The following is a 230,686-nucleotide window of genomic DNA, read 5'->3' on the forward strand; positions in this document are numbered from 1 at the left end:
GCACTCACGCACTCACGCACTCACGCACTCACGCACTCACGCACTCACGCACTCACGCACTCACGCACTCACGCACTCACGCACTGGTCAGTAGGTATAAAAAAAGCTGCCAAAGGGCAGCTTTCTAGTGGTGTTCAAGTGGGTTTAGTCATCGCTTTTGAGCTTGTAGGCGCGAACTGACTTAATCAGATTATCCTTGATCTGCAGTGTTTCGAACCGGTATTCATCAATCTGCACGCAGGTGTTGGCAACGGGGATGGCTTCCAGCGTTTCGACAATTAAACCATTGATGGTTTTAGGGCCTTCAGTTGGCAGCTCCCAGTGAAGTGACTTATTGATATCGCGAATGGTGGAGGTGCCATCAATAATGATGCTGCCATCGTCCTGATGAACGATATCCTGATCTTCGATGTCTTCCTTCGTGGAGAGCTCGCCCACAATCTCTTCCAGAATATCTTCAAGCGTGACCGCGCCAATCACATCGCCGTATTCATCGACTACCAACCCAAGACGCTTGTTGGCCTTTTGGAAGTTCATCAATTGGGTATGCAGAGGTGTATTTTCAGGGATGAAGTAAGGCTCGAAAGCCTGCTCGATAATGAGCTCTTTTGTCACAGGCTCAGTGCTGTTGAGAAGGCCTGCCACACTGCGCATATGCAGAACGCCCATCACGTTATTGATTTCGCCCTGATAAATTGGCAGGCGCGTGTATTTGCTATTGGCAATTTGCTGAAGAATGTCTTCCAGCTCGTCATCAAGGTCGAGACCCTGGATTTCATTGCTTGGGATCATGACATCGTTCACGGAGACCGTTTCAAGATCCAGAATGCTGAGTAACATATTCTGGTTGCGACGGGGCATGAGTGCGCCGGCTTCGTTAACAACGGTACGAAGTTCTTCGGTGCTAAGGTGGTTGCCGCCTTCATCGCTCCCCTGCAGACGGAACATTCGCAAAATCCCACTGGTGATGCTGTTGACCAGCCAGACACAAGGATAAAGCAGCTTAAGTAGCGGAATCAGAATGAGTGATGCAGGAAATGCCACTCGCTCCGGATTCAGCGCTGCAAGCGTCTTGGGGGTGACTTCTGCAAAAATAAGAATAAGAAATGTGAGTGCTGCGGTGGCAATGGCGACACCTAACTCACCCCACAGGCGTGTCGCAATGACTGTGGCAATGGCTGAAGCCAGAATGTTAACGAAGTTATTGCCAATCAGGATGACGCCGATCAGGCGTTCAGGGCGTTCAAGCAGGTTTTGAGCGCGTATGGCGCCTCGGTGTTTGCTCTTAACCAGATGGCGCAGGCGGTAGCGGTTGAGCGTCATCATGCCGGTTTCAGAGCTGGAGAAAAACGCAGACATGATAATGAGAATGACCAGAACTATGCATAAGGCCACTATGGGTATGTCGTTCAAGAGGGGAGTAGCTCCATAACACGAATAGGAAATCGTGTTTTAGTTGGTTGAGGTGGCCGGTGTCAAGTGCGGCCGATGATGTATTCCAATACCAGCTTGGTGCCGAAGAACCCAAGCATCAATACCACGAATCCGCCAATCGTCCAGCGTACCGCCGTTCGGCTGCGCCAGCCGAAGCGATAATGGCCGATAACCAGTGTTGCAAAGATAAGCCAGGCCAATAGTGAAAGTATGGTTTTATGGATTAAATGCTGGGCAAAAAGGTTCTGTACAAAAATGAAGCCGCTGATAAGCCCGATAGTCAAAAACACCAGACCCACACAAATCAGTTCGAACAGTAGCTTCTCCATGGTTTGCAGAGGGGGTAGCACTTTTGTCAAACTGGCAGGCTTGTGATGTTTGAGCTGCCAGTTCTGACGGTAGAGCAGCAAAGCCTGTACGAGTGCCAGTGTGAAGAAGGCATAGGCAATGATGGATGAGGCTATATGCAGGTCGACGCCCGGATTGTATTCGTGGGAGCGTCCCTGGGCTGGAATCAGGCCGCTGAGTAAAATCGTGGTCGCAGCCAGAGGGAAAATGAAGACAAAGAGGTTTTCCAGCGGGCGTGATAACGCACTGGCAAGTGCCAGTGCCACAATAAGACAGGAAATCAGCGAGCCGGTAATAAAGAAGTCGAAGCGTAGTCCGCCAAGTGTGAACAGGCTGTGGGACAGGGTTACTGCCTGAAACAGTACACCTGCAAGGCCCAGCAGCATTATCTGCTGGCGGGAGGCCAGAGGCTTGCCCATCAGTGTGCTCGATTGCAGAAAACCGCCGGCAAGATACGCCACGACTGCAAGAATATAAGCACCAATAAGAATCATGTGTTATGTGTCCGTTCGAGAGTGAACGCGCCTATTGAACCTGAACTTCTCAACAGAGATTCGTTCCTTGGCGACGCGTCGGATATAATAGCGGAAATTTTATTGTTACAGATACGTTCGGCACGTTAATCCGCCGGATGATCATCAAGGGCATCTCAATGTTTGATAATCTCACAGATCGTTTGTCCCAGACATTAAAGCATATCACCGGACAGGCCAAGCTGACCGAGGACAACGTCAAGGAAGCCTTGCGTGATGTTCGTATGGCGTTGCTTGAGGCCGACGTAGCTCTGCCGGTTGTTAAAGAGTTTATTGGTAAGGTTAAAGAGCGGGCGATTGGTCAGGAAGTTGCCCGCAGTTTGTCGCCAGGTCAGGTCTTCATCAAGATTGTGAAGCAGGAGCTGGTCTCCATCATGGGGGAGGCCAATGAAGCGCTGAACCTGTCAGTACAGCCGCCTGCGGTGATCATGATGGCGGGTCTGCAAGGGGCGGGTAAAACTACCTCTGCAGGAAAACTGGCCAAATTCCTGAAAGAGCGCCACAAGAAAGAAGTCATGGTCGTATCGGTGGACGTCTATCGTCCCGCTGCGATCAAGCAGCTCGAAACGCTGGCAAAAGAGGTCGGCGTTCATTTCTTCCCGAGTCAGGCAGACCAGAAACCACTGGATATTGCCAAGGCCGCTATCGCTCATGCGCGCATACAGCATCATGATGTGGTGATTCTCGATACCGCCGGTCGCTTGCATGTCGATGAAGCCATGATGCAGGAGGTTAAATTCCTGCATGAGGAAGTGCAGCCGGTCGAAACCCTGTTTGTTGTTGATGCGATGACGGGTCAGGATGCCGCGAATACCGCTAAGGCCTTTAATGATGTGCTGCCCCTTACCGGTGTCGTCCTCACCAAGACCGATGGTGATGCCCGTGGTGGTGCCGCGCTGTCAGTGCGTTACCTGACCGGAAAACCCATCAAGTTCCTTGGGGTCGGTGAAAAGAGTGACGCGCTGTCACCTTTCCATCCTGATCGTGTGGCTTCGCGTATTCTGGGGATGGGTGATGTGCTTTCTCTGATCGAGGAAGCAGAACAGAAAATGGACAAGAGCAAGGCAGAGAAGCTCGCGTCCAAGATCAAAAAAGGCAAAGGCTTTGATCTCGAGGATTTCCGTGATCAGCTGCAGCAGATGAATAACATGGGCGGCATGGCTGGCCTGATGTCCAAACTGCCAGGTATGGGACAGCTGACGCAAAATGCTGATATGGGCGCTGCTGAAAAGAACATGCGCCAGATGCAGGCGATCATCAGTTCAATGACGCCCAAAGAGCGTCGTAACCCCGATCTAATCAATGGTTCTCGCAAGCGTCGTATCGCGATGGGTTCTGGTGTTCAGGTTCAGGATGTTAATCGTCTTCTTAAGCAGCACAAACAAATGCAGAAGATGATGAAGCAGGTCGCTGGCAAGGGCGGCATGGCCAAAATGATGCGTAATATGAAAGGAATGTTGCCTCCCGGTATGGGTGGTGGCGGTGGCGGAATGCCGCGCTTCTGAGTCCTGGCAAGATCGCTTATGTAACCCGCTTCGGCGGGTTGCTGTTTTTTTGAACAAATGCTTTTCTTGGGCGCCTGATTCACATAGAATGTTGCGCCTTATAACTCGGCCTTAGCCCACGAAGCTTGGGTCGGTACTTCGAACGATGGGCGATATCAAAACCCATCCGCAACTCAATAAAGGAACGATCGCGCATGGTAACTATTCGTTTGGCTCGTGGCGGCTCCAAAAAGCGTCCTTTCTATCACATCACTATTGCTGACCAGCGCAATGCGCGTGACGGTCGCTTTATTGAGCGTGTAGGTTTCTTCAACCCCATCGCTCGCGGTGGTGAACAGCGTCTGAAGCTGGACCTTGAGCGTGTAGCTTACTGGACTGACAAAGGTGCACAGCCTTCTGATCGCGTTGCCCAGCTGATCAAAGATGCTGCCAAGGCTCAGGCCGCGGCATAACTTTTAGGATATAGAAGCTGAGATTTCCGGAACGCCTGATGCAAAGCAATCAAGAACAGCTCGTCATGGGGCGTATAACCTCGGTGTACGGCATTAAAGGCTGGGTAAAGGTTTACTCCTTTGCAGAACCGATGGAGAACATCTTTGCCTATACTCCCTGGAAGTTACAGCTTAACGGTCAGTGGCGAGAGGTCGTCATTGATCAATGGAAACATCATGGCCAGGGGCTAATTGCTCATATTGAAGGTTGTGATGACAGAGATATCGCCAAGCATTACTGCGAAGCGGATATCCACGTTGATCTGAACCAGTTACCCGACCTCCCAGAGGGCGAGTTTTACTGGCATCAACTTGAAGGTTTGACTGTGGTTAATACCGAAGGCGTTTGTCTTGGTGTTGTCGACCACATGCTGGCCACTGGGGCTAACGATGTTTTGGTCGTGAGTCCAAGTTCTGACAGTGTGGATGATCAGGAACGCCTGATTCCCTATCTGCCAGAGAACAATGTAAAGGAAGTAAGTCTCGAGCAGCGTCGCCTGGTCATTGACTGGGACTCCAGTTTCTGAGGAGAGCGCTGTGTGGTTGGGTGTTGTAACGCTCTTTCCTGAGATGTTTCGTGCCGTTGGCCTGTATGGCGTGACGGGACGTGCAGTAAAGGAAGGAATACTGACGCTGAAGTGCTGGAATCCGAGGGATTATGCCCACGACCGGCATAAGACCGTGGATGATCGCCCCTATGGTGGTGGCCCCGGGATGCTGATGAAAATTCAGCCTCTGAGGGATGCCATTCAGGCTGCGAAGTCCGCCAGCGAGACGCCGCCTCACGTGATCTACCTGTCGCCGCAAGGTCGCAAGCTGGATCAACAGGGGGCGAAAGAGTTGGCTGCCTATCCATCGCTTTTGATGGTGGCAGGGCGCTACGAAGGTATTGATGAACGACTGATTCAGTCTGAAGTCGATTCTGAGTGGTCCATTGGTGACTTTGTTCTCAGTGGGGGCGAGTTACCTGCCATGGTGATGATTGATGCCGTGGCGCGAATGGTTCCGGGAGTTCTGGGCCGTGAGGAATCCGCCGAGCAAGACTCTTTCAGTGACGGGCTGCTTGATTGTCCGCACTACACACGACCTGAAACATTGGAAGGGCAAACAGTCCCGCCGGTACTTCTGAGTGGAAATCACGAAGAAATCCGCAAGTGGCGACTACAGCAGCAACTAGGAAGAACCTGGTTGCGTAGACCGGATTTGTTGGAAGACCTTGAGCTGACCAAAGAACAGCAAAAGCTTTTGTCAGAATTTATTCGCGCAGAAGAAGCCTCTTAAGGCAGCGCGAACGATATATTAGGAGCGAGCGATGAGCAGCAAGAACCTGATCATTCAGCAAATCGAAGCTGAACAGATGAGCAAAGAAATTCCTGCGTTTGGCGCAGGTGACACCCTGGTTGTCCAGGTACGTGTTGTAGAAGGCGAGCGTACTCGTCTGCAGGCTTTCGAAGGCGTTGTAATCGGCAAGCGTAACCGCGGCCTGAACTCTGCTTTCACTCTGCGTAAGATCTCCCACGGTGTGGGCGTTGAGCGTACTTTCCAGACCTACAGCCCAACTGTAGAAGAAATCCAGGTTAAGCGTCGTGGTGACGTTCGTCAGGCTAAACTGTATTACCTGCGTGACCTGTCTGGTAAAGCAGCACGTATCAAAGAGAAAATCGTTTCCAAAAACGCTTAAGGCGTTCGGAACGACCGCTCTTGATACGGTTCGACAAAAAGGTGGCTTAGGCCACCTTTTTGTTTTTCTGAATCTCCTGATGCAGAGGTGAGGCGTGGTGGGCAAAGCGGAGCTTAGTGATCTTCATGAGGGGAATATTGCTCGGTTTCTGGATAGCGCCTGGCTTGAGAAAGGGTTAAGTGAGCTGAGTCTTGAAGCCTACCGTCGTGATCTAACGCAGTTTGCTCTCTGGTGTCAGAGGCAATCCATAGAGGTGCTTAAGGCCAATAGTGATCAGCTACAGGGTTATCTCTATAGCCTGTTTGATCAGGATGCCAGCGCTTCGTCCATATCACGTTACCTGTCCTGTTTACGGGGGTTCTATCGTTTTGCTCTGCGGGAGCAGTTAATTGAGCAGGACCCTACGGCGTTGTTAAGTCATCCTCGTCATGTCCGGCCTATTCCCGATGCTTTGAGCGAGGCTGATGTTGAGGCATTACTACTGGCGCCTGACTTGTCCTCCGCTATTGGCTTGCGTGATCGTGCCATGCTGGAAGTTCTCTATGCCTGTGGTCTGCGAGTCAGTGAGTTGATCGGCTTACAGTTAAGTAATATCAGTCTTGAGCAAGGTGTGATTCGGATATGGGGTAAAGGGGGGAAGGAGAGGCTGGTACCGATGGGTGAGGAGGCGATCAGCTGGATTCAGCGCTATCTTCGTGAGGCCAGACCGGAGCTGATCGGTATGGAGTTGCAGGTGCTTTTTCCTTCCAGCCGTGGTGGAGAGATGACGCGGCAGACCTTTTGGCATGCCATCAAGAAGTATGCCCTGATCGCTGGTATCCGAACGGATATCTCGCCCCATACACTGCGGCATGCGTTTGCGACACATTTACTGAATCACGGCGCGGATTTACGCGTTGTGCAGATGCTGCTTGGGCATGCTGACTTGTCGACGACGCAGATCTACACTCATGTCGCCCGTGCCCGACTGCAGGCATTGCACGAGCAGCATCATCCGCGTGGTTAGTCACTGTTATGTCGCTGATGGTCTGATCTCTTTGGTGTTATTGCTCTGGGCATGAGGGTCCGGAGTCGCTATCTTGATGCACAGTGTGGAACTCATGGTGTGTTTATGAGTCCTAGTAGAAAACACCGAGGATCAAACATGAAGATACGTCACCTCCTGCTGTCATTCCTGATGCTCATTACTGCAGTCGCACAGGCGGCTAAGTCGACCCCCGAAGAGGCCATCACTGCGGCACTTACCAAAGCTTATCCCGACCTGCCCATTTCCAGCATTACACCTTCCGAAATGCCGCATTTGTATGAAGTTATGCTGGCGACCGGAGACTCGCTGTATGCCAGTGAGGATGGATCACACTTTATTGTGGGCAATCTTTACCAGACGACTGATAAGGGCTTTCGCAATCTGACTGAAATCAAACAGCAGAAGTCCCGTGCTGAGCTCATGGCGTCTGTTCCCGATGAGAATGCCATCATTTTCCCGGCCAAAGGAGAAGAGCGTTCCACACTGTTTGTCTTTACCGATGTGGATTGTGGTTATTGCCGTAAGCTTCACTCGGAGCTGGGTCAGCTCACCTCCCAGGGTATTACTGTGAAGTATCTGGCCTTTCCACGTACCGGTCTGAATACGCCTACCTATGACAAGATGGTTGCTGTCTGGTGCTCGGACGATCCGCAGGCGGCCATTACCGCTGCCAAGCAGGGGAGTGTGCCGGGGAGTGCAAAGTGTGAGAACCCGGTTGCTGCGGATTATGAGCTGGGAGTGACCCTTGGGGTGACAGGAACTCCCACCTTGATCACGCCTGATGGGCAAATGATCCCAGGCTATATGCCTGCAAATGAGCTGGTTAAGAGCCTGGGGTTATAAAGGAAGAGCAAGGCGCCTGTCTTCGTTGACAGGCGCTACCCTGCCACTTAATGTGTACCCTCCTTAACGCAGGGGCCGGGAAATCGCACGGTTTTTCGGACGCTGCGGCAATAACGTCTAGGTCGGATCGACCTCCTGATCCGACTCCGTCAGCCTTCAAAAATGCCGGACATCTGATGTTCGAAATGACTATAACGGGCGGCGGTTTAACCTGTGAAATCGGGGTATTAGTTTGAAACCTGTCAAAGTCGGCCTTTGTGGCTTGGGTACTGTCGGTGCGGGTACTCTTAACGTCCTCAAACGCAACGCGGAAGAAATCTCACGTCGGGCAGGACGCCAGATCATTATTGATATGGTCAGCATTCGCCGCCCACGCACGGATATAGACCTGACAGGTATTCGCACGACCTCCGATATTATGGCCATCGCCAATGACCCTGAAATTGATATCGTGGTTGAGCTTATTGGTGGCTACGATACGGCACATGAGCTGGTAATGCAGGCGATCGCAAACGGCAAGCATGTCGTGACTGCGAATAAAGCGCTGATCGCTGTTCATGGTAACGAGATCTTTGCAGCTGCCCAGGAAAAGAATGTCATGGTAGCTTTTGAGGCATCTGTGGCGGGCGGTATTCCTATTATTAAGGCTATCCGTGAAGGTCTGACGGCGAACACAATTCAGTGGCTGGCGGGGATCATCAACGGTACTGGCAACTTTATTCTCACCGAAATGCGTGAGAAAGGCCGCGACTTTGCCGATGTGTTGGCGGAGGCTCAGGCCTTGGGTTATGCCGAAGCCGATCCTACCTTCGATGTTGAAGGGATTGATGCGGCCCACAAGCTGACCATTCTTGGGTCGCTGGCCTTTGGTATCCCTCTGCAATTTGAGAAAACCTTCACTGAAGGCATCAGTAAGATTGCGCCTGAAGATGTGACTTATGCAGAAGCGCTGGGTTACACCATTAAGCATCTTGGCGTAGCGCGTCGAAATGAGCAGGGCGTTGAACTGCGTGTTCACCCCACTCTGATTCCCAGCAAGTGTCTGCTGGCGAGCGTCAATGGCGTTAAAAATGCGGTGATGGTTCAGGGCGATGCCGTGGGTCCGACGCTCTATTACGGAGCGGGTGCGGGAGCTGAACCTACCGCCTCCGCTGTTGTCGCGGACATCGTTGATGTGGCGCGTACTCTGACCAGTGATCCTACCAACCGTGTTCCTCATCTGGCTTTCCAGCCTGATCACCTTTCTGACCTGCCGGTACTGGATGTTGCTGCTGTTGAAACCGCGTATTACCTGCGTATGCAGGTGGTGGAAAAGCCTGGAGTGTTGGCGCAAATCACCTCTATTTTCAGCAAGGCTGGCATCAGCATCGAAGCGTTACTGCAGAAAGAGCACGGTGTGGATAATGCGCCGGTCATTCTGCTGACCAAGCGTGTTCGTGAAGGTGTGATGAACGAGGCCATTGCCGCGATTGAGTCGCTGGAAGATGTCATGGGTCCGGTTACCCGCCTGCGCGTTGAACAACTGGATCTGGGTTGAGATAGAAGTCATGAAATACATCAGTACCCGTGGTAAAGCCCAGTCGTTGGGCTTCGAAGACGTTCTGCTGGCGGGCCTTGCTAGTGATGGCGGCCTGTATGTGCCTGAGCGTCTGCCAAGCTTTACCCATGAAGAAATAGCGAGCTGGCGTGGTCTGCCTTACAGCGAGCTGGCGTTCAATGTGATTCGCCCATTTCTGGGTGGCTGCATTGATGATTCAACCTTCCGCACGATGGTTGAAGACACCTACAGCGTCTTCCGTCACAAGGCCGTTGCTCCACTGCAGCAGCTGGACAGTAACGAATGGGTGATGGAGCTGTTCCATGGCCCAACGCTGGCGTTCAAGGATTTTGCCCTGCAGCTACTGGGCAAGCTGATGGACCATGTTCTGGCCAAGCGTAACGAGCGTCTGGTCATTATGGGCGCGACGTCCGGTGACACCGGCTCTGCCGCCATTGAGGGCTGCCGTCACTGTGAACGTGTCGATATCTTTATCCTGCATCCTTATCAGCGTGTCTCTGAAGTACAGCGTCGCCAGATGACAACGGTGCTGGCAGACAATGTTCATAACATTGCTCTTGAAGGCAATTTTGACGACTGCCAGCAGATGGTCAAAGACAGCTTTGCTGATCAGGCTTTCCTTGAAGGCCGTCGTCTTGGTGCTGTTAACTCGATCAACTGGGCGCGCATCATGTCCCAGATCGTTTATTACTTTGCTGCTGGTCTGGCGCTGGGTGCTCCTGATCGTCCGGTGTCTTTCTCTGTACCCACAGGCAACTTCGGCGATATCTTCGCAGGTTATCTGGCCAAGCAGATGGGGTTGCCGATTGATCAGCTGATCGTTGCGACCAATCGTAATGACATCCTGCACCGAGTGATCAGTAACAACGACATGAGTCGCCAGTCTCTGGTTCATACCCTGTCGCCTTCCATGGACATCATGGTCTCCTCCAACTTTGAGCGTTTGCTGTTTGAGGTGTATGACCGCAAAGGCGAAGAGGTGGATGCGCTGATGGCGCGCTTCCGTAATGAATCGGTAGAACTGGAGAGTGAGCGTTGGGCGGAAGTACAAAGCCTGTTCGCCAGTCATTGTGTCGATGATGATGCCACTGTCGAGATGATTGCCAAGGTGCACGCTGATACCGGTTACTTGCTGGACCCGCACACGGCGATTGGTGTTGTTGCTGCCCGCCAGTGTCGTCGTAATGACAGAACGCCAATGGTGACGTTGGCGACAGCGCACCCGGTCAAATTCCCGGATGCGGTCCTGCGTGCTGGTCTTGAGGCTCCTGCATTACCGGAAGCCATGAAAGACCTGTTTGAGCGTCCTGAAAGCTACGATGTGATCAGCAATGACCTTCGTGAAGTTCAGGCGCACATGGTCAAGACCCTGGCAGGCTAATCGCCAGGGATGCAAACCCTTCTCTACTACGGTGCAAAGCTGTTCTGGTTTCTGATGCGACCAGAGCAGCTTTGTCTCGTTTTACTTCTGCTGTCTTGGTGGCTGATTCGACGGGGTAACTCCTGGGGTCGTCATCTGCTGATGACTGTTATCCTATTCTTCACCGTAATGGCCTTCTGGCCGGTGGGTGATTATCTCATTGGTCCTCTGGAAAACCGTTTTCCGAAGCCTGCAAGCCTGCCGTCTGAAATTGCGGGCATTATTGTACTTGGCGGGGGAGAGGAGGCTGAGCTGTCAGCGGTACATCAGAGTGACGAATTCAACTGGGCAGCCGAGCGTTACATGGTGGTGCCGGCGTTGCTGCAACACTATCCGCAGGCGCGAGTGCTCATCAGCGGTGCCAGCGGAAACCCGTTACGCCAACATATTGCCGGTGCGGTGGTTGGAGAGCGCTGGCTTCGCAGTATCGGTGTCACCGCGCCACTGGTCATTGAGAATAACGCCCGCAATACGGCGGAAAATGCCACACGCTTGGCACCCTGGAAAGACAAGGCCAGGGAAGAGGGGAGCAACAATGCGCCTTTTCTGCTGATCACCTCGGCCTATCACATGCCAAGAGCCATGGGCGTTTTTCGGCAGCAAGGCTGGAATGTAGTGGCCTATCCTGTTGATTATCGAGCCTTTCCTCTAGGTGAACAGCACATCAATACCAATATGTCCGCCAATCTTTATGAATTATCTGTTGGCCTGAGAGAGTGGGTCGGTTTGGCGGGATACCATCTCACGGGTCGTATTCCAAGTTGGTTTCCTGCGCCGAAATAACTGAATTGCCCTGTCATCACGAGCTTTGCATGTCCTCTAAACAGATCCGCGTTCGTTCCTTGCCTGCCACGTTACCTGCTTCTCTTGCAGAGCTGCCGCCACTGTTGGCGCGTATTTACGCTGCACGGGGCATTGCCACCGAGACTGACTTGTGTCGCACACTTGATGGGCTGCTGCCGGATAACCAGCTATTTGGGATGGACAAAGCAGCCAGCCTGATTGCGGATCATATTTTACGCGGTAGCCATTTCTGCATCGTTGGCGATTTTGACTGTGACGGTGCGACCAGTACGGCGCTTGCGGTATTGGGACTGCGTGCCATGGGCGCGGAGCATGTGCATTATCAGGTGCCTGACCGCTTCTACTACGGTTATGGCCTGAGTGCTGAATTGGTGGCAGACCTTCCCGCTGATACAGAAGCGCTGATTACAGTGGATAACGGTATTGCCAGTATTGCCGGTGTTGCTGCAGCAAAAGCGCGAGGTTGGGATGTCATCGTCACCGATCACCACCTGGCTGGTGAGCAGCTGCCCGAAGCCGATGCCATTGTGAATCCGAATCAGCCCGACTGTGGATTTACCAGCAAGTCATTGTGTGGCGTCGGCGTGATGTTCTATGTGTTGGTCGCGCTTCGTAAGGAGTTGGAGGCACGAGGTTGGTTTGCCGAACGCACAAAACCTAATCTCGGACAGTTTCTGGATATTGTGGCGCTGGGAACGGTGGCCGATGTGGTCCCACTGGATGCCAATAACCGCATCCTGGTACATCAGGGGTTACAGCGCATTCGGGCAGGCAAAGCCCGTCCGGGTATTTTGTCTCTGCTGCGGGTGGCCGGGCGCGATCACCGTCAGATCGTCGCCTCGGATCTTGGCTTTGCTGTGGCGCCGCGTCTGAATGCTGCAGGTCGTCTGGATGATATGTCGGTGGGAATTGAATGCCTGCTGACCGCAACACCGCAGCTGGCGGATTTCTATGCCGATCAGCTGAATCAGATGAATCTGGCTCGTCGTGAAATTGAGCAGGACATGCAGCATCAGGCGTTGATGCATTTGAATCGCCTGTCACTGGCTGAAGAAGATCAGCCCTGGGGCGTGTGCCTGTATGAGGCCGAGTGGCATCAGGGCGTGATCGGCATTCTGGCGTCACGCATCAAGGACCGCCTGCATCGTCCGGTCATTGCCTTTGCTCAAGGTGAGAACGGGGAAATCAAAGGTTCGGCTCGTTCTATTGCCGGATTGCATATTCGTGATGCGCTGGCAGCGGTAGATAGCCGCCACCCAGGGATGATCGCCAAGTTTGGTGGTCATGCAATGGCGGCTGGACTCACGCTGGCAACTCAGGATTTTGACAGTTTCCGTCAGGCCTTTGATGCTGAAGTGCGGCGTATGCTGCAGGAGAAGGATCTACAGGCCATGATCGAAGTCGACGGGCCGCTTGCCTCTGAGGATTTTCAGCTGGATACCGCCTGGATGCTGCGTAACGCCGGCCCCTGGGGGCAGCATTTCCCGGAGCCTGCCTTTGTCGGCGAGTTTGACATACAGCAGCAACGCATTGTCGGTGAGCGGCATCTGAAGCTGGTCTTGCGGTTACCTGGCTCAGGTCAGGTACTGGATGCAATTCACTTTAATGCGGATCTGACGGTCTGGCCCAACAGCGCTAAACAGGCGCGGTTGGTCTATAAGCTGGATGTGAACGAGTTTCGTGGTGAGACGAGATTGCAGCTGCTGGTCGATCACGCCGAGCCCCTCACCTAAGCTATCCACAGCCGGGGCATCTACACTGAACTCACGTTTTACCCACAGTTGAATGCGCCACCATTTCTCAGGGTCTGACGTTAAAGGCTCTGATGACGATCCCGGCTTTTCTGCCCACGATCCTCGGGGAGGATTAGATGCTTACTCTGATTCGCAATGCCAACCTCTTTGCTCCTGCGCCCTTGGGACTTCGCGATGTATTGATCGCCGATGGCCGTATTGCCGCGATTGACTCCACGATTGAGCTGAGTGGCTCGTTCCTCTGGGAAGAGCTGGATGCCAGCGGAAAAATCCTGATTCCGGGGCTGGTTGATTCACTGGTACACATTACGGGAGGAGGTGGGGAAGGCGGTCCGCACACTCGTGTTCCTCCCATGCAGCTCAGTCAGGCGGTTAATGCAGGTGTCACCACGCTGATAGGTGCTCTGGGGACGGATTCTGTGAGCCGCTCACTGGAGGATCTGGTTGCCAAGGCGCGAGCACTGAGCACCGAAGGTATTTCTGCATACTGCCACACCGGCTCCTATCAGGTACCGGTGAAAACGCTGACGGGCAGCATCGAGCGTGACTTGTTACTGGTCGATGTGATGCTCGGTACAGGTGAGATCGCCGTGGCAGATAACCGATCCTCACAGCCTACGTTGGAAGAGCTGAAAAAGATCGTCGCCGCTTCTCGCGTCGGCGGCATGCTTTCGGGCAAGGCGGGAACCGTGCTTATTCACATGGGCGATGCGCCGGATCAGCTGACACTGCTGGATGCGTTGTTCGCCAGTACTGATCTGCCCAAGCGCCAGCTGCAGGTCACTCATATTAACCGCAGTGCCGCACTCTTTGAGAAGGCGATCGGTTTTGCCCAGCGAGGTGGCTATGTCGACTTTACGACCAGTACCGGTGGCCTGATGAAGTGGGGCGAAGTCAGCTGTGCGGAAGGGCTGCAGCGTTTGCTTCAGGAAGGCGTGCCGGTTTCCCAGATTACTTTCAGCTCGGATGGCCAGGCCAGCCTGCCGATCTTTGACGCAGAAGGTCAGGTTGTCGGCATCGGCGTGGGAGAGATCAGTAGTCTCTGGCAAGAGGTAAAGCGCTGTGTTTCACAGGGGATGGCGCTCGAGGTGGTATTGCCCGTTGTGACATCATCACCGGCAAAATTGCTGGGATTGAGCCAGAAGGGTGTGCTGGCCACAGGCAAGGATGCAGACCTTCTGCTGCTCAATGACGACCTCAGCATTGATGGGGTGATGGCGCGAGGTCGCTGGCTTAAACAAAACGGCGTCCTTCAGGTAAAAGGCACGTTTGAAAGCTGATTCCTGACATGCCCTGACACCGATGCCTGCGTCCTGAGGGACTGAAAAAACTCCGGACAGAACGGCGTTTCGTCGTTCTCAGAGGGGGCAAGTTCGGCTAAAATGCGCGGTTCATTTATCGAATCGATGCAGTGAGTCTGGCTCCTCTGGCGGAGCAGGTGAGTCGCTGCTCTGTACTGACGCAAGGCCAGACTGATGGAAATCAACCCAATCGTTCTTCGTATCAAAGACCTGCAGGCGCGTACCGACGTGCTTAGGGGGTATCTTTGACTTCGATACCAAGAAAGAACGTCTGATCGAAGTAACCCGCGAACTTGAAGATCCCGCCATCTGGAATGATCCGGAAAACGCCCAGAATCTGGGGCGTGAGCGCGCTTCTCTGGATGTCATCGTCACCACGCTGGAAAACCTGACTCAGGGTCTGGAAGATACCACTGAGCTGCTGGAAATGGCCGCGGCGGAAGAAGACGAAGACACCGTTGCAGAAATCCAGAGCGAACTGGACGGTATGGCGACCCAGCTTGAAGGCCTGGAATTCCGCCGTATGTTCTCAGGCGAAGCCGATCCCAACAATGCTTTCCTGGACATTCAGGCGGGTTCCGGTGGTACCGAAGCACAGGACTGGGCCAGCATGCTGCTGCGCATGTTTTTGCGCTGGGGCGAAGCCAAAGGCTTCAAGACGGAAATCATCGAAGTTTCAGACGGTGAAGTGGCGGGCATCAAGAGTGCCACTATCCGCTTCGAAGGCGAGTATGCCTACGGCTGGCTGCGCACAGAAACCGGCGTTCACCGTCTGGTGCGTAAGTCACCCTTTGACTCCGGTAATCGCCGTCATACGTCCTTCTCCTCGGTCTTCGTCTCACCTGAAATTGACGATAACGTCGACATCGAAATTAACCCTGCCGACCTGCGCGTTGACGTCTACCGTGCCTCCGGCGCCGGTGGTCAGCACGTTAACCGTACCGAGTCCGCAGTGCGTATTACCCACATGCCTACCAATACCGTGGTGGCATGTCAGAGCCAGCGCTCTCAGCACCAGAACCGTGACTTCGCCATGAAGCAGCTGAAAGCCAAACTCTATGAGCTGGAGATGCAAAAGCGTCGTGAAGCGGCTCAGGAGCTGGAAGACTCCAAAGCCGATATCGGCTGGGGTAGCCAGATCCGCTCCTACGTACTGGATGACTCGCGCATTAAAGACCTGCGCACCAGTGTGGAAACCCGAAATACCCAGGCGGTGCTGGATGGTGATCTTGACCGCTTCATCGTCGCCAGCCTGAAAGCCGGCCTGTAAGCCGGCGTCGCTTCGAAGGAATCCTTGATGACTAACGAAACGCAAGCTCCTCAAACCCTTGAGGACGAGAACAAACTGGTTGCTCTTCGCCGTGAGCGCCTGCAGGCGCGCCGCGATCAGGGCATCGCATTCCCGAATGACTTCCGTCGCGATCATCTGCTGGCGGACCTTCAGTCCACCTACGGTGAGAAAACCAAGGAAGAGCTGGCTGAGCTGAACATCACCGTTAAGGTGGCCGGTCGTCTGATGCTGAACCGTGGTGCTTTCATGGTTATTCAGGACGTCAGTGGCCGTTTGCAGCTGTACGTTAACCGCAAGGCGCTGGCAGAAGAGACTCTGGCCGATATCAAAACCTGGGATCTGGGCGATATCGTTGCGGCTGAAGGTGTGCTGTGCAAATCCGGTAAGGGTGACTTGTACGTCGATATGACCGAGCCACGTCTGTTGACCAAGGCACTGCGTCCACTGCCTGACAAACACAAAGGTTTGCAGGATACCGAGATGCGTTACCGTCAGCGTTATGTCGACCTGATCAGTAACGAGGAATCCCGTCGCGTCTTCAAAATTCGCTCACAGATCGTGGCGGGCATCCGTCAGTTCATGAATGAGCGCGCTTTCCTTGAAGTCGAAACACCGATGCTGCAGGTCATTCCTGGCGGTGCATCCGCGCGTCCATTCATTACTCACCACAATGCGCTTGACCGTGATATGTACCTGCGTATCGCCCCTGAGCTGTATCTAAAGCGTCTGGTTGTCGGTGGTTTTGAGCGCGTATTCGAGATCAACCGTAACTTCCGTAACGAAGGTCTGTCGACCCGTCATAACCCTGAGTTCACCATGATGGAGTTCTACCAGGCGTATGCGGACTACAAAGATCTGATGGACCTGACCGAAGAGCTGCTGCGTACGCTGGCACAGAATGTACTGGGCACCACCACCCTGAAATATCAGGGCGCGGAGTATGACCTTGGCAAGCCATTCGTGCGCATGTCGATGATTGAATCAGTACTGCACTTCAATGCGCATATCACCAAAGAGCAGCTGACTGACTTTGATCAGGCTAAAGCCCTGGCGAAAACCCTGCGTATTGATGTCAAACCGACCTGGGGTCTTGGCAAGCTGCAGACAGAAATCTTCGAAGCCTGTGCAGAAGACAAGCTTGATCAGCCGACCTTCATTACCGAATACCCGGCAGAAGTTTCCCCGCTGGCACGTCGTAATGATGACAACCCGCATGTGACTGACCGCTTTGAATTCTTCATCGGTGGCCGCGAGATTGCCAACGGCTTCTCCGAGCTTAACGATGCGGAAGATCAGGCAGAGCGTTTCCGTCAGCAGGTGGAAGAGAAAGACGCAGGTGATGATGAAGCCATGTTCTACGATGCAGACTACGTTAACGCGCTGGAATACGGCCTGCCACCGACCGCCGGTGAAGGTATCGGTATCGACCGTCTGGTGATGTACTTCACCGATTCGGCTTCCATCCGTGACGTGATCCTCTTCCCGGCCATGCGTCCGGAGGTCTGAGGATCAGCAGACGCATTGAGCGTCATGCGAATAAAAAAAGCCCGGCGGAAACGTCGGGCTTTTTTTGTAGGGCTGAAAGCCTGCTTTAGCTGGCGGGAGTCGGTGGAGCTACAGGCGTAGGTGTTGGCATGGGTTGAGAAACGCTGCGCTTGATGCTGTTCTGCAGTTGTTTCAGGCGCTCAAGGCGCAGACGACTGGCTTCTTCTGCCGTGGTCATGCGCAGGTTGTACTCATCGAGCCACGAGCGTGAACCGCGCACCATGGCGCTCATCTCTTCCATACCGTTTTTCAGGTTAGCCAGGAACGCCTGGTAACTCACTTCCTGCTCGATCAACAGATCCAGCATTTTCTGATTACTGCTGGCGCTCAGTGCCGACTCCAGACTGGTCAGCATGGTTTCCATGCGCACGGCCTGAGCTTTTTGTTCAGTAAGCAGATCTTTCCAGTCGCGATAATCCGCCTCAATGGTGGCTGTATCGTTTTTCCACTGGCTGGTCATCTGTTCAACCTGAAAACTCAGTTTGCTGGCCCAGGGGCTGGGCACCCACAGCCAGAGATTCACAGTAAGCAGAATCGCCACGGCGGAGAGAATGAGGCTCAGGGTTGAGATATTCAGAGAGATGCTGATCTTGCGGCGACTCTTTTTGGCAGTGTCTTCAACCGCTGGCGTGTCATTCTGAACGGCCATATTGGCGACTTCCTTCATGCAATCAACGATCTATGTATCTTGGCGGCTGTCGTGCGGACTGGCAAGTAGGGTGTTTCCTAGGGTTAAGAGCGTTGAGTGAGGCTGTTACAATAGCGCCATGATGATATTTGCTGGAGTAAGAGAGCGCTCATGAGCCTGAATGTCGACCCAAGCTGGCAGCCCTGGCTGGATGAAGAATGTGCCAAGCCTTATATGCAGCAGCTGCGAGGCTTTCTGCGAGCTGAGAAAGATGCGCACAAAGTGATCTACCCACGCTCGCAAGACTGGTTTAATGCCTTTCATTACTGCGGGTTTGATCAGGCGAAAGTCGTGATTCTCGGGCAGGACCCATACCACGGCCCAGGTCAGGCTCACGGTCTGTGCTTCTCAGTGAAGCCTGGCGTTCGCGTTCCTCCCTCACTGGTGAATATCTACAAGGAGCTGCAACGTGACCTGGGTATTCAGCCGCCGCCTCATGGTTGTCTGATTCCCTGGGCGGAGCAGGGTGTCATTATGCTGAATGCCGTCATGACGGTGGAACAGGGCAAGGCAGGGGCGCATCAGGGAAAAGGCTGGGAAAGTTTTACCGATGCTGTGGTTGAAAAGCTTAATCGTGAACGTGAGGGTCTGGTCTTTATGCTGTGGGGCAGCTACGCCCAGAAGAAAGGCCGGGTGATTGATCGCCAGTGCCACTGTGTGCTGGAAAGCGTTCACCCATCACCCTTGTCAGCTCATAGGGGCTTTATCGGTAACGGTCACTTCTCGGCGGCCAATCTCTGGTTGCAAGAGCGGGGGGTAGTGCCGATTGATTGGCAATTGCCCGCGCACTATGAGCTTTCTGAAGCCTGATCGACCATAAAAAAAAGAGACCCTAGTGGTCTCTTTTTATTCAGCGCGGAAATACGATCAGAGCTTGGGACGGTTTCTTTCGAAAACTTCCGGATCGATTTCATAAGGCAGCTCTTGGCTGATGTTCAGTGTGGCACTGCTATCTTCTGTCAGCCAGATTGGTGCGTCCAGCTCATTGCGATAAAGTACCGCCAGAAGCTGGTAACTGTTCTCGCCAATGCGAGCAGCGCGCACGATCTGTCCCGCCACTTCACGCTTTTCACTAGTCAGGGTGGCACCGGCCACGGGCTTCACCTTGCTGCTGACACTGGCCAGATGCATGTTGCGCTTAAGCGAACCGACAAACTGCATGCGTGCGACAATTTCTTGTCCGGTGTAGCAGCCTTTCTTGAAGCTGATGCCGCCCAGAGCCTGCAGGTTAAGCATCTGAGGGATAAAGGTATCAACTGTCGCCGGGGTAATGTCCGGTAAGGCCGCTTTAACTTCCTCGGCTTCCCATAGCTCGCTGCTGGTGAAGAAGGCGTGTTCAGTAATGGGCACCCAGAGTTTTTTGGCGCGTTCAGGAGATAGCCAGAGTTCAAAGCGCGGTTCATTACCGGCAATGCGGATAACATGGCCGCCTTCAATCGCCATAACCTGTCCCGGTGTCTCAGGCGCATCATCAAAGAGTGCCTGAAGAATGTTGTCGCTGCCTTCACCGGTCAGACCGAGGCGGACCCAGTCATCACTGGCATCACTCAGGGTGGCTTTGAAAAAGACGATGTATTTGGCAAGGGTGGCGCGGGTGGATTCGACCATGTCTCGGCGCATGCCGAAGAGATAACCGGTGTCATCCTTCACCAGACGGAACAACGATAGCAGAGCGCCTTTGTGGGTACACAGACCGCCCAGCACGCTGTTGTCTGCACTGACGGCATTTACATCGCAGGTCAGCTGGCCTTGCAGAAATTTTGCTGCCATTTCACCTTCGCAGCGCAGCACGCCAAGATGGGAAAGATCCATCAGGCGCGGGCGGTCAGCCGGTGGCGCCGCGAAGTGATATTGCACGCCGTCCTCATTCCAGGCGGCACCTTGTTGTTGCAGAAACGCTTGCCAGAAACTGTTCATAGGGCATCAATCAGATAGGAACTCAAAGAATGGAGGGCTTGCGGCAGCATCATAACATTGCTTGCGCCGTAAAGCCGAACCGGCGCCGGTTTTGCGCTGATAGCCAACACATGGGGGTGACTCCTGTTCCTTGCAAGTCAGGAATCGTACTGATGCTTGGGTTCGCCTGCACCAACCACTATAATCGCGGGGTTTTTGTTGAGGGGTGTTGTCATGTCCAACGTCTATAGCGATGTGGATGTTCGCCGCCTCCGCTGGCAGAGTCGCCGCGGAATGCTGGAGCTGGATGTCCTGCTGGTACCGTTCGTTGAAGAAGTCTTCGCACAGCTGCCGCGAGAGGATCAGGAGCGATACGTGCGCTTGCTGGAACAGGAAGATACGGATCTATTCTCTTGGTTTATGCAGCACACGACGGCAGAGGATCCTGATCTGGCGCGTATCGTCAAAATTATTCTGGATCGCGTTCAGCCCGCCTGAGGCTAATGCTGCTTAACTGGCTTGCGTCATCTTCAGGGAGTGAAGTATGTCGTCAGGTTTTTCGATGGGGATGGCGAGCCTTCGTCCATCCCGTCTCTCCTCTTTAGTGCTCAATCTTGCGCTGGTTCTGGCGCTGACCTCTGCGCTGTTCTTGCCTGACTGGCGCTACACCCTGTTAACCGCTCTGCTGACAATGGCACTCTATGCGCTGGAGTGCTGGTATCTGCGCCGCACTGCAATCAGTGGAATTCGATGGTATCGCCATGACTGGGCGGTATCTCTGCCTGAGGATGGCTGGATTCCTGTGGCTTTGACAGGCTGCTGGCTGAGCCGTTATTGCATCATTCTTTATGCTTATGGCCTGGAGCCAGGCGAGAAAAAAAGAACGCTGACGTTGGTGCTTTTTGCCGATGCCATGGAAAGTGAAGTATGGCGGCGCCTGCAGGTCAGGCTGCGCTATCAGTCACTCAAGTCTGATAGTGCAGCCTGAAACAGTGGCCAAATTCAGCGGGCTGCTCTTTATGAGCGCGGCCAAGGATAATGTTTTGGTGCCAGAACGGTATCGCGGATTTCAGCAGAAAGTTCCGGGTAATCGAGGGTGTAATGCAAGCCCCGGCTTTCCTTGCGAAGCATGGCGGAGCGGATAATCAGTTCGGCAACCAGCGCAAGATTACGAAGCTCAATCAAATCGCGCGTAATTTTGAAGTTGCTGTAATACTCGGCGATTTCCTGCTGCAGCAGATCAATACGATGCTGAGCGCGCTGAAGGCGTTTAGTCGTGCGCACAATGCCGACGTAATCCCACATGAAACGACGCAGCTCATCCCAGTTGTGGCTGATGATGACGTGTTCGTCCGAGTCCGTGACCTGGCTTTCATCCCAGGCGGGAGCGCCAGCGCTGGCCGGGCGGTTGTCATTCATGGTCAGAATGTCCTGCGCACAGGCGCGCGCATAGACGATGCACTCCAGCAGCGAGTTACTGGCCAGCCGGTTAGCCCCATGAAGCCCGGTGAAGGCTGTTTCCCCTACGGCATACAGGCAGCCGATATCAGTGGCCCCACGGGTATCTGTCATGATTCCACCACAGGTGTAATGGGCGGCGGGAACGACGGGAATAGGTTGCGAGGTCATGTCGATGCCAAAGCTCAGGCAGCGTTCATAGACGGTGGGGAAATGCTCGCGGATAAACTCCGGCTCGCGGTGGGAAATATCCAGATTGACATGATCCAGACCCAGGCGCTTCATCTCATGGTCAATTGCGCGGGCCACGATGTCACGCGGGGCTAACTCGCCTCGCGGGTCGAACCGGAACATAAAGCGCTCGCCATCGGGGAGCGTCAAATGCGCGCCTTCACCACGCAGCGCCTCTGTAATCAGAAAAGACTTGGCCTGGGGGTGATAGAGACAGGTCGGATGGAACTGATTGAACTCCATGTTGGCAACGCGACAGCCTGCTCGCCAGGCCATGGCAATACCATCACCGGACGCGCCATCCGGGTTACTGGTATACAGATAGGCTTTACTGGCGCCGCCAGTGGCCAGAATCACAAAGCGGGCTTTGAAAACTTCCACATGACCACTGTCCAGATTGAGAACATAGGCGCCCTCGCAGCGATTACCCTCCAAACGCAGCTTGCGTCGGGTAATCAGATCCACTGCCAGAAAATGAGTCAGCATGGTGATGTTGCTGTGGGCCGTGGCCTGTGACAGCAAACTTTGCTCAATGGCACGGCCTGTGGCATCGGCCGCATGAATGATGCGTCGATGACTATGGCCACCTTCCTTGGTGAGATGAAAGGGCATGGCTTCACGACCCTGTTCATCACGCGTGAAGGGCACTCCCTGACGGATAAGCCAGTCGATGGCGGAAGGGCCGTTTTCAACGGTAAAGCGCACCGCATCCGGGCGTGAAAGCTGAGCGCCAGCCTCCATGGTGTCACTGATGTGGCTAGCGACGGTATCCTGCTCATCCAACACGGCGGCAACACCGCCCTGAGCCCAGAAGGTCGAGCCGCTATGCAGGCTGGCTTTGCTGAGCACGGCCACTTTCAAGTGATCGGCAAGATGAAGGGCTGCAGTCAGTCCTGCGGCACCGCTGCCGATGATAAGCACGTCATATTCTTGTTCTGCCATTCCTGCGGGCTTCCCTGTGGTAAAGGCGCCATGCCGACGCAATCCGTGCATTTTACTGGGATTGTCCCGGCAGAAAAGAGTGCGGCTCGCCAGAGTGCCGCGAATTTGTCCTCAAGCAAGGATGAAAACGCTGCTTCATGGGGAACTTGCCCAATTGCTGGTGGTCATAAGTCTCCGGCAAGGAGGTTCGCTTGCCTGAAATGGCCATTTGGCGGGTGTTGGCACTGACGTATGCAGCTTCTGACTCTGCTCGTCAGTGAATAGCCACTAATGCTACATTCTGTTTCCTCTGTGGGGATCACTCCGTTGCTCAGGCAAAATAGCTCCCCATCAACCTGATGTAACCCTTATGTCTGGATGTCTCTGCTGCTTGGGGGAATCTCCGCTACGGGTCAGATTATAGTCTCCAGGAAAAAGGGGAAGGTGGTGTCACTGGAACACGATGAATCAGATCTGGCGCTGGTACGCCAGGCTCAGCGCGGCAATAAGCGGGCCTTTGATCTCTTGGTCATCAAGTACCAGCATCGCATTCTGACGCTGGTGCAGCGCTTTATGAAAGACCACTCCGAATCCATGGATGTGGCGCAGGAAGCCTTTATCAAGGCTTATCGTTCTCTCAAAAACTTTCGCGGTGAAAGTGCGTTTTATACCTGGCTATATCGAATCGCTGTCAATACCGCAAAAAACTATCTTGTCTCGCGCGGACGTCGGCCTCCTGATGTGGATATTCTGGCGGATGATGCTGTGCTGGTGGAAGGTAATGAGGCTCTGAAAAGCCGGGATACTCCCGAGCACGAGCTTAATCGGGATCGTCTGAAAACCCGAATCCAGGAAGTGCTGGCCAAACTTCCGGAAGATCTTCGCGTCGCCTTGATGCTGCGCGAGTTTGACGGCCTGAGTTATGAAGACATCGCGGCGGTAATGGATTGTCCTGTCGGTACGGTGCGATCACGAATCTTTCGGGCGCGAGAAGCGATCGAACAGGAAATTGCTCCATTACTCTGAGTGATGAGCCCTCAGGGGATTGCAGGATGCCGCAACAAGTACAGGCCCCGGAGATTTTTCCCGGGGTATAACAGAATGTATCTCGCGGGAACTTATTCCCCGACACCCTCTCTAAGCTAGTAGATGTGTCGGGCAGACACTTCCCTAAACGGGTTGAGGATAAACACTATGAACGAGCAGAGCCGGGAACACTTGTCTGCTCTCCTTGATGGAGAGTCAGACGAGCTGAGTCTGAGGCGACTGCTGGCACAGGCCGATGATGCTTCCGGACTGCGTAAATCCTGGCATCACTATCAGATGATCAGTGATGCTTTGCACGAACGTCCCATGGGGGATAACGTGCTGGCAGATCGTGTCCGGTGGGCCATCGACGATGAACCTGAACAGCAGACGGTTAATCGTTTTCAGTCATGGACCAAACCTCTGAGTCACTTGGCGGTAGCTGCATCTTTTGCTGCTGTTGTTTTTGTCGGAGCCAGTTACTGGTTACCGGGAGGAGTCGGGTTTGGTTCGCCTGCGGATCAGAGCAGCGCTAGTGACAGCACTCAGGTGGCACAACTTGAGCAGGATGTTGGCTCCAGTCGTTTCGGACTGGGTGCAAGTTCAGCATTGCCTGTCAGCTACAGCACTGATGGCGTTCAGTCAGCGGTGCCTGAAAGCCTGAGAAGTGGTCATTACATTCGTCTGGGCGATGGCCTGGGTGATTACCTTCAGCGTCACCAGCAACGAATGGATGATCAGATGTCGCCCTGGCAACTGGGCTGGAAGCCGGAGGGCTTTGAGCTCAAATCACAGGATGTCAGCGGGGATCAGCAGGTTATGACCTATGCCGGCAAAGAAGGCAGCTTTAGCGTCTTTATTGAACCTTTGGGTTTGAAACCACGGCTTGAAGGCAGCATGGAACGTCAGGGTAAAACCGTACTGGCGCGACAGTTGCTGAGTCCGGCCGGTGACTGCTATGTCACAGTCGCGGGCGATCTCAGTCCTGATACGGCCTTGTCTGTGATCAATCATCTGAAGAATGCCAATGAACACAATAACTGAAGTCCTGAAAAGTGATGGCGAGTGGCTGGAGGAGTCCGGCTGGGTTGTCAGCCTGAGCGCCACAGAGGTCGAAGTCGAAACGACCCGGCGTTCCACTTGCGGTGCCTGCAAGCTCAAAAGCGGTTGCGGGCAGGGGCTTCTGAACTCAATGGGGGAAGGTAAGCGCCAGCGCATGCGCTTGCCACTGCCTGAGGATATGACCCTGTCAGAAGGTGACGAAGTTCGTCTGGGCTTAAGACCGGATGCCCTGCTTCGTATGTCTCTGATGGTATATATCCTGCCTCTTCTCGGCCTTTTTATCGGGCTGGGGGGAGCGACCTTCGTGGGCTTGCCGGAAGGCGGTGCACTGGTGATCGGGTTACTCGGACTTGGTGCCGGGTTCCTTTACTCCCGCAGGATCAGCGGGAGATGCGCCAGTGGCCAGTGGCAGCCTGTCATCCTCGACAATATGACAATAAAAAATGGGTCAAAAGAGAGTGTTGAGCTGGTGCCGATTCGATTACTGGAAGGAAAAGGCAGGTAATTTTATGTTGAGAAAGATGTATCAGACATGGATTGCTGTCGCCTGTGTGGCGTTAGCGTTCATGAGTAGTGCCCGTGCCGATGAACTGCCGGATTTCACCAAACTGGTCAAGCAGGCAGCACCGGCGGTCGTCAATATCAGTACCATCAAGAATGTTGAGTACTCCTCCAATGGCGGTATGGCCATTGATCCCGATGATCCTGCATTACAGCAGATGCCAGAAATTTTCCGGCATTTCTTTGGTATGCAGCGTGGCATGCCAGACAATCAGGGCGGCGGTAAAATTCTCAAGCGTGAAGAGCCGCGCTCCCTGGGTTCAGGTTTCATCATTTCCTCTGATGGCTACATCCTGACTAACAACCATGTGGTCAACGGTGCAGATGAAATTGTGGTGCGCCTAAATGACCGCCGTGAGCTGAATGCCAAGCTGGTCGGTGCGGACCCCCGTTCTGATCTGGCGGTCCTGAAGATTGATGCCCATGACCTTCCCACCGTGAAAATTGGCCATTCCAGCAGTCTGGAAGTCGGGCAGTGGGTGGTCGCAATTGGTTCCCCCTTCGGGTTTGATTACTCCGTCACCAAGGGCATCGTCTCCGCGCTGGGCCGCAGTCTCTCCAACGACAACTATGTTCCCTTTATCCAGACTGACGTTGCGATCAACCCTGGTAACTCCGGTGGCCCCCTGTTCAACATGGATGGCGAGGTCGTTGGTATCAACTCCCAGATTTACACCCGCTCCGGTGGATTCATGGGTCTTTCTTTCGCCATCCCGATTGATGTCGCGATCGATGTCGCCAACCAGCTAAAAGACAATGGTCATGTTAAACGTGGCTGGCTGGGTGTGCTGATTCAGGAAGTGAACCGTGATCTGGCCGAGTCCTTTGGCCTTGATAAAGCTGCCGGTGCGCTGGTTGCCCGCGTTCTGCCTAACAGCCCTGCAGCGCAGGCGGGTCTGAAGGAAGGTGATGTGATTCTGGCCTTCGATGGCAAACCCATCAACATGTCTGCTGATCTGCCACACTTTGTCGGACGGGTGAAGCCTGGCTCTGTGGCCACCATGCACATTATCCGTAATGGCAAAGAACAGGATCTGGATGTCACCATCGGCCTGCTACCTGATGATGAAACCAACATTCTGGTTGATGATCACGGTAACAGCACCACTAATTCTGCAATCATGAGTGTCCTGCACATCTCCGTCGCCAACCTGTCGGACGATGAAAAAACTCAGGCTCAGGTGGATAACGGTGTGCTGGTCAAACAGATTGAACAGGGTCCTGCTTTCTCTGCAGGTATTCAGCCAGGTGACGTGATCACGTTGCTGAACGGCAAGAAAGTCGACTCGGTGTCATCACTGGAAGAAATCGTTAAAAAACTGCCTAAAGGCCGCTCTGTTCCCATGCAAATTGTCCGTAAAGGCTCGCCGATCTTCTTGCCTCTGCGTCTTGAGTAAGACTTGAGTCTCAGGTCATGTGAAAGGCGTGATCCAAGGCGTCCTCAGGGCAGATAACCTGTGCTGGTGACGCCATAAAAAGAGCAGCTTCGGCTGCTCTTTTTTCATGGGTTGTTGGTGCTGTCAGCGTCCTGCGCCAGGCTGACAGTAAAATTGTTTCTATCGGGCGGGGAGTTTCTTGTCCGGCAGGATGCTAAGCGCGCTTAAATCCGCTAGAATGCCGGCTTTGCCCCAGGCCGCCCGGCCTGCCTTTTCAATTGGTGTCTGGTTCCGTGAGCAGTCTTAAGCATATTCGAAATTTCTCCATCATCGCCCACATCGACCATGGGAAATCCACCCTGGCGGACCGTTTTATTCAGGTCTGTGGCGGCCTTTCCGACCGTGAAATGGCAGCGCAGGTTCTCGATTCCATGGATATCGAGCGTGAGCGCGGCATTACCATCAAAGCGCAGAGCGTGACTCTGGATTACACCTCTCGTAACGGCGAAACCTATCAGCTGAACTTTATCGATACCCCAGGACACGTGGACTTTTCCTACGAAGTGTCCCGCTCACTCGCTGCGTGCGAAGGAGCGTTGCTGGTCGTTGATGCCGCGCAAGGTGTTGAGGCGCAGTCTGTCGCTAACTGCTATACCGCGCTGGATCAGGGACTGGAAGTCGTTCCTATTCTGAACAAAATGGACCTGCCGCAGGCAGAGCCAGAGCGTGTCAAAAAAGAAATTGAAGACGTCATCGGTATTGATGCGACCAATGCGACCCCGTGTAGCGCCAAGAGCGGACTGGGTGTAGAAGATGTTCTTGAGCAATTGATCGAGCGCATTCCTCCTCCGGAGGGTGACCTTGATGCACCGTTACAGGCGCTGATTATCGACTCTTGGTTCGATAACTACCTTGGCGTGGTCTCGCTGGTTCGTATCAAGAATGGTGTGCTGCGTCTTAAAGACAAGATCAAAGTCCACTCGACCGGCCAGGTTCATCAGGTGGATCAGCTGGGGGTATTTACACCCAAACGTCTGCCTCAGGAAGAACTTTGCGCCGGTGAAGTAGGTTATGTCGTTGCCAGTATCAAGGACATTCACGGTGCGCCCGTGGGGGATACCCTGACCAGCGCTCGTGATGAAAATACGCCATCCTTGCCGGGCTTCCAGAAGGTTAAACCTCAGGTATATGCAGGTCTGTTCCCGGTAACCTCCGATGATTACGAAGACTTCCGGGATGCGCTGGATAAGCTCTCGCTGAATGATGCCTCGCTGTTCTTTGAACCTGAAAGCTCCGATGCTCTGGGCTTTGGCTTCCGCTGTGGCTTCCTTGGCATGCTGCACATGGAAATCATCCAGGAGCGTCTTGAGCGTGAGTACGATCTGGATCTGATTACCACTGCACCTACCGTGGTCTATGAGATTGAAATGTCGACGGGGGAGGTGGTCTATGTTGATAACCCCTCTCGTCTGCCTGATCCGGGCCGTATCCAGGAAATGCGTGAGCCGATCTGTGAAGCGCATATTTTGGTGCCACAGGAACACCTCGGTTCCGTGATTACCCTGTGCGTTGAGAAACGCGGCATTCAGAAAAACATGCATTTCATGGCGACTCAGGTGCAGGTGATTTATGAACTGCCCATGAGTGAAGTTGTCATGGACTTCTTTGATCGACTCAAGTCCGTTAGCCGTGGCTTTGCTTCGCTGGATTACAGCTTTGTGCGTTATCAGCCTGCCAACATGGTGCGACTGGATATTTTGATCAATGGTGACCGTGTTGATGCTCTGGCCGTGATCATGCACCGCGACAACTCTCAGTATCGTGGTCGTCTACTCTGTGAAAAGATGAAGGAACTGATTCCTCGTCAGATGTTTGATGTTGCTATTCAGGCGGCAATTGGGGCACATGTTATCGCCCGTACTACCGTTAAAGCACTGCGTAAAAACGTATTGGCGAAGTGCTATGGCGGTGACGTCAGTCGTAAGAAGAAACTCTTACAGAAGCAGAAAGAAGGTAAAAAACGCATGAAGCAACTGGGTAACGTTGAAGTTCCTCAGGAAGCCTTCCTTGCCGTACTCAAGGTGGATAGTTAATGGATCTGGATTTTCCTCTCTACATCTCTCTGGCCGTCATTCTTTGTGGCGTGATCTGGCTGGCCGATCTGGTCTACTTCCGACGTCGTCGTGAGGCAGCCAGGGACTTGGCTGTGCATCAGGGAGTGACGGATGAGGAAGTCCTCACCAAACTGACCCGTGAAGCCTGGCCCATTGAATATGCGAAATCTTTCTTTCCCGTACTCTTTGTCGTCTTTTTCCTGCGCTCCTTTGTTGTCGAACCCTTCCAGATTCCTTCGGGTTCCATGGAACCCACGCTGGATGTTGGCGATTTCATTCTGGTAAACAAGTTCTCTTATGGAATTCGTTTACCGGTATTGAATAAAAAAGTGGTCAAGATTGGTGAGCCCCAGCGCGGCGATGTCATGGTATTCCGCTATCCTGGCGATCCCAGCATCAACTACATTAAGCGTGTCATTGGTGTTCCCGGCGATCACATCGCCTATTACGACAAACGTTTGTATATCAATGGTGAGGAAGTCCCTGAGCAGTTTCTTTCCAATATTCCGCCAGGTGCACCAGCGATTAAACTCTTTCAGGAACAACTCGGCCCGGTTAGCCACCAAATCTACAAGGTACCTGGCCGGCCGACCGTTGAGGCTGAATGGGAAGTGCCGCCCGGTCATTATTTCATGATGGGTGATAACAGGGACAACAGTAACGACAGCCGTTACTGGGGATTCGTGCCCGAGCACAATATTGTCGGCAAGGCCTTCTATATCTGGTTCCACTGGGATGGCCTGTTTAATATTCTGCATAGCTTCAGCAACAACGGGCGCATTCGCTAGTCTCTGAGGGCTTTTATGTACGCGCGACAGCAAGGTATGACGCTGTTCTCCATGCTAAATATCATGGTCTTCGTGGCGCTAGTGTTGCTGGCCATGAAGATCATTCCTGAATATCTGGAGAATCGGACGGTAAAAACGATTCTTCAGGATGTCACCACGGATCAGGATATCTCCTCTCTTGGTGGTACTGGGATTCGTCAGGCCATTCAGAAACGCCTTGAGGTGAACAATATCCGTCTGCCTGACGGAGCGTTGCGCTATTCCCGTGAAGGACGTCAGTGGAATGTCGATTTGACCTATGAACGTCGTGTCCCTGTTGTCTACAATATGTCAGTCGTTATTTCTTTTAGTCATCATTACGAAGCAGTGAAGCCTTGAGTAATCAATTAGATCGCCTGTTTCGCCGTCTGGGGTATGAGTTCAAGGACCCCACGCTGGCGGAGCTGGCTGTTACCCACCGCAGTTGCGGTAACCGCAATAACGAGCGTCTGGAATTTCTGGGCGACTCCATTCTTAACTGTGTGATCGCCGAAGCGTTGTATCACCATTTTCCGGAAGCGCGTGAAGGTCAGCTTAGTCGGCTGCGTGCGCGTCTGGTCAAAGGCGTCACCCTCGCTGAAATCGCCCGCGAGTTTGAACTGGGTGATCACCTGCATCTGGGCATTGGTGAGCTGAAGAGCGGCGGTTTTCGCCGTGAGTCGATTCTGGCCGATGCGATGGAAGCATTGATCGGTGCTATCTTTATGGATAGCGATATGGATACCGCTAAGGCACGTGTGCTGGCGTGGTATGCCTCACGCATCGATAAGCTGGATTTGAACGACACGCAGAAAGATCCGAAGACCCGTCTGCAGGAACTGTTGCAGTCCCAGGGCGCTTCATTGCCTGCCTATGACACCACCCAGATTGAAGGTGAGGCTCACGCCCAGATCTTCACGGTGAGCTGCACTATTGATTTGCTGGATGTTCCCACGCTGGGAACGGGCAGTAGTCGCCGTATTGCCGAGCAGGCCGCGGCGCAAAACGCATTGGAACGTTTAGGAAACCTCAAATGACAGATTCAACTCCCGTCAGCCGCTGTGGCTTCGTTGCTATTGTCGGGCGTCCCAATGTCGGTAAGTCGACCCTGCTGAACCATATTCTGGGTCAGAAGCTGAGTATCACGTCACGTAAGCCTCAGACCACGCGTCATCAGATTCTGGGGATTCATACGGAAGATGATGTGCAAACCATCTACGTTGATACTCCGGGAATTCACAAAGCCGGTGAGCGTGCGCTTAACCGCTTTATGAACAAAACAGCCAGCGCTGCGCTGAAAGATGTTGATCTGGTGGTTTTTGTGATCGACCGCACCCGCTGGACTGAAGAAGACCAGATGGTGCTTGAACAGCTGCAAAATGTTGACTGCCCGGTGATTCTGGCGGTGAACAAAATTGACCGTCTGGAGAACAAGGAAGAGCTGCTGCCCTGGCTTGCGCAAATGACGGAAAAAATGGCCTTTGTGGATATCATTCCGATTTCTGCGCATCAGGGTCATAACGTTGACCGTCTGCAAACACTGGTGAGTGCGCATATTCCTGAAGGTGTTCATCACTTTCCTGAAGATCAGATTACCGATCGCAGCTCGCGTTTTGTTGCCGCTGAACTGGTGCGTGAAAAGCTCATGCGTCAACTCGGTGAAGAAGTGCCTTATGGCGTGACGGTAGAAATCGAGCAATTTCGTCAGGATGAGGTCTCAGGCACCCTGCATATTCATGCGCTGATTCTGGTTGAACGCGATGGCCAGAAGAAAATCGTGATTGGTGAGAAGGGCAGCCGTATCAAGACTATCGGTCGTGATGCTCGCCTGGACATGGAGCGGATGTTTGATGCCAAGGTGATGCTGAACCTGTGGGTTAAGGTTAAGCATGGCTGGGCGGATGATGAGCGTGCGCTACACAGTCTTGGCTACACTGACAAAGACTAATCCCTCATGAGCGGCTTTGACGCAGAGCCTGCCTTCCTGCTGCATGGCCGCCCCTATCGTGAAACCAGCATTCTGGCCGAGTACTTTACCTTCTCTGAAGGGCGTGTCGGAGTACTGGTTCGCGGGGCGCGTCGCCCCGGGTCCAAATTGCGCGGCACCCTGCAGCCCTTCCTTCCGGTACTCCTGAGTGTTCGCGGGCGCTCTTCATTGAAGACACTGCAAAACGTCGAGCTTCAGGGGATGGGAGCCCATCTGCAGGGCAAGGCCCTGATCAGCGGTTTTTATCTCAACGAGCTGTTATGCCGGCTGTTACAGGAAGGGGTTCCTGCTCCAAGGCTTTATGCCACCTATGAGTGGGCGCTGAATCACCTTACGGATCCCGAAGAAGTTGAGCCTGTGCTGCGACGCTTTGAGAAAGAACTGCTGCAGGAGCTGGGTGTCGGCCTCGAGCTTGACCGCCATTCAGGTGGCATGGCGGCAGTTGAAGTTGGACAGACCTATAGCTATCTACCAGACCAGGGATTTGTTCCTGCGCTGGAGGGCTGGACGGCCTATCCCGGCGAGGCGCTGCTTGCTATTCATCATGATGATTATGAACAGATGCGAGTGCGCAAAGTCGCCAAACATTTGTTTCGAGAAGCATTAAAACCTTTATTGGGTGATCGGCCATTGCATAGCCGATCACTATTCTTTCCTGCCAGGGAGACTTCCTGATGCATCCAAATCGTATTCTTTTGGGCGTCAATATCGACCACGTCGCGACCTTGCGTCAGGCGCGCGGCACCCGTTATCCCGATCCGGTGTATGCCGCGCAACTGGCTGAGGAAGCGGGCGCTGATGGCATTACCGTTCACCTGCGGGAAGATCGCCGTCATATCCAGGAACGTGATGTTCGCATTCTGCGCGAAACCCTGCTGACGCGAATGAACTTCGAGATGGCGGTAACCGAAGAGATGATCGCCTTCGCTCTGGAAATCAATCCTGAGCATGTCTGCCTTGTGCCTGAAAAGCGTGAAGAGCTGACCACCGAAGGGGGGCTGGATGTGCTCGGCCAGGAGGAGCGTATTCGCGATGCCTGCGAGCGTCTGTCTGCTCAGGGAATTGAAGTCTCTCTCTTTATTGACCCGGACGTAGCTCAGCTGGACGCCGCAAAGCGCTGTGGGGCGCCGGTCGTTGAACTGCATACTGGCGCCTACGCGGATGCAGAAAGCGAAGCGGAGATTCAGGCTGAGTTCAAGCGTATTGCCAAAGCGGCCACTCACGGCAGCAAAATTGGTCTTGTCGTTAATGCCGGTCATGGACTGAATTATCAGAACGTTGAGCCAATTGCTGCGCTTCCCGAGATTCATGAGCTGAATATCGGTCACGGCATTGTTGCCCGTGCGGTATTCATCGGTATGAAAGAAGCGGTGGCAGAAATGAAAATCCTGATGCTGAACGCGCGCCAGTAAGATGATCTGTGGTATCGGTACGGATCTGGTAGCGGTCGCTCGTATCGCTGCTATCCATGACAAGACCCGCGAGCGCTTCGCCCGTAAAATTCTCGGGCCTGAAGAGCTCGTGCGCTATCAGGAACTTGCACACCCTGTGCCCTGGCTTGCCAAGCGCTGGGCGGCCAAAGAGGCAACAGCTAAAGCCCTCAGTCATGGGATTGGTCGTGGACTTTCCATGACCCATATCCAGGTGCTTAACCATGAATCCGGAGCGCCACGGCTGGTGCTGACGGACAAGGCCCTGACGCTGGCGCAAGCGATGGGGGCGACCCATTGGCATATCAGCCTCAGTGACGAAGCTGATTACGCTCTGGCATTTGTGGTGCTCTCGGCCTGAGCCGGGACGCCCTCTACCTGTATTTACCAAGACCTGTCAGCCTTGCGGTGTGGCCGGCTAGCCCAGGAGACTGGAAGCATAATGTCTGTTTCAACCCTGACCTTCCCAACCATTGAAGACTATGTCGGAAAAACTCCGCTGGTACGCCTGCAGCGTCTGCCCGGTAATACGTCGAATGTGATCCTCTGCAAGCTGGAAGGAAATAACCCGGCCGGCTCCGTCAAGGATCGTCCTGCGCTGTCGATGATTGTGCAGGCCGAACTTCGTGGCCAGATCACTCCTGGTGATACCCTGATTGAAGCCACCTCTGGCAACACGGGGATTGCGCTGGCGATGGCTGCAGCCATCAAAGGCTATAAAATGGTGCTGATTATGCCCGATAACATGAGCCAGGAACGTCGTGATGCCATGACGGCTTACGGGGCTCAGATCATCTCTGTGACGCGCGAGCAGGGCATGGAAGGTGCGCGAGATCTGGCGAAGCAGATGCAGACCGAAGGTAAGGGGATTGTGCTTGATCAGTTTGCCAATTCGGATAATCCGCTGGCGCACTATCAGGGTACAGGCCCTGAAATCTGGCAGCAGACCGAAGGCAAGGTCACGCATTTTGTCAGTTCCATGGGTACGACGGGAACCATCATGGGAACCTCGCGTTTTCTCAAGGAGCAAAATCCGGATATCCAGATTGTAGGTTTGCAGCCACAAGAAGGCAGCAGCATTCCCGGCATTCGTCGTTGGCCCGAAGCGTATTTGCCCTCCATCTTTGAACCTGCGCGGGTTGATCAGGTACTCGATATTCACCAGACCGAAGCCGAAACCATTATGCGTCGTCTGGCGACAGAGGAGGGGATCTTCTGTGGCGTTTCCTCGGGTGGCGCGGTTGCCGGAGCACTGCGTCTGAGTACTCAGGTCGAGAACGCCGTCATTGTCTGCATCATCTGTGACCGCGGAGATCGTTATCTGTCCACGGGTGTCTTTACCGCCCAGCAGGGAGAAAATCAGTGAGGCATCGCGGACCCAAAAAACCAGCTCCTCTGGCAACCAAGCCTTTTGCCTTGGCCAAGGGCCCGGAGAGCAAGCAGCACAGTACCGCGCCTATGTGGTCTGTGGGTCAGAAGCTTGAGCTTGAGGTAGAGCAGCTGACGCCTGAAGGTCGTGGTCTTGCCCGTGATGATTACGGGCGTCCGGTCTTTATTGAAGGTGCGCTGCCCGGTGAGCAGGTACGTGCCCAAATGACCTCGGTACACGCCAAGTACAGCGAAGCGATCGTGGATGAGCTGCGCAGTATTTCCCCTGAGCGTATTGAGCCCCGCTGCCAGCATTACAGCCGCTGCGGTGGTTGTGCGACCCAGCACATCAGTGCCGGGCAAGCCGTTTCCATGAAGCAGCCGGCGCTGGCGGAGCAGCTTAAGCGCATGGGCAATGTGGTTCCAAAGCAGTGGCTGCCGACTCTTCATCGTGAGCCCTGGCACTATCGTCGAACTGCACATCTGGCGCTGCGCTGGCAAGATGAGAGCCATGAACTGGCACTGGGCTTTCGCGAGCGGGGTGGTCAGGGAGTGGTGGATGTACAGGAATGCCCTGTGCTGGAAACGCGGCTTGAAGCATTAATCAGTCCTCTTCGTGAGCTGCTTAAGCGCTACCCTGAGCAAAAAGATCTGGGTCATGTAGAGCTTGAAGCCGGTGATAACGGTATTGCTATCAAGCTGCGCCTGGTGAAGGACGCCAATGAAGACTGGCTGGCCAGTGCGATTGATTGGGCGCATGAGCGTGATGTTCAGCTGTGGTTACAGATGAGCGCCGATGGTGCGGCTAAATGTGTTACTGACGCACCAAAAGAGGGCGGTCTGGTTTATACTCTGCCGCATCAGAACGTTCGGTTTGTTTTTACCCCGGATGATTTCATTCAGGTCAATGCAGGCATGAACGAAGCCATGGTGGATCTGGCAATGGAGTTGCTGGCCCCGAAAGCGGGTGAGCGTGTGCTTGATCTCTTCGCCGGTCTTGGCAACTTCAGTCTGGCTGCAGCCCGCGCCGGTGCTCAGGTTGTCGCGGTTGAAGGTACGCGAAGCATGGTGGATCGCGGGAATGACAATGCCCGTGAACAGGGCTTTGAGGCGGTCGAGTTCTGCAAGGCTGACCTTAGCCAGGACTTTAGCCATCACGCCTGGGCACGTCAGGGATTCGATAAAGTCATTCTTGATCCGCCTCGGGCAGGGGCTTTGCATACTATTGCGCACATCGCGGCACTCAAGCCCAAGCGCATCGTCTATATTTCCTGCAATCCGGCTACGTTGGCGCGGGATGCAGCGGCTCTGGCCAAAGCGGGTTACCACCTGCTTAAGGCGGGGGCGATGGATATGTTCCCGCAAACGGCTCATCTCGAGGCTATTGCGGTGTTTGAGCCAGCGCCAAAAGCGCGGGCACAGGCAGGAAAGCGCGGCATCTGGCGCTGACGGAAACACAGTCCGGTCAGCGTGGGCGAGGATTGCCAGCGATGATCGGATTTTCTCTGGAGGGTCAGGTGTATTGCCTGCCTTCTCACAATGTAAAGAGTCTCTTGAAGAGACCGGACAGGGAGTAGCAGTAAGTGGTCAAGGTACGCGAAGACCATTATTTACTGGATGATGGCAGTGTTGATCTCACCAATTGGTTGAGCAAGATGGAGGAGCATATCCCCATCACCCATCCTGAAATTCTGCTGGACGCCTGTCGCTTGGTCGAATCCGCCGCTCCTCGTGCTGATGAAGTCGAGGACGATGAGTGGAATAACGCCAGCATGAACTGCCTGCACACCGGGCTTGAAATGGCACTGATTCTGGCTGAGCTGAAGCTGGATAATGAGTCCATTACCGCCGCGGTGCTTTACCGCGCTGTACGTCAGCAACGCCTGAGCCTGGATAAGGTTCGTAGTCAGTTTGGTGAGGATGTTGCCCGCCTGATTGATGGTGTCATGCAGATGGCGGCGATTACCGCACTAATGCGTCCTATCAAGGAGCAGGTGCTGGGCCAGCAGGAAAGCCAGCTCGATAACGTTCGCAAGATGCTGGTTTCCATTATTGATGATGTTCGTGTCGCGCTGATCAAACTGGCGGAGCGAACCTGTGCCATCAGGGTGGTTAAGTCCTCTAACCGCCGGAAGCGTTATCTGGTCGCGCGTGAGGTTTTTGATATCTATGCGCCGCTGGCGCATCGTCTGGGTATCGGTCATATCAAGTGGGAGCTGGAGGATTTGTCCTTCCGTTACCTTCAGCCCACGGCTTACAAACACATTGCCCAGTTGCTGGATGAGAAGCGGCTGGACCGTCAGCAATACATTCACAACGTGCTGACATTGCTGAAAGAGCGTCTTGCTGATGCGGGTATTGATGGCGAGCTGATGGGACGTGCCAAGCACATCTATTCCATCTGGCGCAAAATGCAGCGCAAGAATATTCCCTTTAGTCAGGTCTATGACATTCGCGCTGTGCGCATTCTGGTGCCGGAAGTGCGTGACTGTTATGGCGCGCTGGGTATCGTACATGCCCTGTGGCGTCATATTCCCAATGAGTTTGATGACTATATCGCTGCACCCAAGGAGAACGGCTACCGTTCCCTGCATACCGCCGTTATCGGGCCGGATGGCAAGGGGCTGGAAGTTCAGATTCGTACCCAGACCATGCACGAAGAAGCCGAGCTGGGCGTCTGTGCTCACTGGCGTTACAAAGGTACGGATGTACACAACAAGTCGTCCAGCTACGATGACAAGATTGCCTGGTTGCGTCAGGTGCTGGAATGGCAGGAAGAGCTCGGCGATGCCTCAGGTCTGGTCGAACAGCTGCGAAACTCCATTACTCAGGACCGGATCTACGTCTTTACGCCTGAAGGCCACGTGGTGGACCTGCCTAACGGCTCGACGCCTCTCGACTTCGCCTATCGTGTACACACGGAAATCGGCCACAGCTGCCGTGGTGCGAAGATCAGCGGCCGTATTGTTCCGCTGACCTATAAGCTCAAGACGGGCGATCAGATCGAGATTCTGCGCCAGAAGGGCGGCACCCCGAGTCGTGACTGGCTGAACCCCAACTTTGGCTATCTGCAGACCAGCCGTGGCCGGGCCAAGGTACAGGCCTGGTTCAAGCTACAGGCGCGGGACGATAATGCGGCGGAAGGTCGCCATATTGTTGATCGTGAGCTGCGCCGACTGGCAATGGATGCTCACATCGACTTCATGCCGATTGCGCTGCACCTGAACTTCAAGGCTCCTGAGGATATGTTCGCGGCACTGGGTGCCGGGGATCTTCGTCTGTCGCAGATTGTTCATGAAGTGCAGAAAGCGGTTGAGCCTGTTCGTGCAGCAGAAGAAGAACAGGACATCGTTCATGTGCGCGAGCGTAAGCACAAGCACAAGAGCGATGACAGCGGCGTCTATATTCTCGGTGTGGGTAACCTGCTGACAGCAATTGCCTCTTGTTGTACGCCGGTGCCGGGTGATCCCATCTGTGGCTATATCACCCTGAACCGTGGCGTCTCGATTCACCGCCAGGACTGTCAGAATCTGATGACCCTGCAGGAGAAAGAGCCGCAGCGTATCGTGCAGGTGAGCTGGGGCGAGGAGCCTGAGCAGACTTACCCTGTGGATATCGTGGTGGAGGCTTTTGATCGCTCGGGCCTGCTGCGTGATCTCACCAGTACGCTGTCCAACGAGAAGGTCAATATTCTTGCCTTCAACACCCATACGGACAAGGTGCACAGCACTGCACGGCTGTCGATGACACTGGAAATCAGTCGGCTTGAGCAACTGGGCCGTCTGATGGACAAAATTGGTCAGCTACCCAATGTGATTGATGTGCATCGCCAACGCTCGCTGGCTCAGACCAATGCTCAGGCGGCGGCCTCCAACCGCAAGAACTGAGACAAGCAGCAGCGCCTTCGGGCGCTGTTGTTCTTTAAGCCCCGTTTTTCTTTTATGCCTCTAATGAGAATGCTATGAGTACCCAGAAGACTGACCGCCATGACCTGAACGATCTGCTCACTTTGATGGCGAGACTGCGCACTCCGAAGACGGGTTGCCCCTGGGATCTCAAACAAACCTTTGATTCGATTCTTCCTCATACTCTTGAGGAAGCCTATGAAGTCGCAGATGCCATTGAGCAAAAAGACTATCCACAACTGCGGGATGAGCTGGGTGACCTGTTGTTTCAGGTGATTTTTTACTCCCGTCTGGGGGAAGAGGCCGGTCACTTCACCTTTGCTGATATTGTCGATCAGCTGGTCAGCAAGCTTCTGCGTCGCCATCCTCATGTCTTCCCCGATGGCACACTGGCCAGCGATAACCAGACAACCCCGATCGACGAGGCTGAGATCAAGCAGCGCTGGGAGATGATTAAAGCCGAAGAACGCGCGGAAAAGGGCATGAACGACTCGGTGCTGGATGATGTCCCCCAGACCCTGCCAGGCCTTAACCGAGCTCAGAAAATCCAGAAACGAGCGGCATCTGTTGGTTTTGACTGGTTTGAATTTATGCCAGTCAAAGCCAAACTCATTGAGGAGCTGGATGAAATCGAGGAAGCACGTGCCCAGCAGGATCAGGATGCGCTGGAAGATGAGGTGGGTGATTTGTTCTTCAGCTGCGTGAATCTTGCCCGTCATCTCAAGGTCGATCCGGAAACAGCGATGCGCCGTGCCAATCGTAAGTTCGAGCGTCGTTTTCGTCGGGTTGAGACCTTGGCAAAGGCGCGTGATATCGATATGACCCAGAGTAACCTCGAGGTGCTGGACAGCCTGTGGGATGAAGCCAAAGCCGAAGGTCTGTGACTAAAGGCTGCCTTGGCAAGTGCATTGCGCCTTGCCAAGATAGGTGTCTCGAGGAAAGCCAGCATCAGACCGAACATCGATGTTTCACTTTCCGAACCTACAAGGAGGCAGCATGGCCGATGTGCATCAGCCGTTGCGAGAGAACGTGCGGCTGCTGGGCGATAGCCTGGGCAAAACGATTGAAGATCATCTGGGAAGCGACATTCTCGAGACGATTGAGAAAATCCGCCATCTCGCCAAAGAGGGACGTGCCGGTAATACTGAAAGCCGCAGCCGGCTGGAAGCCCTGCTGACTCATCTGAGTGATGACCAGATTCTCCCGGTCACCCGTTCATTCAGCCAGTTCCTGAACCTCGCCAACATTGCCGAGGAAGTTCACCGGGTTCGTCGCCGCCATCATGATGCTAATCAGCTTATGGACGATGACACCCTGCCGCAGCAACTGGTGCGTATTCAGCATCAGGGCATCAGTAAAGAGCAGATCTACCAGCAGATGCTGGATCTGGATATTGAACTGGTTCTGACGGCACACCCCACCGAAGCTCTGCGTCGCACCCTGATTCAGAAATACGATGATATTGCTGATTGCCTGCGTGGTCTGGACAGTCTGGAAGATGACACCACCGAGGCTCAGCGTCTTGTTGATCGGCTCAAAGAGCTGATCAGTCAGGCCTGGCACTCCAACGAGATTCGTACCCGCCGACCTACTCCGGTGGATGAAGCCAAGTGGGGCTTTGCCATTATTGAAAACTCCTTGTGGAACGCGATGCCACGCTTTTTGCGTCAGCTCGATGAGTCGCTGGAAATCGCGACCGGGCATCGTCTGCCGTTAAGTGCGGCGCCGATTCGTTTCGCGTCATGGATGGGCGGCGACCGTGATGGTAATCCTTTCGTTACGGCTGAAGTGACCCGTGAAGTGATGCTGCTGGCCCGCTGGCAGGCCGCTGAGCTCTTTATCAGCGATATATCCGACCTGCGTAGCGAGCTTTCCATGACGGACTGCAACGCCGAGATTCGGGCCGTGGTGGGAGACGAGGAAAGCGAGCCTTATCGTGCCTTCCTTAAACGCTTGAGCAGCAGTCTGATTGCGACCAAGAACTGGGCCTACAATGAGCTGCATGATCAGCCAGCCGACAGTCAGGCCATTCTCAGGGAAAACGATGAGCTGATTGAGCCACTGCTGGCGGTGGATCGCAGCCTGCGCGAATGCGGCATGGATATCATTGCCGAAGGCAAGCTGCGCGACATTATTCACCGGGCCTACTGTTTTGGCCTGAATCTGCTGCGCCTCGATATTCGCCAGAACTCTGAACGTCATGCTGAAGTGCTGGATGAGCTGACGGCTTATTACGGTCTGGGCGAATACAGTTCCTGGACTGAGCAGCACAAGCAGTCCTATCTGCTGCGCGAACTGCAGGAACGCCGTCCGCTGATTCCTCTGGAGTGGAGTCCTTCGGATAACGTCCGTGAGGTGTTGTCCACCTGCCGCACTGTTGCCAATAGCCCACGTTCGGCATTGGCATCCTATGTGATTTCCATGGCCAGTGAGCCATCGGATGTGCTGGCGGTGATTCTGCTACTGAAAGCCAGCGGAATGCGCTGGAACATTCCGATTGCGCCGCTGTTTGAAACCCTCGATGACCTTGATGCTGCCCAGTCCTGTATTCAGCAGTTGCTGGATATGTCCTGGTACCGTGAGTACGTTCAGGGTCGGCAGATGGTGATGATCGGCTATTCCGACTCCGCCAAGGATGCAGGTCATTTGGCTGCGACCTGGGGGCAGTTTAAGGCGCAGGAAGCTCTGACGGATCTTTGTAAAGCGCAGGGTATTCATCTGACCCTGTTCCACGGCCGCGGCGGTACTGTTGGTCGCGGTGGTGGTCCAAGCCACACAGCTATTTTGTCTCAGCCTCCGGGCTCAGTGAATGGCAGTATCCGAGTGACAGAGCAGGGCGAAATGATTCGCTTCAAGTTCGGTATTCCGGAAATCGCGGTCCGTAACCTTGAGCTGTATACCGGCGCGGTGATGGAGGCGACGCTAACGCCCGCTCCTGAGCCCAAGCCGGAGTGGCGTGCGCTGATGGATGAAATGACGGCGTTATCCTGCAAGGAATACCGCAGCATGGTGCGTGAGAATCCGCAGTTTGTGCCTTACTTCCGGGCAGCAACGCCGGAACAGGAGCTGGCCAAGTTGCCCCTGGGCAGTCGTCCGGCCAAGCGTAAAGTTGATGGTGGCGTTGAAAGTCTGCGCGCAATTCCATGGATTTTCGCCTGGACGCAAATGCGCCTGATGTTGCCGACCTGGCTGGGTACTGACAGCGCTCTGGAGAAGATCGATAACGAAGGACGCATGGCGGAGATTCAGCAGATGGCGGCCAAGTGGCGCTACTTTGCGACCTACCTCGATATGCTGGAAATGGTCATGGCCAAAACCGATCTGGATACCGCCGCGTGGTATGACAAGTGTCTGGTGGAAGAATCGCTGCAGCCTCTGGGAACCTCGCTGCGAGAGCGGCTGGCTTCCATGATCACCCGCTTCAAGCAACTGCGTGAACGTGACGAGCTGCTGTCACATAACCCGGTGATCAAGCACAGCATTGGAGTGCGCAATCCTTATATCGATCCACTGCATTTGCTGCAGGCTGAGCTAATGCGACGGGAGCGTCTCTACGGACGTGAAAACGTTCCCAGCAAGATCGACCAGGCATTGATGGTAACCATGACCGGAATCGCCGCCGGCATGCGTAATACCGGCTAATTCCTCGGATAAAGCCGATTGTCGTATTGCACAAACAGGCCTGACCCGTTAAGGTCAGGCCAGCATTTTATACCGCTATCTCGCCGCTTTGCCGCAGAACAGGAGGTTCAGTCGGACACTCGCTGACGAGGTCGGTTAATCAGAATATAAAGACATTGGGAGATATCCTTCATGCGTATCATTCTTTTGGGGGCTCCAGGCGCCGGCAAGGGAACTCAGGCTCGCTATATTACTGAGCACTACGGCATTCCACAGATCTCTACTGGTGATATGCTCCGCGCCGCTGTTAAGGCTGGCACTCCATTGGGTCTGCAGGCAAAAGAAGTGATGGCCTCCGGTGGTCTGGTCTCTGATGACCTGATCATTGCTCTCGTCAAAGAGCGTATCGCTCAGGACGATTGCGCCAGTGGTTTCCTGTTCGATGGCTTCCCACGCACGATTCCTCAGGCTGAAGCCCTGCGCGATGCGGGTGTGAAACTGGATCACATCGTCCAGATCGACGTTGACGATGAGGAAATCGTTAAGCGTATGAGTGGCCGCCGTATTCACGAAGCCTCTGGCCGTGTTTACCACACCGTTTACAATCCGCCGAAAGAAGAAGGCAAGGATGACATTACCGGTGAGCCGCTGATGCAGCGTGAAGATGACAAAGAAGAAACCGTGCGTAAGCGTCTGCAGGTGTACCACACTCAGACCGCTCCCCTGGTCGACTTCTACAAGCAACTGGCGGAGTCTGATCCTGTCAATGCACCTCAGTACAACTACATCGCCGGTGTTGGCAGTGTGGAAGATATCCGTAACAAGGTGCTGGCTCAGCTGGGTTAATGACCGCTGCCGTTTAGCCTTGTTCGTATAAGAAGGAGCCTTAGGGCTCCTTTTTTTATGTCTGTCATTCTTGAGCGACATCATTGCGTAAAGTGCAGATAGCTCAAGCATGGTCGGCTCAGGGTGCTTTCCGTTACAATGCGGGCTTGCCTAATGAGAGTACCCCTATGTCGTTGATACTTGCCCTGGATGCCTCCACTGAAGCCTGCTCTGTTTCCCTGCTTCATTGTCAGGAGGTGATTGAGGATTTTCAGGTCATTCCACGCCTGCATGCCCGCCGTTTGCTTCCTATGATTGAGGCGTTGATCGCGCAGGCAGGTGTAAAACTGTCACAGCTGGATGCTATTGCCTACGGTCGCGGACCAGGAGCTTTCACCGGCATTCGTATCGCCGCCGGTGTGGCTCAGGGACTGGCATTTGCTGCAGACAAGCCGCTGTATGCCATCAGCACGCTGCAGGCATTGGCTCAGGGCGCCTATCGTGAGACGCAAAACACTCATGTGCTCGCCTGCATTGATGCGCGAATGGGAGAAATCTACGTGGGTGACTATGTCCTGTCCGAAGGCGTGATGATGCTCACAGGGCAAGAGCAGGTGCTGCCTCCTGAGCAATGCCCGGTACCGGTAACGGCGGACTTTATTGGCTGGGGAACAGGCTGGCAGTTTGCTGAGCAGTTTCCGGCATCCATTGCTGTCGCCGAGTCGCGTGCAGATGCGCTGCCTCACAGTCAGGACCTGCTGCCGATGGCGCTTCAACGCCTGAATGCAGGTGATGCAGGAGTGATTGAAGATGCACAGCCTGTTTATATTCGTGATCAGGTGACGCACGGTAGTTAAGGGGCAACGGCCATGATGCTTTCCTGGTTGCAATGGATAATTCTGGCCTTTGTTCAGGGCATGAGCTTTGCTCTGCCTATTTCTGGTGATGCGCCCAATGCCGTCGCCTTTCAGCTCTTTGCCTGGCCGGTGCCGGGCAATGGCTTTCTGCCAGCAGTTGAGCTGGGGGCATTGGTTTCGTTGATCGTCTTTCTGTGGCCGCGCCAGCGTCTTGGCTGGTATCGCCGTGAGACTGCGCTGCCTTTCCCAGGCCTCAAGGTCATGCTAGCGGCTTTGCCCGTCTTTGCCGCCAATCAGGTGCTTTCCCTTGAGTATTTTGATGCGGCGGCCTCGTTACCTGTTCTAACGCTACTGGCCTACCTTTCGGCACTGGGATTATGGTCAGCTTATTACTGGGGAGGGCGGCGCGAGACGCCATTGCTTCGGCTGGATACCATGCTGCCTTTACTTTCCTGTGCGCTGTTGCTGGCGATGGCGCCGGGGATTGCGCTGGTGGCGCTCACTCTCATGGTATTGCGGGGTTTTGGGCACTCTTTGCTGGATGCCTTCCATGTGGCCTTGCTGGTACTGACAGGTTATCTGCTGCTGAACCTCAGTCATGATCTCTTCACCTTGATGCTTTCCAGTGTCTCTATCTACTGGGTAGATCTGATTCAGGCCTTCTTCGCCGCCTTTCTGGGGATGTCGCTGGCGCTTTGCCTGATGCTTTGGCTGGTACTGCGGCAATGGCTTTGGACGCTCAACTGGCTGTTGTTTCTTGAGGCCACACTGCTTTTATTAATCTATGTGACAGCCTGATCCCGCCCGCAAATGGGGTTTTGACGACAAATAATGACAAAAGACTGCGAAAACCCCTTGAGTCACTTCCTTGAGTCGTTAAACTTGAATCACTTTGTAATGTGACATCGCTGATGCGGGTTAACGGTTACGGTGGATATGACTGGAAGGTCGACAGTACCTCTCGTCAGCGTCCGGAAGTGCCTGAATCTCAGGTTGCGACCAGCTCCACCGAAAAGTCTGTCAATGTTGTGCGCAAGGTCGCCAGTGATGGTGATCAGCGGACGGCTTTTGCGCGTCTGGTTGCGCGGGCAGCGGACATGGGGCGCAGCCAGTTTCAGGCCCTCAGTGCCTATCTGACGACCTCAAGTTATAAACCGCTGGATGAGACCAACAGTGTCGAGCTGGTGGGTGTGGATACCTATGTGTAAAGGTCGCTGATATCGACGATGTTTGTTGCTACAGATAATTTTTATGGCTGATCAGGAATTGCCGGTGCTCGGCGTATTGGCCTTTAACGAAGCGTTTACCGAGAAAGCCACCGGACTCGCTGAGAGTCTTGGATTGCCGTTACTTGAGAACAGCACGCCATCAGCGGAACGCCAAGAGGGCTTCGTGCTGTGGGTGCATCCTGAAGGGCTGGCATTGCAGCAAACGGGCAAGAAAGCTCCAGGACCGATCAGAGTGGATTTTGTTAGCGGCGCCATGGCGCATCGTCGTGTCTATGGCGGTGGTGCCGGTGAGCAAGTCGCCAAAGCGGTTGGAGTGAAAGGCTCCCGCCGGCCATCGGTACTGGATGCAACTGCAGGGCTTGGACGTGACTCCTTTGTGCTCGCCTGTCTCGGTTGCGATGTGATGATGTATGAACGCAACCGGGTGGTTGCGGCACTGCTCGCCGATGGGCTTGAGCGTGCAGCCTGCGAGCCGGAAGTGGCTGGAGTTATTCAGCACATGTCATTGCATTCTGGCGATGTGAAAGTTGCACTGGCTTCACTGACGACTGTCCCGGATGTGATTTACCTCGACCCGATGTTTCCACACTCGGATAAGTCGGCGGAGGTAAAAAAAGAAATGAAGGCATTTCGCAGTGTTGTGGGGGCCGATGAGGATGCCGAAGCACTTTTTCACGCCGCCAAACAAGCTGGTCCGTGTCGTGTAGTGGTTAAGCGTCCTCGTAAAGCGCCGCTTATCAGTGAAGATAAACCCTCCCTGGTGATGGAAGGTAAGTCAGGTCGCTTTGATATTTACGCTTACCGCGCTCTGCCAGAGTAGAAAGCGACAGTGAGATTTTTGCTTTTCCGGAGAACTGGTTCTCCCGCTAGGGCACTTATAAAGGCGAAGAGAACGCAGAGGCTACGCTCGAATCAGCTCCTCAAGTCAGCTTGAGTCGCAAGGCGAGCCCAGGTAACAACGCAATATTCGGTTTCCGCTGCCTTGCACAGCGGATCACCCGCCCCGGTCAATAATGTGGGGGAGGGGGCTCATCAGCGGCCATGGACTGTCCCTGATTAGCCATTTGCTTCATCTGCTCAAACAGCAAATGAAGGGTACGTTGAACGGTCGCCAATTCTTTTTGCTGGCTGGCCAGTTCATCATTTAGCTGGTTTACCGTGTCATCCAGAAACGCGATACGGGTTTCCAGTTCTGTTATGCGATCTGTCATAGCTCATTTCCGGGAAGTGGCAGAGGTATCAAAAGAAGCGCTCGATAGTTCGTGGGGGACGGATATCGAAGCGACGTGACCAAATCATTACCGTCCCCGTTGTGCGTCTTACAGTGAGATAAGAGAGACACTATGACACCTAAAAACATCGTGACATGCATCGTTATCAGCGCCTTGGCACTGTTACCCCTACCACTGCTGCTTGAGCAGCTTTTACCGGAGGGTGAATTCCCCTTCGTTTCTGTCTGGCTTGTTGCTGCTATCTTGGCTGCTATCGCCAGTGTGATTGGCCTCTATCTGTCGAACCAGACCTTCAGCGGTTCTGAAGAAGAGGATGAAAATGATACCCGTGAGCATGGCCAGGTCAAATGGTTCAACGTCAATAAAGGGTTTGGCTTTGTAACACGTGAAAATGGCGAGGATGTGTTTGTGCATTTCCGCGCGATTCGTGGCAAGGGTCATCGCACTCTGGTTCAGGGACAGAAAGTCCGTTTCCATGTGGTCCAGAGCGATAAGGGTTTGCAGGCAGAAGATGTCTCTATCCTGAGAACCTGAAGCATCAACCTTTCCAAAAAAGCCCGGCAGTGACCGGGCTTTTTATTGTCTGTGAGTGACTCAACTGAGTACCTTGGCCGGCTGGACTTCGGGGCTATTCCCCTGCAGGCTGACATCATTCCTGCTATGAGCCAGAGTTGTAATGCCATGATCGACTTTCTCGATGTCCCGCCTGATAACAAGCCGGTCTTCATTAAGCGGCTGCATGATGGCGCGTGGTGGCGCAAACAACTGGGCGTTAGTGAAACTACTGATCCTCAATTGGCCGCCGTACTGCAGCGCCTGCAGACACCACAGGATTTTGTCGAGGCGATGGCGGTCGTACGCGAGCGTATTCGTTATGTATTTTCTGTGACCCCTGCGGATGAACTTCAGGAGCGTCATAAAGAGCAGCTTCTGTTGTGCCTGTATTGGCTGGCAACGCTGGACTCGTTTTATGTCTCACGATCTGAGGTGCTGGATGCGCCGGGCATGGCGGTGATTCGACGCATTCCCGATGAGGAAAGGTTGTCACTGTCGTTCTGCTATGACGAGGTGGGCTACGACAAGCTTCGTCTGGTCACAGAGGAGGATAAAGCCTGGTTTATTGAGCGCTGGGGAATACCGGATAGTCATGACCATCTGAATGCACTGTACCGGGAGATATGGGATAACTATGAGCAGCTCCTGCTGGAGGAACAAGGCGACGAGTTAACCGGCTCCGGCATTGTGAAGAGTCAATCTGTCCCTGAGGGACGATTACCGCCGCAGTTTGCCATCATGATCAAGCGTCATTATCTCTGGCTGGTCGTCGTGCTGGTTTTCGCCTTGGTTCTCTATATTCGCCTTTAAACCTTTCACCGGAAAATCAGAACAGATCCTGTTGCGTTGAGCTTGGTTCCTTCCGAGGCGCTTCAGGTAAAGAATGATCTATTCCATAACCCAGCGCTGACTCCAGCAATGGCTGCCAGCGACGAACCAGGTTTAGGGCTTCTCCGTTATCTGGCATGTGCAGGAACAAATAGGGTCGCTTGCCTTCACCTATCCACTGGGCAAAGCGCTTGGCCCATGGCAGTAGAAAGCTGTCGTTCATTTCACACTGGGGATGGCCAATAAAGCGCACCACCGGATCCGCCTCTGAAGGCAAAATATGCACAGGGACCTGAGGTTTTTTACGCTGGGCTTCCTTTGTTGACTCGTCTTCGGCCTTGGCGGCAAATAGCCCCCGACTGTCAAAGCACACACGTGCCAACCCTCGATCACGTATTCCCTGGTTCAGAGCCTTTTCCTCTTCACCTTTGGCAAAGAAGCTGGGGTGACGTACTTCAATACAGGCTTTCTCAGCAAGGTCCATCTCATCCAGAAGGCGCCAGAGGTCATCGAGGTGCTCCGGGCCGAATCTCGCAGAGAGCTGAAGTAGCAGCGGACCCATAACTTCATGAAGTGGTTCCAGCTGCCTCAGAAACTGCTGAGCATGCCGTGTGCCATCCCGGAGTAGTGCGTCATGGGTAATGGATTTGGGCAGTTTGAACAGAAAGCGAAAGGTATCGGGTACCTGAGCGCGCCACTGTTCACATTGGGCCTGTGTGGGAGTGGCATAGAAGGTGGTATTACCCTCAACGGTATTGAAGACCTGACTATAAGCTTCAAGCGGTGCATAACCTGACGGAAGCTGGGTTTTCCACCGAGGATGTTGCCACTGTGGACAGCCGAGGTAATAAGGTAATGTCATTGGTTGTTTTTTGATCTTATTTTTAAGTTATTGAAATATATGGTTTTTTCTGGTGGTTCCATAGCTTTTCCACACCTATGAACAGAGAAACCCTGAACAACAGTGAATAGGCCCTGGGTGTGTATAAAACGGTGGATTTCATCCGCAGTTTATCAGGAGCTTTTACTCAGGGTCATGCACGGACTATTCACAGGGTTATCCCTTGAGATTGCAAGGTGACTCAGGTAGGCGTGATGTTAAGTCATTCACAGGTAGCATTTATCCACACGATCAAATAGCGCTTGACAGAATCCAGGAACATCCGTATTATCTGCACCCACTGACGCGGGATGGAGCAGTCTGGTAGCTCGTCGGGCTCATAACCCGAAGGTCGTTGGTTCAAATCCGGCTCCCGCAACCAACTTCAGAGAAAAGCGCTTATCGAAAGATAAGCGCTTTTTTCGTTTCTGCATCTTCCTTTTTTGCTCCTGAGCTTGTTCGTCCGAATGTACTGGTAAAAGGTTTTCCTGACCGGTCATGGCGGATTGTGTCACCGTGGATGTTCGCGTGTAGTTTTTTTTGCAGGAAGCTTATTTTCAATATTTTTGATAGGCGTCAGGTAAATCAGGCAGGTCGTCATAGGTGTGCTTGTCTTCGTTTAGATCGATTCATGCACATCTAAACCTCCTGTCTAATGCCTGTGCACGAGCTTCGAGGAGAGGGCAACTCGCGGTTGTAAGACTCGGCGATACTTTATGGTGCTTTCATGACCGGAATTCATCAATAATCGCCTGGGAAAGCCGGGAAGGTATCACTGACTTTGTGCGATAAATAGGATGTTATCGGTCGTTAACTGATAGCGGTTCGCTTCAGAGACTCTTCTGATACCTACGCCTTATTTGAGCTTGCTGCTATGTATTCTTCTTCGATCACAAAAGTGGTAACTGACTCCGAAACTGCGGGTAGTTCTGCGGTTGATCAGATGTCTGCTTTTGAGCTTCGGCTGGCAACTGACAGTGATGCCACTGCCGTCGCTGTATTTCTGGATACCGCTTTTCGTCATACCTACAGCGCAACGAACCGGGCTGTCGATATTGAGCTTTACTGCTCAAAGTTCTATGGCCCGCAGTATCAGGCTCGCGAGATTGCTGACAAGCATATGAGCACGTTGTTGTTGCTTGAGAATGAAGAGATTATGGGCGTGGCGCAGCTGCGTTGGGGAATACCATCCCATGATTTCTCGGATGCTGAATCTGCCGGTGAAGTGCAGCGGTTTTATATCGCTGATGCCTTGCATGGCAAGGGCGCGGCGCAGGCATTAATGAAGAGCTGCTTTCAAAGTGTGTTGTCGCGGGGGTTGGGCTGGATATGGCTGGCGGTTTGGGAGGCTAATCCCCGTGCGATTGCTTTCTATCGCAAGCTTGGTTTCACCGAGGTGGCTGAGCAGCGTTTTCAGCTGGGGGAAGATGTTCAGCGTGATCTGGTGATGGCCCGCCGTATCAGTGTTTCCGCACAAGGTGGCAGGTTTACGTTTCAATAATGCCTTTCATTCCAATAAGGCAGATCACTCAATAAGCAGTGATCTGCCTGTCCCTGTTTAGCTTGCCATGGCGTTCAGGCGTGCCAGTTGCGCTGGCGGGATGCTGATCGCCGCTGCCTGAATATTCTGCTGTAAATGGTCAGGCGAGGAAGTGCCCGGAATCAGCAAAATATTGTCTGCGCGCTGAAGCAGCCAGGCCAGCGCGATTTGCATTGTGGTATGGCCCATCTCATCAGCGACTGCGCTCAATACTTCTGACTGCAGGGGGCTAAAACCTCCGAGCGGAAAGAAGGGCACATAAGCGATCCCCTGAGCTGCCAGCGTATCCACCAGAGCATCATCCTGACGATTGGCCAGGTTGTACTGATTTTGCACGCAAACGACAGGGGCAAGCTTCTGGCAGTCTGCCACTTGCTTGGCTGTCACGTTACTCAGGCCAAGATGTCGAATCAGTCCCTGCTGCTGGAGTTCAGCCAGTACAGAGAATGGCTCTTCCAGAGAGCCTTCTGCAGGACCATGTACATCCAGCATTGAGCGAAGATTCACCACCTCCAGTTGTTCCAGTCCCAGGTTTTTCAGGTTGTCATGCACCGCCTGTCGAAGCTCTGCCGGGCTCATCGCTGGCAACCAGTTCCCTTTCTCATCCCGGCGGGCGCTCACCTTGGTTACGATGGTCAGATCATTCGTGTAGGGATGAAGCGCTTTTTTGATTAGCTGATTGGTAACGTGCGGGCCATAAAAGTCTGAGGTATCAATGTGGTTAATGCCGGAGTCGATTACATCACGGAGCACCTGAATTGCACGCTCAGGATCCTTGGGCGGGCCGAATACGCCAGGGCCGGCGAGCTGCATAGCGCCGTAACCCATTCGTTGGACGGTTTTCTCGCCAAGAATGAAGGTGCCGGCTTGATCGATCACTGTGGTATTCGCTGTCATGGGGTTCTCCTTTCAGGGTTTCACCATGGTAGGGCGAGGAAGGTTGTGCGACTATTCCTGTTAATCAGGACGAGCTGTACGGAATTATGAACAATGAGTGTTGATCTGGCTGATCTGCAAGCCGTAATGGCGGTCGCCTCGGCAGGCGGCTTTCGTGAGGCGGCACGTCTTAATCAAACCAGTCCATCCCGTTTGAGTGATGCGGTTCGTCGCGCCGAGTCTCAACTCGGGGTGCGGCTCTTTCATCGTACCACTCGAGCAGTCGTGCTTACGGAAGCGGGTCAGGCCTTGGCCGCCAGGCTTAGGCCTGCCTTTGAAGAAATGAGTCAGGCGCTGGATAGCGTCAACCAGTTTCGTGATCGGCCAAGTGGCAGTTTGCGCCTGCATGTGCCTGTGAGTGCAGCGAAACTGGTGTTATCCAAGCTGCTGCCGGTCTTCTTGCGTGAGTACCCGGATATAGAGATCGAGGTCAATGCTGACAGTAACGTGACCGATATTTTTGCAGCCGGCTACGATGCAGGTATCCGTTACGATGAACTGCTTCAGCAGGATATGATCGCTGTGCCTATTGGTCCACGAATCCAGCGCGCGGCACTGGCCGCATCGCCAGACTATCTGGAAGCATTCGGAGTGCCTTCTCATCCCCGTGAAGTGTTGAGTCATCGGGCGATACGAGGGCGCTTCGCCAGTGGAAATATGCCGGACTGGGAGTTTGAACGTGCGGGTGAAGTATTACGCGTTCAGCCTGGTGGACCGCTGGTTGTCAGCATTGGTGGCGGTGCAGATCTTGGGGTTCAGGCGGCGCTTCAGGGCGTTGGGCTGATTATGCTTTTTGAGGAGTGGCTGCAGCCGTATTTTGACAGCGGTGAGCTGGTGCCGGTATTACAGGAATGGTGGCAGCCTTTTTCAGGTCCCTATCTTTATTACTCAGGCCGGCGTCTGGTGCCTACACCCTTGCAGACTTTTATTAATTTTGTAAAAGCGCATCCCCTCTAAACCATCTCTGATGAGTAGAAGCCTTCTCGGTGCAAGGTTGCCCGAATGGTGGCTATCGTGGCGTTGCTTAGCTGGCGATAGTCCGGATAAGGGGTCAAAAGCAGCTTTCGCCGGATGTCTATCCACACATCCTTGGCGCCCGCTACCGGTTTAAGGCCCGTGGTATCAAGCCCAAAACGTTGCTGATTATCCTTGCCGCCTAGCCAGTGCCAACCAGAATGCGTTTCCAGTTCCGGCGTGAAAATCAGGGCGATATCGCGAAACAACTGCAGATCCCGAAACTGCCGCCACTCCTCGTTGGGGCAGGCAAGCTTGGCTGCAATGGTGATAATTTTTCGCCAGTGATTGGAATTTGTGGCTATCAGTTGCTCGGCAGTGGGGTGGGTGTGATATTCCTCAATGGAGGCAGGAATGTGTGGCAGGTACAGACTGATTCTGGGGGACGTGCTGCCCAGTCGGGTGATGGGGGGCATGCTGTTAAACCAAAGAAGCTGGCGGTTCAGAATAGCGTTAAGCGATAAGGCTTCTCAAGCTGCGATAAGAGAGGGGCTCATATCAGTAGTAGTTGGTGATGGCGATGCCCAGCATGATGACACCCAGAGCAAACACCCCAACCCATACATACCGCAGTAGACTGTTCTCTGGCATTTCAGTGCGTGTTGCATCCCACTGTGCCAGTAATTCATCGCTTTGTTCCTGCGCAGCCATTGCTTCGTCATGAGCGTCATCCTCGCTCTTGAGTAGCTGCTCTTCGAGTGCCTGCCATTGTTTGAGTGTGTCTTTGGCATTCTTCAGGCTGTCACTGTCATCCTCCTCTTTCGTTAAGACCTGTACCAGTTCCTGAAACAGCCTGCGCATCAGGTGTACCTGCAATAGTGGCTGACGCTGGTTGATCTCTGTATCCGGCTGAGGGCGGCAGCATTCCAATACATGACGAATGACCTCCGCGCTTTGGGTGTAATCTCCCTGTCTTGCCAGCCAGCGCGGGTATTCCAGTAAAACATGAGCCGCATAGGGAGTCGGGCTGGTCAGCATGCCATCATGCGCTTTGCGAAGTAGCGAAGTGGTTTTGCTGACATCATTGGCAAGGTAGCTGAGGTGAGCGTCATGACGCCATTGCTGAATACGCTGATCCAGCAATGAAATCGCTCGTCGACGGGAAGACATCTCGTTAAAAGCGGAGATGCGATGAATCGGAGTGGCGGTCGTCGCCATAGCCATGATGTCGCTCGCAGGGAGTTAACGAATGGTATTGCCATTCATGCTGCATTGCAGCCCGGATGACAAGGGCTGGCTGCCAAGACAGAGCGTCTGGCGCAGGAAACAACTGTGCGCTTGATGTGGCTCATGATTTTGGGAGCTCCTGAGCAAAGAGTAGACAGCAAGAAACAACAAAGCCCGCATGAGGCGGGCTTTTGAGGGGTATTTATAGACTGATTGAGACAGCTATAAACAGGTATGTGGTGGGCCCAGTAGGATTTGAACCTACGACCAAGGGATTATGAGTCCCCTGCTCTAACCGCTGAGCTATAGGCCCGAATGGCGCAGGATTATACCTTTGGCCTTATGTTCTGCCAACAGTTATCCCGTTAAAGCGTTGTTTTTCATGGTGTTGTGAAATAAAAAAGCCCTGCAATGGCAGGGCTTTATCACACTTAGATGCTTACTCGTCCAGGAATGAACGAAGATGCTCGGAGCGAGTTGGATGACGCAGTTTGCGCAGCGCCTTGGCTTCGATCTGACGAATACGTTCACGTGTAACGTCAAACTGTTTGCCGACTTCCTCCAGCGTATGGTCGGTATTCATATCGATACCAAAACGCATACGCAGCACCTTGGCCTCACGCGCAGTCAGTGAAGAAAGAACTTCACGGGTAGCCTCGCGCAGGCCTTCAGAGGTGGCCGAATCCATTGGGGAAGACAGGTTAACGTCTTCGATAAAGTCGCCCAGCGAAGAGTCTTCATCATCACCAATGGGGGTTTCCATGGAGATAGGCTCTTTGGCGATCTTCAGGACCTTGCGAATTTTGTCTTCCGGCATGTCCATGCGCTCGCCCAGCTCTTCGGGAGTTGGCTCACGGCCCATTTCCTGAAGCATCTGACGCGAAATACGGTTCAGTTTGTTGATCGTTTCGATCATGTGTACCGGAATACGAATGGTACGTGCCTGGTCAGCGATAGAGCGGGTGATCGCCTGTCGAATCCACCATGTGGCATAAGTTGAGAACTTGTAGCCACGGCGGTACTCGAACTTATCGACCGCTTTCATCAAACCGATGTTGCCTTCCTGAATCAGATCCAGGAACTGAAGTCCACGGTTGGTGTACTTCTTGGCAATAGAGATAACCAGACGCAGGTTGGCCTCTACCATCTCTTTCTTTGCGCGACGTGCGCGTGCTTCACCGATAGAGATGCGACGATTAACTTCCTTGATCTCACCCAGCTCCAGATTCACTTCATCCTGAATCTGGCGCAGCTTACGCTGGCAGCGCAGTAGATCGTCTTTGTTCTGTTCAATACCGCGAGAGTAAGGCTTTTCAGCATCAATCAGCTGATCAACCCACTCGCTGTTCACCTCGTTGCCGGGGAACATCTTGATAAAGTCTTTACGAGGCATGCGCGCACGACGCGTGCAGATCGTCATGATATTGCGTTCTTGTTCACGAACACGATCAACAGCCAGGCGGACGCGGAATACCAAGCGATCAAAAATACGTGGAACCAGCTTGATAGGAGCAAAGAGCTCGCCCAGGCGCGCGAATGCCACCTGAGCTTCAGGTGTCTGACGACCCTGTTCACGCTCCAGCTGGATAGTCAGGCCAAACTGCTCGATGATCTCACCGAAACGCATGCGCGCTTCTTCAGGATCCGGGCCTTTGTCGCCTTCTTCCTTGGTGTCGCTGTTGTCGCTGTTTTCCTCATCGTCGTCATCGTCGCTATCATCTGAGGAGTCATCGTCCTGGATGTCCATATCGACGTCTTCGTTTTCGACCAGTGAATATTCACTGTCATCAGCGTCAATGTAGCCACTGAACAGGTCGCTCAGGCGGCCGCCTTCTTCCTGTGCCTGTTCAAAGATCGCCAGTACTTCGGCAACTGATCCCGGGTAATAGACCAGTGCAGACATGACCTCGCGGATGCCTTCCTCGATGCGTTTGGCGATAACAATTTCGCCTTCACGGGTCAGTAGTTCGACGGTGCCCATTTCGCGCATGTACATGCGCACAGGGTCAGTTGTACGACCGACTTCGCCTTCAACGGCGGCCAGAACGGCGGCAGCTTCTTCAGCAGCGGCATCATCGGCGTCCTTGTCGGTCATTATCAGGGAATCAGCATCGGGAGCTTCCTCGACGACTGAAATCCCCATGTCATTGATCATGCGGATAATGTCTTCCACCTGATCGGGATCGGAAATGTCCTCAGGCAGATGGTCATTAACTTCCGCGTAGGTGAGGTAGCCCTGCTCTTTGCCTTTGGCAATGAGCTCTTTCAGACGGGACTGTTGTGAACTTCCGGCCATAGATACCCTATAAGAACTGACGCGAGTGAGGAACAAAGCCGCATATTATAACCCAAATAACCGATTTAAGGCCACATGGGGACAGAAAGGAGCGGTTGTTTTTCGCGTCTAGATAATTGATTACTGTTGCTTATTTGTGTGCCGCCGGGCTTTTTTCAAGCCCCTTGTCCCTGTAAACGCTGTTGTAGTCGCAATCGGTGTGATGGCAAGTCGCGATACAGTGACTTTTCCTCTTCGGAGAGGCGGATGTTTTTCTGTAATTTTTCCTGTAGCTGTGCATATTGCACTGCAATGGCATCTATCTGCAGGCGAACCACATTGGTTTGCAGGAATCGGGCATCATCATTGTGATCCGCCCGAAAGCTGATATCTGATAGTTCGTCCAGAAAACGGCATGATGCGTTATTGGCAAAGTCAAAGGTGGTTGCCAGTTCGGCAAATCCTGCATCCTTGTGCTCTTTAAGCCATTCAAACAACGACAGCAAAAACTGCACTTCAGCATCTTCAAGCTGCTTGAGTGGGGTGAGGTCTTCATTAAGTTCCTGCGCAAGCGCGGGACTTCTTATTAGGGCCAGAATAGCGGCTCGGCAAGGGGAGAGTCGCAAGGTTTTTTGCGGATTGCGCTCGTAGGGCTGTTCTTTATCTTCCTTCCAGTTACCGTTTTTACGCTGTTGTCCTTTCTTCTGGAATTTGCGCGGTGCTGGTGTGCTAAAGCTTGCGCTGTAATCCTCGTGATAAGGCTCGGGAGGCTCCATCTCATAAGCATCATAATGCTGGTCCTGCCAGTAGTGCTCTTCATCCATGGCAGGCTGGGCGGCAGATGTCTGAGACTCTTCAGGCATTGGTAGTGTCTTATGGCTGGTGTGTTCCTGAGACCACTGAGAAAGGCGCTGACTGTCCATGCCGGTCAGTGCAGCCAGGTTGTCCATCAGTAGCTGTTTGAGAATCCCTGGCTTGATTTGCTCAATCAGTGGAAGGGCGCGCTTGCTAAGGTCTGCACGGCTTTCTGCGGATGCCATGTCGTCCTCACCCTTGAGGTGATCAAACAGAAAGTCTGAAAAGCGTTGAGCGCGATTGATCCGGCGTTGAAACTCATCAAGCCCTTCTCTCTGAATGAGACTGTCCGGGTCTTCACCCTCAGGCAAAAACAGAAAACGTGCCTGTCGCCCATCTTCCATGAGGGGTAATACGGTCATCAGCGCGCGCTGGGCAGCGGTGCGGCCTGCGTTGTCGCCGTCAAAACAAAAAACAATCTCATCGACGCGCTTGAAGAGCTGGCGAATATGGCTTTCGCTGGTGGCGGTACCAAGAGTGGCAACTGCCTCGTGCAGGCCATACTGTGCCAGCATGACCACATCCATGTAGCCTTCAACGATCAGATAACGTTCAATTTTCTTACCGAACCGGCGGGCCTCGAAAAAGCCATACAGCTCCTGGTTCTTGTGGAATACCGGTGTCTCTGGTGAGTTCAGGTACTTGGGTTTTTCGTTGTTGAGCACGCGACCGCCAAAGCCGATGACTTTGCCCTTGGCATTACGAATTGGAAACATGATGCGGTCACGGAAGCGATCGTAGCAGCGGCCCTCGTCAGGTTTGTCGATCAGAAGGCCAGCATCAATTAGCTGCTGCTTGCGAACCTCGGAAGTGCCGAAGGTTTTGAGGACGTTATCCCAGCCTGCGGGCGCAAAGCCGATACGGAATGCGGCGGCAGTTCGGCCATTGAGGCCGCGATTTTTGAGGTACTGTACGGCTTTATCACGATGAGAGTGACTCTTCAGCTGCTCGGCATACCACTGCGCAACGTCTTCCAGAATATTGAAAAGCGGGGTCTGTAGGTCTTCCTCGGCCTGATGTCCGCCAGCCTGTTCAGGAATTTCCATCCCGTTGCGCTTCGCCAGCGATTCAATGGCAGCGCGAAACTCGAGACGGTCGTATTCCATGATAAAGCCAAGGGCATTACCGGACGCGCCACAACCAAAACAATAGTAAAATTGCTTGTCGGGACTGACTGTAAAAGAGGGGGATTTTTCCTGATGAAAAGGGCAGCAGGCAGAATAGTTTTTGCCTGTCTTCTTCAAAGCTACCCGCTCATCCACGATATCCACGATATCGGTGCGGGCCAGAAGATCATCGATAAAACTTTGGGGTATCTTTCCGGCCATGGCTTTTTAATAGCTAAGACAATCCGGTACGAAAATCGTACAGGAAAGACAGATTACGGCATGGCCTCACGTGGGTAAACCCACACGGGGTCAGAAGATGTGAAGTACAGAGCCCTGCTTACTGGCTCAATCGCGCCTTCACTTTGCTGTTTAGCAGGGTCATGTCAGCTCGGCCCTGCGCACGGGCTTTAAGACCGCCCATGACTTTGCCCATATCCTGCATCGAAGAAGCGCCGGTATCTCGGATAACTTCATCAAGCAGTTGGTCGATCTCATCATCACTCAGGGGGGCTGGAAGAAAAGTTTGAATCACCTCCATTTCGGCGGTTTCAATGTCAACGAGGTCTTGGCGACCGGCCTGAGCAAATTGCTCAATGGAATCGCGACGCTGTTTTTGCATCTTGTCCAGCACTGCAAGGATGCGGGCGTCGTCTAGTTCGATTCGTTCGTCGACTTCAATGCGCTTGATGTCTGCCAGTATCAGTCGGATGGTTCCCAGGCGTTTCTGGTCACGTGCACGCATCGCCTCTTTCATGGCGTCTGTAATGCGTGTTTTTAGTCCGGTCGCTGACATGGCTGTTCCAGGCATTGAGGATTAAATTCTTTGTCTGGCAGGCATTTTCCTGCTCACTGAGCGAGGCTCAGGACTCATATCAAGGCAGATAACCGATGGCTACCTGCAGCATGCGATCTTAGTACAGACGCTGCATGCGACGCTGTTCGCGAGACAGCTTTTTCAGGTGACGCTTAACAGCAGCGGCTGCATCACGCTTACGAACGGTAGTGGGCTTTTCGTAGCACTCACGACGACGAACTTCAGCCAGAACACCGGCTTTCTCGCAAGAACGCTTGAAGCGACGCAGAGCTACGTCAAATGGCTCGTTATCTTTAACTTTTACGCTAGGCATTGAGATTCCTTAAACGTTGAGTGAATGATGCCGGCAAGCCGACAACCTTTTTACAGGCGCCCACATTCTAGAGACTGGAGCTTCGGATGTAAAGCGGGTCGCGGCTCGGTGGCCCCGTTGTTTCTTGTAAAAACCTTCGGATGACTTTGGCTCTCAGCGGGGCGCTGTTATGATTGCCGCCCTAAATAATAAAGCCGTTACGGCGGTTTGCATGTAATCAGTGAAGGGCAGAGCTTATGCGGGTGCTGGGGATTGAGTCCTCCTGCGACGAAACCGGGGTCGCAATCTATGATTCAGAGCACGGGCTACTGGCCGATGCCTTGTTTTCTCAGGTTGAAATGCATGCCAAGTATGGTGGTGTGGTGCCTGAACTGGCCTCCCGCGATCACGTACGTAAACTGTTGCCACTGGTTCGTGAAGTGCTTGAAAAAGCTGGCCTTGCGCCTTCTGATCTTGATGGTGTTGCGTACACCTCAGGTCCGGGGCTGATCGGCGCATTACTGGTCGGGGCTTCAACTGCCCGGGCAATGGCCATGGCCTGGGATGTTCCTGCGGTGGGGGTGCATCATATGGAAGGGCATTTGCTGGCCCCCATGCTGGAAGAGAATCCCCCTGAGTTTCCTTTTCTGGCGCTGCTGGTTTCTGGTGGACATACCCAGCTGGTGCGCGTCGATGGTATCGGCAAATACCGTTTGATGGGTGAGTCCATGGATGATGCTGCCGGAGAAGCCTTCGATAAAACAGCAAAAATGCTGGGGTTGGGTTACCCCGGTGGGCCAAGGCTTGCTGCTCTGGCTGAGAAAGGTGTGCCAGGGCGTTTCACCTTCCCGCGGCCGATGACGACCAAGCCTGGTCTGGATTTTAGCTTCAGTGGGCTCAAAACGGCGGTGCTTAATGCCGTGACAGAGTGCCAGCAAAAGGGCGATCTGGACGAACAGACGCAGGCGGATATCTGTCATGCCTTTCAGGAGGCTGTCGTCGATACGCTGGTGATCAAGTGCAAGCGTGCGCTTAAAGAAGCACGGCTATCGCGGCTGGTGATTGCAGGTGGTGTGAGCGCGAATAAGCATTTGCGCGCGAGGCTTGAAACCGAACTGAAGTCGTTAAAAGCCAGCGTTTTCTACGCGCGGCCACAATTTTGTACCGATAATGGTGCCATGATTGCCTACGCTGGCTGCCAGCGACTGGTTGCCGGAGAACATCAGGATCTTGAAGTCGTGGTCAGGCCTCGCTGGCCGCTGAGTGAGCTTTCTGCGCCGGGGCAATAATCCCGGCAGCACTAAGTTCTAGTAAATAGAAATAGTGGTATTCGTAGAACGTTGTGCTGCTAGAAAGCGTTTAGCCTATGTCAGGACAGGCGCCAGGCGCGCAAGTTAGGCAGATGGCGGATAATCAGCACCAGACTGAGAAGGCAGGCGAGCAGGATAAACTCACTGGCCTGCCACCAGGCCAGAAAAGGGGCTGCCAGTGCTGCAACCAATGCGCCGCCTGCAGAGCGGTGCAGCAGGCTTAATCCGACCAGCCAGCAGGCCACTAACATCAGCGCGGTTATCGGGCTAACCACCAGCCAGCCGCCCAGTGCGGTGGCTACACCCTTGCCTCCCCGAAAGTTGAAAAAAACAGGTAGCAAATGGCCTATCACTGCGGCCAGAACCACTAAGCTCAAAACCAATGGACTGAATCCGCGTATTTCGCCAAGCCAAGCGGGTAACGCACCTTTGGCGACATCGATGATGAGTGTCAGGATTGCAGGGAGCTTTCCGCCAAGGCGCAGTACATTGGTGGCACCAGGGTTGAGAGAACCTGTCGTGCGAGGGTCGGGCAAGCGAAAGCCCCGGCAAACGAGAATCGCCGCGTTGACTGAGCCAGCCAGATAGGCCAGCAGAACAAGCAGGATGGCAAAACCGTCGACTGACATGAGGCATCCTTGGCAACAAGAGAGTCTGCGCCTAGCATACGTGGCTCGGATCAAAACGTCACCCGAGGAAACTAATGGATAAAGTCTTTATTCAGGGCCTGGCCATTGAAACACTGATCGGTGTTTTTGACTGGGAGCGGGAGATTCGTCAGCGCCTGGTCTTGGATCTCGATATGTGGACCGACTTTGCTCAGGCTATTGCTGCCGATGATATTCTCAAAACACCGAGCTATAAGGATGTCGCTGATCAGGTCACTGCATTGGTGAAATCAACCAGCTATGCCTTGGTTGAAAGCGTTGCCGAGGACGTTGCCGCATTGGTACTGGCGGAGTTTAACGTGCAGAAAGTTCGCGTCCGCGTGAATAAACCCGGCGCAGTTATTGAAGCCGCAGTGGTGGGTGTGGAAGTCGAAAGGGAGCGTCGCGGGTGACAGAGCCCTTGCATGATGTTGCACTGAATTTGGGGAGCAACCTTGAGCCTGAGGTCAATCTTCGCCTCGGCATAGAGAAGTTGCGTGCTTTATTCGGTGCGCTGGAGCTGTCCCCGGTTTATCGAAGTCCGGCGGTGGGGTTTGACGGCCCGCCTTTTCTGAATCTTGCCGTTCGATTGCAAACGCTTCTCAGCCTTGAGGAACTGGCACAAACGCTGAGAGATATAGAGCTGTCAGGCGGACGTCCGGCGGATGCTCAAAAGTTCAGTTCGCGTACGCTGGATATTGATATCGTGCTTTTTGATGACCTGGTGGGCGTTTGTAGTTCGGCATCACGTCAGATACTGCTGCCGCGTCCGGATCTTTGTGATTACCCGCATATGCTCAAACCGATGGCTGATCTGATGCCGCAGGCATGTCACCCAACGGTTGGGCAGTCCTATGAGCAGTTGTGGGAAGAGATGCACAAGGGGCTTGGCGCTAATGCGCAGCTGTGTGAGGTGGTACTGGAAGGTCTCACCTGAAACCTTCCTGAAGCGTGTGCGTTGCTACTTAGTGAGCAAGTGCCGCGAGCCGCATCTCACGAATCCGGGCGATCAGCTCATCTCCTTTTACTCCCGATTTTGCCAGCGCGCCGATATCCAGTGCTTTCAGAGTATTGATGCGGCGCTGCCAAAGTGATTTCCATTCCTCACTCAATGAACGGGCCTCAAATCCATCATCTGCCATCATTACGGCAATACATTCCAGTAAGGCGATAAAGCGCTCAGGGCGGCGCAGGGCATCGGTTTTCTCAATCAGGCTGAGCTGTTCAGCGGGGCTTTGTGCTTCTTCCAGTTGCTCGACGGTATCGCGCAGCAAGTCGGCAAGCTGCTTGATCGCGGTTGGCATGCGCAGGGCACTGGCCCAATCTGCCTCGTTTTTCTGAGCTTGCAGAAGTAATGCGCCACGCTGTGTCAGATCAAGGTTAAGCTCATGAGCAATATTCAGATCATGGCGCGTCAGGTCGGGCAGCTCTTCAAGACCGCTCAGCAGGTGGGGCAGGGCGCCACAAAGGGCGAGCACATCGAAATAGACCGGCGCATCGCGATCCATCAACACTCGCTCAGTTTCCTTCCAGATTCGCTCCGGTACCAGTGCTTCCAGCTCACCTATGCCTGCAAGATTCTGCATCAGTGCAAGAGTTTCGCGAGCGACCATAAAACCAAGATAGTGGTAGCGGGCAGCAAAACGGGCAACGCGTAAGACCCGAAGGGGATCTTCTATAAAGGCTTCCGAGACATGGCGAAGGGTGCCTGACTCCAGATCCGCCAGTCCGCCGTAGGGGTCAATGATCTGGCCATCGGCATCTTCTGCCATGGCATTGATGGTGAGGTCGCGGCGGCGAAGGTCTTCCTCCAGCGTAATATCCGGGCTCGCATGACAGACAAAACCGGTATAACCCTGACCTGATTTACGCTCCGTTCGAGCCAATGCATATTCTTCATGGGTCTGAGGATGCAGGAACACAGGGAAATCCTTGCCGACCTGCTCAAAACCCTGAGCCAGCATGGACTCCACGGTTTCGCCAACGACTACCCAGTCGCGCTCCTTGACCGGGCGCTGTAACAAGCGATCGCGAACCGCACCGCCAACCAGATAAACCTTCACTCGCCTTTGCCTGTCTCAATCATGTCGGGGAACAGCTGGCGCCAAAGTTCGAAGCCGCCATCCATACTGTAGATGTCATCAAAACCCTGGCCTGCCAGATAAGAGGCGGCACCCTGACTGCTGTGGCCGTGATAGCACACTACAATCCAGGGTTGGTCCGGGTCGGCATCCTGAAGGAAATCCTGCAGGGTTTCATTGCTCAGGGCGACGGCTCCCGGAATGTGGCCGTTGCTGAATGATGCCGGGTCGCGAACATCGGCGATCTGGGCGCCACTGGAGATCATGGCTTTGGCTTGCTCAGCACTGATACAGGTGTAGCTCATAAAACCTCGTCAATTATCTTCATGCTTCGACGGAAAGGGGTTGCAGACTGGGGACGCTGAAGAGGCGCTGGTCGTCCAGTCGCAGGGCTGTCAGGGTGTTACCCCAAACGCAGCCGGTATCGAGTGCGAATACATCATGCATGCCGGTCTGGCCAAGAAGGGCGGCCCAGTGGCCAAAGTAAATATAGCTGCCTGACCATTCAGGATTCTTGTAGAGAAACCACGGCAAGAAGCCTTCCGGCGGCTCATCCATGCTGCTTTTGCTTTTGAATTCCAGTCGGCCGTTGGGAGTCACAAAGCGCATACGTGTCAGATAGTTGGTAATGACACGCCAGCGTTCTGCGCCTTCGAGATCATCCTGCCAGCGGTCGGGCTGGTTGCCGTACATATGGGCAAAGTAGGTGGGTGCATCGTCTCCACGCAATACTTCTTCTACCTCGCGGGCATACATCTCGGCATCCGCTGCGGACCAGATCGGAGGCAAGCCCGCATGCACCAATACCTGGCGACCATCGCGGTGCAGTAATGGACGATGCTGCAGCCAGTGCAGCAGCTCATCCCGGTCTTCAGCCGCAAAAATAGCCTCAAGGGTATCGCCACGTTTGAAGGTGCCGTGACCGTGAGCAATGGCCAGCAGGTGCAGATCATGATTACCAAGAACGCTGATAGCCTGATCACCGAGTGATTTGACAAAGCGCAGGGTATTGAGGGAGTCGGGTCCACGGTTGACCAGATCACCAGCGATCCAGAGCTGATCGCTGTCGCTGAAATGAATTACGTCCAGCAGTGTTCGAAACTCATCATAGCAGCCCTGAATATCGCCAATTACGTAACGCGCCATGAGACTCCTGATTGGATAACGGGTGTATTCAGGCCAGCATTGCTGACAATGCCAGGGACTTAGTGCAGGGCCATGGGGCGAGCGAGCGTAAAGGGCGGGATCGGCGCAGAGAATTCATCGCCATTGCTGGTACGCATTTCGTACTGACCGCGCATGCTGCCAACTTCGGTCGCCAGAATACAACCACTGGTGTACTGATAGCTGCTACCGGCATCAATCAGTGGTTGTTCACCAATAACACCCTTGCCTTTTACTTCCTGCACTTTCTGATTGCCATCAGTAATGATCCAGTGCCGACGCAACAGCTGCGCAGGAATGTGGCCTTCGTTATGAATGGTGATGGTATAGCTGAAAACAAAGCGGTTTTCTTCTGGCACCGACTGATCGCGCAGGTACTGGGTCTCAATTTCTATGCGAATCTCAGGAATGGAGGTCATCTGCGTCATCCTGGTTGGCGTTACCGAGCTGAAAATACAGATCGCTCAGGGCGACATAGTCCTTGAGAGACAGGTTCTCAGGACGAAGGCCCGGATCAATACCCAGACTGCTGATCTGCTCGGGATGCAGGAGCGGTTTCAGGGTATTGCGAAGGGTTTTGCGACGCTGGCTGAAAGCTGTTCTTACGGTGCGATCCAGTGCATCGAGAGATTGTGCCGGATGGGGGAGCGTATCATGGGGGACAAGGCGGACAATGGCCGAGTCCACCTTGGGCGGTGGGTTAAAGCTTTCAGGGCCCACGATAAAGAGTGGCTGAACGGCACAAAAGTACTGGGTCATGATGCTCAGACGACCATAATTGTTGTCGCCAGGGCCTGCTGCCATACGGTCGACCACTTCCTTTTGCAGCATGAAATGCATGTCTGCAAACAGGCCGTGATACGACAGCAGGTGGAAAATCAGCGGTGTTGAAATGTTATAGGGCAAATTGCCGACCACGCGCAGCTTGCCTTCTTCCGGCTTCAGGCTGGCGAAGTCAAACTTCAGGGCGTCCGCTTCATGGATACGCAGGCCCTGCTCAAAGCGAAACAGGTTGGTGCGCAGAATAGGGATTAGGTCACGATCCAGTTCCACCACATCCATCGCCTGTGTAACGCTGATCAGTTCTTCTGTCAGAGCGCCCATACCAGGGCCGATCTCGACGATATGCTGGCCCAGAGTCGGGTTGATGGCGCGAATAATGCGGCCAATGGTGCCCTGATCATGAAGAAAGTTCTGGCCAAAGCGCTTGCGTGCCTTGTGAAATCCGGGTTTGTTACGACTCATAGTGACTCTTTATTGGCTGCCATCTGGGCAGCATAGGCAAGGGCGGTAGCCAGGCTGCCGCTATCAGCAGTTCCGGTACCGGCCAAATCCAGCGCAGTACCATGATCAACTGAGGTGCGAATAATCGGTAAGCCCAGGGTAATGTTCACAGCGCGACCAAAACCCTGATATTTCAACACGGGTAAACCCTGATCGTGATACATGGCCAGAACGGCATCAGCATTTTGCAGATACTTTGGCGTAAAAAGGGTATCGGCTGGGAGTGGGCCATTGAGGGTCAGGTTTTCAGTGCGCAGCTGTGTGAGCACCGGCTCTATGACCTCAATTTCTTCGCGACCCATGTGGCCGCCTTCCCCAGCATGCGGGTTCAGACCGCAGACCAGAACTCGCGGATGGGAAAGGCCAAACCAGCGTTTTAGATCCTTGGCAAGAATCGTGATGATCTGAGTCAGGCGTGCCTGTGTCAGGGCATCCGCTACCTCTTTCAACGGCAGATGCGTGGTTGCCAGTGCGACACGAAGGCCTTCTGTGGCCAGCATCATAACGACTTGTGGCACCTGACAAAGAGCCTGAAGGTATTCTGTGTGGCCAGTAAAGGCGATACCCGCATCATTGATGACGCCTTTATGCACAGGCGCCGTCACCATGGCGCTAAAGGTGCCATTAAGGCAGCCATGGCAGGCCAGATCCAGCGTCTCAAGAACGTAAGCACCATTGGCTGCATTCAGCTGCCCTGTCGTCACTGATTGTGCCACAGGAACATGCCAGACACTGAGTTCGCCCCCTGCAAGCGTCGCTTCGTCACCGGGCTGCCAGTCCATGAGATCCATCGTGATGGAGAGCTCTCGTGCTCGCTCCTGAAGCATCGCGAGATCAGCAATGACCACCCACGGCTGGCTTCTGGACGTTTTTGCCAGTTCAAGAATGATATCCGGACCAATGCCGGCAGGTTCACCGGCAGTGATCGCCAGCGGCTTGCTCAACCGCGCAACTGACTCAGTATTTGTAGTCAATGTACGCCTCGGATTTAACTTCACGCAGCCAGTTTTGCAGCTCTTCCTGATAGCGCTGCTGACGCAGAATATTACGGGCTTCGTTGGCCAGCATGTTCTTGCTCATGTCAGTTTTGCGGCGCTCCAATACCTGGATGATGTGCCAGCCAAACTGCGACTGAACAGGTTGGCTGATTTCACCCGGAGACAGGGAGTTCATGGCATTTTCAAAGGCGGGAACGGTTTGGCCAGGGTTTACCCAGTTAAGGTCGCCGCCGCCCACTTTAGAGCCGATATCGTCAGTGTATTCCTTGGCCAGCTTGGCAAAGTCTTCACCGTTCGCCAGACGCTGGCGTAGTTGCTTGGCCAGTGCTTCGGTCTGGGCTTCATTACGAATAGCGGTAGGCTTCAGCAGAATATGGCGCACATGCGTCTGCTGAACGACGGTGTTGGGCGCGCCCTGACGCTCTACCAGCTTCACGATATGAAAACCGCTGGCGCTACGAATCGGCTCTGAAACATCACCGACCCCCATGGTGGGAACGACACCACTGAAGATCGAAGGCAGCTCAGCGGTTGATTTCCAGCCCATGTCGCCACCTTCCAGCGCCGTCTGGCTGCCAGAGTAAGTCAGCGCCAGCTGGTCAAAGTCAGTTCCGGCTTTGGCTTCCTTATAGACTTCATCGGCCTTTTTCTTGGCAGCATCAATCTGATCAGCAGTGGGGTTTTCAGGCAGTGGAATCAGGATGTGGTGCAGGTGAAAGCGAAGTGAGCCAAAGGCGGAATTCGGGTTCTTCATCAGCTGCTTGATGTCCGCTTCAGAAATCTGAATACGACTGTTGACCACCTGTTGCTGCAGGCGTTGGATGATCATGGTGTTACGGATTTCATCGCGGAAGGCATCAAAGGAGGTGCCTTCGGCTTCCAGCGCTTTTTTGAACTGGATCAGATCCATGTTGTTACGCTGGGCTGTGCGCTGCAGAGTCTGATAGAGCTCATCATCACTAACGCGAATGCCCTGATTTTTCGCCAGAGAAAGCTGCAGGCGCTCAAGGGCCAGTTGCTCCAGTACCTGATGACGCAGTTGGTCTTCTGGTGGAAGCTGGCGGTTCTGGAAGCGCTGTTTTACCAGCTGCACGCGCTGATCAAGTTCACTTTTCAACACCACATCGTCGTTAACGATAGCGGCGACGCCATCAATGGCGGTATCGGCCTGGGCCACGCCGCTCAGAGTCGTACCCAGCATGATGCCGGCGAGTGCGCTAACCAGTGCAATTTTCTTCAACGGACGTGCTAATGCATTAATCAAGTGTGTCTTCACGTTCTTTGAATCCTGTGATGTCGTCAAGAATGGACGAGGTGCTGCTACCACTGTCACCAAAAGAGGAGTTGAAACCACTTAACCCCTTAAGAATGAACTGGAGGAAAACTCCACTTTTGTGACGTTCGCCGTTGTCGGCGTCGCCGTCATACCAGTTCCGCTGCAGGGTACGGATACGCCAGCAGCAGTTTTCATATTCAATACCTGCCATGGTTTCAAGAGTGCGGCCTGCTTCAATATCCCGGTTCCAGCGACCCAGGAAGGAAAACTGGGAGCTGATGGGCCAGATCACCGAGAAGTCAGTCTGATACTGGTAGTCATCTTTGTTGAAGGAGTTACCTTCAGGATCATCTTCATAAATCTTGCGAAGACGCACGTTCATGATGTGATTCACATCGCTCTGGTAGCGCATGGTGACGCCGGAGTCACTGAAGACGTCGTACTCGGTACTCCAGACCGCATCGCCCAGTAAGGTCAGGCGGCGGTTAATGTTGAACTCGCCGTGGCCTGCCACGGGAGATTCCGTGGTGGTTAGCTCAGGTTCTGAGCTGTCGAGACGAACGCGACGATCATCAAAGTAATAGCTTTGACCGACCCCCAGAGTGGCACGACGGCTGCCATCATCTTCGTACAGGCTGGAAGCCAGGCCCAGTGACAGTTTGTTAGTGTCGCCGACACGGTCAGAGCCCGTGAAGCGACTGTCACGCCATAGCTGGGAGTAGTTAAAGGTCAGCTCGCCACTGTCAAAGTTGGGCAGCTCGCTCTGATCTTCATAGGGCGTGTAGGTATAGAAAACACGTGGCTCAAGAGTCTGAGTAAAGCTTTCATCATCAAATTGATAATCGCGCTCCATCACCAGTCCTGTGTCCAGAGACACGGTGGGAATCGTGAAGGAAGGCGAAGTGTCCATCCCGTTCGGCATATCCTGCAGCGAGTAGAAACGCTGGTTCAGGTGTGCATTGCCACGCAGAAAGCCCCAGCTTCTGGCAACGTTATAAGTCGCACCTGGCTCAAGGACGACGCGCTCGCCGGTCGCGCGATCAATACCCGTCAGGTTATCCAGATTGCGATCATAGGCAGTGGCCGACGCTTTGTATGTCAGTGAAAGATTGCCGACATTGTTGGGAATCCAGCCATTCAGCGTAACGCCCGGCAGCTCTTCGTACTGATCCGCGATATCTTTATCGAGGGTCTGATAGCTTTTCAGGCGGGCTCTGGCGGTCCAGGTATCACCGCGGTAGCTTGCACTGCCTTCTTCGTCGAGATAATGGCTGTTCACGACAGAGACATCGTCATCAAAGTCGTCGGTGTAGTCATCATCACTGACGCGAGAATAATTGATGAAGGTCGTCACACGATCTGTCGGGTTGCCGTTGTGGTGCAGATTAACGCGCCAGCGGTCGGTATCGGTGATCTTGTCATCCGGCAGATAGCTGCCGCCAATGGTGTTGTTCGACCAGTCATTCAGATAGCGGAATTCCGCCTCGCCCATCACGCCGCGCTTTTCAATGTAGTGCGGGGTAATGGTCGCATCGTAGTTCGGTGCGAGGTTCAGATAGTAAGGCGTGGCCAGTGTCAGGCCATCGGTGCTGCCGACAGTGAAAGAGGGGTAGAGGAAACCACTCTTGCGGCGATCATCAATGGGGAAGCTAAACCAGGGCAGGTAAAACACCGGGACATTGGCAACGCGCAAGGTGGCGTTGTATGCCTGACCAACACCGGTTGCCTTGTTCAGAAGGATAGTTGAGCCGTTCACGGTCCAGCTGTTATTACCGGGTTCACAGCGTGTAAAGGCGGCCGTTTTTAGTTCGGTCTCATTGCCATTCTGGTAATGAACGCTGGAGGCAGAGCCGCGGATATGGTTGCTGTGCTCAACAAATTCGGCATCACGGATCGTGGCATTCGAGGTGTTGAGATCGACATCGGCACTTTTACCTACGGCAAGCACCCCGGACTGACGGTAGCGGAGGTTGCCCTGCAGATGGACAGTACCTTCCTCCTGGTTGTAGCTGGCCTGGTCAGCGCTAATCCGCTGGCTGCCACGGCGGACATAAACCGGACCATCAAGGTTGGTCTGCTCACCCAGTTTGGTCGAGGACTTGCTGGCGATTACGTAAGTCTGTTGCTGATTCTGCGGCTGATCCAGATCCGGCGCTGTGAAGGCCGGCTCCTGATAAAAACCATCACAATGGGTCTGAGGGTCCATCGTGCCATTGGGATTTTTATACCAGTCGAGGTAAGAGTAATCGGTGGTCTGTGCATTCACGCCCTGAGGCAGCGCTTCCTTGGGCCAGCCCTGAGCATCGCCCATGGCTTTCTCGGGTGCGGCTTGAGGTGCACTGGCTGCTGTTGCCTGTGTTGCAGGGGCGGATGACGTGGCAGAGTAATTGTTGCTGACGGGTTGAGCTTGTGTGCTGGCGGGCTCGCCAGAGTTGTCAGTCGGTATGTTCTGCGCGGTATTTTCCAACTCAGAGGTTGAAGCCTGACGCTCTTCTTCTACCGAGCGGCCATTAAGCCAGGCATTAGCTCGCTCAGAAAAACCGTACGCTTTTGCCGTTGAGGAAGTCGAATTATTGCTGGGTATGGCGTCGGTAGTCTCGGCCGCCGCAGAAGAACTCTCGCTGGCAGCACTGCAGGAGTAGTTGCCATTGGCATCCTGATGACAATCCCAACCTTCGGCATGGGCCTGACTGTGCTGCATAAGAACGATGACCGCGCCAACGGCAATCACCAGAGGAGACTTGGGGAAACGATGTGTGGCTGTCATGCCCTTTTGATCATCCTGTCTATCAACTCGATGGCGGCCGCTGTTAACATGCTCGCTCGAAAATCAACGGGTCGTCTGCTCACCCGAAAAGAACCCCGCGCTCGGCGTTCGGGACGGTCTTTCCAAAAGCAGGCATGATAAAGCATCCCTTACAAGCAGACCAGAGGAGTGCCGCGCTTGGAGCGACAAGACCAGCTGAAACAATGGATTGTGCAGGTTCTTAATGCAGATCAACCTGAACAAAATACTGCTGGCTGGCCCACAGGCTGGAAATGGGAGTTGGTCTCAGGTGATGCGAGTTTTCGTAAGTATTACCGTCTTTATAATAGCGGTAAAACGCCGCTTATCGCGGTGGATGCGCCACCTGCCACTGAAGATAATCCTCTTTTCGCCGCCTTGTCTGAGACCTGGCGCACTGCCGGCCTGCCATTGCCTGAAGTGCTTGCGTTGAATGCTGATGCAGGTTTCATGCTGGTTGAGGATCTTGGCAACACCGCACTGGCCGATAAACTCTCGGCGGCAACCGCGCCGGATTATTACCGGCAGGCGCTGAACCTGTTGCCCGCACTCCAGGCTTTGCCCGCAGAAACGGCGCTCGGTACTTTGCCCGCGTACGATGAAGCCATGCTTTGGCGTGAGCTTGAGATTTTCACCGAATGGTTTTTGCAGGGCCTGCTCGGCATTCCCATGACGGTTGAGCTGCGAGCGCAATTGGATGATGCCTGGAAACATCTTGTCACCGCTGCGCTTGAGCAGCCGCAAGTGCTTGTTCACCGGGATTTTCACTCGCGCAATTTGATGCTGGTGAATGAAAATGCGCTGGCTATCATCGACTTTCAGGGCGCAGTGAAAGGCCCCGTCACTTATGATGTGGTGTCATTATTGCGGGATTGTTATGTCTGCTGGCCGCAAGCGTTGGTTCAGCAGTTAAGTGAAGAAGCACGGCAAATGCTCTGCACGACGACAACCGGCGACATTGCGCCGTCACAATGGCAGCGCTGGTTTGACTACACGGGTATGCAGCGGCATGTAAAAGCTATCGGGATTTTCGCAAGACTGCACTTGCGCGATGGCAAGTCCAATTACCTTAACGATATCCCGCGCACCCTGAATTATGTACTGCAAGAATGCGGTAAATATCAGGAATTTACGCCTCTACTCAATGTGTTACTTGATCAGGTAATGCCTGCTCTGCGACAGTATAAATTGATCAGCGAGCAGGCCAAGAAGGATTTAGCGACATGAAAGCGATGATTTTGGCAGCCGGCAAGGGCGAGCGCATGCGCCCCTTGACGGAGACCCTCCCCAAGCCGCTATTGCCCGTGGCGGGCAAACCTTTAATTGTCCATCACATCGAACGTCTTGCGATGGCCGGTATCACTGAGATCGTGATCAACCACTCCTGGCTGGGCGAACAGCTGGAAGCGGCCTTAGGCACTGGTGCTGAATGGGGCGTGTCTATCAAGTACTCGCCTGAGTCCGAACCACTGGAAACGGGCGGTGGCATCTACAAAGCATTGCCTTTGCTTGGCGAAGAGCCTTTTCTGCTGATTAACGGTGATGTCTGGTGTGACGTGGACTATGGTCGCCTGTCTCAGGCGCTGAAAGACGACGACATGGCGCATCTGGTGCTGGTGCCAAACCCTGATCACCGTCAGGAAGGGGACTTTGCGCTGTTTGAAGGCCGTGTCTATGCCGATAAAGAACTGGGTGAGCCTTGCACCTTTGCCGGTGTCAGCGTGCTGCATCCGGTACTCTTTACCTACTGTTTTGGCGAGTCCTCGCGTTTCCCGCTGGCGCCTCTGCTACGTCTGGCCATGTTGGAAAACCGTATCAGCGGCGAGCTGCATACGAGTGACTGGGTCGATGTCGGTACCCCGGAACGTCTGGCGGAACTGGATGCCAGATTAAGGGCGGCGAGTGGTGAGTAACGGTTTGCTTGATTCTCTTCGTCGACATCGTACTGGAATTATCGCTGGAGCCATTATTTGTCTTCCATGGGGGCTGAAGGGCGTCATTATTGGTGCTCTGATTGGTTTCTGGCTGGACCGTCGGGTGCGCAGTGCTCTCGGCGGTTCAAGTCAGCTGGAAGTGCAACGTTCCTTCTTTGTTGCCACGTTTACCGTTATGGGCCGTCTGGCCAAGGCCGATGGGCGGGTCAGTGAGAGCGAGATCGCTTTTGCCCGGGTGGTAATGGATCGCATGCGCCTGAATGAAGACCAGCGCCGTGAAGCGATCAATCATTTTAATCGTGGTAAAGACCCCGACTTTTCTCTTTCTGAAGCATTGCAACCTTTGGCGTTTGCCATGAGTCGCAGTTTTGCATTGCGGCAGATCTTCCTGGAAATTCAGCTGCAGGCTGCGATGGTTGATGGCCAGATTACTCAGGCGGAAGTCGAAGTGCTGGATCAGGTGTGCCGTGAACTGCGTATCAGTGTGGAAGAGTTTCAGGCGCTGATTCGCCGCATGCAGGCTGAACAGGCTTTTTACCAGTGGCATCAGCAGGGCAGCGGCTCCTCCTCTCAGGAACACTCGCGCAGCCAGAGTAGCTGGGGTAGCGCCAGTAAGGCATCGGGCCTGCAGGAAGCTTATGGTGTGCTGGGGGTGGATGCTTCCACCAGTGATCAAGAGGTGAAAAAGGCCTATCGTCGCCTAATGAGCCAGCATCATCCGGATAAACTGGTGTCTAAAGGCCTGCCAGATGAAATGATCCAGCTGGCCAAAGAGAAAACCCAGGAAATTCAGGCCGCTTACGAGCGCGTTAAAGCTGCGCGGGGGATGCGTTAATCCCCCGCTAGCATCGATTTACCCTCTCTTTCGGAGTTCTTCCCATGAGCGCGTCCAGCGCCAGTCGTGCCGATGGCATACTGCTCGGTGTCACCTTCCTGGCGGGGCTGGGTTGGATTTTCTCGCGTGAAGCGGTGCAGAGCTGGCCGCCGATGCTCTTCATTGGCTGTCGCTTTGCGCTGGCGAGTCTGGTGCTGATTCCCTTTGGTTTACGTTATTACCGCTTCACAGGCTGGGGGGATATCCGTAAAGCATTGCTGACCGGTGCCATCATGGGTTTTGCCATGCTGTTCTGGGTGCTCGGCGTCAGCCATGCGACGCAACTTGGTGTCGGCGCTTTCCTGGCCTGTCTGGGGACGCTGTTAGTACCCGCCGCGGCCTGGGTCATGTTCCGCGAGTCTTCCCCCTTCAGTATCTGGCTGGCTCTGGCGGTGGCTCTGGTCGGAGTGGTGTTCCTGGCGTGGGATAAAGGTTTCTCCATTGAAATTGCCCACATCTGGTTTCTCTGCTCAGCCGTTCTCTTTGCTGTTTTGTTTAACCTGAATACCCGCTATGCGGCGTCACTACCGATCATGCAGCTGGTGGCGATCCAGCTGGCGGTTGTGGGGGCAATCAATATCGGTGTCTCGGCAATGCTTGAACCTTGGCCGGAAACCACAACAGCGGGCATGTGGGGCTGGTTTCTGGCCAGCGTCTTTATTGCCACCAGTTTGCGATTTCTTCTGCAAGTCTATGCTCAGGGGCAGGTGCCTGCGGCCCGGGCAGCACTGATTATGATGATGGAGCCGGTCTGGACCACGGTGATGGCGATGATCTGGTATGGCGAGATGCTGAGTGCCAATCAATGGCTTGGCTGTGGACTGATACTCTTTGCTCTCTTGATGAACCGCTGGCGTCAGATTCGTAAGGTGTTCAGCAAGCGGGATGTGGCTCCCGGCGCCTAAACCTTGTCGGAAACATCTGAATTTTCCCAGGTAGCATTTTGAAATGCGCCTGCAGGCCAGTGTCTGCGGGCCTTTTAAGCTACCTGGCGGTTTGTTCTCCTCTTGGGCGTATTGATAAAAAATGTCGTCAGGCACATCAATAAATGACACTCGATCAACGGAGGTTCCCATGGAAGTGAACACTCAATGCTCGAATCAACAGACACTGTCTGTTACTCAGCCGCTGGCGAATCGCCTTGACCGGCTGAGATCGGCAAAAGGCACGCTGCAGGCACTTACCTGTGCTGTCGCCACTTCAGTTTTATTGGCCGGTTGTATGGCTTCAGGGTCTAAACAGACCTCGGATGTCTCTGATGATATGCTGTTTCAGGACTATCAGAGCTACGCTGCGGCTGTCGCGGATAACAAAAACCTCCCACCCTTTTTCTCTACCCGAATTAATGCCGTCGTTGCTGCACATCCTGAAATGCAGCGCCAGTACACCTTTGCTACCTTCATGGCGGATCCGCTTTACCATGCCTCCAAGGCAATGGGTAATGACCGTGCCTGTATGCTGATTAATGGCACGAATGAGCAGGGAGAGCCCGTCAGCCTGAGCCTGGCGTATTTGCAGGAGGCCGATGGCTGGAAAATTGATGGTGTGAATGTGGCCTACTACAAAACGCCAAAAGGTTTCACCGACAAAGCCTTATGTCCGGATGAAGTGGCAGCGCAATCCTTAGGCCGTGCTCAGTAAGATACGGGCCTGCATCTGGTTGCTGATCGGGGTATTCTTGAACCGGAGTGAATTCACTACCTGAGCTGGTAAATACCTGTTCAGGTTGTTGGAGTGATGACGGTGAGAATCCCTTTTCCCGAGAATGATCGTCCTTTATGGGTGTTTGCTTACGGCTCATTGATGTGGAAGCCGGGTTTTACGGTGGAAGAAAGCCGTGAGGCCCGGCTTTTTGGTTATCATCGATCCTTGTGTGTCTGGTCACATGTCCATCGAGGAACGCCTGAGCATCCCGGGTTGGTATTCGGGTTGCAGCCAGGTGGCAGCTGCCATGGTCGTTTGTTAAGAACTCGTGCGAATGAGCAGGCTCAGGTACTTGAGTATCTGGCAGATCGTGAGTTAGTGACGGATATCTATTTACCCCGCTATGTCGAGGTGGCCGCTGGTGCAGAGCGTATCCGCGCGCTGACCTTTGTGGTGGATACCAGACATTATCAGTTTGCCCGGGTCCTGGATGAGGATGTTGCCATCAAAACGGTCGCCAGTGCGCGCGGCCAAAGCGGACACAGCCTTGATTATCTCGAAAGTACCCTTGCGCACCTGAAAGCGCAGGGCATTGCATCCGGTCGGCTGCAGCATATTCTTGCACATGCCCGCAATCTTGCCCGGTTACTGGAGCCCTCCAACGATGTCTGACTCTTCGAGCAAAGCGCGCAAGCGCAAGCCGCCCTGCAAACAATGCCGGATGATGCGTCTAATGCTGGTGATTCTGGCGATGATCATCCTCATGTTCCTGCTGCAGATGAATCATCTGACGCCCAAATAACCCCAGATTGTTGAGCCGGCGAGGGGCCTATGTACAAGCTTGTAGTCTTTATTCCTGACGCTCATAAAGAGTCCGTCAAAATGGCGATGTTTGCAGCCGGTGCCGGTCGTATTGGCGATTATCAGCACTGTGCATTTGAAACCCGGGGAACGGGGCAGTTTATGCCGATGGCAGCGGCGAATCCTTTTATTGGTGAAGCCGGCCAGCTTGAGCGGGTCGATGAGTGGAAGGTGGAAGTAGTCTGTGAAGAGGCACTTTTGCAAGGAGTAATTGGCGCCATACGCACGTCACACCCCTATGAAGAGCCCGCCTTTGAGGTCTATGCTTTAGTGGATGTCTGAACAACAGAGGTAGAAGTATTTTTCCTCTCCCAGGCATCGAAAAATTGCTTGATCTGATGCGCCGAAAGAAATACATAGAAGGCACCGATTGCCAGCTTTCGTCGTTAAGACAAAAACAGCATCAGTGAATCTTTTATCGCTTATCGGTTGGGAGTGGAGACAGCCATGCGTTGGGAGGTTTTACGTCTCGAAGAGCAAATTGCTCAAGTCGAGAAACGTCTGGAGTGGGCCATTGATCGAGATGATTCTCTGGCACAAGACAAACTGGAGCAGCAACTGGAGTCTCTGGAGCGCCATCTGGCGAAGTTACAGGGCGACTTGCAGCCTGACCCGGATGTCGAAACCACGACCAATGACAGTGAAGAAGGTTAACCCCGAATAACACAAGAGCCTGAGCTCCAGCGGAGTCTCAGGCTCTTTTCGTTAGGCTCTGCGCCTGTGCGGGCGCAGGGGGATTACGCGGGCAGATCGAAGCGGTAGCCAGCACCGTAAACTGACTGAATCAGTAAAGTGTTGGGGATCAGCTGTTCGATCTTGCGGCGCAGCTTCTTGATATGGCTATCAATGGTGCGGTCGCTGACGATGCGGTGGTCGCCATAGATGCGCTGCATGATTTGTTCACGGGTAAAGATGCGGCCTGGGCTCTGGTAAAGCACGGACAGCAACTGGAACTCAACCTGAGTCAGTTCAACATGGCGGCCCTGATGGGTTGCACGCATGCTGTGCGGGTCCAGTGCCAGAATGGCTTCCTGAGCTTCCGCGGCGTTAGGCTCGGCCATCAGAGACTGGCGGCGCAGAATGGCTTTAACGCGTGCCACCACTTCACGTGGGCTAAAGGGTTTGCAGATGTAATCATCAGCACCCATCTCAAGACCGATCAGACGGTCAATCTCTTCAACACGGGCGGTGACCATAATGATCGGGATGCTGCTGAAAACGCGAATGTCGCGGCAAAGGCTCAGGCCATCTTTGCCGGGCAGCATGATGTCCAGCAGGATGACGTCCGGTTGATGTGCTTTTACCCAACCTTCTACTTCATCACCATTATCAATATGGTGGCACTCATAGCCTGAGCTGGTCAGGTAATCCGTCAGCAGCTGAGCCAGTTTTGGTTCGTCTTCGACCACCAGAATTTTATGGGTCATGGCGTGTACTCCAGATAAGTTAGGAATCCAGAGGAAGTCGGATACGGATCCAGATGCCTCCCAAAGGCGAAATTCGGGAGTCGATGGTTCCGTTATGGGCTTCCACAATATTCTTGCAAATACTCAGTCCGAGGCCTGCGCCACCTGAGGCGCGGTTGCGGGATTCATCCCCCCGGAAGAAACGTTCAAACATGCGAGGCAGATCTTCTGCAGGCATGGCAGGGCTTGAGTCCATGACATCAATCGTCGCCCAGTCATCATCGAGGCTGGCTTCGATCCTGCACTGGCCGGGGCTGTCGGTGTAGCGAATCGAGTTACTTAACAGGTTGGTAAAAAGCTGGCTGAGGCGGCGGTAGTCGGCTTTCAGCGGAATTTCGGTCAGCGTGCCTAAATCAAGATTTAGCTCCAGCGCTTTTTCAGCAAAAGACAGACGGCTGGATTCAACGGACTGCTCGATACAGTCGATCAGGTCAATATCTTCCATCCGGTAGCTGAACACGCCGCGGTCACTCAGGGCCAGTTCATACAGATCATCCACCAGACGCTTGAGCTGCTGGGTCTCGTGGTGCAGCGATGCGACGCTTTGATGGTTCAGCGGGCGGATGCCGTCCTGAATTGCCTCAATCTCCCCCTGCAGAATGGCCAGTGGCGTTCTGAGTTCGTGGGCAATACCTGCCATCCAGCGTCGGCGTGACTCCTCGTTACTTTGCAGGGTCTGCGCCATGCGATTGAAATCGCGGGCGAGGCGCCCGAGTTCATCACGGGACTGATTATCCAGACGGATTGTATATTCGCCGTTGGCCAACTTGTGACTGGCATTACTCAGGGCTTTGAGGGGGCGCGAGAGGCGCTGGGCCACCGGCCAGGCCACCAGTGCAGCGACGAAGACGGTGACTAATGCCAGAATAATAAAGCTCTGGCTCTGCTCCTCGGTAAAGGCCTGATCACGCATGTGAAGCATTTCAGGCTTCATTACCACGCCAATAAAGCCGACGTTTTGCTTGTCACAGGTGACGGGATAAAAATCAGAGGGGCGGCTGGTGTCGTTATTGCCAATTAGCCAGTTTTTCTCGGTGTCATACAGCGCCAGTCGCGCCTCGAAAGGAGCATCGCCGTCAGACAGCGGCACCTTGCTCCAGTCCGGTAGCGGCATGTGGGTGCGCTGCTCATATTCATCCAGGGTCTTAACGATGATGTCAGCATCGACGTTGCCGGCATAGCGAATGCGCCGCCAGTGGGATTCATTGTTAACGATGCCGGGCCAACCGCCGTAGCGGTCATACATCTCGCAGGCTTCCTGCTGTACCTGCTGGATGCGGGTCTGTTCCTGCGAGTGAAGATAGTCAATAAAACCGCGCTGGAAGCTCCATTGAAAGACGACAAAGGCTGCCATCACCACGGTGGCGATAGTCGCAAGGAGCACCAGGAATACTTTTATTTTTAGGGTATTGAGCATCGCGTGATTTCGGCCGGATGAGGGAGCAACGACGAAGCATTCATCTTTATGCAAACTTTCTAGTGCAACAACATACTGGCAGTGGAAAGCTTCTGCAAACCTCTTGCCGAGGCCTGCTTGCTGGCAGCCAGGGGAATGAAACTGCCAGCAATTCAGGTCTTCAGGAATTCAGACCAAAGCGGGGGGATAAAGTTCAAATTACGTGGAAAAAGAAAGGTTACTGAAGGTTTCCAAAAAAAGAGGCCCCGACGAAGCGGGGCCAAGAACCGTGATTAGCTTTGATGAGAGAGAACAATGTGGGCGACCGGATAATTACAGCGTTGAACCGGTCAGTAATTGCCATCCCTGAAACGCATACTAGGAAACCTGTTCTGCGCTGTCAATGCTAATGATAATAATTTTCATTAAGCTTTGATTGAAGCTCAGGCTGCTGAACTCTTAAGCGCAGGGTAGGTGGTATAGCCTTCCTTGCCGGAAGCATAAAAGGTGCTGGGATCCTGTTCATTCAGCACTGCTCCCTGAGCCAGACGATGAGGCAAATCGGGGTTGGCAATAAAGTCTTTGCCGAAGGCCACGGCATCGGCGGCGCCACGTTCGATAAGGGCGGCAGCGCTCTCACCGGTAAAGCTTTCATTGGCAATGTACACGCCACCAAAAGCGTCCTTCAGGCGCGGGCCCAGGCTGTCATCACCTTCGCCTTCACGGGCGCAGATAAAGGCCAGCTTGCGCTTGCCCAGCTCGCGAGCGACGTAGAGGTAGGTGTTCTCACGATCATCGGTCTTATTGTCATGGGCATCGGAGCGCGGGGACAAATGCATACCGACTCGCTCAGCTCCCCAGACGCCGACAACCGCATCGGTGATTTCCAGCATCAGGCGAGCACGGTTTTCAACGCTGCCGCCGTATTGATCGGTGCGCAGGTTCACACCGGTCGCGAGGAACTGCTCCAGCAGATAGCCATTGGCACCGTGAATTTCCACGCCATCAAAGCCTGCCTTTTTGGCATTCTCGGCGCCTTTACGGAACGCCTCAATGACGCCTGGAATTTCATCCGTTTCCAGTGCGCGAGGGGTGACATAAGCTTTCTCCGGGCGAATCAGGCTGACATGGCCTGCCGCCGCGACCGCGCTGGGTGCCACTGGCAGCTCGTCATTCAGATACACCGGGTCAGAAATTCGGCCCACATGCCACAGCTGCAGAACGATTAAACCGCCCTCGGCATGAACGGCATCAGTGATTTTTTTCCAGCCAGCCACTTGCTCATCTGACCAGATTCCGGGGGTGTTGGGGTAACCAACGCCCATAGCAGTGACGGAGGTGGCTTCGGTCAGGATCATCCCGGCAGAAGCACGCTGGCGGTAGTATTCCACCATCAGATCCGTAGGAACGCGGTTTTCATCCGCGCGGCAGCGAGTGAGTGGGGCCATGACGACGCGGTTTTTAAAGTTCAGCGCGCCTGCGGTAAGAGAAGAAGAAAGCGTGGTCATACACCAGACTCCTGGAGTGTTGGGTAAAGTTGCTTTTTGAGAGCTTGTAACAGAGCGGCAATCGCATCTTCATTGCGCTGATAGAAAATCCACTGACCCACCTTGCGCCCGGAAATCAGCCCGGCTTTTTGCAGGGCGGCCAAATGTCCGGAGTTACTGGACTGGCTCAGGCCGGTCAGCTGGTCGATCATGCCGGCACATACACCCACATCGAACGGGTGTTGTTGCTCGGCAAAATAGTGCTCTGGTTCAGCCAGTGCGCGCAAAATCTGGCGGCGCACTGGATGAGCCAGGGCTTTCAACAGGCAATCAATCGCTTCGCAATCGCTCATAAACAGGTTCTCTGCATCTCACCCCGCAGTTATATCGGGGATTGCCAATATATATATCGACCTTTTCCGATAAGCCAAGGTGCGTTAACTCGTTGTGGTGGATTGTCAGCGCTTTCGAAAAAACATCCAGGGGTAATAACCCATGAGATATGGGGCTTTCAGGCTGTTCTCATTGTCGATTGATGGATCGAAAAGTTGTCATCAGGAACGATCTTTTGAGCATAAGTCATCAATACACAAGCGTTCTAACTGGCTATCTGCGTGCTGCAGCATGAGTTCTACAATGCTGTTCTATCGCCTCTGGTTGACTAAGAACGATGAGCCTCGCAGAATCGCGGTCTTGTTCTGAGAGCCTGCTATGCAACCCAGCCAAAACATACAAATCACCCACTCTCATCGCCGTTCGGTGATGATGCAGGCGCTATTGATGGCGCTGGTGGTGGCTGTGCTTGCCTTTGTATTGCAGCAAAAAGCGGTTGTTACCCAGCCTGCCAAAGGCTTTATCGGACAGCTGACCCAGCTAACGCTGAGTAATCTTAGCGATCAGCTGAAGCTCCCCAAACGCAAAGAGCCACTGGCAAGCTCACCGCCTGCGGAGTGGCCCTTCATTGCCAGCGTTGTTGACTGCCTGCTGAGCGCAGCTTTCACCGCCTATAGCTATGACATCAGCCTGAGTCTGCAGCCTGCTGCCAGACTGTCTTCCGGCTATGTCTTTGTTATCCCGCCTTTGCGTGCTCCTCCTGTCGCCTGACACCTTCGTCTCCTGAAGCTGCCGTTATTACGGCACATGTTGTTTACGCGACAGAGCAATTATCTGATGAAATCCTTACGCACCAGAGCCGTGGTTTACGGCCTGGTAATTGTGCTTGGGCTCCTGAGCGCATTACCGAATCTATTACCTCTCTCCCTGAGCCAGTCATTACCCGGTTGGTATACCCATACGAAGCTGGCTTTAGGTCTTGATCTTGAAGGCGGCTCGCATCTGTTATTGGCCGCCGATACACAAGCATTAACCAATGAGCAGCTGCATACCGCAGCGGATGAGCTGACCTCCAGCCTGAAAGACGCACGAATTCATTACCAGCGTCCACGTTATCAGGGCGCGCGACTGTTACTTGACCTGCGTGATCCCGGGCAGATCCCACAGGCTGCAACGCTGGCTCGTCAGCGTTGGGCCGCAACCAGTGATGGGGTGTCCCATTATGATCTGACCACGAGCGCGACGGGTCTTGAAGTCAGGTTGGATGAGGGTTGGCAGCAACGTCTTCTGAGCGATGCCATTGAGCGCAGTCTGGAAGTGGTCAGACGCCGCCTGAATGAGTCCGGGTTGGTGGAGCCGAGTATTACCAAACAGGGGACCGACAGCATTCTGGTACAGATGCCCGGTGTCGCCGATCCGACGGAAATCAAAAAGCTCTTGGGAACCACGGCAAAAATGACCTTTCACTGGGTCGCCCGCGGTGATGCCAATGAGCCGACCATGGAAGTCAAAAGCACCGATGGGCAATCGGTATTGCACCTGGAACAACGGGTGGCCATGCAGGGGAAACACATTGCGGATGCCCATCAGGGCTTTCAGGCCAATACCGGTGAGCCGGTGGTGAACTTCAGGCTTGATGGCACAGGCGCTCGTCAGTTTGGTGATATCACCCGCGCGAATATCGGCCGGGCTCTGGCAATTGTGCTGGATGGCAAAGTGATTACCGCGCCGGTCATTCGGGATGCCATCGGCGGTGGCAGTGGCGAGATCAGCGGCAGCTTTACCCCGCAATCGGCCAATGAGCTGGCTTTGTTGCTGCGCGCAGGAGCGTTGCCGGTGCCATTGCATGTTGTGGAAGAGCGAACGGTCGGGCCGGATCTGGGCAGTGATGCCATTTCCATGGGGGTCTATACCGGGCTTATCGGCGCGGCATTGGTCGTCCTCTTTATGCTGGCGATTTATGGTGTCTGGGGGCTTATCGCCTGTATCGGTCTTGGCATTAATATCGCGCTGGTGTTTGGATTGCTGAGTGTGTTTGGTGCGACTTTAACGCTACCGGGGATCGCCGGGGTTATTCTCACCCTTGGGATGGCCGTGGATGCCAACATTCTCATTAATGAGCGAATTCGTGAAGAAAGCGTGAAGGGCAAAAGTGCCACCAGTGCCTTGCGTGAAGGTTTTGATAAGGCCTACAGCACCATTCTGGATTCTAACCTCACCACGCTGATCGCGGTCAGCTTGCTGTTCATGTTTGGCAGCGGGCCGGTCAAAGGCTTTGCCGTCACCATCGGCATTGGTCTTTTGACCTCCATGTTTACTGCCATTGCCGTGACTCGTCTACTGATGGAGTGGCGTGTACAGCGTCATCCGCGCCGTCCACTGTCCATCAGTGGTGTGAGCTGGCTGGAGAAAATCGGTGGCCGCTCTATCGATTTTCTGCGGCGTCGGGTCATAGGGCTGGCGGCATCCGCCATACTCTCAACATTGTCGGTAGTGCTCTTTTTTACGCCCGGATTGCACTATGGAGTCGACTTCACCGGTGGCACGGTGATTGAGGTGACTGCGCCTCATCTTTCGTTGGAGCAATTACGCGCTTCTTTTGATAAGGCGCATCTGGCGGAGGTCAATCTGCAGGAGTTTGGTGGCCCCGGACATTATCTGGTGCGCACCACATCGCAGATGCGAACGTCAGGCGACAGTGAGGCCAATACCGAAGTGTCGGCGATTAAGTCCGCTGTTCAAAGCGCCGATGCCGAAGCCTCTTTCCCGCGTGTGGACATGGTCGGGCCTAAAGTCAGTGGGGACTTCAGCGACTTGACGGTTCTGGCCATCCTCGCCGCAGGGGCGGGCATGCTGCTTTATCTGTGGGTGAGGTTTGAGTCTCACTTTGCCCTGGCCGCAACGCTCACCATTGCGCTGGATCTGACGAAAACCATTGGCTTCTTCGCATTGACGGGAGTGGAGTTCAACCTGACGGCCGTTGCGGCATTACTGGCGCTGATCGGCTATTCGATTAACGACAAGGTGGTGGTGTTTGACCGCATTCGCGAGAACCTGCGCGCGACGCCGGACAGGCCGATTCTGGACTTGCTGAATGTCAGTATTTCCTCGACCCTGAACCGTACGATTTTTACCTCAACCACGACCTTTCTGGCCTTGTTGCCGATGGGTATCGCGGGTGGCGCTGCGGTTTCAAGCTTTGCCTTGCCCATGCTGTTTGGCATCGTCATTGGCACCAGCTCTTCCATCTTTATTGCAGCGCCACTTTTGAGTTACCTGAGCGAACGCCGTACCCGCAAAGGTATTCCCCAGCTTCGGCCAACCCGAGCGGAGTTGCAGCAGCAGTTGGACCTGATGCCATGAAGGCAAGAACCGCTGCTCATCGTTAACTCCGATGGGGGATAACCGGACTCCGTCTGCCTCGGTCACCGTAATACCGCTTTACGGCCGGTGAGCAGGCGGGTTTTCTTTGAGGAAAAATCAGGTCGAAACGCGAAGGAGGAACCAGCTCAGTTCAGCTCCAGATGCATGAAATGGTTGAACTCAGTCTGCTCGTGAGTGGAGTAAGCGGCGCCTTTTTGGAAGCCAAATTTGACGTAAAGGGCCGTCGCGGCGGCAAAGGACGGGCCACTTCCGGTCTCCAGGCTCAAGCGTGGAATACCTTCTTCGCGTGCGGCATCAATGAGCGCTTGCAGAATCACCTTGCCTGCACCGCGACCGGCAAAATCCGGATGAGTTCGCATGGATTTGATTTCGCCACTGTCATCCGGCAGGCGTTTGAGCGCACCAATACTGGCGATATTGCCATTTTCCCAGGCGCTCCAAACGGTGACTTCCGGCTGCATCAGGTCAGACAGGCCTAAGAAAGTGGCACCGGGCGGTACGTTGTCATTCATTCCGGCCAGATGAAACACCACCAGATCACGGGATTGGGGATGACTAAGATCATCCTTGAGAAGGGTAAACATGAAAGCTCCTACTGCCTTCGCAAAGCGGGTTTTGCGCCTTACTAAAGCAGAAGGAACGGTGGCGAGCAATGGCCGCAATCAGGCTTAAAGCCTTAAGCTCGGGCGCCCATCATGCGACCACAGCGCGTAAGAACGTCGCTCCTAAAAAGAGGCTTAAGACAGTAGCGAGAGTGTCAGCAGGGCGCCGAGATACTGCCCCACGGCAAAGGCTCCATGAGCAATCAGGATATAGATAATCACCTGGCCTGGATTCGGGGTTTTCCGGGCAAACAGACCGCCGCCCATGGCCGGCATCAGAATCATCAGCCCTGCCAGCGTGCTGAGCACCACGCCAACCACAATAAAGCCCAGCCAATGGGGAGCGCTGATAAAACCAGTGCCATAAATCAAAAGAAGCAGTACTGCGTAGGCGATACCTATGCCGTAGTGGAAGATCCAGCCCAGCGCTTTTTCGCTGCCGGAAGGCGTGCTGTCATTACGGGTATCCAGTAGGAACTGACCTTTCATTAGCCCCGTGAGCCAGCGCCCGACCATACCCCAGTTGGTCGGTGGTATACCGAGCACTTTCTCAACCAGAATGACCCAGATATCAAGCGCCAGGGTGGAAATTACCCCGACGATCAAACAAAACAGCACGACTTCTTGCATGATTCTTTTCCTTGTTTTTGCAATGTGGAGTGAGAGCCTAGCGGTGTTTTTCTGCCAGCGCGGCGATGTCTTTACTGCTCATAACACCACTCATGCGTTGGACTTCCTTGCCATTTTTATAGACCACCAGTGTTGGAATGCTGCGAATGCCGTGGCGTGCGGCCAGTGCCTGCTGTTCATCAATATTGACTTCGGCAAACAGGGCGGCTTTTCCGACACGTTGCTCTGCATCACGATAAAAGGGTTTCATCATCATGCAGGGCGGACACCAGGGCGCCCAAAACCGGAACAACTGCACGCCATCCTGCTGGATCGCTTTGTTAAATTCGCTGGTCGTCATTTTCTTGACTGACATCTTTCGTTCTCCTCGTGGAATTCTCAAGACTCGCTCATGGCCAGTGTGTTGTCGGATAGCGTCTGTTTCTTGTCGTGGTGGCCGCTCAGCAGCACCAGCAGTACCGAGACCGCAACGATGATGGCGGCAACGCCACCCGTCGCCAGTAATCCATAGTGATGGACGACCAGACCGCCGGCCCAGGCACCGAGGGCAATACCGCCGTTAAAGGAAGCGATATTCAGACTGGAGGAGGCATCCACACCGTGAGGCGCATGGATCTGTGCCTGCTGAACGATGTAGAGCTGCAATACCGGAATGCTGCCGAATGCCATGGCACCCCAGACCATCATCAGCGGCAGCATGGTATAGAGGGAGCTGGCAAGCGTGCTGAGTAGCGCCAGTACCACGGCAAGCGTCGCGAACATAAAAACCATGGTTCGAACGGGGCCGATGGCATCTGCCATTTTGGCGCAGTAAATATTGCCCAGCACCACGGCGACACCATAGGCCACCAGCGTCAGGCTGATCATGGTCGGGTTAAGACCGGTCACGGTTTTGAGAATTTCAGAAAGATAGGTGTAGGCCACAAAACCGCCGCCATAGCTGACGCAGGTGATCAGCAGCACCAGAAAAATCCGCGGCACTGCCACTACGCTGAGCTGTCGTGTCAGGCTGGCAGGTTTGGGGCGCTCCATGCTTTTGGGCAGTAAAAACCATTGGGCGATGGCAGAGAGAATGCCGAGCACGCTGATGAACATAAACGCCGCGCGCCAGCTGAAAAGATCCGACAGGAAGGTGCCAAAGGGAACGCCTGATACCAGTGCGACGGTTAAGCCTGCGAAGACAATGGCGATGGCCTGACCGGATTTCTCTTTCGGCACCAGATTGGCGGCCACCACCGTTGCCATGGAGTAAAAGACGCCCTGCACGACGCCGGCCAGTACGCGGCCCAGCAGCAAAATTCCGTAGCTTGGAGCAAAGTAGGCCGTGAGATTGGCGGCGACAAACAGCAGCATGAGCCCGACTGAAAGCACCCGGCGATCAATTCGCCCTGTCAGAACGGTGAGGATAGGCGCGGCGACAGCAACGCCCAGCGCATAAAGCGAAACCAGCTGGCCCGCTGTGGGAATATCGACCTGCATGTCGATCGCGATAGTGGGCAAAATCCCGACAACCACGAATTCAGCCATGCCGATGGCAAAAGCGGCAGCCGCCAGGGCATAGAGCGCAATAGGCATAAGATCACCTGATTTAATATATGGAATGTTTGATCCATAAGTTAATCGGGCTTAGTCTTGGTGTCAATAATTTATGGAACGACCATTCTGTATTGGTCAGGAGGACATCATGGCGAGAACCGGCAGGCCCCGACAATTTGACCGTGATCAGGCCGTCGACAAGGCGATGAACCTGTTTTGGGCCAAAGGCTTTGAAAGCACTTCGCTGGCGGATTTGCGTCAATCATTGGGCGGGCTTTCAGCCGCCAGTTTCTATGCGGCTTTTGGCTCCAAGCAGGCGCTGTACGAGGAATGCCTGCAGCGCTATACCGAAACCTGTGGTGAGGTGACGTCCGTGCTGGAAACCGCGCAGCTGAATGCCAAAGCCTCGCTACGCCTGATGCTGGAGCGGTTGATTGATGTGCAGACATCATCGACATCCCCCTCCGGTTGCATGGCCGTGCTGTCAGGGCTGAACTGCCTTGAGGAAAACCGTGAAGTGGAAAACCGTACTCAGGCACTGCGTGAAAAGACCCGCGAGGATATTCGCCGTCATCTCATGCTCGCAGCTGGGAAAGGCGAATTTCCCACGACGCTGGATCCGGACAGTTTCACGCTGATGCTGGACTGCTTTATCAAAGGCATCGCGATTCAGGCGCGCGATGGTATTTCTGCCGAGGCCCTTCGTCAGGCGGCAGAACAGATGCTCACATTGTGGGTGGAATAAGTGTGGCTGGAATAAATGCCCAGCGAAACAAGGGCTTAAGTTCATCCTGAGAGGATGTCGCTTTCCTTTCGTTGAAATCCAAACCCTTCCTTGCCACGTACAGAGTCTGGCAAGGAGGAGCTTATGTCCCTGGGTATTCTGTGGTTGGGTGATGATCTGCGTATGGCAGATCAGGAAGTGTTGTTGCGGGCCGCGCAGCAGGTCGATTCGCTGGTCATCGTCTACGCCGGTGAGCTTTCGCCCTGGCCATCCCATAACCGGCGCGCTGTTTCTCCCAGCCCATTTTCCCGTCATGAACCGTCCTCCCTTCGCCGTGAATTTCTGCGTCAGGGGTTGCTGGCGCTGGATGAAAAGCTGCAGGCTCTGGGGCAGCGGTTGTGGATAACATCGGCGGATTCTCTGACCGCTGCAACCGCCAGCCTGACGGCGCTGATCCGACACACGGGCGCTACGCAGCTCTTTCGTAATGCCCATCCCGGGGGTTATGAGCAGCACGTGCTGAGTCAGTTGCAGCGTCGCTTTGTCGATTTACAGCTCGTTGAATGTTCGGGGCTTACGCTCTTCTCGCCATCGCAGTTACCTTTCTCCCTCGATGAGTTGCCCGACACTTTTTCGGCCTTTCGCCGTCAGGTGGAAGCGCTTGAAATTGATGGGCCGATGGCATCTCCTGACTGGCTGCCGCCTGCGCCGGCATCTCTTGATCAGGTACTGCGTGATGCGGGTTTTACTGCCGCTGCTGATCTTTCGTCCGTAACGCCCTCTGTTATTCCCTCGGTAAAGGGTGGCGAAGCCGCCGCTGTGGCCCATCTGCAGCAGTATTTTTCCGGCGCGGCGGCATCCGTCTACAAAGACACCCGCAATGCGCTGGAAGGCTGGGATAATTCCACCAAATTCTCCTACTGGCTTGCGCAGGGCAGCATCTCGCCACGGCAGATCCTCCAGCGGCTGAAGGCTTATGAGCGTCAGCACGGCGCGAATGATTCGACCTACTGGATCTATTTCGAACTGCTCTGGCGGGAATATTTCCACTGGTACGCCCACCTGCACGGCCCGAAACTGTTCTATCGCGAAGGTGTGCAGAAGGATGTGCAGGCAAGTCGAGCGCCGCAGGGCAGTTTTTATGCTGAGCGATTCCAGAAGTGGTGTGCGGGCACGACGCCGTACCCGATCGTCAATGCCTGCATGAAGCAACTGGCGACAACGGGCTATCTTTCTAATCGCGGGCGTCAGCTGGCGGCCAGTTGCCTGATTTACGAGCTGGGTATCGACTGGCGCTTTGGCGCGGCCTACTTTGAGTCGCAGCTGCTGGATTACGACGTCGCCGCCAACTGGGGCAACTGGCAGTACATCGCAGGCGTTGGCGCTGACCCGCGTGGCGGGCGGCATTTCAACCTCGATAAACAAGCGCAGCAGTATGACCCGGAAGGAAAGTTCATTGCGAAGTGGCAGGGGGCGGCTTCATCGTCACTGGCATCCATGCCTCTCGACAGCGTTGATGCCGCCGACTGGCCTGTATCATGAAGCAATGTCTGTAAATATGAACCAATGTCCGCAAACACCACCGGCGGTGGTCTGGTTTAAGCGTGACCTTCGCCTGACGGATCATGAGCCTCTGCTGGCGGCGGTGCAGTCTCAGCAGCCGCTGCTGCTTATCTATATTCTGGAACCGAGTCTCGTCGCCGATGGCCATTATGATGAGCGTCACTGGCGCTTCGTGCTGCAATCCCTGCAGGATCTGAATCAGCAACTCGCGCCTTTGGGCACGCAGGTCTATTGCTTCCATGATGAAGCCATTGAAGTGCTGCAAGCACTGAAGGACCGCACGGGTTTTAACGCACTGTACAGCAGTGAAGAAACCGGCCTTGGACTGACCTTTAGCCGCGACAAAGCCGTGGCGGCATGGTGTGAGGAAGCGAGTATACGCTGGCAGGAATTTCCCTCGGGCGCGGTGGTTCGAGGGCTCACCCATCGGCTCAATTGGGATGATCACTGGCAAGCGATGATGCGCGCGCCGCTGGTGACACCAGAGCTTAGCCACGTCAGCTGGTGTGCATTGCCGGACTATAAAATGCCCGATTTTCCTCTGACGTGGACTTCTCGCCAGTCGGGTATGCAAACGGGCGGGCCGACACTGGCGTGGCAAACCCTGACCAGCTTTTATGACGGGCGAGGGAAGAACTATCACCGGCAGCTTTCCAGCCCGCTCACCAGTCGCACCGCTTGCACAAGGCTTTCGCCCTATCTGGCCTGGGGCAATATCAGCCTGCGCGAGGTTTATCAGGATTTGCTTTCGCGCTGGCAAACGCCCGGCTGGCGGCGCGCGCTGGTGGCGTTAAGCTCGCGGCTGCACTGGCATTGTCACTTTATTCAGAAGTTTGAAAGCGAGTGCGCGATGGAGTTTCGTCCGGTCAATCACGGTTATGGCCAATTTCCCTATCGCACAGATGAAGGTGTCGCCGAGGATGTGCAGGCCTGGCAAACGGGGCGCACCGGCATCCCGATGATTGATGCCTGCATGCGGGCGCTGATTGCCACGGGGTATATCAATTTCAGAATGCGGGCGATGCTGGTCAGCTTTCTCTGCCATCACCTCAATATTGACTGGCGCGAGGCGGCGAAGCCTTTGGCCCGTTACTTTCTCGACTTCGAACCGGGCATTCATTACCCGCAATTACAGATGCAGGCAGGCGTCACCGGCACTAATACATTGCGTATCTATAACCCGGTGAAGCAGGCGCAGGATCAGGACCCGGACGGCCAGTTCATCAAGCGCTGGCTGCCGGAGCTTGCACAGGTGCCCGTGCCGCAGTGCTTTGCGCCCTGGACCATGACGGCGATGGAGGAGAGCTTTTATGGCTGTACGCTGGGTGAGGATTACCCGCTGCCCATTATTGATCTTGAGCAGGCGGCGCGTGATGCCCGCGAGCGGCTCTGGGGTTTTCGTAATACTTCGGCGGTTAAAGCCGACAAGGGCCGGATACTGGCGCGCCACGTGCGGCCGGAGTCGGCGCAGCAGCCTTTACGGTTTTGAGAATGGACGTCATCACAAGGAGTGCACATGGGTAAGTGTCATACCCTGCGGTTAATTCTCGGTGATCAGCTGAATGCCGGGCATTCGTGGTTTCGGCAGAGTGATGACGGCGTGCTCTATCTGATCGCCGAGCTGCACGAGGAAGCCACTTACGTTAAACACCATATCCAGAAGCTTTGTGCTTTCTTTCTGGCGATGCAGACCTTTGCGACGGCCCTTAAAGAAGCCGGGCATCAGGTGCGTTACCTCACTCTGGATGAGACGCAGGGGCTGAGCCTTGAGGCTTTGCTGATACAGGAAGCCGAGCGCGTCGATGCGCACAGTATTGAGCTGCAACGGCCGGATGAATATCGCGTGCTGCAGGCCTTTGAACGGCTGAAAAAGCAGGCCGAACAGAAAGTCAGCTGGGTCGACAGCGAGCACTTTCTGCTGCCCTTTGAGGATATTTCGACGCACTTTAAACCCGCCACGGCGGTGCGTATGGAGCACTTCTATCGCAAGATGCGCGAGCGTTTTGATCTGCTGATGGATGGCCCTAAGCCTGAAGGCGGGCAGTGGAATTTTGATGCAGATAATCGCAACAAGCTTAAAAAAGCGGATCTTGAAAGCATCCCCGAACCCTTATGCTTCAGCCATGATGTGCGGTCAATTCTGGTGCGGCTCAGCAGGCACAACATCCCGCATTTTGGCGAGGCCAGTGATCATCTGCTCTGGCCTGCAAGCCGTAAGGAAGCGCGCCAGTTACTGCGCTTTTTCTGTGAGCACCTGCTGGTCAATTTTGGCCGCTTTCAGGATGCCATGACCGATCAGAGCGAGCACCGCTGGAGCCTCTATCACTCGCGCTTGTCCTTTGCCCTGAACGTCAAAATGATCAGCCCGTTGCAGGTGATTCAGGCGGCCATCAAGGCTTATCGCGAGCGGGATGATATCGACCTTGCGCAAATCGAGGGTTTTGTCCGGCAGATTCTGGGCTGGCGCGAATACGTGCGTGGCATGTACTGGGCCAATATGCCGGAGTATGAACAGCAGAATGTGCTGAAGGCTGCGCGGGATTTACCCGGCTATTTCTGGGATGGCGATACCCGCATGAATTGCATGCAGCAGGCGATTGGCCAGTCACTCCAGTATGCCTACGCCCATCACATTCAGCGCCTGATGATCACCGGTAACTTCTGCCTGCTGACGGAGATTGATCCGCAACAGGTGGATGACTGGTATCTCGGTATTTATGTCGATGCGCTGCAATGGGTGGAGCTGCCTAATACGCGGGGCATGAGCCAGTTTGCCGACGGCGGCTGGATTGCCTCCAAACCTTATGCCGCCAGTGGCAGTTATGTGCAGCGCATGAGTGATTACTGCAGCAGCTGCCACTATCAGGTCAAAGAGAAAACCGGGTCAAAGGCCTGTCCGCTCAACAGCCTCTACTGGCGCTTTATGGATAAGCACCGCGAGCGGCTGGAGCGCAATCCGCGTATCGGCATGCTCTATAAAAACTGGGATAAACAAGAGGAAGAAGCCCGGGAAGCCGTGCTTAACCGGGCGTCATGGTGTCTGGCGAATATCGACAAGCTTTGAGCTCTCAGCTTGTCGACAGCCTATTTATTTGGGTTATTCGGGGCGCTCGATGGACTTGATTGCGCCCTGATGCTGGAAGGCGATCAGCTCCTGTTGCGTGAGGTGCTTGGTCTGCTCAACAAAGTAATTTTGCTCATCGGTTTCATGTTCACTGATGGCTTTTTCCGCGCCGCGTTTTTTGTTGTAGCTGTAACCGCCCACCTTGAACTCGATATCTTCCCCGCTGACGGACTGAATCTGCAGGATGCCGAAGGGATATTTGCTCTCAAGGTCATCGCCGAGCAGTGGTTTTAATTTGACGATGTAATAGTCGCCGGCTTTTGGCATCGCCAGATAACTGTTTTCCTTGTTCTCTGCATTACTGACACTGATGCCCGCCGCAACAAAAGCCACGAGCAGAATAATTAACCCGGTGAAACTCGGCAGCATGCGCTTGCGAGTGAACAGCTCACGTTTAAGGGCCTTGCGGGTGACTTCGGGCAGCTCATCGCCGATCAGTGCTTTCTTGCAATGGGCGCATTCCATACCGGGCTTTTTCGAGGTCGGAAAGACCGGAATCCAGTAGAGGTGAAAGTAGCGGATAACGCCAAAGACGTTAAAAAGACTGTGCTGGCAGTGGCTGCACTGTGGGCCTTCGATCTGGCCGCCAGTCAGCATTTTTCCCCGTGAACCAAAGAAAATCATTCTGCTCTCCCTGATAAGAATGACATTGATGTTGTTCAGGGAAGGGCAACTTCAGCGTGCGTGGAGTTACAGCCTGCCGTTGCAATGAGGAGTCACACTCGTCCCTGAGTGCTTTGCACCTTTCTGCCCCGTTTCCGGGGCGAGATAGTACTGAGGGCGCAGGGCCCGCAGTGGTGGTGATCTTTATTTAGTGGAAATGCCTGGCGATGACGGCAAGGGCTATGGCGCCCAGCGCAAGGCTGCCACTGTATTTGGTCAGTACACGCCAGAAAGGAAAGAACTCGCGAATCAGTGCCTTCTTGGTTTCCTTGGGCAGCGACTCTTCCGCCAGAGTGCGGCGGCAGTGTCCACATTTCAGGCCTGCCTCATGAGAGGTAGGAAATACCGGAATGTGTGACAGGTGAAAATAGCGAATAACCCCGAAGGTGTTGAAAAAAGTGTGCTGACAGTGACTGCATGCCGGGCCCTCGACAATGCTGCCAGTAAGAACCGTTCCACGCGTTCCCAGAATGACCATGTAATTCTACCTACGACTCTAGATTCAGGATGCAAAAGACAGGGAACAGGTTTCGCTCTGTGAAACGCAAATTTGTCAGACGTACTGAAAATTCATCCCTGAATCGGTTTGCAGGCTGGCAGTCCATCCCCGTTTGCCAGCGCGCGGGTATTCTATTGCTGTTTAGTTACGTTATCAAATGTTGTTTTTGTGTTTATAATGCGCGCCTTTCTGATAAGCGAATTATCGGGTTCTAAGGAAAAACCTTAAATTAAGAGAGGGAAATCATGATTCGTCGCCAAATTTTGGTCTGTAGTGTTGCTGCTTTGTTACTGGCGGGTTGCTCTGACCATGACCTGCCTTACTACCAGTCACACCTGGATGAAGCTAAAGCCAAGCAGGAGGAGTGCGAGGCTTCCATGAAATCGGCTTTTATGTCTCAGGATGAAGACAAGTTAAAGAGCGTCGTTGAGGACAAGGAGTGTATCGCCGCTGATAAGGCTAACCGTGAGTATCGCTATGCTCAGGCTGAACTCGCTGCCAAGAAGCGCCAGGAGGAAGCCGCAAAGAAAGAAGCCGAGGCTCAGCGTCAATACGATGAAGAGTATGCCAAGGCCAAAGAAAGCCTGAGTGCAGCGTCAACTGAGGAATTCTTCAAGAGCGGTGAAGACTGTACACCGAAGATGTGGGGCAAACCTTCGGCAGCCTGTAAGGCATACAATGAGCTTGAAGAAGGTAAGCTGAATACCGCACTGTCTGCACTGATTACCCAGTTCCCAAAAGATAAGTTGAAAGCCCAGAGTGAAGACCGTTGCAGTGGTATTAACTTTGACAAAACGGCCTGCGACTTGTTGCGTAAGGCAGTAACCAAGCAACAAAAGGATCAGGTAGCGTTTTATCTGGAGAATCGTGAGTCGCTAAGAACGGATTTCAATGATTGTGTTAATCGCATCAAGAGCCTGAATAAGGATCAAAAATACAACGATGCCAATGAATTTGCGCGCAGCTACCAGTGCTCAATGGCACAGCGTGCAGCGCAAGAGTTGAAAGTCTTCGGTTTCAACAAAACCATCTGATGATTAAAGCCCGCTGATCATTACAACGTTTTGATCATGGTTTAAATGCGTCAGATAAAAAAACGGGAGGCATAGGCCTCCCTTTTTCATTGGGGGGTCGCAGACTACACCCAGATAAAATTACGCTCCTGCAACTGACGTTCTCCCTCAAAACGATAGGCGCAGAGTTTTCCGCCATGCCGTGCCGCCACGCTGTAATCCAGGCAGGCGAGGGAGGGGTTAAGAGGCACGGGGCGGCCCGTCATCCAGTAATGGCCAAAAAACACGGGCTTTTCGTGATCGTAACCGGGCAGAAAGTCCGGCTCGACCGGGTCATCCGGGATCAAATGACGCTTCTGTTCATTAATCAGTGCCAGCTCACGATAGGTGCTGGCATTCATGTCCCACCAACGCACGCGTAGCTGAGTTCGCGGGTTGCCATCCTTGTCGAGATAGCTGGTATCGCTGGGAAGCTCCATTTCCAAGCCTTTGAGCAACACTTCCACAGCATCGTAAACGGCGTCCCCGGGCTGACTGGCACGAGCCAGCAGCTCCGGCGTGAGCTGGGCACTGGTGTGGGTCAGGTCATCCATCACTTCAATATGGGAGGGATGCCAGCAGGCATGAATGACGCGAAGCTCATCCAGTTCAAGGTAAAGCGGTAGTGTCCAGAACCAGTCAATGGCGTCCTGATAAGCACTTGAACCTTCCCGCAGCTGGCTCAGAAAAGCGCTGTGCTGAAGCTGATTTTTCTGGCTGTGAGGCCGAAGGTAATGCCCCTGGCGACGCGGGTGCGGGGTAGCATAGGCCAGAGCGTTAAATTCATGATTACCCATAACTATTAGGGCATGACCCATTTCGACCATATCCCGCACAATTTTTAAGACTTCACGTTGCTGGGGTCCGCGATCAATCAAATCCCCCAGAAAAACAGCGGTGTGGCCTGGCCGCTGCCAGACACCTTGTACCCGGTTATATCCAAGGCAGCGCAGTAATGCTTTCAGTGCCCGCGCATGGCCATGAATATCTCCGATCAAATCGTAGTTCATGCTGTGGACTCCCTGCCGTTATCGGCACCTGCCTGTGGGACAGCAGGTCTTCATTCAGGTTCCCGTGCTGCCGGGTCTGAATGCGGGGCAGATCTGCCGTGTCCTGCCCATTCGGTATGCTTCCTTAAAAACTAGCGCCTCAGTCGGCAATGGGCCAGTGTCATTTAGTTTTACTTTGGTTTTTTCAGAAAAATCAGGGAATTCAGAGAGATAGAGAGGAACCTTGCGTGAGGCTGCGGCCAGGGAGTGGCGGGAGACTTAAAGCCCGGACACAAAAAAGCCGCAAACTCTGTTGCGGCTTTTCGATAACCCGGGAGGTGCTATTCCACTTCAAAGGCGGGCGGCGGCTTGGGATGACCGCTCTGCACCGAGGTTGAGCCGTGATGGCCAATACTGTGATTGTGGCCATGCATGTGACTGGTGGCCGAGGGTTGAGGAGCATGGGCCTGAGTTGAGGCAATGCCTTCACCGTCTTTGTAGAACTTGATCATTAAGCGCATGTTGTTGGGTGAGTCCGCATTACGCAGTGCGGTTTCCTCAGTGATCTGTCCTTCTTTATAGAGGGCAAAAATGGATTGGTCGAAGGTCATCATGCCAAGGTGATTCGACTTGGCCATGATTTCTTTCAGCTCACCAATCTCGCCGCGCTTGATCAGCTCGCTGACGCTGGAGGTGCGCAGTAGCACCTCAAAGGCGGCGCAGCGCTTGCCATCCACGGTGGGCAGCAGGCGTTGAGAGATAAAGGCGCGCAGGTTCAGGGACAGATCATGCATGATCTGGCGATGACGATCTTCCGGGAAGAAGTTGATGATACGGTCCAGTGCCTGGTTGGCGTTGTTGGCGTGCAGCGTGGACAGGGTCAGGTGACCGGTTTCGGCAAACGCCAGTGCGTATTCCATGGTCTCGCGATCACGGATCTCGCCGATGAGGATCAGGTCAGGCGCCTGACGCAGGGTGTTTTTCAGCGCTGCACCGTAATGCTTGGTGTCCATGCCGACTTCGCGCTGGTTGATGATACTTTTTTTATGGCGATGCAGGTACTCAATCGGGTCTTCGATGGTGATGATATGACCGGCATGATGCGTGTTACGGTGGTCAATCAGGGCTGCCAGCGAGGTCGACTTACCAGAGCCGGTGGAACCGACGAATAGCACCAGCCCCTGCTTGTCGAGAACAACCTCGCGCAGCACCGGCGGCAGTCGCAGTTCTTCAAAATTGGGAATGCTGGTTTTGATGTAACGAATGACGGAGCCCAGCTGGCCGCGCTGGATAAAGAGGTTGACACGGAAGCGGCCAATGCCCGGCAGTGACAGGGCGAAGTTCAGCTCCTGATCCTGACGGAAAACTTCAATCTGCTCCTGGCTCATTACCGAGAACACAAGGCGTTTTACTTCATCCGGAGAGAGGTTTTCGCCTATTCCGGTCAAGGTTCCGTTGAATTTGACACTCGCAGGCGCACCTGGTGAGAGGTAAAGGTCAGAACCGTCACCTTCGACCATTTTTTTCAGAAAATCCGCGAGTTCCATGCTCTCAACTACCTCATCTACAACCTGCATGACTATTGCGTTAGAATGCCGACCGGCTCAACGGGGTGCTAACCTGGCTTGCCAGTCGCTGAGAAGCGTCACAGGACAGCGGTCACATTCTGAATGCCTGAAAGATACTCCTGCCTTCGTGCAGGTGAAATCCCAAGGTGCTCAGGCTGATTTGCCTTGTTCTCTCGGACTGCTAACCCGTCGAACCTGATCCAGATGATACTGGCGCAGGGATTTGAGTCCAAGTCCACAACTGCGCCACTTTTGCACGCTGTGCAGTCAGCACTGTGCTGATTCACCGCCGACCATGGAGAGTGGCATGACATTATTTTCCCGACGCGTTAACCGTGCTTTAGGCGGATTAACACTATCTGTTGCCCTGACGATGGGAGCATCCTCTGTGGCCAATGCTGCAGACGATACCCTGACCGTCTACACCTATGATTCCTTCACGGCGGACTGGGGCCCAGGCCCTAAAATCAAAACCGCCTTTGAAACCCAGTGCAGCTGCAAGCTTAACTTTGTCGCACTGGCCGATGGTGGCAGCATGCTGCAACGCCTGCGTCTTGAAGGTGACAGCTCACCGGCCGATGTGGTGTTGGGGCTGGATACCAACCTGATGGCCGATGCCGAGAAAACCGGCCTTTTCGCCAGCGCGAATATCGACACCCACACCCTGAAACTTCCCATTGAGTGGCAGGACAAGACTTTCGTTCCCTACGACTGGGGTTATTTTGCCTTCGTCTATGACACCGAAAAGCTCAAGAACCCACCGACCAGTCTTAAAGCCCTGGTGGACGCACCGGATGATCTGAAAATCATCATTGAAGATCCACGTACCAGTACGCCAGGTCTGGGTCTGCTGTTATGGGTCAAGAAAGTGTATGGCGACAAAGCCGATGAAGCCTGGGCCAAGCTCAGCAAGAAAACGCTGGCGGTCACCAAAGGCTGGTCTGAGGCTTACTTTGACCTCTTCCTGAACGGTGAAGCGCCGATGGTGCTGTCCTACAGCACTTCGCCTGCGTATCACATGGCGGTGGACAAGACGGATCGTTATCAGGCAGCAGCCTTTGATGAAGGCCATTACCTGCAGGTGGAAGTGGCGGCACGCCTGAAAAGCAGTCAGCATCCGGAGCTGGCCAAACAGTTCCTGCAATTCATGCTGAGCAAGAACTTCCAGCAGGAAATGCCGCTTGGCAATGTGATGTATCCTGCGGTGAATATTGGCGAATCCCTGCCTGATGCGTACTCCAAACTGATTCAGCCCAAGCACACCCTGAGCTTCACGCCTGCCGAAGTGGCAGAGCACAAGAAGGGTTGGGTCAATGAGTGGCTGGATGCCAGCTCCAAATAAGGCGTGCTGAGCGCCTTGGCTAAGCGGCCTTTGAAAAACTCCGTGCCGGTGCAGCCACCTTTGGTCGCACCGGTCTGGCGCTGGGCGCCGGGAGTGATCATCGCGCTGATGATTGCCGGCAGTGCCATGGCTGCGCTGCTGGCATTGCTTACTCATGCCAGTGAGTTGGATCCTGCGTCTCTCTGGCAACAGGCCTACCTGCGCCGTACGGTAATGTTCAGCCTTGAACAGGCGGCGCTTTCCACCCTGTTAACCCTGTTGCTGGCAGTGCCGGTTGCCCGTGCGCTCTTCCGACGAGGCCCCTGGCCCGGACGGCGCTGGCTGATCCGCTGTATGGAAGTCACACTGGTGCTGCCGCCCATCGTGGTGGTCTTCGGACTGGTGGCCGTACATGGGCGTCAGGGATGGGTGAACAGTCTTCTGAGTGGGGTTTTGCCCTCTTATCTTTACGGGTTAAGCGGTATTTTGCTGGCCCATGTCTTCTATAACGTGCCTCTGGTGGCGCGTTTACTTTTGCAGTCGCTGGAGCAGATCCCTTCCCAGCACTGGCGTCTGGCAGCGCAGCTGGGTCTGCAAAGCCCGTCTCTCTGGCGAACCCTCGAATGGCCGGTATTAAGAAAAGCGCTGCCGCGACTCGGTGCGCTGGTCTTCACCCTGTGTTTTACCAGTTTTGCCATTGTGATGACATTAGGCGGAGGGCCGCGCGCCACCACGCTGGAGGTGGCGATTTATCAGGCCCTTCGCTTTGATATGGATATTGGCCAGGCGGCGCTGCTGTCGCTGGTGCAGGCGCTGATCTGTGGTCTGCTCTGGTGGCTGGCCGGACGGCGAGGGCAATCCTCGGTGTTAGCCGGATACACCTTGCCCTCACCCTGGCCGCGACGAGACCGTCTGCAGCCATCCAAACGCTGGCTGGACCGGCTAACGCTGCTGCTTTTCATGCTCCTGCTCTTACCGCCTCTGGTGGCGGTCGCGCTCGAAGGAAGCGAAGGCCTGTGGCAGTTGCTTAATGATGGCCGCCTCTGGTCTGCCTGGTGGCTGAGCCTGCGTATGGCGCTGGTGGCGGGAATGGGCAGTGTGCTGGTGGCGCTGCTGATTGTCGGCGCTTCTCTCAGCCTTCGTCAGCGAATGAATAAAACGCTGGGGCAGTCTGTGGAAAGCGCGGGTTATCTCAGCCTGATTTTGCCCTCAATCGTGCTCGGCACCGGCTGGTTCGTCCTGCTGCGGCCCTGGGTGTCGGTCATGGAGGCGGGCTACAGTCTGGTGGTCGCCGTCAATATTCTGGTCAGCCTGCCCTTTGTGATTCAGGCGCTGCGCGGCCCATTGGCTTCCATGGATGAGCCTTCGCAGAAACTGGCAGCCAATCTGAACTTGCGTGGCTGGTATGCCTGGCGCTGGTTGTACTGGCCTCGGGTGAAGCCTGCGATTGGATTGGGGCTGGCCTACGGTATGACCTTTTCGCTGGGGGATTTCTCCGTCGTCGCTCTTTTTGGCAGCCCCACCTCACCGACTTTGCCGATGCTGTTGTATCAGCTGCTTGGCAGTTATCGCATGAGTGCAGCGGCAGCCTGCGCCTTGCTGATATTGCTGACCATGGTGATGATTTTTAGTCTTTGTGCCTTGCTGTTTCGGCGGCGCTGGCAACCTCAGGAGAGCTGAGTCATGTTGATTCTGGACGATGTTCGCTATGCCTATGACGACATTGATTACTGCTTCAGCCTCAAGGTGGCGGCAGGGCAGTGTCTGGCGATTCAGGGCCCCAGTGGCGCAGGCAAGTCGACATTGCTGAACCTGATTGCCGGTTTTCTTACGCCATCCTCCGGTCGGCTGGGCTGGCAGCGCGGGCAGACTCAGGACGCTTTTGAGGATTGGACGGGCCGTGAACCCTGGGATCGTCCGGTGAGTACGCTGTTTCAGGAGCACAATCTCTTTGATCACCTGAGCGTCTGGGAGAATGTCGGCCTTGGTATTCATCCCGGGCTTAAGCTGAGCGCCGATGACAAGGCGCGAATGACTGCCGCCCTTGAGGAAGCCGGTCTGGCGGGGATGGAGTCGCGTTTGCCGGGAGCGCTTTCCGGCGGGCAGCGTCAGCGTGTCGCGCTGGTGCGTGCCTGGCTCAGGCACTCGCCACTTTTATTGCTGGATGAACCCTTCACCGGGCTGGATATCCACACCCGCGAAACTATGTGGGCGCAGGTGCGGCGTCAGTGTGAGCAAGGCGCGGCGGTGATTATGATCAGTCATGATAAAGAAGATGTCGAAGCACTGGCCGATCAGCGCTTATGGTGTTATAACGCCATGCTTCACCTAGCGCCTTGATTTTGTAAGCGAAAGTGAACGATGCACGGCAGCATAATGCCTGGCACTGTCGTTTCATGGATTTGTGCGACAGACGCTGCCAGTGCAATATGACAGGGAGAGTGAAAACCACGCCACGTGGTGAGTTTTTCGGAACCAGAAGGCTTGAACAGTAACCTATTGAGGTACTGATCCACAGCAACGATCTCCCGGTAAAGTGACCCATCCATGCTGAAAACCCGCTCATTTCATCATTTTGAGCTTCGCAGTTTCTTTCAGCCCATCTATTCCCTGGCGCACAGGCGATGTGTGGGTATGGAAGCGCTGGTGCGTTGTCACGATGCCACGACCAAAACCCAGTATTCTCCCATCGAGCTGTTTGATAAATCCCGTGAGTGGGGTGAGCAAACCGAGCTTGATCGTCTTTGTCAGGAACTTCACCTGAATAACTTCCAGGCGCTTGAGCTGGAAGAACAGTGGTTATTCCTGAATGTCTGCCCTCCCACCGGCGTGCTGGTCGAAGACCCGGAAGCCTTCTGGCAGGAAATGCAGTCTCTCAGAATTCCGCCGAACCGGCTGGTGATGGAAATCATCGAGCATGAAAGCAACTCGCCGGAATATCTCGCCGAACAGGTTGCCAGCTACCGTCAGCGCGGCGCCCTGATCGCGATTGATGACTTCGGTGCCGGTCATTCCAACTTTGACCGCATCTGGCAGCTGGAACCCCATATCGTCAAACTCGACCGCTCCATGCTGTTGCAGGGGCGCGCCCAGCGTAAATTCCGTCATGTGCTGTCCAAGCTCATCCAGCTGATTCATGGCTCCGGTGCGCTGGCAGTGATGGAAGGCATCGAAACCCAGGACGACCTGCATCTGGCATTTGATTCCGGTGCAGACATGGTGCAGGGCTTTGGACTGGCTTATCCCGCCGCCGATCCGCGCCTTGGGGTTGTCGATGGGCGACGTAAACTCAGTGCACAACTGGCGATCAGTAGCCGCCGGTTTGAGCAGGGCGACCAGCAGCGAACCCGCAAGCTCGCGCCGTATGTGGATGTGTTTGCGCTGTGGGTGGGGGCTTGCCGCCGTGGCTATCTCGGCAAGGAGCACAGTAATGCCCTGCAGCAGCTCAACGGCATCATCCGCTGTTATCTGCTGGATCAGGAAGGCTACCAGATGGGCGCTAACCTGACCTTCCGCCAAACCACCGAGGAAGCGCAGCGCTTTCAGCCCATGCAGGATGGTCGCGGTGCCCGCTGGGCGCGGCGTACCTATTTCCGTGAAGCGATGGCGCGTCCGGACAGCATGTATATTTCTGACCCTTATCTCTCGATCAGTGATGGCGCCATGTGCCTGACGATCTCCCAGGCCTTTACGGCCGATGATGGCCAGCCGCTGGTGCTGTGTTTTGATATTGACGCTTCCGATTGGGAAGAAAGCGTCGACTCCAACTTCTCTGGCGAATAATCGCCTTTTTCCATAACCACATCCGTTCGGACTGACTATCGCTTTCAGGCTTCCGGCAGGCGCAGTTGCTGGCGTACCTGCTGGATGGCTTTCAGGAGCGCATCCGGCAGTGGCCGGTCTTTGGCGTAGGCAAGGCCAACGGTTCTGGCCATATCGATATTGCCGACTTCCCGCGTCACAATCTGGCTGCGACCTTCCACCGAACTCAATGGCACCAGCGATACCCCCATGCCTGCGGCAACCAGATCCAGCGCGTATTCTTCCGTATGTACCCGTGCCTTAATGGACAGTTGCACGTTCTGACGTTGCAGGGCGAAATGCCAGGCCTCCAGCACATCGCAGAAGCTGCGGCTGATAAAGGGCACACCTTCCAAATGCTGAAGGCCCAGTTTTCCCAGGCGGCCAAGGGGATGGTCAAGGGGCAGGGCCAGCACGTAATGATCATCCCACAGCTTGTGAAAAACCTCGCCCGGCAAGCGCTGATTGCTGGCAATGATGCGCGCATCCGCCGGGCTGTCGGCATCCACCAGTGTCAGCTCCAGCGCCGGTAACTGGGCAGAAAGCTCTTTCAGTAACAGGCTAAGACGCTGTCCGGAGAGAAAAGGCATCAGGCCGATACGCAAGGGCAGCGGGGCGGCTGGTTCACGAAACTGATGTTTGATTTCCTGCAGATCGCTGACCAGCTTGGATGCTAGCGGATACAGCTTTTCACCCGCCGGTGTCGGTGTGACGCCCTTGCTGTTGCGAATAAACAGCGGCGTATCCAGCTCACTTTCCAGCTGCTGAATCGCGGAGGAAATGGAAGGCTGAGCCACAAAGCAGCGCTTGGCGGCAGCGCTCAGGCTCAGCTCTTCATAAACGGCCTGAAAATAGCGAAGCGCACGAATATCCATCGACACGTCCTGATACCTAAGAAACCCGTTAAGTAGACAGCGTATTTAGCGCCATGTTCTGGCTATAGTCTATACCTGTAGCACCTTCAGAAATTCGCTATTTTACCTATTGCTCCGGCCTCTCTATGCTGACTCCAATGCCCGCTCATCCGACATTCATCAGAAAAGTGCCGTTCAGTCTCTGAAGCGCACTTTGAAGCAACCAACAGGATTCGCCATGTCTTACGAATTTCTTTCCCAGCTGGGTCTGGACTCTGTGGTCAGCAACGGCCAGTACGCCAGTGTCTACAGTGCTGATACCGCCACCGCTGGCACCGCCGCCGGTTTTGAAGTGACGTCCCCCAACACCGGCGAAGTCATTGCCCGCTTCAAGGATGCCTCTTCCGAACAGCTGGAAAGCGTGACACAAACCGCCGTTAGTGCCTTTGAAGAGTTTAAATCCCTGCCTGCGCCTCTGCGCGGTGAGCTGGTTCGCCGTATTGGTAACCTGGCGCGCGAGCATAAAGAGGCGTTGGCTGCGGTGATCACTCTGGAATCCGGCAAGATCGTGCAGGAAGCGCTGGGCGAAGTGCAGGAATGGATTGACGTTTGTGATTTCGCTGTGGGTCTGTCCCGTCAGCTGCATGGCCTGAGCATCGTTTCCGAGCGCCCCGGTCACCGCATGATGGAGCAGTGGTTGCCCCTCGGCCCGGTCGCTGTGATCAGCGCCTTTAACTTCCCGATGGCGGTGTGGAGCTGGAATGCCATGCTCGGCTTCGTCTGTGGCGACCCTATCGTTTGGAAGCCTTCCGAGAAATCCCCGCTGGCGGCACTGGCCTGCCAGAGCATCGTTAACATGGCGCTGGAAACCATGCCGGAAATCCCACGTGGCATCAGCCAGGTGGTTGTGGGTGGCCGTGAACTGGGTCAGGCCATCTGTGAAGACAAGCGTTATCCGCTGGTCTCCGCGACAGGTTCCACGGCCATGGGTCGCAAAGTCGCTGCCACGGTGGGCGCACGTCTGGGCCGCTCCTTGCTGGAGCTGGGTGGTAACAACGCCATGATCGTCAGCCCGACGGCGGATCTGGATCTGGCGCAGCGTGCCATCGTGTTCTCGGCGGTGGGCACCTGTGGCCAGCGTTGCACCTCGCTGCGTCGTGTGATTGCTCATGAAAGCATTGTTGAGGATCTGACCGCGCGCCTGCTCAAGTCTTACCCCAGCCTGCGCATTGGCCATCCGGCAGAGCAGGGTACGCTGGTCGGCCCATTGATCGACGAAGGCAGCTTCAAGCAGATGCAGGCGTCCATTGAGGCGGCCAAGGCGCAGGGTGGTGAAGTGCTTTACGGTGGTGACCGCTTTACCGACAGCGTGCCGGAAGGCGGTTTCTATGTGCGTCCGGCGATTGTTCGTATCGCTCATGATGCGCCTATCGTTCATGAGGAAACCTTCGCGCCGATTCTGTACATCCTGACCTACAACACCTTGGAAGAAGCCATCGCTATCAACAACGAAGTGCCTCAGGGTCTGTCTTCAGCGATCTTTACCGAAAGCATGCGTGAAGCAGAAACCTTCGTCTCGGCGGTGGGTTCTGACTGCGGTATCGCCAACGTCAACATCGGAACCTCCGGTGCGGAAATCGGCGGTGCCTTCGGTGGTGAGAAAGACACCGGTGGCGGTCGTGAGTCCGGCTCCGATGCATGGCGCAACTACATGCGCCGTACCACCAACACCATCAACTACGGCGGTGCATTGCCACTGGCGCAGGGCATCGTCTTCGAATAAGCCTCAGGCTTGTCGAGTCGGATAAGAGAGGCCTCCTTTGGGAGGCCTTTTTTTATTTCGCGAACCTTTGAAATTGTTGAACAGAAAATATGCGATTTATTGGCCTGATAAGATAAAAGTGCTTGCCTGCGGTGGTTATAAGAAATTATTGTTGAACAATTATTTTGCCTATCCACAGAGATCCTCCATGCCTACCGCACCCTCAACCGAGCCTCAGGCGCTGACCGCTGCCCGTTCTCTGCGTGAATTAATCCTGCAAGGTGAACTGGCGCCCGGCACCGCGCTGCGTGAGGCGGCCTGGGCGGAGCGTCTTTCGGTGTCACGCAATACCCTTCGCGAAGCCTTGCGTGATCTGATTGCCGAGGGACTGGTCGAGCATCGCCCGCATTTCGGCGCGACCGTGAAGGCGCTTAGCACCGATGAAATTCAGGAAATTTACGCCATTCGCCTAACGCTGGAATTGCGCGGCATTGCCTGCAGTGCGAACGCCAGTGAAAGCGCGCTAACGCAGCTGGTGGCTCAGGTCGATGCCTTGCAGCAGGCGGCGTTGAACGGGCACTGGCGTGACTGCGCGACCTTGTCGCTGGCGTTTCACCAGCAGATCGTCGGCTTTATCGGCTCGCCACGACTGGATGATCTTTTTGCCACCGTGGCAGCGCAGGCGCGGCTGGCCTTTGCTTCTGCCATTGATGATGAACGCTTCCAGCGCCCGTGGGTGGCGCGGGATGTGGAATTATGCCGACTGCTCTGCGAGGGCGACCGCCCTGCGGCCAGCCGGGCCATGGAGCTTTACCTGATGGAATCCGAGCGCGTGGTCATGGAAGCCGCCCGCGCCCACAACCTGCCACGCCCAGGCGTGATCTTTTCTGCGACGGCCAATGATGCGGCCCTCAGTGGAGGTGAATTGTGAAACCTGCTCCTTTTACCATGGCGCCAGCGGATGCTGCGCAGCGACAGGCCATCGCCCCGGTGATCTGTTATCCGGTGGATACGCTGCCAAGGCCGGACCTTGCTTCTTATATTGCTCTGCGAGATAGCCTCGAAACCGTTGAGCGATTGGTGATTCCTGCCCGTGAAGCGGCCTGCTGGAAGGTGCCAGCGGGGCACTTCTTCCGTATTCACTGTACGAAAGGCCCGCAGGTGGCGGACCTGAATCTCTTCAACGCCAATAACCTCAGTGAGCGTTTTTACTCCGGCAAAACCCGCGCCCTTTGCGGTACGCATTTAGGCCGGGGGGATCAGATGTTCACCAGCTTCCCCTACCTGCGGCCTATGGCGACCATCACCCATGACACGCTGGACTGGTACGGCTTTGATAGCTTTGGAGGAGCGGTGCACGATGTGATCGGTACCCGCTGCGATCCTTATACCCACAATCTGCTCTCGGAGGGCGGGCAGTATCATCACTGCTGCCATTCCAATCTGGTACGCGCGCTGGCGTCTTATGCGCAGTTGCCCGCAACGGAAGCGGAAAAGCTGGTGCATGACGTGCTCAACGTCTTTATGTGTACCGGCTTTACCCGCGATACCGGCCAGTATTTTATGAAGGCCAGTCCGGTGCGCCCCGGCGACTATCTGGAGTTTTTTGCCGAGATTGATCTGTTGGGTTGTATGTCGGTGTGTCCGGGCGGGGACTGCTCGGCCAGCCACTCATCCGATGTCGCGACCTGTCATCCGCTGGAGATCGAAGTGCTGCGCCCTGCGGCATTGCCCGAAGGCTGGAAAAGTCCGGCATTGAATGGCTATGACGGCAGTCACGGGATCAAGGGCTGAAGAAAGCGGTGTGCTCGCGGTGCTTCAGGGAGCAGAAAAAAAGAGACCCCGCAGAGCGGGGTCAAGAACCGTGATTAGCTTTGATGAGAGAAACAATGACCGGACCTTTCCCGGGGAAATACGTTGAGAGAAGGTGGCTCGTTGTGAATTCTCGAAAGTCATCCTAGCAGGCTGAGCCATTCTGTCAATGATAATGAGAGTAATTATTATTTAGTTTTCTGTGTCAGTCGATGTCACCGTACTGACAAACCGCCCCTGACCCAAACGGGTGACCACGGACTGGCCTGCGACAAGCTGCTGAGTATCCTGCACCACATGGCCCTGTTCATCCTGCACGATGGCGTAGCCACGCTCGAGGGTGGCCAGTGGGCTGACCAAATGCAGCGCCCGCATCTGCTGCCCCAGCCGTTCCTTACGCTCGGCGATGAGCTTCTGTCCCTGTTGCAGTAGCCGCTGCTCCAGTTGCTGAAGCTTGCTGCCGGGGCTTTCCAGAGGTTGCTTAATCGCCCGATGCAGGCGTGAACTCAATTGCTCCAACTGCTGGCGTTGCGTTGCCAGTCGGCGCTCCGGTGATTGCTGTTCATGGCGCTGAATTAACTGTGCCAGTTGCTGGCGGCGCTCACGCAGCTGCTGTTGCAAGCGGTACTCCAGCCGTTGACGCAGCTCATCCAGCCGCTGACTGTATTGCTGCCACTGGCGTTCGGGCTGGCGCAACCGGCGCTGCAACTGCTGCACATACTGATGATGTTGCTGAAGCTGGCGGCGCATGGCGTGCGTGAGCCGACGCTCCAGTGTGCTCAGCTGCTGCGCATGATGGCGGTGATCCGGCACGGCCAGCTCGGCAGCCGCAGAGGGGGTTGGCGCACGCAGATCGGCGACAAAATCGGCAATGGTCACATCGGTTTCATGGCCGACAGCAGAGATCACCGGCAGCTCACTGGCGGCAATGGCACGCGCTACGCTTTCCTCATTAAAGGGCCAGAGATCTTCCAGCGAGCCGCCGCCACGGCCCAGAATAATCACTTCGGTATCAGCCAAACGGTTGGCCAGTTCCAGCGCCCGCACAATGGCTGGCGCGGCTTCTGTGCCCTGCACGGCGACGGGGTACAAGTCAACTTCCGTGCCGGGGCTTCGGCGTTTCAGCACATTAAGAATGTCGCGAATGGCGGCGCCCGTGGGCGAGGTGATGACTGCAATCCGCTGAGGGTCGGTCGGAACAGGGCGCTTGCGCAGCTGATCAAACAGGCCCTCAGCCGCCAGTCGGGTTTTGAGCTGTTCGAAGGCCTGCTGCAGGGAGCCAAGACCGGCAGGCTCCATAAAATCCCCCAGCACCTGCACATCGCCGCGAGGCTCATAGAAGCCCAGGCGACAATAAAGATGCACTTCATCGCCATTTTTTGGGCGAAAACGCACCAACTGATTTTTGCCACGGAACATGGCGCAGCGAATTTGCGAGCGGTCATCCTTGAGGGTGAAATACCAGTGACCGGAAGAGGGCGCGCTGAAGTTGGAGACTTCGCCGCGAATAATCACAGTGGCAGGAAAGCCCTGCTCGATAACGCCACGAAGCTGACTGGCGAGCTGACTGACGCTCAAGATGGCTGAAGTGCGGCGTTGGCTCATGGTACCCTCAAACGCTGATCCGAACCGGGCCATCCTAACAGAGCTGCCCTGTCATGCCAGCCAGGAATCCATCCCCATGACCGATACCGCACCAACACGCTGCCGCTGGGTGAGCGATGACCCGCTTTACCAGACGTACCACGATGAAGAATGGGGCAGGCCTGATACGGACAGCCGCAGCCTGTTTGAAAAACTCTGTCTGGAAGGACAGCAGGCCGGCTTAAGCTGGATCACCGTATTACGTAAACGCGAGAATTACCGGGCGCTGTTCGCCGGGTTCGATCCGCAACAGATTGTGCAATTCGACGATGAGCGCATCACCGCCATTGCCGCTAACCCCGGCATCATTCGTCATCGCCTGAAAGTGGAAGCCATTGTGCGTAATGCCCGCGCCTATCTGGCGATGGAAGCCAGGGGGGTCAGCTTCGCCGATTTTCTTTGGCAGTTTGTGCAAGGTAAAACCCGGGTGCATCGTCGCCAGGGCCTGAATGACGTGCCTTCCCAAAGCCCGGAGGCCGAGCAAATGAGCAAGCAACTCAAGAAAGCCGGCTTTACCTTTGTCGGCCCCACCATCTGTTATGCCTTCATGCAGGCGGTGGGAATGGTCAACGACCATCAACTGGATTGCCACGTCTATAAGGCCTGTGTTGCAGAGGCGAAAAAGTAACGAACACAATTTGTACATGCTGATTGTGTTTAGACCGGGAAAAGCGCTAAAATATGGCGCTTCTTTTAATCCCTCTCCTTGATAAACAGGCAGGCGGACTATGTTGCGTATCGCTCAAGAAGCCCTCACCTTTGACGACGTTCTTCTGGTGCCCGGTTACTCCGAAGTACTCCCGAAAGACGTGTCGCTCAAAACTCGGCTTACCCGTGAAATTACTCTGAACATGCCTCTGGTATCAGCGGCCATGGACACGGTTACCGAGGCTCGTCTTGCCATTGCTCTGGCTCAGGAAGGCGGAATCGGAATTATCCACAAAAACCTGCCCATCGAAGCGCAGGCGGATGAAGTTCGTAAAGTTAAAAAATTCGAAAGCGGTGTTGTTCGTGACCCGGTGACCTGTTCACCTGCCACTACCGTTCGCGAAGTTATCGAACTGACCCGCAAGCACAGCTTCTCTGGTTTCCCTGTCGTTGAAAACGGCGAACTGGTTGGTATTGTGACCAGCCGTGACGTGCGTTTCGAAGACAACCTCAACGCTCCGGTCAAAGACATCATGACCCCTAAAGAGCGTCTGGTGACAGTACGTGAAGGTGAATCCCACGAAGTGGTTATCACCCTGCTGCGTAAACACCGCATCGAAAAAGTACTGGTCGTTGACGAAGCCTTCCGCCTGCGCGGCATGCGTACCGTGAAAGACCTGCACAAAGCCGAGGCTTTCCCCAACGCCTGTAAAGATGACGATGGTCGTCTGCGTGTAGGCGCGGCGGTCGGCACTGGCGCTGACACTCCTGATCGTATCAAGGCACTGGTGGAAGCCGGTGTGGATGCCATCATCGTTGATACTGCCCACGGTCACTCCAAAGGCGTTATCGACCGTGTGCGCTGGACCAAGCAGAACTTCCCACAGGTTCAGGTGATCGGCGGCAACATCGCTACTGCTGAAGCGGCTATCGCGCTGGCGGATGCCGGTGCAGACGGCGTTAAAGTCGGTATCGGCCCCGGTTCTATCTGTACCACTCGCATCATCGCAGGTGTTGGTGTACCGCAGATTTCTGCGATCTCCAACGTCGTAGCAGTGATGCAGGAGCGTGGCGTTCCTGTGATTGCAGACGGCGGCGTGCGTTTCTCCGGTGACCTGGCCAAAGCCATCGTTGCTGGTGCAAGTGCGGTTATGGTTGGTGGTCTGCTGGCGGGTACTGATGAAGCGCCCGGCGAAGTTGAGCTGTTCCAGGGTCGTACCTTCAAGTCCTACCGCGGTATGGGCTCACTGGGTGCGATGTCCGGTTCCACCGGTTCTTCTGACCGTTACTTCCAGGATGCCAAAGCGGGCGTCGATAAACTGGTTCCCGAAGGTATTGAAGGTCGCGTTCCTTGCAAAGGTCCGCTGGCTGCCGTTGTTCACCAGTTGATGGGCGGTCTGCGCTCCTCCATGGGTTACACCGGTTCTGCCAACATTGATGAGATGCGTACTCGTCCACAGTTTGTCCGCATCACTGGCGCGGGCATGAGCGAAAGCCATGTGCACGATGTCACCATCACCAAGGAAGCACCCAACTACCGTATGGGTTAAGTGGCAGCCTGAATCTGCCTTGAACGGCCGGCTAACCCCGGCCGCTTTTACTTAAACTGTTGTGACAAATGGGGCTGGCTCAGGCCCCGTTTTTATTTTTCAACTGGCCCCCGGGCGGTTGTGGAGAAACCTATGTCAGTCGATATTCATGCCCAACGGATTCTGATTCTCGATTTCGGTTCCCAGTACACCCAGCTGATCGCACGTCGCGTCCGTGAGATCGGTGTATTCTGCGAGATTCGTCCTTTTGACATGACCGTAGAAGAAATCCTCGAGTTTGCTCCTAAAGGGATCATCCTCGCAGGTGGCCCTGAGTCGGTCACCGAGCTGGATTCTCCACGTGCTCCCCAGGGTATTTTTGATCTGGACCTGCCTTTGCTGGGCATCTGCTACGGTATGCAGACCATGGCCGAGCAGCTGGGCGGTAAAGTCGGTAATTCCGAGAAGCGTGAGTTTGGTTATGCGCAGGTGCGCCTGCTGGACGGCGGTAGCCGCCTGCTGGAAGGCATTGAAGACCACATCACCAACAACGGTTCTCTGGTGCTGGACGTTTGGATGAGCCACGGCGACAAAGTCACCGAGCTGCCAGAAGGTTTCCACACCATCGCCTCCACCGAATCCGCGCCGATTGCGGCCATGTGTCACCACACCAAGAACTACTACGGCGTACAGTTCCACCCGGAAGTGACCCACACCAAGCAGGGCGGTCGTATTCTGTCCCGCTTCGTGAAAGACATCTGTGGTTGTGACGCCCTGTGGACTGCCGCCAACATCATCGAAGATGCCATCGCTCAGGTGCGCGCGACCGTTGGTGACAACAAAGTCCTGCTCGGTCTGTCCGGCGGTGTTGACTCCTCTGTTGTCGCGGCGCTGCTGCATCAGGCCATCGGCGACAAGCTGACCTGCGTATTCGTTGACCACGGTCTGCTGCGCAAAGGCGAAGGCGATCAGGTCATGAAAATGTTCGCTGACAACATGGGCGTCCGTGTAATCCGCGTTAACGCCGAAGAGCGTTTCATGAGCCTGCTCGAAGGCGAAAACGACCCTGAGAAGAAACGCAAAATCATCGGTAACACCTTTATCCACGTTTTCGATGAAGAAGCTGCCAAACTGCAGGACGTCAACTTCCTGGCACAGGGCACCATCTACCCAGACGTGATCGAATCTGCCGCTTCCAAAACCGGCAAAGCCCACGTCATCAAGTCCCACCACAATGTGGGCGGCTTGCCGGAAGACATGAAGTTCCAGCTGGTTGAGCCACTGCGTGAACTCTTCAAAGACGAAGTGCGCAAGATCGGCCTTGAGCTTGGCCTGCCATACGACATGGTGTATCGCCACCCGTTCCCCGGCCCGGGTCTGGGTGTTCGTATCCTTGGCGAAGTGAAGAAAGAATACGCCGCCATCCTGCGTGAAGCTGATGCGATCTTTATCGAAGAGCTGCACCGTGCAGGCTTCTACCACAAAACCAGCCAGGCCTTTGCCGTGTTCCTGCCGGTGAAATCCGTTGGTGTGGTGGGTGATGGCCGCCGCTACGAATACGTTATCGCCCTGCGTGCCGTAGAAACCATCGACTTTATGACCGCGCGTTGGGCACACCTGCCCTACGAACTGCTGGAAACCGTCTCCAGCCGCATCATCAACGAAATCGCTCAAGTGTCTCGCGTCACTTATGACGTATCAAGCAAGCCACCAGCGACGATTGAGTGGGAATAAGCTTCCTGTTCGGCATTAGCTGATATAGACAAAAGAAGCCCCGCATTTGCGGGGCTTCTTGTATTTTGTGTTTGGTATTTTATGGCAGGGTTTGGCAGCGCCAAGCATGGATTTTTCATTGTATGAAAGATGGTATTTTTTGCGTGATGCCATTGCGTCGGATCCGTGCCATGAAAGCCTGATCATAAGACTCATGGTATCTCAATCCCACAAGGAATTGATATCAAACAGAATAGCCTCTGAAAATCCCCCGTTTCGGATTATGGTGTTTTGAGGCTAGGAGATGCCTTTCTATGCTGATCGATACCCAGCTGCGGTCAGGGCAAGTTCTGCAAAGTGAATGACCGCAACGATCTCTATGTGGCAGAGGAGCCCGGCGCAGCATTTTAAAAGGTCATGGGTGGTCATCCTATGACCGATACAGATTAACCGTGATATCGTTCGAGAAAGTCGAATCTCTTGCCGAAGATATGATGTTGCGCTCATTCAGCCATCTGACCAATTCGCTGTTTTCGTTCGTCCTTTTGAGCGTTGGACGCATATATCCGGTCTGGATTTTCGAGTATGGGCTAGGAAGCTTTCGCAATACCTCACGGACCTGCTGCGTATCGAGCTTGTTGTGAAGGCAATTGAGTAACTGGATCTTTGTGCTTACTGGCTTTGCATTCACGATAATTGCCTTGACGATATCAGCTGTGAGTGAAGACAGCTTGCAATTTGTCCGTAACAGGATCGGCCCGATGATAGCTGCACGCTCGGGAAGGTTGGGAAGGTCGCTCAAGTCCATCAAGTTGATGATCGCACGTTTCTCGTTGTCCGAAATATCGGAGACAAGCAATCGCTCGTGGAGATCGTCGTCGACCGAGAAAGTGTCGGGCTCGCGAAGATAGGAAACGATGTTCTGCGTGACGAATGCCGTTTGAAGATCTATATCGCCCTCGAGTGCCGCTAGGTTTTCGGCATTGAACGTTACGCGGTGCTCATCAATCAGTATCCGACGCTTGCTGACGCTTACGGCACCAGGAAATTGCTTGAACTCTATTGGAAGAGCTCGGATATAGTCACGATATGCGATGTCCGCGAGAGGCTCTGCATCAATCAGGAACTGACGAAGAGGGAGTGCCTCTTTGTTGTCTGGAATCGGAGTTTCCAGAACGGCGGAACGGGCTTGGTCATCGCCGAGGAAGGTGGTGAGAGCGTCGCTTTCGAAATTTTCGGACTGAATGAAGGCAAGGCAGTTGGGCCAGCTAGGCACGATTCGAGCCTTACGAAACACCATAGCCTGAAAGCGCACGGGCACCTCTTCGAAAGCTGGCATTAGATTAGCTTGGCGTAGGACGAAGGTTTCTATCTCTTCGGCATCAAGCGTATCGTGGGACATTACAGCTAGAATCGCGTCAATATCCTCCTCATCGTCCTCGTCGATATCTAGCAGCACATTTGCAAAATAAGCTTCAAAATTATTTTCCACCCGGTCGATGAGGGGTTTAGCTCCGGATTCTCGAACCGCCGTGTAATGCCGTTTACGCAATGCCTGGCCGGTTTCTTTGCCGAGGATAGAGCCAAAAATGTAGTCAAAGTTCGCCTCATTCAGGCGATAGTGGCCAAACTCGTACAGTTGGCGCGCAATATTTGGATACACATCGATGGCAGCAAAGTCCTTTGTCTCTATCTGCAATTCTTCGAGCTTCAGCGGATCCAGGCCCTCTAAGAGGTCGAGAATGTCCCGAATATTGTCGGTCGCGAACAACTGAATCTCGGGATGTTCTTTGCACTCGCGAGCCAGCATGTCGGACGGAAGATGCTCGATAAGGCCCGCGATATGCAAAACTGCTAAGGGGCTCTCAATGGCCGTAGGTACGAATCCGCGCCACGCGGTAACGAACTGCCTCAAAAAATCGGCAACGTGCGATCCTGTCGCATAATAAGCTTCGAAGAACTCCTGCTGGTTCAGAAACTCGTTTGAAAGATACGCGAAGACTCTCCTGAGTCGCTCCTTATGTCGTTCGCTTTCTAGGAGCGCATCGATGAGCCGGACGTTCAGAGCATAATCTAGACTGAAATCGTCTTCCCTCATTCCCGCAATGACCTCGCTAGGGTTATCAATTAGGAAGGTGGGTTCGGGTGTATGGAAGCTTCTGATCTGTATAAGGAACTTGTTGTCGTTTGGCGAAAGTCGTCCCGAGTGAAACAAGGAGATGTACTGATAGTAGCTGTCGTCGAGATAGCCCTCCAAGAGCAGGAAACGTGCGAGATCGCCGCCGTCGCCGAAACTCTCAAAGAGGTCTTTGACCTGCTGCATATCGGACCGAAGCAGGATATTGAACTTGCTGGTCCGGATGGCTTTAATCTTTTGTCTTAGTTCGGTGATCCGATCGTGAGCTGCCTTTTTATGAGCACCTGCCTTCTGTTCAATGCTTTGTACCCGTTCGTCATAGCTGGACTCGGAGTCTACCGTTTGTTGCAGGGCCGAATTATTGAAACGGACGCCATTACTACGGTTAGTCCATTGGATGAGCTTCGGTGCAGCTATAATTGCGCCGATATCTTCATGATCGGATAAAGTTCTGAGCGGAATGAAATCATTTGCGTGTGTGGTTCTGCCAACGCCAATCGTATCACCCTGCAGCCCCTCGATAAGGGCCATCACGTAAATTCGTCTAAGCTCGCGCAGATCCTTTGGGATCTGCTGTTCGGCGGCTTCGATATTGCGTTCCAATTCAACGATCTCGGATTGATAGCTCCGTTCACCTTTGGCGATGAGTTCGTCCTTGCGCCCCAAAATTTCAGCGAGATTCCCTTCGCCCCTATGCAGCCGTTCGAAATCCCTAGGATAAACGTTCTTATATATCAGCACGGCGAGAAGCTTTGTTGGATCAAGGTTGTTCTCACCATCTGTTTCCAGATTGGCTATATAGATCGCGTACTCGTTGAAGATGTTGTGGATAAGCCGGAGATCGCTCAAGTGGCGGGAAACTTCGCGCAGGAACTGCTTGTCGAGCCTTCCGTCCAACTCCAGCCGCTTGCCCTGCGCCAGTACCATATCAATCGAGTTCGAGCTGTTGATAATCGGAACAACGGGCACGATGAATTCGAAGAATTTGGTCCGGTCGGTGTTGAGGAACATGTCGTCGCGCAGCGCGTAGAGGAACCTAATCCGCCGTTTCACGCCCACATTGCCGTTCACAAGACTATTGATTTCACGAAGGGTGACGAAGATATCGGAGTCGTCGAATCGATCTAGATCCTCCACAATAACAAGGTCGTAACGCGTCGACTGGAAAAAGTAGATAATCTCGTCGAGGTGGCGGTTCAGGATTGAATCGTGGTTTTCTGAAGACGGCTGTATCTGGATATCCTTCAACGAAACGCTTTTGAGCGAAACGCCAAAGCTGGCGACATAGAAGTGATGAATCGCGGACCAAAGAAAGATCAGCGCGAAAGCGGCGACGGAGATATCGAGCCAGTTCGTGAGGTCGAAGGGTTTAAAATATGATCCATCAAAAATCGCTTCGCGTTCACTGAACATACGCCAGAGAGCTAGCAATCCGGTGAGAATGTAGAGTGATCGAAATTTTGACCCAAAACCAGGCGTTTGGATGCGCTTAAAACGTGAGAGGGGCAATTTGTCTGCATCTGCGCCATAGAGCAGCTGCTGGAGAATACTCCGCTCAATCTCTTGTTTGGTCACTTTGCGTTGCTCATCGCCTGCTTCCGGTAGGAAGGCGGCAAGAGAAATATGTAGGGCTTGGCGAGGATAGGACTTAAGGAAGGATCGGATGATGCTACTTTTGCCAGAGCCATAAGGTCCTGTAAGCGCGATATTCGATACGTTTGGATTGTCGGTCGCTTGCTTCAATGCAGCTGAATATACCCCTGCTGGGTCAGCATCATCAGTGGGTGCGAGATCAACGAGCCTCCCGAGCACTACCGGTGACGCTGATCGGGGGCATAGCGCTTCCGCTATCTTGATGAGTTTATTCGATATCCAGCAGCCGATTTTAGTAATACAAGAACCCATAGAGAATTGACCACCATGTTCTAAATCTTATCCCAGACGCTTCTATAAGCTAGTTGGCTATGCTGCGTCTTGCACGAATGCCGTAGACGGCCTGATCTTTACTCAATAGTTTGCCCCCTATGTCTCGTCGCAAACAGCCACAGTGTGATGCATAGCAGATGCAATTGAACGAGCATTGAACAATTCATGATACTCGTTTTTACCATGAACTATTTTATGATTGCATACTGATACTTAACTCTGCCACCAACAGTCGAGTGGGAATACGTTATCCACTGGTAAGTATTGCTTGATGTTAAAGAATCCTCCTAGTGCGTTTTTTTTCACGTTTTAACAATGCAACTCCATAATCTTTGGTGGGTCACAGGTAATCAGTCGATCGAGGCGCACTAAATAAATGAATTTTATTGATAAGGCTCCCACATAAACAGAAGAATGTTTATGTAATTTTTATAAAGACTAAATATAAGATTTTATAAGGTGATCGAAGATAATTAGGGAGGTACATAGAACAGGTGCTTGAATAAAGGATTATTCTTCAGCTTTTGCTCTGGAAACCGACCCGATATTCTCAGATCGCCTGCAAAAGCTTCTCTGGAGTCCCATGACACAAACACTCTCCTCTCGTAAAGCCTTAATACCGACCTCTTAAAAATCGACTTCATTCTTCGTACCGGATGATTCCACGGCATAAAGTCAAATGTAGGGGCGGGCAGCACTTCCAGTACTCAATATTCGTCACGGCTAAAGAAGGTAAATTGCACTTTGTTGGTGGCCAGTAAGCTCATATTTTCCATAAGACCTGATGTGTACATGACGAATAGGCGGAGCATTTCGGTCGTTGTAAAAGTGTAGTTCTGCAGGTAAATCGTGAGAGTTTCTTCATGCTCCAATTCTCTGAGGTTGTTGAATTCAGAGTGTGGCCAGTTACATCAATTCTCTCTTTCAATCAGACCCGCTACTAAAACCCCGAACGCCCCGCCATAAACCTCCTGGCTTCACGCTTCTACTCTGAAGCTAGGGGATAAAACCCTTCCCATGACACCTGCTTTCGCGCTTTGATCTAAAACGAATAAGCATGCTTAGCTGGTGAGAATTACCTTGCTGGAATCATCACTCCTTATGTCTTCTTCCTTTCCCTTCTCCACAACGCTCTGTTCTGACGATGTTATCGTTATCATCGCCGCTGGCGCTTTCCAGCACGGTGGTTTAGTCTGCCTTCGGTAGCAGTTTTCAGGACAAGTGAAGGTTATGGCCAAGAAGAATCAGGTCACCATTGCGGATATCGCCAAGCGGGTCAATTTGACCAATATCACGGTGTCGCGGGCGTTAAGTAAGCCGGAGATGGTGAAGCCTGAAACGCTGGCGCGCATTCTTGAGGTGGCGCGTGAGCTTAACTATGTGCCGAATGCCTTTGCCCGTTCCCTGAAGCGCAGCGAGAGCCGCATTATTGGTCTGGTGACTGCCAGTATCGATAACCCTTTTTATGGCGATGTGATCAAGGCCATTTCCTGGGAGGCAAAAAAGCACGATTACTCCCTGATGTTGTTTGATACCGACGGCTCCGCCGAGCTGGAAACCAAGGCCATCGAGACCCTGCTGAGCTATCAGGTCGCGGGGATTATTCTTTCCCCCATTTCTGATGCGCCGGATTACCGCCCACCGTACCTCGGTGCACTTGAACAGAGCCGGATTCCGGTGGTGCAAATTGACCGTGCCCTGGCCGAGACGCCTTTTAGCAAGGTGGTGCTGGATAATTACGACTCGGGCTACAAAGCGGCCCAGTGGCTGGTCAGCCATGAGGTGCGTTCGATTCTGGCGCTCACGGGGCCTGAGCATTCCCACATTACCCGCGAGCGTTTTCGTGGCCTTGAGCAGGCGATTAAAGAGAGCGGGCGCGCAATCTCCGTCGAGGTGATTCCCGGTGATTACACCCTGAACCCGGCGATGGAGGCGACCCGTGACTTCCTGCAAACCCATCCCGTGCCGGATGGCATTTTCGGCTTTAACCAGTTGATTACCCTTGGGGCGATGCGGGCCCTGCGTCAGGCGCAACTGGACAGCCGTCATGTGCAGCTGGTCGGCATTGACCGCTTACCCTTCGCAGATATTTTTGGCGTGAAGGTGCCATGCGTTTGCCACGACACCACCAAGGCGGGCACCAGTGCGATCACTTTGCTGCTGGATAAAATTCGCGACCCGGCCCTCGGCACGCAGGAGATCGTCGTCGCTGGTGAGCTGATCGCGTAGTTATCCCAAGGCTTCGGTAGTTCTTATCTATCTATTCCTGCGTCTCACAGATCGGCTCTCTTATCTGAGCATTTATCGGTGTGCCCGGCGCTGATCCGTCATACATCTTCTTTGCACTCTGACCTGATCGACGGCCAAAAAAAGCCCGGGAAACGGTGATGGGATTTCCCGGGCCAAGGTTCCTTAGGGGCAGGCGCGGCGCTTTAGCGTTTGCCTGTCTTCAGGCCCCGTTTGGAGTGATGAGTTCTGCCGGTTTACCGGCGTTCTGTCAGTCTGCGACTCGAAGTCCTCTGCATTTGGTGTGAGCCTTTCCCTCGTTATACGGCGGTAAAGCCGCCATCCACCGGCAGGGCGACGCCGGTAATCATGTGCGCGGCACCACTCAGTAAAAACAGCACCGGCGCTACCACATCCTCAACGCGGGCAAAGCGCCCAAGAGGAATGCCGGCCAGCATGGGGTCGCGCTTTTCAGGCGCTGACCAGGCCTGTTCTGCCATCGGCGTCAGCGTCACCGTCGGGTTGACGCAGTTGACGCGAATACCGTGGCGTCCCCATTCCAGACATTGCACCCGCATCAGCGCATCCAGTGCGCCTTTGGAGGCACAGTAACTGGCGTGGCCATGAAGCCCGACCAGGCTGGCCTGACTGGAGAGGTGCACCACCGCGCCGGTTTTTCCGGCCTGCAGCATGCGCCCGACAATCAGCGAGCTGACCAGCGCACTGCCGCGCACATTGGTGTCAAACACCTGGGTGAGGGCGGTGGCACTTAAGGCATCGGCAGGTTCCAGGGAGGTGACCCCGGCGCTGTTCACCAGCGCATCCATCACCGGTAATTCCTGCAAGGCGGCGGGTAATGCATCGGCATCGGCGATATCCAGCAGCACCGGCGAGCAGCGCGGGTGCTCGGCGAGTTCATTCAGTGCCTGCGGTCGCCGGGCCGCCGCGTAAACGTTGGCTCCGGCGGCCAACAGGGCACGGGCGATACCTTCGCCGATGCCGCTACTGGCTCCGGTCACAAGGACGTTCATGCCGGTGAAATCCGCCTGCCAGTGGCCGTTTGGGATGAGGGCGTCAGTCATGGTGGGCTTCCTCGGCAGGATGCGCGGCGGCGGTTTTCACGACTGCAGGCGGTGTGCTGATCTCATTAGCCAGCTGCTTTAGCCCTTTCATCACCTGCCTGAGGTTGGGGTAGAGCTGGCAGTAGAGGCTGAAAAGCTGCTGATAGTGTTGTACCGCCGCGGCATCGGGCAGGGCGCGCTGGCGCAAATGCACCCAGCCTCGTTCGACCTGCTGGTCGTTCACCAGTCCTGCGCCCAGCGCAGCGAGCAATGCTGCGCCAAGGGGGGCTTCCACTTCTTCCTCAATGGTGTAGACCGGCAGGCCGGTAATGTCGGCGATGATCTGCATCCACAAATCCGAATGGCTGGCGCCACCGACCACAATCAGGCGCGGGTTCAGCTCTGCCGCGCCTCTGGCTCCGGCCTGCATGTTGTGATTGAGGGCAAAGGCGACGCCTTCGAGTACGGCGCGATACAAGTGTGCGCGGGAGTGGCCAAGTCCAATGCCGACAAAGCAGGCGCTGGCGTACGGGTCCCAGATGGGGCTGCGCTCGCCCATCAGATAGGGCAGAAACAGCAGGCCATCACTGCCGACGGGGACGTTTCTGGCCTGGCGCTCTAGCAGTACATGCACATCAATGCCGGTGCGTTCGGCTTCGGCGGCTTCTTCCTGACAGAAGCGGTCACGGAACCAGGTCACGGCGGCTCCGGCGGTGAGGGCGCCGCCGAAAATGTAGTTATCCTGCGAGGCGTTGTAGACATGGGGCATGGCGATTAAACCGTGGCGCGCATCGACCTCGCGGTTGATATAGCCCCAGCACATGCTGGTGCCGAGCATGGCGACGTGATCACCACTGCAGACCACGCCGGCCGCAAAGGTGGCAACGGCGGCATCCACACCACCGGCCATCAGTGGCGTGCCTGCCATCAGGCCCAATTGCTGTGCTTCCGGTTCAGCGAGGGTGCCGACCACATCGGCGGAATCGACCAGTCGTGGCGGCATCATCTCAGCAGGAATGCCGAGGGCCTTGAGCATGGTGGTCGACCACTGGCGCTGGCGAATGTCGTAGACGCCGCCGATATTGCCCGCAGAGCTGTGATCCACCGCCAGTTCGCCGGTCAGACACCAGGCGATATAGCTGTTGGGTGGCAGCAGGTAACGGGTTTTTGCCCAGATTTCGGGGCGGTGATTTTTCAGCCACAGCATCTTGGTGTAGCCGTAATAGCTGTCGACGCCGTTGCCGGTGATGTCTTCCAGCTGGCGCAGATCCACCTGTTCGCGTACCCACTCCACCTCTGCCGTTGCCCGGCGATCCATCCAGATCAGGCAGGGGTGAAGGGGCTGCATATCAGCATCGACGGGAATGCCACTGCCACCGTACAAACTGCTGATGCACAGGGCTTTAATGGCGGAGGCTTCAAGCCCCAGCGCTTTCGCCTCGGCGGTGAGTGTTTGAATGCACTCGCGCACGGCGCTCAGCCAGACTTCGGGCCATTGTTCGGCCCAGAGGGGTTTGGGCGTGTCCACCCGGTAGGATCGCGTCGCCTGCAGGTGAATCTGTCCCTGGGTATCCACCAGTAGCGCCTTGGTACTCTGGGTGCCGATATCCACGCCAATCACGTAGTGGCTGTCGGGGCTTAGTGTTTTCATGCCTCTTCCTCGCCGATGTCCTGAATCTCAGGAGTGGGGCTTGAGCAGTACTTTGATGGAGTCGATGGAGTTGGCCAGGGCAAAGGCATCTTCCCAGTGAGACAGTGGGAAGTTATGGGTGACGATGCCTTTGGAGGTGACCAGTCCACGGTGCAGCAGATCAATGGCGACAGGGTAGGTGTAGGGGCCAAGGTGCGCGCCGCGTACATCCAGCTCCTTGCGATCACCGATGATCGACCAGTCCGCGCTGGTTTCTGCGCCAAATACCGAGAACTCGACAAAGCGGCCAAGCTTGCGGATCAGATCCAGCCCCTGGGTGACGCCAATGGGCGCGCCGGTGGTTTCGATATACACATCGCAGCCGTAGCCGTCGGTCAGGCTATTGATGATGGCTTTGGCATCCTGCTCGCGTGGGTTAATGACCACATCCGCCCCGTAGGACAGCGCCAGTTCAAGACGCTCTGGCACCAGATCAATCACCACCAGTTTTTTCGGGGTTTTCAGGTGGGCGACCTGCACCATGCACAAGCCCAGCGGACCTGCACCGGCAATAACCACCACATCATCCAGCTGAATATCGCCCCGGTTCACTGTGTGAATGGCGCAGGATAAAGGCTCAACAATGGCGGCATCTTCCACCGGCATGCTCTTGGGAATCTTATGCACAATGGCGTTGGCCGGAATGCGCATGTACTCGGCCATGCCGCCATCGGCGACTTCGCGCTGGAAGCCGAAAATGTTGTGGACTTCGCACATCCAGTATTTGCCGCTGCGACAGAAACGGCACTTCTCGCAAGGCACGATCTGTTCGGCAATCACCCGGTCATCCATGGCGACATTAAAGTGCTCAGCGGCACCTTCACCGATGGACACCACATGGCCGAAAAACTCATGGCCAGCGATTACCGGCGGCTTGACCCAGCTGTCCTGGCCGTCGCCGCCCCAGAACATCTTGGCGCCACTGTGGCATTTGCAGTCACTGGCGCAGATGCCGCAGGCATCAATACGAATCACCAGTTCGCGCGGGCCTGCCGTTGGGGTGGCGACACGCTGCAGGCGGTAATCCTTGGGACCGTGACAGACCACGGCTTCCATATCAGGGCCTAGAATTTTCATCACACTCTCCTTCAGGTTGAGACGGCTTTTTTGGGCAAGCCGCTCCCGGATGAGGCGGCGGGCGTCTCACCGGATAGGTCAGGGTTCAGGTATCAGGTTGTGGCCTCCCCGTGAGAGGAGGCCGTGCTGTGTCAGCGGCTGCGGCGGCGTTCGCGGCTGATGTAAATCGCCAGCAGGATGATGCCGCCTTTGATCACGTTCTGAACGTAGGGCGAAACGCCCATCATGTTCAGGCCGTTATTGAGTACGCCAAGGAGCATCGCACCGATCAGGGTGCCAAGAATCGCCCCGCGACCTCCGGCAATAGCGGCGCCGCCCATGACGACTGCGGCGATGGCATCAAGCTCAAAGCCTTCACCAGCGTTGGGTTGACCACTCATCAGGCGCGAGGTCAGAACCATCCCGGCAATGGAGGCGGTCAGGCCACTGATCGCATAGACCAGTAACTTGTAGCGGGAGACTTTTACGCCGCTTAAGCGGGCGGCTTCCTCATTACCGCCGATGGCGTAGATGTAGCGCCCCATCGGGGTTTTGGTGAGGACGACCCAGGCCACCAGATACACCAGCAGCATCACCAGAATCGGTGTTTGCAGGCCGAAGACCTCGCCACGACCCAGAAAGCTGAAGTCTTTGGGTAAACCTGAGAGCGGGTAGCCGCCGGTGTAAATCAGTGCCAGACCTCGGGCAATACCCATCGTCGCCAGAGTGACGATGATCGGTGGCAGCCGACCAATGGCGATGCAGATGCCGTTCACCATGCCGAAAAAGAAGCCGACCAGCATTCCGACCAGAATCGCCAGAGAAGGCGGCAGGCCTTGCAGCATCATGCCCGCCGTCACGGTGCCGGAGAGGGCCATTACCGCCCCGACGGAGAGATCAATCCCGCCGGTCAGAATGGCGCAGGTCATGCCTACCGCGATGATGGCGTTAATGGAGACTTGCCGGCCAATATTGCTGAGGTTGGAGCCGGTCAGAAAGTTATCGTTTACGAACATCATCACCACGCAAATGGCGATCAGGCCGATCAGCGGATAGAACGCCGGGGAATGCTCGAATTTACGCCAAAGGCTGGTGTTACGGTGTTTTTGAACGCCTGTCTCGGATGGCAGGGTGTTCGCTGAAACGTTATTCGCCATAGTGTGCTCCCCCCGTGGCGTGCAGCATGATGTCGTTAGCCGTTATCGCATCGCCGGTCAGGGTGGCGACGATGGCGCCCTGACAGAAGACCGCGACCCGGTCACACATGCCGATGACTTCCGGCAGCTCGGATGAAATCATGATGATGCTGTAACCCTGCTCGGTGAGGGCGCGCATCAGCTGGTAAATCTCGGCCTTGGCCCCGACATCAATGCCGCGGGTAGGCTCATCAAAAATCAGGATGCGGCATTGATGGTTGAGCCAGCGGGCGATGACCACCTTTTGCTGATTGCCGCCACTCAGGTTGACGACCTTGGTATCGTCGTCCGGCGCTTTGATGGTGACTTTCTTCATCAGCGACACCACATCGTCATGCTCGCGTTGTTCGCTGATCAGGCCGTGACCGCCGGTATACTTGCCAAGATTGTTGATGACGATATTGCTGCGGATGCTGAAATCCGTGATAAGTCCCTGGGTTTTGCGGCTTTCCGGCAGCAGGCCAATCCCCAGTTTGAGTGCATCGGACGGCGTTTTCAGCGCCACCGGCTGGCCGTTGAGATACACCTCTTTGTGGGCTGCAGGCATGGCTCCCATCAGCCCCAGCGCCAGTTCGGTCCGGCCGGAACCGACCAGTCCGGCAAAGCCCAGAATCTCGCCGCGGTGCAGGGAAAAGGCATTGGTATGGCTGTCTTTTGCCAGCTGCAGCGCCTTGACGTCCAGCACGACCTCGGGGTCAGCAGGACGCTCGGGGATGGGCGGGAAGCTTTGTTCAAGCCTTCGTCCCACCATCATTTCCACCAGCGCATCAACATCGGTCTCACTGACATTGGCGAAACCGGCGTTGGAGCCATCGCGCAGCACGCTGATGCGATCACAGACGGCGAAAATCTCCTCCAGGTGGTGGGAGATAAAAATCATCGCCACGCCCTGGCGCTTTAAATCCCGCATGATGCAGAACAAGTGTTCGGCTTCTGCCGGGGTCAGGGTGGCGGTGGGTTCATCCAGAATAAGAATGCGTGCATCCAGCGCCAGCGCCTTGGCAATTTCGACAAACTGCTGCTCGGCAACACTGAGGCTGGCCACAGGCAGATGCAGATCGATATCGACATTCAGGCGGGCGAAGATGGCCTCGGTGCGCTTGAGCATCTGCGCCCGGCTCAGTAGCCCCATGCCGTTGGTCAGCTCGCGGCCAAGGAAGATATTTTCCACCGCATCAAGGTAGGGGATCAGGCTGAATTCCTGAAAGATAATACCGACACCGGCGGCGATGGCATCGTTATAACCGGCAAAACTCATGGGTTTGCCGTTAATGGCGATGGTGCCGTCATCGGGCTGATAGATGCCGGAGAGAATTTTCATCAGCGTGGATTTGCCCGCGCCGTTCTCGCCCAGCAGGGCATGAATTTCGCCTTCGCATACTTCAAGGTTGATTCCGGACAGCGCTTTTACGCCGGGGAAACTCTTGCTGATGCGTTCAAGCTTGAGAGTTGTGGCCGTCATGGTCTGACCTCTACCGCTTCAGTGAATCGCGCTGAAATGTCCTCGCTAGTCAACTGACGCAGCGAGGACGCCTTTCGGGTAACAGGACTTACCAGCTGAAAGTTTTCGCACCTTCACGGTCGATCAGAGTCACATCCACGGGCACGGCTTTGGGCACGTTGGCGCCCCATTTTTTCGCCAGCGCCATGGCCAGACCAATGCGTACCTGATCACGCGGGTACTGGGCCGAGGTGGCAATAAAGTGGGAGTCAGGCTGCTGAATGGCCTTGATGGCTTCGGGCGCACCATCAACGCTGACCAGTTTGATGTCCTTGCCGCTGGCATCAATGGCGGCCAGTGCGCCCATGGAGCCTGTGTCATTCACACTGAAAATGCCTTTCAGATCGGCGTTGGCTTCGATCATGTTCTCGGTCACGCTCAGTGCCTGGTCACGCTCCTGCTTGCCGTTCTGGACGCTGACAATCTTGATGTCCGGGTATTTCCCCAGGGCATCCTTACAACCACGCACACGCTCAAGAATCGGCACGACGGGGATGCCATCCAGAATCGCCACGTTGCCTTTCTCACCGATATTTTTCGCCAGATACTGACACGCCATCACACCGGCATCGTAGTTACGTGAGCCGACGAAAGAGTCAATCGGGCCTTCGGCCTGGGCATCGACTGCCACGGTGATCACGCCTGCTTCATGGGCGGTCATCACCGCAGACTGCACGCCAACGGAATCGGTGGGGTTGATCAGCAGGACGTCAATGCCGCGCTGAACGACATCTTCGATATCACTGAGCTGCTTGGAAACGTCATGGTGGGCATCAGTCACGATCACCTCGGCGCCGATGGATTTCGCCGCATCCTCCAGGGACTGCTTCATCACCACGAAGTAGGGGTTGTTCAGCTCCTGAAATGACATGGCGATTTTCAGCGGGTCGGCATGGGCGGTGGCCGCCAGTGCCATGGAACAGGTGATAGCGGTTGCCAGCCCTTTAAGAGCAGGTTTCATAGTGCGCATAGTGTTGTCCTTTAATTGTTTTTGTAGGTCTGCACTGCTTGTTATATTCGAGATGTTATCGTTAACATTTTTGAGCCAAAGGATAGGGTTTATCTCTTAGGCTTCCCCGGCTCTGGCAAGGTAACTGCCTTCGCTGTGGAAACTGATTGGCCTTACTCCTCTCTGATTCGCCTGGGTTGAAAGCTGTTTTCAGCGTGGTGTCTTTAAAAATGTTAACGATGTCATTTACGTTAGCAAAGGTTTTTAGCAGAAGAAAAGCCCTATTTTTAACCAATCGACTAAAGTCTAGTGAGAAGATGCTGCCATGCTGCTTGGCAACATGTCAGAGAATGTGGCTAACCCATTGAGAAGCTGCAATAAAGCGAAATAAAGGCCGCTTCGGAGCGCTGCAAAAGCGAAACTGTGACTGTGGATATCATTGTCATTTCGATCAGCCGGCAAAGGCCTGGCTTCTTTCCCTGAAAGAGCCATGTCTCCGTGAAAAACTTATGGCTTCGCGAAAAATCTGTGATCGGCGCGCTCTTGCAACGCGGCACCGTCGCTCTAACACGTTCGGACGATGGCTAAATAAAACCGGATTCCAGCACATAGAGCGTCCGCAGTCTCAGGCGTAACCTTCAGGCTTCACTCTTCAACTGTGGAGCTATCCCATGAAAACCGTTCTGATTACGGGCTGTTCTTCGGGTTTTGGTCTGGAAACTGCCAAACTGTTTCTGGCGCGTGGCTGGCAGGTGATTGCCACCATGCGCTCGCCGGATGAGTCTCTGCTTCCTGCCTCGGAAAACCTGCGGGTGCTACCGCTGGATGTGACCAACGCAGAGAGTATTGCTGCGCTAGTCGAGCAGGCCGGTGAGGTGGATGTTCTGGTCAACAATGCCGGGATTGGTTTCCTTAACGCGCTGGAAGGCTCCTCCCTTGAGGTGATCCGCACTCTGTTCGAAACCAATACCTTTGGCACCATGGCCATGTGCAAAGCCTTTATGCCTCAATTTCGTACCCGCCAAAGCGGCATGTTTATTAACGTGACCTCTACCGTGGCTATCGCGCCGTTCCCGCTGCTGTCGGTCTATTCCGCCAGTAAGGCAGCGGTGAATCGCTTTACTGAAACCCTCGCCGAAGAGCTTAAGCCCTTCAACATTCAGGCGAAGGTGGTGATGCCAGGGCGGGCGCCGGATACGCGCTTTGGTGAGAATGCCCAGGGGCTGATGCAGGAAGGTTTCCCAGAGGCCTATCAGGCGCTGATCGAGGGAATTTTCGCGGGTTGGGCTGCCGATAATTCGGAGCTGACCAAAGCGGTGGATGTAGCCGAAGCCGTATGGCAGGCGGCGACAGAGCCTTCCGCGCCGATGTATCTTGCTGCCGGAGCCGACGCGGTCGCGTTGTATAACGCAGGCTAGGCGACGATTGCGGTATCGTAAAAAGTGCTCAGGCTAAAAGGACAGCCGCTTGCTGACGTTGGGTTTGCAAGCGGCTGAGTGCTTATGGTCTGGGGCTTAGGCGCTCGCCAGCATGCCATGCTGAAAACGCTGAATATCCCGCCGCGGAGCATCGCCAAAGAAGCGGGTGTAATCCCGACTGAACTGCGACGGGCTTTCATAGCCAACCTGACTCGCCGCCTTTTCGATATTGCTCACCTTGTCGACCAGAAGTCGGCGGGCTTCCAACAGGCGCAGCTGTTTCTGGTATTGCACCGGCGACATGGCGGTCAGGCGCTTGAAGTGGCGATGAAACGCCGAGGGACTGAGCTGGGCGATGGCGGCCAGCTCTTCCACACGAATCGGTTCGGCATAACGGGCACGCAGGGCATGAATGGCGCTAAGGACGCGGTGGGTATGCTGATGGCCAAGCGCCATATGCGCAATGGAGGCGCCTTGCGGGCCCGTCAGTAACCAATAGCAAATTTCCCGCATGATGCCGGGGTAGAGCACCTGCAAGGCAGTCGGCTCATGCAATAACTGAGTCGCGCGCCACAGGCAGTGGATCAGCTCATCATTCAGATCAAGCACATCAATGGCGCGAAAATCCTGCGCGGCGGGTTCGATGGCGAGCTGCTGCAGAACTTCACCAAGAATACTGAGATCCAGCTCCATCACCAGCCCGAGAAAGGGCATCGCTTCGCTGGCATCGTACACACGGCCGACGGCGGGCATTTCAATATTCACCACCAGCGCCTGACCGGCACGGTAGTCGTAGCGGCCCTCCCCAAAGGCTGTCCATTTGGCTCCCTGAGCGACGGCGCATAACGCGGGACGGTGAATCAGGTGCGAAGGCGGGCGAGGAGCGCTGGCACGCAGGATCATCATGCCTTCGACGGGCGTCAGGTACGGGTAGGCATCGGGGGGTGGGTCAGTAATCGCGCGCAGGGCGCTGGCAAGCTGGGTAATCATGACGCCTCCGGCGAGACAGTTGCGGTCAGGAAAAAGAATCGAGCGACGGCTTGAGTACCTGAGTGTAGCTGAGTTCGTGATGAGGCAAACAGCAGAAACAGGCAAAAAACAGGAATGGGCAAGAAATAGCGAGGATTGAACAGGCTGACGGTTTATTGACCTGAAACACCGATAATTCGTAGCTTGAAGCTTGCTTTTTCTGAGGGGTGACATTTTCGCAGAGCAGAATCGTGCAAGTTATCGCGAGGATTCGCGCTTATCCGGCGCACGGGGCAGGCGTAGTCTGGCAACACATCAGCGGGGTTCTGACCTTGCTGTTCTTGCCTTACTTACTTTGTCTCACGACACAGGAGTCTTGTTATGTCTACCTCCATTGCACTGGTTACCGGCGGCAGCCGTGGTCTGGGCCGCAGCACCGTAATCAATCTGGCCAAGCGCGGCATCAGCAGTATTTTTACCTATCACAGCAATGACGCGGCAGCGCAGGCGGTGGTGGCCGAAGTGGAAGCGCTGGACGTTGCCGGTGTGAAAGTGAAAGCCCTGGCGCTGGATACCGGCGATGTGTCGGCCTTCGCGGCTTTTGTCGCCGAGATCAAAACACAGTTAACACAGTGGCAGGCCGATGGGCTGGATTATCTGGTCAACAATGCAGGGACTTCTCACCACAACGCCATTGTCAGTACCACGGAAGAGGAGTTCGACGGGCTCTTTAACGTGCACCTGAAAGGCGTGTTCTTCCTGACGCAGGCGCTGTTGCCGGTACTGAAAGATAACGGCCGCATTGTGAATATCTCCTCCGGCCTGACTCGTTTCTGCGTCCCCGGCAGTGCCAGTTATGCAGCGATGAAAGGCGCGATTGAAGTCTTCACCCGCTATCTTGCCAAAGAGCTGGGCGAGCGGGGCATTCGTGCCAATACTGTGGCGCCGGGCGCTATCGAGACGGACTTCAGCGGTGGAACGGTGCGGGATAATCCCGAGGTCAACAGGATGGTTGCCTCCATGACGGCGCTGGGTCGCCCCGGTTTGCCTGAGGATATCGGGCCGATGATTGCGGCCTTGTTGAGCGAGGATAACCGCTGGATTAACGGTCAGCGTATTGAAGTCTCCGGCGGTATGGTGCTCTAAGGCGGCGATTAGGGAGACACAGCGTTCAACCCCGGTTGAGCGCTTCAGCTATAAGAGGTTCCAAATTAATCTAACAGCTGGCATATCGCTGGCTGTTTGCCTCTGGGGCAAGGCTCGCGGCAACTTTATAATGCCGGTAGTAGCGCGCAGGTTTTCCCCTGTGCTGATCGCAGCATTCCAGACTCGCAGGCAAACCCCACATTATGGTGTCTTTTAGCTCGAAGCTTCCCAAGGTCGGCACGACCATTTTCTCGCAGATGTCCCAGCTGGCCGCCGAGCATGGCGCGATCAACCTGTCGCAGGGGTTTCCGGACTTTGAAGGCCCGTCACTGCTGAAAGAGCGTGTGGCGCATTATCTGTTAGGCACCCATAACCAGTATTCACCCATGACGGGCGTTCCGGCCCTGCGTCAGGCTATCGCCAGTAAAATCGGCAGCCTCTACGGCGCTGATGTTAATGCCGATAGTGAAGTGACTGTCACCTCCGGGGCGACGGAGGCCATCTTCTGCGGCATCACCGCCTTTGTGTCGGCGGGTGATGAGGTCATCGTCTTTGACCCGGCTTATGACTGCTACGAACCGGCGATTGAGTTGGCTGGCGCCACGGCGGTGCATTTGCCACTGCTGCCCCCGGCTTTTGGTATCGACTGGCCTGCACTGGAAGCCGCCATCACGCCAAAGACGCGGATGATCATTATCAATAACCCGCACAACCCAAGCGGCGCGGTGTTTGCTGTGGAGGATCTTGAGCGCTTCGCGGCGTTGCTGGAGGGCACTGATATTCTGCTGCTGGGGGATGAGGTGTATGAGCACATCGTTTTTGATGGCAAGCCTCACCTGAGCCTGTTGGGCCATAAAGCGCTGCGAGAGCGCTCACTGGTGGTTTCAAGCTTCGGCAAAACCTATCACACCACCGGCTGGAAGGTGGGATATGTGGTGGCGCCCGCTGCGCTGAGTGTCGAGATCCGCAAGGTGCACCAGTACGTCACGTTCAGCACCAGCACGCCATTTCAGCTGGGGCTGGCGGATTATCTGGTCGCCCATCCTGAGCATCATCTGGCGCTGCCAGCGTTTTATCAGGCCAAGCGCGATGAGTTCTGCAGCTATCTGCAAGGCTCACGTTTCAGCTTCACCCCGGCGCAGGGCACCTATTTTCAGGTCGTGGATTACAGTGCCATCAGGGATATTCCCGATGTGGAAATGGCGCGCTGGCTGACGACCGAAGTCGGCGTGGCGGCCATTCCTTTCTCGGTGTTTTATCAGAACGCACCGCAAGACCTGCGCCTGTTGCGGTTCTGCTTCGCCAAGGGCAGTGATACCCTGCAAAAAGCTGCAAGTATTCTCAGTAAGCTTTGAGCCTTTTAGCCTGAGGGGGAACGATGGACGCGTTACGGGTCGCTGTGATTCAGACCGAGCTGGTCTGGCAGGATTGGGAAGCCAACAAGGCGCAACTGACGCCTAAACTGGCGGAGCAGCAAGGGCTGGCGGATGTGATTGTGCTGCCGGAGATGTTCGCTTCCGGCTTCTCGATGGATACCTCCATGGCTCAGCGCATGGATGGTGATGCCGTCGCCTGGATGCGGGAGCAGGCCGAAGCGCTGGATGCGGTCGTCTGCGGAAGTCTGATGATGGATGTTCCCGGCGAAGGCTGTGTGAATCGCTTTATCTGGATGCCGCCTGCAGGTGCTTATCAGACCTATGACAAGCGCCACCTGTTCCGTATGGGCAATGAGCATGAGCATTATCAGCCCGGTGATCAGCGCGTGGTGATCGAATACCGCGGCTGGCGTATTCTGCCGCTGGTGTGCTATGACCTGCGTTTCCCGGTATTTGCGCGAAACCGCCAGGATTACGATCTCTTTTTAATCGTCGCCAATTGGCCTGCTCGGCGCAGCCATCACTGGAAAACCCTGATTGCGGCACGTGCTATCGAAAATCAGGCCTATGTGGTCGCCTGTAATCGTGTTGGCACTGACGGTAATGACTGGGCGTTTTCCGGTGGCTCACAAATTATTGACCCCCAGGGGGCCATACTTGCGCAGGTAGAGGATGATCAAGCGGGCAGTTGCCGTGCTGAGCTTTCCCTGAGTGCGGTTAATGAATACCGTGAAGCCTTTCCCGCCTGGCAGGATGCCGATGCTTTTGAGCTGAGCTGAGCAGAAAGCGATCGACATGCGCCAACAAATAACGGAGCCCTGAGCTCCGTTTTTTATATCCGCCTGACCTGGGTTACTGAGGAATCGCCCTGGGGCTATCGAACATCAGTACTACCGAGCTGTTATGCAGCTCACCATCGTAGGTGCGGCCATCAATGTAGATCAGGCTGCGGTCCTTGTCTTCCAGTTGGCCGATCGCAAACTTGAGGTACTGCTGGATTTTGCCGTCTTTCGAAACAGTATCAAAACGCCATTGGGCGCCATGCCAGCGTCCGGTAATGGAGTTGCGTTCCTGCTGGTTAACCAGCTGAAACTTATCCAGTTCTACCTTGGCAAAGCTGACGGTATTGGTCGCCGGGTGATAAATCACATGATCATAAGGCGGGTTCAGACCGAGGTTACTCAGCATGACATTACCGGCCTTGTCCTGAGTCACCTTGATCTGGGTGATGGCGGTACGCGTGAGGTTAAAGCGGCGGCTGCCCTGCAGGTACGACTGATATTCTTCCTGCGTGATGCCGAAGTTGGGATGGTAGGGCAGAGGCTGGCCTTGCTTGGCCTGCGCCACATATTGCTGAAACCACTCCTGATGCTGGCTGATGCTCGCCATAATGCGGTCATGGAGCTGGCGTATTACCTTCGGCGGGAGAATCTGCATCACATCGGCCTGAAAATCGGCTGATGGCAGATATTGGGTCAGGCGGGCAGCGGCAGAATCTGCATGGGCGCGCGGAGCGAGAATAAACAAACAACACAACAGTGAGAGCAGGCTCCGGGGTAGCAAGCTTGCCATGGGCGTACATCCTTTTCTTCAATCAACAACGTGCGCGATCCGTAGACGCGGGCAGATTATGCCCGAAGCCTCAGGGATTGTCTTATGTCAGCGCTGTCTTTGCTTATTATCTGAACATTGCCTGAGGTCAGGAGAAGAAAAGTACAGGCTTTCAGGGCGCAAGGTGGTTACCAAGGGTTTCGCTCACCAGTTGCCTGAGAGTGGTAATGGCGTGGGTGACTACGGCGTTCAGCTGCGGTGAGAGAGTGTCATTAGGGAAATCATGCTGATAAGCGTCAATAGACTCCAGATCCAGCAGGGCCGCATCAAACTTTGTTAACCAGCAGGATGAGACCTCCGGCAGCGCATCGCCCAGGAACGCCAGATCGGCAATTAAGTCACTTAATACAAGCTGCCCCTGAGTAAAAGCTTCGAGTTGGCTTTGCATTCGCTGAAGGGGAGGCAGGTTACCTGATGTCATCAAAGGGCACAGTGGATTATGGAGTGGTTACGAACAGGGGGCATACTATTAAAAACCTCGTGTGAGGCCCGGTTACATTGTTTCCAACGAAAGAAGGATCTGGTTATTTTTGGGGTCTTTAATCATAAAACCATAACTGAAACGCTTCATAAAATGGCAAGGGGAGTAGGCATTAAGCGTATCCTGATTAATAAACTCCGGATTATCGGTGATTGATCTTACTTCGCTACCTAACATCGCGCTGTGTTTGGCATCTTTAATGGTGGAAATGAGTTCACAGTCTTTGGTGATTTCTTCTACCTTTTGTTTTTCGGAGATTTGTAAAACAGCGGTGAGCCAATAATCATTCATTTCAGGGAGAAATCCTGATTTTACTGCATTCTTACGAATCACTGCACCTGTGGCCCATTTGACAGACTCTACCTCTAATCCTTCCAACGGTACTGACTCTGCTAACTCATCGATGCTCTCTGAATAATAGATCTTAGGATTTGCGCTAGCCTGTTGTCCTGAAGCGGTACTCTCAGAATCACCACACCCGATTAACAGAAGGCAGCTAAAGAGTGAGAAAAAGAATAAAAGGTTTAATGATATTTTCTTGTTTTTATTACTGTAATTCAAATTTGAAAGGTTAGGGTTTTTAATGCTAAACATAATTTATGCAACAAAGAAATTATTGTTAATATTTTAAATTTGTTTTTATCGATCAATAGGACCGCATTATAAATTTTGCACTAATTATCTAAAATCCCTTCGTCTATCTTCTTAATCTGTCCATTGGTTAATAAAATCATGATTTTTTGAAGATTTAGTAAGCCATATAAAGAAATCAATAAAATCCTCATCGGACCAGGGATCAATATCAATATCATCCCATCGGTCGTAGGTTAAATTAATAATCTGCTTCCCCTGGTAATGGCATGTGAAGGTATGTTGTTCTTCTCCTCGGGAATGGGTAAAGGTCAATTCAGTACTATTGATAGGGAACTGCTGTTGATTGGCAAAAAAAAGAGGACCATTTTTAGAGGCGATAATACCAAAAAAATCCGCACCTAATTTAATATAAGTTCCTTTTTTCTCAATATTGCTATCAGGAGTGTTTGCCGCGGATATCTCCCTTAAAGGTCCCAGGTTATTGTCATACTCTAAAAGATAATTATATATATCACGATTTCTTAATAGTTTAGTTGACATCAGTTGCTACCACTTAAAAGGTTCATGTGCTTTTGTAAATAATCTTCAGGCTGTTTAGAAAGCCACTTTCCAAATCCACCGAGCAATGAGTTCACATCTGGGTTAGGCCTTGCAGCACTTTCAACAATCTGAGAGTAAGTTTTACCTCGTTGCACCAGAAGGTCAACTCCCGGCCCTAAAGGATCTCCATATCTCTTCATATTGACATCATAGATATAATCTCTAAGTGGTTCTGGTGTCAGGTTTTTGTATTCTACGCCAAGCTGGCGGCGAGCATTGTTGGCTGTTTCAGCCAGTACTTTTTCTGAGCCTGGTAGATTCGCCATATTCGCTAATGCCTTTTCTGCAATAGTGTGATCTGTAAGGCCTAGTTGATACCTGGATAACTCTGCTACTTTTTGTTCGTACTCTTTACGGAGGGGATTATCTTTTATATCTCGACCGAGCTTCTCTACGAGTTTACTTTCAAGATCTGCTCTATTCAGCGCAGTAACTTTTGGAATATCGCCCAAGGCTTTTTGAGCTGTATTCAGCCCTCCAAGAGCCTTGTCAGCGAGTTTGAGCGCCTTCTTCCCTTTTAACAGCGCTTTGCCACCGGGAATCATGCCCAGCAGGATACCTGCTCCTTCCATCCAGCGGCTGACAGGTTCACCGGTCACGAGATCTGAGCCCGTAAACACCTGTGCCAGCGATTTAAGGCTACCGACCACAGGGAGCATATCTGCTGTTAACGAGCCCGCGCTGGCGGCCAGACTTGGTTCGGTGCCGAGGCAGGCAGCTTCTGTGCAGAGGCCGAGAGGATCTGCCCAGCTTAAAGGGTTCGGCGCGTAGCGGTAAGGGTTTAAGCCGCCCAATAAGCCAATGGGGTCCTGAGTAATAAAGCGCCCTTGGGTCGGGTCGTAATAACGGTAGCGGTTGTAATGAAGTCCGCTTTCTTTATCTGCGTACTGGCCCTGCAGACGAAGCGGATTATCCACGTTTTCATGCAGAACTGTGGCATGGCCCCACGCATCCAGCTGTGCTTCCCAGGCGAGTTGACCTTGGTTATCCAGCAGGGCGATAGGCGCTCCACGCTGATCCAGTACGTAGTGATAGATATTACTGCCCTCAATCATCATCAATGGACGATGGGAGCGTTGCTGCTGATCTTCAGGTTGGGGTTCGTAGATATACCAGCGTGACTGGCCATCCCGGTTCTCACCGATTAACTGGTTACCATCCCAATAAAAGAAGGTGGTATTTTTGCCAAGAATACGACGCGTCCAGTTCTCGGGATCGTTTTCATCGTCACCCTCCAGTACCAGCTCAAAACGCAGCACTTCTTTACGTACTCGACGTCCAAAAGAGTCGTAGTCATAACGGGCATGTACGCTATCGGTGATCACCTCACGCAGTTGATTCAGACCATCGAACAGGCGTCGTTGCAGCAGCTTGCCGCTGGCGTCATGGACTTCGCTCTGGTTGCCGAGTTCATCATGGCTATAGCGTTGCTCGCCAAGCATCGTTAGCTTGTCAAACGTTGCTTCAGCGGCTTGTCCGGCAAACTCCAGCGGGTTGCCCCAGCTATCAAAGCGATAGTTCTGCGTCTGGCCACTGGTGCTAACTTCACGCAGCTGACGCAGCGCATCGTAAGCGTATTGCGCTGAACCTGTGGCGGAGTCTTCAACCTGACTCAGCTGCTGATGAGCACCATAGCGATATTCACGATGCCGTGGCTGTTCATTATGCTGCCAGCTTTGGCGGATCAGGCGATCACGGTGATCATACTGCTGGGTCAGTAGTGGCGCCGGGAAAGCGGGTATCTCGCGCAGCACTTCACTGCCATAGACATTGGTGCGACGGTTGAGCACACGAGCATCGTTAACGCTCACACCTTCAAGTCGATGATGGCTATCGTAATGGTGGCTAATGCGAGTGCCATCCGGCAGTGTTGTACTTTCCAGGCGATTATGGCGGTCAAAGCTGTGCTCAATTTTCCAGGGATGCATATCGCCATGACGATCGTTGATCCAGCCTTCTGCACCGGTCTTCTGGTTACGGGTATTCCAGTAAATTTTGACCCGGGCCTGAGGGTTAAATGCCTCGGTCAGGCGGTTACGCACATCGTACTGGAAATGATCAGAGGTTGAGCTGTCATGGCTGTAACTCTGGGCATCCCGCTGAGTCATGTTGCCGCGGGTATCATGGTTAAGCTGAATCCGTACTGTACTGGGATAACCGCTTTTACCTTCTGTGATTTCAATCAGCTTGCCGTCCTGACTCCAGCGGTAACCGCGCTGACGTTCATCAAAGTGCTCGGTGCGCGTCAGACGCTGGCAACTGTCGTAATGAAAACGTGAGAAAGCATGATCACTGCGAAGCAGGCCCGTCAGCTGGCGCTGAGCGTTGTAGCAAAGGTGAAGGTTGCTTTCATCTGCCTGAATTAGCGCCTTCGGCTCGGCAAAACCTTCATATTCGACCTGTTCAGTGGTGCCATCCGGCGCGATAACAGCGGTTAAGCGCCCCGCATCGTCATAGCGATACTCGGTGGTTTCTGCGTGCGCTTCTGCGCCAGCCAGAAACCGGCTATGGCGCCCCAAAAGTCCCTGCTTGTTGTAGTGATAGTTGATCACTTCCTGCGTTGGAGTCAGCAAGCCATCGAGTCGGCCCAGCAGGTTATAGCGGTAACGCCAGGTCGCTTCACCCTGCTTAACCAACAGGGGGCAGCTTGGCTCATTGAAAAAATTGGGGGTTTTGCTAGTGCGGTTCGGGACATCGAACTGAAACTGGATATCAGCTTTGCCGGACTGCTCCACTCTGGCGAGTTGCAGGCTGGTTTTATCATAGTGGTAGCGGGTCTCTTCAAGACCGCCTTGAGCATCGCTTGATAGCAGCTTGTTATCACTGATCAGCTTGCCAGCGGCATCAAAGGTACGTGTGAAGTGCTCGCCCAGCTCATCGCGGGTTGAGATACGCTGACCCAGGCTGTTGTAGCGATGTTCGAGCCAGTAATTTCCCTGTTCTTCGCGAACCAGTTGTCCGAGGTCGTTGTACTCATAGTGGTGAACCTGTCCCGAGGCATCTTTATGCCGGGTCAGGCGAAGGTAGTCATCGTAGCTGAATTCATCACAGCCGCCGTCCGGCGCCACTTGTTTGATGAGTTTCCAGTGGGCATCGTAATGATATTCCCAACGGCTCTCGTCACCGGCAATCGCCGTGGTAATGCGCGCAGCCTCGTCAAATTCCAGGCGGCTATAAAAGCTTTTGTTATCACCGTACTGCTCGATAACACGAGCGGTGGGGCCCTCACCTTGCCACACCAGATGGTGTTGGTAACCACTGGCCTGGGTTCGGGTAATCAGCAGACCGTCCTGATAGTCATAGCGCTCGGTTTGCTCATACTGATTGGTAGCGCTGATCAGCTCATCTTTTTCGTTGTAGCTGTAGCGCGCCAGAAAATACTGCAGAGGTTTGGCATCCGGGCGTGGCGCGGGGGTGACCTGCAGTACGCTGATCAGCCGACCCTCAGGATCATAAGCCAGGCGAACCTGTTGCTGACTGCCTTCCTGAACAATGGTGCCGAGCTGGTTTTGCTGGTTATAGGTGAAAAGCCAGAGCTGTGTTTCTGCCGTGACCCAGCGGCTTAAATGCCAGTGTTGGATTTGTTTCTGACGGTTTTGTCCAGGTTGGCGGGTGAAAACCTTGATGTGTCCATCGGGGAAGTAGAGCGTGAGTTCATCGTCCTGACGGTATTCTTTGAAGTCGCGATTCAGGCGCAGGCCTTCGCCACGCTGATAGCTGACGCCACCGCTTCTGACGTTCTCAAACAGAATCGCGCGACCTTCCTCGTTGGTATAGATGAGGCGGCTACCTTCACGATCGGTTTCTTCCTGAATACTGACGTGGTAGGGCGAGCGCCAGCCTTTACCAAGCGAGGTGGCATGATCACAAAAACAGGAGCGGTAAAGGCGCGACCAGCTCAGACCATCGAGGCCGGGCAACGTCGCATCGGTAAGGCTTAAAACCTCTTCGCCGCTGCTGAGTGAAACAGGGTCACCGATAAAGGACTGTTCATCCAGAGGGGTGCTGTTGGCGGTGACGTAAATGGTATCCAGCATGATGGTGCCAGCGTCATCGGTGTAGCCGGCTGCAGCACCTGTGGCCATTTGCTCTGATAAACCACCGGCTGTGCTGTCCGCAACGCCATCCGGAGTCGGAATAACTTTTTCGGTAATGGATGCGTAACCGGGGCCGCGGTTCTTGTTTCGAGAGTCGGTTGGCTGACTCATGCACAAACCTCACAGTGACTGAGTGTTCAGCGCCTGCACAGTGTGCGGGGGAGAACATCCTTGTAGGAGCGAGATGTCCAGAACGATCACGTCTGGCTTCTGATCAGAAAGGCTGCAGGAGAGTGGCTGGATACCGCTGGAGTCACTTCCTGTGATCCTGAGAATGGGGGCAGAGTTTAGGGGCTGAGTCGTGAATGTCAAGAAATGTAAAGATGTGTGTGTCCATTTTGGTGAAGTGTGCACACAAAAAAGCCACCCGAAGGTGGCCTTTTCTAGTGCCTCGCAATATCAGGCTTAGCCTTCTTCGCGAGCAATCGCACGCCAGCCGATATCGCGGCGGCAGAACATGCCATTCCAGCTGACCTGATCGCAGGCGCTGTAGGCACGCTCCTGCGCTTCTTTCACGCTGTCGCCCATGGCAGCAACGCACAGCACACGGCCGCCGTTGGTGGTGACTTTGCCATCAACCAGCTTGGTGCCGGCGTGGAAGATCTTGATGCCTTCAGGCAGGCTGGCAGGCAGGGTGATTTCATCACCTTTGCCGTAGTTGCCAGGATAGCCACCGGCAGCCAGTACCACGCCGAGACTTGGGCGCTGATCCCATTCGATGGTGGCAGTGTCGAGCTTGCCGGCAACCGCCGCTTCGCACAGTTCCACCAGCGAGGATTTAAGACGCAGCATGATGGGCTGAGTCTCAGGGTCACCAAAGCGGCAGTTAAACTCGATGACTTTCGGCGCGCCGGTTTCATCGATCATCAAGCCTGCGTAGAGGAAGCCCTGGAATGGATAGCCTTCTTTCTCCATGCCACGGATGGTCGGCATGATGACTTCGTCCATTGCGCGCTGATAAACCACATCGGTAACCACGGGGGCAGGAGAGTAAGCGCCCATGCCGCCAGTGTTCGGGCCGGTGTCGCCTTCGCCTACACGTTTGTGATCCTGGCTGGTGGCCATGGGCAGCACATTCACGCCGTCAGACATGACGATGAAGCTGGCTTCTTCGCCCTGCAGAAACTCTTCGATGACTACGCGGCAGCCTGCATCACCAAAAGCGTTGCCGGACAGCATATCGCGTACCGCTTCCTCGGCTTCTGCCTGCGTCATGGCGACGATAACGCCTTTACCTGCCGCAAGACCATCGGCCTTGATGACGATAGGTGCGCCTTTTTCCTGCAGATAAGCCAGAGCAGGCTCAACTTCAGTAAAGTTCTGATAATCCGCTGTCGGGATGGCATGGCGTGCCAGGAAGTCCTTGGTGAAGGCCTTTGAGCCTTCAAGCTGCGCTGCACCGGCGGTGGGGCCGAAAACCGGCAAACCCAGTTCAACAAATTTATCGACCAGACCTGCTACCAGTGGTGCTTCCGGGCCAACGATGGTCAGGGCAACATCGTTGTTCTTGGCAAAGTCAGCCAGTGCATCCAGCGCCAGTACGTCGATGTCGACGTTGGTCAGCTTGTCTTCAATGGCGGTGCCGGCGTTACCGGGTGCGACGAACACCTCGGTCACACGAGGGTCTTTGGCCGCTTGCCAGGCCAGCGCGTGCTCACGACCACCGCTACCTATGACTAATACTTTCATGTTCTGTGTCCTTGTCAGCTAAGTGGCAACGATCAGTGGCGGAAGTGACGCATGCCAGTGAAGACCATGGTGATGCCGTGCTCGTTAGCAGCATCAATGACTTCCTGATCGCGCATGGAGCCACCAGGCTGAATAACCGCAACAATGCCTGCTTTAGCTGCCGCATCGATACCATCGCGGAAGGGGAAGAAGGCATCAGAGGCCATGACTGACCCTGGCACTTCCAGACCTTCGTCTTCGGCTTTAATACCTGCAATCCGAGCACTGTATACGCGGCTCATCTGGCCTGCACCGATGCCGACAGTCATGCCATCACGGGCATAAACGATGGCGTTGGATTTGACGTACTTGGCTACTTCCCACGCGAATAACAGATCACGCATTTCCTGTTCGGTAGGCTGGCGGTTAGAGACCACTTTCATCTCTTCTTCTGCCACCATGCCAAGGTCACGGTCCTGAATCAGCAGACCGCCGTTCACGCGCTTGTACTCAAGTTCCGGGGCGCGAACCGCTTCCCAGTGACCGCAAGCCAGCAGACGAACGTTCTGCTTGGCCGCGACGATTTCGGCAGCTTCTGCGCTGACGCTAGGGGCAATAATGACTTCAACAAACTGACGATCAACGATGGCTTTGGCCGTTGCTGCATCCAGCTCACGGTTGAAGGCAATGATGCCGCCAAACGCAGAAGTGGGATCAGTTTTGAATGCGCGGTTGTAGGCATCCAGAATGTTGTCGCCGATAGCGACGCCACAAGGGTTCGCATGCTTGACGATGACGCAGGCCGGGTCTTTGAAAGGCTTTACACATTCAAGGGCTGCATCAGTGTCAGCCACGTTGTTGTAGGAAAGCTCTTTGCCCTGCAGCTGATTTGCCGTCGCCACAGAGGCTTCCTGAACCACAGGCTCAACATAGAAAGCAGCGCGCTGATGGGGATTTTCACCGTAGCGCATGTCCTGCTTTTTGATCAGCTGGGTAGAGTAGGTGCGGGGGAACTCAGAGACTTTCTCGCCGTTTTCGTTACGGGCACCCAGATAGTTGGCGATCATGCCGTCGTACTGCGCCGTATGTTCGAAAGCCTTGGCTGCCAGATCATAACGCAGGGCGTGAGTCAGCTGGTCAGCATTGTTGTTCATCACATCAAGAATGCGCTCGTAGTCAGCAACGTCGGTAACGATGGCAACGTGAGCGTGGTTCTTGGCGGCTGCACGAACCATGGTGGGACCGCCAATATCGATGTTCTCGATGGCGTCTTCCCAGGAGCAATCAGGGCGGGCGACTGTCTGTGCGAAGGGGTACAGATTAACGACAACCATATCAATCGCGGCAATGCCGTGTTCGCTCATCACTTCATCGTCCTGACCGCGACGGCCGAGAATACCGCCGTGCACTTTGGGGTGCAGTGTCTTAACGCGACCGTCCATCATTTCAGGGAAACCGGTGTAGTCAGACACTTCAGTCACAGGCACGCCTGCTTCTTTCAGCATGCGGTAGGTGCCACCGGTCGACAGCAGTTCGACACCTTTGGCTTGCAGTGCCTGAGCAAAAGGCAGCAGTCCGGTTTTGTCAGAAACGCTTAACAGCGCGCGACGGACAGGAGTCAGAGAAGGGGTAGACATAGTCAGGGTCCAGAGCAGGTTCGTTACAATCCGCTTTGTGATGAGCGGCTGGTTTAGCTTATGGGCATTTGCCCTAATCATTATTCAGTCGGCTTCGACTTAAGCTGCGTGGTGCCCGGCCTAAGTCGCTGGCGCTAAAAAGCAGAAAGGCGGTCATGCCGCCTTTGCCGTTCAGAGCAGACCGTACTGCTTGAGTTTCTTTCGCAGTGTGCCGCGATTCAGCCCCAATACCTGAGAGGCCTTGGTCTGGTTGTCCTTGGTGTAGTGCATAACGGTTTCGAACAGAGGCTGTTCGATCTGGGCCAACACCATTTCATAGACATCGCTGACGGGTTGGCCGTCGAGCTGCTTGAAGTAGTTTTCCAGTGAGCGGGCAACCGTATCGCGAAGCGTTTGTGCCGTTTCCTGAGGAACGATATTGGCTGGTGTTGATGCGTCGTTAATCGCTTCCTGTGGATTCAGTTTTGTAAGTGCCATGTTCATCTATGCCGCTACCTCGTGGTCGACCCAGGAGTCACTGAAAAAGTGCCCAAGGGCCACTACTTGTTCATCAGAGGTTTCTATCTGATTGAAAAATTTACGAAAACTTTTGCTCTCTGGCTGTGCTGCCAGATACCACCCAACATGCTTTCGCGCGATGCGGGCGCCGTGCTCCTGCCCATAAAACGTATAAAGGGCATCTAAATGCTCAAGCAGCACTGAGTGCCGCTCTTCTTTCGTGGCAGAAGGTAACTCGTTGCCATGTCGAAGAAAGTGATCTATTTCCCGGAAAATCCAGGGGTTACCCTGTGCCGCACGGCCAATCATGACCGCACTGGCGCCGGTGTAATCGAGCACTTTTTTAGCCTGCTGTGGTGATGTGACATCACCATTTGCAAAGACAGGAATGCCAATCGCACTAACGATTTCGGCGATGGTGTCGTACTCGGCATTCCCCATGAAGCGGTCTTCACGTGTACGCCCATGTACGGCCAGCGCCTGGATGCCAATACTTTCGGCCATGCGCGCAATGGTTACGCCATTACGCTGATCAGGGCTCCAGCCAGTTCGAATCTTGAGTGTTACCGGAATGTCTACCGCGGCAACCACTGCTTCAAGAATCGATTTCACCAGCGCCTCATCACGAAGCAAGGCTGAACCTGCTGCTTTATTACAAACTTTTTTTGCCGGGCAACCCATGTTCAGGTCAATAATCTGCGCGCCCTGATCGGCACTCAGACGAGCCGCTTCGGCCATGCTCTGTGGATCACCACCGGCAATCTGCACCGAGCGCGGTGCGGGCTCATCCAAATGGATCATGCGCTTCTGAGATTTTCGCGAATGCCACAACTGATGATTGGCTGTCAGCATTTCGGAGACCACCATGCCTGCACCGAGTCGCTTGCACAGTCGGCGGAAAGGTAAATCCGTCACCCCTGCCATGGGGGCCAGAATCACCTGACTGTCGATGGTGTAAGACCCGATGGAAAACACGCGTACCCTTCCTGAGCAGGAGTTAAAAAAGTCAAAAAGTCCTCGCTGCGCGCCGATTTGAATCGTGGCAGTTGAGTACTTTCTGAGCAGGGGGGCTATTCTACTCTTTCAGGCAGAGGGGTGAAAGGGGGAATCTTGGCATTTGCTGAGTGAAGCGCAATGTCATAACCGGCGGAGCTTTGCGGCGGTTTTGACAGGGAAAATTGCAGATAAATAGGTGTTGCTGAAGGCATGAGTGCCTGATTGTCGAGCTCACCACCCAAATAGTCTTTCGCAGAAAGAAAGCGCTGGGCAGTTGCCTGATCCTGAAGGCTATAGAAAGTGAGCTCAATTATCGGAAATGGCTGTGGGAAACTGGCCTGATTTTGTAATACCAGATTGACCTGAATCTGGTCCTCGTTACCTGGCATGTCGCGAATCACAAATTCTTTGGTCTGAATCTGATTGATCGCCTCAGGCGGACGAAGTTCGCAAGGCAGCTTCTGGCACGCCAGTTGATAGGCATCATGCAGCAGCGGGGTTGATGCCAGTGCGTGGCGATCCCACCAGAGCCATTGCAGTGGAAGTAATAATAGAAGCAGAAGCATGCCTGCCCAAGTCCCCTTGCTGGCGGGCTTGTGCATATAGATGTGTAAGTCGGCAGCCGTCGGTGCCAGCTCGGCAAGTAATAAAAGCGGGTCTTCCTGAACAACAGGTCTCTGACGAGGCTTTTGCTGAGCCTGAGCCTGAGCCTTGGGTGCAGAGGCAGGCCGGGTTTTTACTTCCGCCTCAAGATGAGTGTGTGTTTTGGTTTGGGATGCCGGCGGTGATGGTGGCTTGCTTGCCGGGGGAACATTAGCTCTTGCCGCTGGTTTGGCTTCAGCTGATCGTGGCTGTGGCTGTGGCTGTGGCTGTGGCTGTGGCTGTGGCTGTGCAGGTCGATTTACTTTTGTGGATTGGGGTTTGACCTGCCCGCTAATCAGATGGCTGGAGGCGGTGAATACCTGATGGCAGACACCGCAGCGTACCTTGCCCCCGGCCTGATGCAGTTGCCCGGCTTCTACCTTAAAGGCAGTGGAGCACGATGGGCAGCGCGTAATCAGGGTGTTGGGGGCGGGGCTCATGTCAGCGGCAAACTCCTTGTAGGCGAACCCAGTCTTCCTTGATTTCCGGGGCAGTCATCTCGAAAGTGCCTGCATACGCCTGTTGAACATCATCTGCTTGGTGAGAGAGGATGCCAGAAAGTGCCAGTTGAGTGCCAGTAGTTGCCAGTGCACTTAGCGTGGGTGCCAGTCCGACCAGAGGGCCTGCAAGAATGTTGGCGACCACGACATCGGCCGTCAGCTCAGGCACCTGCTCGGGATAAAGCGTCATTAGTTTGGAAGAGCGAATGCCATTGCGCTCGGCATTGTCGCGAGTCGCTTCCAGCGCCTGAGGGTCGATATCCACCGCATAGACCATGCGCGCTCCCAGAAGCAGGGCTGCGATGCCAAGAATACCGGAGCCGCAGCCGTAATCGACAACCACTTTGTCCTGCAGATCCTGGCTGGCCAGCCATTTAAGGCACAGCGCGGTGGTAGGATGACTGCCGGTGCCAAAAGCCAGGCCCGGATCCAGTATCAGGTTCGCCGCTTCGGGATCGGGAGCGGGTTTCCAGCTCGGGCAGACCCAGAATTTGTCGCCAAACTGGATAGGCTCGAAATGCTCCATCCAGGCACGTTCCCAGTCCTTGTCTTCCAGAATCTCCGTTTTGTGGTCCGGGAATTCATGTTCTGGGTAGGTCGCAAGATGATGAAGCTTCAGCGTCGTCAGGGCTTCATCAATATCGGTGTCGCCGGTAAAGAGTCCCACCAGGCAGGTGTTCTGCCAGAGAGGGGTGGTACCCAGGTCTGGTTCATAAATGGGCTGGTCTTCGTTGTCCTGGTAAGTCACGGACACCGCGCCTACCGCCAACAGCATATCTTCGTAGGGTTCGGCCAGCTCGGGCGTGATATCCAGACGAATTTGCAACCAAGACATGGATAAGTCTCCTGATAAAACAAAAAGCCTCTTTGCGAGATAAGTCGCAAAGAGGCAGAGAGCGATAACGTCGGAAAGCCGGGTGGCTTAGTGTCCGATGTTCAGCTTCTTCTCGAGGTAGTGAATGTTCACACCTCCTGCGGCAAAGTGCTCGTCACGAACGAGATCCTTGTGCAGGTCGATATTGGTTTTGATGCCGTCCACGACCATCTCATCCAGTGCCACTGCCATGCGAGCCAGCGCCGTATGACGGTCTTCTGCATGGGTGATCAGCTTGGCGATCAGTGAATCGTAGTAGGGAGGTACGGTGTAGCCACTGTACAGATGTGAGTCAACACGAACACCCAGACCGCCTGCTGCATGGAAGGTTTTAACCAAACCTGGGCAAGGCATAAAGGTGCGTGGGTCCTCAGCATTGATACGGCATTCCAGTGCATGGCCTTTAATCACTACATCTTCCTGACGGATTGACAGTGGTTGGCCAGAGGCAATGCGCAGCTGCTCTTTAACAATGTCGATACCGGTGATCATCTCTGTCACTGGGTGCTCAACCTGAACACGGGTGTTCATCTCGATAAAGTAGTATTCGCCGTTTTCGTACAGAAACTCGAAAGTACCGGCGCCGCGATAGCCAATTTTGATACAGGCATCAACACAGGACTGCAGAACTGCCGCGCGGGACTCAGGGTTCACATGGGGTGCAGGTGCTTCTTCCAGAACCTTCTGGTGACGGCGTTGCAGTGAGCAGTCGCGGTCAAACAGGTGAATTGCATTACCCTGACCGTCGGCCAGAACCTGCACTTCAATGTGACGTGGGTTTTCCAGGAATTTTTCCATGTAAACCGTGGAGTCACCGAAGGCTGCCTTGGCTTCTGTCTGCGTGACGCTGACAGAACTCGCCAGGTCTTCTTCCTTGTGTACAACGCGCATACCACGACCACCGCCACCGGCAGCAGCCTTGATGATGACCGGATAGCCAATACGCTTGGCGATGCGCTGCATTTCAGCTTCATCGGCAGGCAGAGGGCCATCTGAACCTGGTACCGTTGGTACGCCGGCTTCTTTCATCGCCGCAATTGCAGACACCTTGTCACCCATCAGGCGGATAACACTGGCAGTAGGGCCGATGAAGACAAAACCGCTTTTTTCGACCATTTCGGCGAAGTTGGCATTTTCTGCCAAAAAGCCGTAGCCGGGATGGATGCCGGTAGCATCAGTGATCTCAGCCGCGGCAATCAGGCGCGGAATGTTCAGGTAGCTTTCGGTGGAGGAGTTAGGGCCGATACAAACGGCCTCGTCAGCCAGGCGAACATGCTTGAGGTCACGGTCGGCCTTGGAGTGAACGGCGACGGTTTTAATCCCCAGTTCCTTACAGGCGCGAAGGATACGCAGAGCGATCTCTCCACGGTTCGCAATCAGGACTTTATCCAGCATAAGCACTTCCTATAAGCGTAAAGAGTGGGATCAGGCGATAACGAGCAGTGGCTGATCGAACTCTACGGGCTGACCGTCTTCCACCAGGATCTCAACCACGGTGCCAGACTTGTCGGCTTCGATGTGGTTCATCATCTTCATGGCTTCGATGATGCAGATCTTGTCACCGGCTTTCACGGTAGAACCGACTTCGATAAAAGGCTTGGAGCCAGGAGCCGGTGAACGGTAGAAGGTGCCTACCATGGGAGAAGGAACGGCATGACCATTGGCAATGGCTGGCTTGGCGGGTTCAGCCGCCGCTACAGGAGCTGCTGCCTGAGGTGCAGGAGCTGCAACAGGCTGAGGAGCAGGAGCCGCATAGCTCACAGTGGCAGGTGCGACATGAGAGGCACGGCTGATGCGAACAGACTCTTCGCCTTCCTTAATCTCAATTTCGTTAATGTCGGACTCTTCCAGAAGTTCGATGAGCTTTTTGACTTTGCGAATATCCATGAGTGTGTTCTCAAGTAAGATGCGTGATTATTTCTGTGCAGAAAACTCGATTGCCGCCTGAAGTGCCAGACCATAGCCCTGAGCGCCCAGTCCGCAGATGACGCCTACTGCCACATCGGACAGGTAGGAGTGCTGACGGAAAGGTTCGCGTTTATGGACATTCGAGATATGGATCTCGATAAATGGAATGGCAACCCCTGCCAGAGCATCGCGAAGGGCAACGCTGGTGTGGGTGAAGGCGGCTGGATTGATGATGATCATGTCGACCGCTTCCTGACGGGCCGCATGAATTCGATCAATCAGCGCATGCTCGGCATTGCTTTGAAAGAAATCCAGCTCGTGAGCGGTTCCTTCCAGTTGCTGGCGCAGGGCAGATTCGATATCAGCGAGAGTGGTGTAACCATAGACCTCGGGCTCACGAGTTCCCAAAAGGTTAAGGTTCGGGCCATTCAACACTAAAAATCTTGCCATAACGTCGCCAAGCCATTGCGTGCGGAGCACGGATTTTAGAGAAGTTATCTGACGTTGCAGAGGTGATCCGGCTACTTATGGCCGCAGTTAACCCCTGAATGTCACCAGAGCGGGGTAGTTTGCCGAAAATCGGATCACTGGGCAAGTTTCTGGGCATTTCACTTCAATGTTCTGCTCTTTCGATGCATTTTTTGTGCGTAAGCATGGCTTGAGTGTTGCTGAATGCGGGTCTTGTCAGGCAAATTCTACGCACGTGCGGACAAAACCCGGGTCGGTGCTACCAAACACGCGCCTGATAGCTACAATGGAGTGAATGGGCGTCATGTTTGAGTCAGTGCCCAATGTTTCAGGAGGAACGCATGAGACTGCGTAATGTGCTCTTTACCTTTCTGACAGGGATTGTCGTGGTATTGCTGATTATCACGTCCTTTTCGGCGGTGCAGAATTATCGCGCCTACCTGCAGGAGCAATTAACAGCGCACGCGCAAGATGCCGCGACCTCTTTGGGCATCGTGCTAACCAATGCGGCCGCAGAGCAGGATCAGGTTTCCATGGAACAGATGATCGGCGCTGTTTTTGACCGGGGTTACTATCAGCGCATTGAATACCTGGACGTTAACGGCAAATCAGAAATCGTAAAACAGACAGGTGCAGGCGTTGAGGATTTGCCCGACTGGTTTGTGCGTATGGTGGATTTGCCTGCGCCGATTGCCGAGGCCCACGTGACCAGTGGCTGGATGCAGTTGGGTATGGTCAAAGTGCAAAGCCTGCCTGCCGAGGCGTATCACGAACTGTGGAGTTACCTCAAGAAAGTCTGCCTTCAATTTGTCGTGGCCTTGATTGTCGCCGGACTCTTGATGCGCTGGTTCATGAATCGCCTGGTTCTTTCCCCCTTGTTTGCTCTCGAGACACAGGCAGAGGCCTGGTCTGAACGTCGTTTCAGTCAGATTTCTATTCGTCCCCGCACCCGTGAATTACGCCGTCTCGTCGATGCGATGAACCGCATGGCGGGACGGTTGGAGTTAATGTTCAGCGACCAGGTTCAGCTGATTGAGCGCTTGCGCAGCCAAGTGGATGAGGATGGACTGACGGGACTGCTTAATCGAAGTGCTTTCGATGAGCGTTTACGCCTGACGCTGAGCCTGAGTGAAGAAGGTGCCCGTAGTGGTGGCCTGATGCTGCTTCAGATTAAAGGGCTCGAGGAGCACAACAACCGCTATGGCCGTGAGTCCGGTGATGAGTTGTTATGCCGTATTGCCGAGCGTTTGCTGGAAGCAGTGGAAAGTGTGCCGGGTGCATTGCTTTCCCGTCGTAGCGGTACAGACTTTGCCGTATTCCTGCCGGGTATCGCTGAAAGCTATTTTGCTGATCAGGTAGAGCGCGTTTATCAGATGGTTTCGCATTCAGAGGCGGTAACCGCCCATGAATGGCAGGATCGTATTCATATCGGTGCCGTGTATCTTTTCCCGCAGCAGCAGGTCGATCTTGGGGGCGCGTTCTCTGAGGCTGATGTGGCGCTGAGGGAGGCGCAGCAAACAGGTATCGGCGGCTGGCATGTCGGGCAGTCAAGTGGTGGTGGTCGATCCGCCGGTGAGTGGCGACACTTTATTGAAAGTGCCATCGCCCGTGACGAGCTGCTTCTGTACTTCCAGCCAGTTAAGGCGGCTAGTGGTGCCGTGGTGCACAATGAGGTTTATGTGCGCCTGCAGGATCAGGATCGTGTTCTGGCTGCAGGTGAGTTCCTGCCGATGGTTGAGCAGTTTGACCTGATGCCTTCACTCGATCGTCAAGTGATCGAGCAGCTGCTTATGCGCATGCGCAAAGTCATGGACTCTCAGCAGTATTGTATCAACCTGTCGCTGGCCTCTTTGCAGGATGAAGGCTTTGTGCTCTGGTTAAAAGAGACCTTAAGCGGTAATACCGAGCTGTCTAAGCGTCTGGTTTTTGAGGTGCCTGAATACGCCTTGCGTCAGCATATGGATCTGATTCTGAACCGTATGAATAGCCTGAAAGGGGCTGGTGTCAGCTTCTCGATTGACCACTTTGGTGTGGGCGGTGTGCCATTCGCATACCTGAAAACACTGCCGGTGACACTGGTAAAAGTGCATCGCAGCTTTATTCAGCAGGTGCAGTCGCGTCGGGAAAGTCAGTTTTATGTAATGTCGATGGTTCAGATTGCACACAGTCAGGACATCACGATTCTGGCAGACGGTATTGAGACTCAAGAAGAGTGGCAATATCTACAGGGATTGGGCATTGATGGTGGGCTTGGTTACTTCCTGGGTCGCCCTGAGGCTGCTCCTGTTTAAGACTCAAGCCTGCGTTTTATTGATTAAGGGATGTTTATGTTCGACAGATTACTGGTATGGCTCTACCCCGAAGGTGGAAGAACCTGGATTCGCTGGGTAGTGGCCGCCATTCTGCTGTACTTGCTGGGCGCTGTGGTAATCGGAATTTACTGGTCTGGTGAGCCCGATGGTTTTGACCCTCAGCAGTCTGCTAAAGCTGCAGCTGCCAAGTTCAATCAGAATGTGGTTCCCGGTTACACCACGACTCACACCCTGATCCATGTGGCCGAAGAAGTGCTTGATAAGCCTGGTGGTTATCTGAGTAATGATGTTTTTCCTCCGGGTGTCTGGCTGGATAACACGCGCTCCTGGGAGTTTGGTGCGGTGGTGCAGATTCGCGATATGGCGCGTGCACTTCGCAAGGATTTTAGTCGTTCACAGTCTCAGTCCCGTGAGCAGCCAGATTTGGCAAAGGCAGAGCCACAGTTCTCCTTTGCTGCTGACAGCTGGATGTTGCCTTCCACAGAAAGTCAGTACCGGGAAGGGGTGGGTGATCTCTACACCTATCTTGGCAAGCTTAGTAACCCGACTAACGGAAATGCCGAATTTTATGGGCGTGCGGATAACCTATCCAATTGGCTGGGTGACGTTTCAACCCGTCTGGGCAGCCTGTCTCAGCGTTTGTCCGCCAGTGTCGGCCAGCGCGTAGTCAATAGTGATGGTGATGAGAACCCGCAAACATCCAGCACTTCTGAAGTGAAAACCCCTTGGCTGGAAATTGATAATGTCTTTTATGAGGCTCGTGGTACGACCTGGGCGCTGCTGGAGTTTCTCCGTGCCGTCGAGGTCGACTTTGGACCTGCTTTAGCGAAGAAAAATGCGCTGGTGAGTCTGCGTCAGGTTATTCGTGAGCTGGAAGGAACGCAGGAAACCGTATGGAGCCCTGTGATTCTTAATGGTAGCGGATTCGGACTTTTCGCTAATCACTCTCTGGTAATGGCGAACTATATTTCCCGTGCCAATGCGGCAATTATTGATCTGCGCGAGTTGCTGGCGCGTGGTTGATTTCATTGGCCTGTAGGCCACCTCAGTCAAGGAAAGAGCGGTGATGAAGCGAGTCATCTTTAACCAGAAAGGTGGGGTAGGTAAGTCAAGTATCACCGTTAATCTGGCTGCGGTTGCCGCGGCCTCTGGCAGAAAGGTCGCTGTTATTGATCTCGACCCTCAGGGCAATGCTTCCCAGTATTTACTTGGTCCGGACTGGGTAAGTGCTGAAGGCGAAAGCATCTATGACTTTTTCGAGTCGACATTGAGCTTTCGTCTACATCCTCCGGGTTTGGATACGGCATTACAGTCGACTCCTTATGACAATCTTTATGTTGTTCCCGCTCATCCTGAGCTTCCAGCGCTGCATGCCAAGCTGGAAGCCAAGCACAAAATCTACAAGCTTAAAGAAGCACTTGATGCGTTAGAGGATATTGATGATGTGTTTATCGATACTCCGCCTGCGCTTAACTTCTTTAGCCTGTCTGCGCTGGTTGCAGCTGATAGCTGTCTTGTTCCGTTTGATTGCGATGAATTCGCTAAACAAGCTCTGTTGTCATTGGTGGAAACTTTGCAGGAGACTCAGGCGGATCATAATCCCGGGCTGATTCTTGAGGGGGTTGTGGTGAATCAGTTCTCGGCCAGAGCCAAGCTGCCGCAGCAAATCGTGGCCAGCCTTGAGGCGGAATCTATACCCGTCTGTGAAGTGCGGCTACCCAGCTCGGTGGTTATGCGTGAATCTCATCAGGCGCACCAGCCTTTAGTGCATTTTGCGCCTAAGCATAAGCTGACTGATGCGTTTCAGGCGCTATGGCAGGGGTTAAATAGCGGAAGCGAAAGTGTTCGCTAAAATACGCAGGCAATAAAAAAAGCAGGCTTAAGCCTGCTTTTTTATTGATCAAACCAGATTATTTGCTGGCTTCGTAGTTCTTCACGGACTGCTCAATGGCAGCACGTGCAGCAGCGGCATCAGCCCAGCCGTCGACCTTGACCCACTTGCCCTTGTCTAGGGTTTTGTAGTTTTCAAAGAAGTGCTGAATCTGCTGGCGCTGCAGTTCGGGCAGGTCGTTAATGTCCTGCACGTCTTTGTAGATAGGAGTCAGCTTGTCGTGAGGTACGGCAACCAGTTTGGCGTCCTGACCTGCTTCATCGCTCATGTTCAGAATACCAATCGCACGGCAGCGGATAACTGAACCAGGAACCACGGGATAAGGAGTGACTACCAGAACGTCCAGGGGGTCGCCATCATCAGCCAGAGTGTTGTTGATGTAGCCATAGTTCGCTGGGTAGAACATGGGGGCAGCCATGAAGCGGTCAACGAACAGTGCGTCAGCGTCCTTGTCGATCTCATATTTGACCGGGCTGCTGTTGGCAGGGATTTCAATGATGACATAGATGTCGTTGGGCAGATCCTTGCCTGCCGGTACATTTGCATAGCTCATCGGGACACGCCTTTTGCTAGGAGCATGGAGAAAGTGATTTACACGCTTGTAGTGGGCAGGGATTATAAAAGGGTGTGAGCAGGAAGACCAATAACCCTTGGTTCATAAACCGGCTTGTTCGTGGTTTCATCATTAATTTCTTCTTTTTTTGCTCTCGTGGCCGCTAATCCTGCGGGAGAGGAAGCCTGGTTATGTCTGTCTGGGTCAAAACCCTCATTCTCATCATTCTTGTTGTTGCTCTCGTTGCCATTGCTCTGACCTGGTTGGCGCGCTATCGCAAGCAATGGGCCATTCGCCAGCATGCGATGTCAACCTGGGCGCAGCACATGCCCGCGTTAGTGGATGCCCTTGATAGCCTTTATGACTCCACCACGGATCAACGGCTAATCGATCCTTTTCGTCGCGCGCTGGAGCGAAGCTGCCAGTCTCTTAGACACTATTCCAAACTGGATGAAAGATTGGCACGCGAGGCTGAAGCAGTCTTGGCGTTGGAGACTCAAGACAAAGATGAATGGTTGCTGTTGGCAAAAGACTCGCTTCGTGAAGTGGAGTTTCATCAGGGGCGGTTTTCGGCGGGCATGAAAGCGCTGGTGGCTTTGGGCAAGACCGTCGATGTGGATACTGCCCTGATTGCTGGTATGAAAAAGGCCATTGTTCAGTTGCTCTCACGCATGAGAGTTTCGACCCTGATTGCCATGGCGCAACATCTCGAGTTTGAGGGAACGGCTGCGCAGGCCGTGAATTGCTATCAGCAGGCTTTGCGAGAGTTGGGGCGCTGGCGCCACCCGGATGCTTTTTTGCGAAGACAGATGGCTACGGTGCGTGAATCCATTCACCGTTTGTCACCGGGTTGGACAGAAACCGGTGCTGATGAGTTGGAGGCTCCTTTTGATGATGAGGTCAAAGGGGCTGAGAACTCTGTCTCTGTGGATGCATCAGCTCTGTCAGAGCCAGTCGGGAAAAAATCAGCGCCTGTGACTTCGCAGCGTGAGGATCAGCCAGCAGGACAGAGCATGAAAGAGGTGCAAGCGGATCAGAGTCTCTCTCATCCTAAGACCTCTGCATTGAGTTTTAGTAAGGGAAAAGCTGAGCCACGGAATTAATGCTGGCTGGGCTGTAGGTAAAGAGCCTCTGCGTTATTTGATCAATAAAAAACCGGACTTGAGGTCCGGTTTTTTATTGAGGCGGAAGGTCAGCCTTTGGCCGCTTCTGGCTGGTGATACGTCAGGGCATTTTCCACTTCGTGTTTGCTGCCCAGAATAACCGCCACGCGCTCGTGAATCCCCTGTGGCTCGACATCCATGATATTGCGATGTGCATTGGTGCTCAGGCCACCTGCCTGCTCGACCAGCAGACTCATGGGATTGCCTTCATACATCAGACGCAGTTTGCCGGGTTTTTTAGGCTCGCGATAATCGAAGGGGTACATAAAGATACCGCCACGCGTCAGGATGCGATGCACTTCGGCCACCATGGAGGCAATCCAGCGCATGTTGTAACGCTTACTCAGTGGGCCTTCTTCGCCTTGCAACAGGTCATTGACGTAGTTTTGCATCGCCGGTTCCCAGAAGCGCTGGTTTGACATATTGATGGCGAACTCTTTGGTTTCGGTTGGGATCTGTACGTATTCGCGGGTCAGGAAAAAGTCGCCGGTATTGGCAAGGGTGAAAATGTGCGTGCCTTTACCGGTACTCAATACCAGCAGGTTGGATGGGCCATAGAGGACATACCCTGCAGCAACCTGGCGGCGGCCTGACTGCAGAAAAGCTGACTCATCGCCACCATCACAGCCTTCAGGGGCTCGCAGAATAGAGAAAATGGTACCCACGGAGACGTTAACATCAATGTTGGATGAGCCATCCAGCGGGTCAAAGGTCACCAGATATTTGCCATCCGGATTGCCAGCGACCGGAAAATCCTCTTCTTCAGAAGCCAGGCCTTTCACCAGACTGCAACTCAGCAGATTGCGCTTTAGCAAGTCGTTAGAAAGTACATCCAGTTTTTTCTGCGTTTCGCCCTGCACATTTTCAGCGCCTGCAGAGCCCAGAATGCCGGCAAGAGCCCCCTGTTTCAGCAGATAAGCAATTTCTTTGCATGCAACCAGAAGGGTATCAATCAGTTCGATCAACTCGGGAGAAGTCTGTTGTTCACGAAGAAACTGATGCAGCCTTTTCATCCTTAGAGTTCCTTGTCCGGCCTGAGTAAGGCACTATTATGCGTTCGAGCACGGGTATGATGGGGTGCCTATCATACGGTAATGCCGTCGATTAATCATGTTATACCAAGGAAGATTTCCATGGCGGACTTCATCCCCGCACCGCAAGAACAGCGGGCTTCAGCCCCTCGGCATCTGCATATTCTCGGTATCTGCGGCACCTTTATGGGTAGTCTGGCGGTTCTTGCCCGCGCTTTGGGTTACAAAGTGAGCGGCAGTGATGCCAATGTGTATCCGCCCATGAGTACGCAGCTTCAGGAAGCCGGTATTGATCTCTGTGAAGGTTACCTGCCTGAGAATATTGCTGAGGATGTGGATCTGGTCATCATTGGGAATGCCCTTTCTCGTGGCAACCCCGCTGTTGAGTATGTTCTGGATAAAGGCATCAGCTATGTCAGCGGGCCGCAATGGCTGGCAGATCATGTATTGCCGGGGCGTTGGGTACTGGCGGTATCAGGCACTCATGGGAAGACCACTACCTCTGCCATGCTGGCCTGGATTCTCGATTACGCCGGTATGGCGCCTGGTTTTCTCATCGGTGGTGTGCCTGGCAACTTTCCACAGTCCGCGCGATTGGGAGAGACGCCTTTTTTTGTGATCGAGGCTGATGAGTACGACAGTGCCTTTTTTGATAAGCGCTCGAAGTTTGTTCATTACCGTCCGCGTACGTTGATCATGAACAATCTTGAGTTTGATCATGCTGATATCTTCGCGGATCTGGCGGCTATTCAGACCCAGTTTCACCATCTGGTGCGAACCGTTCCGGCCTCAGGCCGCTTAATCAGCCCAGCTGGTGATGCTGCGCTGGATCAGGTGTTGGCACGGGGTTGCTGGAGTGAGCATGAATACGCCTGTACGACTGGACAGGAAGCGGTGTGGCATGTCGAGCCTCGTGCTCCGGATGGCTCAGATTTTACGATTTTTTATCACAGTGAGCCGCAAGGTCATGTGCAGTGGGCGCTGACTGGTGAGCATAATATGCACAATGCATTGCATGCCATCGCTGCAGCTCATCACGTGGGCGTGGTTCCTTCTGTGGCTATTGAAGCGCTTTGTGCGTTTACTGCGCCGAAGCGTCGCATGGAGCTTAAGGGCACTCCCGGTGGTGTCAGTGTCTATGATGATTTCGCCCATCATCCCACCGCGATACGTCTGACCCTTGAGGGCCTGCGCAAGCGAGTGGGGGATTCCCCGATTGTTGCTCTGATTGAGCCTCGCTCCAATACCATGCGTTTGGGCACGCACAAGGCGCAGTTGGCGGAGTCTGTAGCCTGTGCAAATCAGGTTTTCTGGTATCAGCCGCCGGGGCTGGATTGGTCATTGCTGGATGTCATTGAGCAAGGACAGGGGAAGTCGACACTGGCAACAGATATTGATGCGCTGGTTGAGCAGGTGGCGAGAAGCGTTTCCCCGGATACCCATGTTGTCATCATGAGTAACGGTGGGTTTGCCGGTATTCATAACAAGTTACTGCTGGCGCTGGATGCTCGCTTTGGGCAGGAGAAACTCTGATGTGGCAGGCTGATCCACCCATTGTCACTCTTGCCTTTACCGGGGCATCGGGTCTTCAGTACGGACTTCGTTTGCTGGAGTGTTTAGTAGCCGCCAATAAACGCGTCTATGTGATGATTTCCAAAGCGGCACAGGTCGTTGCCGCTACCGAGACCGACTGGCAGTTGCCGGGGCAAAGTGATGCGCTGGAGAAGTATTTGACCGAAAGGCTTCAGGCTAAACCTGAACAGATTCGGGTGTTTTCACGAGAGCAATGGATGGCGCCTGTGGCCTCTGGCTCGGGGGCTCCCTCAGCGATGGTGGTCTGTCCTTGTAGTACCGGAACACTGTCTGCGATTGCGACGGGGGCCAGCAATAATCTTATTGAGCGTGCGGCGGATGTGGCACTGAAAGAGCGTCGCCAGCTAATACTTGTGCCTCGTGAAAGCCCTTACTCGGCGATTCATTTGGAGCATATGTTGGCTCTGACGCGAATGGGGGCGATAATTCTGCCTGCAAGTCCCGGGTTTTATCACAAGCCTGAGCGTATTGAGGATCTCATCGACTTCATAGTGGCGAGAATCCTTTCTCAACTGGGTGTCGCGCAGGACCTGATGCCTGCCTGGGGTGCAAACATTTCTTGACAGGGGCTGGAAGATCGGATGTTTCAACCCCAAGAAAGAAGGCAGACGAATACGGAAGTGAAGTGTATTACCATGGAAAAACTGCCTATTTTTCCTCTGACAGTGACTGGTTTTCCCTATGCCAGTCTCAACCTGCGTATTTTTGAACCTCGATATCTCCGCATGATCAGCGGCTGTATGAAAACAGGTCGACACTTCGTCATTACCCCGTTGTTGAGTGGTAATGAAGGCAGTCCTAGTGAGCAGGTGTTTGCTGATGTTGGATGTCTTGTGGCGATTGAGGATTTTCACGAGTTAAACGATGGCACCCTGGGTGTTGTTGTCCACGGTGAAGCGCGGGTCAGGATCGGAGAGCACTGGCAAGAAAAGGATGGTCTCTGGCATGGAGACATTACCCCTTGGCCGGAGGATGATGAAATTCTGAGGCCTGAGTGGGAAGGGCTGGCTGAGCTGTTTCAGGCTATGTGTGCCAATCCTCTGATCTCGAAAGATTCGCCGGTACGCTGTCACAAGGCGCCAAGTGCCAATGTTTTGAGCTGGAAGTTAAGTAGTTGCTTGCCACTCTCTCCGGAATGCCAACTGGCCTTGCTTCAGGCGGAAAGTGCAGAAAAGCGCCTGTCGCTGATTCATCACTGGCTGGAAGGTGATATGGAAGGGTAGCCTGGTGCTGCCCTTTATTACTTTTCACTTCCCAAAGCTGCTTACTATTTTCTGCTTCTGTTCACTCTCATCGAGTGAATCCTTCCTTTTGTACATCCCATCTTGCTTTGTAACACGATAACGGATGGTGGGTGTTCCTCCCTCGGGCTATAATGCCCGGCTCAATGCAGCAAACCGCTGCCTTCGATCGATCCGCAGGAGACAGGTATCTATGTCCGCGCAGACACAGATGCAGGCGTTAGACGTCGCGAAATATATGCAGGAGCTGGGCAAGCAGGCGCGTGTTGCGTCTCGTGAAATTGCCCGTGCTGACACCATGCAGAAAAACGCTGCCTTGCTCGCCATGGCAGATGCGATTGAAAACGAGCGGCCTGCGCTGGTGGAGGCCAATCAGCGCGACCTGGACCGTGCCCGTGCAACGGGAATGGATGCCGCCATGCTGGATCGTCTTACGCTGACAGAGGCGCGTATTGACTCCATGCTCGAAGGCTTGCGACAGGTCGCTGCGCTGGCGGATCCTGTGGGTGAGATGACAGATTTTCGTTATCGCCCAAGTGGAATCCAGATTGGCAAGATGCGGGTGCCGCTGGGTGTGGTCGGTATCATTTATGAGTCTCGCCCGAATGTGACGGTTGAAGCGGCGAGCCTTTGTCTTAAGTCCGGTAATGCAGCGATTCTGCGTGGTGGTTCTGAGGCGATTGAAGCAAACCGTGCACTGGCAGGCTGTATTGCCAAAGGGCTGGAAGCGGCTGGACTGGATCAAAATATCATTCAGATCGTTGAGACGACCGACCGTGAAGCGGTCGGGCATTTGATTACCATGGCCGAGTACGTCGATGTGATTGTACCCCGGGGTGGAAAAGGCCTGATTGAGCGTATCAGTCGCGATGCGCGAGTGCCGGTCATCAAGCATCTTGATGGTATTTGCCATGTATATATCGATGATGATGCTGACCTCGATAAAGCAGAGCGTATTGCAGTCAATGCCAAGACTCATCGCTATGGCACCTGCAACACCATGGAAACCTTGCTGGTTGCACAAAGTGTGGCAGCGAGTATCCTGCCACGCTTACAGCAAGCGTATGCGCCTTTTGAGGTGGAGCTTCGCGGCTGTGAGAAAACGTGCGAGTTGCTAACCGGCATTACTTTGGCGACAGAAGCTGACTGGTCCACCGAGTATCTGGCGCCCATCTTGTCGATCAAAATCGTCAGTGGACTGGATGAGGCCATTGAGCACATCAATACCTTCAGCTCGCAGCATACGGACAGTATCATCAGCGAAAATTACACCAAGGCACGTCGCTTCCTGCGTGAGGTGGACTCAGCATCGGTGATGGTGAACGCATCGACACGTTTTGCTGATGGCTTCGAGTATGGTCTTGGGGCTGAGATCGGGATTTCCACGGACAAAATTCATGCCCGTGGCCCTGTGGGTCTGGAAGGTCTGACTTCACAGAAATATGTTGTGCTGGGAGATGGCCATATCCGTGCCTGACTCCACACCACTGGTGCTGCTGGGCGGCACTTTTGACCCAGTGCATGCCGGGCATTTGCGACTGGCGATGGAAATTGCAGATGCGCTGCCTGATGCGGCAATTCGGCTTTTGCCCTGTCAGTTGCCGGTTCACAAGGCGGCCGCAGGCGCCAGTGTCGAACAGCGACTGGCCATGCTTGAGCATGCCATTGCCGATGAGCCTCGGCTCAACATTGATACGCAGGAGCTGGATCGGGACACGCCGAGCTATACCATCCTCACCCTTGAGGCAACTCGTCAGCGCATCGGCTGTGAGCGACCACTTTTCTGGGTCATAGGCATGGACAGCCTGGTGAATCTGCCCTCGTGGCAACGCTGGCAAGAAATGACAGACTTTTGTCACTTGCTAGTCATCGCTCGTCCAGGTTGGCATTGGCCTGAGTCAGGCGAAGCGGCGGACTGGCTTAAGCATCACGGCGTTTCAGAGCTGAGTGATGGCTTTAGCGACAGTCACGGACAAATTTTGACGCTGACCATGCCTACGTTGCAGGTCAGCGCAACCTACATCAGACAGCTGATCGGACAGGGGCGCTCTCCGCGCTACTTGATCCCGGACAGCGTCTGGAACTTTATTCAGCAACAGCAGTTGTATGCTGGTGCGCACCAAGGTGTTCAAGAGAAATAATGGAAACGCAAAACTTACTGACCGAAATTGATGGCCTGCTGGCCGATATGAAAGCTAAAGACGTTCAGGTACTGGATGTTCGTGGCCTTTCCAGTGTTACCGACTACATGGTTATTGCTTCAGCCACATCTACTCGCCACGTTAAAGCGGTGGCAGATCATCTGACTGAACAGATGAAGCGTCGTGGCACGCAGCCCTTGGGTGTGGAAGGTCAGGAAGCCTCAGAGTGGGTGCTGGTTGACCTGGGCGATGTGGTTGTTCACGTTATGCAGCCTCAGGCTCGTGCTTTTTATGATCTTGAGCGTCTCTGGGCTCGTCCAGAAGGTGCTGTCCAGTAATGAAAGTCCGCTTGCTCGCCGTTGGCTCGCGGATGCCCTCGTGGGTTGAAACCGGTTACCAGGAATACGCCAAGCGTTTGCCTTCAGATATGACTCTGGAACTGGTCGAGCTGCCTATGGGGCATCGCGGTAAAAATGCTGACCTGGCGCGAGCCATTCGCTCTGAGGGTGATGCCATGCTGGCAGCCATTCCTCAGGGCGATCGTGTGATTGCCCTTGATGTTCTGGGTAAGTCCTGGAGTACGGAGCAACTTGCCAGCACGCTTGGCGACTGGCGTATGGAAGGCGGTAACGTCAGCCTGTTGGTTGGTGGTCCTGATGGTCTTGACCCCCGCTGCTTGCAGCGAGCTGATGCGAAATGGTCGTTATCGGCGCTGACGCTTCCTCATCCTTTGGTCAGAATTGTTCTGGCCGAGCAGCTCTATCGCGCCTGGACGATTCTCCAGGGACATCCCTACCATAAGTAATACGGCATGTTTGGCTCTTCCTTCCGCGATCAGCTCACTATTCGTAATCATGGCCAGGAGCGTCGGATTTTCAGCTCCCGGGCGGTGATTGCGTGGGTGTTGATCATGCTGATGGTACTGGGGCTGGTGGCCCGGCTGCTGTATTTGCAGGTCTATCAGTACGAGCGTTATATCACGCTGTCGGACCAGAACCGTGTGCAGCTGGTGCCGGTGGCTCCGACGCGCGGACTGATCTACGACACGGATGGTAATCTGCTGGCGGATAATCGCCCCAACTTCTCACTGACCATTACCAAAGAGAAGGTGGATGATATGGACAAGCTGCTGGATCGGCTTGGCCAGATTATCAGTCTTGATCAGGATGATGTTCAGCGCTTTAAGCGTCGCCTGAACCTGCGTCGACGTCCCTTCGAGTCTGTTCCCCTTAAATTGTCGCTGGATGAGCGTGAAATCGCGGCGATCTCCGTTAATCTTTATCGCTTGCCCGGTGTTCAGGTCGAGGCTGATTTGGTTCGGCATTATCCCTACGGGGCTGCACTGGCCCATGCGCTGGGGTATGTCGGTCGCATTAACGAGCGTGAACTGCAGAAGGTTGACGCGGAAAATTACAGTGCCACTCATTACATCGGTAAGCTGGGTGTCGAACGTTATTACGAAGATGCACTGCACGGCGAAGTTGGGCTTCAGAAAGTGGAGACCAATGCCCGCGGTCGTATCCTGCGGGTGCTTGAGCGGGATACGCCCATCCCTGGTCTGGATCTGACGCTCTATCTCAACATGAAGCTGCAGCGTGCTGCAGAGAAGGCGCTAAAAGGCCAGCGTGCCGCGCTGGTGGCGTTGGATCCGAACACCGGCGGTATTCTGGCGCTGGTCAGTGAGCCAGGCTACGACCCTAACGAATTTGTCACCGGTATCAGTTTTTCCCGTTATAAGGCGCTGCAGGATGATCCCAACTTACCGCTCTTCAACCGAGCGCTGACAGGGCGCTACCCGCCTGCATCAACGGTCAAGCCGATGATGGGGATTGCTGCGAACGATTCCGGAACCATTGGTCTTAACTACACGGTTTTTGATCCGGGCTATTACCAGATTGGTGGTAAGGGTCGTCTGTATCGTGACTGGAAGCGCTGGGGACATGGCTTGCTGAATCTGCGCCAGGCCATTGCCCAGTCTTGCGACGTCTTCTTTTACGATGTTGGTCACAAAATGGGCATCGATACCATGTCGAGCTGGCTACATCGCTTTGGCTACGGGCAGGTCGGGAGTCTGGACTTACCTGAAGCCAGCCGCGGTATTCTGCCTTCCAGAGAATGGAAGCAGCGCCTGTACAAGCAGCCCTGGTACCCCGGCGATACCGTCAATATGAGTATCGGTCAGGGTTATCTTTTGGCCACACCGATGCAGTTGGCAACTTCCACCGCCATTATCGCGAATCATGGTAAGTGGCTGATGCCGCGGATGCTGAAGCATTTCGGGACACCAGAGCATCCGGTGACAGCTCAGATGGATTCGCGAGTAGCCGAGTATGAAAAAATGGCTGCAGAAGAGCGTGCCCAGTTACCCGGTGATATCAAGCTCAAGGATGATGGCCTTTGGGACTACGTTATTCAGGGCATGAAGGATGTGACCAGCGGTCCGCATGGCACAGCACGTTCTCTTGGGAAAAACAGCACTTATGTAATCGCCGGTAAAACCGGTACTGCGCAGGTGGTCGGCATCAAACAGGATGAGCGCTACGATGCCAGCAAACTCTCCGAGCGTAACCGTGACCATCACCTTTTTGTTGGCTTTGCCCCGGCGGATGATCCAAAAATTGTGGTCTCTATCATCGTCGAAAATGGCGGCGGCGGCGGTGGATCTGCACTTATCGCCAAAAAAGTGATGGATGCCTATCTTCTCGGCAAAGATCCCGATGACGATAACGTCGAGTTGTCCAATGAGCCAAGTGACTGAGGGGTGACGATGTTATTCAGAATTTCAGGAGTCCGGGTGTGAATCAGGTCGACTTTCAGCGCTCACTTAAAGATGGCAAAGGGCTGAGTAAGCCACCTACCGTCTGGCAGCGGTTACACCTCGACCCCTGGTTGCTGTTGCCTATTCTGATGCTGATGGGCTATGGCCTGGTGATTCTCTACAGCGCCTCGGAAGGGGACATGGGTTACGTGGAGCGTCAGGCTGCGCGTTTTATGCTGGCATTTGTGGTGATGTGGGGCTTTGCCTGGATTTCGCCAAGGCATCTTCGCATGCTCGCGCCCTGGCTGTACTCATTGGGAATCGTCCTGCTGCTGGCGGTCATTTTTGTCGGTGTGGGCGCCAAAGGTGCTCAGCGCTGGCTGGAAATTCCAGGCTTGCCGCGATTCCAGCCTGCGGAGCTGATGAAGTTGGTGCTACCGATGACCATTGCTCTGTGGCTCTCCAATCACAAGATCCCACCCCGGATTTCTCATATTTTTATTGGTTTGGTGATCATTGCTGTCCCTGTCCTGCTGATCGCCAAGCAGCCTGATCTGGGCACCTCTGTGCTAATCGGTGCATCAGGTGTGTTCGCGATTCTTTTCTCCGGTATTCCATGGCGCTGGGTTTTTCTGGCGGGTGGGAGTGGTCTGGCCTGTCTGCCAGGGCTCTGGTATTTCATGAGGGATTACCAGCGTCAGCGTGTTCTAACCTTTCTGGATCCGGAGAGTGATCCGCTGGGTGCGGGCTGGAATATTATTCAGTCGAAGACTGCGATCGGCAGTGGTGGCCTCTTCGGTAAGGGATGGATGCATGGCACCCAGTCGCAGCTGCACTTTCTGCCAGAGAGTCATACTGACTTTATCGTGGCCGTACTCGGCGAGGAGTTTGGCTTTATCGGTATCGGCGCATTACTGATCATTTATCTAATGATCATTGCCCGCGCGTTGTATCTGTCGACGCAGGCCGAAGATGTGTTTGGCCGCTTGCTGTCAGGCTCGCTGGTGCTGACTTTCTTTGTTTATGTTTTTGTGAATATCGGTATGGTCAGTGGGATTTTGCCGGTGGTAGGGGTGCCTCTGCCCTTGGTGTCCTACGGCGGTACCTCGGTGGTTACATTGCTATCGAGCTTTGGTATGGTGATGTCGGTGCATTTTCATCGTCAACATCGACCACATTAGGGTCTCGGCTCACTCCAATCGTCATATAAGGTCACTATGTTTAAAGCCGCATTATCTTTACCTTTGACCCTTGCCCTCTCTTTTTCTGCCGCCGCAACTCATGCTGGCGATTACGCCTCCACCCCTGAAGCTCAGGCGATCATTAAACAGCTTGCCAAAGAAGGTATTAGCGAGGCCTGGACAGCAAAAGCCATCAGCCAGGCTGAGCGAAAAGAGTCCATCCTTGAAGCGATGGATCGTCCCGCTGAGAAACGTCTTAACTGGACGGGCTATCGTAAAATCTTTCTTACTCAGGCGCGTATCAAAAACGGTGTGACTTTCTGGAACCAGAATGAAAAAGCACTGGCTCGTGCTGAAGCTGAGTTTGGTGTTCCCGCTGAAATTATCGTGGCCATCATTGGTGTTGAAACCAGCTACGGCACCAACATGGGCAGCTACCGGATTATCGACTCCCTATCGACACTGGGTTTTGACTACCCGCGCCGGGGCGAGTTTTTCCGTAAGGAACTGACCAACTTTCTGCGTCTTGCGTACAAGGAAAAGTTTGATCCTGCGAGCCTGAAAGGTTCGTACGCCGGTGCAATGGGCTATGGCCAGTTTATGCCCAGCAGCTATCTTGATTACGCCGTGGACTATAGCGGCGATGGTATTCCGGACATCTGGGATAACGCAGACGATGCCATCGGCAGTGTCGCCAACTATTTCAAAAAACATGGCTGGCTGGTCGATGGCGTTACAGTGTTGCCTGTTAATCCTCCCGCGGATGGCAGCTGGAAGCTCTCGTTGAGTGATGGCCTGAAGCCCGAAACCCCCATGAACACCTTGCGTGCTCAAGGCCTTAAAGTGCCTGAATTTCTTGGTAATGAAATGGGTAATCTGATGGCCTTTGAGACTGATGATGGTGTCCAGTATTGGCTGGGGATGAACAACTTCTACGCCATCAGCCGCTATAACCATAGTCGTTTTTACTCACTGGCGGTTTATCAGCTGGCGCACGCTATCAAAAATGCTCGTGACAATATGAATGCGGGAGACAAACCGTGAAGCTCGTTTTTTCCTCGCTGTGTATCACGGTTTTTAGTTTATCTCTGGCAGGCTGTTCCTCTTCACCAACTAAAACGGAAAACGCCGGCCGCTATAGTATCAATCAGGACCGCGGTCCTGACGAACTCAAGGATGTCAGTAACATCCCGGATGCCGTGCCTGAAGTGCTGCCTTATTCCAAATACGGCAATGGCCCGACGTATACCGTGTGGGGGAAGACGTATCAGGTTATGCCCACGCACATTGGCTATAAGGCCGAAGGCCTGGGTTCCTGGTATGGTCAGAAATTCCATGGACATCGTACTTCCAGTGGTGAAATGTACGACCTGTATGGCATGACGGCGGCACACAAGACTTTGCCTATCCCCAGTTTTGCCAAAGTCACCGATCTGGATAATGGCCGCAGTGTGATTGTTAAGGTTAATGACCGGGGACCGTTCCACTCCGACCGTATCATGGACCTTTCCTATGCAGCGGCAGCCAAGTTGGGTTATGTGAACAAGGGAACTGCCCATCTGCGTGTTGAATCCATTGATGCTGCTCATTGGAATGGCAGCGGAAGTTCCACAATTGTGCAAACCGCACCACTGTCCAACGATTCGGGCCTGAGCGGTGCCTCTGTGTCCTCAGCGCCTGCGCCAGCGGTGGTGCCTCGCGTTCAGAAAGTTGCTCCAACTCCCGTCTCACCGGCAACTCAGCCCGAGCAAGGCATTGCTAATCAAGGGGTTGTCCCTGGCGATTATTTGCAGGTCGCTGCATTTAGTACCCAGCAAGCTGCTGTTAGCCTTAGCCAAAGATTGAAACAAGAACTTGGCGAGTCCCGTGCTAAAGTCACTGCGGCCACCGTTAATGGTCAGCAGCTCTATCGCGTCAAGATTGGTCCTCTTCGTCCCGGCGAAGATGTAACTTCCTTGACTGCTGGACTTCAGGGGATCGGTTTGAGTCAGCCTTACATCGTCAGATTGCCCTAAAACACTGTTTTAAGGGCTGTCTGGGCCGTCGCAGGGAATGGACTGCCGGACGTAATGGTACCGCCGATTAGACCTGTTACTCACTTTTAAAGAATCAAAGACCGAAGCCTAAGATGTTGAATATTCTATCCCTCCGTGGTGTCCGCGCCTTCACTGCGATGGCCATGCTGGTCATCAGTCATCATGTCATGGCTGCTGACAGCCAGCCTGCTGTAACACCAGCTGCTGACAGTCCGGTTCAGGGGTTTATGCCACCCGTGCCGGAAGTGGCTGCCAAATCTTATGTGCTTATGGAGGCTTCTACCGGTCAGATTCTTGCAACTAGTAATCCCCATCAACGCCTTCCTCCCGCCAGCTTGACCAAGCTGATGACCGCTTACATCGCGGAGTCAGAAATGGATCATGGTCGCCTGAAACCGACAGACCTGGTCAATATCAGTGTTAATGCCTGGAAAACCGGTGGTTCGCGCATGTTCGTGCGTGAGGGAACTCAGGTTTCCGTCATGGATCTGATGCGCGGTATCGTGATTCAGTCCGGTAACGATGCAACGGTTGCTATGGCAGAGCATATTGCCGGTAGTGAAGATGCCTTTGCTGATCTGATGAATCAGATGGCGCAGCGTTTGGGCATGAAAGACACTCATTTCATGAATCCAACGGGCCTGCCGCATCCTGATCACTACTCCAGTGCTTTTGATATGGCCATTCTGGCCCGGGATATTATCGAGAACTATCCTGATCACTATGCGCTGTACTCTGAGAAAGAGTTCACCTACAACAACATTCGTCAGCCAAACCGCAACCTGTTGCTGGATCGTGACCCAAGTGTTGATGGTCTGAAAACAGGCCATACCGATGAAGCGGGTTACTGTCTTGTAGCTTCGGCCAAGCGTGATAACACCCGCTTGATTGGAGTCGAGTTTGGTACCGACAGCATTCAGGCTCGTGCGCAGGAAATGCAGAAGCTGCTTTCTTATGGCTTCCGCTACTATGAAACCCAGCACCTTTATAAAGCTGCCCAGCCGCTGGAAAGCCTGCGTATCTGGGGTGGTGATGTGGATCAGGTGTCGGTAGGTACCGAGAAAGCGCTGGATGTTGTCATCCCACGTGGTCAGGCCGGTAATCTGAAAGCCTCCCTCGAGCTTAACCATGCGCTGGAAGCTCCGATTGCTCAGGGTGAGCAAATGGGAACGGTACAGATCAAACTGGGCGATAATGTTATTCGCGAAGTACCGCTTGTTGCGCTGAATCCCATTAATGAAGGTGGCTTCTTCAAGCGTCTGTCTGACAGCGTGGTTCGGCGCGTTCAGGGCTGGTTCTGATTACCGTCATCATTTAACTGACAGGAAGCTGGATATGGAGACACTCGTCTATCTCAATGGCCAGTATCTTCCAGCTTCAGAAGCGAAAGTCTCGGTCTTTGACCGGGGCTTTCTTTTTGCTGATGCTGTCTACGAAGTTATTCCCTATGTAGACGGGCAGGGCGTTGAGCTTGAAGCCCATCTGGAACGTTTGCAGCATAGTCTTGCCGCCATTGATCTGGTCTGTAATGCACCCTGGACTGAAATTTTTGATCGTCTGGCGCAGCAGTTTGATGCCAGCTCAGCTGCAGCTCATCATGGTCATATCAGCCTGAGTTTTTATCTTCAGATATCGCGCGGTGCGGATCTTTCCCGGCGCGTCTCTCCCAGCGCAGAACTTAGTCCGACGGTCTTTGTTTACGCCCAGCCATCGCCACCTCCCATGCGACGCAACGTGCAGGATATTCCTGCTGTTTCCGTAGTCTTGATGCCCGATATACGCTGGGGGCGCTGTGATATCAAATCCACGATGCTGCTACCCAATATTCTGGCACGTCAAACGGCGATGAAAGCCGGTGCCGAAGAAGCACTACTGGTTCGCGACGGCTATGTTATCGAGGGAAGTAGCTCCAACCTGTTCTGTGTTCATGAAGGAGAGCTTTATACGCCTCCACTGGGTGAGCAGATGCTGGGAGGAACGACACGAGCGTTAACGCTGACCTTGGCTCAGGCTTTAGGTGTTCGTGTGCATGAGCAGGCGATTACCGAAGCCTTCTGTCTGGCTGCGGATGAGGTCTGGATAACCTCCTCTTCCCGGGGTGTTCTGCCTGTCGTAATGGTCGATGGCAAGTCGATTGGTCATGGACAGAAAGGTGCTGTCTGGGAGCAGGTTGCTCGTGCCTACCAGCAACACCTTTATGAGTCTGACTAGATTCCACGTTCCCCAAGAGTTCTATAGCCTTCGCTCATCAATCCTCTCTTCGCTCGTCTTTGCCTGCCTCCAGGGCTACTCAGTTTTCTGCTGAAAAAATCGACAATCTTTGCTATAGTGGCGCGCCTGTTTAAGCCGTCTCTGATGCGCTTTAGTTGTCCTTGTCGCTGCCTGCTCTGGAGTCACATCATGAGTGATAAAGAACCTCAAGCTCCGAAAATCGAGTTTCCCTGTCACAATTATCCCGTAAAGATCGTGGGTGATAATGTGCCTCATTATGAAGTGACCGTACTTGAGATCGTTGAGCGTCATGCGCCAGGCTACGATCAGGGGCGAAATCGTACTAATCCCAGCAGTAATGGCCGCTTTGTTTCAATTACCGTCATGATTACCGCGACAGGGCCTGAACAGCTGCAGGCATTATTTGATGACTTGCGTGCCACCGGCTTGGTTCGCATGGTTCTCTGATGGCCGAGCTGATCATTCGTCATCTGCCCGGAGCGCAGCCCTATGAGCCTTTATGGCATGGAATGCAGCGCTTTACCGCTGAGCGTACGGAAGAGACTCCTGATGAGCTTTGGCTGCTTGAGCATCAGCCTGTTTTTACCCAGGGACAGGCCGGGAAAGCTGAGCACGTGCTGGCCCCCGGTGATATTCCTGTCGTCGGAGTTGATCGTGGCGGGCAGGTAACGTACCACGGTCCTGGTCAGCTGGTGGCGTATCTTCTGATTAATCTTCGCCGAAATAATCTCGGCGTTCGTCAGCTGGTCACGCTGATGGAGGAAGCGGTCGTTAGCATCCTTGCAGGCTGGGGGATTGAGGCTTATCCCAAGGCTGATGCGCCGGGTGTCTACGTTGCCGGTGATAAGATCTGTTCACTGGGTCTTCGCGTACGCCGAGGGTGCAGTTTTCATGGCCTGGCGTTGAACGTTGCTATGGATCTTGAGCCCTTTAACCGTATTAATCCTTGTGGGTATCAGGGACTGGCGATGACGCAGGTTACTGCACATGCTCCGGCTGTTACCCTCGCGCAGGCTGCACAGGCCCTGCAAGAATACCTGACTGAAAAGTTAGGATATAATCACGTTTCTGTTGTTGCTGAACTGGACCCCAAGTATGTCTGAAAATGTACAAGCCACCGTGGTAGATCCCAATGCACCGAAGCGGGTTGAGCAGGGTGTCAAGCTGCGCGGTGCAGACAAGATGGCGCGTATCCCGGTCAAGGTACTTCCCACGGAAGATATGCCCCGTAAACCCGCATGGTTGAAGGTGCGCATTCCTGCTTCGCCTGAAGTTCAGCGCATCAAATCCAAGTTACGTAAGCACAAGCTGGCCTCGGTTTGCGAAGAAGCCAGCTGTCCGAATCTCGGTGAGTGTTTCAGCAAGGGTACCGCGACTTTCATGATCATGGGTGACATCTGCACCCGTCGCTGTCCTTTCTGTGATGTTGCTCATGGCCGTCCCAACGCGTTAAGCCCTGATGAGCCTCGTGAGCTGGCAGAAGCCATTGCCGACATGGGCCTTCGTTATGTGGTTATCACTTCCGTGGATCGCGATGATCTTCGTGACGGCGGCGCTCAGCATTTTGCTGACTGTATCCGTGAAACCCGCGAGCGTTCACCCAGTATTGAAGTTGAGGTTTTGGTACCTGACTTCCGTGGACGTATGGACGTGGCGCTGGATATTCTGGCGGGAACGCCTCCTGACGTGTTTAACCACAACATGGAGTCTATTCCACGCCTTTATCGCAAGATTCGTCCGGGCTCTGACTATCAGTGGTCACTGACCCTGCTGAAGCGTTACAAGGCGATGCGTCCCGAGGTTCGTACTAAATCCGGCCTGATGCTGGGTTTGGGTGAAACGAATGAAGAAATCATTGAAGTGCTGAAAGACTTGCGTGCTCATGATGTGGATATGATCACCTTGGGGCAGTATCTGCAGCCTTCCAAGCATCACTTGCCTGTGGATCGTTTTGTGCCACCGGAAGAGTTTGATGAAATCGGTCGTATTGCTCGTGAAATGGGATTCCTGCACGTGGCCAGTGGTCCGCTGGTGCGTTCAAGCTACCATGCTGACAAGCAGGCTCATGGCGAGACAGTAAGCTAAGCGCCCGGTTGGGAAACAAAAAAAGCAGCGTTACGCTGCTTTTTTATGCCTGATTTTTGGTTCTTTCAGAGCAGGGCGCGGGCGATTTTTGATGCGAACGGCAGCGGTAGCGGCTGTCCGCATAGCTGGGCAATCCACAAGGAGAGTTCATGCCAGAACTCTTTGGGGCTACTTTTGCTAAGCACATCCAGCGCTTGCGCCTCATCCAGCAAACTGAGAAGTTGTGGTGGGCGACAACGTCTGCTGGCCAGTTTGAGCGGGGCCTGTCGCTGCATTGGCCAGATACGTGCCTGTTTGCAGGCTTGTTCGAAACTTTGTCCATCACGCATCAGCCGCAGTAGTTGAATCAGGTCACGGAGCTCGCGAGTCAGCGCCCAGAGCGCCAGCGTGGGTTCGGCGCCTTCCTGTTTGAGGTGCTCAAGAATACGCACCGCATCGGGCCATTTGCCCATGAAGGCGACTCGCACCAGATCGTATACATCATGGCGGGCATGTTCGCCGACGCTATCAAGTATATCCTCGGCACTTACCTGACCGTTTTCACTGAGCAGTGAAAGCAGGTTTAGCTCCTGAGTGGCAGCCAGCAAATTGCCTGCGACACGCTGCGCCAGAAGTTGTGCAGCGTCATCGCTCAGTCTGAGATTAAGCTGCCGCGCACGCTGATGAAGCCAGCGGGGGAGTTGCTCGCTATCCATAGGCCAAAGCTGAATGACGGCACCGTTCTTTTCGATGGCGGAAGCCCACTTGACTTTCAGTGTGCTGTTATCCAGCTTGGGCGCAGTAATCAGCATCAGGGTGTCAGCAGGCGGGTTTTCCGCATAGCTGAGAAGCGCCTTGACTCCGGCTTCATTGGGCTTCCCGCTCAGGCGAATATCCAGAAACTTCTGTTCGGCGAACAGTGAGAGGCTATTGGCCGAAGCCAGAACCTGATCCCAGCTGAAGCCGGGCTCGACATGAAAAACTTCGCGGTCGATGAAGCCCTGCTTTTTGGCGCAAGCGCGGATTTGATCGGCGCACTCGAGCATCAGCAGGGGCTCATCACCACAAAGCAGATAGACGGGGAGTAATGGCCGCTCCAGGTGAGCGGCCAGTTGCTCGGACTTGAGCTTCATTTACTCTCTCGGTTTGACGCTGTGATCCGCCTTGCGCCAGCGCATCAGAAGCTGGTTCAGCAGGTCGCCCAGCATTTCATCCTGAATTTGGGTTTGCTGGGTATCTGAGGCCAGTAGTTGATCCTCGTTAAAGCGGTAGGTGCGCTCAACACGCAGCTTTTTCGGTACCGATGGGGTGTCCGCTGAAGGCTTCACATACTGATAAGTCAGGGTCGAGGTCAGCAGATACTCGGTAACATCACCGTTATCACCCAGCAGGCTGCGCTCACGTTTTTCATCCAGGAAAAGTACGCGCATGTAATCGCCGCCATTGTACTCGCTGCTGATACCCATATTGGCCAGCTTCTGGCGAATTCGTGCGCCCAGATTACTCTCTGCCTTGATCGGCAGTACCAGATCGGTATTACCACCGGCTTCAGTGCCTCGCAGCTGGAAGCCGCAACCGGCCAGCAGCACGACGCTCAAAAGTAGTATCCACAAGCGCATTCTTTCTCTCCTTGTCTGAACAAAAGCCGGCGCAGGGCCGGCTTGATCGGAACGGGGTAGTGTTAGCCGCCCACAACAATGTTAACCAGGCGACCTGGAACGATGATGACCTTGCGGACTGTCAGATCAGCAACGTGGCGCTGAACGTTCTCTTCCGCCAGTGCCATATGCTGAATCACATCGCGGTCGGTATCTGCGGCAACCTGGATTTTGCCACGGGTTTTACCATTAACCTGGACAACCAGTTCCAGTGTAGAGCGCACCAAAGCGTTCTCATCAACTTTTGGCCAGTTGGCGAAGCAAATAGCGCCTTCCTGACCCAGCAGATTCCACAGGGTGTGACAGATGTGCGGAGTGATAGGCGACAGCAGCGCAACGGCAGCTGTCAGGGCTTCGCGTTCTACAGCACGACCTGCTGGGGTGGCGTCATCAAATTTGCTGACGGCATTGCACAGCTCCATGACCGCTGCAATGGCGGTGTTGAAGGTGTGGCGGCGCTCCACGTCGTCGCTGACTTTCTGAATGGTTTCATGGGTCTTGCGACGCAGATCCTGCTGGCTTTCTGTGAGGCTTGCTGCATCCAGTGCGGGCGCATCGCCCTTGGCCAGATGTTCGGACACCATTTTCCACAGACGCTTCAGGAAGCGGTTGGCTCCCTCAACACCAGAGTCAGACCATTCCAGAGACTGCTCGGGCGGTGCGGCAAACATCATGAACAGACGCACGGTGTCGGCACCGAAGCGGTCGATCATGGTTTGTGGGTCGATGCCGTTGTTCTTGGACTTGGACATCTTGCTCATGCCGGCATTTTGTACAGGTTCGCCATCAGCATTCAGTACCGCGCTGATGATGTTGCCTTTCTCATCACGCTTGACGGTAACGTCCAGCAGTGAGTACCAGTCCTGACCGCCTTTCTCGTTTTCACGGTAGTAGGTATCTGCCAGAACCATGCCCTGAGTCAGCAGTTTCTCGAAAGGCTCATCCGAGTTTACCAGGCCCATGTCACGCATCAGTTTGTGGAAGAAGCGCGAGTAGAGCAGGTGGAGGATAGCGTGTTCGATGCCGCCAATGTATTGATTCACCGGCGTCCAGTAGCTGGCTTCGCCATCCAGCATCGCATCATTCGAATTGCGGCTGGCAAAGCGAGCGTAATACCAAGAGGACTCCATGAAGGTGTCGAAGGTGTCGGTTTCGCGCTCAGCGGCACCGCCGCAGCGTGGGCAGGTGGTTTCGTAGAAGGAAGGCATCTTCTTGATAGGCGAACCAACACCATCGAATTCGATGTCTTCGGGCAATACCACAGGCAGTTGATCTTCAGGAACGGGAACTGAGCCACAGCTACTGCAGTTAATGACCGGAATAGGCGCGCCCCAGTAACGCTGACGTGAAACACCCCAGTCACGCAGGCGATAGTTGACGGTAACCTTGCCCTTGCCCTGTTCTTCCAGCGTGGCAGCAATGGCTTTGAAGGCCATCTCAGAGGTCAGATCATCGAATTCAGCGGAGTTAATCACCACGCCTTTATCGGTGAAGGCTTCTTCACTGATATCGACGGTGACTTTCTCATTGTCCGGGCGAACCACCTGAATAATCGGCAGGTCGTATTTAGTGGCGAATTCCCAGTCACGCTGGTCATGAGCAGGAACCGACATAACGGCACCTGAGCCGTAATCCATGAGGACGAAGTTCGCAGTCCAGACAGGGACTTTCTTGCCGGTCAGCGGGTGAGTCGCGACAAAACCGGTATCAAAGCCTTCTTTTTCGACTTTGGCCATGTCAGCTTCGGCGACTTTCAGGTGGCGACAACGCTCAACGAAGTCTGCCAATTCTGAATTGGTTTCCGCCGCTTTCAAAGCCAGAGGGTGCTGGGAGGCAACAGCAACATAGGTCACACCGTACAGTGTGTCAGGGCGGGTGGTGAACACAGACAGCGCTTCCTGTCCTTCCACGTCGAACTGCAGTTCCACACCTTCAGAGCGACCAATCCAGTTACGCTGCATGGTTTTGACCTGCTCAGGCCAGCCATCCATTTTGTCCAGATCAGCCAGAAGCTCATCGGCATAATCAGTGATTTTAAGGAACCACTGAGGGATTTCCTTGCGCTCAACCGGGGCGCCAGAGCGCCAGCCCTTGCCATCAATAACCTGTTCGTTGGCCAGTACGGTCTGGTCAACCGGATCCCAGTTAACGACAGCATTTTTCTTGTAGACCAGGCCTTTGTCCATCAGCTTGGTGAAGAACCACTGCTCCCAGCGATAGTACTGAGGATGGCAGGTGGCCAGCTCACGGTTCCAGTCATAACCGAAACCCAGACGCTTGAGCTGTGCTCGCATGTAGTCGATGTTTTCGTAGGTCCACTTGGCGGGCGGGACGTTGTTTTTGATGGCCGCGTTTTCCGCAGGCAGACCAAAGGCATCCCAACCCATCGGCTGCAGCACGTTTTTGCCCTGCATACGTTGATAGCGGGAGATCACATCGCCAATAGTGTAGTTACGCACATGGCCCATGTGCAGTCGGCCGCTGGGGTAGGGGAACATGGACAGGCAGTAGAATTTTTCCTTGCTGTCGTCCTGAGCTACTTCAAAGACTTTTTCCTCTTCCCAAAACTGTTGGGCGGCGGCTTCGATATCGTGCGGTTGATATTGCTCGTTCATGCTGCTTGGTATCTGCTATCCAGAAGGGGCTGCGATAAACGCAGGGGCCATGATTTTGATGCCGGTCAGTCAAACTACCCGAAAGTAGGGATTTCTGCCGGTACAGTTCGCGGATTTTTAAGGCAAGCATTATAACCTAGTGAATCAAGTGTGCCAGTGTAAGGAGTAGTCAGATGTCACAGCAGCCATCGAAGGATCCCAAGGTTCGTAGCTATGAGCGCTTGCTTGGTCGCATGAGCGCAACACTGAAAAACCTCGAAGAACGCTCATGGCCGGTGATCGAGCGCAAGTTAGAGGAAGCGGCAGAGCTGGAAAAGGCCGCAGAGGATCTCACTCTGGATGAGATAGCGCTGATTAAAGAGTGGGTGCGACGGGATATCCAGTCTCTCGCCAGCCACTCCAGTAAGGAGCAGAGTGAGCTCAAACATTGGCTTCAGTTCGATCTGGAGCTACTGGAGCATCAGACTGCCGACTGGCTTCTCAGTGTGGCAGATCAGACCCAGACGGCCTGGCTTGAACTTCAGCACCGGTTGACGCTGGAAGATGATGTCTATGTGGCAGGTGAGGTGACCGCGCCGGGAACCTTCAAGTGTAATGCCTGTGACCATATGTTGTGTTTGACCAAAGCTGACAAGCTGGAGCCTTGTCATGTCTGCCAGAATCACTACTTCGTAAGAATCACCCGGCAGATGTAAGCGCTGGCTATTTGGTAATGAGTAAAAGTTATCAAATAGCCTTCCCTATATTCTCTTCTGGCATATTAGAATGAGCGCTTCATTGCGTGTTGCTTTATTTACCTTTGTTGCCGCGAGAACCTGCTCATGAAGTCTCTGCCTTTATTTTTTATCTCGGAAAATCGTCACGCGTTGGTCATTGGTGGCGGTAAAGAGGCAGAGCCCAAAATTCGACAGCTGCTGGATGCCGGTTGCCGTGTTCACGCCCTGGCTGAGGTGTTTTCGGCTGAGGTGAGTCGAATGCTGGAAGAGGCGGAGCAGGGCAGCCTTGAATATCGGCAGTGGCGCCCCGATGACCTGGCTCATTGCGACCTTCTGGTGGTGGCTGATGTCGACGACGATGAGGCCATCACTCTCTCAAGTCTGGCGCAGACTCGCCATTTACCCGTCAACGTGGTCGATAAACCCTCTTTGTGTACTCTCACGTTTCCTGCTCGAGTGCGCCGTGGCGATGTTCAGCTGGCACTGGGGACGGCGGGCAAAGCGACCTTGCTGGCAACCATTCTTCGCGAAGAATTCGAGCAGCGGTTACCTCAGGGTCTGGGCTGGCTGGCGGAGTCGTTATCCCGTTATAAGCCTGAATGGCACGCCGCTTTACCAAAAGGTGCGCCACGACGGGAGTGGCTGCGTGGTGTCTGGCAGGAAGCTCAACTGGCATTGCCGGCAACAGAGGCTGAAGTTGATACCTGGTTGGCTGAGCGCCTTCCCGGTAAACAGCAACGTCAGGGCCAAGTTGTATTGGTTGGTGCAGGCCCTGGTGACCCGGAGTTGCTGACCATCAAGGCGTTACGGGCGCTACAGCAGGCGGATGTTATTGTTTATGACCGGTTGGTGTCCGCCGAAATTATCGCGATGGCGCGGGCAGATGCCGAACGCGTCTTCGTGGGTAAAAATAAAGGCTTTCACAGCCTGCCGCAGGATGAGATTAATCAGCTGTTAGTGCGTGAAGCCAAAGCCGGGCGCTATGTTGTAAGACTCAAAGGCGGTGACCCTTTCATCTTTGGCCGGGGCGGCGAAGAGATGGAAGAGCTGATGGAGGCGGGTATTTCCTGTCAGGTCATTCCGGGCATTACTTCTGCCTCAGGCTGTTCTGCCTATAGCGGCATCCCTCTGACCCATCGTGATCATGCCCAGAGCGTTACTTTTGTCACCGGGCATTTACAGCAGGATCAGCTGATTCTTCCCTGGGAGTCCTTGGCGAAACCTCAGCAGACACTGGTGTTTTATATGGGGCTGACCGCCTTGTCGGTGATTATCGCCGGATTGGTGGGGCAGGGTGTTTCGGCTGAGATGCCGGTGGCGTTGATCCACAAGGGAACCTGCCCTGAGCAGCAGGTGCTGGTCTCCACGTTAGGAGAGGTGGAAAAGGATCTTGAGGTGGCGGGCCTGACATCGCCCACCTTGATCATTGTGGGCAATGTCGTTCGCTGTTCAGTGCACTGGCAGGCGCGTTAATCGTCTGCCTGAGGTTTGATACAGCGCAGAATGATCAGCGATAGCGCGGGCATCAGCAGAAAACCTGCGACCAGCGGGATGACCGTTTCGTTGTAGGCCTGACCAATCACAATGCCGATGGGGACTGACATCAGTGTAGAGCCCGCTCCAACTACAGCGGCGCCCATTCCCGCAATATGCCCCAGTGGCTGCATCGCCAGCGCATTCAGGTTACCGAACAGCAAACCGGTGCAGAACAGTGTAACCATCAGGTAAACCATCACCGCCGGCAAAGGCGGCACACCCTTGGTTGCCAGAGCCAATCCCAGAAAGACCAGTGACATTGCTGTTTCAGCCAGTAGTGCTGTCCGGATGATTTTACGCATACCGTATTTCACCACGATACGGGCATTCACGATGGAGGCCATACCGATGGCGAGTGCCAGCGCTGCAAAGCAGGCAGGAAACCATTCTCCTAGGCCATAAAGCACCTGAAAGGTTTGCTGTGACGTATTCAGATAAGCCAGAAATGACCCCTGAATGGCGCCGGTAATCAGGGTATAGCCCAGCGCAGAGGGATGAGTAATGACTTCTTTCGCGGCGAGATAGACGCTTTTGAAGGAATAAGGGCGGCGACGCTCGGGAGGCAGAGTTTCTTCCTGACGGAGCATAAACCAGACCGCGGCGGCGATAGCGAGAACAAGCAGCGCGACAAAGATTAATTGCCATGGCCCGAGAAACATCACGCCCTGTCCCAGCGCCGGAGCAATGGCTGGCACCAGAATAAACACGCTCATGACGTATGAGAGTATCTGTGCCATCACACGACCTTCGAATTTATCCCGAATGACAGCAACGGTGACGATACGAGGCGCCGCAACGCCGGTGCCTTGCAGCAATCGGCCAAGGAGCATTTGTTCATAGGTGGTGGCGGTAAAGCAAAGGACACAACCAACCACAAAAACACCATAGCCCAGAGCGATGGCTTTCTTGCGGCCAATGCTGTCGGAAAGCGGGCCATAAATGATCTGGCCGAATGCCATGCCAAGCATGAGCAGGGACACAATCAGCTGAGTGGAGTTGGCATCTTCCACGCCAAGATCACCGCCAATATTGGGCAGTGCAGGGAGCATCATGTCGATGGACAACGCGGTCAGCGACATCATGAAGGCGGCACGGATGATAAATTCCGTGGAGGGGCGTGTGAAAGAGCTGCCTGACATCGTGGCTCCTGGCTCAGGGGCGATCCAGGATCGCCGGGATTCGGGAAGTGCGACAGGTTAACGGGTTTTGATGATTAGTCGACGAGATCGATATGCCGAGTCGGGAAATGATTGTTGCGTCGATCGTCGAAATAATGCCGAAGGGCATTGCTGATCGTGACGAACGCCAGCTCATCCCAGGGGATTTCATCTTCACTGAAAAGCTCGACTTCTAAACTCTCAGGACCTGCGCTGAAGGTTGGTTCAATCAACTCTGCCAAATACAACATCTGCACCTGCCCGATACGCGGCAGGCTGGTAAGAGTGTATAGCTCACCTACGTTCACTTCTGCCAGTGCTTCTTCCCAGGTTTCCCGCGCTGCCGCCGCTTTGGTGGTTTCACCGTTTTCCATAAAGCCAGCAGGCAAAGTCCAATAGCCCTGACGCGGCGCAATCGCACGCTTACAGAGTAAAACCTTGTCCTGCCAGATGGGCAGAGTGCCGGCGATAATCTTGGGGTTCTGATAATGAATGGCACCGCAGGCCTTACAGAGGTAGCGGGGGCGCTCATCCCCGGCGGGGACTTCAAAGACCAAGGGGTGGGCACACTGGCTGCAGAAATTCATGGTCATACCTTGGGGCCGGAGTTCAGAAAGGCGGGGCTGTTGCCGCCAAGCCTACGCAGAAAATATCGCCAAGCATACCCAGTTATAAGCCCTGCGTCAGCGCCTCTGGCGCGGTCAGGGACACAGAGTGACGCGATTTTGTGCTGTTCATGAAGGTCAAAAGGTTCATTATGACCACATAAACAGAGATAAAAGAAAAGAATGGTAGGCCAGTGATGTGGACTGAAGTAGAACGTCGCCTGAAGCACCTGCCACGCCGGCGAATGGGGGAAGGTCGTCCGCAGGCGGGCGTGCTTATTGCTATCACCCGAAACGAATCTGAACCGCACCTGATTCTTACTCAGCGCGCCTCTACGCTCTCAACCCATGGCGGAGAGGTGGCTTTTCCCGGCGGTAAGCGCGATCCGGAAGATGACTCTCTTCTGGCAACGGCGCTGCGGGAAGCCGAGGAAGAGATTGGTTTATCTCCTGATGCTGTCACCGTGCTGGGTATCGCCAATCCGGTCATTTCGCGTTGGGGGTTACAAGTCACGCCAGTGATCGGGCTGGTGGATGCTGAGGTTCCCCTGCGTATTAATGATGCCGAAATCGCCTCGGTGTTTCGTGTGCCTCTTAGCTTCTTTATGAAAAGCCGACCGAGCCGTATTGATGAAATTGACCTGCGGGGTATTCAGGCGGCAATCCCGTGCTGGCATTACGAAGGTTATGAAATCTGGGGGCTTACGGCTTATCTGCTGGCGGAGTTTCTGAATCTGGCCTTTGATGCGAAGTTTGCGCTCTATTCAACGCCATCGAATCACCAGAAGTGAGGCCTTCCCGGGGCTCCGCATCCGGTGTCCCGGGAACGGGATCCCAGCCGTGGGATCGCGCAAAAGGGTGGCAACGAAGCAGACGCCGCAGGGTAAGATAGCCACCCTTGAGGAAACCATGATATTGAAAAGCCTCGATGGCGTATTCCGAGCAGGTCGGCATGTAACGGCAGTTATTGCCAAGCAGCGGGCTGATCAGCCACTGATACAGCTTCAGCAGGCCCAGACTTAGCCCTATCAGCCAGCGGGATAGCCTCCCATGAGCACGCGGAACGGGATTCGCTTTTTGCTGCTGGGGATCAGGCCTGCACATCGTTACTTTTCTCTGCCACTATGCTCTCTGTCACTATTGTCTCTTTCACCGTCTGCAGCGCGAGTGGAGCAATATCTGTCTCGCTGCACTTATCCATGATGCCAACGATTAGACTGCCTGTTTTGCCTATGAATGATCAAAGCTTGAACTCCGCCTCATCGACTGACCACTTCTGGTACTTCGGTTATGGCTCACTGGTCAACGACCGCACCCGCCCAGCCGATACGGTAGCTCAGGCTTATGAACTCCAGGGCTGGCGCCGACGCTGGAGTCACCGGGTGTTTACCGCTGAAGGTCAGGGGCACACCTCATTAACCGTTCATGCTGATGATAGCTGCAGCATTCTGGGTGTATTGGTGCAGTCGCCCAAAGTGCATCTTCCTGCGCTGGATGAACGGGAGGTGGGCTACCATCGCTATGGGCTGGCGTGTGCTTCGGCGTTTCTGGGAGCGGATGCATTTCTTTATCACTCGACCCCGGACTATTTTCTGCCTGCGGATGAAGCCTTCCCTATTTTGCAGTCTTACCTGGATGTGGTGCTTTCAGGTTATTTGCTGCATTACGGTGAAGAGGCCGCCATAGCGTTTATCCAGACCACGGATGGCTGGGATCTGCCCATTCTCAATGATCGCGCTGCGCCGGTGTATCCGCGTGCCGTTGCTCTCAATGAGGAAACGCTGGCGCATCTTGACCAACTGCTGGCTGAGTACGCCGGGCGAGCGTAATCCTTTACCTCGATGATAATGATTATTGGCCGAGGCGCTGACGAAGCGCATTAAATCTCGCCCGCTTTTCCTCTTCGCTGCCTGGCGCTGGCTCCATGGGGAGAATTGGGTCGCGTTCGGGAACGATCGGTGCCGAAGCGCCCGCCGGGCGTTGTGGCACTTGCGCCTGGCTTGCCGGTTTAGCCCCGGCCTGTGCTTCGGTATTGGCGGGTGCCAGAGCGGCAATCGCTGCCTGTTCTTCTTCTGACCACTCCGTTTCATAGAGCGCAGCCGTTAGTACCTGAAGTGCCGACTGCGCCTCTTCGTGATCAGCCTCACTGAGCTGCTGACCTTGCGCGGTCAGCTTCTTCTCAATAGCCATTGTGGCTTTAGCCACTTTGACCGGATCGGGGCGAGGGCCCAGAGAGTCGACCCATTGCTGGGCATCATGGGCGTTGAGCGCCATGGTACTGCTCCTGATAAAGGGTTTTAAATGTTGCGGGTCTGCTTACAGGCTCACAACGCCCATGGCGTGTGATCCTTAAAAAACCTGGCCAGAAAATCCACAAAACGGGTGATTTTCGGCGGTACGTGCGCCCGATGCAAATAAAGCGCATAAATGCCGAGCGGCGGCCGTTCAATCGAGGTCAGGATCGGTTGTAAACGCTTCTCTCGAATATAGGGCGCGGCGAGAAACATCGGTTTGGAGATGATGCCCTGTCCAAGAGCGGCGGCTTCGCAAAGCGCCCGGCCGTTATTGCAGGAAAAGCGGCTGGTGGGTAATGCACGAAGACGTTCATCTTCTCCGGCTGGCAGAAATTTGATGTCAGTGAGGAGATAGTGCAGCACCTGATGATGTGCCAGATCTTCCGGGGTTTTGGGTTCGCCGTGCTTTTTCAGATACTCCGGCGAGGCGAGATAGGCGCGTTCTGACTGTGCCAGCCGTTTGGCTACCAGACTTGAATCTTTCAGGTCGCCGATACGAATGGCGACATCCATTCCGCGTTCAATCAGGTTGAGGCGTTCATCACTCAGATGCAGCTCGATGCTCACGTCCGGATAGGCATTCTGAAAAGCGGCCACTGGCTCCATCAGGTACATGCCGCCAAAGTCCACAGGCGCTGTTACGCGAATGAGCCCCTTGGCCTTGTTACCAAATTCGCTGACAGAAGCTTCCAGCGTATTAATGTCCTGAAGTATGGGGCGACACTTCTGATAATAAGCCTGTCCGGCTTCGGTAAGCGTCACTTTACGCGTCGTGCGGTTGAGCAGTCGTACGCCAAGATGGCTTTCCAACGCACTGATTTGTTTACTGATTTGTGCTGGCGAGAGATTCATTTCCCGTGCGGCAGCCGCAAAGTTGTTGGACTCGGTAACCTTGCAGAAGCTCTGCATGGCGATCAGGAGATTCATGTTTGATTATTTCCTTTTTGGAAATGATCACTCCATCTTAGAGTGGTTAATGGCGCTAATCCATTCCCCTATACTGGTTTTCATCCTTTTTTCAAAGGTCACGTGTACCCCTTACGATCACAGGTCCCGGAGAGTTAATAATGAAAACCTTACTGTGCGCTTCTGCTCTGACTCTGGCTGCTTTTGCAGCATCTGCCCAGGCTGCTGATTACAGCGTTGATCCTGCGCACTCCAGCGTCTCTTTCACCATTGGTCACCTGGGTACCAGCGTGACTCTTGGCCAGTTCCGTAAGTTCTCCGGCGATTACAGCCTGGATGAAACCAACCCGGCGGCATCCAGCGTCAAGCTGACTATTGACAGCGCCAGTGTTGATACCAACTACGAGCCACGTGACAAGCACCTGTCCAGCCCCGACTTTCTGGATGTAAAACAGTTCCCTGAAATTACTTTCACCAGCACGGCGTATGAAGGCACTGCGGATGCGGGCAAACTGACTGGCGATATGACCCTGCACGGCGTTACCAAACCTGTGTCCTTCGATGTGAAAAAGATTGGTGAAGGCAAGGATCCCTGGGGCGGCTACCGCTCCGGCTTTGTAGCTACCACCACCATCAAGCGCTCTGAGTTCGGTATCACCAATTTCATTCCAGGTGTCACCGATGAGACTGATCTGACCGTGCGCATCGAAGGCGTTCGCAAGTAATCACGCTTGAGAGCAACCTAAGCAGGAGGTGTTATGTACGGAGAATCCTCAGGGATCTTTGCACTGTTAATTCCGGTGATTGTCTGGCCGTTGCTGGTCGCTGTGCCACTGGGCGCCGTGCTCTATCTCTGGCGACCCCGGCTGGCACCTTTTGCCATCGCCGCTGGCATGATGATGGCGATTGTCGGTCTGCATGGCAGTTGGCAGCCAGTGCCTCGTCAGGCGCTGGACTGGATGTTTTGGGCGGTCCTGCTGCCACCACTGGCATCGCTGATCAGGCCAATGCAGCCTTTGGCTCAGGCCCTGGCGTCGGTGTTGGGGCTGGCTGTTGTTGGCTGGGTTTTGTGGGCGCGGATGCCATTCTCGCATCAGCTGCTCTGGCTGGTGTGTGCGCTGGCCTACGCCATCCTGATGCAGCTGGCCTGGGACAAGACCGGTAAGGCGCGCTTTAACGAACTGGGATTGATGCTGAGCAGTGCATTGTTGGCAGTCGCAACGGCGCTGGGAGGCTCTATCCTGATTGGTCAGGTGATTGGTGCACTAACGGCGATCACCGTTGCCCTGATGTTCCTGCCGATTCTGCGTGGCAATGCGCCGGTACTCAGTGCTCCGCTGCTGGCCGTATCGCTTTCCGTGCTGCTGATGCTGGCGGGCTATGCCTATGCCTTTGTGGATGTGCCTTTGCTGGCTATCAGTGGGGCTGTGGTGTTACCGATGCTGGCGACATCTCAGCGCAGTAAACCCTTGCTGGCGATTATCCTTCTGGCCATCGGATTAGGCTTAATGGCCTGGCAATTGTGGCCGCAGAGTAATGCCTACGGCTATTGATCAGAACGCTTTCCTCATTAAAAAGCCCTGCATCTGCAGGGCTTTTTTTGTGGTCTGCATGACCTGGAAAGCGTCTTAATGCAGTTTCAGGCGCGGGCGAATCACTTTATGAATGCGGTCCACAATGGCTTTGAGTACGGTGCTTGGTAAACCATGCAGTGCCATCTGATGCATACGGTAGAGGGAAATATAGGCAAAGCGTGCTAAGTGGCCTTCGATAAAGAAGCTGCCCGAGGTCAGATTGCCCATCAGGTTGCCGACGGTTTTGAAACGGCTGAGTGATACCAGCGAGCCATGATCCTTGTAATGGAAGGCTTTCAGCTCCTTGCCTTCCAGCTGGCGAATCAGATTCTCTGCCACCAGTGACGCCATCTGGTGAGCGGCCTGAGCACGAGGAGGAACCCATTTGTTTTCACCCATCGGGCAACCGGCACAGTCACCAATCGCATAGATACGATGGTCGCGCGTGGTGTGCAGGGTGGACTCTGTCACCAGTTGATTGAGCTTGTTGGTCTCAAGCCCATCCAGTTCCTTGAGAAAGACCGGCGCCTTGATGCCCGCAGCCCAAACAGCGATATCGGCTTTGATCAGACCGTCTTCCTTGGTCATCAGTCCTTCTTTACTGGCTTCGGTGATCATGGTCGCGGTACGAACATCCACTCCCAGCTTGGTGAGTTCCTTGTGTGCGGATTGGCTGATTCGCTCTGACAGGGCGGGCAGAATCCGCGGTCCGGCTTCCACCAGCGTAATGTTGATGTGGCCCGGATCAATGCCCTGAAAGCCAAAGCTTTCCACTGAACCTGCCGCATTTCGAAGTTCCGCAGCCAGTTCAACGCCGGTGGCACCTGCTCCGACGATGGCAATATTGAGATCCTGTAACTGGTCTTCCGATGCTTGCTGCACCGACAGGCGCAGGAAATGGTTGAGAAGACGCTGGCGAAAGCGCTCAGCTTGCTCGCGGCTGTCGAGAAAACTGCAATGGCGGCTGACGCCGGGAGTGCCAAAATCATTACTCTGACTGCCAAGCGCCATGACCAGATAGTCATAGTGCAGTTTGCGGGCAGGAACCACTGTATCGCCATCACTGTCGAGCACTGGCGCAAGGGTCAAATGCCTTTCCTCCCGGCTAAGAGCGGTCATGGCACCCAGCTGGAAGTGAAAGTGATGTTTGGCGGCGTGGCCCCGATAGCTGACCTCATCGATACCCGAGTCCAGCGCGCCGGTTGCCACCTCATGCAGCAGCGGTTTCCAGATGTGGGACTGGCTTCGGTCCACCAGGGTAATGTTGGCTTTCTTTTTTCGGCCGAGTTTTTTACCAAGATGCGTAGCCAGTTCAAGGCCCCCGGCTCCTCCGCCAACAATGACGATATGCGGCAAGTTTGCATCGTGAGGGAGCGTCACGGGTAGGGTGGCGTTATCCAGCGGTGTGTCTGTGGTCATGGACAATATCCTGTAAAGGTAAAGAAGAATTCTGATGGCGGCGCTGGCAGTTCACTCGGTCTGCTTGCGCATTGCTGTCTGCTTTCGGTGGAAAATCAGGGAGCTTCATCTGCAAAGCGGCTGCGCAAGTGCGCTGGAGCAGGGCTCTACTTGAGAGGTTGTGACTCACTCGGTTGTTTTCTTTTCGTATTCATGGCGTCACCTTCGCAGCCTGGATACAACTATAGGATTAGTCTGCGGTTATCGCGGTAGGAATCAAACCTTTGTTGTGACGAAAGCCGGCTCATGCAGCATCAGCGTATTAGACTTTGTAGTTATTTTACCTTCTTTTGTGGTTGTTATGGGTTTTGAGGTGTTGCTTATTGCGTAATGTTTAATACAATGGATCCCGTTCGAGTCTGATGCAGTAATAAAAGGCACATCCCATACGGGGTGTGCCTTTTTTCTTTTCTGTCAGGCAAATATGAAAAAGCCCACGGCGGTCTTGGCTCATGGGCTCTGGATTTCCTTTTAAAATGAAAGCTCAGGTCTTCTTCGGCTTTCTTTCCTTGCTTTCCTTTCTTTAATTATCTTCCCGGGCTTTGGCCTCCGCGTGGCGGGTGAAAGCCTCTGGCGCCTGTGTCAGCAGACTGACAACAAAGATGGCAATGGTGGCCAGAATAAAGCCCGGAATAATTTCGTAGAGATCAAAAATCCCTCCGTCGAGATGTTTCCAGATCACCACGGTGATACCGCCGACAAGAATGCCGGAAAGTGCACCGGAGCGAGTCATACGGCGCCAGTAAAGGGACAACAGCACTGTCGGCCCGAAAGCCGCGCCGAAGCCTGCCCAGGCGTAGGCCACCAGTTGCAGGACACTGGTTTCCGAGTTCAGCGCCAGCAGAACCGCGAAAAAGGCCAATACCGCCACGGATAAACGTCCCACCAGAATCAGCTCTTTTGCAGAGGCCTTGGGGCGTACAAAGGGGCGGTAAACGTCCTCGGCGATGATCGATGCTGAGGCCAGTAATTGGGAGTCTGCAGTCGACATGATCGCGGCCAGTACAGCGGTAAGCAGCATGCCGGTCAGCAAGGGAGAAAATTGCATGTGGGTGAGTTCAATAAAGACGGTTTCCACATCTTTCGGGCTGGTATCGAGATAGCTCTGGGCAACCCAGCCTGTGAGCAGAGCGCAGGAAAGCACAATGAAGGTCCAGCTCACGGCAATACGGCGTGCGGTGGCTACCTGACGGTCATCCCGGATGGCTTTAAAGCGGGCAAGAATATGGGGCTGGCCAAAATAACCCAGGCCCCAGGCCAGGAGGGAGATAATGGTCAGAGCGCTTAACGGGTTGCCCTGCGCATCGGTCCACATATCGAGCATGGCCGGTGAGCGATCCTGCATGGCCAGTGTCACTTCGTGCCAGCCGCCGACATCGCCCATGGCATGCAGGCTGACCAGTGCCAGCGCAAAAGCGATCATCAATGCCTGAACCACATCCGTCCAGCTGACCGCCAGAAAGCCGCCGAGGAAAACGTAAATCACAATAACAATCGCGCCGAGGCAGACGGCCCAGGTGTAGCTGATATCAAAAACCGCTTCGAAGAGTTTGCCCTGAGCGACCAGCCCCGCGCTGACATAAAAAAGAAAGAAGAAGAGGGTGAAGAGCGAGGAGGCGACGCGCAGGCGATTGGATCCATCCCGGAAGCGGTTGCTGAAGTAGGTGGGCAGTGTCAGGGCGTCATCGGCGACGGCGGAGTAAACACGCAAACGGCGAGCGACCAGTAACCAGTTCAGCCAGGTGCCGACCAGCAGGCCGATCACAATCCAGGTGGCTTCAAAGCCGGCAATCAGGGCGTAGCCCGGCAATCCCAGCATCAGCCAGCCACTCATATCGGAGGCTCCGGCCGAGACCGCTACCGGAAAAGGCCCAAGACGACGGCCGCCCAGGGCATAGTCCGAGAGACTTTTCATGCGGCGATAGGCCAGAAAGCCAATGGCCAGCATCAGGCCCAGATACACCACAAAGGCGATGGCGGTGGTCATTGTGTCTTGAGGCATCGTCATCCCTCCCTTATAAACCGGTCCGTTATGCGGGGGCATTATCCTGTTTCAGCGACGGTTGGCTACCATCCTGTCGTACTTTGTGCACCGCATTATGCTGTGTCTGTTTCTTCACTATAGTGTAAGGAGCTGTCGTGGGTGAACCTGCGGTCTCAGGCAGGCAGAAGTTCGTTTTGAGGTATGACAGCTGGCAAAGGGCCGTTATCATGCACTGTTTAGACCGTGCTGGAAGGGAGTCCTGTCGGTGAAGTCTGTTATGTGGAGAGTATGGGCATGAGATCAGCGCGGCCGTTGCTGGTGCTGCTGTTTATTATTCTGAGCGTGATGTTGTGGCGCTTTGATCTGGTGTCCTATCTGGATGCCCAGACGATTCTGGATAAAGCCGAGTCCTGGCAGTCTCTGATTAGTGACTATCCCCTGCGTACCGGCATCTTATTTTTTCTCACTTATACCCTGTGCGTGAGTTTCTCCCTGCCGGGCAGCTGGTTACTGGTGATTGCCGCCGGGGCCATGTTCGGTTTGTACTGGGGGATCGCCCTGACTATTTCAGCGGCGGCGACCGGCGCGATGTTCGCCGCTGCAATGGTGCGCTATATCGGGCGACACTGGCTGGAGAGCTGGTTTGCGCGTCCTCTTGGGCGGGTGGATGACTTCATCAGCCGTGAAGGTGATGTTCTGCTTTTCGCCCTGCGTATGATGCCCTTTATTCCGTCGGCTACAGTGAGCTGGCTGTTTGGCCTGACGGCCATGCCGCTTTGGCGGTTCTTCTGGATCACTCTGATCGGAACCCTGCCACCTTCATTATTACTGGTGAAGACCGGCGTTAGCCTGCAGGCCGATTACAGCCTGTCGCCTCTGCCGGGCACACCCGCGATTCTTTTCCTGACGCTGATCGGCTGGATTCCATTGCTGGCCAGACTCTGTCTTGGCTGGTTTATGCACCTGCGACATATCCGTACCTGGGATCAGCCGGAGAATTTTGACTTTAATCTGGCGATCATCGGTGCGGGAACTGCCGGTATGGCTGCGGCAGATGCGGCGGTGGCAGCCGGGGCACGTGTTGTGGTGATTGACCCTCTGTCCAGTGTGCCTGGTATGCCGCAACAAATGCGGGCACTGGAGGGCTTCAAACGCGCCGCGCTTCGGGCCGCAGAGATTCGTAGCAATATTCGTCAGGGGCTGATTCCTCAGGAAAGCCTGAATATATCCCGTTGCCTTGAACTCGCGCGCCAGACCGAAATGGTGATGGGAGAGGTTCCTTCGGTGAATCGCTGCCAGCACCTGAGCGGCAATGTGACCTTGACCACACCGTGGCAGATGACGGTTGGAGAACAAAGCATCAGCACCCGTGCGTTGATACTGGCGACCGGCGCGCTGGCGCATATGCCGGTTATTCATGGTCTTGCTGAAGCTGACCCGGTGACTCCTCACGAGCTCTGGCAGCAGCCGCATTTACCGGCTTCGGTATTGCTGCTGGGCGGCGGTGCCACAGGCTGTGAGCTGGCTCAAGCGCTGGCGATGCTGGGGGTGCAGGTGGTGCTGGTCGAGCAGCAGTCCCAGTTGTTGCCAGAAGAAGACCTTGATGTGTCAGCACGTGTTTCTGCCCAGCTATTGGCGCAAGGGGTGCGCGTCCATACCCATGTCGATATTCGCTTTATTCAGAAGAATGAGCAGGGCATCGCTGCAGAAATGACCACTCAGGACGGTCGTTTCCTGACGCTGACCGCACTGGAACAGGTGATTGTTGCCTGTGGCTTTGATGGTCAGGTGGAAGGGTTGGGCCTGGAGGCGCTGGGTGTACACCTTGATGAGCGCAACCGTATCGTGACTGACAGCGCTTTGCATACGCGCTTTAGTCATATTCTGGCCTGCGGAGCGGTTCATGCTTCTCCTGATAGCCTGCCACTGGCGCGCCAGCAAGGCGAAATGGCGGCGCGTAATGCCCTCTTTGGGCTCTTTAGTCGCTCGCGGCTGGAGCCTAAGCACTGGGTGTCACGCATTGATGTTGGCCCCATGGTGGCTCGTGCCGGGCTGACTGAGCACCAGGCGCGTGCACGCAAACTGCGGTTTGAGGTGAAGTGGCAAACGCTGGAGCCGGATCAGGGGCAGGTTTATCAACAGGCATTGCAGGTCAAATTGCTGCTTGTGGCCGGTAAGAATCAGCTATTGGGAGCTGTCGTCGTGGGGGCAGGCGCGGATCAGGTGATCGAGCGCTACGCACTGATGATTGTGCACGGTGTCGCGTTAACGGCACTGGAGTTGCAACCCGGACGTCACCGGCGCGCGTCTCAGAGCCAGATCAGCGAAGAAGAACACGGGCTGACAACCCTGGCTCAGCGCTTTCATCTCTGGCGGCGCGGTGACTGATGGACGTCGATACAGGCCGTCAACACTGCGTGGCAGCAGTAATTGCCCACAGGGTATTGTCAAATGCCGGTCCAGAGTATCCAATCGTCCACTGTTTGCTATGGAACCCGTCTGAAGAGTGCTTTCTATGCTCCTGAACGAAGAGGCCACCCTCGCGCTAATTGCGCTGGCGGGGCTGGGCTGCCAATGGATCGCCTGGCGTATCAAATTACCGGCCATTTTACTGCTGTTGCTTTGCGGTATCGTGCTTGGTCCTGTGGGCGGCGTGATTCACCCCGAAGTGCTATTCGGTGATCTGCTTTTCCCGCTGGTCTCTCTGGCAGTGGCTATCATTCTTTTTGAAGGCAGTCTGACGCTGCACTTTAATCAGCTTCGCGATATCAGCAAGGTCGTCAGGCGGCTGGTGAGTCTCGGCGCCATTATTACCTGGGTGGTGATTGCTGCGGCCTCTCACTGGCTGATCGCTTTGCACTGGGACATGTCCTTCCTCTTTGGCGCGCTGGTCGTAGTCACCGGGCCGACCGTGATTGTGCCCATGCTGCGTACTATTCGTGTGTCTGCTCGCATCGGCAATGTACTGCGCTGGGAAGGGATCGTTATTGACCCTATTGGTGCGCTGCTCGCCGTTCTGGTGTTTGAGTGGATTATTTCCAGTAATGCCGGTACGGGCGCTTTCAGCCATGCCGCCTGGCTTTTTGCCAAAGTGGTTTTTGTCGGCGGCTTTACCGGCGCTGCTGCCGGTTATGCGCTGGGCGTCGTGCTTCGCCGCCACTGGTTGCCGGAATACCTGCAGGCGCTGGGGACTTTGGCCTCTGTGCTGGCCGTCTTTACCCTGGCCAATACGCTGGTGCACGAGTCCGGGCTGCTGGCCGTAACCATCATGGGCATGTGGCTGGCCAATATGAAAGGGGTGGAAACCGAGGATATTCTTTCCTTTAAGGAAAACCTCACCCTCATGCTGATCTCCGCGCTCTTTATCATTCTTGCCGCGCGACTGGATCTGGAGCAGTTATGGCAGCTGGGGATGCCTGCGCTGGCGTTACTGGCGGTCATCATGTTCATCGCCCGACCGCTGGCGGTATGGGCCTCTACCCTTGGCAGTGATCTCACTAAGCGGGAGCGGGCGATGATTGCCTGGATCGGCCCAAGAGGTATCGTCGCGGCGGCCGTGTCATCCCTTTTTGCCTTGCGCCTCGAGCAAAATGGGCTGGAGGATGCCGATATCCTGTCCACACTGACCTTTGCCATCATCATTGGCACGGTCGTGTTCCAAAGCGCGACGGCACGCCCCATCGCCCGTTATCTTGGCGTGGCAGACCCGGAGCCGAATGGCTTTATCTTCATTGGCGCTAACCGTGTGGCGCGTGAGCTGGCAAAAATTTTCCAGCAAAACAAGCTGCCGGTGCTGCTTGTCGACCCGAGCTGGGAAAACATTCGTGATGCCCGTATGGCGGGACTTCGTACCTTCCATGGTAATCCGCTGTCTCGTCATGCGGATACCTATCTGGATCTGGTGGGTTATGGCCGCTTGCTGGCGCTCTCGCCCCAACGAGAGCTGAATGTGCTGGCCAGTTTGCGTTACCGCCCGGAGTTTGGCCGTCGCAACATCTTTGCACTCCAGACCTCAAAAGATACCCGCTCTTCACAGAAGCAGGTGATCTCGGCGGACTATCAGGGGCGTTATCTGGGGAGCTGGGAAGGCGATGAGGCTCTGACTTTCAGCAAGTTCTCCAGCCTGCTGTCTCAGGGAGCGCGCCTGCGTACCACTAAACTCTCGGAGGACTTTGCCTTCGAGCAGTGGTGGAAGCAGCACAGCAGCAGCCGTTATCTGCTGTTTGCGATTTCACCCAAAGGGCAGGTGGAGATTTTCTCTAACGAGTCCAATCCACAGCCTAAGGCTAACTGGATTCTGATCTCGCTGGATGTGGAAGTGGAAACCGAAGCAGACAAGGCGCAGAAAACGGTGGAGCGATCGGCATCTTGAGCCAGAACCCGTTAAGCGATCAATAATTATCCAGCGTCAGTGGCAGTGATTATTACGGAAAGATAATCAGGCCGCTGACGACACATCATTCCCAGGGAGGGGAGTATGAAGTTCATGTCTTTAACGGCTGCACATCGGCTGTTGCCTCATTTATGTCGTTCCCGTCTTCGTATTGTTACTCTGCCGGGTGCCCTGAGCCTGGCGGTTCTGATGACTGCGCCAGCACAGGCTGAGGGGATTTACTTCTGTCTGGTGGGAGGGGTGAAAACCTTCAGCGATCATCCCTGTGGCAAGGTCGAGGCGGTATTACCAGAAGCTGTACAGCCCAATGTGGTGGAGAACCTCACACCGGTGCCCGCATCAGCCACCGCCGAGTCTCCTTCTGTCAGCGTTTCCCGTACCTCATCTTCCTACCGAACGGCGCCGAGTGCTCAGGGGTATTCTGATCTTGAACTGCGCCATCTGGCCGAGTTTAACCGTGTAGAGGTCGGCATGACGCCTGATCTGGTTGAGCGTGCCTGGGGAGAGCCTGACAAAATCTCCGGTAGCCGCTGGTATTGGTACCGAATGGATCAGCGTATCCGGCGGCAGGTGCTCTTCAGCCATAACCGGGTGAGCTGGCGCAAGACGTACTAAGCCGTCTTTATCTGACCTGATGGCATGCAATGATATATTAGATGTCTTGAATGTCACTTTAGGCATGAATGCAAAGCATTGATATTTATAGCCTTTTTTTCACTAAAGAAAAGAGGCGCAATAAGGATCCGGCCTGTCGCGATTAGCATTAGAACTTTGTTGTCTCAATTGGTTGCAACGCGATATGTTCTTACAACACTGCATTTGATCAGAGGAACGTTCAGATGCAGACATGCTGGCAATCACCCCGTTTTCAGTTGATCAATGGATTCTCCATCACTGAAAGGCGTGGCTGACCACTGCCGACGAAGTTCGCTTTTATTGACCCCCGTGTTGATTCTGTTGCTATCAGAGAAGTGATATGTCATCAGCGTTTGATTACCGGCCCAATAAAGTCGACGCCTACGTTAATCACTTGGCCGAAGTGAATAAGACGAACAACGTGGTCGCGACCGCAGATCTGTATAACGAGCAGGGGGTTCTGCTCGCGCGTAAGGGTACGGCGATCAATGCGCGTACGGCAGAGCGCCTGATCCGGCATAAGCTCAATCAGCCTCTGGAGCAAGTGATTGCCCTGGAGTCCTCTCTTGATAGCAATCAGCTTATCGCTGATATCGAAGCCCAATGCCATCAGTGGCAGGACCTTGATGCCCTGAGCAAGTCGCTGGATCGCAAGCTGCTAAAACAGGCGGCTCACGCCTACCTAAAATACCCTGTGCTGGTGCAAAAGGTGACGGTACTGAAAGACCGTCTGCCGGATCAGTACGCCAAGTCCCTGTTCTGTGCCTGGTTTGGGCTGGCGATCGCCGACAAACTCTGCATGTCCGATATGCTGCCGGAAGATGTGTTTATTGCTGGTCTGGTGCATGACGTCGGCATGCTGCATATCGATCCGGAAATCGTGAATAAACAGGGTGAATATACCGCCGAGGAATGGCGCGCCATTCAGTGTCACGTCCTGGTGGGCAAGTTATTTCTGGAAACGGTGGATGGGCTGGATAATGCCGTTCCCCGCGCCGTGGCCGAGCACCACGAACGTTGCGATGGCTCGGGTTATCCTTTTGCACGCATTGGTGAAGAGCTCAGTTCCGGCGGTCAGGTGGTGGCAATGGCCGACATGCTTTATGCCATGCGAACGTCATCCCGCGGCGCCGCACGCGATGTGCTGATGCTGTTACCGGTATTGCAGGTGAATGACTTTGGATACCACGCCGATGTCTATGATGCCACCCGAGGGCTGATTCGTAACTGCGATATGGAGAAAGTGCGACTCTTCCCGCAGGATGAAAAACTGCTCGAACGGCTGCCCCAGCTCTGCTATCAGACTGAAACCCTGCGACGTTACAGCCTGTCTGTTGGTTATTTCCGTAAGCACCTACCCAAGCCTTTGCCTCGTGGAAAGCAGCTGCGTTGCCTTTCGGCGATTGCCGCCGGTCTTGATTCCCAGATGGTGCGGTCAGGAATGAATACGGACTCGGTGACCCGCTGGGTAACACATGTCCACGAGGAAAAACTCAGCCATGCCTATGAGGAAATGGAAGAGTACATTCTGATGTGTGATGAGCTGGTCTGGCGTTTTCGAGAGTTCCGCCGCCGTCTGAAAATTGCCCAGAATGAAGTCTCAGGTGAGGTGGAAAAACTGCTGGAAAAAGTCGATATGGCCTTTAACGCCAGCAATGCCGTAGTGCAGAACGCGGCACAGGAAGATCTTGCCAAGTCAGCCTGATAACCCTTCCTGTCAGTTCTTATTCTCCCCGGGGTGCCTCTGTCATCCAGAACCGGACTGTCCATAAGCCCTGCCTGACATTCGCCTGCCTTCACGGGTACACTGGCCTTTTGGTGAACGGCCAGGGAGTATTCCGGTGTCTCAGTCCGCAGTTGCAGCCTCTACCTTCTCATCGCAGATCATCCAGAATCTGCTGGATACCGATTTCTACAAGCTCACCATGATGCAGGCGGTACTGCATAACTACCCTAACGCTGAAGTGGAGTGGGAATTTCGCTGCCGTACCGATGAGGATCTTTCGCCCTATGTGGATGAGATCCGCGAAGAAATCCACAAACTCTCGGAGCTTTGTATTTCCGCTGAAGAGCTGGGTTTTATGGCCGCGATCCGCTTCATTACCCCGGACTTTATTCGCTTCCTGCGCCTGTTCCGTTTTAATTCTGATTACGTCACTGTCGGGGTTGAGCAGGGCCAGCTGGTCGTTCGGCTAAAAGGCCCATGGTTGCACGTTATTCTTTTTGAAGTGCCGATTCTGGCGACGATCAGCGAGGTGCGAAACCGCAATCGGTATCCGGATACACTGATAGCTGACGCACGGGAGCAGCTTTACCGAAAGTTTGACTGGCTAAAACAGCAGGCCAGTACCGAGGAATTGGCAGGCTTCAAGATTGCCGATTTTGGTACGCGCCGTCGTTTCTCCTATGCCGTTCAGGCAGAAATCGTACGCTGCATGAAGACCGACTTCCCCGGTCATTTTGTCGGCACCAGTAATGTCCATTTGGCGCGAACCCTGGATGTGATGCCCCTTGGCACCATGGCCCACGAATGGCTGATGGCGCACCAGCAATTGGGCCCGCGGCTGATTGACAGCCAGAAAGCCGCGCTGGATTGCTGGGTGCGTGAATACCGAGGCTTACTGGGCATTGCCCTGACCGACTGCATCACCATGGATGCTTTCCTCGCCGATTTTGACCTCTACTTTGCCAAGCTGTTTGATGGCCTGCGCCATGACTCGGGAGACCCGCTGGCATGGGGCGAGAAAGCCATTCGTCATTATGAGTCTCTGGGTATTGATCCTAAAACCAAGACACTGACCTTCTCAGATGGGCTGACTTTACCTAAAGCGTTGGATATCTATCGGGCGCTTCGTGACCGCATTGATGTCAGTTTTGGTATCGGCACTCACTTCACATGCGATATTCCCGGCGTGGAACCCATGAATATCGTGCTCAAAATGGTCTCCTGCAATGGTCAGCCGGTAGCGAAAATCTCTGATACACCGGGGAAAATCCAGTGCCTAGACCCCAGTTTTGTGGATTACCTGCGGCATGTCTTCAAGGTGTGAATGCTTTAATAAGCGAACATGATTCGCATCTGATTTGACAGGGCTCCGGCTGACTTCTACATCTACATAAAGCGATGGCTGTGTGACGCATCGTTTATTTCTATGATCAGTCAGCCCTCTTCAGCCAGTCGGAACGGCCTGTGTGGGTTGCTGATGATCTGCCGGGGTCCCTTGCCTATGAAACTGGTGCACAAGCTTCTGCTGTTGATCGTTCCTGCGATCATCTGCCTGGTGTTATTTGCCGGCCGCCTGATTTACGAGAACTACGAAACCCTCAGTGATGCCTCCACGGTGATGTCCTCCATTGAACTTGCGGCCAGTAACAGTGAACTGGTGCATGAGCTGCAGAAATCCCGGGGCATGTCCGCCGGTTTTCTCGGATCGAAAGGGGAGTCTTTCGAAAAAGAGCTCGAAAAACAGCGTGCCGCTGTTGATGCGGCCATTGCTCGCATGAATGACTACCTGCAAAACAACCCGCCAAAAATACCCATCCTTGCCCGCCAGATGGAGCAAATTCAGGCGAAACTCGCTGAGTTGCCTGCGGTGCGTCAGCAGGTGGAAGACCAGAAAATCAGCGTTGCAGAAGCGGTCAGTTATTACTCATCAATCAACCGCCTGTTGATTCAGTCCATTGTGCAGACAGCGCGTCATGCGCCCACGGTAGAGCTGAGTGTCTCCATGATTTCCATGTCGAATTTGGTCGAGCTAAAAGAGTTGGCCGGACTGGAGCGTGCGACCTTAAGTAATGTTTTTGGCGCCAAAGCCATGTCGCCCCAGAATCTGGCGAAGTTCACCCGGCTGACCAGTGGTCAGGACTTTTACGCGCAAGACTTTATGACCACGGCCTCGCCTGAGTTCCAAGAGAAATTTGACGCTCTTGGCAAGCAGGGCTTCATGAGCGAGATAATGGCGTTTCGAAAGGCCGCGGTGGACGGCAATCTTGATCAGGACCCTACCCAGTGGTTTGCCAAGAGTACCGAACGTATCAATGCGCTGAAGGAGCTTGAGGATGCCCTGAACCGCAGCCTGATCGAGGAAGTGCACCGCGTGCATCGCGCTCAGGTTGTCTCTCTGGTGACCTATGTGGCGCTGACAATGGTGGCACTGATCATCGTTGTACTTATCGCGCTCTGGACGATTCGCAGTGTCAAAAGGCAGATGACCAATCTGGCGCTTACCATGGAAAAGCTCTCGGAGCAGAAGGACCTGCGAGTGAGCTCAGACGTTATGTCAGCGGACGAGATGGGGCAAATCGCACAACAGCTAAACCGGGTGATTCAGTCCTTTCACCAGGCCATTCAGCTGATCGGACAGGGCAGTAGCCAGATTGCTGCGGCTTCTGAACAAACCAGTGTCACGCTGGATAGCACGCGTATGCATCTGGAGCATCAGGCACAGGAAACCCAGACGGTGACGTCCTCTATTGAGCAGATGGTGGAGACCGTGCGGGAGATTACCGGCAATGCCACGGCCACGTCGGATGCGACTCGTGCGGCAGATGCAAGAGTGACCGAAAGCCGGCGCCTGAGTATTGAAGTGCGTGAGTCCATTGCCCAGGCTGTCCAGCAAATCAACGAAGCCACCACCTCGATTCATGCTCTGAGTGAGCGTTCTACGCAGATTGTGCAGATTGTTGATGTGATCAAAAGCATTGCCGAGCAGACTAACTTGTTGGCTTTGAACGCGGCTATTGAAGCGGCGCGTGCCGGTGAGCAGGGCAGGGGGTTTGCGGTGGTGGCGGATGAAGTCCGATCTCTGGCGCAGCGCACTCAAAGTTCCACCGGTGAAATCGAAAGCATGATTCTTGGTTTTCGTCAGGATTCTGACAAGGCCATTCAGGACTTCGAGCAGTCGAAGCAACGGGTGGATTCCGCCGTGCAGATTACTGAAAACGTGGCTAACAACCTGCAGCAACTGAAAGACGGTATTGCTGATATTAATTCGCGTGCCATTCAGATTGCGGCGGCGACCGAAGAGCAGGCTGCAGTGAGTGAGGAAATCCGTGGCGCCATGTTCCGGGTGCGTGAGGCTTCCGTGCATACGGAAGAGGAAGGGCGGCAAATCAGTCAGGCGGCGGCAGAGCTCAGCCAACTAGCCAGTGAGCTGCAGCAACTGGCGGGGCAATTTAAAACCTGAGCAGGCAGGGTGTTCAGGCTCTCAGCAATAGAGTCAGAGGCACTCCGCGCTAGGATCAAAATCACCTGGTGATAAAAATGCTCAGCAATAAATAAAAAAGCCGGGAATCTTCCCGGCTTTTTTATGTTCAGACTTGGTGTGAGCCCGATTTATTCCGCACTGACCGGCTGGTAGGGCGCGCGCCACATATGAACGACCAGCGGAATCACGTAGTTGATTAGCTCGTCAAAGTCCCGCGGATTACACAGGCCCTTGGAAATCTGAATGATGCGATACGGCATCGCTGAGGACTGGGTGGAGATACTCAGCATGCAGTGGTAGCGCCAGAGCACGTCCTTTTCGGCCATGTCCGGGAATACCTGCCGGAAGGCATCGACAAAGCGCGAATGCTGGGTGTTGAAGTGTCGGCGTACCTGATCACTGACTCCGCTGTGCTGCTCACCAATGAGCTTGTTGCGTACTTTGACGTAGTTCATCCAGCCCGGATCGGAAGTGCGGGACGGGTCGAAGTATGGCAAATACAGCGCCATGACCAAGTCTTCCAGCTGAATCTCGGGCTTGGCCAGGGCCTCATCAAGCATGACCAAACGGGCCTGAGTAATGCTTTCTGCGCGGCGCTCAAGCACGGCGTTCAGCAGGTCTTCCCGGGTGCCGAAATGATAGTGAATGGAGGCGACATTGACGCCTGCCACTGCCATGATCCGCCGCATGGAGGCATTCAGCCCCTCGTTGGCGAAGGTGGCTTCGGCCGCATCCAGAATGGAATCGCGGGTTTCGATACCGCGTTTTCGCTGGCGACGACGGACAGTACCCTTGGCGTTATCCTGCTGTTCCGACATGGTGATCCGTTTGGCTGATGGAGGATTCAGAGCCTCAGGCTCAGGCGCTGTCATCAAGACAGGCAAGTATCCTGTCAGCTTTCTCCCTGCATTTCATCTGGTCTTTAGTGGTGTGTTGCTGTGTAAAAGGCCAGAGCACAAGGTGTTAGTGTACCCAAGCCCGGGCTTAAGTCCCAAGGGCATCCACTCTTTTACCTGAAGACCCTTCACCGTTGTTGGTGATGGCTTAGCTGGCTTTTGCCAGTGCCGGCGACCGGCTGCGCCATCCTTCAGGGACGTGCTGGCGGACAAAATGCACAAAGGTTTGCAGCCGTCGGGACAGGTGACCGTATGGGTAAAGCAGATAAACCCCAAGCTCCGGCCCTTGCCACTCTGGCAGACAGGGCACGATGGCATCGGGATGATGCAGGTTGCGTTTCTCCACCAGCCAATGAGGCATCAGGCCGATGCCGCTACCGCGCTGAATGGCATCACTTTGCAGAATCTGCCGATCCACCCGAAGACGTGAAGAGGAGCCGGTGACGTGATAACGGCCTTCGACCGGATGAGTCAGTTCAATGCCCTGGGCTGCGCTACCCAGGAGATCAACCCAGGCATGTCGTGCCAGTTCACAGGGGTGGGTGGGGTGGCCTTGCTGGGCCAGATATTCCGGCTGGCCATACAGCCCTTGAGTAATGCGCCCAAGCAGCTCGGTTTTCAGTGTGGTTGAGGGCGCATCGCCCAGCCAGATGTGAACCCCGCCCGTGAGTTCCGGGCCGGGGGCTTGTAACTGGGTGTTCAGCGTCGCCTGTACGCTGGGGTGCTGTTCCAGAAAGTGGGTCACCAATGGGGTGAACCAGGAGCGCAGCAGTGTCTCATGGCAATGCAGTTCCAGCTCGCCACTGACCTCTTCCTTTAGCTCTTCCAACGCCGCCTGACCATTGGCCGCCAGTGCCAGAATCTCCCGACTGTAGCGATAGAACACCAGCCCGGCTTCGGTCGGAATCAGGCGGTTGGACTCCCGCCGCAGCAGGTTCTGGTTTAGCTGCTCCTCCAGATTTTTCAACCGGCGACTGAGGGTCGACTTCGGCAGGTTCAACTCCCGCGCACTGCTGGTGAGGCTGCCGTTACGGATGATGTTGGCAAAGGCTTCCAGTTCTTTCAGGTCGAACACGATTCCCTCCTGTGTTCCGGAAAATGGAACAGGGTGTCCAACTCTATCACCTGCTAAACGCAAATGCGAAATATTATCATTGGCAATCAATGGTAACGCTAACCAGACGACGGCGCGAAAGCGCATGTGGGCAACAGGCCCGGCAGCGCACTTTGTAATGGAGAAAGCAATGCGTATTCAGACAAGTCGACTACTGGCTTCAGGTTCACTTCAGGTCATCGCGGGCCTGGGGCTGGGACTGATGTCAGGAGCGGGAATGGCAGAAGAAAGCACCCTTGAGGACAGCTTCTTAGAAGACAGTCTTACGCTCGATACCCTGGTGATCACCGCTTCGGGTTACGAGCAGGAAGAGACGGATGCCCCCGCTTCGATTAGCGTGATTAGCAGCGAAGATCTGGAAAACCATTCCTACACCGACCTGACCGATGCCCTGCGTGATGTTCCTGGTCTTGTGGTGACGGGCGGTGGCGGTGGTGATAACGGGGTGGATATCAGCCTTCGCGGGATGTCCTCCAGCTACACCCTGTTGCTGGTTGATGGCAAACGTGTCGCCAGCCGTGAAACCCGGCCTAACGGCAGCGCCGGTTTTGAAACGGATTGGCTGCCGCCACTGGATGCCATTGAGCGTATCGAGGTGGTGCGCGGGCCGATGTCGACGCTGTATGGCTCTGATGCCATGGGTGGGGTGATCAATGTCATCACCAAGAAAGTGCAGAACGAATGGCACGGCAATATTCAGCAGGAAATCACCCTGCAGCAGCACAGCAGGTTTGGTAACGAGCGCCAGACGTCTTTCAATCTGTCCGGTCCCATCATCGAGGATAAGCTGGGCTTGCAATTGTATGGCCGTTACTTTAACCGTTCCGAAGATAACGTGCTGAACGGTCAGGAAGATAAGGCACTGCAAAACATTAACGGCAAGCTCAGCTTCACGCCCAATGAGAATAACGACTTCGTGTTTGAGGCAGGCGCGACCAGCCAGGAGCGTGAAGGCAACATGGGCAAGTCGCTGGCGGAAACCGGCTGTCGCGGCGGCTGTACCGACTCCGATGACAAGCATTACGAGCGCCACTTTGCGGTATCCCATACCGGGCGCTGGGATATCGGCACCACCGATACTCACCTGCAGCGAGAGATCGCCAAGAACAAAACCCGCCAGATTGAGATCACCAACACCACGGGCAAGTCGACTCTGGCGATGCCGCTGGGTGATCACATGCTCAATCTGGGGGCCAGCTTCGAGAAAGAAGAGCTGGAGGACAGCACGACCAATACCCTTTCAGACCGTACTCAGGTCGATAACACCAGTTGGGCACTGTTTGCCGAGGATGAGTGGTGGCTGCGTGAGAACTTCAGCCTGACCGGCGGCGCTCGTCTGGATAAGGATGAAAACTACGGTAACCACGTCAGCCCGCGTCTTTACGGGGTCTGGCACATGACTGATCGCTGGACGCTGAAAGGTGGTGCGGCGGTGGGTTTCCGTTCACCGAGCCTGCGTGAAGTGACTTCTGACTGGGGGCAGACCAGCCGTGGCGGTGATATCTACGGCAACCCGGATCTGAAGCCGGAGACCTCCCTGAGCAAGGAAATCAGCCTGCATTACAACGGCGATAACGGCTGGGCCGGCTCCCTGACGCTCTTCCACAATGACTTTGAAGACAAGATCACCCGTGTGGAATGCCCAGCGTCGATCTGTACTGGCGGCGCCAACAGCTATGGCAGCAACCCGACTTACCGCGTCAACGTGGATGAAGCCATCACCCGTGGGGTTGAAGCCAGCCTTGAGGGAGAGCTGACGCCCACGCTGGACTTTACCGCCAGCTACACCTTCACCGATTCCGAGCAGCTGAGCGGCGAGTACAAAGGCCAGCCCCTGACCCAGTTACCACGTCATCTGCTGTCGGTTGGTCTGGATTGGCAGGCAACGGATGACCTCAAGCCCTGGCTGCGTGTGACCTATCGCGGCAAGGAGAGTGAACCGACGACCACGCCTTCTTCCAGCACATTGGTCGCACCTTCCAGCACGCTGGTGGATGCCGGTCTGGGCTACCAGCTGACGGACAGCACCACGCTGAAAGCCGGTATCTACAACCTGCTGGATGAAGATATCAATTATGACGAATACGGCTATGTGGCCGATGGGCGTCGCCTTTGGCTTGGGCTGAACTGGTCATTCTAAAAGGCAGGGCGCGCTGACTCACCGCGCACGCCAACCGATGGATTTAACCTTTAACAGGCAGAATATGATGAATACACCAACTCGCTCGATGCTCGCTCAACCCGTCCTCAGGAAGCTGCTGCCCTGGATTGGCGGTGCCATGATGGCGCTGTCTCTGGGTGTGCAGGCCGCCACCCATGAAGTGGCCACCAAGTACGGCACCCTCAGGATTGAAGGTGAGCCCAGCCGCGTCGTTACTCTCTATGAAGGCGCGCTGGATACCGCGACTGCGCTGGGTGTGAAGGCCGTCGGTGCCGTAGCGACACGCGGTGGGGATTCCGTCGCCAGCTATATCGCGTCGCAGGTACCGGATATCAGCATTGTCGGTACAGCTCGTGAAACCAATATTGAGGCGGTGGCAGCGCTGAAGCCGGATCTGATTCTGGCGCCGGTGACCCTGAGCAAGGAGCAATACCAGCTGCTTTCTTCTATCGCTCCCACGGTGGTGCCGGATGTACAGCGTTTCGCCAAAGAGGGCTGGAAGGCTGAAGCACGGGTATTTGCGCAGGCGATGGGACGCGAGGCCGAACTGGATTCCCGCCTGAAGACGCTGGATCAGGAGGTTGCCGCCGTTAAGGCGCAGTTCACTCAGGAATTCACGGATGATGAGCGCAAAACGACGCTGATTCGCTGGATGCCTCAGGGTGCCATGGTGATGGGATCGCAACTGTTCTCTTCCAGCCTGCTGGAGCAAATGGGCTTTGCAGTGTCTGATGCAGGTCTGGTGAAGGAAGGCCGCCCGCACAGCTCCAGCCTGAGTCAGGAAAAACTCTCCATGATCGACGGCGACTGGCTGTTCCTGGCGACCCTGAATAAGGAGGGCCGCGATGCGCTGGCTACCGCTGAAAAATCTCCGGCCTTTGCCCGCCTGAATGTCGTCAAGGAGGACCGTGTTATCCCGGTGGATGGTCAGATCTGGACCAGCGCTACCGGTCCGCTGGCTGCTGAGCAAATCGTGGATACGGTGCGCAAGGCGATCACCAAGAAAGCTCAGGAAAGCGCTTCGTGAGTCAGGCTGTCGCCTCGATTCCCCGTGCTTTTTCCCCACTGCTCCCGGCGCTACTCGCGTCGGGGGCTTTGCTGTTTCTGGTGCTGCTTGCCAGTCTGCTGTGGGGCGCCGGAGATATCAGCCCCAGCGATGCGGTCAGTGCACTTTTCGGAAAAGGTTCAAGTGACGCGCACTTCGTGGTGTTCGAGCTGCGTGGGCCGCGAACTTTACTGGGGCTGCTGGTCGGGATGGCGTTGGGATGTGCCGGTGCCCTCATGCAAACGCTGGCCCGTAACCCGCTTGCGGAGCCCGGTCTGCTGGGGATCAGCGCCGGTAGCAGCTTTGCTGTGGCGGTTGCCATGTTGCTGGGCGCCAGTGCGGCCACGCTGAATGTTGGTTTTGCTCAGACAGGAGCGCTCCTTGGCTGCCTGCTGGTGTTAGCGACGGCGCGAATTCAGGGCGTGGGCAATGATCCTGTGCGGCTGGTGCTGGCGGGAGCCACGTTTAGCAGTCTGCTGATGGCACTCACGTCTTTGCTTCTTATGTTTGATGAGCGAACCGCTGATGAGATCCGCTTCTGGGTCATCGGCAGTGTCGCAGGGCGTGATCTGGCCGCCTTACGCTGGATTCTACCCTCGCTGGTGCTCGCCGCCGGTTTAACCCTGTGGATTGCAAGGCCGCTGGCCGCATTGGCGCTGGGCGAGCGAGTGGCGCAAGGGCTGGGTCATCATCCCGGGCTGGTGCGTCTTGTCACCGTTATTATCGTGGCGTTGCTGGTCGGCTCTGCGACGGCGGCGGCAGGCCCGGTGATGTTTATCGGTCTGGTCGTTCCTTTTGTGGCGCGTTCCATCGGTGGGCCCGATATTCGGCATCAACTACTTCTTTGTCTGCTCATTGGCCCGACGCTACTGATTACTGCCGATATTCTCTGCCGCTTGATTGCTGCTCCGGCGGAAATGCCATTGGGGGTCATCACTGCTGCAGTAGGGGCGCCTGTACTGCTGCTGATCGTCCGGCGTAAACGCATGCCGAGTCTTTAGGAGGGGTTATGGCGCTTATTCATCAGCCCGTTAGGGCATCGGCTGTAACCACTAATGCTTTGCACGGTCAGGTGTTCAGTACCGCCTATGTGCCAAAAGGATACTGGTGCCTAAAGTGGGGGCAACGCAGTGTGCTCATTCACCAGCGCCCGGTAGTGGTGAATCTCTGCCTGATCCTGCTGCTTCTGGGTGTGATGACTCTGGCACTGGGTTTGGGAAGCATGGCGCTGTCGCCTGTGGAGGTCTGGCGTGCCTTGCTCGGCGAGGGCAGTGCGCTACAGCAACTGGTGGTCAGAGAGCTGCGGTTGATGCGTGTGCTGGCGGCGGTAGCCACCGGCGCTGCTTTTGCGGTTTCAGGTTGCCTGATGCAGGCGCTGGCGCGAAACCGGCTGGCGACTCCGGGCATTATTGGGATCGACAATGCCGCGACAGCTTTCGCGGTGGCGTCAGTGGTTAACCTCTCAGTCAGTGTCGCACCGCCGGCGATGGCGCTGGCAGGCGCGATGACTGCGACGGCGCTGGCATTTGGTTTGGGCGGTGCCACGGGCACGCGCGGCTATCGTTTTATTATCGCGGGCGTGGCGATTGGTGCGCTGTCGGGGGCGGTGACTCAGCTGATGCTGAGCGAAGTCTCGATTGATGTGGCGAATGCGGCCTTTCCCTGGACGGTTGGTAGCCTGAGTGCTCGCAGCCCGGAAGCGCTGGCGGTTTTGTCGCTTGGCCTGATCCCCGGCGTGATCATTGCCTGTCGTCTGGCGCGTGCCCTTAACCTTCTGCAGCTCAGCGAAAGTGTCAGTATCAGCCTGGGAATTAGGGTACCGCAGGTTCGCTTTGTTGCCTTGTTGCTCTCAGTGATGCTGACGGCGCTGGCGGTGGCTGTTGCTGGTCCCGTTGGGCTGGTGGCCTTGCTTGGGCCGGAAATTGCCCGTGTTCTCTGCAGGCACCGGGGCATTCCTGTGATCACCTCCGCCTGTTGCGGTGCGCTTCTTATGCTGGCGGCAGATCTTCTCGGTCGGCTGATGCTGGCCCCGCTGGAAATCCCGGTGGGTATTGTCACCGCCATTGCCGGCAGCCCGTATCTTCTGTGGATGCTGCTTAACCCTGCTTATCGGACTCAGCCATGACGCTTGTATCAACCGTCTCTTCATCTCCTGTTGCTTCTGCGGAGGCTGCCTCTGGACATGAGCACGCTTCGCACTATTCACGCAGTCTGCATGCCACGCCTGCGCGCGCGACCCTGGAGGCTCGACAGCTGCGGGTAAAACAGGGTGACCAGTTGGTCATCCCGGAGCTTGATCTGCAATTGGCATCGGGCAAAGTCAGCGCCATTGTTGGTCCAAATGGCTGTGGTAAGTCCACACTGCTGAATACGCTGGCAAGAGTGCTCTCGCCTGAAAAGGGCCAGGTCATTCTGGAGGGTAAAGCGCTGGCAAAATTCAAGGTGCGGGAGATTGCCAGAAGGATGGCACTATTGCCGCAGGAAACCACGGCGCCAGAGGGAATGAGCATTGAGGATCTGGTGCGCTTTGGCAGGCAGCCGCACCAAAGCTGGTTACAACAGTGGAGCGAGGAAGATGCACTGGCAGTGCAGGAAGCTATTGCGGCAGCGAGTCTGACCGGCATGGAGCAACGCTTGCTTGAGGAGTTATCCGGCGGGCAGCGCCAGCGTGCCTGGATTGCCATGGCGATTGCCCAGCAAACACCGTTGTTACTCCTTGATGAGCCGACCTCGGCGCTGGATCTTGGCCATCAGATAGAAGTCTTTGAGTTGATACGGCACCTTGCCGAACAAGGCAAAACCGTGGCTATGGTGGTACATGATCTGCAAAGCGCCTGTCGCTATGCCGATGAGCTGATCGCCATGAAGGCCGGGCGCATTATTGCTCAGGGAAGTCCTGCACAAGTGCTGACACCTGCACTGGTACGTGAACTCTACGAGGTGGAATGCCAGATTATTCATGACCCCCACAGCGGAGCTCCATTGATCGTTAACGCCCGCCGTTGCGGGGCTGAAGGCTAATCTGATCTTTCGGACACCGGGATTTTTTTTAATAAATTCAAAGAATTAGTTTGCATTCCTCCGGAAGATGCGTATTATGCACACCCACAGACGCGGGATGGAGCAGTCTGGTAGCTCGTCGGGCTCATAACCCGAAGGTCGTTGGTTCAAATCCGGCTCCCGCAACCAAATTTAAAGAAAGCGCTAACCGAAAGGTTGGCGCTTTTTTTATGCCTATATACTGCCTCTCCTGTTGGCCTTCATCCTTTTTGCATCTTTTCTCACTTGTCGCACGCCTGTGCCTTGCCCAAGAAGAAAACAGAACTTGGTGAAAAAGGATGTTCCCCATGGAACTTACAACACTGGCCTGGATCAGCCTGATTCTGGGCATCCTGACGGCGATTGCCATTGCCGCGGACGTACGCCGTCATCCCCAGCACATGAGTGTAATGAATATCACCTGGCCAATTACCGGGCTTTATCTGCCCGTCATCGGCTGGTGGATTTATAAAGCACTGGGGCACAAAGGCCATGGCGATAAGCCTTTCTGGCAAAGTGTCTTTATCTCCACCAGTCATTGTGGTGGCGGCTGTACCTTGGGTGACACTCTGGCGGCACCGTTAATCTCCCTCACTGGTTTTACCTTATTGGGCTCGGCGCTGTTGGGGCACTTTGTGGGTGAGTTTATTGCTGCGTTTATTATGGGGATTGCCTTCCAGCTCTGGCCCATGATGGAGATGGGTGAAACCCGCTGGATCAAGGCCCTTAAAAAAGCGCTGGTGGCGGATGCCTTGTCACTGATCGCTTTTGAGGTGGGCATGTTTGGCTTTATGAGTATCGCGGTCTTTGGTTTTCTGGCCGAAGAGCCAGGCGTATTTTCGGCGGATTACTGGTTTCTGATGCAGATCGCCATGATCATCGGCTTTGCCACGGCCTATCCTGCCAATGCCTGGTTGGTGAAACGCGGCATTAAACACGGGATGTGATCTTCTGACTCGCCCGGAGCGGCATGCGCAGGGCAGACAAAAAAGCCTGGGGCACATGTAATGCCTCAGGCTTTTTTATTCAGACGTTAAAACTGGATTCAGACTTTAAAGGTCTGGATTGCGCTATTGAGCTCCTGCGTCAGGGAAGTCAGTTTGAAGCTGGCTTCCGACGTCGCTTTACCGGCTTCCGCCGCCTGAGCGCTACCTTCACTCAGGGAGCGAATGCGTCCGGTCACTTCATCTGCGGTGGCGGTCTGTTCTTCCGCGGCCGCCGCGATTTGCTGGTTCATCGACATGATCTGTGAGACCGCATTATGAATGGCTGTCAGGGTTTCATTGACCAGCTGGGACTGGCTCACCGTGGTTTCCGCTTGACGCTGACCGTCCTCCATAAAGGAAACCGCGGTTTTAACCCCTTGCTGTAGCTCCCGGATCATGCCTTCAATTTCTGCCGTACTGCCCTGGGTACGCTGAGCGAGCAGACGCACTTCATCGGCAACCACGGCAAAACCACGACCTTGCTCTCCGGCGCGCGCGGCCTCAATGGCGGCATTCAGGGCCAGCAGGTTGGTTTGCTCGGCAATGGTTTTGATGACATCCAGCACCTGGGTGATGTTGCCACTGGCTTCGCTGACACGCAGGGTCAGATTGGCCGACTCGCGGATGTGATTCGCCAGTGTCTCAATGGCTTCCAGCGCATCCGTAATCTGCTTCTGGCCGAGGCTGGCGCTACTGTTGGCACTGGAGGCGGCTTCAGCGGCAAAGTGCGCATGCTCTGACACCTGACGGGCGGCATCGGCCACCTGATGTACCGAGAGGTTAATGCTCTCGATATCCTGTCGTTGCTGGTTGATCACATGCTGGGCATCCGATGACACGCGTTGCATGGTCTCGGACTGGCTGGCCACCGCAGTTGAGCTGTTCATGGCGGTCTGGATCAGATCCCGCACGCGGTGAATCATCTGGTTAAAGCCACCGGAGAGCTGGCCCATTTCATCCTTCTGTTCAATGGCGACGTTAGCCGTCAGGTCGCCCTGAGCCACATTGCGGGCGGTAATCAGCATTTGCCCAACGGCGATTTTTACCGAGCGATAGAAAGCGAGGTACATCATCAGGGCAATCAGTACCACCAGGCAGATAATCGCGACGACAACGTTGCGCTTGGTGATTTCACTGGAAAGGCGCTTATCCAGTGTTGTTTGCATCTGATCAAAGAGGGCCGTGTTGGTATCCAGCAAGGGCTGCTGCGTTTCAGTAAAGACCTTGTCGTACTCATCCACTTTGAGCTTGATGCGCGAGGCATTGAGAATCTGCTGATCCACCAGTGTCATCAGGGCATCGTATTGGGTTGAGGCGGTGTCCAACGCGGTGGCGACCTCGTCATTACTATGGTCTTTAAGCGCAGCGGCGGCAGTGTCGTAAGCGACTTTCTCGGCTTTTACCTGGAATATCGCGTTATTAAGCAGGTCTTTGTTGACGTTACCCAGATAGCGTTCACTGGTGATTTCAAGGCCATAGGCGCGAAGTGAGTCGAGGGATTCGTTCAGCTCCAGCAGGGTGTTGATGGCGAAGGAAATCGACAGGGCTATCTTTTCGTTTTCATCACGGGTCAAGCCGCTTTCCCAGGCCAGGGTTTCCAGCATGGCGATCTGTTTTTGCACCGGCACGGCTTCTTCGGCGAAAAGCTCATTCAGGCCCTGAGTGGACTCCTTGATGGCTGACTGACGCTCCTGATGACTGGCAACCACATCCTTCCAAAGCTCGGCGGATTTTGGAAATTCCTCCAGCGCGGAGCTATCGTAGGCATCCAGCAGCGTCGCACTGGCTTCGCTCTGGGTATCCAGTACGCCTTTCAGGCGCTTGTTGGCAAAGGAGCGATAACCCACACGAGCATCGCGGGCGTGGGACAAGGCTTCATAAAGAGGATACTGGGCTCGTACCTGTGCCAGACCATCAAGTTCCTTGCGGGTTTCATGAATGGCCTGGTTGTAGTTATCGACCACCATCACAGCGAGTGCGGCGATCAGCGTAAAGAACAGCAAGCTCACAAGAATGAACTTGGCGGCGTAGGAAATCCGATTCATCAAGTGAATCAAAGGGCTGAGCAAGAGCATAGGGCAAAGACCTTATCGACTGCACACTGAAACCCGTGACATGCCTACTGCGATTCTGGCAGGTTCACACCTTTGTCCTGTCAATGGCGGGCAGACCCGGTGGCGGAGGGTCCGGTCTCCTGGCTCTTAGGTTCTCCTCGGCGTCAGGAGGAGTCAGGAGAGGAAGGTTAGACAGTCCTTGCGTAATTCTCAGCAAAAGTCTTGCCAGTCATCAATGGAATTCATACACATAGGTTGCTATGCGGTGGCTAGCGAGCCGCCTGCTAACCTGTGGTTCGCTCTGGCTGGCGTGATCAGGGGCATTTGGCGGCAGGTGGTTGGTAAGGAAGGAACGAAGTTTGCCAGGCGCAGGAAACCAAAAAAGCGCAGAGGTCTGCGCTTTTTTGGTGCTTCTCAACGGTTATAACCCTAGAGATGACCGGGGTTATGCAGCAGGCGTTCGCTGGCAGGAGGGGGCGCCCACTGATACAGGAACGTCTCTGACAATGCCTGGTCTCCATTCTTGATATACATGCGAATGGTGATCAGATTTTCACTGTCATCGGGTGGGACCAGATCAAACATGACACGGTAGCCATTGATCTGGGGTTGTGCTGTCACACTTAAGCGCTCGATCTGACCGTTACTTAAAGTAATGACCGGATCAATCTGTGCTCCGGAGGGTAGCTCGTTCAGCGCGCCACCAGCGAAGTCGATGGTAAAGTGCTGGCTGAAGTGGTCACGGCGCTGGCCGATCTCGCCACCCAGGCCGGTATAGGTCGCCACTACCATCGCCCGTTCGGGCAGATAAGGCGGACGGGTTCCCCAGTGGAGGTTGTATTCCATACTGAACTCCTGACCACCGAGCAGCGGTGTCTTCGGATTCCAGTAGCAGACCACGTTATCGAAGGTCTCATCCAGCGTCGGAATTTCCACCAGCTGAATAGAGCCTTCACCCCAGGGCGTTAAGGGCTCTACCCAAAGATCAGGACGCGTTTCGTAATGGAAGGCATTGTCCTGATAGTGATCAAACTTGCGATCACGCTGCATCAGACCAAAGCCTTTGGGATTGGTGTCAGTGAAAACGTTAAAGCCCAGGTGGCGCGGATTGGTGAGCGGACGCCAGATCCATTCGCCATTGCCTTTCCACATGGCGAGACCATCAGAGTCATGAATTTCCGGACGCCAGTCCCAGCTGGTGCGACGGTCATTTTCGCCCACCATAAACATGCTGGTAATCGGGGCAATACCCAGACGGCTGATATCTTTGCGTGGGTAAAGCGTCGCGGTGACGTGCATGACCACATTATCGCCCAGCGTCATTTCAAAGCGGTAAGCGCCGGTCGTGCTCGGTGAGTCAAGCAGGGCATAGAGCACCGTGGTTTTGCTCTTCGCCTGAGGACGCTCCAGCCAGAAGCTGACAAAGTCCGGAAACTCTTCCGGGGTGTCCATCGCGGTGTTAATTGCCAGGCCGCGTGCAGACAGGCCGTATTGCATCTCTTTACCGACCGCACGGAAGTAGCTTGCGCCCAGAAAGGAGACAACGTCGCGGTCCCAGTCTTTATCAAGGTAATAACGCACACCGGCAAAGCCCAGGTCTTCGGGCAGAACCTTGGCGTTCACTCCGGAACGGCCGAAATCATACAGGTCGGGGCTGTAACGCAGCTGGCGCGCCTGCCCCTGAGAGACTTCATAAAGGCTCACCGGGCGGCGGAAAAAGGGGCTCAGGTGGAAGAATTCAGCGCGAATTTTGGTACCTGACTTGCTCCAGAGCGCACTCTCGTTACGGTAATGAATATCATCAAACTGGGGGCGACTCAGCTGCGCAAGAGTTTCGGGTAGCGGCGGAATGGAGCCGTCGTAGGGCTGGCTGGAGAGTTCTTTCGCCTGTTGTTTCAGCGTGTCGAAAGAGAAAGCGGCTGCTTTGCCAAAGGTTTGCACGCCGGGAGCAGAAGAGGCTGCAAACACGTGCTGGAAAGGGCCGGCGGACAACGTGGTCATGGCGGCAGTGGCGGCACTCGCAGTACCTGCTTTTTTAAGAAAGTCGCGTCGTTTCATAGTCCGAGAAAATCAGGAGCGCTGTCGTTCATACAGGCAACTCAGTTCATGAGATTCCACCCGCTGGGCAAGGTGGCGGCGCATGCTGTCTCAGCAGCAAAGGTCAAGAATACCCAGTTCAGTGCATCCTTGGATAGTTCAGGATGTATCAGTCCGTTCTATTGCAGCCGTGTTCTTCCCCATGAGTACCGAGATATAAGTCTACTTATTCCTTGTGGGAATGGGTTGGGTGCCGAGGTTTCGTTATCGCTGCCTTCCTCTGCTTGTTACTCTGGCGCCATTCAATAGCACCCTGAAGAGGCTGGGGCGGACATGGAACTGGAACTGACAACCTTGTTACTGCTGGCGGCAACGGCACTGGTGGCTGGCTTTATTGATAGCATGGCGGGCGGCGGAGGGCTGATTACTATCCCGGCACTGATGGCCGCAGGTGTTCCACCGACTCAGGCGCTCGCCACGAATAAGCTGCAAGCCTGCTTTGGCTCCTTTTCCTCGGCTCACTATTTCTGGCGTCAGAAGCTGGTGGTGCTTAAGGATTTGTATCTTGCCATCGTCTGCACTGCTGCAGGCAGCGTGGTGGGTACGCTCTGTGTGCAATGGGTGAATGCGCAGGCCATGGCCAAATTGTTGCCTCTGCTACTCATGGGCTTTGCCCTGTATTTTCTGCTCTCGCCCAAAATGAGTGATCAGGATTCCCATCGCCGGTTATCGGCTGTGCCCTTCGCGTTTCTCGTTGGTACAGGGGTTGGGTTTTATGATGGTTTCTTCGGGCCGGGGACTGGTTCTTTCTTTGCCATGGCATTTGTGGCTTTGGCCGGGTTTGGTATCGCCAAGGCGACTGCGCACGCCAAGGTCCTGAACTTCACCGCAAACGTGGCGTCGCTGGTGTTCTTTCTGATTGGCGGCAAGGTTTATATCGTCACTGGTCTTTGCATGGCGTGCGGCCAGGTTATCGGCGCACGGTTAGGTTCGCGGATGGTGGTGTCTAGTGGGGTGCGGTTGATTCGTCCACTGCTGGTGGCCATGTCATTGATTATGTCCAGCAAGCTGCTATGGGATGAGTACGGCGCCGAGGTACTGCAGCGCCTGGGTTGATGGATATCGTTATGAGCCGTCAAGCGAAGTAAGCGCGTAATGCATCAATCAGCGCTGCAATACGCCGACGTTTGAGCACCCCCTGACGATAGAGCAAATTCACCGGTCTTGAGACTTCTCCCCTTTCTGGCAGCGGGTGTATGGCTGCTGCCGGAATGTTCAGCAGGGTGACAATACTGGAAGGCAGCAGGGCAGGCATGTAGCCAGAGCGCGCCAACTGGGCAATGGCAAAGTGGGAATTCAGCTCCTTGGCGGGGCGAAGCCCCAATGCCTGCATCTCATCCTTCAGATAGCGGTTCGAAGCGATGGCCAGATCAATACAGAGACAATCCAGCATGTCATCTGTTTCGACTTCGGCCTGCCTTGCCCTGAGGTCGCCACCATAGACCAGCAGCATCGGCTCTTCTTTCAGCACTTCCAGGGTCAGCCCCGGTAGCTGTCCCAACTGCCCGGTACAAAGGCCGATGGCATGGTCGCCACTTCGGACGCGCTCCACGATAGTCGGCGTTCGGTGCCCACCGATACTAATGTAGGGATCATGCCTCAGGTACTCCGCCAGGAAAGGCCCCAGATGCCCAGCGAGTACTGGCTCTGAGGCTGAGATGTTCAATACGCTGGTATCAACCTCACTCATCTGCTCAAACAGAATCGCCTTAAGCTTGGCCAGACTCGGATTGGCCTGATTCAGCAGTACCTGGGCTTCCGGTGTCAGGCGGATATGCCTGCCTTCTGGCTCAATCAGCTTTCGTCCCAGGCGGGCCTCCAGTGTGGCAATTCGCTTACTCACCGCAGATTGGGTCAGGTACAAGCGCGATGCTGTTTTCCCCATCGTGCCTTCCCGAGCAAGTACCGCGAGTGTTTCCAGACCTTCCAGCAGCATGTGGGCTCCAGCAGCAAAAAAAGCGAACTCATCTATTCCAACATGGAATCAGGGTGGCGGACAGTGTCTTGTGCGATAAAAATGGGCGTTACAATCCTATTGATATGGAATATCAATATTTCGGCAGGTTATAACTCTTTAAAAAAAATATAATGAGCGCTCGCCAGAACCCGCCCACTCGTTCTCGCTTCAGCGCAGGAGCCTTTATGAATATTCGCCGATGGTTACCTTTTCTCGGTTGGCCTAAACCCAGCCGTGGCTCACTCTGGGCGGATGCGCGAGCCGGGTTTAGTGTTGGGCTGGTGTTGGTACCTCAGGCCGTGGCTTATGCTGCGTTGGCAGGTATGCCACCACAAACCGGGCTTTATGCGGCAATGATCCCCAGCATTATTGGTGTGCTTTGGGGATCTTCACCTTTACTGGCGGCTGGCCCGGTGGCACTGACCAGTCTGCTGACCTTTGGCTCGCTGCAGGGGCTGGCGACTCCGGGTTCGGTGCTTTGGGTCACTCTGGCCATCTGGCTGGCGATTTATTCTGGCGTGATTCAACTGGCGCTGGGCTGTTTTCGTCTGGGAGCGATTGGTAACTTTATCTCTTTCCCTGCCTTGAAAGGCTTCATCAATGCCGCAGCGCTGATCATCATTGCTTCCCAGCTTCCGGCTTTGCTGGGCTTTGGTCACTGGAATCTGGGAAATCTTCACCAGTGGCAAGCCGGGTTGTTTGATGGGGATGGAATTCTGCCGCTACTGGTGGGGTTGGGCTCCATTACTTTTCTCTTTCTGGCGCGGCGCTTTTTCCCAAGGCAACCCGCCGTACTCTATGTCTGTATTCTTGGAATTGCGCTCAGCTATCTGACAGGGTATCAGGAGCTGGGTGGAGCGGTGGTGGGCGAGCTTCCTCACGGCCTGCCTTCCTTAGTGCTGCCGGATAGCATCAGCTTTGAGCAGCATCGTTCGCTTCTGCCAGCCGCATTGATTATTGCGCTGGTCAGCTTTACCGAGGCGATGTCCAGTGCCCGTACTTTGTCGAGAAAGCGTGAAGAGCGCTGGGATGAAAATCAGGAGCTGATCGGGCAGGGGCTGGCGAAGCTGGCGAGCGGGAGCTTTGGTGCCTTTCCTATTTCCGGCTCGTTCTCACGTTCAGCACTGAATTTGTATGTTGGTGCCACCAGCGGTTGGTCTTCCGTGTTTGCCGCACTTTGCGTCGCGCTTTGTTTGTTGTTCTTCACTCATCCGCTGGCGTATCTGCCTACCAGTGTTCTTGCCGCGGTCATTATTGTGCCTGTGATCAATTTGCTGGACTGGCGAGTCTTTACCCGCGTAGGTAAAAGCTGCCCGGAAGATGGTGTGACGGCTGCAGTTACCTTTATCGCGACTCTGGTGTCGGTACCGCAACTTCACTGGGGCGTCCTGACCGGTTTCCTGCTGGCTATGCTGATTTCAGTCTATCGTCGCAGTCGTCCGCGCATAATAGAGGCCGGAGTTCATGAGGATGGCGTGTTTCGCGACCGCGCGCGTTACCACATGCCGGTCTTGGCAGAAGATGTGCTGGTCGTGCGTATGGACTCTGCGCTGATCTACACGACAGCGCCGGCACTTGAAGCCTTCATCCTCGATCATATTTCGCCCGCCACGAAAGATGTGGTCGTGCTCTGCAGTGGTATTAATGATATCGACGCCACCGGCATAGAGTGTCTGGGTGAACTCAGTGAGCTACTTCGCAAGCGGGGAATCTGCCTGCGTTTAGCGGGCGTTAAAATGCAGGTATGGCGCAGGCTTGAGCGCTCTTCCTCCTTTGCCAGCCTGAATGCCGACAAAGCCTTTCTCTCTGATGATGAAGTGAAGAAGTTTTATCGCAAGGAAAGAGTTAAGGGGGCTCAGGTGCCTGACCCTGGTCCAGCACCTGAGTGGCATATCTAAGCTGTTACATGATCGCCAGTAGCAGCAGGCCAAAGGCAATGCGGTAAATACCGAAAGCAACAAAGGTGAAGTGCGCAAGGAAGCGCAGGAATAGCTTGATCACTACCCAGGCGCTGAAGAAGGCGATTACGAAGCCGACCAGAAGCGGCAGTGCTGCTTCGCCGCTGAACTCATGGTAGTGCTTAAGCAGGTCGTAACCACTGGCTGCAAGCATCACCGGCAATGCCAGCAGGAAGGAGAACTCCGCGCTGGCTTTGCGGTTCACCCCCACCAGCATGGCCCCAATAATGGTGGAACCTGCACGGCTGGTGCCCGGGATCAGCGCAAAAACCTGCGCAATACCAATCCATACCGCCTGTTTCATGCTTACATCTTCGACATCCTTGGTCCCGGCATTCTCTTCTTTATAGAAGTATTCGACGATCAGGAAGATAACCCCGCCGACAATGAACATAATGGCCACGATCTGGCTGGAAAATAGCGCCTTGATTTGATGGCTGAAAAGAAAGCCCACCGCAGCTACTGGCAGGAACGCAATAAAGACCCGAGTCCAAAGCCGGGTGTGCTTGAAGGTCAGCTTTTCGCGGTAACTGGCGGCGACGGCGAGAATGGCAGCCAGCTGAATAATGACTTCAAAAGCCGTATTTTCTGCGCTTTGGTCCATCCCCAGCCATTGGCTGGCGACAATCATGTGTCCGGTCGAGGAGATGGGCAGAAATTCTGTCAGACCTTCAATCAGGCCCAGAATAGCGGCTTGCAATATATCCATAAGGTGCGGTTTCCGTTTAGGGAGCTAGATGTACGTAGCGAGTTCAAAACGCGGGCTATCATCGCATAAGCCTTTGGTGTGAGGAATATCGATAAATTTGAATTAAATGTCAGGAATGAATGGTTTTTTAGGGGCTGTATGAAAAAAATCACGATAATTAACGTTTGACGTGATTCTGCTTGTACGTTCTATAATATTGCCTAACTTGATTTTACAAAGCAGTTACATTATACCCTTGGTACAGCCACTTGATTGCGGAACAAGGCAGCGCGGAAACAGATGTTCTGAAATGGAAGTCATTTGCTGCGACCTTCCGTACAAACGCAGGAAAGCGGAATGAAAGTGTTAATTGGTGAAGCTCGCCCTAGTCTGGATGCCTATACCCTGCAAGGGTTGATGGCGGCAGGTCATGACGTACGTCGAAGCCATATTGGTGCTGAACTTTTATTTCAGTTACAGCAAGGCAGCTACGATGTGGTGATTTTGGGTGAAGAGGCCAGGGATCAGATGGGAATCGAGCGGATTCGTACTGCCGGGATGAGAACCCCGGTACTGCTTCTGGAAGATAGCGAGATGATGGATGTCTCTCTTCTGGGTGAGCATACCGAATGTCTGGTAAAGCCTTTCTCCTTAAGTCGGCTTTTAGCCTGTATGAACCGGTTGGCAGATAAAAAGCTGGCGTATTGATGGGCGACAGCGAATAAAAAAGCGGCGATATCCTCGCCGCTTTTTTATTGTCAGGAAGACCCCGGGAATCTCAGGGTTCTCCTTTCTCCAGAGTATTTCGTGCAGTAAGCGCAGGAAAGAGCTTCATCCATAGTCCGACGATCACCAGTGTTCCAAAACCGCCGACAACGATGGCGGGTACTGTGCCCAACAATGCCGCAGTGACGCCTGATTCAAACTCCCCTAACTGATTCGACGTGCCAATAAAGATAGAGTTGGCAGCGCTGACTCGGCCACGCATTTCATCCGGTGTTTCCAGCTGCACCAGTGTTGAGCGAATCACCACGCTGACCATATCGGCGGCGCCCATAATCACCAGTGCTGAGAGCGCCATCCAGAGCTGGGTCGAGAGGCCGAATACAATCGTCCCAAGACCAAAGACTGCCACTGCTGAAAACATGATTTTGCCCACTTTACGTTGTAGTGGGTGACGAGCCAGATACACCGACATGAGTACTGCGCCTACCGCAGGAGCACAGCGCAATAGCCCCAAACCCCAGGGGCCGGTGTGCAGGATATCCTTGGCGACGATGGGCAGCAGTGCCGTTGCTCCTCCCAGAAGTACCGCGAACATATCCAGTGAAATGGAGCCGAGAATGACCGGATTACGGCGGATGAAGCGGATTCCGCCAAGCAGTGTCTCCATGGAAACCGGCGCTTTGGCGCGGGCAGTGTATTGGTATTGCAGGCTGGACAGGATCAGGCTGGAGAGGAGAAAGCCGAGGACACTGATACTGTAAAGAGTCGTTGGCCCCACCAGATAGACCACGCCACCAATTGCGGGACCGGCAATGACTGTCGCTTCACGGGCAGAAGCAACGAGTGCCAGAGCACGCGATAGCAATGCTTCGGGAACGAGATTGGGCAACAGCGCGCTGGAGGAGGGCATTTCAAAGGCGCGAGAGGCGCCCAGTGCGGCGGCGCAGGCGTAAATCATGCCTGCGCTGATATGCTGGGTGTAGCTGCCCCAGGCCAGAACGGCGACAGTGGCTGCCATCACAATGCGGCAAATCATCAGTATCGTGCGGCGATTGTATTGGTCAGCGACATGGCCTACGACCAGCGTCAGGGCGAGTTGTGGAAGAAACTGAGCAAGCCCCACCATGCCCAGATGCATGGCGCTGTTGGTCAGCGAATACATCTGCCAGCCAATGCCGACAGTAAGCATTTGAAAGGCCAGCGAAGATGCTATCTGGCTGATCCAGAAGCGTAAGAATGTCGGGTGGCGGAACAGGTTGGTATCCAAGAGAGTCACCGGTCTAGCTGGATAAAACGAAGCAGACCAGTTTAGCGGAATCAAAAGTAAGTTAAACGTGTGATTGAATTAAAGTCGCTTTGTTTGCGCAATTCACTATTCCCGAGTGAAAGCTGAGGCATTGTGGGTGAGCGTGATGAGGAATCCAGGGCCTCAAGACGCGCGACCTCTGACAGGAGAGCCGCGCGGTCTGGAAAAATTTGAGCCTCAAGCGTCGAGGGCTGTCTGAATTGCCGCTGTCAGGTGGCTATCCTCTGGCGTTGTGTTGGGAGCAAAGCGGCCAACCACATCACCATTCTTGGCAATCAGAAACTTCTCAAAATTCCACACCACCTCAGGGGCTTCTGTGGGAGTGATGCCATGCCCTTGCAGACGTTCAGCCATGCTCTCGCGTCCACGCGTTACAGGTGCGTGTTCGATCAGGCGCTGATACAGCGGATGCTTGTGCTCGCCGGTGACGACCATCTTGGCAAACAACGGGAAGCTGACGTTGTATTCGGTGCTGCAGAAGTTTTTGATTTCTTCATTGGAACCGGGTTCCTGCCCTTTGAAATCATTAGCCGGAAAGCCAAGTACAACCAGACCCTGGTCCTTGTACTGCTGATAAAGCGCCTCTAAACCTTCATATTGTTTGGTCAGGCCACACTTTGAAGCCACGTTGACGATCAGCAGGACTTTTCCCCGGTAAAACTCCAGTGAAGTCGGCTCACCGTCGATGGTTTGCAGGGCAAGGTTAAATAGTGAACTGCTCATAGGATCTCCTGCGATGATTGCTTAGTAATGAATGCCAGCACTCTCTGAAACGCTGGACTTGGGTCAGTGTTTCGATCAGCAGCGGCAAGTGGATGATCTTTAGGGCAAAGTGAAGGTTTTCGCAATAGTTCTGGCGAATTGGCTGTCAGCAGCAAGATGGGCGGAAGCGATTGAGTGCTCACATTTTGATATGTCTGGGCGATAGCCCTCGTCCTCTTAAAGGTATACAGTATAAAGTCAATCAAGCGATTAAATAATGTCTGAGGCTAACCGCCTGTAATAAGCACTTTGGAAAGCGGCTAAATGTTTCCTGAAACGCTAAAGACAGGACCTCAGCCGAAACTGTCGGGTGTCCCTGTGCTCTCTCATGATTTCTGGCAAGAAAAAACCTTACTTCGCTTTATGCTGGGCTCATTGTTTTCTACCCAAGGGGTATGGATTCAGCGGCTGACGCTCGGCTGGATGACCTGGTCTGCGACCCATTCCGAAACCTGGGTTGGCCTGATTGCCTTCTTCAATTTCTTCCCGACGGTTGTACTCGGACCGGTCTTTGGTGTGCTGGCGGATCGCGTGAATGTTCGAGCTGGGGTGGTGACCCTCGCTTTCTGGAACGCCTTTATCTCCGCCGGGATGGCTGTTCTGATTGGGTTGGGATACCAAAGCCCCTATCTGTTTGTTGGCTTTGCTTTATTGCTTGGCCTCACCACCAGTATGTACCAGCCATTACGGTTGTCGCTGGTGCCGGATCTGGTGAAACAGGAAAAGTACCTTCAGCGGGCGGTGGCTTCTAACTCCATCATCTTTAATACCTCGCGTTTTATTGGCCCGGCTGTGGCAGGTGTGGTGATCAATCACTGGGGGAATGCGGCAGCCTTCGTGGCAACTGCGCTGTTCTATCTGCCGATGCCGCTAATGCTCATGACCGCTACGCTCTACGCTCCACAAAAAGAGAAATCGGCGGGTAAGCCCAAATCGGTGCTGGAGGAGTTTCGCTCTGGCCTTGGTTATGTGCGAAAGCATGAATTTATCAGTTGCCTGCTCCTGGTAACGCTTTTCACTACGGTTTTTGCGCGCGCTTTTCTTGAGCTGTTACCGGCGCTGGTACAGAGCTGGTTCAATGAGGGGGTAGCCCAGTTGGCGATTCTGACCTCCAGTGCGGGTATTGCTGCGGTGGTGTCAGGGCTTTGGCTCTCCGGACTAAAACGACGGGATGCGATGTTACGCGCTACCCGGACAGGCAGCCTGCTAACGTCTCTGGTGGTGATTTTACTGGGGAGTTTCAGCAATTTTTATGTGGGAGTTGTGGCGGTAGCCTTGTTGGCATTATGCAGTTCAATGGCCGGTATTGGTTCACAAACCCTGCTGCAGATGAATGTTGATCGTCACTATCGTGGTCGGGTCATGAGCCTTTGGGGAGCACTGATCATGGGTGGGGCTTCTGTGGGAAGTCTGCTGTTAGGAAGCCTGATGGAGCTGGTGGGCAATCAGCCTGTCATGCTGGCAGCAGGCGTCCTGAGCTTTATTTCCTGCCTTGTCGTGACTCGCCGGTTGAAGCAGGCGGATGAGAGGCTGGAAAAACCACCTGTGACAGAGCCGCAGGTGGTGCATTCCTGAGATTTATTCGCCCCAGATTTCCTTGGCGATATCCACAACGAGCTTAAGTTTTGCCCATTGCTCCTCTTCTGTCAGGGCATTGCCATGCACAGTGCTGGCAAAGCCGCACTGAGGGCTCAGACAAAGTTGATCCAGCGAGGTGTACTCAACGGCTTCCTGAAGACGCTCAATCACCGCCGCTTTGTCTTCCAAGGCCGCAACTTTGCTGGACACAATGCCCAATACTGAGGTTTTGCTGCTGGGCAGATAGCGTAAAGGTGAGAAGTCACCTGAGCGGGCATCATCGTATTCGAGAAAGTAGGTGTCGACATCGAGGGCATTAAAGAGCACGTCAGCGACTGCCTCATAACCCCCTTCAGCGAACCAGCTGCTGCGGAAGTTGCCGCGACAGAGGTGTATGCCGATCACCATATCCTTTGGTCGTTGGCCAATCGCCTTATTGATCAGCTCTGCATACTGAAGCGGCAGGGTTTCCAGATTCTCGCCACGCTCTTTGGCCGCAGCGCGCATTTTAGGATCGCAGAGGTAAGCCAGGTTGGTGTCATCCAGCTGCACATAACGACAACCTGCCTGATATAAGGCATCCAGTTCCTGCTGATATACCGTTGCCAGGTCTTCGAAGAAAGGCTCCAGATCAGGGTAGGCTTCAACATCAATGGCTGCGCGGCCACCACGGAAATGCACCATGGTGGGCGAGGGTAGCGTTACCTTGGCGACTCCCTGGGACAGATGACGCTGGATGGCATGAAAGTTATCGACCTCAATGGGCTGCTTGTGACGAAGTGGGCCGACCACGCTCAGTTTTGGCGGAGCAAAGCCTTGCTGAGCAGACGTGGTATTGCTGGCGTGAATCGCGCCCGTAACCTCTACGCCGCCGAGCTGCTGTAGAAAGTCGAGGTGGAAATAGGTACGGCGGAATTCGCCATCGCTGATGCTTTTAAGGCCGATATCCTGTTGACGCTGAATGATGGCGGCAATGGCCTGATCTTCGATGTCTCGCAAGGTCTGAGCATCAATTTTCCCCTGAGCAAAGGCATCACGTGCCTCAAGCAAAAGCGTGGGACGCAACAAGCTGCCAACATGTTCGGCGCGAAAAGGAGGGTGGATATGGGCCATAAAACTCTCTCTGGAAGTTTGTGAGCACAGGGAAGTGTTTCAGCCTGACAGCGCGGAAGCTTGGGAAGCTGCAAGCATTGTCGTGACTGACTGTCTCCATGCTAGAAACTTCACTGACGTGCTTCAAAACACATCCTTCACGTTGATCTTCGAAATCATTCATGTTCACAGGAAGTGACAACGCTGCTTTGTTAAAACGTGGTTTTAGAGGGTGAAAAGGGCGGATTTTCGTTGATAAGTGTTCGCCAGATAACCAACGTGATTATCTGGCGAACAAAGAGTTGTATGTACTTATGGGTTATAAGTGGCCGGTTACGCTGAGTCTGCCCCGGTTAGCAGCAGATCTTCATCAGCACTGGCTCTCTGATGTGGTGTCATGCTGAACCAGAGGTAGCCCGCAATCATAAAGAGCACAAAGATCCCGGCGATAAGCAGGTTGAACCAGGTCATGGCGATCAGGCAAAGCACTGACAGTACCAGCGCGATACCTGGAACCACCGGGAAACCGGGCGCACGATAAACGCGCTCCAGTTCTGGCTCGGATTTGCGTAGTTTGAAGAGGCTTAACATGCTCATGATGTACATCACAATGGCTCCGAAAACAGCCATCGTGATCATGGCGGCGGTAAGGCTCATGCCTTGTAAGTTGATAACGCCATCACTGTAAATCGCGGCAATCCCCACAATGCCACCGGCAATAATGGCGCGGTGCGGGGTTTGAAAGCGTGAAAGCTTGGCGAGGCCGGGAGGCAGGTAACCTGCTCGCGCCAGTGCAAAGAACTGACGGGAGTAGCCAAGGATGATGCCGTGGAAGGAGGCGACCAGACCAAAAAGGCCAATCCAGACCAGCATGTGCAGCCAGCCGGAGTTTTCACCCACTACCATTTTCATGGCCTGAGGCAGAGGATCATTAATATTGGAAAGAGCGCTCCAGTTCCCGGCGCCACCGGCCATGATCATCACACCTAATGCCAGAACCACCAAGGTGAGAATGCCGCTGATATAAGCTCTTGGAATGGTGCGCTTGGGATCTTTGGCTTCCTCTGCTGCCATGGCAGCCCCTTCAATGGCCAGAAAGAACCAGATAGCAAATGGGATGGCGGCAAAGATGCCGGAAAATGCCGTCATGCTGAAGGTTTCGCTACCGGCCCAGCCATTCAGGACAAAGTTACTGAAGCTAAAGCCCGGCGCGACAACGCCCATGAATACCAACAACTCCAGTACAGCAAGCACTGTAACGATAAGCTCAAAGGTGGCGGCCAGTTTAACCCCGAGAATATTCAAGGTCATAAAGACGATATAGGCGCCAACGGCAGCGAGCTTCGGATCAAGGCCGGGAAACTGAACATTGAGATAGGCACCGATAGCCAGTGCAATAGCAGGTGGGGCAAAGACAAACTCGATCAGAGTCGCAAGGCCGGCAATGAGCCCGCCGGTTTCACCGAAAGCGCGCCGGCTATAGGCAAAGGGTCCACCAGCGTGAGGTATTGCCGTGGTGAGCTCAGTAAAACTGAAAATAAAGCAGCCATACATTAAGGCAATTATCAGCGCCGTGATTAAAAAGCCCAGTGTGCCGGCGACGCCCCAGCCATAACTCCAGCCGAAATATTCACCGGAAATAACCAGGCCAACAGCAATTCCCCAGAGATGGAGCGTCCCGAGGGTGGGTTTCAGTTGCGTGTTCATCATGACTCCCTTCAGAGCGAAGCCATCCATGGGCACTTTGGCCGCAGATGGCGGGTCAAGTGATGGGGGATGATTCCCTGTGAGAGGCAGGGACAGCCTGAAACCCGCCAGTCTTCAGGTATACCGTGGCAGGGAAGTAAAGCTCAACGAGTTTAAGTTCGGGTAACAGAACACCATTAGGCGAACTTATAGTGTGCCGATGCTGTGCGAAAAACAGTGTGTCGGAAGCGAAATTTTGCCAATTGCGTCGTTATCGGGCAGTTGGCTCTATTCTGGTGTGGGGTTCAGCCGCGGTGCCCTTGAGGGTGTAATGTTAGCCGCCAGAATCGTGCCTGATCATCCTGTGTCAGACCGGCCAGCTGCTCTGCCGTTTCGCCGCTGCCAAGGAACAGGTCCATCCGTACGGAGGACTTAATGGCTGCTCCACGATCCTGGGCAATAACCAGTCGATGGATCTGCTGTTGTTGGCCAAGCTCGCCACTGACAAGTACGGGGAGCCCGGGAATAAAGTGCTTCCAGTCCATCGCAGCACTGCGATAGGGGGTCAGGCCCTCGGCCAGACTCATGGCGCCGGGTGGGCCAACGCGGTTGGGATCATCTTCCTTCAGAGCAAAGAAGATCATACGCTGATTTTTCCAGTACACCTGATCCTGCGCTTTTTTGTCATGGCTCTTCATCCAGGCGCCGATGGCTTGCATGGAGATCTCTTCTTTTGAGATTTCACCCTGATCAATCAGTACTTTCCCAATCGAGGTATAGGGAAGCTCGTTCGTTCCTGCAAAGACAAAACGCACCTCTTTGCCATCACTCATCCTGCCAGTGCCACTGCCTTGCACCTGAAGCACAAACGCAGACCAGCGATCTGTGTAGTAGAGAGGCTTGAGGCCTTTTACCTTGCCACTTTCTATGGATTGCCGGGTGGCCGAGGTGCCATTCTCAGGCTGTGCATAGATAGGCCAGTTAAGCGATGCCGTCGCTTTTTCTGAGACTGGGATGGTGGGCTCGTAATAAGCCGTCAGCATCGGACGGGAGGCTTCGGCAACAACGGGTTCCAGTTGGAAATTGCGATCCAGCCAGCGCAAGTAATCCGCTTGCGTCGCCTGTCTGGACAGTAACGTCTCCAACTGAGCACAGCTGGCCAGATACCAGTCAAATTGCTTGGGTGTCATTCGCGCCTCGCCATCCAGACCCATCCGGGCAGGGTCTCGCAGAGATTCATAGCGCGCGCAGCTTCTGGCATAGGTTTGCGCCACTTCATGAAGATTATCTGTACGGATAAAGGCGGAAGCTGAGGGGGTAAAGCTCTGAGTGGCTTCAGGGGCTGGCGGACTGGTGTTCATGCCGAATGAGGCAAGAAGAGAGATCAGTAAGGAAATAAAGTCAGACATGAAAAACCGCAGAGTCAGCAGGATTAAAAAGAGGCGGGATGCGGGATCGAGTCCCGCTTTGGCTTATTGTGCTGCCTTCTGAATGGCGGCACCGCCTTTTTGGATGTCTTGCCCGAGGCCACTCATTGTATTGCAGCCTGCCAGACTGACTCCCAGAACCATCACAATGATAGCTGCGATTTTTGCCATGCTTCGCTATTCCTCATCAGCAAAAACAAACTTCAGTGCTGCTCGTATTGAAACGTCAGGCACTTTCAGACCGAGGTCCGAGGCCAAACAATACTTAACTTGTGACAGCGTCGTCCAGTGCTTAAGAGATCAGGGAAAGAAATCAGTAAAGATTGGTTTGCTGGTAGGGAAGTGTGGCTCTACCCCAATGAAAAAGGCCAGCTAAGCTGGCCCTTGTCACAATGATTCAACTCAGTAGGACTTGTTGTCCTGAGCTGAATCATGAATCGCATCACCACCGGCTTCGATGTCTTTGCCTGCGCCAGCAACGGTGTTGCAGCCAGCCATACCAAGTGCGAATGCCATTACCATAAACAGTGCGAATACCTTTTTCATCGTTCTCTTCCTTGTTCCATGTAGAAGGTCGCTTTAAAGCGTGAGCCCACTGGGCTGCAGGTTCGTCATCGACGTCCTGAACTTTTTTATAGGAGCGCGCCAATGAAATCTCAATGAGCAAAAGGGCAATGGAAAAAATTAGAAAAGGCCTGCAGTAATCCGAAGGAAATTCGTAGCAGACAAGCCAAAGCCAGAAACAAAAAGCCCGGACAATGCCGGGCTTGTTGATAATGCCTTGCCTCAGGAGAGACCGTGCACTTTCGTCAGTGCTTCGCGGTAGGCCTGGTAGGCTTTTTCATACGCGGCGACATTTTCTGCGACCGGCGTAACCTCACTGGACTCATCGACGCTGACACAGCGCTCACAAAGACTGTCGATAGACTCTCCTGTGACACACCAGGCTGCCTGAATGGCTCCACCCAGGGCGGCTGCTTCACCACTGACAGGGCAAACCACTTTGGCGTTCATGGTATCAGCGACGATCTGGCGCCAGATCGCACTTTTTGAGCCACCGCCGATCAAACGAATGGAGTCACCCTGCAGACCGGCCTCGCGCAATAAATCCAGACCATAGCGAAGACCAAAGGTTGTGCCTTCAACCACGGCGCGGCACAGGTTTGCCGTTGTCATATTCAGGCTGTTCAGGCCAAGGATGGACGCACTGGCCTGAGGCAGAGAAGGCACACGCTCACCGTTGAGGAAGGGCAGCATGACGACACCTTCCGCACCGATAGGAGACTTGGCCAGCTCTTCATTAAACTGGGCAATATCGAGCTTGAAGAGCTTCTGCACAGCACTGCTGGCACTGGTTAAATTCATTGTGCAGATCAGTGGCAGCCAGCCATTCGCAGAGGAACAAAACGCTGCGACACCAGCATTTGGGCTTACCAGAGGACTGTCGGAGTGGGCGTAGACCGTACCGGATGTGCCAAGGCTCATGGTGATGATACCTTCACGAATGTTGCCTGTGCCGATGGCGCCCATCATGTTGTCGCCACCACCACTGGCAACCTGAACATTGTCAGAAAGCCCCAGTAAGGCCGCAATTTCTGGGCGAACAACGCCAGCAGCGTCATGGGCCTCCAGCAGGCGCGGCAGCGCTTTCACAAGGCGGCCGCTGTTGTCATCAATATGGTTCAGTAGGGCTTCATCCCACTTACGGCTGCGGATATCAAAATAGCCGGTGCCCGAGGCATCACCATAGTCTGCGCAGCATTCGCCGGTGAACCAGTAGTTAAGGTAATCGTGGGGCAAAAGAATGTGTTCGATCTGTTCAAAAACTTCAGGGAAGTGACGCTTGGTCCAGAGCAGTTTGGATACGGTGTATCCTGGCGCGATGACCAGCCCCAGACGGTCAAGGGATGCCTGGGCTCCGCCCAGCTGCTCTAGCAGCTCATTATTTTCCGCTGTGCTTTCCGTATCACACCAAAGCTTGGCTGGACGCAGGGCTTCACCTGCCTTGTTTAGTAGCACCAGGCCATGTTGCTGGCCAGAGATGCCGATGCCCTTAATACTGCTGGTGGCAATCCCCGCTGCACTGACCGCGGTTTTGAAAGCGGCGATAAGCGCATCTGTCCACCAGCTGACTTCCTGCTCACGGCGGCCATTGGCCAGGCTTATCAGCTCATGGGCACTGTAGCCTTCACCGATCAACTGACCCTTCTCGCTGTCGAGAATGACGACTTTGGTACCCTGGGTACCACAATCAATACCAACGTACATGTTTAACCCTTCTTGTTCTTTCTGTGGTAACGCCCGGCAGCGAGCGGAGTATCTATACTGGTGCGCGAGTCAGGCAGACTTCACTGTTACTGATATTCGCCCGCTTTCAATGCTGACAGGCTTTCATGCAGATTGGCATGACGATAACTGGCAATACTAAAAGCTTCAGGCCAGGGGGTATGCGGATCTGGAATGGCAATAACTTTCATCCCAGCGGCCACGCCTGCTTTTACCCCATTGACTGAATCTTCCCAGACCAGACACTCGGCCGGGTCTGCACGCAGGCGCTCTGCGGCAAGCAGGAAGACGGCAGGATCTGGCTTGGAGCGTGGGACTTCGTACCCTGACACCAGTACATCCACCGCGAGACGATTTTCTCTCACTACCGTTTGAATAAAGTCCAGTGGCGAGGAAGAAGCGATTGCTACGGAATAGCCATTCTCCGCGACGTACTTCATCAGCTCGCGGGCACCTTTCATCATGGGAATCTGTGGTAAGCGAAGACGCATCGCTTCCTGAATTTGCTTAACAAAGACGGGCGGTTCGATAAAAGCCTGAGGATACTGCTCACTCAGACGCTGCCCGATTTCAGTGGTACTCATACCCTGCATGGACTTGAAGGTATCGACCGGGACATCCAGTCCATAATGACGTTTCATTACTGCGCCTTCGATATCCAGCCAATGAGGCTCGGAGTCGATCAGCAGGCCGTCCATATCGAAAATTGCAAACATCATTGAATCCTTATCTTGCATAAAGCGTATTGCCGCTGTTTGGGTCTCTGCACCTTTGTGCAGTTCATGGCAGGCAGACTCAATATTGTCGCCATGGCTTTACCTCAAACAAAAGCGGGGCCGAAGCCCCGCTGTTAAAAGCCCGTATTTACGCTACGTAGGCTTTCAAAGTTTCATCGACACCGTTGTCACGCAGGCTGTTATAGGCGCGCTCGAATTCGCTACGGAATTCTGCAGAACCTGCGATCGTTGGGCCGAAGATCTCATCCATCGCCAGGAAGTTATCAATGATGTTGGCTTCATCAGCAACAACTTCTTTCAGGAAGTCAGCTTTAGGATCAGGGATCTTGTAGCTGACACCAGTCTCGGTCACACCGCGCAGATACCAGGCCCAAGAGGCGACCAGCAAGGCAACACGGTCAAGTTTCTGGCCACGTTTGATTGCTTCGTTAACAGTCAGAATGACGTATTTCGGGAACTTGGCATAACCATCAGAGCAGGTGCGCTCCAGCTGGTCGCAAATTGCACGGTTAGAGAAACGATCAATCAGGGTTTGCTTGTATTCGGTCAGGTCGATACCTGGAACAGGATCCAGCTGAGGAGTTACGTCCAGATCCATAAAGTCGCGAACGTATTTCAGGATCAGTGCATCTTCCATGGTCTCATGAACAAAGGACTGACCTTTGGTGAAGCCAAGGTAAGTCAGTGCCAGATGGCTACCGTTCAGAAGTTTGAGCTTCATCTGCTCGTAAGGAGTCACGTCTGGCACGATCTGAACGCCGACTTCTTCCCATGCTGGACGGCCATTGCAGAAGTTGTCTTCCAAAACCCACTGAATGAAGGTTTCGCAGACAACAGGCCATGCATCCTCAATACCGGTTTTATCCAGCAATTGCTGTTTGTGAGCAGCACTGGTCATTGGCGTAATGCGGTCAACCATGGCGTTCGGGAACGAAACGTTGGCATCAATCCAGCCAGCCAGTTCTGAGTCCAAACGAGTGGTGAAATCCATCAGCGCTTTCTTGGCCACTTTACCGTTATGGGGCAGGTTATCGCAGCTCATAACAGTGAAAGGCTTCATGCCCTGATCGCGGCGCATTTTCAGCGCTTTGGCCAGATAGCCGAAAATCGTTTTCGGGCTGTCAGGGTTGTTCAGATCATGCTGAATCTGTGGCAGGTCGAACATGAATTCGCCAGTGGCGTCATCAACGCAGTAACCGCCTTCCGTGATGGTAAGAGAAACGATACGGGTTTCTTCGGAGGTCAGCTTGGCGATCAGTTGCTCAGGAGCGTCTGGAGCCAGAATAAAGTTCTGAATGGAGCCGATCACCTGAGTCTGAGTGTCGTCGGTATCACCCAACTCGAACTGGGTGTAAAGGAAATCCTGGCTCTTCAGCGCATCATTCATACCACGATCTTCAGGGCGCAGGCCTACACCACAGATTGCCCACTCTTTCGCTTTGCCCTGATTCAGCAGACGCTCGGTATAAATCGCCTGGTGAGCACGATGAAAACCACCTACGCCAACATGCACGATACCCTGTGTGCATGCGCTGCGGTCGTAAGAGGGTGCAGAAACGCCTTCTGGCAGCTGGTCCAGTGAGGAGGAAGAAAGTTTCATGGGATGATCCTGTTGCATGTACGTGGCAAAAAGAACTTGCCGTTTGGTCACAGTATCTGGATCGATGGTCTTATCACTGCCGTACATCGAGTCGGCCGCGACCCCCGCTGTGCTAAACGGTAGTTTGGGTCTTGGAGCGAGGAGCCTGCCGAGTGGCAGGCCCCAGAGTTATCAGGTCGCGTCTTTCGCCTGATTTCTAGCGATAGTGATACCGTCTTCGTTAAACAGGTGGCACTGGGAAATATCCAGTTGCAGGGCTGCTTTCTGACCGAAGTCGGCAACAAAGTCACCAGGAGCTCGCACGGTAAGGGTTTCACCGGACGAGGCTTTAACGTAGCAGAAGGTATCGCTACCCAGGTGCTCGGTCACATCCATGACAACTTTGAAGTCGCTTTCGTTTTCACCGACAACCTGGATGTGTTCAGGGCGAATGCCCAGAACCACTTTGTCGCCAGTAGAAACGCCAGCATTGTCACGTGGTAACTGGATGCTTGGGCCTGCATTGAGCGCTACCGTCACAGACTGAGCATCAACAGCCGCTACACGGCCATCCAGGAAGCCCATTTTCGGTGTGCCGATAAAGGCAGCAACAAACTGGTTCACCGGGTTGTGATAAAGCTCCATTGGAGATCCTACCTGCTCGATGCGGCCTCCATTTAATACGACTACTTTATCCGCCAGAGTCATCGCTTCGACCTGGTCGTGAGTAACGTAGATCATGGTGGCATTCAGGTCATGATGCAGGCGAGCCAGCTCAAGACGCATTTGCACACGAAGTGCCGCATCCAGGTTGGACAAAGGCTCATCAAACAGGAATACCTTGGGGTTACGAACGATGGCACGGCCGATAGCCACACGCTGGCGCTGACCACCGGAAAGTGCTTTTGGCTTACGCTCAAGCAGATGGCTCAGTTCAAGAATACGTGCTGCATCCTGAACCTTGCTTTCAGTTTCCTGTTTATCCAGGCCTGCAAGATCCAGTGCAAAAGACATATTCTTTTTCACTGTCATGTGCGGGTACAGAGCGTAGGTCTGGAATACCATCGCCAGATCACGCTTAGCTGGAGTGACATCAGTAATGTCGCGATCATCCAGGCTGATATTACCGCTGGTAACTTCTTCAAGGCCTGCAATCAGACGCAGCAGGGTGGATTTACCACAACCTGAGGGTCCGACGAATACGACAAACTCATGATCATTGATATCAAGGTCTACGCCTTTAATGATCTCAAGGCCATCAAAAACCTTGCGAAGCTTTCTTATTTTCAGATCTGCCATGTTTCTAAATCCTTTACTTCACCGCGCCGAAGGACAGGCCGCGTACAAGTTGTTTTTGGCTGAGCCAGCCGATGATCAGGATGGGGGCGCAGGCCAAGGTGGAAACTGCTGAGAGCTTGGCCCAGAACAATCCTTCGGGACTCGAATAAGATGCAATTAGTGCGGTCAGCGGAGCTGCTTTAGAGGCTGTCAGGTTCAGAGACCAGAAGGCTTCATTCCAGCTCAGGATCAGTGACAGCAGCATGGTAGAAGCCAGACCACCTTTACTGATAGGCAAAAGCACGCGACCGATTTCCTGCAAAGGAGTAGCGCCGTCAAGACGTGCTGCTTCCAGGATGTCTTTGGGGATTTCCTTAAAGAAGGAATACGCCATCCACACCATGATAGGCAGGTTGATCAGGACATAAATAATGGTCAGTGCCAGTCGGGTATCCAGCAGACCAGTCCACTTGCACAGCAGGTAGATTGGGACCAGCACGCCGACAGGCGGCAGCATTTTGGTAGAAAGCATCCACAGCAGGGTGCTCTTGGTGCGCTTACTTTCATAGAAGGCCATGGAGTAAGCAGCAGGTACTGCGATGATCATACCCAGGATAGTCGAGCCAAAGGACACCACCACTGAGTTCCATGCGTAATGGAAGTAGCCAGTACGCGCAGAGATTTCTTCATAGTTCTCCAAGGTAGGAGTGAAGAACAACTGTGGCGGTGTAGCAAAGGCAGCCAGTTCAGTTTTGAAACTGGTCAGGATCATCCAGAAGATCGGGAAGAACACCAGCAGACCAACTGCCCAGGCAAGTACACCCAGGAAGAAAGTACGCAGCTGGCGTGTTTGTTTCAAAGTCAGCATGGGGTTCTCCTTACGCCTTGTCCGTCAGGTTCTTGCCGATCAGGCGAATCAGGATGAATGCGGCGATGTTGGCGATGACAACAGCGACCAGACCACCTGCAGAACCCATACCCACGTCAAATTGCAGTAGTGCCTGGCTGTAGATCAGGTACGCAAGGTTAGTTGTTGCGTAGCCAGGACCACCACTGGTCGTGGTGAAGATTTCAGCGAAGACAGACAGCAGGAAGATAGTTTCGATCATGACCACAACCGCTATAGGGCGAGACAGGTGCGGTAAGGTAATGTGGAAGAAAATCGCTACAGGACCTGCACCATCAAGACGCGCAGCATCTTTCTGTTCCTGGTCGAGACTCTGCATTGCCGTCATCAGGATCAGGATGGCAAAGGGCAGCCACTGCCAGGAAACGATCATCACAATCGATAACATGGGGAACTGGCCAAACCAGTCAATCGGGGTTGCGCCAAAGAACTTCCAGACGGCGGCAAAAATACCCGACACCGGATGCAGCAGCAGGTTTTTCCACACCAGTGCACTCACAGTAGGCATGATAAAGAAAGGAGAAATCAGCATGACGCGAACAATGCCACGACCCCAGAAATCAATATCAACCAGTACGGAGATCAGTACGCCAAGGACGACACTGATCAGCAACACACTGCCTACCAGAATCAATGTGTTTAGGGCACCTGCGATGAACCCATCGTCGGTGAGAAAGTAGTAGAAGTTTTCAAAGCCAACAAAAGGCTCGTTGCCCGGATAGAGCAAGCTGTAGCGAAGTGTGGAGAAATAAATTGTCATCGCCAGAGGGACAATCATCCACACCAGTAGCAGCAGTACTGAAGGGGATACCGTCAGCAGGCGCAGTTTGTCTTCCTGTGCGGAAACACCACGCTTTTTGCGTTTGGTGTCTGCGCTCTGCGCTGTTCCGGAGTCCAGACTGGTAGTATTCATAGACTTGACTCTTATCGTTATCGTTAAAGACCGGGATATCCCGTCCACTTTTGCCGGCTACAGGCACTTAACTGCCGGCAGCCTGAAGAAACCGCCCTCCAGAAGGAGGGCGGTTTTGCAGGGTTGCTCTTGGAGGTATGAACCTGTAACCAGCTTGGTGGTTGTCAGTTCTTACTTGATGTAGCCGCTACGTTCCATTTCACGAGTAACGGACTTCTGAGCGGTATCCATTGCTTGGTCAACACTCATGTTGCCAACCAGAGCGCCAGCTACCAGTTTACCTACAGAAGTACCGATCGCCTGGAATTCAGGGATGGTGGCGAACTGGATACCAACGTAAGGAACAGGTTTAGCTGTTGCGTCCATTGGGTCAGCAGTCTGCATGGAGTCCAAGGTTACCTGAGCGAAAGGAGCAGCATCTTTGTACTCTTTGCTGTAGGTAGAGAAGCGGGTGCCAGGAGGAACGTTAGCAACGCCTTCTTTCTTGGCAACAAGCTGGCCGTATTCTTTGGAGGTAGCCCACTCGATGAAGGTGGTTGCTGCATCTTTGTGTGCGGAGCTAGCTGGAATTGCCAGTGCCCATGCCCATAGCCAATGAGAACCTTTCTGTGTGGTCTGGTAAGGAGAGAAAGCAAAGCCAACTTTGTCAGTTACCTGGCTCTGTTTCGGATCGGTTACGAAAGAGCCTGCTACAGTTGCATCAACCCACATGGCGCACTTGCCAGAGTTGAACAGAGCCAGGTTTTCGTTGAAACCGTTAGTGGATGCACCTGGAGGACCGTATTTGCCAAGCAGGTCAACATAGAAACTTACCGCGCTCTTAACTTCTGGGCTGGTGTATTCTGGTTTCCAGTCTTCATCGAAGTAACGGCCGCCGAAGGAGTTGATCATGGTGCCAACCAG

General features: G+C 54.4%; 210 protein-coding genes, 3 tRNA genes and 1 riboswitch (1 of these 214 cut by a window edge). Of the genes, 121 read left to right on the forward strand and 92 right to left on the reverse strand.

The genetic code is table 11. The features are described from left to right. Positions 1–144 precede the first annotated feature (144 nt). The gene (locus ACKC9G_RS03095) at positions 145–1,413 is read right to left on the reverse strand and encodes an HlyC/CorC family transporter (protein ID WP_411403471.1); all 1,269 of its coding nucleotides are present in this window, start codon (positions 1,411–1,413) and stop codon (positions 145–147) included. Between the two features lie 62 nt (positions 1,414–1,475). Then, on the reverse strand, positions 1,476–2,276 hold the full coding sequence (locus ACKC9G_RS03100) for an inner membrane protein YpjD (RefSeq protein ID WP_411403472.1): 801 nt from the start codon (positions 2,274–2,276) through the stop codon (positions 1,476–1,478). A gap of 158 nt (positions 2,277–2,434) precedes the next feature. Here ACKC9G_RS03100 and ffh point away from each other — a divergent pair, with 158 nt between their 5' ends. The 14 genes from ffh (at position 2,435) to lysS (ending at position 17,496) form a co-directional block, all read left to right on the forward strand. Beyond that, on the forward strand, positions 2,435–3,820 hold the full coding sequence (ffh, locus tag ACKC9G_RS03105; RefSeq protein WP_411403473.1) for a signal recognition particle protein: 1,386 nt from the start codon (positions 2,435–2,437) through the stop codon (positions 3,818–3,820). A gap of 194 nt (positions 3,821–4,014) precedes the next feature. Next, complete coding sequence (gene rpsP, locus ACKC9G_RS03110; RefSeq protein WP_411403474.1) at positions 4,015–4,272, forward strand: 30S ribosomal protein S16; 258 nt, start codon at positions 4,015–4,017, stop codon at positions 4,270–4,272. Between the two features lie 38 nt (positions 4,273–4,310). Next, on the forward strand, positions 4,311–4,838 hold the full coding sequence (rimM, locus tag ACKC9G_RS03115; protein WP_411403475.1) for a ribosome maturation factor RimM: 528 nt from the start codon (positions 4,311–4,313) through the stop codon (positions 4,836–4,838). Positions 4,839–4,848: 10 nt separating this feature from the next. Then, positions 4,849–5,592, forward strand: a complete 744-nt coding sequence (gene trmD, locus ACKC9G_RS03120; protein ID WP_411403476.1) for a tRNA (guanosine(37)-N1)-methyltransferase TrmD — start codon at positions 4,849–4,851, stop codon at positions 5,590–5,592. 31 nt (positions 5,593–5,623) lie between these two features. After that, the gene (rplS, locus tag ACKC9G_RS03125) at positions 5,624–5,992 is read left to right on the forward strand and encodes a 50S ribosomal protein L19 (protein ID WP_411403477.1); all 369 of its coding nucleotides are present in this window, start codon (positions 5,624–5,626) and stop codon (positions 5,990–5,992) included. 94 nt (positions 5,993–6,086) lie between these two features. Then, positions 6,087–6,998 carry a site-specific tyrosine recombinase XerD gene (gene xerD, locus ACKC9G_RS03130; RefSeq protein WP_411403478.1) on the forward strand — a complete coding sequence of 304 codons (912 nt, stop codon included), beginning with the start codon at positions 6,087–6,089 and terminating at the stop codon, positions 6,996–6,998. 138 nt (positions 6,999–7,136) lie between these two features. Next, positions 7,137–7,862 carry a DsbC family protein gene (locus ACKC9G_RS03135; RefSeq protein WP_411403479.1) on the forward strand — a complete coding sequence of 242 codons (726 nt, stop codon included), beginning with the start codon at positions 7,137–7,139 and terminating at the stop codon, positions 7,860–7,862. 232 nt (positions 7,863–8,094) lie between these two features. Next, the gene (locus ACKC9G_RS03140; RefSeq protein WP_411403480.1) at positions 8,095–9,399 is read left to right on the forward strand and encodes a homoserine dehydrogenase; all 1,305 of its coding nucleotides are present in this window, start codon (positions 8,095–8,097) and stop codon (positions 9,397–9,399) included. A gap of 10 nt (positions 9,400–9,409) precedes the next feature. After that, positions 9,410–10,801, forward strand: a complete 1,392-nt coding sequence (gene thrC / locus ACKC9G_RS03145; protein ID WP_411403481.1) for a threonine synthase — start codon at positions 9,410–9,412, stop codon at positions 10,799–10,801. A 9-nt stretch (positions 10,802–10,810) separates the two neighbouring features. After that, entirely contained in the window at positions 10,811–11,623 is an 813-nt protein-coding gene (locus ACKC9G_RS03150; protein ID WP_411403482.1) for a YdcF family protein, read from the forward strand. Between the two features lie 29 nt (positions 11,624–11,652). Further along, the gene (recJ, locus tag ACKC9G_RS03155) at positions 11,653–13,377 is read left to right on the forward strand and encodes a single-stranded-DNA-specific exonuclease RecJ (RefSeq protein ID WP_411403483.1); all 1,725 of its coding nucleotides are present in this window, start codon (positions 11,653–11,655) and stop codon (positions 13,375–13,377) included. A 137-nt stretch (positions 13,378–13,514) separates the two neighbouring features. Continuing rightward, positions 13,515–14,678 (forward strand): beta-aspartyl-peptidase, encoded by a 1,164-nt coding sequence (gene iadA / locus ACKC9G_RS03160; RefSeq protein ID WP_411403484.1) that lies wholly within the window; start codon positions 13,515–13,517, stop codon positions 14,676–14,678. A gap of 195 nt (positions 14,679–14,873) precedes the next feature. Continuing rightward, a protein-coding gene (gene prfB, locus ACKC9G_RS03165; protein ID WP_411403485.1) for a peptide chain release factor 2 occupies positions 14,874–15,969 on the forward strand; the annotation gives its coding sequence in 2 pieces (ribosomal slippage) (positions 14,874–14,945 and positions 14,947–15,969; 1,095 coding nt in all). Between the two features lie 27 nt (positions 15,970–15,996). Further along, complete coding sequence (gene lysS / locus ACKC9G_RS03170; protein WP_411403486.1) at positions 15,997–17,496, forward strand: lysine--tRNA ligase; 1,500 nt, start codon at positions 15,997–15,999, stop codon at positions 17,494–17,496. Between the two features lie 85 nt (positions 17,497–17,581). Here lysS and ACKC9G_RS03175 read toward each other — a convergent pair whose 3' ends face one another. Beyond that, positions 17,582–18,184, reverse strand: a complete 603-nt coding sequence (locus ACKC9G_RS03175; RefSeq protein WP_411403487.1) for a hypothetical protein — start codon at positions 18,182–18,184, stop codon at positions 17,582–17,584. A 150-nt stretch (positions 18,185–18,334) separates the two neighbouring features. Between ACKC9G_RS03175 and ung the strand changes: the two genes are divergently transcribed. Further along, a complete protein-coding gene (ung, locus tag ACKC9G_RS03180) occupies positions 18,335–19,033 on the forward strand; it encodes a uracil-DNA glycosylase (protein ID WP_411403488.1) in 699 nt (232 codons plus the stop codon). 57 nt (positions 19,034–19,090) lie between these two features. Here the strand turns inward: ung and ACKC9G_RS03185 are convergent, their stop codons facing one another. After that, positions 19,091–20,140 carry a YgfZ/GcvT domain-containing protein gene (locus ACKC9G_RS03185; protein ID WP_411403489.1) on the reverse strand — a complete coding sequence of 350 codons (1,050 nt, stop codon included), beginning with the start codon at positions 20,138–20,140 and terminating at the stop codon, positions 19,091–19,093. A gap of 213 nt (positions 20,141–20,353) precedes the next feature. On the opposite strand from ACKC9G_RS03185, the gene ACKC9G_RS03190 reads away from it, so the two are divergent. Both ACKC9G_RS03190 and ACKC9G_RS03195 read left to right on the forward strand, forming a co-directional pair. After that, on the forward strand, positions 20,354–20,617 hold the full coding sequence (locus tag ACKC9G_RS03190; RefSeq protein WP_411403490.1) for a succinate dehydrogenase assembly factor 2: 264 nt from the start codon (positions 20,354–20,356) through the stop codon (positions 20,615–20,617). 46 nt (positions 20,618–20,663) lie between these two features. Then, entirely contained in the window at positions 20,664–21,107 is a 444-nt protein-coding gene (locus tag ACKC9G_RS03195) for a protein YgfX (protein WP_411403491.1), read from the forward strand. A 29-nt stretch (positions 21,108–21,136) separates the two neighbouring features. Here ACKC9G_RS03195 and nadB read toward each other — a convergent pair whose 3' ends face one another. After that, positions 21,137–22,750, reverse strand: coding sequence for an L-aspartate oxidase (gene nadB / locus ACKC9G_RS03200; RefSeq protein WP_411403492.1), 1,614 nt, complete (start codon positions 22,748–22,750; stop codon positions 21,137–21,139). Positions 22,751–23,182: 432 nt separating this feature from the next. Here nadB and rpoE point away from each other — a divergent pair, with 432 nt between their 5' ends. The 22 genes from rpoE (at position 23,183) to ACKC9G_RS03310 (ending at position 45,716) form a co-directional block, all read left to right on the forward strand. Continuing rightward, on the forward strand, positions 23,183–23,755 hold the full coding sequence (gene rpoE, locus ACKC9G_RS03205) for an RNA polymerase sigma factor RpoE (protein WP_411403738.1): 573 nt from the start codon (positions 23,183–23,185) through the stop codon (positions 23,753–23,755). Positions 23,756–23,923: 168 nt separating this feature from the next. Continuing rightward, positions 23,924–24,799, forward strand: a complete 876-nt coding sequence (locus ACKC9G_RS03210) for a MucB/RseB C-terminal domain-containing protein (protein ID WP_411403493.1) — start codon at positions 23,924–23,926, stop codon at positions 24,797–24,799. Beyond that, complete coding sequence (locus ACKC9G_RS03215) at positions 24,783–25,322, forward strand: SoxR reducing system RseC family protein (protein ID WP_411403494.1); 540 nt, start codon at positions 24,783–24,785, stop codon at positions 25,320–25,322. Before ACKC9G_RS03210 ends, ACKC9G_RS03215 begins: the two co-directional genes overlap by 17 nt. A 4-nt stretch (positions 25,323–25,326) precedes the next feature. Continuing rightward, positions 25,327–26,775 (forward strand): DegQ family serine endoprotease, encoded by a 1,449-nt coding sequence (locus ACKC9G_RS03220; RefSeq protein ID WP_411403495.1) that lies wholly within the window; start codon positions 25,327–25,329, stop codon positions 26,773–26,775. Between the two features lie 272 nt (positions 26,776–27,047). Then, positions 27,048–28,847 (forward strand): translation elongation factor 4, encoded by a 1,800-nt coding sequence (gene lepA / locus ACKC9G_RS03225; protein ID WP_411403496.1) that lies wholly within the window; start codon positions 27,048–27,050, stop codon positions 28,845–28,847. A 5-nt stretch (positions 28,848–28,852) separates the two neighbouring features. Further along, the gene (gene lepB / locus ACKC9G_RS03230; protein ID WP_411403739.1) at positions 28,853–29,656 is read left to right on the forward strand and encodes a signal peptidase I; all 804 of its coding nucleotides are present in this window, start codon (positions 28,853–28,855) and stop codon (positions 29,654–29,656) included. A 15-nt stretch (positions 29,657–29,671) separates the two neighbouring features. Further along, a complete protein-coding gene (locus ACKC9G_RS03235; RefSeq protein ID WP_411403497.1) occupies positions 29,672–30,034 on the forward strand; it encodes a DUF4845 domain-containing protein in 363 nt (120 codons plus the stop codon). Next, positions 30,031–30,711 carry a ribonuclease III gene (gene rnc, locus ACKC9G_RS03240; protein ID WP_411403498.1) on the forward strand — a complete coding sequence of 227 codons (681 nt, stop codon included), beginning with the start codon at positions 30,031–30,033 and terminating at the stop codon, positions 30,709–30,711. The genes ACKC9G_RS03235 and rnc overlap by 4 nt, the downstream gene beginning before the upstream one ends. Further along, the gene (era, locus tag ACKC9G_RS03245) at positions 30,708–31,622 is read left to right on the forward strand and encodes a GTPase Era (RefSeq protein WP_411403499.1); all 915 of its coding nucleotides are present in this window, start codon (positions 30,708–30,710) and stop codon (positions 31,620–31,622) included. Before rnc ends, era begins: the two co-directional genes overlap by 4 nt. A gap of 6 nt (positions 31,623–31,628) precedes the next feature. Next, the gene (recO, locus tag ACKC9G_RS03250) at positions 31,629–32,336 is read left to right on the forward strand and encodes a DNA repair protein RecO (RefSeq protein WP_411403500.1); all 708 of its coding nucleotides are present in this window, start codon (positions 31,629–31,631) and stop codon (positions 32,334–32,336) included. After that, on the forward strand, positions 32,336–33,073 hold the full coding sequence (gene pdxJ / locus ACKC9G_RS03255) for a pyridoxine 5'-phosphate synthase (RefSeq protein ID WP_411403501.1): 738 nt from the start codon (positions 32,336–32,338) through the stop codon (positions 33,071–33,073). The genes recO and pdxJ overlap by 1 nt, the downstream gene beginning before the upstream one ends. 1 nt (position 33,074) lies before the next feature. Then, positions 33,075–33,452 (forward strand): holo-ACP synthase, encoded by a 378-nt coding sequence (gene acpS / locus ACKC9G_RS03260; protein ID WP_411403502.1) that lies wholly within the window; start codon positions 33,075–33,077, stop codon positions 33,450–33,452. 81 nt (positions 33,453–33,533) lie between these two features. Beyond that, on the forward strand, positions 33,534–34,457 hold the full coding sequence (gene cysM / locus ACKC9G_RS03265; RefSeq protein WP_411403503.1) for a cysteine synthase CysM: 924 nt from the start codon (positions 33,534–33,536) through the stop codon (positions 34,455–34,457). Continuing rightward, positions 34,454–35,908, forward strand: coding sequence for a 23S rRNA (uracil(1939)-C(5))-methyltransferase RlmD (gene rlmD, locus ACKC9G_RS03270; RefSeq protein WP_411403504.1), 1,455 nt, complete (start codon positions 34,454–34,456; stop codon positions 35,906–35,908). Before cysM ends, rlmD begins: the two co-directional genes overlap by 4 nt. Positions 35,909–36,042: 134 nt before the next feature. Then, positions 36,043–38,346, forward strand: a complete 2,304-nt coding sequence (gene relA, locus ACKC9G_RS03275; protein ID WP_411403505.1) for a GTP diphosphokinase — start codon at positions 36,043–36,045, stop codon at positions 38,344–38,346. Between the two features lie 74 nt (positions 38,347–38,420). Beyond that, positions 38,421–39,248 (forward strand): nucleoside triphosphate pyrophosphohydrolase, encoded by an 828-nt coding sequence (gene mazG / locus ACKC9G_RS03280; RefSeq protein ID WP_411403506.1) that lies wholly within the window; start codon positions 38,421–38,423, stop codon positions 39,246–39,248. A 112-nt stretch (positions 39,249–39,360) separates the two neighbouring features. Next, positions 39,361–42,006: a phosphoenolpyruvate carboxylase gene (gene ppc, locus ACKC9G_RS03285; RefSeq protein ID WP_411403507.1), complete on the forward strand. Its 2,646-nt coding sequence runs from the start codon at positions 39,361–39,363 to the stop codon at positions 42,004–42,006. 171 nt (positions 42,007–42,177) lie between these two features. After that, on the forward strand, positions 42,178–42,831 hold the full coding sequence (adk, locus tag ACKC9G_RS03290) for an adenylate kinase (protein WP_411403508.1): 654 nt from the start codon (positions 42,178–42,180) through the stop codon (positions 42,829–42,831). A 167-nt stretch (positions 42,832–42,998) separates the two neighbouring features. Beyond that, the gene (gene tsaB, locus ACKC9G_RS03295; RefSeq protein ID WP_411403509.1) at positions 42,999–43,667 is read left to right on the forward strand and encodes a tRNA (adenosine(37)-N6)-threonylcarbamoyltransferase complex dimerization subunit type 1 TsaB; all 669 of its coding nucleotides are present in this window, start codon (positions 42,999–43,001) and stop codon (positions 43,665–43,667) included. 12 nt (positions 43,668–43,679) lie between these two features. Further along, positions 43,680–44,465 (forward strand): hypothetical protein, encoded by a 786-nt coding sequence (locus tag ACKC9G_RS03300; protein WP_411403510.1) that lies wholly within the window; start codon positions 43,680–43,682, stop codon positions 44,463–44,465. A 113-nt stretch (positions 44,466–44,578) separates the two neighbouring features. Further along, positions 44,579–44,875, forward strand: a complete 297-nt coding sequence (locus ACKC9G_RS03305) for a hypothetical protein (protein WP_411403511.1) — start codon at positions 44,579–44,581, stop codon at positions 44,873–44,875. A gap of 43 nt (positions 44,876–44,918) precedes the next feature. Next, a complete protein-coding gene (locus ACKC9G_RS03310; RefSeq protein ID WP_411403512.1) occupies positions 44,919–45,716 on the forward strand; it encodes a class I SAM-dependent methyltransferase in 798 nt (265 codons plus the stop codon). Between the two features lie 187 nt (positions 45,717–45,903). On the opposite strand, the gene ACKC9G_RS03315 is transcribed toward ACKC9G_RS03310, so the two are convergent. Beyond that, positions 45,904–46,107, reverse strand: a complete 204-nt coding sequence (locus tag ACKC9G_RS03315) for a SlyX family protein (RefSeq protein WP_411403513.1) — start codon at positions 46,105–46,107, stop codon at positions 45,904–45,906. 132 nt (positions 46,108–46,239) lie between these two features. Here ACKC9G_RS03315 and ACKC9G_RS03320 point away from each other — a divergent pair, with 132 nt between their 5' ends. Beyond that, on the forward strand, positions 46,240–46,662 hold the full coding sequence (locus ACKC9G_RS03320) for a cold-shock protein (protein ID WP_411403514.1): 423 nt from the start codon (positions 46,240–46,242) through the stop codon (positions 46,660–46,662). Between the two features lie 51 nt (positions 46,663–46,713). Then, positions 46,714–47,493 (forward strand): hypothetical protein, encoded by a 780-nt coding sequence (locus ACKC9G_RS03325; RefSeq protein WP_411403515.1) that lies wholly within the window; start codon positions 46,714–46,716, stop codon positions 47,491–47,493. A gap of 16 nt (positions 47,494–47,509) precedes the next feature. Here the strand turns inward: ACKC9G_RS03325 and ACKC9G_RS03330 are convergent, their stop codons facing one another. Continuing rightward, positions 47,510–48,373, reverse strand: coding sequence for a DUF72 domain-containing protein (locus ACKC9G_RS03330; protein ID WP_411403516.1), 864 nt, complete (start codon positions 48,371–48,373; stop codon positions 47,510–47,512). A 323-nt stretch (positions 48,374–48,696) separates the two neighbouring features. On the opposite strand from ACKC9G_RS03330, the gene ACKC9G_RS03335 reads away from it, so the two are divergent. Both ACKC9G_RS03335 and ACKC9G_RS03340 read left to right on the forward strand, forming a co-directional pair. Next, positions 48,697–48,773, forward strand: a tRNA-Met gene (locus tag ACKC9G_RS03335). Between the two features lie 561 nt (positions 48,774–49,334). Continuing rightward, positions 49,335–49,892 carry an N-acetyltransferase family protein gene (locus ACKC9G_RS03340; RefSeq protein ID WP_411403517.1) on the forward strand — a complete coding sequence of 186 codons (558 nt, stop codon included), beginning with the start codon at positions 49,335–49,337 and terminating at the stop codon, positions 49,890–49,892. Between the two features lie 57 nt (positions 49,893–49,949). Here the strand turns inward: ACKC9G_RS03340 and ACKC9G_RS03345 are convergent, their stop codons facing one another. Beyond that, entirely contained in the window at positions 49,950–50,828 is an 879-nt protein-coding gene (locus ACKC9G_RS03345; protein WP_411403518.1) for an aldo/keto reductase family oxidoreductase, read from the reverse strand. 93 nt (positions 50,829–50,921) lie between these two features. On the opposite strand from ACKC9G_RS03345, the gene ACKC9G_RS03350 reads away from it, so the two are divergent. Further along, complete coding sequence (locus tag ACKC9G_RS03350; protein WP_411403519.1) at positions 50,922–51,824, forward strand: LysR family transcriptional regulator; 903 nt, start codon at positions 50,922–50,924, stop codon at positions 51,822–51,824. Here the strand turns inward: ACKC9G_RS03350 and ACKC9G_RS03355 are convergent. The 7 genes from ACKC9G_RS03355 to rpsU all read right to left on the reverse strand — a co-directional run bounded on the left by ACKC9G_RS03355 (position 51,821) and on the right by rpsU (position 58,414). Next, positions 51,821–52,297 carry a DUF6942 family protein gene (locus tag ACKC9G_RS03355; RefSeq protein WP_411403520.1) on the reverse strand — a complete coding sequence of 159 codons (477 nt, stop codon included), beginning with the start codon at positions 52,295–52,297 and terminating at the stop codon, positions 51,821–51,823. The two genes, ACKC9G_RS03350 and ACKC9G_RS03355, sit on opposite strands and share 4 nt — an antisense overlap. A gap of 82 nt (positions 52,298–52,379) precedes the next feature. Further along, entirely contained in the window at positions 52,380–53,045 is a 666-nt protein-coding gene (locus ACKC9G_RS03360; protein ID WP_411403521.1) for a hypothetical protein, read from the reverse strand. 240 nt (positions 53,046–53,285) lie between these two features. Continuing rightward, a tRNA-Ile gene (locus ACKC9G_RS03365) sits at positions 53,286–53,361 on the reverse strand. Positions 53,362–53,487: 126 nt separating this feature from the next. After that, positions 53,488–55,344 carry an RNA polymerase sigma factor RpoD gene (gene rpoD / locus ACKC9G_RS03370; RefSeq protein WP_411403522.1) on the reverse strand — a complete coding sequence of 619 codons (1,857 nt, stop codon included), beginning with the start codon at positions 55,342–55,344 and terminating at the stop codon, positions 53,488–53,490. Between the two features lie 155 nt (positions 55,345–55,499). Then, the gene (dnaG, locus tag ACKC9G_RS03375) at positions 55,500–57,506 is read right to left on the reverse strand and encodes a DNA primase (RefSeq protein ID WP_411403523.1); all 2,007 of its coding nucleotides are present in this window, start codon (positions 57,504–57,506) and stop codon (positions 55,500–55,502) included. 118 nt (positions 57,507–57,624) lie between these two features. Further along, a complete protein-coding gene (locus ACKC9G_RS03380; RefSeq protein WP_411403524.1) occupies positions 57,625–58,080 on the reverse strand; it encodes a GatB/YqeY domain-containing protein in 456 nt (151 codons plus the stop codon). 118 nt (positions 58,081–58,198) lie between these two features. Next, the gene (rpsU, locus tag ACKC9G_RS03385; RefSeq protein ID WP_411403525.1) at positions 58,199–58,414 is read right to left on the reverse strand and encodes a 30S ribosomal protein S21; all 216 of its coding nucleotides are present in this window, start codon (positions 58,412–58,414) and stop codon (positions 58,199–58,201) included. A gap of 236 nt (positions 58,415–58,650) precedes the next feature. Between rpsU and tsaD the strand changes: the two genes are divergently transcribed. Next, entirely contained in the window at positions 58,651–59,682 is a 1,032-nt protein-coding gene (gene tsaD, locus ACKC9G_RS03390; protein ID WP_411403526.1) for a tRNA (adenosine(37)-N6)-threonylcarbamoyltransferase complex transferase subunit TsaD, read from the forward strand. Positions 59,683–59,762: 80 nt separating this feature from the next. Here tsaD and plsY read toward each other — a convergent pair whose 3' ends face one another. After that, the gene (gene plsY, locus ACKC9G_RS03395; protein ID WP_411403527.1) at positions 59,763–60,332 is read right to left on the reverse strand and encodes a glycerol-3-phosphate 1-O-acyltransferase PlsY; all 570 of its coding nucleotides are present in this window, start codon (positions 60,330–60,332) and stop codon (positions 59,763–59,765) included. Between the two features lie 74 nt (positions 60,333–60,406). Here plsY and folB point away from each other — a divergent pair, with 74 nt between their 5' ends. Beyond that, entirely contained in the window at positions 60,407–60,763 is a 357-nt protein-coding gene (folB, locus tag ACKC9G_RS03400) for a dihydroneopterin aldolase (RefSeq protein ID WP_411403528.1), read from the forward strand. After that, complete coding sequence (gene folK, locus ACKC9G_RS03405) at positions 60,760–61,287, forward strand: 2-amino-4-hydroxy-6-hydroxymethyldihydropteridine diphosphokinase (RefSeq protein ID WP_411403529.1); 528 nt, start codon at positions 60,760–60,762, stop codon at positions 61,285–61,287. Before folB ends, folK begins: the two co-directional genes overlap by 4 nt. 28 nt (positions 61,288–61,315) lie before the next feature. Here the strand turns inward: folK and ACKC9G_RS03410 are convergent, their stop codons facing one another. The 8 genes from ACKC9G_RS03410 to ACKC9G_RS03445 are packed head-to-tail and all read right to left on the reverse strand — an operon-like array spanning position 61,316 to position 69,920. Next, positions 61,316–62,413: a hypothetical protein gene (locus ACKC9G_RS03410; protein ID WP_411403530.1), complete on the reverse strand. Its 1,098-nt coding sequence runs from the start codon at positions 62,411–62,413 to the stop codon at positions 61,316–61,318. Continuing rightward, positions 62,410–62,736 carry a thiosulfate sulfurtransferase GlpE gene (glpE, locus tag ACKC9G_RS03415; RefSeq protein WP_411403531.1) on the reverse strand — a complete coding sequence of 109 codons (327 nt, stop codon included), beginning with the start codon at positions 62,734–62,736 and terminating at the stop codon, positions 62,410–62,412. Before glpE ends, ACKC9G_RS03410 begins: the two co-directional genes overlap by 4 nt. Before the next feature lie 19 nt (positions 62,737–62,755). Continuing rightward, positions 62,756–63,577: a symmetrical bis(5'-nucleosyl)-tetraphosphatase gene (locus tag ACKC9G_RS03420; RefSeq protein WP_411403532.1), complete on the reverse strand. Its 822-nt coding sequence runs from the start codon at positions 63,575–63,577 to the stop codon at positions 62,756–62,758. A gap of 59 nt (positions 63,578–63,636) precedes the next feature. Continuing rightward, on the reverse strand, positions 63,637–64,014 hold the full coding sequence (apaG, locus tag ACKC9G_RS03425) for a Co2+/Mg2+ efflux protein ApaG (RefSeq protein ID WP_411403533.1): 378 nt from the start codon (positions 64,012–64,014) through the stop codon (positions 63,637–63,639). Next, positions 63,998–64,840 carry a 16S rRNA (adenine(1518)-N(6)/adenine(1519)-N(6))-dimethyltransferase RsmA gene (gene rsmA, locus ACKC9G_RS03430; protein ID WP_411403534.1) on the reverse strand — a complete coding sequence of 281 codons (843 nt, stop codon included), beginning with the start codon at positions 64,838–64,840 and terminating at the stop codon, positions 63,998–64,000. The genes apaG and rsmA overlap by 17 nt, the downstream gene beginning before the upstream one ends. Continuing rightward, positions 64,837–65,853 (reverse strand): 4-hydroxythreonine-4-phosphate dehydrogenase PdxA, encoded by a 1,017-nt coding sequence (gene pdxA / locus ACKC9G_RS03435; protein WP_411403535.1) that lies wholly within the window; start codon positions 65,851–65,853, stop codon positions 64,837–64,839. Before pdxA ends, rsmA begins: the two co-directional genes overlap by 4 nt. Continuing rightward, positions 65,837–67,153, reverse strand: a complete 1,317-nt coding sequence (locus ACKC9G_RS03440) for a peptidylprolyl isomerase (RefSeq protein WP_411403536.1) — start codon at positions 67,151–67,153, stop codon at positions 65,837–65,839. The genes pdxA and ACKC9G_RS03440 overlap by 17 nt, the downstream gene beginning before the upstream one ends. Further along, the gene (locus ACKC9G_RS03445) at positions 67,134–69,920 is read right to left on the reverse strand and encodes an LPS-assembly protein LptD (protein ID WP_411403537.1); all 2,787 of its coding nucleotides are present in this window, start codon (positions 69,918–69,920) and stop codon (positions 67,134–67,136) included. The genes ACKC9G_RS03440 and ACKC9G_RS03445 overlap by 20 nt, the downstream gene beginning before the upstream one ends. A gap of 177 nt (positions 69,921–70,097) precedes the next feature. Here ACKC9G_RS03445 and ACKC9G_RS03450 point away from each other — a divergent pair, with 177 nt between their 5' ends. The 9 genes from ACKC9G_RS03450 to ACKC9G_RS03490 all read left to right on the forward strand — a co-directional run bounded on the left by ACKC9G_RS03450 (position 70,098) and on the right by ACKC9G_RS03490 (position 75,905). Further along, the gene (locus ACKC9G_RS03450; RefSeq protein WP_411403538.1) at positions 70,098–71,165 is read left to right on the forward strand and encodes an aminoglycoside phosphotransferase family protein; all 1,068 of its coding nucleotides are present in this window, start codon (positions 70,098–70,100) and stop codon (positions 71,163–71,165) included. After that, the gene (gene murU, locus ACKC9G_RS03455; RefSeq protein ID WP_411403539.1) at positions 71,162–71,851 is read left to right on the forward strand and encodes an N-acetylmuramate alpha-1-phosphate uridylyltransferase MurU; all 690 of its coding nucleotides are present in this window, start codon (positions 71,162–71,164) and stop codon (positions 71,849–71,851) included. Before ACKC9G_RS03450 ends, murU begins: the two co-directional genes overlap by 4 nt. Beyond that, positions 71,844–72,707 (forward strand): co-chaperone DjlA, encoded by an 864-nt coding sequence (djlA, locus tag ACKC9G_RS03460; protein WP_411403540.1) that lies wholly within the window; start codon positions 71,844–71,846, stop codon positions 72,705–72,707. Before murU ends, djlA begins: the two co-directional genes overlap by 8 nt. Positions 72,708–72,751: 44 nt before the next feature. Then, positions 72,752–73,651, forward strand: coding sequence for a DMT family transporter (locus tag ACKC9G_RS03465; RefSeq protein WP_411403541.1), 900 nt, complete (start codon positions 72,752–72,754; stop codon positions 73,649–73,651). Positions 73,652–73,820: 169 nt separating this feature from the next. After that, positions 73,821–74,387 carry a hypothetical protein gene (locus ACKC9G_RS03470; protein ID WP_411403542.1) on the forward strand — a complete coding sequence of 189 codons (567 nt, stop codon included), beginning with the start codon at positions 73,821–73,823 and terminating at the stop codon, positions 74,385–74,387. Positions 74,388–74,483: 96 nt separating this feature from the next. Beyond that, entirely contained in the window at positions 74,484–75,062 is a 579-nt protein-coding gene (locus tag ACKC9G_RS03475) for a gamma-glutamylcyclotransferase (RefSeq protein WP_411403543.1), read from the forward strand. Continuing rightward, positions 75,055–75,192 (forward strand): hypothetical protein, encoded by a 138-nt coding sequence (locus ACKC9G_RS03480; RefSeq protein ID WP_411403544.1) that lies wholly within the window; start codon positions 75,055–75,057, stop codon positions 75,190–75,192. Before ACKC9G_RS03475 ends, ACKC9G_RS03480 begins: the two co-directional genes overlap by 8 nt. Before the next feature lie 29 nt (positions 75,193–75,221). Further along, positions 75,222–75,533 (forward strand): NGG1p interacting factor NIF3, encoded by a 312-nt coding sequence (locus ACKC9G_RS03485; protein WP_411403545.1) that lies wholly within the window; start codon positions 75,222–75,224, stop codon positions 75,531–75,533. A gap of 165 nt (positions 75,534–75,698) precedes the next feature. After that, complete coding sequence (locus tag ACKC9G_RS03490) at positions 75,699–75,905, forward strand: hypothetical protein (RefSeq protein ID WP_411403546.1); 207 nt, start codon at positions 75,699–75,701, stop codon at positions 75,903–75,905. Between the two features lie 83 nt (positions 75,906–75,988). Here ACKC9G_RS03490 and ACKC9G_RS03495 read toward each other — a convergent pair whose 3' ends face one another. The 4 genes from ACKC9G_RS03495 to ACKC9G_RS03510 all read right to left on the reverse strand — a co-directional run bounded on the left by ACKC9G_RS03495 (position 75,989) and on the right by ACKC9G_RS03510 (position 79,953). Further along, on the reverse strand, positions 75,989–76,678 hold the full coding sequence (locus tag ACKC9G_RS03495; RefSeq protein ID WP_411403547.1) for a response regulator: 690 nt from the start codon (positions 76,676–76,678) through the stop codon (positions 75,989–75,991). Between the two features lie 19 nt (positions 76,679–76,697). Next, positions 76,698–78,101, reverse strand: coding sequence for an ATP-binding protein (locus tag ACKC9G_RS03500; protein ID WP_411403548.1), 1,404 nt, complete (start codon positions 78,099–78,101; stop codon positions 76,698–76,700). Positions 78,102–78,556: 455 nt separating this feature from the next. Continuing rightward, positions 78,557–79,621, reverse strand: coding sequence for an alkene reductase (locus ACKC9G_RS03505; protein ID WP_411403549.1), 1,065 nt, complete (start codon positions 79,619–79,621; stop codon positions 78,557–78,559). Continuing rightward, a complete protein-coding gene (locus ACKC9G_RS03510; protein WP_411403550.1) occupies positions 79,618–79,953 on the reverse strand; it encodes an ArsR/SmtB family transcription factor in 336 nt (111 codons plus the stop codon). Before ACKC9G_RS03510 ends, ACKC9G_RS03505 begins: the two co-directional genes overlap by 4 nt. A 358-nt stretch (positions 79,954–80,311) precedes the next feature. Here ACKC9G_RS03510 and ACKC9G_RS03515 point away from each other — a divergent pair, with 358 nt between their 5' ends. After that, positions 80,312–80,704 carry a hypothetical protein gene (locus tag ACKC9G_RS03515; protein ID WP_411403551.1) on the forward strand — a complete coding sequence of 131 codons (393 nt, stop codon included), beginning with the start codon at positions 80,312–80,314 and terminating at the stop codon, positions 80,702–80,704. A 66-nt stretch (positions 80,705–80,770) separates the two neighbouring features. Then, positions 80,771–83,296, forward strand: coding sequence for a protein translocase subunit SecD (gene secD / locus ACKC9G_RS03520; RefSeq protein ID WP_411403552.1), 2,526 nt, complete (start codon positions 80,771–80,773; stop codon positions 83,294–83,296). A 146-nt stretch (positions 83,297–83,442) separates the two neighbouring features. On the opposite strand, the gene ACKC9G_RS03525 is transcribed toward secD, so the two are convergent. From ACKC9G_RS03525 to ACKC9G_RS03540, 4 genes are all read right to left on the reverse strand, one after another. Then, positions 83,443–83,901 carry a GNAT family N-acetyltransferase gene (locus ACKC9G_RS03525; RefSeq protein WP_411403553.1) on the reverse strand — a complete coding sequence of 153 codons (459 nt, stop codon included), beginning with the start codon at positions 83,899–83,901 and terminating at the stop codon, positions 83,443–83,445. Positions 83,902–84,054: 153 nt separating this feature from the next. Continuing rightward, positions 84,055–84,549 (reverse strand): DUF2938 family protein, encoded by a 495-nt coding sequence (locus ACKC9G_RS03530; protein WP_411403554.1) that lies wholly within the window; start codon positions 84,547–84,549, stop codon positions 84,055–84,057. 37 nt (positions 84,550–84,586) lie between these two features. Further along, positions 84,587–84,904 (reverse strand): thioredoxin family protein, encoded by a 318-nt coding sequence (locus ACKC9G_RS03535; protein WP_411403555.1) that lies wholly within the window; start codon positions 84,902–84,904, stop codon positions 84,587–84,589. Between the two features lie 23 nt (positions 84,905–84,927). After that, positions 84,928–86,124 carry an MFS transporter gene (locus tag ACKC9G_RS03540; protein ID WP_411403556.1) on the reverse strand — a complete coding sequence of 399 codons (1,197 nt, stop codon included), beginning with the start codon at positions 86,122–86,124 and terminating at the stop codon, positions 84,928–84,930. Between the two features lie 73 nt (positions 86,125–86,197). Here ACKC9G_RS03540 and ACKC9G_RS03545 point away from each other — a divergent pair, with 73 nt between their 5' ends. The 4 genes from ACKC9G_RS03545 to ACKC9G_RS03560 all read left to right on the forward strand — a co-directional run bounded on the left by ACKC9G_RS03545 (position 86,198) and on the right by ACKC9G_RS03560 (position 91,436). Beyond that, entirely contained in the window at positions 86,198–86,830 is a 633-nt protein-coding gene (locus ACKC9G_RS03545; RefSeq protein WP_411403557.1) for a TetR/AcrR family transcriptional regulator, read from the forward strand. Positions 86,831–86,953: 123 nt separating this feature from the next. Continuing rightward, on the forward strand, positions 86,954–88,351 hold the full coding sequence (locus ACKC9G_RS03550) for a DASH family cryptochrome (protein ID WP_411403558.1): 1,398 nt from the start codon (positions 86,954–86,956) through the stop codon (positions 88,349–88,351). Between the two features lie 4 nt (positions 88,352–88,355). Further along, positions 88,356–89,861, forward strand: a complete 1,506-nt coding sequence (locus tag ACKC9G_RS03555) for an FAD-binding domain-containing protein (RefSeq protein ID WP_411403559.1) — start codon at positions 88,356–88,358, stop codon at positions 89,859–89,861. Between the two features lie 27 nt (positions 89,862–89,888). Then, positions 89,889–91,436 (forward strand): cryptochrome/photolyase family protein, encoded by a 1,548-nt coding sequence (locus ACKC9G_RS03560; RefSeq protein ID WP_411403560.1) that lies wholly within the window; start codon positions 89,889–89,891, stop codon positions 91,434–91,436. Between the two features lie 33 nt (positions 91,437–91,469). On the opposite strand, the gene ACKC9G_RS03565 is transcribed toward ACKC9G_RS03560, so the two are convergent. Together ACKC9G_RS03565 and ACKC9G_RS03570 are read right to left on the reverse strand one after the other, a co-directional pair. After that, on the reverse strand, positions 91,470–92,120 hold the full coding sequence (locus ACKC9G_RS03565) for a hypothetical protein (RefSeq protein ID WP_411403561.1): 651 nt from the start codon (positions 92,118–92,120) through the stop codon (positions 91,470–91,472). A 187-nt stretch (positions 92,121–92,307) separates the two neighbouring features. After that, positions 92,308–92,637, reverse strand: a complete 330-nt coding sequence (locus tag ACKC9G_RS03570; RefSeq protein WP_411403562.1) for a hypothetical protein — start codon at positions 92,635–92,637, stop codon at positions 92,308–92,310. 266 nt (positions 92,638–92,903) lie between these two features. Here ACKC9G_RS03570 and ACKC9G_RS03575 point away from each other — a divergent pair, with 266 nt between their 5' ends. Then, complete coding sequence (locus tag ACKC9G_RS03575; RefSeq protein ID WP_411403563.1) at positions 92,904–93,692, forward strand: hypothetical protein; 789 nt, start codon at positions 92,904–92,906, stop codon at positions 93,690–93,692. Between the two features lie 104 nt (positions 93,693–93,796). Here ACKC9G_RS03575 and ACKC9G_RS03580 read toward each other — a convergent pair whose 3' ends face one another. After that, on the reverse strand, positions 93,797–94,720 hold the full coding sequence (locus ACKC9G_RS03580) for a metallophosphoesterase (RefSeq protein WP_411403564.1): 924 nt from the start codon (positions 94,718–94,720) through the stop codon (positions 93,797–93,799). Between the two features lie 320 nt (positions 94,721–95,040). Next, positions 95,041–96,246, reverse strand: coding sequence for a PilT/PilU family type 4a pilus ATPase (locus ACKC9G_RS03585; protein WP_411403565.1), 1,206 nt, complete (start codon positions 96,244–96,246; stop codon positions 95,041–95,043). 51 nt (positions 96,247–96,297) lie between these two features. Beyond that, a riboswitch (TPP riboswitch) is annotated at positions 96,298–96,507 on the forward strand. A gap of 67 nt (positions 96,508–96,574) precedes the next feature. Between ACKC9G_RS03585 and thiB the strand changes: the two genes are divergently transcribed. The 4 genes from thiB (at position 96,575) to ACKC9G_RS03605 (ending at position 101,371) form a co-directional block, all read left to right on the forward strand. Next, a complete protein-coding gene (gene thiB, locus ACKC9G_RS03590; RefSeq protein ID WP_411403566.1) occupies positions 96,575–97,609 on the forward strand; it encodes a thiamine ABC transporter substrate binding subunit in 1,035 nt (344 codons plus the stop codon). A gap of 15 nt (positions 97,610–97,624) precedes the next feature. Next, the gene (gene thiP / locus ACKC9G_RS03595) at positions 97,625–99,268 is read left to right on the forward strand and encodes a thiamine/thiamine pyrophosphate ABC transporter permease (RefSeq protein WP_411403567.1); all 1,644 of its coding nucleotides are present in this window, start codon (positions 97,625–97,627) and stop codon (positions 99,266–99,268) included. A 3-nt stretch (positions 99,269–99,271) separates the two neighbouring features. Beyond that, positions 99,272–99,928: an ATP-binding cassette domain-containing protein gene (locus ACKC9G_RS03600; RefSeq protein WP_411403568.1), complete on the forward strand. Its 657-nt coding sequence runs from the start codon at positions 99,272–99,274 to the stop codon at positions 99,926–99,928. 207 nt (positions 99,929–100,135) lie between these two features. Beyond that, on the forward strand, positions 100,136–101,371 hold the full coding sequence (locus tag ACKC9G_RS03605; protein WP_411403569.1) for an EAL domain-containing protein: 1,236 nt from the start codon (positions 100,136–100,138) through the stop codon (positions 101,369–101,371). Positions 101,372–101,415: 44 nt separating this feature from the next. Here the strand turns inward: ACKC9G_RS03605 and ACKC9G_RS03610 are convergent, their stop codons facing one another. After that, positions 101,416–102,264, reverse strand: coding sequence for a LysR family transcriptional regulator (locus ACKC9G_RS03610; RefSeq protein WP_411403570.1), 849 nt, complete (start codon positions 102,262–102,264; stop codon positions 101,416–101,418). A gap of 217 nt (positions 102,265–102,481) precedes the next feature. On the opposite strand from ACKC9G_RS03610, the gene ACKC9G_RS03615 reads away from it, so the two are divergent. From ACKC9G_RS03615 to ACKC9G_RS03625, 3 genes are all read left to right on the forward strand, one after another. Further along, entirely contained in the window at positions 102,482–104,026 is a 1,545-nt protein-coding gene (locus ACKC9G_RS03615; RefSeq protein WP_411403571.1) for an aldehyde dehydrogenase family protein, read from the forward strand. A gap of 187 nt (positions 104,027–104,213) precedes the next feature. Beyond that, positions 104,214–104,936 (forward strand): GntR family transcriptional regulator, encoded by a 723-nt coding sequence (locus ACKC9G_RS03620; protein WP_411403572.1) that lies wholly within the window; start codon positions 104,214–104,216, stop codon positions 104,934–104,936. After that, positions 104,933–105,799, forward strand: coding sequence for an urea carboxylase-associated family protein (locus tag ACKC9G_RS03625; protein ID WP_411403573.1), 867 nt, complete (start codon positions 104,933–104,935; stop codon positions 105,797–105,799). The genes ACKC9G_RS03620 and ACKC9G_RS03625 overlap by 4 nt, the downstream gene beginning before the upstream one ends. Before the next feature lie 210 nt (positions 105,800–106,009). Here ACKC9G_RS03625 and xseA read toward each other — a convergent pair whose 3' ends face one another. Next, positions 106,010–107,422, reverse strand: coding sequence for an exodeoxyribonuclease VII large subunit (gene xseA, locus ACKC9G_RS03630; RefSeq protein WP_411403574.1), 1,413 nt, complete (start codon positions 107,420–107,422; stop codon positions 106,010–106,012). 76 nt (positions 107,423–107,498) lie between these two features. On the opposite strand from xseA, the gene ACKC9G_RS03635 reads away from it, so the two are divergent. From ACKC9G_RS03635 to guaA, 3 genes are all read left to right on the forward strand, one after another. Then, complete coding sequence (locus ACKC9G_RS03635) at positions 107,499–108,089, forward strand: DNA-3-methyladenine glycosylase I (RefSeq protein WP_411403575.1); 591 nt, start codon at positions 107,499–107,501, stop codon at positions 108,087–108,089. A 100-nt stretch (positions 108,090–108,189) separates the two neighbouring features. Then, a complete protein-coding gene (gene guaB / locus ACKC9G_RS03640; protein WP_411403576.1) occupies positions 108,190–109,659 on the forward strand; it encodes an IMP dehydrogenase in 1,470 nt (489 codons plus the stop codon). Between the two features lie 132 nt (positions 109,660–109,791). Continuing rightward, entirely contained in the window at positions 109,792–111,372 is a 1,581-nt protein-coding gene (gene guaA / locus ACKC9G_RS03645) for a glutamine-hydrolyzing GMP synthase (RefSeq protein WP_411403577.1), read from the forward strand. 409 nt (positions 111,373–111,781) lie between these two features. Here the strand turns inward: guaA and ACKC9G_RS03650 are convergent, their stop codons facing one another. Then, the gene (locus ACKC9G_RS03650; protein WP_411403578.1) at positions 111,782–115,393 is read right to left on the reverse strand and encodes an ATP-binding protein; all 3,612 of its coding nucleotides are present in this window, start codon (positions 115,391–115,393) and stop codon (positions 111,782–111,784) included. Between the two features lie 1,251 nt (positions 115,394–116,644). On the opposite strand from ACKC9G_RS03650, the gene ACKC9G_RS03655 reads away from it, so the two are divergent. After that, on the forward strand, positions 116,645–117,643 hold the full coding sequence (locus ACKC9G_RS03655) for a LacI family DNA-binding transcriptional regulator (protein ID WP_411403579.1): 999 nt from the start codon (positions 116,645–116,647) through the stop codon (positions 117,641–117,643). Positions 117,644–117,960: 317 nt separating this feature from the next. On the opposite strand, the gene ACKC9G_RS03660 is transcribed toward ACKC9G_RS03655, so the two are convergent. The 6 genes from ACKC9G_RS03660 to ACKC9G_RS03685 form a co-directional block, all read right to left on the reverse strand. Beyond that, positions 117,961–118,722, reverse strand: a complete 762-nt coding sequence (locus tag ACKC9G_RS03660; RefSeq protein ID WP_411403580.1) for an SDR family oxidoreductase — start codon at positions 118,720–118,722, stop codon at positions 117,961–117,963. Next, the gene (locus tag ACKC9G_RS03665; protein ID WP_411403581.1) at positions 118,715–120,352 is read right to left on the reverse strand and encodes an FGGY-family carbohydrate kinase; all 1,638 of its coding nucleotides are present in this window, start codon (positions 120,350–120,352) and stop codon (positions 118,715–118,717) included. Before ACKC9G_RS03665 ends, ACKC9G_RS03660 begins: the two co-directional genes overlap by 8 nt. Positions 120,353–120,379: 27 nt before the next feature. Continuing rightward, positions 120,380–121,468 carry a zinc-binding dehydrogenase gene (locus tag ACKC9G_RS03670; protein ID WP_411403582.1) on the reverse strand — a complete coding sequence of 363 codons (1,089 nt, stop codon included), beginning with the start codon at positions 121,466–121,468 and terminating at the stop codon, positions 120,380–120,382. Positions 121,469–121,599: 131 nt separating this feature from the next. Then, complete coding sequence (locus ACKC9G_RS03675; protein WP_411403583.1) at positions 121,600–122,604, reverse strand: ABC transporter permease; 1,005 nt, start codon at positions 122,602–122,604, stop codon at positions 121,600–121,602. Continuing rightward, positions 122,594–124,105 carry a sugar ABC transporter ATP-binding protein gene (locus ACKC9G_RS03680; protein ID WP_411403584.1) on the reverse strand — a complete coding sequence of 504 codons (1,512 nt, stop codon included), beginning with the start codon at positions 124,103–124,105 and terminating at the stop codon, positions 122,594–122,596. Before ACKC9G_RS03680 ends, ACKC9G_RS03675 begins: the two co-directional genes overlap by 11 nt. Before the next feature lie 88 nt (positions 124,106–124,193). Then, positions 124,194–125,114 (reverse strand): ABC transporter substrate-binding protein, encoded by a 921-nt coding sequence (locus ACKC9G_RS03685; RefSeq protein ID WP_411403585.1) that lies wholly within the window; start codon positions 125,112–125,114, stop codon positions 124,194–124,196. Positions 125,115–125,764: 650 nt separating this feature from the next. Between ACKC9G_RS03685 and ACKC9G_RS03690 the strand changes: the two genes are divergently transcribed. Continuing rightward, positions 125,765–126,511 (forward strand): SDR family oxidoreductase, encoded by a 747-nt coding sequence (locus ACKC9G_RS03690; protein WP_411403586.1) that lies wholly within the window; start codon positions 125,765–125,767, stop codon positions 126,509–126,511. Between the two features lie 96 nt (positions 126,512–126,607). On the opposite strand, the gene ACKC9G_RS03695 is transcribed toward ACKC9G_RS03690, so the two are convergent. Further along, the gene (locus ACKC9G_RS03695) at positions 126,608–127,501 is read right to left on the reverse strand and encodes an AraC family transcriptional regulator N-terminal domain-containing protein (RefSeq protein ID WP_411403587.1); all 894 of its coding nucleotides are present in this window, start codon (positions 127,499–127,501) and stop codon (positions 126,608–126,610) included. Between the two features lie 360 nt (positions 127,502–127,861). On the opposite strand from ACKC9G_RS03695, the gene ACKC9G_RS03700 reads away from it, so the two are divergent. From ACKC9G_RS03700 to ACKC9G_RS03710, 3 genes are all read left to right on the forward strand, one after another. Then, positions 127,862–128,626: an SDR family NAD(P)-dependent oxidoreductase gene (locus ACKC9G_RS03700; RefSeq protein ID WP_411403588.1), complete on the forward strand. Its 765-nt coding sequence runs from the start codon at positions 127,862–127,864 to the stop codon at positions 128,624–128,626. A 203-nt stretch (positions 128,627–128,829) separates the two neighbouring features. Continuing rightward, positions 128,830–129,981, forward strand: a complete 1,152-nt coding sequence (locus tag ACKC9G_RS03705; protein WP_411403589.1) for a pyridoxal phosphate-dependent aminotransferase — start codon at positions 128,830–128,832, stop codon at positions 129,979–129,981. Between the two features lie 23 nt (positions 129,982–130,004). Continuing rightward, complete coding sequence (locus ACKC9G_RS03710) at positions 130,005–130,781, forward strand: amidohydrolase (protein ID WP_411403590.1); 777 nt, start codon at positions 130,005–130,007, stop codon at positions 130,779–130,781. 73 nt (positions 130,782–130,854) lie between these two features. Here the strand turns inward: ACKC9G_RS03710 and ACKC9G_RS03715 are convergent, their stop codons facing one another. From ACKC9G_RS03715 to aroQ, 14 genes are all read right to left on the reverse strand, one after another. Continuing rightward, complete coding sequence (locus tag ACKC9G_RS03715; protein ID WP_411403591.1) at positions 130,855–131,574, reverse strand: hypothetical protein; 720 nt, start codon at positions 131,572–131,574, stop codon at positions 130,855–130,857. A gap of 151 nt (positions 131,575–131,725) precedes the next feature. Next, positions 131,726–132,034 (reverse strand): hypothetical protein, encoded by a 309-nt coding sequence (locus ACKC9G_RS03720; protein ID WP_411403592.1) that lies wholly within the window; start codon positions 132,032–132,034, stop codon positions 131,726–131,728. Between the two features lie 72 nt (positions 132,035–132,106). Continuing rightward, positions 132,107–132,688: a hypothetical protein gene (locus ACKC9G_RS03725; RefSeq protein ID WP_411403593.1), complete on the reverse strand. Its 582-nt coding sequence runs from the start codon at positions 132,686–132,688 to the stop codon at positions 132,107–132,109. Between the two features lie 111 nt (positions 132,689–132,799). Beyond that, complete coding sequence (locus ACKC9G_RS03730) at positions 132,800–133,228, reverse strand: hypothetical protein (RefSeq protein ID WP_411403594.1); 429 nt, start codon at positions 133,226–133,228, stop codon at positions 132,800–132,802. After that, positions 133,228–137,496, reverse strand: a complete 4,269-nt coding sequence (locus tag ACKC9G_RS03735) for an RHS repeat-associated core domain-containing protein (RefSeq protein WP_411403595.1) — start codon at positions 137,494–137,496, stop codon at positions 133,228–133,230. The genes ACKC9G_RS03730 and ACKC9G_RS03735 overlap by 1 nt, the downstream gene beginning before the upstream one ends. A 294-nt stretch (positions 137,497–137,790) precedes the next feature. Then, positions 137,791–139,074, reverse strand: coding sequence for a phosphoribosylamine--glycine ligase (gene purD, locus ACKC9G_RS03740; RefSeq protein WP_411403596.1), 1,284 nt, complete (start codon positions 139,072–139,074; stop codon positions 137,791–137,793). A 32-nt stretch (positions 139,075–139,106) separates the two neighbouring features. After that, a complete protein-coding gene (purH, locus tag ACKC9G_RS03745; protein ID WP_411403597.1) occupies positions 139,107–140,690 on the reverse strand; it encodes a bifunctional phosphoribosylaminoimidazolecarboxamide formyltransferase/IMP cyclohydrolase in 1,584 nt (527 codons plus the stop codon). Between the two features lie 171 nt (positions 140,691–140,861). Continuing rightward, positions 140,862–141,167, reverse strand: a complete 306-nt coding sequence (gene fis, locus ACKC9G_RS03750; protein ID WP_411403598.1) for a DNA-binding transcriptional regulator Fis — start codon at positions 141,165–141,167, stop codon at positions 140,862–140,864. Between the two features lie 6 nt (positions 141,168–141,173). Continuing rightward, complete coding sequence (dusB, locus tag ACKC9G_RS03755) at positions 141,174–142,163, reverse strand: tRNA dihydrouridine synthase DusB (RefSeq protein WP_411403599.1); 990 nt, start codon at positions 142,161–142,163, stop codon at positions 141,174–141,176. Between the two features lie 95 nt (positions 142,164–142,258). Then, positions 142,259–143,266: a zinc-ribbon and DUF3426 domain-containing protein gene (locus ACKC9G_RS03760; RefSeq protein WP_411403600.1), complete on the reverse strand. Its 1,008-nt coding sequence runs from the start codon at positions 143,264–143,266 to the stop codon at positions 142,259–142,261. Between the two features lies 1 nt (position 143,267). Continuing rightward, entirely contained in the window at positions 143,268–144,161 is an 894-nt protein-coding gene (gene prmA / locus ACKC9G_RS03765) for a 50S ribosomal protein L11 methyltransferase (RefSeq protein ID WP_411403601.1), read from the reverse strand. An 87-nt stretch (positions 144,162–144,248) separates the two neighbouring features. Then, positions 144,249–145,595 carry an acetyl-CoA carboxylase biotin carboxylase subunit gene (gene accC / locus ACKC9G_RS03770; RefSeq protein WP_411403602.1) on the reverse strand — a complete coding sequence of 449 codons (1,347 nt, stop codon included), beginning with the start codon at positions 145,593–145,595 and terminating at the stop codon, positions 144,249–144,251. A gap of 30 nt (positions 145,596–145,625) precedes the next feature. After that, on the reverse strand, positions 145,626–146,087 hold the full coding sequence (accB, locus tag ACKC9G_RS03775; RefSeq protein WP_411403603.1) for an acetyl-CoA carboxylase biotin carboxyl carrier protein: 462 nt from the start codon (positions 146,085–146,087) through the stop codon (positions 145,626–145,628). A 27-nt stretch (positions 146,088–146,114) separates the two neighbouring features. Continuing rightward, a complete protein-coding gene (gene aroQ, locus ACKC9G_RS03780; protein WP_411403604.1) occupies positions 146,115–146,558 on the reverse strand; it encodes a type II 3-dehydroquinate dehydratase in 444 nt (147 codons plus the stop codon). A gap of 359 nt (positions 146,559–146,917) precedes the next feature. Here aroQ and ACKC9G_RS03785 point away from each other — a divergent pair, with 359 nt between their 5' ends. Genes ACKC9G_RS03785 through ACKC9G_RS03795 form a run of 3 tightly spaced genes read left to right on the forward strand, consistent with a single transcriptional unit; the run spans position 146,918 to position 150,740 of the window. Further along, the gene (locus ACKC9G_RS03785) at positions 146,918–148,867 is read left to right on the forward strand and encodes an EAL domain-containing protein (protein ID WP_411403605.1); all 1,950 of its coding nucleotides are present in this window, start codon (positions 146,918–146,920) and stop codon (positions 148,865–148,867) included. Positions 148,868–148,903: 36 nt separating this feature from the next. Then, complete coding sequence (locus tag ACKC9G_RS03790; protein ID WP_411403606.1) at positions 148,904–149,911, forward strand: DUF2333 family protein; 1,008 nt, start codon at positions 148,904–148,906, stop codon at positions 149,909–149,911. A 43-nt stretch (positions 149,912–149,954) separates the two neighbouring features. Then, on the forward strand, positions 149,955–150,740 hold the full coding sequence (locus ACKC9G_RS03795; protein ID WP_411403607.1) for a ParA family protein: 786 nt from the start codon (positions 149,955–149,957) through the stop codon (positions 150,738–150,740). A gap of 58 nt (positions 150,741–150,798) precedes the next feature. Here ACKC9G_RS03795 and ppa read toward each other — a convergent pair whose 3' ends face one another. After that, a complete protein-coding gene (gene ppa, locus ACKC9G_RS03800; protein ID WP_411403608.1) occupies positions 150,799–151,332 on the reverse strand; it encodes an inorganic diphosphatase in 534 nt (177 codons plus the stop codon). 191 nt (positions 151,333–151,523) lie between these two features. Between ppa and ACKC9G_RS03805 the strand changes: the two genes are divergently transcribed. Further along, entirely contained in the window at positions 151,524–152,435 is a 912-nt protein-coding gene (locus tag ACKC9G_RS03805; RefSeq protein WP_411403609.1) for a hypothetical protein, read from the forward strand. 89 nt (positions 152,436–152,524) lie between these two features. On the opposite strand, the gene ACKC9G_RS03810 is transcribed toward ACKC9G_RS03805, so the two are convergent. Further along, positions 152,525–153,508 (reverse strand): class 1 fructose-bisphosphatase, encoded by a 984-nt coding sequence (locus ACKC9G_RS03810; protein WP_411403610.1) that lies wholly within the window; start codon positions 153,506–153,508, stop codon positions 152,525–152,527. A gap of 120 nt (positions 153,509–153,628) precedes the next feature. Here ACKC9G_RS03810 and mpl point away from each other — a divergent pair, with 120 nt between their 5' ends. The 16 genes from mpl (at position 153,629) to lipA (ending at position 168,793) form a co-directional block, all read left to right on the forward strand. Further along, positions 153,629–155,059 (forward strand): UDP-N-acetylmuramate:L-alanyl-gamma-D-glutamyl-meso-diaminopimelate ligase, encoded by a 1,431-nt coding sequence (gene mpl, locus ACKC9G_RS03815; RefSeq protein WP_411403611.1) that lies wholly within the window; start codon positions 153,629–153,631, stop codon positions 155,057–155,059. Beyond that, a complete protein-coding gene (locus ACKC9G_RS03820; RefSeq protein ID WP_411403612.1) occupies positions 155,059–155,682 on the forward strand; it encodes a flavin prenyltransferase UbiX in 624 nt (207 codons plus the stop codon). Before mpl ends, ACKC9G_RS03820 begins: the two co-directional genes overlap by 1 nt. A gap of 18 nt (positions 155,683–155,700) precedes the next feature. Then, positions 155,701–156,342, forward strand: coding sequence for an LON peptidase substrate-binding domain-containing protein (locus ACKC9G_RS03825; protein WP_411403613.1), 642 nt, complete (start codon positions 155,701–155,703; stop codon positions 156,340–156,342). 211 nt (positions 156,343–156,553) lie between these two features. After that, entirely contained in the window at positions 156,554–157,837 is a 1,284-nt protein-coding gene (locus tag ACKC9G_RS03830; RefSeq protein ID WP_411403614.1) for a glutamate-5-semialdehyde dehydrogenase, read from the forward strand. Further along, positions 157,818–158,501 carry a nicotinate-nucleotide adenylyltransferase gene (gene nadD / locus ACKC9G_RS03835; protein WP_411403615.1) on the forward strand — a complete coding sequence of 228 codons (684 nt, stop codon included), beginning with the start codon at positions 157,818–157,820 and terminating at the stop codon, positions 158,499–158,501. The genes ACKC9G_RS03830 and nadD overlap by 20 nt, the downstream gene beginning before the upstream one ends. Beyond that, positions 158,501–158,839 carry a ribosome silencing factor gene (gene rsfS, locus ACKC9G_RS03840; RefSeq protein ID WP_411403616.1) on the forward strand — a complete coding sequence of 113 codons (339 nt, stop codon included), beginning with the start codon at positions 158,501–158,503 and terminating at the stop codon, positions 158,837–158,839. Before nadD ends, rsfS begins: the two co-directional genes overlap by 1 nt. Beyond that, positions 158,839–159,306 (forward strand): 23S rRNA (pseudouridine(1915)-N(3))-methyltransferase RlmH, encoded by a 468-nt coding sequence (gene rlmH, locus ACKC9G_RS03845; protein WP_411403617.1) that lies wholly within the window; start codon positions 158,839–158,841, stop codon positions 159,304–159,306. The genes rsfS and rlmH overlap by 1 nt, the downstream gene beginning before the upstream one ends. A gap of 6 nt (positions 159,307–159,312) precedes the next feature. Further along, positions 159,313–161,259: a penicillin-binding protein 2 gene (gene mrdA / locus ACKC9G_RS03850; RefSeq protein WP_411403618.1), complete on the forward strand. Its 1,947-nt coding sequence runs from the start codon at positions 159,313–159,315 to the stop codon at positions 161,257–161,259. A 38-nt stretch (positions 161,260–161,297) separates the two neighbouring features. Continuing rightward, positions 161,298–162,440: a rod shape-determining protein RodA gene (gene rodA / locus ACKC9G_RS03855; RefSeq protein WP_411403619.1), complete on the forward strand. Its 1,143-nt coding sequence runs from the start codon at positions 161,298–161,300 to the stop codon at positions 162,438–162,440. Between the two features lie 36 nt (positions 162,441–162,476). Beyond that, positions 162,477–163,484 carry a lytic murein transglycosylase B gene (mltB, locus tag ACKC9G_RS03860; RefSeq protein WP_411403620.1) on the forward strand — a complete coding sequence of 336 codons (1,008 nt, stop codon included), beginning with the start codon at positions 162,477–162,479 and terminating at the stop codon, positions 163,482–163,484. Then, entirely contained in the window at positions 163,481–164,455 is a 975-nt protein-coding gene (locus ACKC9G_RS03865; protein ID WP_411403621.1) for a septal ring lytic transglycosylase RlpA family protein, read from the forward strand. Before mltB ends, ACKC9G_RS03865 begins: the two co-directional genes overlap by 4 nt. Before the next feature lie 113 nt (positions 164,456–164,568). Continuing rightward, positions 164,569–165,777 (forward strand): D-alanyl-D-alanine carboxypeptidase family protein, encoded by a 1,209-nt coding sequence (locus tag ACKC9G_RS03870; protein ID WP_411403622.1) that lies wholly within the window; start codon positions 164,569–164,571, stop codon positions 165,775–165,777. Between the two features lie 34 nt (positions 165,778–165,811). Then, positions 165,812–166,687: an aminotransferase class IV gene (locus ACKC9G_RS03875; protein WP_411403623.1), complete on the forward strand. Its 876-nt coding sequence runs from the start codon at positions 165,812–165,814 to the stop codon at positions 166,685–166,687. A 189-nt stretch (positions 166,688–166,876) separates the two neighbouring features. Beyond that, entirely contained in the window at positions 166,877–167,155 is a 279-nt protein-coding gene (locus ACKC9G_RS03880; RefSeq protein ID WP_411403624.1) for a YbeD family protein, read from the forward strand. Beyond that, the gene (gene lipB, locus ACKC9G_RS03885) at positions 167,155–167,811 is read left to right on the forward strand and encodes a lipoyl(octanoyl) transferase LipB (protein ID WP_411403625.1); all 657 of its coding nucleotides are present in this window, start codon (positions 167,155–167,157) and stop codon (positions 167,809–167,811) included. The genes ACKC9G_RS03880 and lipB overlap by 1 nt, the downstream gene beginning before the upstream one ends. Then, a complete protein-coding gene (gene lipA / locus ACKC9G_RS03890) occupies positions 167,804–168,793 on the forward strand; it encodes a lipoyl synthase (protein ID WP_411403626.1) in 990 nt (329 codons plus the stop codon). Before lipB ends, lipA begins: the two co-directional genes overlap by 8 nt. A gap of 65 nt (positions 168,794–168,858) precedes the next feature. Here lipA and holA read toward each other — a convergent pair whose 3' ends face one another. The 3 genes from holA to leuS form a co-directional block, all read right to left on the reverse strand. After that, positions 168,859–169,905, reverse strand: coding sequence for a DNA polymerase III subunit delta (gene holA / locus ACKC9G_RS03895; RefSeq protein WP_411403627.1), 1,047 nt, complete (start codon positions 169,903–169,905; stop codon positions 168,859–168,861). Then, positions 169,906–170,391, reverse strand: coding sequence for an LPS assembly lipoprotein LptE (gene lptE, locus ACKC9G_RS03900; RefSeq protein ID WP_411403628.1), 486 nt, complete (start codon positions 170,389–170,391; stop codon positions 169,906–169,908). It abuts the gene before it with no gap. A gap of 62 nt (positions 170,392–170,453) precedes the next feature. After that, a complete protein-coding gene (leuS, locus tag ACKC9G_RS03905; protein ID WP_411403629.1) occupies positions 170,454–173,045 on the reverse strand; it encodes a leucine--tRNA ligase in 2,592 nt (863 codons plus the stop codon). A 173-nt stretch (positions 173,046–173,218) separates the two neighbouring features. Between leuS and ACKC9G_RS03910 the strand changes: the two genes are divergently transcribed. Together ACKC9G_RS03910 and cysG are read left to right on the forward strand one after the other, a co-directional pair. Continuing rightward, positions 173,219–173,740 carry a zinc ribbon-containing protein gene (locus tag ACKC9G_RS03910; protein ID WP_411403630.1) on the forward strand — a complete coding sequence of 174 codons (522 nt, stop codon included), beginning with the start codon at positions 173,219–173,221 and terminating at the stop codon, positions 173,738–173,740. A gap of 126 nt (positions 173,741–173,866) precedes the next feature. Further along, positions 173,867–175,234, forward strand: coding sequence for a siroheme synthase CysG (cysG, locus tag ACKC9G_RS03915; protein WP_411403631.1), 1,368 nt, complete (start codon positions 173,867–173,869; stop codon positions 175,232–175,234). On the opposite strand, the gene ACKC9G_RS03920 is transcribed toward cysG, so the two are convergent. Both ACKC9G_RS03920 and ACKC9G_RS03925 read right to left on the reverse strand, forming a co-directional pair. Continuing rightward, on the reverse strand, positions 175,231–176,436 hold the full coding sequence (locus ACKC9G_RS03920; RefSeq protein WP_411403632.1) for a multidrug effflux MFS transporter: 1,206 nt from the start codon (positions 176,434–176,436) through the stop codon (positions 175,231–175,233). The genes cysG and ACKC9G_RS03920 overlap by 4 nt on opposite strands. 74 nt (positions 176,437–176,510) lie before the next feature. Beyond that, positions 176,511–177,041 carry an NUDIX hydrolase gene (locus ACKC9G_RS03925; RefSeq protein WP_411403633.1) on the reverse strand — a complete coding sequence of 177 codons (531 nt, stop codon included), beginning with the start codon at positions 177,039–177,041 and terminating at the stop codon, positions 176,511–176,513. Positions 177,042–177,256: 215 nt separating this feature from the next. Between ACKC9G_RS03925 and ACKC9G_RS03930 the strand changes: the two genes are divergently transcribed. Beyond that, positions 177,257–177,850, forward strand: coding sequence for a CoA pyrophosphatase (locus tag ACKC9G_RS03930; protein WP_411403634.1), 594 nt, complete (start codon positions 177,257–177,259; stop codon positions 177,848–177,850). On the opposite strand, the gene yidD is transcribed toward ACKC9G_RS03930, so the two are convergent. Then, a complete protein-coding gene (yidD, locus tag ACKC9G_RS03935; RefSeq protein ID WP_411403635.1) occupies positions 177,762–178,163 on the reverse strand; it encodes a membrane protein insertion efficiency factor YidD in 402 nt (133 codons plus the stop codon). The genes ACKC9G_RS03930 and yidD overlap by 89 nt on opposite strands. 128 nt (positions 178,164–178,291) lie before the next feature. Here yidD and ACKC9G_RS03940 point away from each other — a divergent pair, with 128 nt between their 5' ends. Continuing rightward, a complete protein-coding gene (locus ACKC9G_RS03940) occupies positions 178,292–178,888 on the forward strand; it encodes a gamma-glutamylcyclotransferase family protein (RefSeq protein WP_411403636.1) in 597 nt (198 codons plus the stop codon). Positions 178,889–178,910: 22 nt separating this feature from the next. Here ACKC9G_RS03940 and ACKC9G_RS03945 read toward each other — a convergent pair whose 3' ends face one another. Beyond that, positions 178,911–179,333: a hypothetical protein gene (locus tag ACKC9G_RS03945; protein ID WP_411403637.1), complete on the reverse strand. Its 423-nt coding sequence runs from the start codon at positions 179,331–179,333 to the stop codon at positions 178,911–178,913. Positions 179,334–179,383: 50 nt separating this feature from the next. After that, entirely contained in the window at positions 179,384–180,280 is an 897-nt protein-coding gene (locus ACKC9G_RS03950; RefSeq protein WP_411403638.1) for a LysR family transcriptional regulator, read from the reverse strand. A gap of 140 nt (positions 180,281–180,420) precedes the next feature. Between ACKC9G_RS03950 and ACKC9G_RS03955 the strand changes: the two genes are divergently transcribed. Both ACKC9G_RS03955 and ACKC9G_RS03960 read left to right on the forward strand, forming a co-directional pair. Further along, a complete protein-coding gene (locus tag ACKC9G_RS03955; protein ID WP_411403639.1) occupies positions 180,421–180,984 on the forward strand; it encodes a YceI family protein in 564 nt (187 codons plus the stop codon). 33 nt (positions 180,985–181,017) lie between these two features. Beyond that, positions 181,018–181,812 carry a hypothetical protein gene (locus ACKC9G_RS03960; protein ID WP_411403640.1) on the forward strand — a complete coding sequence of 265 codons (795 nt, stop codon included), beginning with the start codon at positions 181,018–181,020 and terminating at the stop codon, positions 181,810–181,812. 75 nt (positions 181,813–181,887) lie between these two features. On the opposite strand, the gene ACKC9G_RS03965 is transcribed toward ACKC9G_RS03960, so the two are convergent. Together ACKC9G_RS03965 and putP are read right to left on the reverse strand one after the other, a co-directional pair. Further along, on the reverse strand, positions 181,888–183,252 hold the full coding sequence (locus ACKC9G_RS03965) for an NAD(P)/FAD-dependent oxidoreductase (protein ID WP_411403641.1): 1,365 nt from the start codon (positions 183,250–183,252) through the stop codon (positions 181,888–181,890). Positions 183,253–183,814: 562 nt separating this feature from the next. Further along, positions 183,815–185,293 carry a sodium/proline symporter PutP gene (putP, locus tag ACKC9G_RS03970; protein ID WP_411403642.1) on the reverse strand — a complete coding sequence of 493 codons (1,479 nt, stop codon included), beginning with the start codon at positions 185,291–185,293 and terminating at the stop codon, positions 183,815–183,817. A gap of 276 nt (positions 185,294–185,569) precedes the next feature. On the opposite strand from putP, the gene ACKC9G_RS03975 reads away from it, so the two are divergent. The 6 genes from ACKC9G_RS03975 to ACKC9G_RS04000 all read left to right on the forward strand — a co-directional run bounded on the left by ACKC9G_RS03975 (position 185,570) and on the right by ACKC9G_RS04000 (position 195,490). Next, positions 185,570–187,663: an FAD-dependent oxidoreductase gene (locus tag ACKC9G_RS03975; RefSeq protein ID WP_411403643.1), complete on the forward strand. Its 2,094-nt coding sequence runs from the start codon at positions 185,570–185,572 to the stop codon at positions 187,661–187,663. Positions 187,664–187,790: 127 nt separating this feature from the next. Further along, on the forward strand, positions 187,791–189,647 hold the full coding sequence (locus ACKC9G_RS03980) for a cation:proton antiporter (RefSeq protein WP_411403644.1): 1,857 nt from the start codon (positions 187,791–187,793) through the stop codon (positions 189,645–189,647). A gap of 105 nt (positions 189,648–189,752) precedes the next feature. Beyond that, complete coding sequence (locus tag ACKC9G_RS03985) at positions 189,753–190,283, forward strand: hypothetical protein (protein ID WP_411403645.1); 531 nt, start codon at positions 189,753–189,755, stop codon at positions 190,281–190,283. 361 nt (positions 190,284–190,644) lie between these two features. Next, positions 190,645–192,009: an HD-GYP domain-containing protein gene (locus tag ACKC9G_RS03990; protein ID WP_411403646.1), complete on the forward strand. Its 1,365-nt coding sequence runs from the start codon at positions 190,645–190,647 to the stop codon at positions 192,007–192,009. 136 nt (positions 192,010–192,145) lie between these two features. Further along, entirely contained in the window at positions 192,146–193,354 is a 1,209-nt protein-coding gene (pncB, locus tag ACKC9G_RS03995; protein ID WP_411403647.1) for a nicotinate phosphoribosyltransferase, read from the forward strand. A gap of 177 nt (positions 193,355–193,531) precedes the next feature. After that, positions 193,532–195,490: a methyl-accepting chemotaxis protein gene (locus ACKC9G_RS04000; protein ID WP_411403648.1), complete on the forward strand. Its 1,959-nt coding sequence runs from the start codon at positions 193,532–193,534 to the stop codon at positions 195,488–195,490. A 149-nt stretch (positions 195,491–195,639) separates the two neighbouring features. On the opposite strand, the gene ACKC9G_RS04005 is transcribed toward ACKC9G_RS04000, so the two are convergent. Both ACKC9G_RS04005 and ACKC9G_RS04010 read right to left on the reverse strand, forming a co-directional pair. After that, positions 195,640–196,329, reverse strand: a complete 690-nt coding sequence (locus ACKC9G_RS04005; RefSeq protein ID WP_411403649.1) for a TetR/AcrR family transcriptional regulator — start codon at positions 196,327–196,329, stop codon at positions 195,640–195,642. Between the two features lie 226 nt (positions 196,330–196,555). Then, positions 196,556–197,482 carry a LysR family transcriptional regulator gene (locus ACKC9G_RS04010; protein ID WP_411403650.1) on the reverse strand — a complete coding sequence of 309 codons (927 nt, stop codon included), beginning with the start codon at positions 197,480–197,482 and terminating at the stop codon, positions 196,556–196,558. A gap of 241 nt (positions 197,483–197,723) precedes the next feature. Between ACKC9G_RS04010 and ACKC9G_RS04015 the strand changes: the two genes are divergently transcribed. The 7 genes from ACKC9G_RS04015 to ACKC9G_RS04045 all read left to right on the forward strand — a co-directional run bounded on the left by ACKC9G_RS04015 (position 197,724) and on the right by ACKC9G_RS04045 (position 204,713). After that, positions 197,724–199,661, forward strand: a complete 1,938-nt coding sequence (locus ACKC9G_RS04015; protein ID WP_411403740.1) for a ligand-gated channel protein — start codon at positions 197,724–197,726, stop codon at positions 199,659–199,661. 67 nt (positions 199,662–199,728) lie between these two features. After that, positions 199,729–200,709: an ABC transporter substrate-binding protein gene (locus ACKC9G_RS04020; protein WP_411403651.1), complete on the forward strand. Its 981-nt coding sequence runs from the start codon at positions 199,729–199,731 to the stop codon at positions 200,707–200,709. Then, positions 200,706–201,728, forward strand: a complete 1,023-nt coding sequence (locus tag ACKC9G_RS04025) for a FecCD family ABC transporter permease (protein ID WP_411403652.1) — start codon at positions 200,706–200,708, stop codon at positions 201,726–201,728. The genes ACKC9G_RS04020 and ACKC9G_RS04025 overlap by 4 nt, the downstream gene beginning before the upstream one ends. A gap of 8 nt (positions 201,729–201,736) precedes the next feature. Further along, on the forward strand, positions 201,737–202,852 hold the full coding sequence (locus ACKC9G_RS04030; RefSeq protein ID WP_411403653.1) for a FecCD family ABC transporter permease: 1,116 nt from the start codon (positions 201,737–201,739) through the stop codon (positions 202,850–202,852). Beyond that, on the forward strand, positions 202,849–203,748 hold the full coding sequence (locus ACKC9G_RS04035; RefSeq protein ID WP_411403654.1) for an ABC transporter ATP-binding protein: 900 nt from the start codon (positions 202,849–202,851) through the stop codon (positions 203,746–203,748). Before ACKC9G_RS04030 ends, ACKC9G_RS04035 begins: the two co-directional genes overlap by 4 nt. A 91-nt stretch (positions 203,749–203,839) precedes the next feature. Next, positions 203,840–203,916 (forward strand) — tRNA-Met (locus ACKC9G_RS04040). A 158-nt stretch (positions 203,917–204,074) separates the two neighbouring features. Further along, positions 204,075–204,713: a DUF4396 domain-containing protein gene (locus ACKC9G_RS04045; RefSeq protein WP_411403655.1), complete on the forward strand. Its 639-nt coding sequence runs from the start codon at positions 204,075–204,077 to the stop codon at positions 204,711–204,713. A gap of 98 nt (positions 204,714–204,811) precedes the next feature. Here the strand turns inward: ACKC9G_RS04045 and ACKC9G_RS04050 are convergent, their stop codons facing one another. Together ACKC9G_RS04050 and ACKC9G_RS04055 are read right to left on the reverse strand one after the other, a co-directional pair. Further along, positions 204,812–206,797, reverse strand: a complete 1,986-nt coding sequence (locus tag ACKC9G_RS04050; protein ID WP_411403656.1) for a methyl-accepting chemotaxis protein — start codon at positions 206,795–206,797, stop codon at positions 204,812–204,814. 438 nt (positions 206,798–207,235) lie between these two features. Then, complete coding sequence (locus ACKC9G_RS04055) at positions 207,236–208,864, reverse strand: glucan biosynthesis protein (protein ID WP_411403657.1); 1,629 nt, start codon at positions 208,862–208,864, stop codon at positions 207,236–207,238. Between the two features lie 312 nt (positions 208,865–209,176). On the opposite strand from ACKC9G_RS04055, the gene ACKC9G_RS04060 reads away from it, so the two are divergent. Further along, positions 209,177–209,959, forward strand: coding sequence for a TSUP family transporter (locus ACKC9G_RS04060; RefSeq protein WP_411403658.1), 783 nt, complete (start codon positions 209,177–209,179; stop codon positions 209,957–209,959). Between the two features lie 19 nt (positions 209,960–209,978). Here ACKC9G_RS04060 and ACKC9G_RS04065 read toward each other — a convergent pair whose 3' ends face one another. After that, positions 209,979–210,839 carry a LysR family transcriptional regulator gene (locus ACKC9G_RS04065; protein ID WP_411403659.1) on the reverse strand — a complete coding sequence of 287 codons (861 nt, stop codon included), beginning with the start codon at positions 210,837–210,839 and terminating at the stop codon, positions 209,979–209,981. 206 nt (positions 210,840–211,045) lie between these two features. On the opposite strand from ACKC9G_RS04065, the gene ACKC9G_RS04070 reads away from it, so the two are divergent. Beyond that, a complete protein-coding gene (locus ACKC9G_RS04070; protein ID WP_411403660.1) occupies positions 211,046–212,758 on the forward strand; it encodes a SulP family inorganic anion transporter in 1,713 nt (570 codons plus the stop codon). 4 nt (positions 212,759–212,762) lie between these two features. Here ACKC9G_RS04070 and ACKC9G_RS04075 read toward each other — a convergent pair whose 3' ends face one another. Continuing rightward, complete coding sequence (locus ACKC9G_RS04075; RefSeq protein ID WP_411403661.1) at positions 212,763–213,527, reverse strand: undecaprenyl-diphosphate phosphatase; 765 nt, start codon at positions 213,525–213,527, stop codon at positions 212,763–212,765. Positions 213,528–213,863: 336 nt separating this feature from the next. Here ACKC9G_RS04075 and ACKC9G_RS04080 point away from each other — a divergent pair, with 336 nt between their 5' ends. Further along, on the forward strand, positions 213,864–214,214 hold the full coding sequence (locus tag ACKC9G_RS04080; RefSeq protein ID WP_411403662.1) for a hypothetical protein: 351 nt from the start codon (positions 213,864–213,866) through the stop codon (positions 214,212–214,214). A 70-nt stretch (positions 214,215–214,284) separates the two neighbouring features. Here the strand turns inward: ACKC9G_RS04080 and ACKC9G_RS04085 are convergent, their stop codons facing one another. Both ACKC9G_RS04085 and ACKC9G_RS04090 read right to left on the reverse strand, forming a co-directional pair. Beyond that, positions 214,285–215,499, reverse strand: coding sequence for an MFS transporter (locus ACKC9G_RS04085; protein ID WP_411403663.1), 1,215 nt, complete (start codon positions 215,497–215,499; stop codon positions 214,285–214,287). A 216-nt stretch (positions 215,500–215,715) separates the two neighbouring features. Next, on the reverse strand, positions 215,716–216,261 hold the full coding sequence (locus ACKC9G_RS04090) for a glutathione peroxidase (RefSeq protein WP_411403664.1): 546 nt from the start codon (positions 216,259–216,261) through the stop codon (positions 215,716–215,718). 357 nt (positions 216,262–216,618) lie between these two features. Here ACKC9G_RS04090 and ACKC9G_RS04095 point away from each other — a divergent pair, with 357 nt between their 5' ends. Next, positions 216,619–217,875 carry an MFS transporter gene (locus tag ACKC9G_RS04095; RefSeq protein ID WP_411403665.1) on the forward strand — a complete coding sequence of 419 codons (1,257 nt, stop codon included), beginning with the start codon at positions 216,619–216,621 and terminating at the stop codon, positions 217,873–217,875. Positions 217,876–217,878: 3 nt separating this feature from the next. On the opposite strand, the gene ACKC9G_RS04100 is transcribed toward ACKC9G_RS04095, so the two are convergent. The 12 genes from ACKC9G_RS04100 to ACKC9G_RS04155 form a co-directional block, all read right to left on the reverse strand. Continuing rightward, complete coding sequence (locus ACKC9G_RS04100; protein ID WP_411403666.1) at positions 217,879–218,991, reverse strand: 5-methyltetrahydropteroyltriglutamate--homocysteine S-methyltransferase; 1,113 nt, start codon at positions 218,989–218,991, stop codon at positions 217,879–217,881. Positions 218,992–219,303: 312 nt separating this feature from the next. Then, positions 219,304–220,677 carry an ethanolamine permease gene (eat, locus tag ACKC9G_RS04105; RefSeq protein WP_411403667.1) on the reverse strand — a complete coding sequence of 458 codons (1,374 nt, stop codon included), beginning with the start codon at positions 220,675–220,677 and terminating at the stop codon, positions 219,304–219,306. 284 nt (positions 220,678–220,961) lie between these two features. Next, complete coding sequence (locus ACKC9G_RS04110) at positions 220,962–222,065, reverse strand: MltA domain-containing protein (RefSeq protein WP_411403668.1); 1,104 nt, start codon at positions 222,063–222,065, stop codon at positions 220,962–220,964. A gap of 63 nt (positions 222,066–222,128) precedes the next feature. Further along, complete coding sequence (locus ACKC9G_RS04115; protein WP_411403669.1) at positions 222,129–222,254, reverse strand: entericidin A/B family lipoprotein; 126 nt, start codon at positions 222,252–222,254, stop codon at positions 222,129–222,131. A 231-nt stretch (positions 222,255–222,485) separates the two neighbouring features. Next, positions 222,486–222,629 carry an entericidin A/B family lipoprotein gene (locus ACKC9G_RS04120; RefSeq protein WP_411403670.1) on the reverse strand — a complete coding sequence of 48 codons (144 nt, stop codon included), beginning with the start codon at positions 222,627–222,629 and terminating at the stop codon, positions 222,486–222,488. A 240-nt stretch (positions 222,630–222,869) separates the two neighbouring features. Further along, positions 222,870–224,351, reverse strand: coding sequence for a xylulokinase (gene xylB, locus ACKC9G_RS04125; RefSeq protein ID WP_411403671.1), 1,482 nt, complete (start codon positions 224,349–224,351; stop codon positions 222,870–222,872). 86 nt (positions 224,352–224,437) lie between these two features. Next, positions 224,438–225,088 carry an HAD family hydrolase gene (locus ACKC9G_RS04130; RefSeq protein WP_411403672.1) on the reverse strand — a complete coding sequence of 217 codons (651 nt, stop codon included), beginning with the start codon at positions 225,086–225,088 and terminating at the stop codon, positions 224,438–224,440. 145 nt (positions 225,089–225,233) lie between these two features. Then, positions 225,234–226,706 (reverse strand): mannitol dehydrogenase family protein, encoded by a 1,473-nt coding sequence (locus tag ACKC9G_RS04135; RefSeq protein WP_411403673.1) that lies wholly within the window; start codon positions 226,704–226,706, stop codon positions 225,234–225,236. Between the two features lie 171 nt (positions 226,707–226,877). Next, the gene (locus ACKC9G_RS04140; RefSeq protein ID WP_411403674.1) at positions 226,878–227,984 is read right to left on the reverse strand and encodes an ABC transporter ATP-binding protein; all 1,107 of its coding nucleotides are present in this window, start codon (positions 227,982–227,984) and stop codon (positions 226,878–226,880) included. 13 nt (positions 227,985–227,997) lie between these two features. Continuing rightward, positions 227,998–228,828, reverse strand: a complete 831-nt coding sequence (locus ACKC9G_RS04145) for a carbohydrate ABC transporter permease (RefSeq protein ID WP_411403741.1) — start codon at positions 228,826–228,828, stop codon at positions 227,998–228,000. Between the two features lie 13 nt (positions 228,829–228,841). Then, entirely contained in the window at positions 228,842–229,783 is a 942-nt protein-coding gene (locus ACKC9G_RS04150) for a carbohydrate ABC transporter permease (RefSeq protein ID WP_411403675.1), read from the reverse strand. 171 nt (positions 229,784–229,954) lie between these two features. After that, positions 229,955–230,686, reverse strand: the 3' portion of a protein-coding gene (locus ACKC9G_RS04155) for an ABC transporter substrate-binding protein (RefSeq protein ID WP_411403676.1). The gene runs 597 nt beyond the window's last position; the window shows 732 of its 1,329 coding nt (coding positions 598–1,329); its start codon lies beyond the right edge, outside the window; its stop codon occupies positions 229,955–229,957.

It is taken from the genome of Pokkaliibacter sp. CJK22405 (assembly GCF_046614695.1).
Lineage (GTDB): Bacteria > Pseudomonadota > Gammaproteobacteria > Pseudomonadales > Balneatricaceae > Pokkaliibacter.

Bases quoted from the DNA above. Each gene is read 5' to 3' on its own strand.
- ACKC9G_RS03665 (WP_411403581.1), bottom strand. From the start codon at position 120,352: ATGAAAACACTAAGCCCCGACAGCCACTACGTGATTGGCGTGGATATC.
- ACKC9G_RS03675 (WP_411403583.1), bottom strand. From the start codon at position 122,604: ATGGCGAATAACGTTTCAGCGAACACCCTGCCATCCGAGACAGGCGTT.
- ACKC9G_RS03570 (WP_411403562.1), bottom strand. From the start codon at position 92,637: ATGGTCATTCTGGGAACGCGTGGAACGGTTCTTACTGGCAGCATTGTC.
- ACKC9G_RS03135 (WP_411403479.1), top strand. From the start codon at position 7,137: ATGAAGATACGTCACCTCCTGCTGTCATTCCTGATGCTCATTACTGCA.
- ACKC9G_RS03950 (WP_411403638.1), bottom strand. From the start codon at position 180,280: ATGAATCTCCTGATCGCCATGCAGAGCTTCTGCAAGGTTACCGAGTCC.
- rsfS (WP_411403616.1), top strand. From the start codon at position 158,501: ATGGAAACGCAAAACTTACTGACCGAAATTGATGGCCTGCTGGCCGAT.
- ACKC9G_RS03610 (WP_411403570.1), bottom strand. From the start codon at position 102,264: ATGGATATTCGTGCGCTTCGCTATTTTCAGGCCGTTTATGAAGAGCTG.
- thrC (WP_411403481.1), top strand. From the start codon at position 9,410: ATGAAATACATCAGTACCCGTGGTAAAGCCCAGTCGTTGGGCTTCGAA.
- ACKC9G_RS03560 (WP_411403560.1), top strand. From the start codon at position 89,889: ATGGGTAAGTGTCATACCCTGCGGTTAATTCTCGGTGATCAGCTGAAT.
- aroQ (WP_411403604.1), bottom strand. From the start codon at position 146,558: ATGGCAAGATTTTTAGTGTTGAATGGCCCGAACCTTAACCTTTTGGGA.
- ACKC9G_RS03210 (WP_411403493.1), top strand. From the start codon at position 23,924: ATGAACGAGCAGAGCCGGGAACACTTGTCTGCTCTCCTTGATGGAGAG.
- ACKC9G_RS04070 (WP_411403660.1), top strand. From the start codon at position 211,046: ATGAATATTCGCCGATGGTTACCTTTTCTCGGTTGGCCTAAACCCAGC.
- ACKC9G_RS04015 (WP_411403740.1), top strand. From the start codon at position 197,724: ATGTCAGGAGCGGGAATGGCAGAAGAAAGCACCCTTGAGGACAGCTTC.
- tsaD (WP_411403526.1), top strand. From the start codon at position 58,651: ATGCGGGTGCTGGGGATTGAGTCCTCCTGCGACGAAACCGGGGTCGCA.
- lysS (WP_411403486.1), top strand. From the start codon at position 15,997: ATGACTAACGAAACGCAAGCTCCTCAAACCCTTGAGGACGAGAACAAA.
- ACKC9G_RS03350 (WP_411403519.1), top strand. From the start codon at position 50,922: ATGAGTGTTGATCTGGCTGATCTGCAAGCCGTAATGGCGGTCGCCTCG.
- mrdA (WP_411403618.1), top strand. From the start codon at position 159,313: ATGTTTGGCTCTTCCTTCCGCGATCAGCTCACTATTCGTAATCATGGC.
- ACKC9G_RS04045 (WP_411403655.1), top strand. From the start codon at position 204,075: ATGGAACTTACAACACTGGCCTGGATCAGCCTGATTCTGGGCATCCTG.
- ACKC9G_RS04030 (WP_411403653.1), top strand. From the start codon at position 201,737: ATGGCGCTTATTCATCAGCCCGTTAGGGCATCGGCTGTAACCACTAAT.
- ACKC9G_RS03445 (WP_411403537.1), bottom strand. From the start codon at position 69,920: ATGACAGCCACACATCGTTTCCCCAAGTCTCCTCTGGTGATTGCCGTT.
- mpl (WP_411403611.1), top strand. From the start codon at position 153,629: ATGGCGGACTTCATCCCCGCACCGCAAGAACAGCGGGCTTCAGCCCCT.
- ACKC9G_RS03685 (WP_411403585.1), bottom strand. From the start codon at position 125,114: ATGCGCACTATGAAACCTGCTCTTAAAGGGCTGGCAACCGCTATCACC.
- ACKC9G_RS03510 (WP_411403550.1), bottom strand. From the start codon at position 79,953: ATGAGCGATTGCGAAGCGATTGATTGCCTGTTGAAAGCCCTGGCTCAT.
- yidD (WP_411403635.1), bottom strand. From the start codon at position 178,163: ATGTGCAGGCCTGATCCCCAGCAGCAAAAAGCGAATCCCGTTCCGCGT.
- recO (WP_411403500.1), top strand. From the start codon at position 31,629: ATGAGCGGCTTTGACGCAGAGCCTGCCTTCCTGCTGCATGGCCGCCCC.
- fis (WP_411403598.1), bottom strand. From the start codon at position 141,167: ATGGCACTTACAAAACTGAATCCACAGGAAGCGATTAACGACGCATCA.
- ACKC9G_RS03340 (WP_411403517.1), top strand. From the start codon at position 49,335: ATGTCTGCTTTTGAGCTTCGGCTGGCAACTGACAGTGATGCCACTGCC.
- ACKC9G_RS03975 (WP_411403643.1), top strand. From the start codon at position 185,570: ATGAGATCAGCGCGGCCGTTGCTGGTGCTGCTGTTTATTATTCTGAGC.
- ACKC9G_RS03810 (WP_411403610.1), bottom strand. From the start codon at position 153,508: ATGAAAAGGCTGCATCAGTTTCTTCGTGAACAACAGACTTCTCCCGAG.
- eat (WP_411403667.1), bottom strand. From the start codon at position 220,677: ATGAACACGCAACTGAAACCCACCCTCGGGACGCTCCATCTCTGGGGA.
- ACKC9G_RS03670 (WP_411403582.1), bottom strand. From the start codon at position 121,468: ATGAAAATTCTAGGCCCTGATATGGAAGCCGTGGTCTGTCACGGTCCC.
- folB (WP_411403528.1), top strand. From the start codon at position 60,407: ATGGATAAAGTCTTTATTCAGGGCCTGGCCATTGAAACACTGATCGGT.
- ACKC9G_RS03710 (WP_411403590.1), top strand. From the start codon at position 130,005: ATGGACGCGTTACGGGTCGCTGTGATTCAGACCGAGCTGGTCTGGCAG.
- ACKC9G_RS03320 (WP_411403514.1), top strand. From the start codon at position 46,240: ATGACACCTAAAAACATCGTGACATGCATCGTTATCAGCGCCTTGGCA.
- ACKC9G_RS03680 (WP_411403584.1), bottom strand. From the start codon at position 124,105: ATGACGGCCACAACTCTCAAGCTTGAACGCATCAGCAAGAGTTTCCCC.
- ACKC9G_RS03175 (WP_411403487.1), bottom strand. From the start codon at position 18,184: ATGGCCGTTCAGAATGACACGCCAGCGGTTGAAGACACTGCCAAAAAG.
- ACKC9G_RS03635 (WP_411403575.1), top strand. From the start codon at position 107,499: ATGACCGATACCGCACCAACACGCTGCCGCTGGGTGAGCGATGACCCG.
- ACKC9G_RS03875 (WP_411403623.1), top strand. From the start codon at position 165,812: ATGGAGACACTCGTCTATCTCAATGGCCAGTATCTTCCAGCTTCAGAA.
- pdxJ (WP_411403501.1), top strand. From the start codon at position 32,336: ATGCATCCAAATCGTATTCTTTTGGGCGTCAATATCGACCACGTCGCG.
- rplS (WP_411403477.1), top strand. From the start codon at position 5,624: ATGAGCAGCAAGAACCTGATCATTCAGCAAATCGAAGCTGAACAGATG.
- ACKC9G_RS03825 (WP_411403613.1), top strand. From the start codon at position 155,701: ATGTTTCAACCCCAAGAAAGAAGGCAGACGAATACGGAAGTGAAGTGT.
- secD (WP_411403552.1), top strand. From the start codon at position 80,771: ATGAAATCCTTACGCACCAGAGCCGTGGTTTACGGCCTGGTAATTGTG.
- rpoD (WP_411403522.1), bottom strand. From the start codon at position 55,344: ATGGCCGGAAGTTCACAACAGTCCCGTCTGAAAGAGCTCATTGCCAAA.
- ACKC9G_RS04055 (WP_411403657.1), bottom strand. From the start codon at position 208,864: ATGAAACGACGCGACTTTCTTAAAAAAGCAGGTACTGCGAGTGCCGCC.
- ACKC9G_RS03880 (WP_411403624.1), top strand. From the start codon at position 166,877: ATGAGTGATAAAGAACCTCAAGCTCCGAAAATCGAGTTTCCCTGTCAC.
- ACKC9G_RS03820 (WP_411403612.1), top strand. From the start codon at position 155,059: ATGTGGCAGGCTGATCCACCCATTGTCACTCTTGCCTTTACCGGGGCA.
- ACKC9G_RS03925 (WP_411403633.1), bottom strand. From the start codon at position 177,041: ATGAATTTCTGCAGCCAGTGTGCCCACCCCTTGGTCTTTGAAGTCCCC.
- ACKC9G_RS03310 (WP_411403512.1), top strand. From the start codon at position 44,919: ATGGCTGATCAGGAATTGCCGGTGCTCGGCGTATTGGCCTTTAACGAA.
- tsaB (WP_411403509.1), top strand. From the start codon at position 42,999: ATGTCGTTGATACTTGCCCTGGATGCCTCCACTGAAGCCTGCTCTGTT.
- ACKC9G_RS03345 (WP_411403518.1), bottom strand. From the start codon at position 50,828: ATGACAGCGAATACCACAGTGATCGATCAAGCCGGCACCTTCATTCTT.
- ung (WP_411403488.1), top strand. From the start codon at position 18,335: ATGAGCCTGAATGTCGACCCAAGCTGGCAGCCCTGGCTGGATGAAGAA.
- dnaG (WP_411403523.1), bottom strand. From the start codon at position 57,506: ATGGCCGGAAAGATACCCCAAAGTTTTATCGATGATCTTCTGGCCCGC.
- purD (WP_411403596.1), bottom strand. From the start codon at position 139,074: ATGAAAGTATTAGTCATAGGTAGCGGTGGTCGTGAGCACGCGCTGGCC.
- ACKC9G_RS03380 (WP_411403524.1), bottom strand. From the start codon at position 58,080: ATGTCAGCGACCGGACTAAAAACACGCATTACAGACGCCATGAAAGAG.
- ACKC9G_RS04035 (WP_411403654.1), top strand. From the start codon at position 202,849: ATGACGCTTGTATCAACCGTCTCTTCATCTCCTGTTGCTTCTGCGGAG.
- rlmH (WP_411403617.1), top strand. From the start codon at position 158,839: ATGAAAGTCCGCTTGCTCGCCGTTGGCTCGCGGATGCCCTCGTGGGTT.
- ACKC9G_RS04130 (WP_411403672.1), bottom strand. From the start codon at position 225,088: ATGATGTTTGCAATTTTCGATATGGACGGCCTGCTGATCGACTCCGAG.
- ACKC9G_RS03550 (WP_411403558.1), top strand. From the start codon at position 86,954: ATGTCCCTGGGTATTCTGTGGTTGGGTGATGATCTGCGTATGGCAGAT.
- cysG (WP_411403631.1), top strand. From the start codon at position 173,867: ATGAAGTCTCTGCCTTTATTTTTTATCTCGGAAAATCGTCACGCGTTG.
- ACKC9G_RS03470 (WP_411403542.1), top strand. From the start codon at position 73,821: ATGGAAGTGAACACTCAATGCTCGAATCAACAGACACTGTCTGTTACT.
- ACKC9G_RS03605 (WP_411403569.1), top strand. From the start codon at position 100,136: ATGCTGAAAACCCGCTCATTTCATCATTTTGAGCTTCGCAGTTTCTTT.
- ACKC9G_RS03575 (WP_411403563.1), top strand. From the start codon at position 92,904: ATGATTCGTCGCCAAATTTTGGTCTGTAGTGTTGCTGCTTTGTTACTG.
- ACKC9G_RS04115 (WP_411403669.1), bottom strand. From the start codon at position 222,254: ATGGCAAAAATCGCAGCTATCATTGTGATGGTTCTGGGAGTCAGTCTG.
- ACKC9G_RS04060 (WP_411403658.1), top strand. From the start codon at position 209,177: ATGGAACTGGAACTGACAACCTTGTTACTGCTGGCGGCAACGGCACTG.
- ACKC9G_RS03150 (WP_411403482.1), top strand. From the start codon at position 10,811: ATGCAAACCCTTCTCTACTACGGTGCAAAGCTGTTCTGGTTTCTGATG.
- mltB (WP_411403620.1), top strand. From the start codon at position 162,477: ATGTTTAAAGCCGCATTATCTTTACCTTTGACCCTTGCCCTCTCTTTT.
- ACKC9G_RS03830 (WP_411403614.1), top strand. From the start codon at position 156,554: ATGTCCGCGCAGACACAGATGCAGGCGTTAGACGTCGCGAAATATATG.
- ACKC9G_RS03315 (WP_411403513.1), bottom strand. From the start codon at position 46,107: ATGACAGATCGCATAACAGAACTGGAAACCCGTATCGCGTTTCTGGAT.
- lipA (WP_411403626.1), top strand. From the start codon at position 167,804: ATGTCTGAAAATGTACAAGCCACCGTGGTAGATCCCAATGCACCGAAG.
- ACKC9G_RS04080 (WP_411403662.1), top strand. From the start codon at position 213,864: ATGAAAGTGTTAATTGGTGAAGCTCGCCCTAGTCTGGATGCCTATACC.
- ACKC9G_RS03705 (WP_411403589.1), top strand. From the start codon at position 128,830: ATGGTGTCTTTTAGCTCGAAGCTTCCCAAGGTCGGCACGACCATTTTC.
- rpsP (WP_411403474.1), top strand. From the start codon at position 4,015: ATGGTAACTATTCGTTTGGCTCGTGGCGGCTCCAAAAAGCGTCCTTTC.
- ACKC9G_RS03495 (WP_411403547.1), bottom strand. From the start codon at position 76,678: ATGACCCATAAAATTCTGGTGGTCGAAGACGAACCAAAACTGGCTCAG.
- ACKC9G_RS03545 (WP_411403557.1), top strand. From the start codon at position 86,198: ATGGAACGACCATTCTGTATTGGTCAGGAGGACATCATGGCGAGAACC.
- ACKC9G_RS04090 (WP_411403664.1), bottom strand. From the start codon at position 216,261: ATGAGCAGTTCACTATTTAACCTTGCCCTGCAAACCATCGACGGTGAG.
- rpsU (WP_411403525.1), bottom strand. From the start codon at position 58,414: ATGCCTAGCGTAAAAGTTAAAGATAACGAGCCATTTGACGTAGCTCTG.
- ACKC9G_RS04140 (WP_411403674.1), bottom strand. From the start codon at position 227,984: ATGGCAGATCTGAAAATAAGAAAGCTTCGCAAGGTTTTTGATGGCCTT.
- ACKC9G_RS03185 (WP_411403489.1), bottom strand. From the start codon at position 20,140: ATGAACAGTTTCTGGCAAGCGTTTCTGCAACAACAAGGTGCCGCCTGG.
- guaA (WP_411403577.1), top strand. From the start codon at position 109,792: ATGTCAGTCGATATTCATGCCCAACGGATTCTGATTCTCGATTTCGGT.
- ACKC9G_RS04005 (WP_411403649.1), bottom strand. From the start codon at position 196,329: ATGTCGGAACAGCAGGATAACGCCAAGGGTACTGTCCGTCGTCGCCAG.
- ACKC9G_RS03700 (WP_411403588.1), top strand. From the start codon at position 127,862: ATGTCTACCTCCATTGCACTGGTTACCGGCGGCAGCCGTGGTCTGGGC.
- ACKC9G_RS03485 (WP_411403545.1), top strand. From the start codon at position 75,222: ATGTACAAGCTTGTAGTCTTTATTCCTGACGCTCATAAAGAGTCCGTC.
- thiB (WP_411403566.1), top strand. From the start codon at position 96,575: ATGACATTATTTTCCCGACGCGTTAACCGTGCTTTAGGCGGATTAACA.
- glpE (WP_411403531.1), bottom strand. From the start codon at position 62,736: ATGAGCTACACCTGTATCAGTGCTGAGCAAGCCAAAGCCATGATCTCC.
- ACKC9G_RS03785 (WP_411403605.1), top strand. From the start codon at position 146,918: ATGAGACTGCGTAATGTGCTCTTTACCTTTCTGACAGGGATTGTCGTG.
- ffh (WP_411403473.1), top strand. From the start codon at position 2,435: ATGTTTGATAATCTCACAGATCGTTTGTCCCAGACATTAAAGCATATC.
- ACKC9G_RS03795 (WP_411403607.1), top strand. From the start codon at position 149,955: ATGAAGCGAGTCATCTTTAACCAGAAAGGTGGGGTAGGTAAGTCAAGT.
- ACKC9G_RS03655 (WP_411403579.1), top strand. From the start codon at position 116,645: ATGGCCAAGAAGAATCAGGTCACCATTGCGGATATCGCCAAGCGGGTC.
- ACKC9G_RS03650 (WP_411403578.1), bottom strand. From the start codon at position 115,393: ATGGGTTCTTGTATTACTAAAATCGGCTGCTGGATATCGAATAAACTC.
- adk (WP_411403508.1), top strand. From the start codon at position 42,178: ATGCGTATCATTCTTTTGGGGGCTCCAGGCGCCGGCAAGGGAACTCAG.
- ACKC9G_RS03600 (WP_411403568.1), top strand. From the start codon at position 99,272: ATGTTGATTCTGGACGATGTTCGCTATGCCTATGACGACATTGATTAC.
- ACKC9G_RS03980 (WP_411403644.1), top strand. From the start codon at position 187,791: ATGCTCCTGAACGAAGAGGCCACCCTCGCGCTAATTGCGCTGGCGGGG.
- ACKC9G_RS03220 (WP_411403495.1), top strand. From the start codon at position 25,327: ATGTTGAGAAAGATGTATCAGACATGGATTGCTGTCGCCTGTGTGGCG.
- nadB (WP_411403492.1), bottom strand. From the start codon at position 22,750: ATGGCAGAACAAGAATATGACGTGCTTATCATCGGCAGCGGTGCCGCA.
- ACKC9G_RS03620 (WP_411403572.1), top strand. From the start codon at position 104,214: ATGCCTACCGCACCCTCAACCGAGCCTCAGGCGCTGACCGCTGCCCGT.
- ACKC9G_RS03330 (WP_411403516.1), bottom strand. From the start codon at position 48,373: ATGACATTACCTTATTACCTCGGCTGTCCACAGTGGCAACATCCTCGG.
- ACKC9G_RS03360 (WP_411403521.1), bottom strand. From the start codon at position 53,045: ATGGCTATGGCGACGACCGCCACTCCGATTCATCGCATCTCCGCTTTT.
- recJ (WP_411403483.1), top strand. From the start codon at position 11,653: ATGTCCTCTAAACAGATCCGCGTTCGTTCCTTGCCTGCCACGTTACCT.
- leuS (WP_411403629.1), bottom strand. From the start codon at position 173,045: ATGAACGAGCAATATCAACCGCACGATATCGAAGCCGCCGCCCAACAG.
- ACKC9G_RS03480 (WP_411403544.1), top strand. From the start codon at position 75,055: ATGTCTGACTCTTCGAGCAAAGCGCGCAAGCGCAAGCCGCCCTGCAAA.
- ACKC9G_RS04050 (WP_411403656.1), bottom strand. From the start codon at position 206,797: ATGAATCGGATTTCCTACGCCGCCAAGTTCATTCTTGTGAGCTTGCTG.
- ACKC9G_RS03660 (WP_411403580.1), bottom strand. From the start codon at position 118,722: ATGACTGACGCCCTCATCCCAAACGGCCACTGGCAGGCGGATTTCACC.
- ACKC9G_RS04065 (WP_411403659.1), bottom strand. From the start codon at position 210,839: ATGCTGCTGGAAGGTCTGGAAACACTCGCGGTACTTGCTCGGGAAGGC.
- accC (WP_411403602.1), bottom strand. From the start codon at position 145,595: ATGCTGGATAAAGTCCTGATTGCGAACCGTGGAGAGATCGCTCTGCGT.
- ACKC9G_RS03190 (WP_411403490.1), top strand. From the start codon at position 20,354: ATGTCCAACGTCTATAGCGATGTGGATGTTCGCCGCCTCCGCTGGCAG.
- ACKC9G_RS03355 (WP_411403520.1), bottom strand. From the start codon at position 52,297: ATGCCCCCCATCACCCGACTGGGCAGCACGTCCCCCAGAATCAGTCTG.
- apaG (WP_411403533.1), bottom strand. From the start codon at position 64,014: ATGACCTCCATTCCTGAGATTCGCATAGAAATTGAGACCCAGTACCTG.
- ACKC9G_RS03715 (WP_411403591.1), bottom strand. From the start codon at position 131,574: ATGGCAAGCTTGCTACCCCGGAGCCTGCTCTCACTGTTGTGTTGTTTG.
- ACKC9G_RS03910 (WP_411403630.1), top strand. From the start codon at position 173,219: ATGTCACAGCAGCCATCGAAGGATCCCAAGGTTCGTAGCTATGAGCGC.
- ACKC9G_RS03490 (WP_411403546.1), top strand. From the start codon at position 75,699: ATGCGTTGGGAGGTTTTACGTCTCGAAGAGCAAATTGCTCAAGTCGAG.
- ACKC9G_RS03585 (WP_411403565.1), bottom strand. From the start codon at position 96,246: ATGGAACTCGCGGATTTTCTGAAAAAAATGGTCGAAGGTGACGGTTCT.
- ACKC9G_RS03930 (WP_411403634.1), top strand. From the start codon at position 177,257: ATGTGGACTGAAGTAGAACGTCGCCTGAAGCACCTGCCACGCCGGCGA.
- ACKC9G_RS03305 (WP_411403511.1), top strand. From the start codon at position 44,579: ATGCGGGTTAACGGTTACGGTGGATATGACTGGAAGGTCGACAGTACC.
- ACKC9G_RS03945 (WP_411403637.1), bottom strand. From the start codon at position 179,333: ATGGCGCTCAACGCCCATGATGCCCAGCAATGGGTCGACTCTCTGGGC.
- ACKC9G_RS03760 (WP_411403600.1), bottom strand. From the start codon at position 143,266: ATGAGCCCCGCCCCCAACACCCTGATTACGCGCTGCCCATCGTGCTCC.
- ACKC9G_RS04150 (WP_411403675.1), bottom strand. From the start codon at position 229,783: ATGAATACTACCAGTCTGGACTCCGGAACAGCGCAGAGCGCAGACACC.
- ACKC9G_RS03420 (WP_411403532.1), bottom strand. From the start codon at position 63,577: ATGGCGCGTTACGTAATTGGCGATATTCAGGGCTGCTATGATGAGTTT.
- lipB (WP_411403625.1), top strand. From the start codon at position 167,155: ATGGCCGAGCTGATCATTCGTCATCTGCCCGGAGCGCAGCCCTATGAG.
- lptE (WP_411403628.1), bottom strand. From the start codon at position 170,391: ATGCGCTTGTGGATACTACTTTTGAGCGTCGTGCTGCTGGCCGGTTGC.
- murU (WP_411403539.1), top strand. From the start codon at position 71,162: ATGAAAGCGATGATTTTGGCAGCCGGCAAGGGCGAGCGCATGCGCCCC.
- ACKC9G_RS04020 (WP_411403651.1), top strand. From the start codon at position 199,729: ATGAATACACCAACTCGCTCGATGCTCGCTCAACCCGTCCTCAGGAAG.
- ACKC9G_RS03195 (WP_411403491.1), top strand. From the start codon at position 20,664: ATGTCGTCAGGTTTTTCGATGGGGATGGCGAGCCTTCGTCCATCCCGT.
- acpS (WP_411403502.1), top strand. From the start codon at position 33,075: ATGATCTGTGGTATCGGTACGGATCTGGTAGCGGTCGCTCGTATCGCT.
- ppc (WP_411403507.1), top strand. From the start codon at position 39,361: ATGGCCGATGTGCATCAGCCGTTGCGAGAGAACGTGCGGCTGCTGGGC.
- ACKC9G_RS03565 (WP_411403561.1), bottom strand. From the start codon at position 92,120: ATGATTTTCTTTGGTTCACGGGGAAAAATGCTGACTGGCGGCCAGATC.
- rimM (WP_411403475.1), top strand. From the start codon at position 4,311: ATGCAAAGCAATCAAGAACAGCTCGTCATGGGGCGTATAACCTCGGTG.
- xylB (WP_411403671.1), bottom strand. From the start codon at position 224,351: ATGTACGTTGGTATTGATTGTGGTACCCAGGGTACCAAAGTCGTCATT.
- ACKC9G_RS04100 (WP_411403666.1), bottom strand. From the start codon at position 218,991: ATGGCCCATATCCACCCTCCTTTTCGCGCCGAACATGTTGGCAGCTTG.
- era (WP_411403499.1), top strand. From the start codon at position 30,708: ATGACAGATTCAACTCCCGTCAGCCGCTGTGGCTTCGTTGCTATTGTC.
- ACKC9G_RS03535 (WP_411403555.1), bottom strand. From the start codon at position 84,904: ATGTCAGTCAAGAAAATGACGACCAGCGAATTTAACAAAGCGATCCAG.
- ACKC9G_RS03215 (WP_411403494.1), top strand. From the start codon at position 24,783: ATGAACACAATAACTGAAGTCCTGAAAAGTGATGGCGAGTGGCTGGAG.
- ACKC9G_RS03695 (WP_411403587.1), bottom strand. From the start codon at position 127,501: ATGATTACCCAGCTTGCCAGCGCCCTGCGCGCGATTACTGACCCACCC.
- ACKC9G_RS03805 (WP_411403609.1), top strand. From the start codon at position 151,524: ATGTCTGTCTGGGTCAAAACCCTCATTCTCATCATTCTTGTTGTTGCT.
- ACKC9G_RS03515 (WP_411403551.1), top strand. From the start codon at position 80,312: ATGCAACCCAGCCAAAACATACAAATCACCCACTCTCATCGCCGTTCG.
- xseA (WP_411403574.1), bottom strand. From the start codon at position 107,422: ATGAGCCAACGCCGCACTTCAGCCATCTTGAGCGTCAGTCAGCTCGCC.
- ACKC9G_RS03690 (WP_411403586.1), top strand. From the start codon at position 125,765: ATGAAAACCGTTCTGATTACGGGCTGTTCTTCGGGTTTTGGTCTGGAA.
- ACKC9G_RS04110 (WP_411403668.1), bottom strand. From the start codon at position 222,065: ATGTCTGACTTTATTTCCTTACTGATCTCTCTTCTTGCCTCATTCGGC.
- ACKC9G_RS03465 (WP_411403541.1), top strand. From the start codon at position 72,752: ATGAGCGCGTCCAGCGCCAGTCGTGCCGATGGCATACTGCTCGGTGTC.
- ACKC9G_RS03870 (WP_411403622.1), top strand. From the start codon at position 164,569: ATGTTGAATATTCTATCCCTCCGTGGTGTCCGCGCCTTCACTGCGATG.
- ACKC9G_RS03940 (WP_411403636.1), top strand. From the start codon at position 178,292: ATGAATGATCAAAGCTTGAACTCCGCCTCATCGACTGACCACTTCTGG.
- ACKC9G_RS03990 (WP_411403646.1), top strand. From the start codon at position 190,645: ATGTCATCAGCGTTTGATTACCGGCCCAATAAAGTCGACGCCTACGTT.
- ACKC9G_RS03100 (WP_411403472.1), bottom strand. From the start codon at position 2,276: ATGATTCTTATTGGTGCTTATATTCTTGCAGTCGTGGCGTATCTTGCC.
- ACKC9G_RS03960 (WP_411403640.1), top strand. From the start codon at position 181,018: ATGTACGGAGAATCCTCAGGGATCTTTGCACTGTTAATTCCGGTGATT.
- holA (WP_411403627.1), bottom strand. From the start codon at position 169,905: ATGAAGCTCAAGTCCGAGCAACTGGCCGCTCACCTGGAGCGGCCATTA.
- cysM (WP_411403503.1), top strand. From the start codon at position 33,534: ATGTCTGTTTCAACCCTGACCTTCCCAACCATTGAAGACTATGTCGGA.
- ACKC9G_RS03790 (WP_411403606.1), top strand. From the start codon at position 148,904: ATGTTCGACAGATTACTGGTATGGCTCTACCCCGAAGGTGGAAGAACC.
- ppa (WP_411403608.1), bottom strand. From the start codon at position 151,332: ATGAGCTATGCAAATGTACCGGCAGGCAAGGATCTGCCCAACGACATC.
- ACKC9G_RS03730 (WP_411403594.1), bottom strand. From the start codon at position 133,228: ATGTCAACTAAACTATTAAGAAATCGTGATATATATAATTATCTTTTA.
- ACKC9G_RS04135 (WP_411403673.1), bottom strand. From the start codon at position 226,706: ATGAAACTTTCTTCCTCCTCACTGGACCAGCTGCCAGAAGGCGTTTCT.
- ACKC9G_RS03735 (WP_411403595.1), bottom strand. From the start codon at position 137,496: ATGAGTCAGCCAACCGACTCTCGAAACAAGAACCGCGGCCCCGGTTAC.
- rsmA (WP_411403534.1), bottom strand. From the start codon at position 64,840: ATGAGTCGTAACAAACCCGGATTTCACAAGGCACGCAAGCGCTTTGGC.
- plsY (WP_411403527.1), bottom strand. From the start codon at position 60,332: ATGTCAGTCGACGGTTTTGCCATCCTGCTTGTTCTGCTGGCCTATCTG.
- ACKC9G_RS03555 (WP_411403559.1), top strand. From the start codon at position 88,356: ATGTCTGTAAATATGAACCAATGTCCGCAAACACCACCGGCGGTGGTC.
- nadD (WP_411403615.1), top strand. From the start codon at position 157,818: ATGGCCATATCCGTGCCTGACTCCACACCACTGGTGCTGCTGGGCGGC.
- mazG (WP_411403506.1), top strand. From the start codon at position 38,421: ATGAGTACCCAGAAGACTGACCGCCATGACCTGAACGATCTGCTCACT.
- ACKC9G_RS03725 (WP_411403593.1), bottom strand. From the start codon at position 132,688: ATGTTTAGCATTAAAAACCCTAACCTTTCAAATTTGAATTACAGTAAT.
- ACKC9G_RS03580 (WP_411403564.1), bottom strand. From the start codon at position 94,720: ATGAACTACGATTTGATCGGAGATATTCATGGCCATGCGCGGGCACTG.
- ACKC9G_RS03965 (WP_411403641.1), bottom strand. From the start codon at position 183,252: ATGACCACAGACACACCGCTGGATAACGCCACCCTACCCGTGACGCTC.
- ACKC9G_RS03525 (WP_411403553.1), bottom strand. From the start codon at position 83,901: ATGTTTACCCTTCTCAAGGATGATCTTAGTCATCCCCAATCCCGTGAT.
- putP (WP_411403642.1), bottom strand. From the start codon at position 185,293: ATGCCTCAAGACACAATGACCACCGCCATCGCCTTTGTGGTGTATCTG.
- ACKC9G_RS03505 (WP_411403549.1), bottom strand. From the start codon at position 79,621: ATGACCACGCTTTCTTCTTCTCTTACCGCAGGCGCGCTGAACTTTAAA.
- ACKC9G_RS04000 (WP_411403648.1), top strand. From the start codon at position 193,532: ATGAAACTGGTGCACAAGCTTCTGCTGTTGATCGTTCCTGCGATCATC.
- accB (WP_411403603.1), bottom strand. From the start codon at position 146,087: ATGGATATTCGCAAAGTCAAAAAGCTCATCGAACTTCTGGAAGAGTCC.
- ACKC9G_RS03720 (WP_411403592.1), bottom strand. From the start codon at position 132,034: ATGACATCAGGTAACCTGCCTCCCCTTCAGCGAATGCAAAGCCAACTC.
- ACKC9G_RS03530 (WP_411403554.1), bottom strand. From the start codon at position 84,549: ATGCAAGAAGTCGTGCTGTTTTGTTTGATCGTCGGGGTAATTTCCACC.
- ACKC9G_RS03300 (WP_411403510.1), top strand. From the start codon at position 43,680: ATGATGCTTTCCTGGTTGCAATGGATAATTCTGGCCTTTGTTCAGGGC.
- ACKC9G_RS04120 (WP_411403670.1), bottom strand. From the start codon at position 222,629: ATGAAAAAGGTATTCGCACTGTTTATGGTAATGGCATTCGCACTTGGT.
- iadA (WP_411403484.1), top strand. From the start codon at position 13,515: ATGCTTACTCTGATTCGCAATGCCAACCTCTTTGCTCCTGCGCCCTTG.
- ACKC9G_RS03615 (WP_411403571.1), top strand. From the start codon at position 102,482: ATGTCTTACGAATTTCTTTCCCAGCTGGGTCTGGACTCTGTGGTCAGC.
- ACKC9G_RS03985 (WP_411403645.1), top strand. From the start codon at position 189,753: ATGAAGTTCATGTCTTTAACGGCTGCACATCGGCTGTTGCCTCATTTA.
- guaB (WP_411403576.1), top strand. From the start codon at position 108,190: ATGTTGCGTATCGCTCAAGAAGCCCTCACCTTTGACGACGTTCTTCTG.
- ACKC9G_RS03475 (WP_411403543.1), top strand. From the start codon at position 74,484: ATGACGGTGAGAATCCCTTTTCCCGAGAATGATCGTCCTTTATGGGTG.
- ACKC9G_RS03920 (WP_411403632.1), bottom strand. From the start codon at position 176,436: ATGTCAGGCAGCTCTTTCACACGCCCCTCCACGGAATTTATCATCCGT.
- ACKC9G_RS03540 (WP_411403556.1), bottom strand. From the start codon at position 86,124: ATGCCTATTGCGCTCTATGCCCTGGCGGCTGCCGCTTTTGCCATCGGC.
- ACKC9G_RS04075 (WP_411403661.1), bottom strand. From the start codon at position 213,527: ATGGATATATTGCAAGCCGCTATTCTGGGCCTGATTGAAGGTCTGACA.
- ACKC9G_RS03235 (WP_411403497.1), top strand. From the start codon at position 29,672: ATGTACGCGCGACAGCAAGGTATGACGCTGTTCTCCATGCTAAATATC.
- purH (WP_411403597.1), bottom strand. From the start codon at position 140,690: ATGTCTACCCCTTCTCTGACTCCTGTCCGTCGCGCGCTGTTAAGCGTT.
- prmA (WP_411403601.1), bottom strand. From the start codon at position 144,161: ATGTCTTGGTTGCAAATTCGTCTGGATATCACGCCCGAGCTGGCCGAA.
- ACKC9G_RS03955 (WP_411403639.1), top strand. From the start codon at position 180,421: ATGAAAACCTTACTGTGCGCTTCTGCTCTGACTCTGGCTGCTTTTGCA.